The sequence below is a fragment of the Curtobacterium sp. 24E2 genome (genome assembly GCF_016925595.1).
Classification (GTDB): domain Bacteria; phylum Actinomycetota; class Actinomycetes; order Actinomycetales; family Microbacteriaceae; genus Curtobacterium.
Genome location: NZ_CP068987.1, coordinates 2,327,837 through 2,557,749 on the forward strand (window position 1 = coordinate 2,327,837; position 229,913 = coordinate 2,557,749).

The 229,913-nt window shown below is 71.7% G+C and carries 201 protein-coding genes, 5 tRNA genes, 1 other RNA gene and 36 pseudogenes (2 of these 243 running past the window's edge); 155 read left to right on the top strand and 88 right to left on the bottom strand.

All coding sequences use genetic code 11. From position 1 onward, the window contains the following. The 4 genes in view from JN350_RS11500 to JN350_RS19465 are tightly spaced (at most 3 nt apart) and all read right to left on the bottom strand, a layout consistent with a single transcriptional unit that may run on beyond the window. Positions 1–277, bottom strand: partial view of a carbohydrate ABC transporter permease gene (locus tag JN350_RS11500; protein ID WP_123672739.1) — the 5' portion only. It extends 668 nt beyond the left edge of the window; only the first 277 of its 945 coding nucleotides appear in the window; its start codon is at positions 275–277; the stop codon falls past the left edge of the window. Between the two features lie 3 nt (positions 278–280). Beyond that, positions 281–553, bottom strand: a complete 273-nt coding sequence (locus JN350_RS19455; protein WP_240347281.1) for a hypothetical protein — start codon at positions 551–553, stop codon at positions 281–283. Next, positions 550–1,128, bottom strand: coding sequence for a carbohydrate ABC transporter permease (locus tag JN350_RS19460; RefSeq protein WP_240347282.1), 579 nt, complete (start codon positions 1,126–1,128; stop codon positions 550–552). Before JN350_RS19460 ends, JN350_RS19455 begins: the two co-directional genes overlap by 4 nt. Next, positions 1,089–1,277 (bottom strand): hypothetical protein, encoded by a 189-nt coding sequence (locus tag JN350_RS19465; RefSeq protein WP_240347283.1) that lies wholly within the window; start codon positions 1,275–1,277, stop codon positions 1,089–1,091. The genes JN350_RS19460 and JN350_RS19465 overlap by 40 nt, the downstream gene beginning before the upstream one ends. 134 nt (positions 1,278–1,411) lie before the next feature. Between JN350_RS19465 and JN350_RS11510 the strand changes: the two genes are divergently transcribed. Beyond that, a complete protein-coding gene (locus tag JN350_RS11510; RefSeq protein ID WP_205462293.1) occupies positions 1,412–2,692 on the top strand; it encodes an ROK family transcriptional regulator in 1,281 nt (426 codons plus the stop codon). A gap of 93 nt (positions 2,693–2,785) precedes the next feature. Beyond that, a complete protein-coding gene (locus tag JN350_RS11515) occupies positions 2,786–3,706 on the top strand; it encodes a DUF1684 domain-containing protein (RefSeq protein WP_205462294.1) in 921 nt (306 codons plus the stop codon). Positions 3,707–3,841: 135 nt separating this feature from the next. On the opposite strand, the gene JN350_RS11520 is transcribed toward JN350_RS11515, so the two are convergent. Then, positions 3,842–4,402, bottom strand: a complete 561-nt coding sequence (locus JN350_RS11520; protein ID WP_205462295.1) for a histidine phosphatase family protein — start codon at positions 4,400–4,402, stop codon at positions 3,842–3,844. 297 nt (positions 4,403–4,699) lie between these two features. Between JN350_RS11520 and JN350_RS11525 the strand changes: the two genes are divergently transcribed. The 15 genes and pseudogenes from JN350_RS11525 to JN350_RS19475 all read left to right on the top strand — a co-directional run bounded on the left by JN350_RS11525 (position 4,700) and on the right by JN350_RS19475 (position 20,335). After that, positions 4,700–5,935, top strand: a complete 1,236-nt coding sequence (locus tag JN350_RS11525) for a reverse transcriptase family protein (protein WP_205462296.1) — start codon at positions 4,700–4,702, stop codon at positions 5,933–5,935. A 95-nt stretch (positions 5,936–6,030) separates the two neighbouring features. Continuing rightward, a complete protein-coding gene (locus tag JN350_RS11530; protein WP_205462297.1) occupies positions 6,031–7,251 on the top strand; it encodes an acyl-CoA dehydrogenase family protein in 1,221 nt (406 codons plus the stop codon). Between the two features lie 154 nt (positions 7,252–7,405). Continuing rightward, the gene (locus tag JN350_RS11535; RefSeq protein ID WP_205462298.1) at positions 7,406–8,116 is read left to right on the top strand and encodes an LLM class flavin-dependent oxidoreductase; all 711 of its coding nucleotides are present in this window, start codon (positions 7,406–7,408) and stop codon (positions 8,114–8,116) included. Between the two features lie 106 nt (positions 8,117–8,222). After that, positions 8,223–8,705 (top strand): LLM class flavin-dependent oxidoreductase, encoded by a 483-nt coding sequence (locus JN350_RS20905; RefSeq protein ID WP_205462299.1) that lies wholly within the window; start codon positions 8,223–8,225, stop codon positions 8,703–8,705. Further along, on the top strand, positions 8,693–9,499 hold the full coding sequence (locus JN350_RS11545) for an LLM class flavin-dependent oxidoreductase (RefSeq protein ID WP_205462300.1): 807 nt from the start codon (positions 8,693–8,695) through the stop codon (positions 9,497–9,499). Before JN350_RS20905 ends, JN350_RS11545 begins: the two co-directional genes overlap by 13 nt. 288 nt (positions 9,500–9,787) lie before the next feature. After that, complete coding sequence (locus tag JN350_RS11550; protein ID WP_205462301.1) at positions 9,788–10,195, top strand: carboxymuconolactone decarboxylase family protein; 408 nt, start codon at positions 9,788–9,790, stop codon at positions 10,193–10,195. A 10-nt stretch (positions 10,196–10,205) separates the two neighbouring features. Continuing rightward, complete coding sequence (locus tag JN350_RS11555; protein ID WP_205462302.1) at positions 10,206–11,459, top strand: LLM class flavin-dependent oxidoreductase; 1,254 nt, start codon at positions 10,206–10,208, stop codon at positions 11,457–11,459. Further along, positions 11,456–12,709 (top strand): annotated as a pseudogene (locus JN350_RS11560) (NtaA/DmoA family FMN-dependent monooxygenase); the annotation flags it as partial. The gene JN350_RS11555 and the pseudogene JN350_RS11560, both read left to right, overlap by 4 nt. Positions 12,710–12,887: 178 nt before the next feature. Then, positions 12,888–13,952 carry an LLM class flavin-dependent oxidoreductase gene (locus tag JN350_RS11565; protein WP_205462303.1) on the top strand — a complete coding sequence of 355 codons (1,065 nt, stop codon included), beginning with the start codon at positions 12,888–12,890 and terminating at the stop codon, positions 13,950–13,952. After that, a complete protein-coding gene (locus JN350_RS11570; protein WP_461962934.1) occupies positions 13,949–15,274 on the top strand; it encodes an ABC transporter permease in 1,326 nt (441 codons plus the stop codon). The genes JN350_RS11565 and JN350_RS11570 overlap by 4 nt, the downstream gene beginning before the upstream one ends. Beyond that, the gene (locus JN350_RS11575) at positions 15,168–15,905 is read left to right on the top strand and encodes an ABC transporter permease (protein ID WP_461964423.1); all 738 of its coding nucleotides are present in this window, start codon (positions 15,168–15,170) and stop codon (positions 15,903–15,905) included. Before JN350_RS11570 ends, JN350_RS11575 begins: the two co-directional genes overlap by 107 nt. Then, positions 15,902–17,539: a dipeptide ABC transporter ATP-binding protein gene (locus tag JN350_RS11580; RefSeq protein WP_205462305.1), complete on the top strand. Its 1,638-nt coding sequence runs from the start codon at positions 15,902–15,904 to the stop codon at positions 17,537–17,539. The genes JN350_RS11575 and JN350_RS11580 overlap by 4 nt, the downstream gene beginning before the upstream one ends. Then, positions 17,536–19,164 (top strand): ABC transporter substrate-binding protein, encoded by a 1,629-nt coding sequence (locus JN350_RS11585; RefSeq protein WP_240347284.1) that lies wholly within the window; start codon positions 17,536–17,538, stop codon positions 19,162–19,164. Before JN350_RS11580 ends, JN350_RS11585 begins: the two co-directional genes overlap by 4 nt. Before the next feature lie 38 nt (positions 19,165–19,202). After that, a pseudogene (locus JN350_RS19470) lies at positions 19,203–19,454 on the top strand (LLM class flavin-dependent oxidoreductase); the annotation flags it as partial. A 425-nt stretch (positions 19,455–19,879) separates the two neighbouring features. Further along, complete coding sequence (locus JN350_RS19475) at positions 19,880–20,335, top strand: LLM class oxidoreductase (RefSeq protein ID WP_240347759.1); 456 nt, start codon at positions 19,880–19,882, stop codon at positions 20,333–20,335. A gap of 372 nt (positions 20,336–20,707) precedes the next feature. Here the strand turns inward: JN350_RS19475 and JN350_RS11595 are convergent, their stop codons facing one another. The 4 genes and pseudogenes from JN350_RS11595 to JN350_RS11610 form a co-directional block, all read right to left on the bottom strand. After that, positions 20,708–21,727 carry a transporter substrate-binding domain-containing protein gene (locus JN350_RS11595; RefSeq protein WP_205462306.1) on the bottom strand — a complete coding sequence of 340 codons (1,020 nt, stop codon included), beginning with the start codon at positions 21,725–21,727 and terminating at the stop codon, positions 20,708–20,710. A gap of 53 nt (positions 21,728–21,780) precedes the next feature. Continuing rightward, positions 21,781–22,551 (bottom strand): annotated as a pseudogene (locus JN350_RS11600) (amino acid ABC transporter ATP-binding protein). Then, a complete protein-coding gene (locus JN350_RS11605) occupies positions 22,551–22,973 on the bottom strand; it encodes an amino acid ABC transporter (RefSeq protein WP_205462307.1) in 423 nt (140 codons plus the stop codon). Before JN350_RS11605 ends, JN350_RS11600 begins: the two are co-directional and overlap by 1 nt. Then, positions 22,970–23,716, bottom strand: coding sequence for an ABC transporter permease subunit (locus JN350_RS11610; protein WP_205462308.1), 747 nt, complete (start codon positions 23,714–23,716; stop codon positions 22,970–22,972). Before JN350_RS11610 ends, JN350_RS11605 begins: the two co-directional genes overlap by 4 nt. A 131-nt stretch (positions 23,717–23,847) precedes the next feature. Between JN350_RS11610 and JN350_RS11615 the strand changes: the two genes are divergently transcribed. The 4 genes from JN350_RS11615 to JN350_RS11630 all read left to right on the top strand — a co-directional run bounded on the left by JN350_RS11615 (position 23,848) and on the right by JN350_RS11630 (position 28,183). Further along, entirely contained in the window at positions 23,848–24,099 is a 252-nt protein-coding gene (locus JN350_RS11615) for a DUF4287 domain-containing protein (RefSeq protein ID WP_205462309.1), read from the top strand. Between the two features lie 49 nt (positions 24,100–24,148). Beyond that, a complete protein-coding gene (locus tag JN350_RS11620) occupies positions 24,149–25,117 on the top strand; it encodes a hypothetical protein (RefSeq protein ID WP_205462310.1) in 969 nt (322 codons plus the stop codon). A gap of 76 nt (positions 25,118–25,193) precedes the next feature. Continuing rightward, on the top strand, positions 25,194–26,636 hold the full coding sequence (locus JN350_RS11625; RefSeq protein ID WP_205462311.1) for an alpha/beta fold hydrolase: 1,443 nt from the start codon (positions 25,194–25,196) through the stop codon (positions 26,634–26,636). Then, positions 26,633–28,183, top strand: a complete 1,551-nt coding sequence (locus JN350_RS11630; RefSeq protein WP_205462312.1) for a GMC family oxidoreductase — start codon at positions 26,633–26,635, stop codon at positions 28,181–28,183. The genes JN350_RS11625 and JN350_RS11630 overlap by 4 nt, the downstream gene beginning before the upstream one ends. Positions 28,184–28,230: 47 nt before the next feature. On the opposite strand, the gene JN350_RS11635 is transcribed toward JN350_RS11630, so the two are convergent. After that, positions 28,231–28,797: a GIY-YIG nuclease family protein gene (locus JN350_RS11635; protein ID WP_205462313.1), complete on the bottom strand. Its 567-nt coding sequence runs from the start codon at positions 28,795–28,797 to the stop codon at positions 28,231–28,233. A 182-nt stretch (positions 28,798–28,979) separates the two neighbouring features. After that, a pseudogene (locus JN350_RS11640) lies at positions 28,980–29,824 on the bottom strand (siderophore-interacting protein). A gap of 58 nt (positions 29,825–29,882) precedes the next feature. Between JN350_RS11640 and JN350_RS11645 the strand changes: the two are divergent. The 12 genes and pseudogenes from JN350_RS11645 to JN350_RS11695 all read left to right on the top strand — a co-directional run bounded on the left by JN350_RS11645 (position 29,883) and on the right by JN350_RS11695 (position 40,634). Then, positions 29,883–30,566 carry a biliverdin-producing heme oxygenase gene (locus JN350_RS11645; RefSeq protein WP_205462314.1) on the top strand — a complete coding sequence of 228 codons (684 nt, stop codon included), beginning with the start codon at positions 29,883–29,885 and terminating at the stop codon, positions 30,564–30,566. Then, on the top strand, positions 30,563–30,856 hold the full coding sequence (locus JN350_RS11650) for a DUF2470 domain-containing protein (protein WP_240347285.1): 294 nt from the start codon (positions 30,563–30,565) through the stop codon (positions 30,854–30,856). Before JN350_RS11645 ends, JN350_RS11650 begins: the two co-directional genes overlap by 4 nt. 235 nt (positions 30,857–31,091) lie before the next feature. After that, positions 31,092–33,749, top strand: a complete 2,658-nt coding sequence (locus JN350_RS11655; RefSeq protein WP_205462315.1) for a phosphoenolpyruvate carboxylase — start codon at positions 31,092–31,094, stop codon at positions 33,747–33,749. A 430-nt stretch (positions 33,750–34,179) separates the two neighbouring features. After that, a pseudogene (locus tag JN350_RS20910) lies at positions 34,180–34,734 on the top strand (MFS transporter); the annotation flags it as partial. A 79-nt stretch (positions 34,735–34,813) separates the two neighbouring features. Beyond that, positions 34,814–35,293 carry an MFS transporter gene (locus tag JN350_RS19480; RefSeq protein WP_240347286.1) on the top strand — a complete coding sequence of 160 codons (480 nt, stop codon included), beginning with the start codon at positions 34,814–34,816 and terminating at the stop codon, positions 35,291–35,293. A gap of 60 nt (positions 35,294–35,353) precedes the next feature. Beyond that, entirely contained in the window at positions 35,354–35,689 is a 336-nt protein-coding gene (locus JN350_RS11665; protein WP_111085615.1) for an STAS domain-containing protein, read from the top strand. Further along, on the top strand, positions 35,689–36,102 hold the full coding sequence (locus tag JN350_RS11670; protein ID WP_205462317.1) for an ATP-binding protein: 414 nt from the start codon (positions 35,689–35,691) through the stop codon (positions 36,100–36,102). Before JN350_RS11665 ends, JN350_RS11670 begins: the two co-directional genes overlap by 1 nt. A 116-nt stretch (positions 36,103–36,218) precedes the next feature. After that, positions 36,219–37,178: an AraC family transcriptional regulator gene (locus JN350_RS11675; protein ID WP_205462318.1), complete on the top strand. Its 960-nt coding sequence runs from the start codon at positions 36,219–36,221 to the stop codon at positions 37,176–37,178. Positions 37,179–37,207: 29 nt separating this feature from the next. Then, positions 37,208–37,822, top strand: a complete 615-nt coding sequence (locus JN350_RS11680; RefSeq protein WP_205462319.1) for an RBBP9/YdeN family alpha/beta hydrolase — start codon at positions 37,208–37,210, stop codon at positions 37,820–37,822. Positions 37,823–38,038: 216 nt separating this feature from the next. Beyond that, positions 38,039–38,980: a hypothetical protein gene (locus tag JN350_RS11685; protein ID WP_205462320.1), complete on the top strand. Its 942-nt coding sequence runs from the start codon at positions 38,039–38,041 to the stop codon at positions 38,978–38,980. A gap of 71 nt (positions 38,981–39,051) precedes the next feature. After that, positions 39,052–39,897, top strand: coding sequence for a Nif3-like dinuclear metal center hexameric protein (locus tag JN350_RS11690; RefSeq protein WP_205462321.1), 846 nt, complete (start codon positions 39,052–39,054; stop codon positions 39,895–39,897). Positions 39,898–39,899: 2 nt separating this feature from the next. Beyond that, positions 39,900–40,634 (top strand): zinc ribbon domain-containing protein, encoded by a 735-nt coding sequence (locus tag JN350_RS11695; RefSeq protein ID WP_205462322.1) that lies wholly within the window; start codon positions 39,900–39,902, stop codon positions 40,632–40,634. A gap of 213 nt (positions 40,635–40,847) precedes the next feature. Here JN350_RS11695 and rnpB read toward each other — a convergent pair. The 3 genes and pseudogenes from rnpB to map form a co-directional block, all read right to left on the bottom strand. Further along, positions 40,848–41,207: RNase P RNA component class A (rnpB, locus tag JN350_RS11700), an RNA gene on the bottom strand. A gap of 253 nt (positions 41,208–41,460) precedes the next feature. Next, a pseudogene (ppgK, locus tag JN350_RS11705) lies at positions 41,461–42,209 on the bottom strand (polyphosphate--glucose phosphotransferase). A gap of 58 nt (positions 42,210–42,267) precedes the next feature. Continuing rightward, positions 42,268–43,130: pseudogene (gene map / locus JN350_RS11710) on the bottom strand (type I methionyl aminopeptidase). Positions 43,131–43,279: 149 nt separating this feature from the next. On the opposite strand from map, the gene JN350_RS11715 reads away from it, so the two are divergent. From JN350_RS11715 to JN350_RS11740, 6 genes and pseudogenes are all read left to right on the top strand, one after another. Continuing rightward, entirely contained in the window at positions 43,280–43,459 is a 180-nt protein-coding gene (locus JN350_RS11715) for an SPOR domain-containing protein (RefSeq protein WP_205462323.1), read from the top strand. A gap of 120 nt (positions 43,460–43,579) precedes the next feature. After that, on the top strand, positions 43,580–44,917 hold the full coding sequence (gene glnA, locus JN350_RS11720) for a type I glutamate--ammonia ligase (RefSeq protein WP_111087010.1): 1,338 nt from the start codon (positions 43,580–43,582) through the stop codon (positions 44,915–44,917). Positions 44,918–44,930: 13 nt separating this feature from the next. Next, a pseudogene (locus JN350_RS11725) lies at positions 44,931–47,882 on the top strand (bifunctional [glutamine synthetase] adenylyltransferase/[glutamine synthetase]-adenylyl-L-tyrosine phosphorylase). A 502-nt stretch (positions 47,883–48,384) separates the two neighbouring features. Next, the gene (locus tag JN350_RS11730) at positions 48,385–49,986 is read left to right on the top strand and encodes a glycosyltransferase family 2 protein (protein ID WP_205462324.1); all 1,602 of its coding nucleotides are present in this window, start codon (positions 48,385–48,387) and stop codon (positions 49,984–49,986) included. Further along, the gene (locus tag JN350_RS11735) at positions 49,979–51,541 is read left to right on the top strand and encodes a glycoside hydrolase family 26 protein (protein WP_205462325.1); all 1,563 of its coding nucleotides are present in this window, start codon (positions 49,979–49,981) and stop codon (positions 51,539–51,541) included. Before JN350_RS11730 ends, JN350_RS11735 begins: the two co-directional genes overlap by 8 nt. Next, positions 51,538–52,964, top strand: a pseudogene (locus JN350_RS11740) (UDP-glucose dehydrogenase family protein). The gene JN350_RS11735 and the pseudogene JN350_RS11740 overlap by 4 nt, the downstream one beginning before the upstream one ends. Positions 52,965–53,323: 359 nt before the next feature. On the opposite strand, the pseudogene glnA (JN350_RS11745) reads toward JN350_RS11740, so the two are convergent. Then, positions 53,324–54,746: pseudogene (gene glnA, locus JN350_RS11745) on the bottom strand (type I glutamate--ammonia ligase). A 141-nt stretch (positions 54,747–54,887) separates the two neighbouring features. On the opposite strand from glnA (JN350_RS11745), the pseudogene JN350_RS11750 reads away from it, so the two are divergent. Continuing rightward, positions 54,888–55,342 (top strand): annotated as a pseudogene (locus JN350_RS11750) (RDD family protein). Between the two features lie 167 nt (positions 55,343–55,509). Here JN350_RS11750 and JN350_RS11755 read toward each other — a convergent pair. Then, a complete protein-coding gene (locus JN350_RS11755; protein ID WP_205462326.1) occupies positions 55,510–56,223 on the bottom strand; it encodes a DUF4191 domain-containing protein in 714 nt (237 codons plus the stop codon). A 127-nt stretch (positions 56,224–56,350) separates the two neighbouring features. Between JN350_RS11755 and JN350_RS11760 the strand changes: the two genes are divergently transcribed. Beyond that, positions 56,351–57,178 (top strand): hypothetical protein, encoded by an 828-nt coding sequence (locus JN350_RS11760; protein ID WP_205462327.1) that lies wholly within the window; start codon positions 56,351–56,353, stop codon positions 57,176–57,178. 96 nt (positions 57,179–57,274) lie between these two features. Here JN350_RS11760 and sucB read toward each other — a convergent pair. The 4 pseudogenes from sucB to JN350_RS11775 all read right to left on the bottom strand — a co-directional run. Next, a pseudogene (sucB, locus tag JN350_RS11765) lies at positions 57,275–58,339 on the bottom strand (2-oxoglutarate dehydrogenase, E2 component, dihydrolipoamide succinyltransferase); the annotation flags it as partial. A 269-nt stretch (positions 58,340–58,608) separates the two neighbouring features. Then, positions 58,609–58,776, bottom strand: a pseudogene (locus JN350_RS19485) (biotin/lipoyl-containing protein); the annotation flags it as partial. 72 nt (positions 58,777–58,848) lie between these two features. Then, positions 58,849–60,221, bottom strand: a pseudogene (lpdA, locus tag JN350_RS11770) (dihydrolipoyl dehydrogenase). 155 nt (positions 60,222–60,376) lie between these two features. Further along, positions 60,377–61,854 (bottom strand): annotated as a pseudogene (locus JN350_RS11775) (leucyl aminopeptidase). Between the two features lie 75 nt (positions 61,855–61,929). On the opposite strand from JN350_RS11775, the gene JN350_RS11780 reads away from it, so the two are divergent. The 6 genes from JN350_RS11780 to JN350_RS11805 all read left to right on the top strand — a co-directional run bounded on the left by JN350_RS11780 (position 61,930) and on the right by JN350_RS11805 (position 68,398). Beyond that, the gene (locus tag JN350_RS11780; protein ID WP_205462328.1) at positions 61,930–62,859 is read left to right on the top strand and encodes a proteasome assembly chaperone family protein; all 930 of its coding nucleotides are present in this window, start codon (positions 61,930–61,932) and stop codon (positions 62,857–62,859) included. A 156-nt stretch (positions 62,860–63,015) separates the two neighbouring features. Then, positions 63,016–64,335 carry an MFS transporter gene (locus JN350_RS11785; RefSeq protein WP_205462329.1) on the top strand — a complete coding sequence of 440 codons (1,320 nt, stop codon included), beginning with the start codon at positions 63,016–63,018 and terminating at the stop codon, positions 64,333–64,335. A gap of 193 nt (positions 64,336–64,528) precedes the next feature. After that, entirely contained in the window at positions 64,529–65,779 is a 1,251-nt protein-coding gene (locus tag JN350_RS11790; RefSeq protein WP_205462330.1) for an RNA polymerase sigma factor, read from the top strand. A 93-nt stretch (positions 65,780–65,872) separates the two neighbouring features. Next, positions 65,873–67,042: a MurT ligase domain-containing protein gene (locus JN350_RS11795; protein ID WP_205462331.1), complete on the top strand. Its 1,170-nt coding sequence runs from the start codon at positions 65,873–65,875 to the stop codon at positions 67,040–67,042. Beyond that, positions 67,039–67,812 (top strand): hypothetical protein, encoded by a 774-nt coding sequence (locus tag JN350_RS11800; protein ID WP_205462332.1) that lies wholly within the window; start codon positions 67,039–67,041, stop codon positions 67,810–67,812. The genes JN350_RS11795 and JN350_RS11800 overlap by 4 nt, the downstream gene beginning before the upstream one ends. 127 nt (positions 67,813–67,939) lie before the next feature. Next, positions 67,940–68,398, top strand: coding sequence for a hypothetical protein (locus JN350_RS11805; protein ID WP_205462333.1), 459 nt, complete (start codon positions 67,940–67,942; stop codon positions 68,396–68,398). Positions 68,399–68,476: 78 nt separating this feature from the next. On the opposite strand, the gene JN350_RS11810 is transcribed toward JN350_RS11805, so the two are convergent. Next, complete coding sequence (locus JN350_RS11810) at positions 68,477–68,701, bottom strand: DUF7455 domain-containing protein (protein ID WP_071255055.1); 225 nt, start codon at positions 68,699–68,701, stop codon at positions 68,477–68,479. 168 nt (positions 68,702–68,869) lie between these two features. Between JN350_RS11810 and JN350_RS11815 the strand changes: the two genes are divergently transcribed. Next, a complete protein-coding gene (locus JN350_RS11815) occupies positions 68,870–70,996 on the top strand; it encodes a DNA gyrase/topoisomerase IV subunit B (protein ID WP_205462334.1) in 2,127 nt (708 codons plus the stop codon). Between the two features lie 293 nt (positions 70,997–71,289). Here JN350_RS11815 and JN350_RS11820 read toward each other — a convergent pair. Next, positions 71,290–73,773 (bottom strand): annotated as a pseudogene (locus JN350_RS11820) (DNA gyrase/topoisomerase IV subunit A). A gap of 26 nt (positions 73,774–73,799) precedes the next feature. Here JN350_RS11820 and JN350_RS11825 point away from each other — a divergent pair. Then, entirely contained in the window at positions 73,800–74,966 is a 1,167-nt protein-coding gene (locus JN350_RS11825; protein ID WP_205462335.1) for an alkaline phosphatase family protein, read from the top strand. 45 nt (positions 74,967–75,011) lie between these two features. Here JN350_RS11825 and sepH read toward each other — a convergent pair whose 3' ends face one another. Next, a complete protein-coding gene (sepH, locus tag JN350_RS11830) occupies positions 75,012–76,121 on the bottom strand; it encodes a septation protein SepH (RefSeq protein WP_205462336.1) in 1,110 nt (369 codons plus the stop codon). Positions 76,122–76,312: 191 nt separating this feature from the next. Here sepH and JN350_RS11835 point away from each other — a divergent pair. Then, positions 76,313–76,611: pseudogene (locus JN350_RS11835) on the top strand (DUF4193 domain-containing protein). A gap of 127 nt (positions 76,612–76,738) precedes the next feature. Here the strand turns inward: JN350_RS11835 and JN350_RS20915 are convergent. Continuing rightward, a pseudogene (locus tag JN350_RS20915) lies at positions 76,739–77,358 on the bottom strand (DUF3093 domain-containing protein). Here JN350_RS20915 and dut point away from each other — a divergent pair. The 6 genes and pseudogenes from dut (at position 77,239) to JN350_RS11870 (ending at position 85,076) form a co-directional block, all read left to right on the top strand. Continuing rightward, on the top strand, positions 77,239–77,727 hold the full coding sequence (gene dut / locus JN350_RS11845; RefSeq protein ID WP_194647983.1) for a dUTP diphosphatase: 489 nt from the start codon (positions 77,239–77,241) through the stop codon (positions 77,725–77,727). The pseudogene JN350_RS20915 and the gene dut sit on opposite strands and share 120 nt — an antisense overlap. Then, entirely contained in the window at positions 77,724–78,461 is a 738-nt protein-coding gene (locus JN350_RS11850) for a DUF3710 domain-containing protein (RefSeq protein WP_240347288.1), read from the top strand. The genes dut and JN350_RS11850 overlap by 4 nt, the downstream gene beginning before the upstream one ends. Before the next feature lie 25 nt (positions 78,462–78,486). Continuing rightward, positions 78,487–79,278 (top strand): DUF3159 domain-containing protein, encoded by a 792-nt coding sequence (locus JN350_RS11855; protein ID WP_205462337.1) that lies wholly within the window; start codon positions 78,487–78,489, stop codon positions 79,276–79,278. A gap of 133 nt (positions 79,279–79,411) precedes the next feature. Further along, positions 79,412–82,225, top strand: coding sequence for an aconitate hydratase AcnA (gene acnA, locus JN350_RS11860; RefSeq protein WP_205464446.1), 2,814 nt, complete (start codon positions 79,412–79,414; stop codon positions 82,223–82,225). Between the two features lie 109 nt (positions 82,226–82,334). After that, positions 82,335–84,271: pseudogene (dxs, locus tag JN350_RS11865) on the top strand (1-deoxy-D-xylulose-5-phosphate synthase). A gap of 70 nt (positions 84,272–84,341) precedes the next feature. After that, a complete protein-coding gene (locus JN350_RS11870) occupies positions 84,342–85,076 on the top strand; it encodes a hypothetical protein (RefSeq protein ID WP_205462338.1) in 735 nt (244 codons plus the stop codon). A 7-nt stretch (positions 85,077–85,083) separates the two neighbouring features. Here the strand turns inward: JN350_RS11870 and JN350_RS11875 are convergent, their stop codons facing one another. The 5 genes and pseudogenes from JN350_RS11875 to JN350_RS11895 form a co-directional block, all read right to left on the bottom strand. Then, positions 85,084–85,446: a hypothetical protein gene (locus JN350_RS11875; protein WP_205462339.1), complete on the bottom strand. Its 363-nt coding sequence runs from the start codon at positions 85,444–85,446 to the stop codon at positions 85,084–85,086. Between the two features lie 131 nt (positions 85,447–85,577). After that, a pseudogene (locus tag JN350_RS11880) lies at positions 85,578–87,719 on the bottom strand (3-hydroxyacyl-CoA dehydrogenase NAD-binding domain-containing protein). Beyond that, positions 87,716–88,915 carry a thiolase family protein gene (locus JN350_RS11885; RefSeq protein ID WP_461964426.1) on the bottom strand — a complete coding sequence of 400 codons (1,200 nt, stop codon included), beginning with the start codon at positions 88,913–88,915 and terminating at the stop codon, positions 87,716–87,718. Before JN350_RS11885 ends, JN350_RS11880 begins: the two are co-directional and overlap by 4 nt. 148 nt (positions 88,916–89,063) lie before the next feature. Continuing rightward, a pseudogene (locus JN350_RS11890) lies at positions 89,064–90,244 on the bottom strand (HRDC domain-containing protein). Positions 90,245–90,314: 70 nt separating this feature from the next. Next, complete coding sequence (locus JN350_RS11895) at positions 90,315–90,896, bottom strand: DUF3000 domain-containing protein (protein WP_205462340.1); 582 nt, start codon at positions 90,894–90,896, stop codon at positions 90,315–90,317. Between the two features lie 23 nt (positions 90,897–90,919). Here JN350_RS11895 and JN350_RS11900 point away from each other — a divergent pair, with 23 nt between their 5' ends. Then, positions 90,920–92,143: an alpha/beta fold hydrolase gene (locus JN350_RS11900; RefSeq protein WP_205462341.1), complete on the top strand. Its 1,224-nt coding sequence runs from the start codon at positions 90,920–90,922 to the stop codon at positions 92,141–92,143. 73 nt (positions 92,144–92,216) lie between these two features. Here JN350_RS11900 and JN350_RS11905 read toward each other — a convergent pair whose 3' ends face one another. Beyond that, positions 92,217–92,675 carry a SufE family protein gene (locus tag JN350_RS11905; protein WP_205462342.1) on the bottom strand — a complete coding sequence of 153 codons (459 nt, stop codon included), beginning with the start codon at positions 92,673–92,675 and terminating at the stop codon, positions 92,217–92,219. Then, positions 92,672–93,576: pseudogene (locus JN350_RS11910) on the bottom strand (sulfurtransferase). Before JN350_RS11910 ends, JN350_RS11905 begins: the two are co-directional and overlap by 4 nt. Positions 93,577–93,761: 185 nt before the next feature. Here JN350_RS11910 and zapE point away from each other — a divergent pair. The 3 genes from zapE to JN350_RS11925 all read left to right on the top strand — a co-directional run bounded on the left by zapE (position 93,762) and on the right by JN350_RS11925 (position 97,020). After that, on the top strand, positions 93,762–94,718 hold the full coding sequence (gene zapE, locus JN350_RS11915) for a cell division protein ZapE (protein WP_240347729.1): 957 nt from the start codon (positions 93,762–93,764) through the stop codon (positions 94,716–94,718). 204 nt (positions 94,719–94,922) lie between these two features. Then, complete coding sequence (locus tag JN350_RS11920) at positions 94,923–96,197, top strand: ammonium transporter (RefSeq protein WP_111086361.1); 1,275 nt, start codon at positions 94,923–94,925, stop codon at positions 96,195–96,197. 172 nt (positions 96,198–96,369) lie between these two features. Then, complete coding sequence (locus tag JN350_RS11925) at positions 96,370–97,020, top strand: tyrosine-protein phosphatase (RefSeq protein WP_205462344.1); 651 nt, start codon at positions 96,370–96,372, stop codon at positions 97,018–97,020. Between the two features lie 139 nt (positions 97,021–97,159). On the opposite strand, the gene JN350_RS11930 is transcribed toward JN350_RS11925, so the two are convergent. After that, positions 97,160–98,131: an aldo/keto reductase gene (locus JN350_RS11930; protein ID WP_205462345.1), complete on the bottom strand. Its 972-nt coding sequence runs from the start codon at positions 98,129–98,131 to the stop codon at positions 97,160–97,162. A 255-nt stretch (positions 98,132–98,386) separates the two neighbouring features. Beyond that, positions 98,387–98,605, bottom strand: coding sequence for a hypothetical protein (locus JN350_RS20920; protein ID WP_461962951.1), 219 nt, complete (start codon positions 98,603–98,605; stop codon positions 98,387–98,389). Between JN350_RS20920 and JN350_RS20925 the strand changes: the two are divergent. Further along, a pseudogene (locus JN350_RS20925) lies at positions 98,520–98,846 on the top strand (thiolase family protein); the annotation flags it as partial. The gene JN350_RS20920 and the pseudogene JN350_RS20925 overlap by 86 nt on opposite strands. Positions 98,847–98,896: 50 nt before the next feature. Then, positions 98,897–99,310, top strand: coding sequence for a 3-oxoacyl-[acyl-carrier-protein] synthase III C-terminal domain-containing protein (locus tag JN350_RS20930; protein ID WP_461962953.1), 414 nt, complete (start codon positions 98,897–98,899; stop codon positions 99,308–99,310). 38 nt (positions 99,311–99,348) lie between these two features. Here JN350_RS20930 and JN350_RS11940 read toward each other — a convergent pair whose 3' ends face one another. Further along, positions 99,349–100,257, bottom strand: coding sequence for a hypothetical protein (locus JN350_RS11940; protein WP_205462346.1), 909 nt, complete (start codon positions 100,255–100,257; stop codon positions 99,349–99,351). 38 nt (positions 100,258–100,295) lie between these two features. Between JN350_RS11940 and JN350_RS11945 the strand changes: the two genes are divergently transcribed. Next, positions 100,296–100,925 (top strand): hypothetical protein, encoded by a 630-nt coding sequence (locus tag JN350_RS11945; protein WP_205462347.1) that lies wholly within the window; start codon positions 100,296–100,298, stop codon positions 100,923–100,925. A 47-nt stretch (positions 100,926–100,972) separates the two neighbouring features. On the opposite strand, the gene JN350_RS11950 is transcribed toward JN350_RS11945, so the two are convergent. The 5 genes from JN350_RS11950 to JN350_RS11970 all read right to left on the bottom strand — a co-directional run bounded on the left by JN350_RS11950 (position 100,973) and on the right by JN350_RS11970 (position 105,325). Next, a complete protein-coding gene (locus JN350_RS11950; RefSeq protein WP_205462348.1) occupies positions 100,973–101,896 on the bottom strand; it encodes a hypothetical protein in 924 nt (307 codons plus the stop codon). A gap of 259 nt (positions 101,897–102,155) precedes the next feature. Further along, positions 102,156–102,533 carry a flagellar assembly protein FliW gene (gene fliW / locus JN350_RS11955; protein ID WP_205462349.1) on the bottom strand — a complete coding sequence of 126 codons (378 nt, stop codon included), beginning with the start codon at positions 102,531–102,533 and terminating at the stop codon, positions 102,156–102,158. Then, positions 102,530–103,399, bottom strand: a complete 870-nt coding sequence (gene flgL / locus JN350_RS11960) for a flagellar hook-associated protein FlgL (protein WP_205462350.1) — start codon at positions 103,397–103,399, stop codon at positions 102,530–102,532. The genes fliW and flgL overlap by 4 nt, the downstream gene beginning before the upstream one ends. 14 nt (positions 103,400–103,413) lie before the next feature. Continuing rightward, the gene (flgK, locus tag JN350_RS11965; RefSeq protein WP_205462351.1) at positions 103,414–104,835 is read right to left on the bottom strand and encodes a flagellar hook-associated protein FlgK; all 1,422 of its coding nucleotides are present in this window, start codon (positions 104,833–104,835) and stop codon (positions 103,414–103,416) included. Between the two features lie 4 nt (positions 104,836–104,839). Then, positions 104,840–105,325, bottom strand: a complete 486-nt coding sequence (locus JN350_RS11970; protein WP_111086397.1) for a flagellar protein FlgN — start codon at positions 105,323–105,325, stop codon at positions 104,840–104,842. A gap of 644 nt (positions 105,326–105,969) precedes the next feature. On the opposite strand from JN350_RS11970, the pseudogene JN350_RS11975 reads away from it, so the two are divergent. From JN350_RS11975 to JN350_RS12040, 14 genes and pseudogenes are all read left to right on the top strand, one after another. Next, positions 105,970–106,605 (top strand): annotated as a pseudogene (locus JN350_RS11975) (sigma-70 family RNA polymerase sigma factor); the annotation flags it as partial. 117 nt (positions 106,606–106,722) lie between these two features. After that, positions 106,723–107,563, top strand: a pseudogene (locus JN350_RS11980) (flagellin N-terminal helical domain-containing protein). A gap of 92 nt (positions 107,564–107,655) precedes the next feature. Further along, the gene (gene fliD / locus JN350_RS11985) at positions 107,656–109,056 is read left to right on the top strand and encodes a flagellar filament capping protein FliD (protein ID WP_205462352.1); all 1,401 of its coding nucleotides are present in this window, start codon (positions 107,656–107,658) and stop codon (positions 109,054–109,056) included. Positions 109,057–109,066: 10 nt separating this feature from the next. Next, positions 109,067–109,540, top strand: coding sequence for a flagellar export chaperone FliS (locus JN350_RS11990; RefSeq protein ID WP_205462353.1), 474 nt, complete (start codon positions 109,067–109,069; stop codon positions 109,538–109,540). Further along, positions 109,530–109,799, top strand: a complete 270-nt coding sequence (locus JN350_RS11995) for a hypothetical protein (protein ID WP_205462354.1) — start codon at positions 109,530–109,532, stop codon at positions 109,797–109,799. The genes JN350_RS11990 and JN350_RS11995 overlap by 11 nt, the downstream gene beginning before the upstream one ends. A 216-nt stretch (positions 109,800–110,015) precedes the next feature. Then, positions 110,016–110,360 (top strand): flagellar basal body rod protein FlgB, encoded by a 345-nt coding sequence (locus JN350_RS12000; RefSeq protein WP_111086349.1) that lies wholly within the window; start codon positions 110,016–110,018, stop codon positions 110,358–110,360. Next, a complete protein-coding gene (locus JN350_RS12005; protein WP_240347289.1) occupies positions 110,357–110,752 on the top strand; it encodes a flagellar basal body rod protein FlgC in 396 nt (131 codons plus the stop codon). Before JN350_RS12000 ends, JN350_RS12005 begins: the two co-directional genes overlap by 4 nt. Continuing rightward, on the top strand, positions 110,752–111,087 hold the full coding sequence (gene fliE / locus JN350_RS12010) for a flagellar hook-basal body complex protein FliE (RefSeq protein ID WP_205462355.1): 336 nt from the start codon (positions 110,752–110,754) through the stop codon (positions 111,085–111,087). Before JN350_RS12005 ends, fliE begins: the two co-directional genes overlap by 1 nt. Beyond that, positions 111,087–112,760, top strand: a complete 1,674-nt coding sequence (gene fliF / locus JN350_RS12015) for a flagellar basal-body MS-ring/collar protein FliF (RefSeq protein ID WP_205462356.1) — start codon at positions 111,087–111,089, stop codon at positions 112,758–112,760. The genes fliE and fliF overlap by 1 nt, the downstream gene beginning before the upstream one ends. Beyond that, positions 112,757–113,818: a flagellar motor switch protein FliG gene (gene fliG, locus JN350_RS12020; RefSeq protein WP_240347290.1), complete on the top strand. Its 1,062-nt coding sequence runs from the start codon at positions 112,757–112,759 to the stop codon at positions 113,816–113,818. Before fliF ends, fliG begins: the two co-directional genes overlap by 4 nt. Continuing rightward, positions 113,811–114,473, top strand: coding sequence for a FliH/SctL family protein (locus JN350_RS12025; RefSeq protein ID WP_205462357.1), 663 nt, complete (start codon positions 113,811–113,813; stop codon positions 114,471–114,473). Before fliG ends, JN350_RS12025 begins: the two co-directional genes overlap by 8 nt. Then, positions 114,470–115,812, top strand: a pseudogene (locus JN350_RS12030) (FliI/YscN family ATPase). The gene JN350_RS12025 and the pseudogene JN350_RS12030 overlap by 4 nt, the downstream one beginning before the upstream one ends. Beyond that, positions 115,812–116,243 carry a flagellar FliJ family protein gene (locus tag JN350_RS12035; RefSeq protein ID WP_111086344.1) on the top strand — a complete coding sequence of 144 codons (432 nt, stop codon included), beginning with the start codon at positions 115,812–115,814 and terminating at the stop codon, positions 116,241–116,243. The pseudogene JN350_RS12030 and the gene JN350_RS12035 overlap by 1 nt, the downstream one beginning before the upstream one ends. Continuing rightward, entirely contained in the window at positions 116,240–116,965 is a 726-nt protein-coding gene (locus JN350_RS12040) for a C40 family peptidase (protein ID WP_205462358.1), read from the top strand. Before JN350_RS12035 ends, JN350_RS12040 begins: the two co-directional genes overlap by 4 nt. Before the next feature lie 441 nt (positions 116,966–117,406). Here JN350_RS12040 and JN350_RS12045 read toward each other — a convergent pair whose 3' ends face one another. After that, entirely contained in the window at positions 117,407–117,784 is a 378-nt protein-coding gene (locus tag JN350_RS12045; RefSeq protein ID WP_205462359.1) for a hypothetical protein, read from the bottom strand. Between the two features lie 46 nt (positions 117,785–117,830). On the opposite strand from JN350_RS12045, the gene JN350_RS12050 reads away from it, so the two are divergent. From JN350_RS12050 to JN350_RS12060, 3 genes and pseudogenes are all read left to right on the top strand, one after another. Continuing rightward, on the top strand, positions 117,831–118,442 hold the full coding sequence (locus JN350_RS12050; protein WP_205462360.1) for a flagellar hook-length control protein FliK: 612 nt from the start codon (positions 117,831–117,833) through the stop codon (positions 118,440–118,442). 25 nt (positions 118,443–118,467) lie between these two features. Beyond that, positions 118,468–118,911, top strand: coding sequence for a flagellar hook assembly protein FlgD (locus JN350_RS12055; RefSeq protein WP_111084148.1), 444 nt, complete (start codon positions 118,468–118,470; stop codon positions 118,909–118,911). A gap of 56 nt (positions 118,912–118,967) precedes the next feature. Further along, positions 118,968–120,142: pseudogene (locus tag JN350_RS12060) on the top strand (flagellar hook protein FlgE). Here the strand turns inward: JN350_RS12060 and JN350_RS19500 are convergent. After that, complete coding sequence (locus JN350_RS19500; RefSeq protein ID WP_461964428.1) at positions 120,093–120,380, bottom strand: LuxR C-terminal-related transcriptional regulator; 288 nt, start codon at positions 120,378–120,380, stop codon at positions 120,093–120,095. The pseudogene JN350_RS12060 and the gene JN350_RS19500 overlap by 50 nt on opposite strands. Continuing rightward, positions 120,307–120,480 (bottom strand): hypothetical protein, encoded by a 174-nt coding sequence (locus JN350_RS12070; protein WP_205464528.1) that lies wholly within the window; start codon positions 120,478–120,480, stop codon positions 120,307–120,309. The genes JN350_RS19500 and JN350_RS12070 overlap by 74 nt, the downstream gene beginning before the upstream one ends. Here JN350_RS12070 and JN350_RS12075 point away from each other — a divergent pair. From JN350_RS12075 to JN350_RS12095, 5 genes are all read left to right on the top strand, one after another. Further along, positions 120,422–120,646, top strand: coding sequence for a hypothetical protein (locus tag JN350_RS12075; RefSeq protein WP_146249681.1), 225 nt, complete (start codon positions 120,422–120,424; stop codon positions 120,644–120,646). The genes JN350_RS12070 and JN350_RS12075 overlap by 59 nt on opposite strands. Before the next feature lie 48 nt (positions 120,647–120,694). Further along, complete coding sequence (locus tag JN350_RS12080; protein WP_205462361.1) at positions 120,695–121,207, top strand: ASCH domain-containing protein; 513 nt, start codon at positions 120,695–120,697, stop codon at positions 121,205–121,207. A 124-nt stretch (positions 121,208–121,331) separates the two neighbouring features. Further along, positions 121,332–121,676, top strand: coding sequence for a sensor domain-containing protein (locus JN350_RS20220; RefSeq protein ID WP_205462362.1), 345 nt, complete (start codon positions 121,332–121,334; stop codon positions 121,674–121,676). Further along, positions 121,562–122,680, top strand: coding sequence for a sensor histidine kinase (locus JN350_RS20225; RefSeq protein WP_205462363.1), 1,119 nt, complete (start codon positions 121,562–121,564; stop codon positions 122,678–122,680). The genes JN350_RS20220 and JN350_RS20225 overlap by 115 nt, the downstream gene beginning before the upstream one ends. Beyond that, on the top strand, positions 122,677–123,327 hold the full coding sequence (locus tag JN350_RS12095; RefSeq protein WP_111084144.1) for a response regulator transcription factor: 651 nt from the start codon (positions 122,677–122,679) through the stop codon (positions 123,325–123,327). Before JN350_RS20225 ends, JN350_RS12095 begins: the two co-directional genes overlap by 4 nt. A 30-nt stretch (positions 123,328–123,357) precedes the next feature. Here JN350_RS12095 and JN350_RS12100 read toward each other — a convergent pair whose 3' ends face one another. Further along, positions 123,358–123,951, bottom strand: a complete 594-nt coding sequence (locus tag JN350_RS12100) for a CGNR zinc finger domain-containing protein (protein WP_205462364.1) — start codon at positions 123,949–123,951, stop codon at positions 123,358–123,360. 63 nt (positions 123,952–124,014) lie between these two features. On the opposite strand from JN350_RS12100, the gene JN350_RS12105 reads away from it, so the two are divergent. The 3 genes from JN350_RS12105 to JN350_RS12115 all read left to right on the top strand — a co-directional run bounded on the left by JN350_RS12105 (position 124,015) and on the right by JN350_RS12115 (position 126,329). Next, the gene (locus tag JN350_RS12105) at positions 124,015–125,358 is read left to right on the top strand and encodes an MFS transporter (RefSeq protein ID WP_205462365.1); all 1,344 of its coding nucleotides are present in this window, start codon (positions 124,015–124,017) and stop codon (positions 125,356–125,358) included. An 89-nt stretch (positions 125,359–125,447) separates the two neighbouring features. Beyond that, a complete protein-coding gene (locus JN350_RS12110; protein ID WP_205462366.1) occupies positions 125,448–125,696 on the top strand; it encodes a cation transporter dimerization domain-containing protein in 249 nt (82 codons plus the stop codon). Positions 125,697–125,786: 90 nt separating this feature from the next. Beyond that, complete coding sequence (locus tag JN350_RS12115) at positions 125,787–126,329, top strand: DoxX family protein (protein ID WP_205462367.1); 543 nt, start codon at positions 125,787–125,789, stop codon at positions 126,327–126,329. Between the two features lie 21 nt (positions 126,330–126,350). Here JN350_RS12115 and JN350_RS12120 read toward each other — a convergent pair whose 3' ends face one another. Continuing rightward, entirely contained in the window at positions 126,351–127,235 is an 885-nt protein-coding gene (locus tag JN350_RS12120; RefSeq protein WP_205462368.1) for an aldo/keto reductase, read from the bottom strand. A 97-nt stretch (positions 127,236–127,332) separates the two neighbouring features. On the opposite strand from JN350_RS12120, the gene JN350_RS12125 reads away from it, so the two are divergent. Continuing rightward, the gene (locus JN350_RS12125; protein ID WP_240347291.1) at positions 127,333–128,820 is read left to right on the top strand and encodes an MFS transporter; all 1,488 of its coding nucleotides are present in this window, start codon (positions 127,333–127,335) and stop codon (positions 128,818–128,820) included. On the opposite strand, the gene JN350_RS19515 is transcribed toward JN350_RS12125, so the two are convergent. The 4 genes from JN350_RS19515 to JN350_RS12140 all read right to left on the bottom strand — a co-directional run bounded on the left by JN350_RS19515 (position 128,775) and on the right by JN350_RS12140 (position 133,259). After that, the gene (locus JN350_RS19515) at positions 128,775–129,266 is read right to left on the bottom strand and encodes a hypothetical protein (protein WP_240347292.1); all 492 of its coding nucleotides are present in this window, start codon (positions 129,264–129,266) and stop codon (positions 128,775–128,777) included. The genes JN350_RS12125 and JN350_RS19515 overlap by 46 nt on opposite strands. After that, the gene (locus tag JN350_RS12130; RefSeq protein ID WP_240347293.1) at positions 129,215–130,354 is read right to left on the bottom strand and encodes a cation:proton antiporter domain-containing protein; all 1,140 of its coding nucleotides are present in this window, start codon (positions 130,352–130,354) and stop codon (positions 129,215–129,217) included. Before JN350_RS12130 ends, JN350_RS19515 begins: the two co-directional genes overlap by 52 nt. A gap of 68 nt (positions 130,355–130,422) precedes the next feature. Further along, complete coding sequence (locus tag JN350_RS12135) at positions 130,423–131,595, bottom strand: DUF475 domain-containing protein (RefSeq protein ID WP_205462369.1); 1,173 nt, start codon at positions 131,593–131,595, stop codon at positions 130,423–130,425. A gap of 95 nt (positions 131,596–131,690) precedes the next feature. Next, on the bottom strand, positions 131,691–133,259 hold the full coding sequence (locus JN350_RS12140; protein ID WP_205462370.1) for a helix-turn-helix domain-containing protein: 1,569 nt from the start codon (positions 133,257–133,259) through the stop codon (positions 131,691–131,693). Positions 133,260–133,457: 198 nt separating this feature from the next. On the opposite strand from JN350_RS12140, the gene JN350_RS12145 reads away from it, so the two are divergent. The 14 genes and pseudogenes from JN350_RS12145 to csrA all read left to right on the top strand — a co-directional run bounded on the left by JN350_RS12145 (position 133,458) and on the right by csrA (position 144,124). After that, positions 133,458–133,739, top strand: coding sequence for a flagellar FlbD family protein (locus tag JN350_RS12145; protein ID WP_123938088.1), 282 nt, complete (start codon positions 133,458–133,460; stop codon positions 133,737–133,739). Position 133,740: 1 nt separating this feature from the next. Further along, positions 133,741–134,574, top strand: coding sequence for a motility protein A (locus JN350_RS12150; protein WP_205462371.1), 834 nt, complete (start codon positions 133,741–133,743; stop codon positions 134,572–134,574). A gap of 2 nt (positions 134,575–134,576) precedes the next feature. Next, positions 134,577–135,506 (top strand): OmpA/MotB family protein, encoded by a 930-nt coding sequence (locus JN350_RS12155; RefSeq protein ID WP_205462372.1) that lies wholly within the window; start codon positions 134,577–134,579, stop codon positions 135,504–135,506. Between the two features lie 116 nt (positions 135,507–135,622). Then, positions 135,623–136,105: pseudogene (locus tag JN350_RS19520) on the top strand (hypothetical protein); the annotation flags it as partial. Positions 136,106–136,472: 367 nt separating this feature from the next. Next, positions 136,473–137,177, top strand: a complete 705-nt coding sequence (gene fliN / locus JN350_RS12165) for a flagellar motor switch protein FliN (protein ID WP_123292757.1) — start codon at positions 136,473–136,475, stop codon at positions 137,175–137,177. Between the two features lie 8 nt (positions 137,178–137,185). Then, positions 137,186–137,773 carry a FliO/MopB family protein gene (locus JN350_RS12170; protein WP_205462373.1) on the top strand — a complete coding sequence of 196 codons (588 nt, stop codon included), beginning with the start codon at positions 137,186–137,188 and terminating at the stop codon, positions 137,771–137,773. Next, positions 137,770–138,588: a flagellar type III secretion system pore protein FliP gene (fliP, locus tag JN350_RS12175; protein ID WP_205462374.1), complete on the top strand. Its 819-nt coding sequence runs from the start codon at positions 137,770–137,772 to the stop codon at positions 138,586–138,588. The genes JN350_RS12170 and fliP overlap by 4 nt, the downstream gene beginning before the upstream one ends. A gap of 9 nt (positions 138,589–138,597) precedes the next feature. Then, on the top strand, positions 138,598–138,873 hold the full coding sequence (gene fliQ, locus JN350_RS12180; RefSeq protein WP_205462375.1) for a flagellar biosynthesis protein FliQ: 276 nt from the start codon (positions 138,598–138,600) through the stop codon (positions 138,871–138,873). Next, positions 138,873–139,631 (top strand): flagellar biosynthetic protein FliR, encoded by a 759-nt coding sequence (locus JN350_RS12185; protein ID WP_205462376.1) that lies wholly within the window; start codon positions 138,873–138,875, stop codon positions 139,629–139,631. Before fliQ ends, JN350_RS12185 begins: the two co-directional genes overlap by 1 nt. 6 nt (positions 139,632–139,637) lie before the next feature. Continuing rightward, positions 139,638–140,831 (top strand): EscU/YscU/HrcU family type III secretion system export apparatus switch protein, encoded by a 1,194-nt coding sequence (locus JN350_RS12190; protein WP_205462377.1) that lies wholly within the window; start codon positions 139,638–139,640, stop codon positions 140,829–140,831. Next, complete coding sequence (locus JN350_RS12195) at positions 140,828–142,882, top strand: flagellar biosynthesis protein FlhA (protein WP_205462378.1); 2,055 nt, start codon at positions 140,828–140,830, stop codon at positions 142,880–142,882. Before JN350_RS12190 ends, JN350_RS12195 begins: the two co-directional genes overlap by 4 nt. After that, entirely contained in the window at positions 142,872–143,060 is a 189-nt protein-coding gene (locus JN350_RS12200; protein WP_205462379.1) for a hypothetical protein, read from the top strand. Before JN350_RS12195 ends, JN350_RS12200 begins: the two co-directional genes overlap by 11 nt. Then, positions 143,057–143,845, top strand: coding sequence for a hypothetical protein (locus tag JN350_RS12205; RefSeq protein ID WP_205462380.1), 789 nt, complete (start codon positions 143,057–143,059; stop codon positions 143,843–143,845). Before JN350_RS12200 ends, JN350_RS12205 begins: the two co-directional genes overlap by 4 nt. Positions 143,846–143,854: 9 nt before the next feature. After that, a complete protein-coding gene (csrA, locus tag JN350_RS12210) occupies positions 143,855–144,124 on the top strand; it encodes a carbon storage regulator CsrA (RefSeq protein WP_205462381.1) in 270 nt (89 codons plus the stop codon). A gap of 205 nt (positions 144,125–144,329) precedes the next feature. Here the strand turns inward: csrA and JN350_RS12215 are convergent, their stop codons facing one another. After that, positions 144,330–146,471, bottom strand: a complete 2,142-nt coding sequence (locus JN350_RS12215; protein WP_205462382.1) for an acyl-CoA dehydrogenase family protein — start codon at positions 146,469–146,471, stop codon at positions 144,330–144,332. A 216-nt stretch (positions 146,472–146,687) separates the two neighbouring features. Here JN350_RS12215 and JN350_RS12220 point away from each other — a divergent pair, with 216 nt between their 5' ends. Further along, a complete protein-coding gene (locus JN350_RS12220; protein ID WP_205462383.1) occupies positions 146,688–148,151 on the top strand; it encodes a peptide MFS transporter in 1,464 nt (487 codons plus the stop codon). Positions 148,152–148,392: 241 nt separating this feature from the next. On the opposite strand, the gene JN350_RS12225 is transcribed toward JN350_RS12220, so the two are convergent. The 7 genes and pseudogenes from JN350_RS12225 to JN350_RS12255 all read right to left on the bottom strand — a co-directional run bounded on the left by JN350_RS12225 (position 148,393) and on the right by JN350_RS12255 (position 155,224). Beyond that, complete coding sequence (locus tag JN350_RS12225) at positions 148,393–148,692, bottom strand: hypothetical protein (protein WP_205462384.1); 300 nt, start codon at positions 148,690–148,692, stop codon at positions 148,393–148,395. A gap of 685 nt (positions 148,693–149,377) precedes the next feature. Then, the gene (locus tag JN350_RS20935; RefSeq protein WP_461964430.1) at positions 149,378–151,339 is read right to left on the bottom strand and encodes an ATP-binding protein; all 1,962 of its coding nucleotides are present in this window, start codon (positions 151,337–151,339) and stop codon (positions 149,378–149,380) included. Positions 151,340–151,419: 80 nt separating this feature from the next. Next, on the bottom strand, positions 151,420–152,742 hold the full coding sequence (locus JN350_RS19530) for an ATP-binding protein (RefSeq protein WP_240347295.1): 1,323 nt from the start codon (positions 152,740–152,742) through the stop codon (positions 151,420–151,422). Further along, entirely contained in the window at positions 152,739–153,527 is a 789-nt protein-coding gene (locus JN350_RS12235) for a DUF4194 domain-containing protein (protein WP_205462386.1), read from the bottom strand. The genes JN350_RS19530 and JN350_RS12235 overlap by 4 nt, the downstream gene beginning before the upstream one ends. Then, entirely contained in the window at positions 153,524–153,889 is a 366-nt protein-coding gene (locus JN350_RS12240; protein ID WP_461962970.1) for a hypothetical protein, read from the bottom strand. Before JN350_RS12240 ends, JN350_RS12235 begins: the two co-directional genes overlap by 4 nt. Continuing rightward, positions 153,802–155,051: pseudogene (locus JN350_RS12245) on the bottom strand (DUF3375 family protein). The gene JN350_RS12240 and the pseudogene JN350_RS12245 overlap by 88 nt, the downstream one beginning before the upstream one ends. A 100-nt stretch (positions 155,052–155,151) precedes the next feature. Beyond that, positions 155,152–155,224: transfer RNA gene (locus JN350_RS12255), tRNA-Val, on the bottom strand. A 215-nt stretch (positions 155,225–155,439) separates the two neighbouring features. Here JN350_RS12255 and JN350_RS12260 point away from each other — a divergent pair. The 6 genes from JN350_RS12260 to JN350_RS12285 all read left to right on the top strand — a co-directional run bounded on the left by JN350_RS12260 (position 155,440) and on the right by JN350_RS12285 (position 158,710). Next, positions 155,440–155,511: transfer RNA gene (locus JN350_RS12260), tRNA-Gly, on the top strand. A gap of 82 nt (positions 155,512–155,593) precedes the next feature. Then, a tRNA-Cys gene (locus tag JN350_RS12265) sits at positions 155,594–155,667 on the top strand. Between the two features lie 48 nt (positions 155,668–155,715). Further along, a tRNA-Val gene (locus JN350_RS12270) sits at positions 155,716–155,790 on the top strand. A 371-nt stretch (positions 155,791–156,161) separates the two neighbouring features. Continuing rightward, positions 156,162–156,737 (top strand): NADPH-dependent F420 reductase, encoded by a 576-nt coding sequence (locus tag JN350_RS12275; RefSeq protein ID WP_205462390.1) that lies wholly within the window; start codon positions 156,162–156,164, stop codon positions 156,735–156,737. 86 nt (positions 156,738–156,823) lie between these two features. After that, on the top strand, positions 156,824–157,852 hold the full coding sequence (locus JN350_RS12280; RefSeq protein WP_205462391.1) for an LLM class flavin-dependent oxidoreductase: 1,029 nt from the start codon (positions 156,824–156,826) through the stop codon (positions 157,850–157,852). Positions 157,853–158,131: 279 nt separating this feature from the next. After that, positions 158,132–158,710 (top strand): alpha/beta hydrolase, encoded by a 579-nt coding sequence (locus JN350_RS12285; protein WP_205462392.1) that lies wholly within the window; start codon positions 158,132–158,134, stop codon positions 158,708–158,710. A gap of 108 nt (positions 158,711–158,818) precedes the next feature. Here JN350_RS12285 and JN350_RS12290 read toward each other — a convergent pair whose 3' ends face one another. After that, the gene (locus JN350_RS12290; protein ID WP_111084103.1) at positions 158,819–159,094 is read right to left on the bottom strand and encodes a hypothetical protein; all 276 of its coding nucleotides are present in this window, start codon (positions 159,092–159,094) and stop codon (positions 158,819–158,821) included. Positions 159,095–159,399: 305 nt separating this feature from the next. After that, entirely contained in the window at positions 159,400–160,383 is a 984-nt protein-coding gene (locus JN350_RS12295; RefSeq protein WP_205462393.1) for a zinc-binding alcohol dehydrogenase family protein, read from the bottom strand. Positions 160,384–160,468: 85 nt separating this feature from the next. Here JN350_RS12295 and JN350_RS12300 point away from each other — a divergent pair, with 85 nt between their 5' ends. Further along, complete coding sequence (locus tag JN350_RS12300; RefSeq protein WP_205462394.1) at positions 160,469–161,185, top strand: methylenetetrahydrofolate reductase; 717 nt, start codon at positions 160,469–160,471, stop codon at positions 161,183–161,185. Positions 161,186–161,336: 151 nt separating this feature from the next. Here the strand turns inward: JN350_RS12300 and JN350_RS12305 are convergent, their stop codons facing one another. The 3 genes from JN350_RS12305 to JN350_RS12315 form a co-directional block, all read right to left on the bottom strand. Further along, positions 161,337–161,489: a hypothetical protein gene (locus JN350_RS12305; RefSeq protein WP_205462395.1), complete on the bottom strand. Its 153-nt coding sequence runs from the start codon at positions 161,487–161,489 to the stop codon at positions 161,337–161,339. A gap of 422 nt (positions 161,490–161,911) precedes the next feature. After that, positions 161,912–162,499, bottom strand: coding sequence for a cysteine hydrolase family protein (locus JN350_RS12310; RefSeq protein ID WP_205462396.1), 588 nt, complete (start codon positions 162,497–162,499; stop codon positions 161,912–161,914). A 91-nt stretch (positions 162,500–162,590) separates the two neighbouring features. Continuing rightward, positions 162,591–163,037 carry a MarR family winged helix-turn-helix transcriptional regulator gene (locus tag JN350_RS12315; RefSeq protein ID WP_205462397.1) on the bottom strand — a complete coding sequence of 149 codons (447 nt, stop codon included), beginning with the start codon at positions 163,035–163,037 and terminating at the stop codon, positions 162,591–162,593. Positions 163,038–163,195: 158 nt separating this feature from the next. Between JN350_RS12315 and JN350_RS12320 the strand changes: the two genes are divergently transcribed. Further along, a complete protein-coding gene (locus tag JN350_RS12320) occupies positions 163,196–163,957 on the top strand; it encodes an SDR family NAD(P)-dependent oxidoreductase (protein ID WP_205462398.1) in 762 nt (253 codons plus the stop codon). On the opposite strand, the gene JN350_RS19535 is transcribed toward JN350_RS12320, so the two are convergent. Then, positions 163,942–164,145 (bottom strand): hypothetical protein, encoded by a 204-nt coding sequence (locus JN350_RS19535; RefSeq protein WP_240347296.1) that lies wholly within the window; start codon positions 164,143–164,145, stop codon positions 163,942–163,944. The two genes, JN350_RS12320 and JN350_RS19535, sit on opposite strands and share 16 nt — an antisense overlap. 127 nt (positions 164,146–164,272) lie before the next feature. Continuing rightward, positions 164,273–165,466, bottom strand: a pseudogene (locus JN350_RS12325) (MFS transporter); the annotation flags it as partial. 236 nt (positions 165,467–165,702) lie between these two features. On the opposite strand from JN350_RS12325, the gene JN350_RS12330 reads away from it, so the two are divergent. From JN350_RS12330 to JN350_RS12350, 5 genes are all read left to right on the top strand, one after another. Continuing rightward, on the top strand, positions 165,703–166,575 hold the full coding sequence (locus tag JN350_RS12330; protein ID WP_275897981.1) for an oxidoreductase: 873 nt from the start codon (positions 165,703–165,705) through the stop codon (positions 166,573–166,575). Positions 166,576–166,646: 71 nt separating this feature from the next. Next, positions 166,647–167,666, top strand: coding sequence for an NAD(P)-binding protein (locus JN350_RS12335; RefSeq protein WP_205462399.1), 1,020 nt, complete (start codon positions 166,647–166,649; stop codon positions 167,664–167,666). Continuing rightward, the gene (locus tag JN350_RS12340; RefSeq protein ID WP_205462400.1) at positions 167,576–168,718 is read left to right on the top strand and encodes a GMC oxidoreductase; all 1,143 of its coding nucleotides are present in this window, start codon (positions 167,576–167,578) and stop codon (positions 168,716–168,718) included. Before JN350_RS12335 ends, JN350_RS12340 begins: the two co-directional genes overlap by 91 nt. A 36-nt stretch (positions 168,719–168,754) precedes the next feature. Then, positions 168,755–170,401 (top strand): hypothetical protein, encoded by a 1,647-nt coding sequence (locus JN350_RS12345; RefSeq protein ID WP_205462401.1) that lies wholly within the window; start codon positions 168,755–168,757, stop codon positions 170,399–170,401. 119 nt (positions 170,402–170,520) lie between these two features. Next, positions 170,521–170,592 (top strand) — tRNA-Gly (locus JN350_RS12350). 275 nt (positions 170,593–170,867) lie between these two features. On the opposite strand, the gene JN350_RS12355 is transcribed toward JN350_RS12350, so the two are convergent. From JN350_RS12355 to JN350_RS12365, 3 genes are read right to left on the bottom strand one after another with little or no spacing between them, the layout of a single operon-like run. Further along, positions 170,868–171,137: a DUF6510 family protein gene (locus JN350_RS12355; RefSeq protein WP_205462402.1), complete on the bottom strand. Its 270-nt coding sequence runs from the start codon at positions 171,135–171,137 to the stop codon at positions 170,868–170,870. Continuing rightward, complete coding sequence (locus tag JN350_RS12360) at positions 171,137–171,964, bottom strand: ferredoxin reductase (protein WP_240347297.1); 828 nt, start codon at positions 171,962–171,964, stop codon at positions 171,137–171,139. The genes JN350_RS12355 and JN350_RS12360 overlap by 1 nt, the downstream gene beginning before the upstream one ends. Then, positions 171,961–172,554 carry a molybdopterin-dependent oxidoreductase gene (locus JN350_RS12365; RefSeq protein ID WP_205462403.1) on the bottom strand — a complete coding sequence of 198 codons (594 nt, stop codon included), beginning with the start codon at positions 172,552–172,554 and terminating at the stop codon, positions 171,961–171,963. Before JN350_RS12365 ends, JN350_RS12360 begins: the two co-directional genes overlap by 4 nt. A 155-nt stretch (positions 172,555–172,709) precedes the next feature. Here JN350_RS12365 and JN350_RS12370 point away from each other — a divergent pair, with 155 nt between their 5' ends. The 11 genes from JN350_RS12370 (at position 172,710) to phoA (ending at position 183,939) form a co-directional block, all read left to right on the top strand. Then, entirely contained in the window at positions 172,710–174,311 is a 1,602-nt protein-coding gene (locus JN350_RS12370) for an ABC transporter substrate-binding protein (RefSeq protein ID WP_205462404.1), read from the top strand. After that, the gene (locus JN350_RS12375; RefSeq protein ID WP_131880041.1) at positions 174,308–175,336 is read left to right on the top strand and encodes an ABC transporter permease; all 1,029 of its coding nucleotides are present in this window, start codon (positions 174,308–174,310) and stop codon (positions 175,334–175,336) included. Before JN350_RS12370 ends, JN350_RS12375 begins: the two co-directional genes overlap by 4 nt. Beyond that, entirely contained in the window at positions 175,333–176,217 is an 885-nt protein-coding gene (locus JN350_RS12380; RefSeq protein WP_205462405.1) for an ABC transporter permease, read from the top strand. Before JN350_RS12375 ends, JN350_RS12380 begins: the two co-directional genes overlap by 4 nt. Next, positions 176,214–177,200, top strand: a complete 987-nt coding sequence (locus JN350_RS12385; RefSeq protein WP_240347298.1) for an ABC transporter ATP-binding protein — start codon at positions 176,214–176,216, stop codon at positions 177,198–177,200. Before JN350_RS12380 ends, JN350_RS12385 begins: the two co-directional genes overlap by 4 nt. Continuing rightward, positions 177,197–178,054: an ATP-binding cassette domain-containing protein gene (locus tag JN350_RS12390; RefSeq protein WP_240347299.1), complete on the top strand. Its 858-nt coding sequence runs from the start codon at positions 177,197–177,199 to the stop codon at positions 178,052–178,054. Before JN350_RS12385 ends, JN350_RS12390 begins: the two co-directional genes overlap by 4 nt. After that, positions 178,051–179,370 (top strand): CocE/NonD family hydrolase, encoded by a 1,320-nt coding sequence (locus JN350_RS19540; RefSeq protein WP_461962979.1) that lies wholly within the window; start codon positions 178,051–178,053, stop codon positions 179,368–179,370. Before JN350_RS12390 ends, JN350_RS19540 begins: the two co-directional genes overlap by 4 nt. Continuing rightward, a complete protein-coding gene (locus JN350_RS19545; RefSeq protein WP_461964432.1) occupies positions 179,286–180,107 on the top strand; it encodes a CocE/NonD family hydrolase C-terminal non-catalytic domain-containing protein in 822 nt (273 codons plus the stop codon). The genes JN350_RS19540 and JN350_RS19545 overlap by 85 nt, the downstream gene beginning before the upstream one ends. Beyond that, entirely contained in the window at positions 180,104–180,820 is a 717-nt protein-coding gene (locus JN350_RS12400; RefSeq protein ID WP_240347301.1) for a TetR/AcrR family transcriptional regulator, read from the top strand. Before JN350_RS19545 ends, JN350_RS12400 begins: the two co-directional genes overlap by 4 nt. A 29-nt stretch (positions 180,821–180,849) precedes the next feature. Beyond that, positions 180,850–181,263 carry an SIP domain-containing protein gene (locus JN350_RS12405; protein ID WP_205462407.1) on the top strand — a complete coding sequence of 138 codons (414 nt, stop codon included), beginning with the start codon at positions 180,850–180,852 and terminating at the stop codon, positions 181,261–181,263. A gap of 142 nt (positions 181,264–181,405) precedes the next feature. Beyond that, positions 181,406–181,906: a Dps family protein gene (locus JN350_RS12410; RefSeq protein ID WP_111084072.1), complete on the top strand. Its 501-nt coding sequence runs from the start codon at positions 181,406–181,408 to the stop codon at positions 181,904–181,906. Positions 181,907–182,232: 326 nt separating this feature from the next. Then, complete coding sequence (gene phoA / locus JN350_RS12415; RefSeq protein WP_205462408.1) at positions 182,233–183,939, top strand: alkaline phosphatase; 1,707 nt, start codon at positions 182,233–182,235, stop codon at positions 183,937–183,939. 175 nt (positions 183,940–184,114) lie between these two features. Here the strand turns inward: phoA and JN350_RS12420 are convergent, their stop codons facing one another. The 6 genes and pseudogenes from JN350_RS12420 to JN350_RS12440 form a co-directional block, all read right to left on the bottom strand. After that, positions 184,115–184,777: a response regulator gene (locus JN350_RS12420; RefSeq protein ID WP_205462409.1), complete on the bottom strand. Its 663-nt coding sequence runs from the start codon at positions 184,775–184,777 to the stop codon at positions 184,115–184,117. Between the two features lie 37 nt (positions 184,778–184,814). Next, positions 184,815–185,591, bottom strand: a pseudogene (locus tag JN350_RS20940) (sensor histidine kinase); the annotation flags it as partial. After that, positions 185,588–185,989, bottom strand: a complete 402-nt coding sequence (locus JN350_RS19550; RefSeq protein ID WP_240347302.1) for a hypothetical protein — start codon at positions 185,987–185,989, stop codon at positions 185,588–185,590. The gene JN350_RS19550 and the pseudogene JN350_RS20940, both read right to left, overlap by 4 nt. Further along, positions 185,986–186,729, bottom strand: a complete 744-nt coding sequence (locus tag JN350_RS12430; protein ID WP_205462410.1) for a DedA family protein — start codon at positions 186,727–186,729, stop codon at positions 185,986–185,988. The genes JN350_RS19550 and JN350_RS12430 overlap by 4 nt, the downstream gene beginning before the upstream one ends. A gap of 93 nt (positions 186,730–186,822) precedes the next feature. Further along, a complete protein-coding gene (rfaE2, locus tag JN350_RS12435; RefSeq protein WP_205462411.1) occupies positions 186,823–188,358 on the bottom strand; it encodes a D-glycero-beta-D-manno-heptose 1-phosphate adenylyltransferase in 1,536 nt (511 codons plus the stop codon). Next, entirely contained in the window at positions 188,355–189,770 is a 1,416-nt protein-coding gene (locus tag JN350_RS12440; protein ID WP_205462412.1) for an aldehyde dehydrogenase family protein, read from the bottom strand. The genes rfaE2 and JN350_RS12440 overlap by 4 nt, the downstream gene beginning before the upstream one ends. Before the next feature lie 145 nt (positions 189,771–189,915). On the opposite strand from JN350_RS12440, the gene JN350_RS19555 reads away from it, so the two are divergent. Together JN350_RS19555 and JN350_RS19560 are read left to right on the top strand one after the other, a co-directional pair. Continuing rightward, on the top strand, positions 189,916–190,404 hold the full coding sequence (locus JN350_RS19555; protein ID WP_240347303.1) for a glycosyltransferase family protein: 489 nt from the start codon (positions 189,916–189,918) through the stop codon (positions 190,402–190,404). Next, entirely contained in the window at positions 190,364–191,011 is a 648-nt protein-coding gene (locus JN350_RS19560; protein ID WP_240347304.1) for a glycosyltransferase family 9 protein, read from the top strand. Before JN350_RS19555 ends, JN350_RS19560 begins: the two co-directional genes overlap by 41 nt. Before the next feature lie 296 nt (positions 191,012–191,307). Here the strand turns inward: JN350_RS19560 and JN350_RS12450 are convergent, their stop codons facing one another. The 7 genes and pseudogenes from JN350_RS12450 to JN350_RS12480 all read right to left on the bottom strand — a co-directional run bounded on the left by JN350_RS12450 (position 191,308) and on the right by JN350_RS12480 (position 198,302). Then, positions 191,308–192,012 (bottom strand): SDR family oxidoreductase, encoded by a 705-nt coding sequence (locus JN350_RS12450; RefSeq protein WP_205462413.1) that lies wholly within the window; start codon positions 192,010–192,012, stop codon positions 191,308–191,310. Between the two features lie 35 nt (positions 192,013–192,047). Continuing rightward, entirely contained in the window at positions 192,048–193,409 is a 1,362-nt protein-coding gene (locus tag JN350_RS12455) for a PfkB family carbohydrate kinase (protein ID WP_205464452.1), read from the bottom strand. 265 nt (positions 193,410–193,674) lie between these two features. After that, positions 193,675–194,088 (bottom strand): annotated as a pseudogene (locus tag JN350_RS12460) (D-sedoheptulose-7-phosphate isomerase); the annotation flags it as partial. Beyond that, a complete protein-coding gene (locus JN350_RS12465) occupies positions 194,085–195,416 on the bottom strand; it encodes a glycosyltransferase (protein WP_205462414.1) in 1,332 nt (443 codons plus the stop codon). The gene JN350_RS12465 and the pseudogene JN350_RS12460, both read right to left, overlap by 4 nt. Further along, entirely contained in the window at positions 195,413–195,889 is a 477-nt protein-coding gene (locus JN350_RS20945) for a glycosyltransferase (RefSeq protein WP_461962986.1), read from the bottom strand. Before JN350_RS20945 ends, JN350_RS12465 begins: the two co-directional genes overlap by 4 nt. Positions 195,890–196,499: 610 nt before the next feature. Then, positions 196,500–197,574: pseudogene (locus tag JN350_RS12475) on the bottom strand (glycosyltransferase family 9 protein). Beyond that, positions 197,571–198,302 (bottom strand): HAD-IIIA family hydrolase, encoded by a 732-nt coding sequence (locus JN350_RS12480; RefSeq protein WP_461962988.1) that lies wholly within the window; start codon positions 198,300–198,302, stop codon positions 197,571–197,573. Before JN350_RS12480 ends, JN350_RS12475 begins: the two are co-directional and overlap by 4 nt. Here JN350_RS12480 and JN350_RS12485 point away from each other — a divergent pair. The 3 genes from JN350_RS12485 to JN350_RS12495 all read left to right on the top strand — a co-directional run bounded on the left by JN350_RS12485 (position 198,238) and on the right by JN350_RS12495 (position 200,716). Further along, entirely contained in the window at positions 198,238–199,230 is a 993-nt protein-coding gene (locus tag JN350_RS12485; protein ID WP_240347305.1) for a glycosyltransferase family 9 protein, read from the top strand. The genes JN350_RS12480 and JN350_RS12485 overlap by 65 nt on opposite strands. A 50-nt stretch (positions 199,231–199,280) precedes the next feature. Beyond that, positions 199,281–199,637 (top strand): PRC-barrel domain-containing protein, encoded by a 357-nt coding sequence (locus JN350_RS12490; RefSeq protein ID WP_111084060.1) that lies wholly within the window; start codon positions 199,281–199,283, stop codon positions 199,635–199,637. A 152-nt stretch (positions 199,638–199,789) separates the two neighbouring features. Continuing rightward, positions 199,790–200,716 carry an SGNH/GDSL hydrolase family protein gene (locus tag JN350_RS12495; protein WP_205462417.1) on the top strand — a complete coding sequence of 309 codons (927 nt, stop codon included), beginning with the start codon at positions 199,790–199,792 and terminating at the stop codon, positions 200,714–200,716. Here the strand turns inward: JN350_RS12495 and JN350_RS12500 are convergent. Further along, on the bottom strand, positions 200,664–201,560 hold the full coding sequence (locus JN350_RS12500; RefSeq protein ID WP_205462418.1) for a universal stress protein: 897 nt from the start codon (positions 201,558–201,560) through the stop codon (positions 200,664–200,666). The genes JN350_RS12495 and JN350_RS12500 overlap by 53 nt on opposite strands. A gap of 163 nt (positions 201,561–201,723) precedes the next feature. On the opposite strand from JN350_RS12500, the gene JN350_RS12505 reads away from it, so the two are divergent. Both JN350_RS12505 and JN350_RS12510 read left to right on the top strand, forming a co-directional pair. Then, on the top strand, positions 201,724–202,197 hold the full coding sequence (locus tag JN350_RS12505) for an NUDIX domain-containing protein (protein WP_240347306.1): 474 nt from the start codon (positions 201,724–201,726) through the stop codon (positions 202,195–202,197). Positions 202,198–202,674: 477 nt separating this feature from the next. After that, entirely contained in the window at positions 202,675–204,369 is a 1,695-nt protein-coding gene (locus JN350_RS12510; RefSeq protein ID WP_205462419.1) for a carboxypeptidase regulatory-like domain-containing protein, read from the top strand. 126 nt (positions 204,370–204,495) lie between these two features. On the opposite strand, the gene JN350_RS12515 is transcribed toward JN350_RS12510, so the two are convergent. Continuing rightward, positions 204,496–205,788 carry an MFS transporter gene (locus tag JN350_RS12515; protein ID WP_461964435.1) on the bottom strand — a complete coding sequence of 431 codons (1,293 nt, stop codon included), beginning with the start codon at positions 205,786–205,788 and terminating at the stop codon, positions 204,496–204,498. A 9-nt stretch (positions 205,789–205,797) separates the two neighbouring features. Here JN350_RS12515 and JN350_RS20230 point away from each other — a divergent pair, with 9 nt between their 5' ends. Continuing rightward, the gene (locus JN350_RS20230) at positions 205,798–205,920 is read left to right on the top strand and encodes a hypothetical protein (protein ID WP_275897982.1); all 123 of its coding nucleotides are present in this window, start codon (positions 205,798–205,800) and stop codon (positions 205,918–205,920) included. Between the two features lie 164 nt (positions 205,921–206,084). Here JN350_RS20230 and JN350_RS12520 read toward each other — a convergent pair whose 3' ends face one another. Continuing rightward, on the bottom strand, positions 206,085–207,068 hold the full coding sequence (locus JN350_RS12520; RefSeq protein WP_205462421.1) for a hypothetical protein: 984 nt from the start codon (positions 207,066–207,068) through the stop codon (positions 206,085–206,087). Between the two features lie 95 nt (positions 207,069–207,163). On the opposite strand from JN350_RS12520, the gene JN350_RS12525 reads away from it, so the two are divergent. Beyond that, positions 207,164–207,379 carry a hypothetical protein gene (locus tag JN350_RS12525; RefSeq protein WP_111084054.1) on the top strand — a complete coding sequence of 72 codons (216 nt, stop codon included), beginning with the start codon at positions 207,164–207,166 and terminating at the stop codon, positions 207,377–207,379. A gap of 28 nt (positions 207,380–207,407) precedes the next feature. Here JN350_RS12525 and JN350_RS12530 read toward each other — a convergent pair whose 3' ends face one another. Continuing rightward, positions 207,408–208,151 carry a YidC/Oxa1 family membrane protein insertase gene (locus tag JN350_RS12530; protein ID WP_205462422.1) on the bottom strand — a complete coding sequence of 248 codons (744 nt, stop codon included), beginning with the start codon at positions 208,149–208,151 and terminating at the stop codon, positions 207,408–207,410. A gap of 61 nt (positions 208,152–208,212) precedes the next feature. After that, a complete protein-coding gene (locus JN350_RS12535; protein WP_205462423.1) occupies positions 208,213–208,518 on the bottom strand; it encodes a DUF6412 domain-containing protein in 306 nt (101 codons plus the stop codon). A gap of 66 nt (positions 208,519–208,584) precedes the next feature. On the opposite strand from JN350_RS12535, the gene ybaK reads away from it, so the two are divergent. The 17 genes and pseudogenes from ybaK to JN350_RS12620 all read left to right on the top strand — a co-directional run bounded on the left by ybaK (position 208,585) and on the right by JN350_RS12620 (position 227,065). Further along, positions 208,585–209,070, top strand: coding sequence for a Cys-tRNA(Pro) deacylase (gene ybaK, locus JN350_RS12540; RefSeq protein ID WP_205462424.1), 486 nt, complete (start codon positions 208,585–208,587; stop codon positions 209,068–209,070). Between the two features lie 96 nt (positions 209,071–209,166). After that, positions 209,167–211,836 (top strand): ATP-dependent Clp protease ATP-binding subunit, encoded by a 2,670-nt coding sequence (locus JN350_RS12545; RefSeq protein ID WP_205462425.1) that lies wholly within the window; start codon positions 209,167–209,169, stop codon positions 211,834–211,836. A gap of 762 nt (positions 211,837–212,598) precedes the next feature. Further along, positions 212,599–212,832: a hypothetical protein gene (locus JN350_RS12550; RefSeq protein ID WP_205462426.1), complete on the top strand. Its 234-nt coding sequence runs from the start codon at positions 212,599–212,601 to the stop codon at positions 212,830–212,832. Between the two features lie 219 nt (positions 212,833–213,051). Further along, on the top strand, positions 213,052–213,594 hold the full coding sequence (locus JN350_RS12555; protein ID WP_123292807.1) for an adenine phosphoribosyltransferase: 543 nt from the start codon (positions 213,052–213,054) through the stop codon (positions 213,592–213,594). Between the two features lie 103 nt (positions 213,595–213,697). Further along, a complete protein-coding gene (thrS, locus tag JN350_RS12560) occupies positions 213,698–215,686 on the top strand; it encodes a threonine--tRNA ligase (protein WP_205464453.1) in 1,989 nt (662 codons plus the stop codon). Further along, positions 215,686–216,255 carry an HIT family protein gene (locus tag JN350_RS12565; RefSeq protein WP_123292808.1) on the top strand — a complete coding sequence of 190 codons (570 nt, stop codon included), beginning with the start codon at positions 215,686–215,688 and terminating at the stop codon, positions 216,253–216,255. The genes thrS and JN350_RS12565 overlap by 1 nt, the downstream gene beginning before the upstream one ends. A gap of 13 nt (positions 216,256–216,268) precedes the next feature. Continuing rightward, positions 216,269–217,189 (top strand): pyridoxal 5'-phosphate synthase lyase subunit PdxS, encoded by a 921-nt coding sequence (gene pdxS / locus JN350_RS12570; protein WP_111084046.1) that lies wholly within the window; start codon positions 216,269–216,271, stop codon positions 217,187–217,189. After that, a pseudogene (gene pdxT / locus JN350_RS12575) lies at positions 217,179–217,789 on the top strand (pyridoxal 5'-phosphate synthase glutaminase subunit PdxT). The gene pdxS and the pseudogene pdxT overlap by 11 nt, the downstream one beginning before the upstream one ends. 118 nt (positions 217,790–217,907) lie before the next feature. Next, positions 217,908–218,675, top strand: coding sequence for a YebC/PmpR family DNA-binding transcriptional regulator (locus JN350_RS12580; protein WP_111084044.1), 768 nt, complete (start codon positions 217,908–217,910; stop codon positions 218,673–218,675). Between the two features lie 2 nt (positions 218,676–218,677). After that, positions 218,678–219,322, top strand: coding sequence for a crossover junction endodeoxyribonuclease RuvC (ruvC, locus tag JN350_RS12585; RefSeq protein WP_111084043.1), 645 nt, complete (start codon positions 218,678–218,680; stop codon positions 219,320–219,322). Then, positions 219,319–219,939 carry a Holliday junction branch migration protein RuvA gene (gene ruvA, locus JN350_RS12590; protein ID WP_205462427.1) on the top strand — a complete coding sequence of 207 codons (621 nt, stop codon included), beginning with the start codon at positions 219,319–219,321 and terminating at the stop codon, positions 219,937–219,939. The genes ruvC and ruvA overlap by 4 nt, the downstream gene beginning before the upstream one ends. After that, on the top strand, positions 219,936–220,997 hold the full coding sequence (gene ruvB / locus JN350_RS12595; protein ID WP_205462428.1) for a Holliday junction branch migration DNA helicase RuvB: 1,062 nt from the start codon (positions 219,936–219,938) through the stop codon (positions 220,995–220,997). Before ruvA ends, ruvB begins: the two co-directional genes overlap by 4 nt. A 199-nt stretch (positions 220,998–221,196) precedes the next feature. Then, the gene (locus tag JN350_RS12600; RefSeq protein ID WP_461964437.1) at positions 221,197–221,469 is read left to right on the top strand and encodes a hypothetical protein; all 273 of its coding nucleotides are present in this window, start codon (positions 221,197–221,199) and stop codon (positions 221,467–221,469) included. Between the two features lie 92 nt (positions 221,470–221,561). After that, positions 221,562–223,313, top strand: coding sequence for a protein translocase subunit SecD (secD, locus tag JN350_RS12605; protein ID WP_205462429.1), 1,752 nt, complete (start codon positions 221,562–221,564; stop codon positions 223,311–223,313). Continuing rightward, on the top strand, positions 223,313–224,326 hold the full coding sequence (gene secF, locus JN350_RS12610; protein ID WP_205462430.1) for a protein translocase subunit SecF: 1,014 nt from the start codon (positions 223,313–223,315) through the stop codon (positions 224,324–224,326). The genes secD and secF overlap by 1 nt, the downstream gene beginning before the upstream one ends. A 100-nt stretch (positions 224,327–224,426) precedes the next feature. Then, a pseudogene (locus JN350_RS12615) lies at positions 224,427–224,672 on the top strand (rhodanese-like domain-containing protein); the annotation flags it as partial. A gap of 69 nt (positions 224,673–224,741) precedes the next feature. Then, positions 224,742–227,065: pseudogene (locus JN350_RS12620) on the top strand (RelA/SpoT family protein). An 18-nt stretch (positions 227,066–227,083) separates the two neighbouring features. Here JN350_RS12620 and JN350_RS12625 read toward each other — a convergent pair. The 4 genes from JN350_RS12625 to deoC form a co-directional block, all read right to left on the bottom strand. Continuing rightward, positions 227,084–227,542, bottom strand: a complete 459-nt coding sequence (locus tag JN350_RS12625; RefSeq protein ID WP_205462432.1) for a type IV toxin-antitoxin system AbiEi family antitoxin — start codon at positions 227,540–227,542, stop codon at positions 227,084–227,086. 171 nt (positions 227,543–227,713) lie between these two features. Then, positions 227,714–228,334, bottom strand: coding sequence for an ROK family protein (locus tag JN350_RS20235; protein WP_461962997.1), 621 nt, complete (start codon positions 228,332–228,334; stop codon positions 227,714–227,716). Next, complete coding sequence (locus JN350_RS20240; RefSeq protein ID WP_275897983.1) at positions 228,229–228,666, bottom strand: ROK family protein; 438 nt, start codon at positions 228,664–228,666, stop codon at positions 228,229–228,231. The genes JN350_RS20235 and JN350_RS20240 overlap by 106 nt, the downstream gene beginning before the upstream one ends. A 137-nt stretch (positions 228,667–228,803) precedes the next feature. After that, entirely contained in the window at positions 228,804–229,535 is a 732-nt protein-coding gene (deoC, locus tag JN350_RS12635; protein WP_205462433.1) for a deoxyribose-phosphate aldolase, read from the bottom strand. Positions 229,536–229,578: 43 nt separating this feature from the next. Between deoC and JN350_RS12640 the strand changes: the two genes are divergently transcribed. Then, positions 229,579–229,913, top strand: partial view of an SDR family oxidoreductase gene (locus tag JN350_RS12640; protein WP_205462434.1) — the 5' portion only. 1,198 nt of this gene lie beyond the right edge of the window; only the first 335 of its 1,533 coding nucleotides appear in the window; it begins with the start codon at positions 229,579–229,581; its stop codon lies beyond the right edge, outside the window.

Genomic DNA, 229,913 nt, shown 5'->3' on the forward strand with positions numbered 1-229,913 from the left:
ACCAGTCGAGCCACTGCGGGAACCAGGTGGGCGGGAAGGCACCGAGTTCGGAGTTGCCCTTCAGCGCCGAGATGACCATCCAGTAGATCGGGATGAGGAACAGCAGGCTCATCGCGATGAGGAGCACGCGGGCGAGGACGGACGACCACGGCGAGCGGATCGAGCCGTCGGCGTTCCGCGAGCGGTCGTCGGCACCCTTGCGTCCGCGGGGCCGGACGGACTCGATCGACGAGGTGACGGTGTCGCGGTCCGGGTGTCGTTCAGTACGCAGTGTCATCGGTCACTCCCCGGTCACGTCGTAGTTGACGAAGCGCTTGGACAGCCAGTACACGAGCCCGGACAGGATCATGCCGGCCAGGAACAGCAGCACGGCCATGGCGCTGGCGAACCCGAGCTGCGCGTAGCTGAACGCGTTCTTGTAGAGGTAGAGCATGTAGAACAACGTCCCGTTGTCCGGGCTGCCGAGTCCTCCGGTGCCGGACGAGATCACGTACGCCTCGGTGAAGACCTGCAGGCCGTTGCTGATGCCGGTGATCAGGTTGAACAGGATCACGGGGAGAGCAGCGGCAGCGTCAGCGCGAAGAACTGCCGGAGCGGTCCGGCCCCGTCCACGCGAGCGGCTTCGTACAGGGTCTTCGGGATCCCGCGCAGCCCGGCGAGGAAGATCAGCGCCGCGTTGCCGGCACCCATCTGGGCGAGCGCGACGATGACCAGCTTCGCCGTGGTCGGGTCGCCGAGCAGGTTCGTCGCCGGGATCCCGACGAGCTTCATGACCTGGTTGACGAGGCCGGTCTGCGGGTTGACGAGCACCACGAAGATGAACGCCAGCGCGAAGGTCGGGATGAGCGAGGGGATGTAGAGGGCCGTCCGGTACCAGCCGATCTCGCGGACGTCCTGGTTCATCGCGATGGCGATCACGATGGCGATGACGATCCCGACGGGCACCGCGATGACGGCGTAGAACAGGGTGTTGCCGACCGCGGTGTGCACGAGCGGGTCGATGAACGCGGCGACGTAGTTGGCGAACCCGACCCAGGTGATGTCGGCCATGCCCGAGTACCGGGTCAGGCTGATCGCGAACGAGTAGATCAGGGGTAGGCGATGAACACCAGCACGCCGAGGATCCACGGTGAGATGAACGCGATGCCGACGCGCAGTCGGCGCTTCTCGGCCGGGGTCCACGGATGCTTCTCGCGTGGTCGTCGACGGACCGCGGCGTCACCGCCCGTGCGCGTCCGTGGTGGTGCAGTGGTTCCGGATCGTGCGGTCGTCGTCACGAGCGTCCCTTCCGACCCCGTGACACGCCGGTGTGGCACGGGCGAATCCGTCGTCGGACGGGCGAACCGATCGCACCGTCGCGGTTTCAATCCAATTGATTGACAAATTCGTATGACCAGAGATGCTAGGGACCATGTCCGAGCCGCGTCAACCCCTTCCTGACACCGTGGTGCAGGGCAGAACGGGCGGCACGAACCTCGTGCGCGTCGGGGTCCAGAACCGTGCGCTGGTGCTCGATCTCGTCCGTCGCCGGGGACCGTTCGCCCGCGCCGAGCTGATGCGGGCGACCGGGCTCAGCGCCCAGACGGTGTCGAACATCGCAGCGGGGCTCGTGGGAGCGGGACTCGTGCGTGAAGCACCGGGCGGCGGACGACGACTCGAGGTCGTCGCGGGGTCGCGGTCGGCGATCGGGGTCCACCTCGATCCGGCGCACCTCGTCGTCGTGCGCACCGACCTGACCGGAGCCGTGCTGGCCGTCGAGCACGTCGACCTGGACGCGACGGACGACCCAGCGCGGACGCTCGACACGATGGCGGCGGCAGTGCACCGGGTCCGTGGCGCCGGCAGTCGGGCGCGCTCGCGCACCGGTGTGCCCGCCCCCGCCGGCCTCGGCCTCGCCGTCCCCGGCTCGATCGACCGCGACGGCGACCGGATGGGCACCCCCGCGCAGTTGCCCGCCTGGTGGTCGCTGCCCGTCACCGACGAGCTCGCCGCCCGGACGGGTCTGCCCGTGCGCCTCGAGAAGGACGGCGTCGCGAGCGCCCTCGGCGAGGTCTGGTCCGCTGCCGGCGCCGACGACCTGGTCTCCGTGTTCCTCGGCCACGGCATCAGCGCCGCGACGGTCGCCGCGGGCGAGGTGGTCCGCGGCGCGACCGGCAACGCCGGCGAGTTCGGTGGCATGCCGGTCGAGGCGCACGGCCGCTGGACCGAGGTCTGGGAAGCGTGTCAGCCCCTGCAGCAGGTCCGGCGCGCCACCGACGCCGGCCTGCTCCCCACGGGCATCCCGCTCGATCGCGCCAGCGACGTCCGGCACGCGTTCGAGCGGCTCTGCGCGACGCCGTCCGCGGCGCCGCTGGTCGCCGAGGCCGGTGCCGCGCTCGGATCCGCGCTCGCCCACGTCGTCGAGCTGCTCGACGTGCCACGCGTCGTGATCGGTGGCAGCGCGGCCCTCGCCGGCGGCGACGTCTTCATCGCGGCCGTCCGCGAGCGGCTCGCGGTCCGCCTGCCGCACGGGCCGTTCCCGACGGTCGCGGCGACCGCCTTCGGCGAGGCCTCGGTGGCCCGTGGGGCCGCCTGCGCGGTGCTGCAGGCCGACCTCGCCGTGCCTGCCCCCGTCGGCCGCGGTGCCGGCGTCGGTACGGGGCCTCGACCGGGAGGCCCGGTGCACGTCCGCAGCATCGCCCACCCCTGGTGAGCGGGCAGGTCCAGGGCGTCGGGTCGGCCGTGCGCGTGACGTCGCGCGACGGTGACGTCGCGTTCGCGGCCCGGGCGTCGTAGCGTCGGGGGCATGAGCACGACGACGCCGACCGCACCCGACTCCGACACCGAGTGGGCGGCGTGGCACGACGCCCACGAACGAGCCCGGGCGAGCGAGCACGGCTTCCTCGCCATCACGAGCATCCGGTGGCTGACGAGCACGCCCGAGCGGTTCGACGACGCCCCGGGCACGTGGTCGACGGGCGAGGACGGACCCGTCGTCGAGCTCGCCGACGGCGAGGCCATCACGGTCGACGGGCAGTCGGTCACCGGGACCCACCGCTTCGGACCACTGCCCGAGCGCTCGAGCACGAACGTCGTGTGGCAGGACGGCGACGAGACCGTCGTCATCGAGGTCGCCCGTCGTGGCGGCAGCGACGTCATCCGGCCCCGGCACCCGGGCAACCCGACCCGGACCGAGTACCCCGGCACCCCGACGTACGAGCCGTCGGACCGGTTCGTCGTCGACGCGCACTTCGAACCGTTCGACGAACCGCGCGAGGTCACCGTCGGCTCCGTCGTCGACGGGCTGCAGCACGTGTACTCGGCCCCGGGCGTCCTCACCTTCGACCTCGACGGGCCGCGGTCGCTGCTCGCGTTCAACGGGCACGGCGACGGCCTGCACGTCCTGTTCACCGACCGCACCAGCGGCGTGACGACGTACGCCGCGAACCGGAGCCTGGACATCGCCGCCCCGGATGCCGCCGGCGCGACCCGGATCGACTTCAACCGCGCGACGAACCTGCCGTGCGCGTACACCGCGCACGCGACGTGCCCGCTGCCGCCGGCCGAGAACCGGCTCGACGTCGCGGCCGAGGCGGGGAGCGGCTGCCCGCCTGACCGGTGTCGCTGGGGACCGCGCCGCCGCCCGGTCGCCGTGAGCGGTCCGACGCGGTCCGACGTCCTCGGCGTCGTTCGCTGCGCGTGCATCGTCCGACATTCCACGAGGTGATCGACTCGTGGTTGGTCGGAACATGCACGCGCACTCGATGCGTGCGCACGAGACGACGATCCACCCGTTAATCAACGAGTGGAACGTCGGAACATGCACACGCACCGCCCGCGGGCGCGCCGGCCGGCGGGTGCGTCAGCCGGAGGGAACGCGCTGCCAGGTGCTCGTCGCCCGCCACGCCTGCGGGTCGAACGCGAACACGCTGCCCATGCCGGGTTGGTCGAGCGCGCGTGACACCGGCGCTCCGGTCAGGGCGGCGAGGAGCAGCGCCCCGACGGCACCGTGCGACACGATGGTCGCGTCGCCCGCCGCAGTGAGGCGCCGGACCGCTCCGACGATGCGGGCCTGGGCGTCGACGGCCCGCTCCCATCCGCGCACCGATCGGGTCGGTTCTGCGAAGAACCGGTCGACGACACCGTCGAACTCGGCCGGCGGCAGGTAGCCCGTCGCGCTGCGGTCGATCTCGCCGAGCAGGGGATCCTGCGCGGGCACGAGCCCGACCGCGGCCCCGAGCAGCTCGGCGGTCTCGACGGCCTTGCGTTCCGTGCTCGACACGAGTATCCGGACGCCCGGCTCCCAGGCCAGCGGACCCGACCGCGCTGCTCGTGCGCGTCCCGCTGCGGAGAGCCGCCACGACTCGATCGGCTCTGCGGGTTCCACGACGACCTCGGCGTGGCTCAGGAAGTACGAGACCATCCGCCGATCCTGGCACGGCATCCGCAGTGGTCCGCCGTAGGGTGAGCGCGTGGAGTTCCCGGGGAGGCGGCCGGCGCGCGTGACGCGTCGACCTCTCCGGGGTCACCCCGGGGCACGCAGGACCAGCAGGACGACACGCCCCGAGCAGGCGAGCGCGCTCCGCGCGCGCCGCTGCACGGAGGCACCGACAGGTCCTCCGGGAACCCCACGCTCCTCTCCGTCGTCACCGCGGCGCTGGCAGATGCGTTCCTGACGGCCGAGCGGTGGGAGCCGGACGAGCTGGCGGCCGTCGGGTACGTGGTCGTCGGCGTCGAGCGCGCGTACGTCGGGCTCGCCGTCCGTGCTGCGCTCGAGGCGTACCCGCGCCCGCCCGTCGACGCGCCGCGCCGGCTCGCGGCCGTGCTCGCCGCTGCGCCGCGCCTCGTCGCGCTGCACCGGTCGCGCGAGCACCGTCGGCCGGTCCGGGTGCTCGTGCGCCGCGCCGCCGCGGTGCGTGCCCGTCCGGAGACCGCGAGCCCGTTGCTCGTCGACACCCTGCCCGAGCTCGCCCGGGCACTCGACCTCACCGTCGGTCGGCTGCTCTGGCTCGCCGACACCCGCGCGTGGAACCGTCGCTCCGGACCCTCGAGCCCGCTCCACCACTACCGGCACGAGTGGATCACCCGACCCGGTCGAGCACCGCGCCTGCTCGAGAAGCCGATGGACATGCTCCGCCGCACACAACGGACGATCCTCGACGAACTCCTGACGATGCTGCCCGTGCACGACGCCGCGCACGGGTTCGTGGCCGGGCGGAGCGTCGTCACGGGAGCGGCCGTGCACACCGGCCAGCAGGTGGTGGTCACCGCCGACCTCACGTCGTTCTTCGCGAGCGTCAGCGCCCCGACGGTCTACGGCGTCTTCCGGGCCGCTGGGTTCGCTGAACCGCTCGCGCACGTGCTGACCGGGCTCTGCACCCACCGGGTGCCGGTGCACGTGCTCAGCGCGATGCCCGCCGGCGGCTCGCCGGAGGAACGCCACGCGCTGCGCCAGGCGTTGGTGACGGCGCACCTGCCCCAGGGCGCACCGACGTCGCCGGCGCTGGCGAACACCGCGCTGCGGCACCTCGACGCCCGTCTGGCCGGGTGGGCCAGCGCCGTCGACGCGGTGTACACCCGCTACGCCGACGACCTGACGTTCAGCGGGGGCGACCGGCTCGCCGCGCGACCGGACGCGTTCCTGCGGGGCGTCGACCGGATCGTGACCGAGCAGGGGCACCGCCTCAACCCGTCGAAGACCCGGGTGCGGCGCCGCGGGGTCCGGCAGTCGGTCACGGGTGTCGTCGTCAACGACCGCACCTCGCCCGGGCGCCGCGAGGTCGACCGGCTGCATGCCATCCTGCACAACGCCGCCGTGCACGGGCCGGCCTCCCAGAACCGCGCGGGACACCCGGAGTTCCGGGCGCACCTGCTGGGGCGCATCGGGTGGGTCGAGCAGGTCAACCCGGGTCGGGCCCGACGGCTCCGCGAGGAGTTCGCGCGCATCGTGTGGTGATGCCGTCTGCGGACCGTGTGACGTCCGGTTGCGCTCCGTTGCCCCGCGTTGCGGCGCCCTGCCGCGTGCCGCGCGCACCTGGGTAGTGTGCCGCCATGTGTCCGAGTGAGCTCCCGGCCGACGACCGCTACGACGCGCTGGTCGCGCCGCTCCGGCCCGTGATCGAGCGGATCGGTCTCGACGCCCGCCAGCGGGAACGCGAGGAACGTCTCGCCACCGAGCAGCTCGGGTGGCTCGTCGACGCCGGCTTCGCACGGTGGCGGACACCGGTCGCGTGGGGCGGGGTCGGTGCCCGTCTGTCCGACGTGTTCCGCGCGATCGCCGAGATCGCCGAGGTCGACCCGAACCTGGCACACGTGTGGCGGAACCACTTCTCGTTCGTCGAGGACCGCGTGCACGCCGAGGGCAGCGCGTTCGACCGTGCGATCGTCACGCGGCTCGGCGACGGCGAGTTCGTCGGCGGCGGGTGGAGCGAGTCGCCGAACACGACCGGGGTCGACCTCGCCACGCGGATCGTCCGCGACCCGGACGGGTCCTGGCGGCTGACCGGTCGGAAGTTCTACTCGACGGGCAGCGTGTACGCCCGGTGGATCACGGTGCTGGCGGTCGACGACACGGGCGCGAAGTTCGTCGCGCTCGTCGACGCTTCCGACCCCGGTGTGCTGATCGGCGACGACTGGGACGGTTTCGGCCAGCGGATCACCGGCAGCGGGAGTGTGACCTACACCGACGTGCCGGTGCCGGACGAGCGGGTGCTGCCGTACGCGACCCGGTACCCCTACCAGGAGCAGTACTACCAGACGGTGATGCACGCGATCCTGGTCGGCATCGGCCGCGCTGCACTGCGCGAAGGCGTCGAGGCACTGCGGTCCCGGGCGCGCGGACACCACAACGGCACCGCGGCGGACCCGACCCACGATCCGGAGCTGCTGAGCGTGATCGGCACCGTCGACGCCCGGGTGCACGCCGCCGACGCCGCGTTCGCCGCGAGCCTCGGCCCGGTGGACGCGGCCGTCGACCGGCACACCGCCCTGCGTGCGGCCGGTGCGGACCCGTCGACGGACCCGACGCTGCGTGCGGCGCTCGAGCGCAGCTGGGTCGCGGTGGCGCGCGCCCAGACGGTCGTCACCGACGCGGTGCTCGACGCGACGACGCTGGTGTTCGACGCGCTCGGTTCCTCGGGGACGTTCCGCTCGCTCGGCCTCGACCGACACTGGCGGAACGCCCGCACCCTGGCGTCGCACAACCCACGCGTGCACAAGCGCCGCATCGTCGCCGACCTGCTCGTCAACGGGGCGAGTCCACTGGACCGCTGACGGCTCCGCCGTAACGAGCCGTCACGCGGAGCAACCCACCGACACCTGCGGGCACCGGGACGGTCAGGGCACCTACGGTCGGTGCACCGGCTCGCCACGGACGCTGGGGAGGTGACCGTGGCGAGCCGCTCCCACCGGAACGGAAGGCACCGTCGTGACCCCACCCGTCGCACCGCTCATCGTCGCCGTGTCCGACGCGGACCTCGCCGCGGCAGCTGCCACACCCGGCGGCATCGCCCGACTCGCGGTCCGCATCGTCGGTTCCGGAGCCGCCGTCGTGGCGATCGGCACCGATCGCTTCGACCCCCTGACGAGCACCGGCCACCGGCTGGACCCGACGACCGCGGCGCTCACCCTCGGCCGGGCCCTGCCGGAGCACGGGTTCCTCGTCGCCGTGGCACCGACCCGCGAGCACCCGTACAACGTCGCCCGCCGGGTGCTCTCGCTCGACCACGTCCTGGACGGCCGGGTGGGCATCGTCGTCGGCGCTCGGGACCACGGCGCACCGAGCACCGGAGCCCCGAGCACCGGCGCGCCGCACGACCCTGCCGAGTTCGCCCGGGTGCTCCGCGGGCTGTGGCGCACCTGGCCGCTCGACAGCATCGTCGGGGACCGCGCGTCGGGCGTCTTCGCGCACACCGACCGGATCCGACCGCTCGACCACGACGGCGGGCCGGACGGTTACCGCGTCCGCGGACCGCTCACGACGCCGTCGAGCCGTCAGGGCGAACCCGTCCTCGCGGTCTGGCACGACGTCGACGTGCCCGGAGCGGACCTCGTGCTCGGCGGTCTGGCGCACCCGCTCGCACCGCTGCCGGGGAGACGGACGGGGCGGAGCCGCACCGGGCCTCCCGGTCGACCGTGACGCGACCTCCACGACCGACGCGACCGACACGACCGACACGACCGACACGTCCGACGCTCCGCGCCCTGCTCGGGCTCGCCGTGCCGGACGCCGCGGCGGTGACCGCGTGACGGGTGCAGGCGGTGACGCCGGCTTGATCCTCGGCGTGAACCTGCAGGGGTTCGGGCAGCGTCCGGCGGCCTGGCGGACCCAGGACGTCGACGCGACCGACCTGCTCACGGCGGAGTTCTGGGCCGACCTCGGGCGCACCGCCGAACGCGGCCTGCTCGACATGGTCTTCTTCGCCGACCACCCGGCGTTCGGCGATCCGAACGTCCGCGCGTACGGACTGCTCGAGCCGTTCGTGGCGCTCGGGGCGATCGCCGATGCGACGAGCCACCTCGGGCTGGTCGGTACCGCGTCGACGACGTACAACGACCCGTTCGACGTCGCCGAGCGGCTGCTGTCGCTGGACACGGTGTCCGGCGGGCGCGTCGCCTGGAACGCCGTCACCACCTACGACCGCTCGGTCTCCGCGAACTTCGGTGTCGCGACGAACCCCGACCGGCCCGAGCGGTACGCCCGCGCGGGGAGTTCGTGGACCTCGTGACGGCGCTCTGGCGGTCCGCCGCGACGGGGGAGCCGGTCGTGCACCACGGCGAGTTCCTCGACCTCGAGGGCGCGCTCCGGGTCCCTTCGTCGGCGCAGGGCCACCCGGTCGTGTTCCAGGCCGGGGGATCGCCGCACGGGCGCGACCTGGCGGCGCGCGTCGCCGAGGGCGTCTTCGCCGTCGAACTCACCCCGGAACCCGCGCGGGAGCACCGGCGCGCCGTCAAGGCCGCCGCCGAGACGTACGGGCGCAGCGCATCGGACGTCGCGATCGTGCCCGGACTGTCGCTCGTGCTCGGCAGCACCGAGGCCGAGGCGCAGCGGCGGTTCGACGAGCTCGAGGCCCTGGCGCCGGACGGCTACTCGCTCCGGGCGCTCGGGACGCACCTCGACGCCGACCTGTCGGGGCTCGACCAGGACGCGCCGATCCCGTCCGCGATCCTCGACCGCGAGGTCGACCCGGTCACCTACGGGCCCTCGCTCGGCTACCACGAGACCGTCGTGCGGTGGGTGCGCGCCAACAACACCTCGTTGCGGGACGTGCTGCGGGGTTTCGGCGGGTACGGCGCCCGGATCGTCGTCGGGACCCCGGAGCAGGCCGCCGACACCATCGAGGACTGGTACCGGACCGGTGCCGCCGACGGCTTCAACCTGATGATCGACGAGTTCCCGCGGGGCCTCGAGACCGTCGTGGACGAGCTTGTGCCGATCCTGCAGCGACGCGGGGTGTTCCACCGGTCGTACGAGGACGTGACGTTGCGCGGGCGGTTCGCGTCGCGCGCACGCGGTCTCTGATCGCGCACCGTGCGCGGTCGGCGGTGCGGCCGGGCCGCAGCACGGTGCGAGTGCGTTGATCTGGTGCGAGGTTGGTCGCGCCGTGCGGGCTCGCAGCCGCTCACGGAGCGAGCAACCTCGCACCGACCGACGGAGGCCGCACCGTGCGGACCGCGCGGACCGCGCGCCCGCGCCGCGCGTGACGCCGTGTGACGGCCGGCCGGCGGCACCGTGTCACACGGCGACACCGCCGGTCACGGTCCGCAACACCCGTCGCCTCGGGGCCCTGACCGCCCTAGCGTCGCCGACATGACCGACTACCTCGACCGCGAACAGGACAAGACCTTCACGAAGGTCTACAAGCAGCAGACCCCGGACATCCTCAAGGCCTTCGTCCAGTTCGACGAGTCGGTGTTCCAGGCCGAGGGCCGCGCGATCCCGCTCAAGTACCGGGAGCTCATCGCCCTCGCAGTCGGCATCACCACGCAGTGCGTCTACTGCATCGACGGCCACAGCCAGCGCGCGGTGACGGCCGGTGCGACCGAGGCCGAACTCGCCGAGGCCGCCTGGGTCGCCACCGCGATCCGCGCCGGCGGCGGCTTCGCGCACGGCCGGCTCGGCTTCAAGTTCGGCGCTGACGCGACCCCGGCCGACGCGACCCCCGCCGACGCGACCCCGGCGCCCGCCGCCGCCGACCACGCCGCGCACAACCACTAGGAGGACTGCCATGCCCGATCGCATCACCCTCGTCACTGCGCTGCAGGGCGCCGGCTGGCACCCCGCCGCCTGGCGCGTCGCCGGCCCGGCCGCGCAGCGCCTGTCGAGCCTCCGGCACTGGCGGGAGGTCGTCGTCGAGCAGGACCGGCTCGGCATCGACGCCGTCACCATCGAGGACTCGTTCTCCGCCGGCCCGACGGCTGCCGACGACGACCTCGACACCACCACCGTCGTCGGACGCCTCGACGCCCTCCTCGTCGCGAACGCGGTCGCCCCCGCGACCCGCGCCGTCGGTCTGGTGCCGACCGTCTCGGTGACGCACACCGAACCGTTCCACGTCGCCACGGGCCTCCAGACCCTGGACCACGTCTCGCTGGGGCGAGCCGGGTGGCGGATCCAGGTGAGTCCGACAACCCGCGAGGCGGCCCTGTTCGGCCGTCGACCCGGCGGCGACGACGCGGCCACGCTGTTCGACGAGGCCCGCGAGGCGGCGGAGGTCGTCTCCCGCCTCTGGGACAGCTGGGACGACGACGCGATCGTCCGCGACGTCACGACCGGCCGGTTCATCGACCGTGACCGCATCCACAACGCCGAGTACGAAGGCCGCCACCTGTCCGTCCACGGCGCGTCGATCGTGCCGCGGTCGCCGCAGGGCCGTCCACCGGTCTTCTCGCTGGCGCACCGCGCCGACGCTGCGGCGTTCGCCGTGGACGCTGCGGACGTCGTGCTGGTCACGCCCGGCTACGACGGCCTGGGCCCACGCCAGCCGGTACCCGACCGTCGCGAAGCGGCGGGCGGGCCGAGCTGGTGGGGAGAGGCGCGGGACCTGTTGGACGAGGTCCGTCACCTCGAGCAGGTGGCCGGGTCCGACGTCCGTCGTCCGGTCCTCGCCGACCTCGCGGTCCTGATCGGGTCCTCGACCGCTGCCGCGGCCGACGAGCTCGCCGCGCTCGACGCCGCTGCCGGCACCCCGTACGCCGTCGGCTCCGGGTCGGACACGTCCGTGCTCGCGACGACGGTGCCCGAACTCGTGTCGCTGATCGGGGACCTGCGGGGCCTCGGCTACGCCGGCGTCCGGCTCCGCCCCCTGCGCGTCCCGATCGACAGCACCGCGATCGCCCGGCAGCTCGTCCCCGCCCTCGTCACCGCCGGGCTCCGCGCCGACGTGGCGTCCCGTCCCACCGCCGACCTACGCACGCGGCTCGGCATCGCCCCGGCGGTCAGCCGGTACGCCCGTCCGTCCTCTCTGGGGGTCTCAGCATGAGCACCAAGCGTCAGGTCCACCTCGCCGCACACTTCCCCGGCGTCAACAACACCACGATCTGGAGCGACGACCGCGCCGAGAGCCAGATCGCGTTCTCGTCGTTCGAGCACTTCGCCCGCAACGCCGAGCGCGGGTTCTTCGACTTCCTGTTCCTCGCCGAGGGCCTGCGGCTCCGCGAGCAGAAGGGCCGCGTCCACGACCTCGACGTCGTCGGGCGCCCGAACACCCTCGCGGTCCTGGCCGCCCTGGCCGGTGTCACCGACCACATCGGTCTGGTCGGCACCCTGCAGACGACGTTCAACGAGCCAGTGGAGCTCGCGAAGCAGCTCGCCACGCTCGACCACCTGACCGACGGTCGTGCCGGGTGGAACGTCGTGACGAGCTCGGACGCGTTCCACGGCGCGAACTTCCGCCGCGGCGGGTTCCTCGACCACGCCGACCGGTACACGCGGGCTGCCGAGTTCATCGCGCTGTCCCGCGAGCTCTGGGACTCGTGGCAGGCCGACGCCGTCGTCGCCGGCACCGGCGCGGGCGGCGCGCTGGCGGACGGCGTGTTCGCCGACCGGTCCCGCATCCGCGACGTCGACCACCACGGCCCGCAGTTCGACGTCACCGGGACGTTCCCGGTGCCCCGCAGTCCGCAACGGCACCCGGTGATCGTGCAGGCCGGTGACTCCGACGAGGGGCGCGACCTCGCCGCCACGAACGCCGAGGTGATCTTCTCGCTGCACACCGAGTTCGACGACGCGCAGGCGTTCTACCGCGACGTCACCGAGCGGCTCGAACGGGTCGGACGGTCGAAGGACGAGCTGCTGATCCTGCCCGGCGCGACGTTCGTGATCGGCTCGTCGGCGGAGGACGCCGAAGAACGGTCGAACGCCATCCGTCGCGCCCAGGTCAGCCCGGCCACGGCGATCGCGTTCCTCGAGCAGGTCTGGAACCGCGACCTGTCGTCGTACGACGTCGACGGCCCGCTGCCGACGATCGAGCCCGACTACGAGGGCACCGCGATCACCCGCGGGCGCGCACGGCACACCCGCGACGTCCCCGCCCTGGTGCAGTCCTGGCGGGACCTGGCCGAGGCCGAGCACCTGTCGATCCGCGACCTCGTCATCCGCGCCTCGACCCGCGGCGGGTTCGTCGGGACGGCGTCGCACATCGCCGCCGAGATCGACCGGTACGTGCAGGAGCGCGCCACCGACGGGTTCATCGTCGTGCCGCACACCAACCCGTACGGCCTCGACGAGTTCGTCGACACGGTCGTCCCGCTGCTGCAGGAGCGCGGCGTCTACCGGCAGTCCTACGACGAGGGGCGACCCTCCGGCAGACGCTCGACCTGCCCGGCACGATCCGCGACCGTTCGGCCGCCGCACGCACGGCCGCTTCGGCGGGTCCGGCGCGTGCGGCAGCGTCCGCCGGGGTGCTCGCGTGACCATCACCAGCCTCGCGATCCTCGTCCCCGGCAACTTCGAGGACGACGCCCCCGTCGACGGTCTCGAGGCCACCCTCGACCTCTTCGCCACAGCCGAGCGGCTCGGCGTCGACGGCGCCTGGGTCCGGCACCGGCACCTCGAGCACGGCATCGGCTCGGCCGCGGTCTTCCTGGCGGCGGCGTCGCAGCGCACCACCGCCATCGAGCTCGGCGTCGCCGTCGTGCCGATCGGGTGGGAGAGTCCCTTCCGCCTGGCCGAGGACTTCTCGCTCGCCGACGTCCTGTCGCACGGTCGGCTGCAGGTCGGACTGTCCACCGGATCGCCGCACGCCGAGATCCTGGGCGACCTGGTGTTCGACGGCGAATGGCGCACGTTCGACCGCGGGTACGGGCGGGTGTCCCGGTTCGTGGAGAACCTGCGCGGCGCGTTCCTCGGCGCGGACGACACCGTCATCCAGAGCCCCGGGAACGTCCAGCGCCCCCGGCTGCAGCCGTACGCACCGGGTCTGGTCGACCGGGTCTGGTACGGCGGCGGGTCGCTCCGGTCGGCCTCCTTCGCCGGCAGTTCCGGACTCAACCTGCTGCTCGGCAACCTCACCTCGGGCGAGGGCACCGACGACTACGGCACCGCCCAGCGGAACCAGCTCGCGGCGTACCGCGCCGCGCTGCCCACCGGCCGCACGCCCCGCGTCGCCTGGGGCCGGTGCGTCGTGCCGACCGACTCGGCCGACCGGGTCTCGCGCGAGCGGTACCGCGCCTGGTACGAGTCCCGTCTCGCACGGCAGACCGCGCCCCAGGGACCGCGGCGGACCCTGTTCTCCGCCGACCTGGTGGGGCCCGCCGAGCAGATCGTCGAGCAGCTCGTGCACGACGCCACGCTGGCCGAGGTCGACGAGTTCCGGATCGAGCTGCCCTACGAGTTCGCCGGTGACGAGTACGAGCAGATCGTCTCGGACGTCGTGGCGGAGGTCGCACCGGCGCTCGGATGGACGGCGCGGACGGCTCGGTCGGTGCCGACTCCGACCCCGGCGCCGACGCCGCAGGGGGTGGTCGCCGCATGACCCGCTACGTGCTCTCCCGCATCGGCCAGGCCGTGCTCGTGCTCTGGGCGGCGTGGACGATCTCGTTCTTCGTCCTGTACGTGCTGCCGAGCGACCCGGCCCGGATCATGGTCGGTCCGGACGCCACCGACGTGACGGCGGCGCAGCTCGACGCGCTCCGACACCAGTACGGCCTCGACCAGCCGGTACTCGTGCAGTACGTCCAGCACCTGGGCGCCCTGCTCACCGGCGACCTCGGTCGCTCGATCGGGGTCGGTCGACCGGTCGCCGACGTCATCGGTGAAGCGATCGCGCCGACCGCCCAGATCGCGGTCGCCGGCCTCGTGCTCGCGATCGTCTTCGGCGGCGGCGTCGCGGTCCTGGCGACCTGGACCCGGAACCGGGCCCTCGGCCAGTTCCTGCTCCAGCTGCCCCCGGTCGGCGTCGCCGTCCCCGGGTTCTGGTTCGCGCTGCTGCTGGTGCAGTGGTTCTCGTTCGGGCTGCACGTCTTCCCGGCGTTCGGCGGCGAGGGCCCGGCATCGATCGTCCTGCCGGCGATCACCCTGGCGCTGCCGACCGGTGCCACGATCGCCCAGCTGCTGTCGAAGTCCCTCGTCCAGACCCTCCGCGAGCCGTACGTGGACACCGCGTACGCCAAGGGTGCCGGGCGGTGGCGGGTGCAGCTCCGGCACGCGCTCAAGAACGCCGCGCTGCCCGCACTCACCGTGACGGGACTCATCGTCGGGCAGCTGTTCTCCGGCACCGTCGTCACCGAGACGGTGTTCTCCCGTCCGGGCCTCGGTCGGGTCACCGCCACCGCCGTGCAGCAGCAGGACATCCCCGTCGTGCAGGGCATCGTGCTGCTCGCGGCCGCGGTCTTCGTCGTCGTGAACCTGGTCGTCGACCTCGTGTACCCGCTGCTCGACCCGCGCGTCGTGGTCGCCGGCAGCCGTCGGAAGCTCCGCGACCACGACGGCGCGACACCGGGCGCGACACCGGGCGCGACGCCCGGCGCGACCCCGTCCGGCGCGACCCCTCGAGCGCCACCGAACCGAAGGCGGTCCCCGCATGACCGAGACCACGCAGCTCGCCATCGGGCGCCCCGCGTCGCTCGCCACCGGAGGCGTCCCCGACCGCGTCCCCGGCGGCACCACGACAGCGCTCCGTGCACTCGTCGCCCGCCCGACGCTCACCGTCGCCCTCGTCTGGATCGCCCTCGTCGTGCTCGCCGCGCTCCTGCCCGGAGCGCTCACCCACCACGATCCCCTCGCCGCCGATCCGGCCGCGCGGCTCACCGCTCCCGACGCCGCGCACTGGTTCGGCACCGACCAGCTCGGCCGTGACCTGTACGCCCGCGTCGTGCACGGCACCGCGCTCACGCTGCAGGCCGCGGTCCTCGCGATCGTCATCGGCCTGGTCGGCGGCTCGCTCGTCGGGCTCGTCGCCGGTTTCGTCGGCGGGGTCGTCGACGCCGTGCTGATGCGCGTCGCCGACGTCCTGCTCGCGATCCCGAGCCTGCTGCTCTCGCTGACGATCGTCACCGTGCTCGGCTTCGGCACCGTGAACGTCGCGGTGGCGGTCGGCGTCGCGAGCATCGCCACGATCGCCCGCATCATGCGCTCCGAGGTCGTCCGGGTCCGCACCGCGCCGTACGTCGAGGCCGCGAGCGCGAACGGCAACCGCTGGTGGCGCGTGCTGCTCGTGCACGTGCTGCCCAACGCGGCCGGTCCCGTCCTGGTGCTCGCCGCCCTCGAGTTCGGCACCGCGATCCTCGCCGTCTCGAGCCTGAGCTTCCTCGGCTACGGCGCGCAGCCACCGCAGCCCGAGTGGGGCTCGCTCGTCGCCACCGGGCGCGACTTCATCGCGTCCTCGTGGTGGCTCACGACCATCCCCGGGCTCGTGATCGCGGTCACGGTGCTCGCCGGCAACCGCGTCGCGCGCGCACTCGACACCGAACGGAGGGCCGTCCGATGAGCCTGCTCAGCATCCGGGACCTGACCGTCACCTACGGTCGCGGCAGCAGTGCGCGCACCGCGCTCCACGGCGTCTCGCTCGACGTCGGCCGCGGCGAGCGCGTCGCCATCGTCGGCGAGTCCGGTTCGGGCAAGTCGACGACGGCGCACGCGGTCCTCCGGCTCCTGCCCGCAGCGGCGGACCTGACGGGAGGCACGGTGCGGCTCTCCGGGGCGGCCGACGGCTCCGGGGACCTCGACCTGGTCACCGCGACGGACCGCCAGGTACGGTCCGTGCGCGGCGTGCGGATCGGCTTCGTGCCGCAGGACCCGACGGTGTCGCTCAACCCCGTGACGCGGATCGGCACCCAGGTCGCCGAGGTGCTCCGGATCCACGGGCTCGCCACCGGTGCCGAGGCCCGGGAACGCGCCGTCGAGGAGCTCCGCCGTGCCGGCATCGACCGTCCGGAGCTCCGCGCGCGGCAGTACCCGCACGAGCTGTCCGGCGGCATGCGGCAGCGTGTGCTCATCGCGATCGCCCTGATCGGCGACCCGGAGCTGCTCGTCGCGGACGAACCGACGAGCGCACTCGACGTCACGGTCCAGCGGACGATCCTCGACCACCTGGACCGGCTCGTCGCCGAACGGGGCACGAGCGTGCTGTTCATCACGCACGACCTCGGGGTCGCCGCCGACCGGGCCGACCGCATCGTCGTGATGTCCGAGGGACGGATCGTCGAGCAGGGCACCCCGGCCGAGGTGCTCGGCGCACCCCGTGAGGCGTACACGCGCGCACTGATCGCAGCGGCGCCCAGTCTCGACGACGTGAGCGCGTCCGTGGGACGTGCCACGGGCCTCCCGACGGACAGCGGCGACCCACTCGTCGTCGCGACCGGACTGCGGAAGTCCTTCGACCGCGTGACCGCCGTCGACGGGGTGGACGTGACGGTCCCGCGGGGCCGAACCCTGGCGCTGGTGGGGGAGTCCGGGTCGGGCAAGTCGACCACCGCGCGCCTCGTGCTCGGACTCGAACGCCCGGACGCCGGCCGCGTGCGGTTCGACGGTGCCGACGTGGGCGGAGCCCGCGGTGCGGCGCTGCGGGCGTACCGGCGACGGGCGCAGATCGTGCAGCAGAACCCGTACGCGGCGCTGCACCCACGGCTGTCGGTGGGGGCGGTGATCGCGGACCCGCTCGCGGCCTTCGGCATCGGCACCCGGCCGTCCCGTACGGCTCGGGCGGCGGAGCTGCTCGACCTCGTCGCGCTGCCGTCCTCCGTGCTCGGTCGTCGACCGGCGGAGCTCTCCGGCGGTCAGCGGCAGCGGGTGGCGATCGCCCGCGCACTCGCACTCGACCCGTCGTTCGTCGTCCTCGACGAACCCGTCTCCGCCCTCGACGTGTCCGTCCAGGCGCAGATCCTCGACCTGCTCGCGGAGCTGCAGTCGACGCTCGGCGTCTCCTACCTGTTCATCTCGCACGACCTCGCCGTCGTCCGTCGCATCGCGCACGAGGTGTCCGTCCTGCGGGGCGGCCGCGTCGTGGAGCACGGCGACGTGGCGCAGGTGCTGCACGACCCGCAGCACGAGTACACGCGCGCACTGCTCGACGCGATCCCGGGACGATCCCGGCGCGTCCCCACCACCGAAGGAGTCTCATGACCACCCACCGCACCCCGTTCCGTCTGGTGGCCGCGATCGCGGCCGGCACCGCGGCGGCCCTGGTCATGGCGGGCTGCTCGTCGGGCGGTACCGCGTCGACGTCCTCGTCGTCGAAGCCCGTCGACGGCGGCTCGCTCACCTACGCCATCGCGAACGACCCGATCACGCTCAACCCGACGGGCACCGGCGCGGGCAACGACACGCTGGCGATCACCCGGCAGCTCGTCGACTCGCTGCTCTGGCAGGACCCGTCCGACGGCTCGCTCAAGCCGTGGCTCGCGACCAAGTACTCGGTGAACGCCGACGCCACCGCGTTCACGTTCGACCTGCGCTCCGGCGTCACGTTCTCGGACGGCACCGCGTTCGACGCGACGGCCGTCAAGGACACCTTCGACGACATCGCCTCGGCCGGCGCGTCGAGCACGGCCGCCGCGTACTTCTCCGGCTACACGGGGACGAAGGTCGTCGACGACGACACGGTCGAGGTCGACTTCGGGGCGCCGAACGCCGCGTTCCCGAACGCCACGTCGTCGGTCGCCCTCGGCATCGTCGCCCCGAAGACGACCGAGACCCCGTTCGAGGACCGCGCCGACGGGAAAGCCGTGATCGGCACCGGACCGTTCACGCTGCAGTCGTACACGAAGAACACGTCCACGGTCCTGACGAAGCGAAAGGGGTACGACTGGGGCCCCGCAGCCCGAGGCGGGTCGGGGGCGGCGCACCTGTCGAAGGTCACGTTCCAGGTCGTGCCCGAGGCGAGCGTCCGCACCGGCAGCCTGCAGTCCGGGCAGCTCGACGCGATCAGCAGCGTGCAGCCGAGCGACGTCGACACCCTGCAGGCGCAGTACGACCTCGTCACCCGTGCCAACCCGGGCCAGGTGTTCGGGCTGACGTTCAACCAGAAGCGGCCGGTCGTGTCCGACCTGGTCGTCCGGAAGGCGATCGCGCAGGCCGTCGACCCGAAGACCGTGCGGGACACGTCCCTCAACGACCTGTTCAAGGTCGCGGGCTCGGTCCTCGGGTCGACGACGCCCGGGTACGCGGACACGTCGTCCGGTTCGGCCGCGTACGACCCGAAGGCCGCTGCGGCCGCCCTGGACGACGCCGGGTGGGAGGAGGGCTCCGACGGCATCCGCGCGAAGGACGGCCAGAAGCTGCAGCTCAAGCTCATCTGGATCACGAACTTCGGGCCGAACCAGACCTCGCTCGAACTCATCCAGCAGGAGTTGAAGAAGATCGGCGTCGGCCTCACCCTCGAGAGCGGCACCGTGCCGCGGTACCTCGCAAACCTGACGAGCGGCGACTGGGACCTGTCGTGGGACAACAGCTCGCGCGCCGACGGTGACGTCCTGCGGTCGAAGTTCTCCAGCTCGGGTGCCCAGTCGATCGGTGCGTCGGACCCGACGCTCGACGCGCTCTTCACGAAGGAGCTGTCGCAGTCGTCGGCGGCCGACCGCTCGGCGACCTTCGGGGAGATCCAGCGGCGCATCGCGTCCCAGGTCGACTTCGTCCCGGTGCACGAACTCACCAGCATCATCGCGCCGGCGACGGACGTGCACGGCATCGTGTTCGGCGCCGACACCCGGCTCGACCAGCTGACCGGCGCGTGGAAGGACGCCTCGTGAGCGCCGCTCGCTCCGTCCCGCTCTCGGTACTCGACCTGGTGCCGGTCACCGCCGGGTCGTCCGCAGCCACAGCGCTCCACCGCACCGTCGACCTGGCCGTCGCCGCGGAACGTGCCGGGTACGCCCGCTACTGGCTCGCCGAGCACCACCTCAACCCCGGTGTCGCGGGCAGCGCCCCGACCATCGTGATCGGGGCGGTCGCCGCGGCCACGTCGACGATCCGGGTCGGCAGTGCGGCGACGCTCGTCGGCAACGTCCGCGGGCTGCAGATCGCCGAGACCTTCGGCACCCTCGCTGCGCTGTACGGGCCGCGGATCGACCTCGGGCTCGGCCGCTCCGGGGCGCCGGCACCCAGTACCCCGAAGCTGCCGTCGCTCGCACCCCGCTCGGACGAGGTCGTCGACGGACTGCTCGTGCCCGCACCGTTCGACTTCCGGATCGCACCGGGAAGCCGGTTCGCCCTGCAGGGGAGCTGCTCGGACGCGTCCCCGGTGACGTCGACCGGTTCGAGGGCGAGCTGTCGCTCGTCCGGGAGCTCTTCGCCGGCACCTGGTCGCGGGACGGCGCCGTCGTCGAGGCGCCGCCGGCAGGAGGAGCGTCCGTCGAACTGTGGATCCACGGGTCGACCGGCGGCGAGAGCGCCCGGGTCGCCGGAGCACTCGGACTGCCGTACGGCGCGAACTACCACACGTCGCCCGGCACGGTCCTGGCATCGGTGCAGGCCTACCGCGACGCGTTCCGCCCGGGGGTGCTCGACGCACCGCACGTCATCGTGTCGGCGGACGTCGTCGTCGGGCGCACGGAGGCCGAGGCCGCGGAGCTGTCGATCGGGTACGCGGAGTGGGTGTACTCGATCCGCTCCGGCGTCGGGGCGATCGAGTACCCGACCCCGTCCGCGGCACGTGCTGCGCCGCTCGCTGCGGCGGAGGCAGGGTCGGTCGCCGATCGGCTCGCCACCCGGTTCGTCGGCGATGCTGCGGCTGTCGCTGACCGCCTCGAGGTCCTGCAGCGGGCGACGGGCGCGGACGAGCTCCTGGTGACGACGATCACGCACGACCACGACGCCCGGGTGCGCTCGTACGAGCTGCTCGCGGCGGAGTGGGCGGCGCGGGGTGCTGCTGGTGCTGCTGCTGCGCGTGCGGGGGCTGGCGTGGGTGCCGGGGTGCGCTGACCGTACTGGTCCGTGTCGCCCCGGAACGACGAGCTCGATGTCGCACGACATCGGGCTCGTCGTTCGTGCGCGCGTGCAACCGGTGGCGCCTGCACGGAGCGACATCGTGGTCGTCGCACGACGTCGACGATGTCGTTCGGCGTCGGTGCGCCTGCGGCCGGTGCGCGTGCATGTTCCGACGATGCACGCGTTGATCGTCAGGTGGATCGTCGTCCTTTGCACATGCATCGAGTGCGCGTGCATGTTCCGACGATGCACGCGTTGATCACCTCGTGGAATGTCGGACGGTGCACGCGCACAGAACGACTCCCTCGACGTCGTGCGACATCGAGGGAGTCGTTCCGAGCCAAGCCCGCCCCGGACGAGCCCGGCTCAGCTCGCGTCGAGCGGCAGCCCCTCGGGGTTGACCTCGGAGTGCTGCACGGCCTCGTTCGACAGGTTGTAGGCCTTCAGCCACTTCGCGTAGGTGCCGTCGTCGATCAGCTCGTCGATGGCGTCCGCGATGGGTTCAGCGAGCCCGCTGTCCTTCTTCGTCGTCGCCGCGATGAGCCCCTGCAGGTCCCCGCCCGCGCCGGAGAACGTGCCCGCGGTCTTCGTCGGGTTCGCGCCGTCCGCGCTCAACGTGTTCTGGTACGCGACCGTCGGGTTCGGCCCGAAGTAGGCGTCGATCTTGCCGGAGTCGAGCGCCAGCTCCACGGCGTTGCCGTCCGGGTAGTACTTGATCGTGATCGTCTTGCCCTGCTTGGCGAGGTCGGCCTTCCAACCGAGCAGGATGAGCTCCTGGTTGGTACCGGAGCTCACCGCGACGGTCTTGCCGGCGAGCACGGACGGGTCGCCGTCGAACGTCAACGAGGAGTCCTCCGGCACCTGCAGCGCGAGGTTGTCCTGGCGGTACGAGGCGAAGTCGTACTTCTCCTTCCGCTGCTCGGTCACCGTGATGTTCGAGAACCCGGCGTCGTACTTGCCGCCGTCGATCCCGACGAACAGGTTGTCCCACGTGGTGTTCTGCACCTGGGCCTCGAGGCCGAGCTTCGCGGCGACGAGCCTGCCGAGGTCGGGCTCGGAGCCGGTCAGCGTCTTCTGGTCGTCGCCGGTGAACGCGAGCGGCGGGAACCCTGCCGGCAGCGCACCGATGCCGACGACGAGCTTGCCGGACTTCTTGACGGAGGCGGGGAGTTCGTCGTGCAGCTTCTCGTCCGCGTCGACCGTGACCTTCGTCTCGGTGGCGGCACCGTTCGACGCGGCGCCGATCGTGACCGTGCCGTCTGACGCGCCGGAGCCGGAGCCGGCGGACGCCGACGTGGCGCACCCGGCGAGGGCGACGACGACTCCGGTGGCGAGGACGAGGGCGCCGGCGCGGTTCCGCCAGCGTGCGGGGGTGGTGGGGGACATGGTTCTCCTGGGATCGGGTGGAAGGGGAAGAAGGAAGGTCGAAGGGACGGCGTCTAGCGGACGCGGGACAGGAAGTCCCGCGTGCGAGCGTGCTGCGGATCGTCGAGCACCTGGGCGGGGAGCCCTGCTCGACGACGCGGCCGTGGTCGAGGAACACGACGTGGTCGGCGACCTCGCGGGCGAAGGCGATCTCGTGGGTGACGATGACGAGCGTGGTGCCCGTGTCCGCCAACCCCGGATGACGCCGAGCACCTCGCCGACGAGCTCCGGGTCGAGCGCCGAGGTCGGTTCGTCGAGCAGGACGACCGACGGCTCGAGCGCCAGTGCCCGCGCGATGGCCACGCGCTGCTGCTGCCCGCCGGAGAGCTGCCGCGGCCGGGTGTCGGCGCGGTCGCCGAGCCCGACGCGCTCGAGCAGGGCCGCCGCACGGGAATGCGCCGCCGCACGAGGGACCCCGGCGGCGATCGGTCCCTCGGCCACGTTCTCGAGCGCGGTCAGGTGCGGGAACAGGTTGAAGTGCTGGAACACGAAGCCGATCCGCGACCGCTGCCGCAGGATCAGGCGTTCGGGCAGTTCCTTGTAGCGGGGACCCCGTCGCGCCCGGTCCGGAGCCGGACGCCGATCGTCTCGCCACCGACCGTGACCACGCCGCGGTCGAGCGGTTCGAGGTGGTTGATCGCGCGCAGCAGCGTGGACTTGCCGGACCCGGAGGGGCCGAGCACCACGGTGACGCTCCCGGACGGCAACGACAGGTCGACGCCGTCGACGACGACCGTGTCGCCGAACGCCTTGACGGCTCCCTGGATGCTGATCGCTGCGCTCATCAGATGGTCCTGTCGTCGATGGTGGAACCGGGGCCGGATGCGACCCCGCGCGCGGCGGAGGCGGCCTGCCGGGCGTGATCCGGGCCTCCAGGTCGTCCCGACCCACGTCCGGAACCGCGACGCACGGCGGCCCGCACCCGCTGGAACGGCGTGGGCGGCAACGCCCGGACCGAGCCGCGGGCGGTCCACCGCTCGACGTAGTACTGCACGACCGAGACCGCGCTGGTGAGCGCGAGGTACCAGAGCGTGGCGACGACGAGCAGCGGGATGATGTCGGTCGGGTAGGTGCTGGACAGGTTCTGCACCACGCCGAACAGGTCGAGCAGCGACACGTAGAACAGCAGCGACGACGCCTTGAGCAGCCCGACGACCTGGTTCACGAACGCCGGCACGATCGACCGCAGTGCCTGCGGCAGGATCACCCGCACGAACTGGCGACGCCGGGGAGGCCGAGGGCCTGCGCGGCCTCGTGCTGGCCGTGGTCGACGGCGAGCACGCCGGCGCGGACGATCTCGGACGCGTAGGCGATCTCGCTCAGGCTCAGGCCGATCACACCGATGGCCAGGTCGCCGAGGACGTTGGCCGTGGTGACCTCGACCTGCGGCCCGAACGGGATCCCGATGCCGATCGTCGGGTACAGCGACCCGAGGTTGTACAGGAAGACGAGCACGAGGATGAGCGGCACGGAGCGGAACAGCCAGACGTACCCCCACGCCAGCCCGGACAGCACCGGGTTGCGCGAGAGCCGGGCGATCGCGACGACGATGCCGCCGGTGAAGCTGATGACCGCGCTGAGCGCCGTCGCGACGAGTGTGAGCTGCAGGCCGGTCAGGATCGCCGGGCTGAACAGCCACTTCCCGACGGCCGGCCAGCCCCACGACTCGTTCGTGAACAGCGTCTCGACGAAGTTCAGGAGCACCACCAGTACGACGGCCGCGGCGATCCAGCGCAGCGGGTGCCGCAGCGGGAGGACGGGTCGGTCGAGTGCGGCGCGTCCGGCGGCGTCGACGGACGTGTCGGTCGCGTCGGTCGCGACGGTCGGCCGGGAGGCCCGTGGTGCGCCCGGCGTTCCGGCCGCGTGGTCGACGCCGGTCGCGTCGACCCCGTCGGTGCCGGCGACGGCACTGGTCGCGTCGCGGGGCAGTCCCGTTCTGGTGTCGGTCATGTCGCGACCGTAGAAGGGTCGCGGTCCCTGGACAACGCACCGTGCAACACATCGCTACGGGGCGGAACGCGGAGTCACAGTCGCCGCGCGCATGACGTTCCGTGACGCCGGCTGCGCAGTACTGTTCTGCCATGACAGCGCACCGCGTGACCGCTCCGGCGTCCCCGGCGGACGGCAGCAAGCCGAAGGGGCCGGCGTCGTACTTCCCGAGCATCGAGAAGACCTCCGGCCGCCCGGTCCAGGAGTGGCTCGACCTGGTCGCCGAGCGGCTCGACGACCACCCGCACATGCAGGTGGTGGCCTGGTTGAAGACCGAGCACGGGCTCGGCCACGGCCATGCGAACGCGCTCGTCGCCTACGCGAAGCAGGCCCTGGCAGGTTGAGCGCACCCCGGGTTCCCGCAGTGTCGGTGGCGGTGCCTAGCGTGTGGACGTGGCCGAACCCGTCGACGCGTGGTGGCGCCGCCGACAGTGGTCGCGCGGCGAGTCCGTCCCGTACGCCGTCGGACAGTTCCGCGCCGACTGGGCGCCGTACCCGGTGCTCATCCGGCAGTACCACCCGGACTGGAACCACGGCGTCGTCCTGACCCAGGTCCCGCCGGCGGCCGAGGTGCTGCTGACGTGGGAGTGCGACGTCGGCCACGTCTTCGTCGCCACGCCGGCCGAACAGCGCTCCCGGCCGGGTCGTGAACGCCGGCGCTCGGTGTGGTGCCCGGAGTGCGCGGTGCAGGCGCAGCCCCAGCGCTGGCCGGTCCTGCCGTCCGACTGGCCGTCGCAGGTACCGGTCCCGCAGCGGGTCGTCCGGGCCACCGGTCGCCAGACCCTGCCGGCAGCGCCCTCCCGCGGGACCCCGGCGGGTGCCGTCGCCTCGAGCCGCACCCGCGCACGTCGACCGGTGGCGGGGACGCCGCGACGCCCGAGCCAGCCGGTGCCCCGCACGATCTGCCCGAAGACCCCGCGGCTGCCCTCGGGCGAGTCCTTCACGAGCGTCTGCGCCCCGGCGACGGCGTCCGCGGTCGAGGCCGAGCTGCGTGCGGCGCTGTCCGACCGGTTCGCGTTCACCTACGACCACTCCGCGATCCGCCTCGACCGGCCGTTCTTCGACCACGTCGAGGTCTGGCCGGACATCATCCTGCCCGAGCTGCGCGTCGCGATCGAGTACGACTCGACCGGCCGCCACGGCCTCGAGCACGTCGGCCCGCGGCAGGACACCGACCGCAGGAAGGACCGCGCCGTCCGCGCCGTCGGCTGGGAGGTCGTGCGCATCCGCACCGGACGCCTGCCGGCGCTGGGGCCGTACGACCTGCAGGTGTCCGGCATCTCCGGCCGCACGGTCGACCGGCTCGCTGACACCCTGCGGCAGATCCGTGGCGACCTCTTCGTGGACGCGTACGCACGGTGACCGATCGGGGGACAAGATCGACCGACGGGGTACACGCCGCCTGGGTCCGTCGCGGAGCGACCGGTAGGCAAGAGGAGTGACCCCTGCGTTCTGCCTCCACGCGCTGGGGGCGAGCTCCGAGGAGTTCGCCCTGCTCCGCCGCGCCCTGATCCGTGACGACCTCGAACTCATCGGCATCGACCTGCCCGGTTTCGGCCGCAGCCCGGCGTCGTCCGGCACCACCGTCGAGGAGATGGCCGTGCTCGTCGAGCGCGCGATCGGCGCGAGCGGCGCGAGCGAGTGGGTGCTGGTCGGTCACTCCATGGGCGGCAAGGTCGCCACGGTCGTCGCGGACCGCACGATGTCCGGCGCGAACGGCCTGTTCGGGTTGCGTGCCGTGGTACTGCTCGCAGCCTCGCCGCTGGCGCCCGAACCGATGGACGACGACCGCCGCGCCGCGATGCTGTCCTGGGCGGCGGACGGCCCGATCAGCGCGGCCCACGCCGCCGAGTTCGTCGACGCGAACACTGCGTCCACCCTGGCGCCCGAGCGGCACACGACTGCCGTGCAGGACGTCGAGCGCGCCGACCCCGGCGCGTGGACGGCGTGGCTCACGCGCGGCAGCCGCGAGGACTGGTCCGACGCAGCCCCGAACCCCGTGCCGGCGCTCGTGCTCGCCGGTGCCGAGGACGGCGACCTCGACGCCGAGGCGCAGCGTCGCCTGACGCTGCCGCACTGGCCCGACTCGGAGCTCCACGTCGTCGAGGGTGCCGCACACCTGCTGCCGTGGGAGCAGCCCGAGGCGGTGGCGGACCGCATCCGCGACTTCTGGACCCGCCGGTTCACCGGGGCTCCCGTGGTCCCGGTGGAGCTCGCGCGCGTGATCGCCTCGCCGCGGGTCAGCGCCCGCATGCGCTCGCTGTTGGCGGCCCGCTCGCTGCCCGACGACCCGACCGCCGAGCCGCGAGCGCTCACCGCCCGGCAACTGCAGACCCTCCGCGCGGTCGCTCGGATCGTCGTGCCGCAGCCGGGCGACCGTCAGGTCGACCTCGCGCTGCGCGTCGACGACCAGCTCGCCGCGGGGCTCGGTGACGGATGGCGCGTCGACGGCATGCCCACCGACCTCGAGGCGTACCGGGCAGCGCTCGACGTGCTGGCCGGCCCGGCACAGGACGGGGTGCTCGACAGCGCCCTGCAGGACGTGGCTGCCGGACGGTACCGCCCCGACGGTGTGCGGGGTGCCGGACACGACGACGTGATGGACGCCGTGATGGACGCCGAGCAGTTGCGCGCCTGGTACGAGGACGCCAGTGTCGACCTCGTGAAGCACTGGGTCGCGCACCCGGCGACGATGGCGGCGATCGACTTCGACGGCTTCGCGAACGGGGGCGACGGCGTCCGCAAGCAGGGCTTCCAGCTGCTCGCCGCCGACCAGCGCGAGGCCTGGGAACCAGCGGCACCCGACCGCCGCGAGCGCACCCGCGACGACACACACGACGACACCCACCACGGCACCACGACGACGGAAGCAGCACGATGAGACTCGACGGACAGCGCACCCACGGCAACGACGACGTCGTCGACGTGGTGGTCGTCGGCACCGGAGCCGGCGGAGCGCCCCTGCTGGCCTCCCTGGCCCGACGCGGCCTGCGGGTCGTCGCCCTCGAGGCCGGTCGCAACACCGAGCCGGGCGACCACGTGCCCGACGAGGTCGCCGCCCCGGGGGACATCAACTGGATGGACGAGCGGCTGAGCGGCGGCGGTGCCCCGACGGCGTTCGGCCCGAACAACAGCGGCACCGGGGTCGGTGGTTCGACGCTGCACTGGGGTGCGTTCACACCGCGCCCGAGCGAGCACGACCTGCGCCTGCGCTCCGAGAGCGGCCAGGGACAGGACTGGCCGATCAGCCACGCCGACCTCACCGGCTGGATCGAGCAGGTCGAGCACGACGTCGGGGTCGCCGGACCCGAGCACTACCCGTGGGACCCGTCGCGCCGTTACCGGATGCGTCCGCCGGCGCGCAACGCCTCCTCGGACATGATGATGCGCGGGGCCGCGGCCGCCGGCATCACCGCGACCGACGCCCCCGTCGGCCTGACCACCGAGGACCGCCACCAGGAGCACCACGGCCTCCGGCACGCCTGCGTCTCCTGCGGCTCGTGCCACCAGGGCTGCCGCAACGGCGCGAAGGTCTCGATGGACACCACCTACCTGCCTGCGGCGGTGGCGTTCGGCGCCGAGATCCGGCCGGACTCGTTCGTGCACGGCATCGAACTCGACGCCGCTGGCGAGGTCAACGCCGTGCTGTACACCCACGACGGCCGCGAGCACCGGCAGCGCTGCCGTGCCCTCGTGCTCGCCGCCGGCGGCATCGAGACCCCGCGCCTGCTGCTGCACACCGGGCTCGCGAACGGCAACGACCAGGTCGGCCGGAACTTCACCGCGCACGGCGCCACCCAGGTCTGGGCACGGTTCGACGAGTCGATGCGGTCCTACCGCGGCTACCCGTCATCGATCATCACCGAGGACTTCGTCCGCCCCGCCGACGCGGACTTCGCCGGCGGGTACCTGATCCAGAGCCTCGGCGTGCAGCCGCAGACCTTCGCCAACACGCTCGTCCGTGGTGGCGGCCTGCGCGGCGCCGAGCTCGTGCGGGCGCTCCAGGACTACCCGCACTCGGCGGGCGTCGGCATCAACGCCGAGTGCCTGCCCTACGACGACAACCGGCTGGTCCTCGCGGACGAGGTCGACGAGCACGGCGTGCCACGCGCCCGGGTCTCGTTCACCCCGGGCGCGAACGAGGACGCCATCCGCCGCCACGCGGTCCGCACGATGACGACCATCGTCGAGGCCGCCGGGGGCAAGGACATCCGGGTCCTCGAGCGCACCGCGCACACCATCGGCACGGCCCGCATGGGCGCGGACCGCGAGACCTCGGTCGTCGACCCCGACGGCCGCTCGTGGGACGTCCCGAACCTGTGGATCGCCGACAACTCGGTGTTCCCGAGCGCCGTCATCGCGAACCCCGCGCTGACGATCATGGCGCTGTCCCTGCGCACCGCCGACCGGATGCTCCGCGCGGCCTGACCGGCGTGGGCGGGCCGACGGCGCGGAGGCGCTCCGGCCCGCTCCGCTCAGCCGCGCAGGGCGAGCGCCTCGCTCGTCCACCGGGCATGCAGGTCCCACGGGTCGTCCACACCGGCGGCGACGGCATCGACGTGCGCGAGCAGCTCCGGCGTCGCCCGGAACCACTCGGTGCCCGGGTACCGGGTGGCCGCGAACTGCGCGTGCCGCCGACGTTCGAGCGACCGGTCGCCCCGCTCGAACGCCAGGAGGTCCTGGTGCGGGATCGCTGCCAGCCGCTGCCTCGGGTTCATCGTCGTGCCGATCTTCACCCGGTCGCCGAAGTCGTCGCGCATCCGCAGGTAGTACACGACGTCGACCCGCGGGGGAGCGAGGTCACCGTCGGGCACGTCGCCCCACCGCCACTCGCACCGTGCGCAGACGAACGCCGTCGGGAACCGCACCCCGACGCGGGATCCGCACACCGGGCACGGTCCCGACAGGGCGTCCTCGACACCGACGCGCTCAGCCGCGAACTCGGTCACCAGCGTGACGTGCGTCGCACACAGGGGCACGCCCGCGAGTGCGTCCGCAGCGGGGCGAGCGCAACCCGGCACGCAGCACGACGAGGTGACCATGTCCCGAACGCTAGCCGGACCCACCGACGTGCCCCGGGCCTCCCGTCCGCCCTGCGCACCCGCACCGGGCCTGTGCGTACCTGCCGGAAACGGGCGTACCTGGTCGGTTGGAACGACCAGGTACGCCCGTTTCCGCTTCCCATCGCAACCGCTCTGGGAAGAACCGTGCAGGCCGAGACCCGTCAGTCGGTGAAGATCACGCCGACCGGCTCCCGCTTCTCCTCCTGGAACTGGTCCTCACCGCGGCCGAGCGCCCAGTAGGCCGACAGTGACATCTCGCGCTTCTCGAGCCCCCAGTCGTCCTGCAGCAGCCGACGGATCGCCTTCATCGCGGTCCGCTCGCCGTGTGCGAACACCTGGACCGGCCGGGAGGCACGGGGCAGCGCCCGGGCCGCGTCCAGCAGGAGCGTGCCCGGCTGGGCGCCGGTGGCGTCGCGGTGCAGCCACCGCAGGTCGACCCCGCCGGGTGCGCGATCTCCTGCTCGTCGGCCGGCCCGGCGACCTCGACCAGGGCGACGCCCGTGGCGGTGTCGGACATGGACTCCAGCGCGGCACCGATGGCCGGCAGGGCGCTGTCGTCGCCGAGCAGGACGTGCGTGACGTCCGGGTCGTCGGCGGGCGCGTAACCACCGCCGGGACCGGACAGGGCGAGCTTGTCGCCGGGCTGCGCGGCTGCGGCCCAGGGCCCGGCGAGGCCGTCGTCGCCGTGCACGACGAAGTCGACGGCGATCGTCTTCGCGGTGTGGTCGACGGCCCGCACCGTGTACGTGCGGCGGGCCGGCCGGTCCTGCTTCGGCAGCGTCTCGCGCAGTTCCTCGAGGTCGTACGGGGGTTCGAGGCCGAGCGACGGCTTGGCGAGCAGGAGCTTGACGTACTTGTCGGTGGCGGCCAGCTTGTCCGGGTCGGCGGTGCCCACGAAGTCGTCGAAGGCCGGTCCGCCGAGGTGGACGCGCACCATGTGGGGCGACAGTCGCTCGGTGCGGTCGACGACGAAGACGTGCTGGGGGCGTCTGGGCTTGGAGCTCATCGGTACGAGCGTCCTCTCTCCTGCTTGACGTTTGTCGAACTAAGGTTAGCCTTACCTCATGGACACGACCGTCATCCCGTTCTCCGAGCTGCTGCGCAAGCGCACGCGTCGCTCGCACGGTTCCTCGGCCGGGAACGGCTTCATGCACGACCTGCTCGGCGGGAGGTGCGACGTCGCCGACTACGCGGCGTTGCTCGGACAGTACTCGTTCGTCTACGACGCCCTCGAACGTGCGGCCGAACGGATGGCGGACCACCCGGTGGCGGCGCCGTTCGTCACCTCGCAGCTCACCCGGATGCCGGCGATCCGTGCCGACCTCGAGTACCTGATCGGCCCGGACTGGTCCGAGCTGGTCTGCCCGCTCCCCGCCACGACGGCGTACGTGCGACGGCTCAACGAGGTCGCGGCCGAGTGGCCGGGCGGCTTCGTCGCGCACCACTACACGCGCTACCTCGGCGACCTGTCCGGCGGGCAGATGATCGGTCGGATGCTCTCCGACCAGTTCGGCTTCGACACGAACGGCGTCCTGTTCTACATCTTCGACCAGGTCGCGGACCCGAGTGCCTTCAAGGACACCTACCGCGCGCAGCTCGACGCGGCGCCGTGGACGGCCGAGGAGCAGGAGCGGGTCATCGCCGAGGTCGAACTGGCGTACTCGCTCAACAACGGCCTGCTCGAGGGGCTCGATGCCCGGCGTCGTCCGGTCACCGACGGGGTCGGCGACGTGGCGGTGACCGCGTGACCGAGCCGTTCGACGACGAGGCGCGCCGCGCGGTCCTCCGGCACATGAACGCCGACCACACGGCCGACAACCTGACGATCGTCCGCGCGAACGGGGCCGCGACCGCCGTGGCCGCGACGATGACCGAGATCGACGCGATCGCCGGCGTCTGGCTCGCCCGGCTCGACGACGGCGACGAGGAACAGGTCATCGTGCCCTGGACGTCGCCGCTGACCGACCGCCGTTCGGCGCGGGTGCAGATCGTCGAGGTCCACTCCGCCGCGCAGGCCCAGCTCGCCGAACCGAGCTGAACCGAGCTGAACCGAGCCGATCCGCGCCGACCACAGACCCGCCGGGATCGCGGACCGCGTCGCAACTGCAGGGGTGCTCCCGCCACGCGTCGCGATCCCGGCGTCCTCCGTGCGCGCTCGCGCCCCGCGCGCCCTGCCCGCTGATCCGTCCGGACGGTCGACGTCACGGGTGGCCGCGGGCCGATACGCTGCTCGGAGCCGGGACGGTGTTCCCGGACGACCCCGAAAGGACCCCATGACGGCGATCGACGGATCGGCGCGCCATGAGCGCGCTCGGGACGACGTCAGCGGCGCGGTCGACAGTGACCTGCGCGCCGACGTGCGCTACCTCGGCAACCTGCTCGGCCGGGTGCTGCGCGAGAACGGTGGCGACGAGCTGCTGCGTGACGTGGAGTCGCTGCGTGCGGCCGTGATCGACGCCTACGAGGGCGACCACGCCGAGGGTGCTGCCCGCGCGCAGACCCTCGTGTCCGCGATGTCGGCCGAGCGCGCCGAAGCGGTGGCGCAGGCCTTCACGACGTACTTCCACCTCACGAACCTGGCCGAGGAGCACCACCGCGTGCGGGTGCTCCGGCAGCGCGGCGACGACGGCGGCCTGGCCGGCGACTCGTTCCCGGCGACCTACGCAGAACTCGTGGCCGAGGTCGGCGAGGCCGAGGCGGCCGAGCGACTCCGGACGCTGCGGTTCCACCCGGTGCTGACCGCACACCCGACCGAGGCCCGCCGTCGTGCCGTGACCACGGGCGTGCGGCGCATCACGGACCTCATCGACGAGCGCGACCGCTCGAAGAACGCCACGGCGCGTGCCGAGAACGAGCGACGGCTGCTCGAGGAGATCACGACGCTCCTGCGCACCTCGCCGCTCCGCACGACCCGCCCGACCCCGCTCGACGAGGTCCGCACCGCCATGAGCGTCTTCGACCAGACGCTGTTCGAGATCGTCCCGCAGGTCTACCACCTGCTCGACGACCGGCTGCAGGGCGACGACGCCGGACGTGCACCGGTGACGGCGCCCGCGTTCGTGCGGTTCGGCACCTGGATCGGTGGTGACCGCGACGGCAACCCGCACGTGACCGCCGACATCACGCGTCAGGCTGCGGAGATCGCCGCCGAGCACATCCTGATCGGGCTCACCCGTGCCACCACCCGCATCGGCAGCGCCCTGACCCTCGACGCGAGCGACACCCCGGCCGACGCCGGACTCACCGCGCTCGTGGCCGCGCAGGAGTCGCTCGACCCGGGCATCGCCGAGCGCATCGGCGTCCGCGCCCCGAACGAGACCCACCGCCGTGCGCTCCTCTTCACCGCCGCGCGCATCGACGCCACCCGCCAGGGCACGACGCCGCTCGCGTACGACGGCCCGGACGCCCTGCTCGCCGACCTCCGGACGATCCAGGCGTCGCTCGTCGCCGCCGGCGCGATCCGTCCGGCGAACGGCGAGCTGCAGAACCTCATCTGGCAGGTCGAGACCTTCGGGTTCCACCTGGCCGAGCTCGAGGTCCGGCAGCACTCGCAGGTGCACCGCACGGCCCTGGCGGAGATCCGGGCCGGTGGCGCGCTCAGCGAGACCACCGAAGAGGTCCTGGCGGTCTTCCGGACCATCGCCGAACTGCAGGACCGTTACGGGGTCCGTGCCGCCAGCCGGTACATCGTGTCCTTCACGCAGTCGGCGGCGGACCTGGCGAACGTGCACGAGCTCGCCGTCGCAGCACTCGGCTCGCCCGAGGCCGCGCCGGTGCTCGACGTCATCCCGCTGTTCGAGACCTTCGCCGACCTGCACGCCAGCGTCGACATCCTCGACGAGGCCGTCCGCACCGAGACGTTCCAGCGTCGACTGGCCGCGACCGGCCGTCGGCTCGAGGTCATGCTCGGCTACTCGGACTCGTCGAAGGACGTCGGTCCGGTCTCCGCGAACCTGGCGCTCTACGACGCCCAGGCCCGCATCGCCGACTGGGCGCGGGACAACGAGGTCGAGCTCACCCTGTTCCACGGCCGCGGTGGTTCGCTCGGCCGCGGCGGCGGCCCGGCCAACGAGGCCGTCCTCGCGCAGCCGCCGGGATCGATCGACGGTCGCCTGAAGCTCACCGAGCAGGGCGAGGTCATCTTCGCGCAGTACGGCGACCAGGACATCGCGGCCCGTCACCTCGAGCAGATGGCCTCGGCCACCCTGTTCGCGTCGTCGCCGTCGAACGAGGCGCGCACGGCCGCTGCGGCCACCCGGTTCGCCGACCTCGCGCAGCAGCTGGACGACGTCTCGCGCGTCGCGTTCTACGAGCTGGTCAAGGCGGACGGGTTCGCTCCGTGGTTCGCACGGGTCACCCCGATGGAGGAGATCGGGCTGCTCCCGCTCGGCTCCCGCCCGGCCCGCCGCGGGCTGTCGGTCGAGTCGCTCGAGGACCTCCGGGCGATCCCGTGGGTGTTCTCGTGGACCCAGGCGCGGATCAACCTGGCCGGCTGGTACGGGCTCGGCTCCGCCCTCGAGGCCGTCGGTGACGTCGACGTCCTGCGTGCCGCGTTCGCCGAGTGGCCGTTGTTCGGCGCGATGATCAAGAACGTCGAGATGTCGCTCGCGAAGACCGACGAGCACATCGCCCGCCGGTACCTCGAGCTCGCCGACCGCGACGACCTCGCCGCCAAGGTGCTCGACGAGATGACGCGGACCCGTGACTGGGTGCTGCGGATCTCGGGTGGCAGCGACGTGCTCGAGGACCGTCCGGTCCTGGCCCGGGCCGTGCGCCTGCGCAGCCCCTACGTCGACGCCCTGTCGCACCTGCAGCTCCGCGCGCTCCGGTCCATCCGGACGACGGGCAGCACCGACCCGACCGACGCCGACCACCGGCTGCTCCTGCTCACCGTGAACGGGATCGCCGCCGGCCTGCAGAACACCGGCTGACGCTGGCCCCGCCCGGCCCGGCCCGGCCCCGCCCGCCGAGTGGTCACGAACGGTCGGCTCCGTCGTCGTCGCGTGACCGGTCGCGACCACTCGACGGACGTGAGCGGCGTGCCGTGACCGCTCGCCGTGGGGGACGGGAGGCCCGGTGCCAGCTGGCACCGGGCCTCCCGTCCGTCTCCGCGCACGTCCCGAGCCGCGCCCCCGACAGGTCACGAAGTGTCGGCCGCGCGGTCGCCGCGCGACAGTTCCCGACCATCTGGCGGACGTGAGCGGGGTGTGAGGACCGCCTCGGTTCCCCCGTCGAATCGATTCGGGTGCGCGTAGCGTGTCGGTCGTGACGACGGAGCGCACCCGGAAGCCGACCACGACCACCCTGCCGCCGATCGTGCCGCTGGCCCTCATCGTCGGGGTGTCGCCGTTCGCGACGGACATGTACATCCCGGCGCTGCCGCAGATCGCCCACGACCTCGGCACGACCCCCGGTGCCGTGCAGCTGTCGCTCACGGCGTTCCTCGTCGCCTTCGCGGTCGGGCAGTTGCTCGTCGGACCCGTCAGCGACGGGGTCGGTCGGCGACCGATGCTCGTCGTCGGAACCGCGGTCTTCGCGCTCGCCTCGGTCGGGTGCGCCCTCGCGCCGGACGTCGTCACGCTCGTCCTCGCCCGCATCGCCCAGGGACTCGGCGGAGCGGCCGGAGCGGTCGCCGGCCGGGCGATGGTGTCGGACGTGGCGAGCGGGACCCGGATGGCGAAGGTCTTCGGCACGCTCGCCGCGATCAACGCGATCGGCCCCGTCGTGGCACCGCTGGCCGGAGGCGCCGTGCTGGCGTTCGGCACGTGGCGGATCATGTTCGTCGTGCTCGCGGTACTCGGCGCGCTGTTCTTCGCGATGGTGGTGCTGCGGTTCCGCGAGACCCTGCCGCAGGAGCGACGCGGGGGCGTGGGCTTCGCCGCGAACGGTCGACGCATCCGCGAACTGCTGGCGATCCCGCGGTTCCGTGCCTACGTCCTGAGCGGGGTGCTCTCCACCGTCGGGTTCTTCGCGTACATCGCGACGAGGCTCGTTCGTGTTCCAGACCCAGTTCGGCTTCTCCGAGGGCATGTACACACTGGTCTTCGCCACGAACGCCTCGATGATGATCGTCACCACGCTGGTGTTCGGCCGGGTCGTCGGACGGTTCTCCGAGGACTCCCTGCTCACCGTCGGACTGCTCGTCGGCACCGCGGGCGCGGCGGCGGTCCTCGTCTCGGCGCTGCTCGGCCTCGGTCCGGTGCCGGTCTGGTGCGCGCTCGCGGTCGTCACGGGCGCGTGGGGCTTCGTCCTGCCCGCGGCGATGACCCGGACGCAGCACGTCGGGGCGGCGCACCCGGGGACGGCGGCGGCCCTGCAGGGCGGCCTGACGTTCGGCATCGGCGGCCTCGGGACACCGCTCGCCGGCGCGCTCGGCGGGACCGCACTGGCGATGGGCGGGGTCATGGCGGCACTCATGGCTGCAGCCGTCGTGGTGCAGGTCACCGCGACGCGTCGGGACCGCAGCGGGACCTGACGCGGCGGAGCCGGTAGGTTGCTGGTTGCAAGGCGCACCGATCAGAGGAGACCACCCGGCATGGACATCGTCGTACACGAAGCGCAGCCCGACACCGCGGTACTCGAGTGCAGCGGGCGCCTCAACATGGTGTCCGCCCCGGCGTTCCGCGAGGCGGTCGCGCAGGTCGTCGACAACGGACGTGCCCGCGTCGTGGTCGAGCTCTCCGGCGTCGAGTTCATGGACTCGTCCGGGCTCGGCGCGCTGGTCGGCAGCCTGAAGACCGCGCGGCAGGCGGGCGGCGACCTCCGCATCGCAGCGCCGTCCGAGCAGGTGCAGATGGTCCTGCAGCTCTCCAACATCGACAAGATCCTCCGCACGTACCCCGACGGGGACGCTGCGGTCACCGACTGGTGATGACCGCCTCGGCCGCAGAGCACACGCTCGCGCTGTCCTGCCCGCCGGACGACGTGTCCGCCGTGCACGAGTTCCTCGCGGGGGTCTGGCAGCACGAACCCTCGGTCTCCGTCGAGGACCGGATGGCCCTCGAACTCGCGATCGTGGAGCTGACCTCGAACGTGATCGAGCACGGGACACGCCCGGAGGGCGTCTCCTGCCGCCTGCGCCTCGAGATCGGCGCTGACCGGTTCTCCGCGCTGCTCTCCGACGACGGTGTCGCCGCCACCGTGGACACCGAGTCGGCCGAGTTGCCCGATGACCTCGCCGAGAGCGGTCGCGGACTCGCTCTCGTCCGGATGGTCGTGGACGACCTGCGGTACGAGCGGATCGCCGACGAGAACCGGTGGACGGTGCAGCGCACCCGACACTGATCGTCACGGCCTCGCGGACGGTCGGTTCGTCCGTCTCGCGCACTCCGCGGGCCACAAACCGCAAGGTGCCGCTGGGGATTCCCGGGCTTCCTGGCCGCCGTGCGACTATTCGCGCGATGACAGCCGAACCGGATCCCAGGATCAGCTTCGAGACGTCGGGGGCCGATCTCGACGCTGCCGTGCACATGTACGAGGACGCCTACGCCAGTGTGGGCTTCACCGCGACCCGCACGGAGCGACCGTTCGCGTACCGATTCCGCGTCGTCGGTGACGACGTGATGTCGTTCCGGTCGACCCGGTTCGACGCGCGGATGCAGGGTGAGCTGGACGTCCGCGACGAGTACGTCGTCATGTGGACCACGGACGGCGGCGGGCGCGTCGACATCGGACGGCAAGAGGTCGCGTTCTCGCCCGCCGCCCCGATGATGTTCCCGACCGGCCGACCCTTCGCCTTCGACCTGCAGGACGTCCGACAGAGCCTGGTGCAGTTCGACCGGACCGCCCTGGAGCGCGTCGCGGCCGAGGTCCACGGTGCGCAGCCGGGGCCGCTCGTGTTCGACCACACGGCGACGCCACGCACGGCCGAGCTGCGGGGCTGGAACGCGCAGGTCCAGCGTGCCGCGGCGATCGTGCTCGGTCGGGCGTCGGTCAGTTCGCTCGCCCTGGCCGAGGTCGCCCGGGACACCGCCCAGTCCTTGCTCCGCACGTTCCCGCACAAGCTGCTGGCCCCGGACGTCCCCCTGCCGCAGGGCGCCACCGGCCGCGTCCGCGAGGCCGTCGAGTACATGCACGCCTTCGCGCACACGCCGATCTCGACCACCGACGTCGCCGAGCACGTCGGGTTGAGCGTCCGCGGCCTGCAGCAGGCGTTCCAGCGGCAGGTCGGCACCGCCCCGAACGCGATGCTCCGCGGGATCCGTCTCGACCGGGTGCGCGAGGAGCTCCGCCGTGCGTCGGCGGTCGACCTGACCGTGGCGAGCGTGGCGATGCGGTGGGGCTTCGCACACCTCGGCCGCTTCTCGGCGGCGTACGCGGCGCGCTTCTCCGAGTACCCGCGCGACACCCTGCAGCGCTAGGTCCGTCCGGAGTTCGCTACGCTGCCCGGGTGAGCAGACCTCGACCGTGGGTGATCGTGCCCGGGATCTGGAACTCCGACGCGGAGCACTGGCAGTCCGTCTGGCAGCGCGATCGCGGCGATGACGCCGTCCGCATCGCACCGGCGTCCTGGGGCGAGCCGGAACCGGGGGACTGGCGAGACGCCATCTCCCGCGCGGTCGCGTCGTGCGCCGAGCCGCCGGTGCTCGTGGCGCACAGCCTGGGCGTGCTCGCCGTCGCCGATTGGCTCGCCGCAGCCGCAGCCGCAGCCGCAGCCGCAGCCGCTTCCGCCGGAGGCACCGTGGGCGCCCAGAGCCCCATCGTCGCCGGCGCCTTCCTCGTCGCGCCGCCGGACCCCGCGGCACCGGGTTTCCCCGCCGCCGCCTCCGGGTTCGGCGCGCCCCGTACGATCCCGGCCGGCACCGCTGCGGCCCGGGTTCCGACCCGCCTGGTGGTGAGCGACGACGACCCGTACTGCACCGCCGACCGTGCCCTGGCGTTCGCGGAGACGATGGGTGCCGCGGTGCTGCGGGTCGGCCCGCTCGGCCACGTCAACGTCGCCAGCGGCGTCGGTGCATGGCCCGCCGGTCGGGAGCTCCTGGACGCGTTCGAGCAGAGGCTCTGACCCGCGCCCCGGAGCGGCGGGCGACACGCCGTTCACGTTCGGGGCGATATGGCAGGGATTGCTGCGACACACCGCGGATGTCCCGACTTCCGGTGCGCGCGATATTTATCCTTCGGGCATGGAGACCCAGTCCGGTGCACGTACCCCCTCGTCGACCCGTTCGGTCGCGAGGTCGAGGAGTGGCTCCGCGACGCCCCGGCGACGCGCACGCCGTACGTGGCAGACCTCGTGGTCCCGCCCGTCACCGGCCCGGTGCAGCGCCCCGGCGCCGCGATCGACGCCACCGCCGTCCAGAAGCCGGACGTCAGCACCGAGACGCCCGCAGCCAGCGAGACGCCCGCAACCAGCACCGAGACGCCCGCAGCACCCGCGTTCCGCCGCGACCGCGCCCGGCACGCCGCCGTCTGCGCCCCCTCGTTCCCCGAACCGCCGGAGCGCCTCGCCCTGCGCATCGAGGACCTCGCGATCGAGGTCTCGTCGTCCACCGGTCGCAGCACCATCGAGCGGATCGTCCTGCTCGAGGACGAGGTCCGTCGCCGCGACGAGGACCTCGCCCGCCTCGCCGCCTGGGAGGCAACCGTCGACGGCGCGGACGACCCCGAGGTCACCGCGGCCCGCGCCTTCGCCCAGACCGTCTTCGCGGACCTGCTCGAGGACGCCGCCGCCGAGTCCGACCGACGCGACCGCGCAGCCGCCCGCCGTGCCGCGACCGCCCCGGTCGCCGTCGTGACCGGCGTCGCCCCCGCTCCCGCGGTGGCCGTGGTCCGCCCGGCACCGGCGGCAGCCGCCGCACCTGGGGCCGACGTCGTCACGGCGACCCCGGCCGTGGCGCTGGTCGCCCCGGAACGCGACGAGCCCGTGCGACCGGTGCTGGGCCTCCCGGCCGTGTCGCCGGTGTCCGCGAACACGCGACCCACCCCGCTCGTCCAGCCCGCCACCGGGCCGACGGTCATCGACCGTGCCGCGTTCGCGGCCGCCCTCACCGCCCACCAGGGCACGACCGCGAGCACGCCTGTCGTGCTGCCGGACGCGATCGCCGTGCCCGTCGGCGAGACGGCCGCACCGGCGAGCGTCGACACCGACACCGACGAGCCGGCGCGGCCCGGCTGGTGGTCGCGACTCGTCGCCGGCCTGCTCCGTGCGCTCGGTCGCCGCTGACCGGGAGGCCCGGATCACCCCGCGCGGACCGGCTGCCGGTGCCGACGCGGTCGCCTCGGTAGACTGACGGGATGCCGACGCTCCGCGAACTCCAGGCCGTGATCGAAGACCTGTGGCCCGCCGCAGGAGCCGAGTCGTGGGACGCCGTCGGACTGGTCGCCGGGGACCCGGACGCCACCGTCGAGCACGTCCACCTGGCCGTCGACGCCGTCCCCGCGACCGCGCGTGAAGCGGTCGAGCTCGGTGCCGGGCTCCTCCTCACGCACCACCCGCTGTTGCTGCGCGGCGTCACGACGATCGCCGAGTCGACCTACAAGGGCAGCGTCCTCGCGACCCTCGTGCGCGGTGGCAGCGCCCTGATCGCGGCCCACACCAACGCCGACGTCGTCACCACCGGCACCTCGGCCGTGCTCGCCGACCGGATCGGACTGACCGACCAGCGACCGCTCGACGCCGGCACCGACCCCGCGACGGGCATCGGCCGCGTCGGCGTCCTCGCCGAGGGCACGACCCTCGGCGCCCTGGCACGGAAGCTCGTCGACCTGCTGCCGCCCACCGCGACCGGGGTCCGGGTGTCCGGCGACTTCGACCAGCCCGTCCGCACCGTGGCGCTGTGCGCCGGCGCGGGGGACTCCCTGCTCGGCCACCCCGCCGTCGTCGCTGCCGACGTGTACATCACGAGCGACCTCCGCCACCACCCGGCGTCCGAGTTCCGCGAGCAGGCACTGCTCGGCGGCGGTCCCGCCCTCATCGACACCTCACACTGGGCCACCGAGTGGCTCTGGCTCGACGTCGCGGCCGCGCAACTGCGCCAGGCCGCGGGCGTCCAGGTCACTGTGAGCGACCTCCGCACCGACCCGTGGGACTTCGCGGTCCTGCCGGCGGCCGAACCCACCACCCCCACTGAAGGAGTCTGACCATGAAGGCAGCACCCGAGGACCAGGTCATCCTCCTCGACGTCCAACGACTCGACAACGACGTCACCCGCATCGCGCACCGCATCACGTCGCTGCAGAAGGGCGACCAGCTCACCGGACTCGGCACCAAGGCCGCCGGGCTGCGCAGCGAACTCGTCACCGCCACCGGCCTGGTCGAGGACGCCGAACGCGAACTCGCCCGCCTCGAGTCCGACACCGCCACGGCGCAGGCCCGGGTCGAGCGCGACACCACGATGCTGCAGAACGTGTCGAACTCGAAGGACGCGACCGGGCTGCAGAACGAGCTCGAGTCGCTGCAGCGCCGCATCGGTGGCCTCGAGACCGCCGAGCTCGAGGTCATGGAGAACCTCGACGGCCTCCGCGCCCGGGTCGGCGACATCGAGGCCCAGCTCGCCGACGTCGAAGCCGCCCGCTCCAGCCTGGTCGCCGAGCGTGACGCCGAGATCGCGCGGTTGTCGTCCGACCGCTCCTCTGCCGAGCAGGCCCGGGCCGACGTCGCCGCGAAGGTGCCGGCCGAGCTGCTCGCGCTCTACGACCGGCAGCGTGCCCGCTACGGCTTCGGTGCGTCGCTGCTGCAGGGCGGGGTGTCGATGGCGTCGGGCGTGGCGCTGAACAACTCGGACCTGCAGGACATCCGCCGGGCCGCGCCGGACGACGTCGTGCTGTGCCCGGACAGCGACGCGATCCTGGTGCGGACGGCCGAGTCGGGGCTGTAGGCGATCGCACGCTGCCGACGGCAGGCGCGGAGCCAGCTGGCACCGCGCCTCCCGTCTGTGGTGCACGGTGCGGGGGCGCACGGTGCGGGGTCCGTCGCCTGGTGCGAGCTTGCACGCTCGGTGCGGCGTTGTGGCGCTGCACCGAGCGTGCAACCTCGCACGGGATCGCGAGCGCCGCACCGTGCGTCGAGCACGGGTCTCGTGGAAGTGGGGCGAATGGGCCGGCCGTACGCCGGGTTCTGTCCCGCCGCTTGCACGGCGGTGACGGCCATCTCTCTCGGACCGACGTTGCCGTCGGCCTCCAGCGGTCTACCCGAGGACTCGGCGAGCAGCCTCAGCGTCCTCTGTCTGACCTTGCTCCGGGCGAGGTTTACCGAGCGGATCCGGTCACCCGGACCCCTGGTGGTCTCTTACACCACCGTTTCACCCTTACCGACGTTGCCGCCGGCGGTCTGCTTTCTGTGGCACTGTCTCGCGGATTGCTCCGGGTGGGTGTTACCCACCGCCCTGCTCTGTGGAGCCCGGACGTTCCTCGGCACTCCCGGGGAGTGACGCGACCGTCTCACCGACCCATTCGCAGGTCCGAGTCTACCGGCCCCACGCCCGTGCCCGTGCCCGGCCCTCGGCCCTCGGTCCCCGGCCCTCGGTCCCCGGTCCCCGGTCCCGAGGTTCCGGGATCTCGGCATGTCGGCGCGCACGAGGGGTCTCCGTGGAACCTCGGCGCACCGCAGTCGGCGAGTCGTGGAACCTCGGTGCCAGCGGCCGGGCGCGTCGAACCACGCTCACACCGCACGGTGCGGGCCCGACGATCCGACCGGCCGCCCGGTCAGGCGCTGCGGGCAGCCAGGGTCGCGGCGCCGATGATGCCGGCGTTGTTGCGCAGCGTCGCAGGGATGATCTCCGCCTGCAGGTCGAGCAGCGGCAGGAACTCCTCGTACTGCTTCGACACGCCGCCGCCGACGACGAAGAGCTCGGGGGAGAGCAGGGCCTCGAGCGTCGAGTAGTAGGTCTGCAGGCGCTTCGCCCAGTGCTTCCACGACAGGTCGTCGCGCTCCTTGGCCGCGAAGGACGCGCGCGACTCGGCGTCGTGCCCGTCGATCTCCAGGTGCCCGAGCTCCGAGTTCACGATGAGCACACCGTCGTTGATGAGCGCGCTGCCGATCCCGGTGCCGAGCGTCGTGACGATCACCAGGCCGTCCTTGCCTTTCGCGGCGCCGAACTGCTGCTCGGCGAACCCGGCGGCGTCGGCGTCGTTGACGAAGTGGATGGCGCGGCCGAGCTCCTTCTCGAACAGCGCCTCGGCCTCGAAGCCGATCCACTTCTTCGAGACGTTCGCAGCCGACATGGTCTTGCCGTCCCGCACGATCGCGGGGAAGCACACGCCGACGGGGACGTCGGCCGCGGGGCGAGCTCCTCGAGGATCGACGCGACGACGGCGGTGATGTCGTGGGGCTTCCCGCCCTCCGGGGTGGCCTTCTTGATGCGGTCCGTGGTCAGTTCACCGGACGCGACGTCGACGATCGCGCCCTTGATGCCCGTACCACCGATGTCGACGCCGACTGCGAGGGAGGTCATGAGGTTGTCGTGCCTTTCGGTTGCCTGCCGGAGTGCCCGGTCAGGAAGGGGTGTCCGGTCAGGAGACGGTGAGGAGCTCCGCGCCGCGTTCGGTGACGACGAGGGTGTGCTCGAACTGGGCGGTCCACGACTTGTCGCGCGTCGAGACCGTCCAGTCGTCGGACCAGATGTCGGCCTCGATCCCGCCGAGGGTCAGCATGGGCTCGATGGTGAACACCATGCCCTGCTCGATGACGTCGTCGTACTGCGGCGCGTCGTAGTGCGGGATGATCAGGCCGGAGTGGAAGGCACGACCCACGCCGTGGCCGGTGTAGTCGCGGACCACGCCGTAGCCGAAGCGCTTCGCGTACGCCTCGATGGCGCGGCCGATGACGTTCACCTGCCGGCCCGGTGCGACGGCCTTGATGCCGCGCTCGAGGGCGAGTCGCGTGCGGGTCACGAGGTCCTCGACCTCCTGCGACGCCTGCCCGACGATGAAGGTGCGGTTCGTGTCGCCGTGCATCCCGTCCTTGTAGGCGGTGATGTCGATGTTGACGAGGTCGCCCTCCTGCAGGACGGTGTCGTCGGGGATGCCGTGGCAGATGACCTCGTTGAGGCTCGAGCACAGGGACTTCGGGTAGCCGCGGTACCCGAGCGTCGACGGGTAGGCGCCGTGTGCGACGACGAAGTCGTGGCCGATGCGGTCGAGTTCGTCGGTGGTCACGCCGGGACGGATCGCCGCGCCGACGGCGTCGATGGCCTGGGACGCGATGCGGCCGGCGGTGCGGATGCGCTCGACCTCGTCGGGGAGTACGTGTCACCGAGGCCGTGCTCGTGCGGTTCGACCTTGCCGACGTACTCCGGGCGCTCGATGTCCTTCGGGACGGGCCGGAGCGGGGAGATGCGGCCGGCGGTCAGGTGTCCGTGTTCGTCCCGGGGCATGCCGACCACTCTAGCCGCGGCGCGACGCGCCGAGCGCAACCGCCCCACGGTGCGGCCCGACGGGGTGGGCGTGACCGCCTGGAGGCCCGGTGCCGGTCCGGCGGACCGGCACCGGGCCTCCAGGCCGTCACCTGGGTACGGTGGGCGACATGAGCGACGAACGCATCGAGTCCCAGTGGTGGTTCAACGACCAGACCGGCCAGGTCGAGCAGGGACCGCAGTCCCCGCAGCGTGACCGCATCGGCCCGTTCGACACGCGCGAGGAAGCGCAGCACGCGCTCGACCGCATCGCGGCGAACAACGAGAAGTGGGACGCCGACGACCAGTGACGGACCTGCGACGGCACGGTGACGGACCACTGACGCGTCGCACGGCCCCGCGCACGCCGCCGGACCACTAGCCTGGGACGAGGCCCGCCCGCGGCCACCCGATACACGGAAAGGTCGTGCATGGACAAGCAGACGGACTTCGTGCTCCGCACCATCGAGGAGCGCGGCATCAAGTTCATCCGACTCTGGTTCACGGACGTCATCGGGACGCTGAAGTCGGTGGCGATCGCCCCGGCCGAGGTCGAGGGTGCCTTCGCCGAGGGCATCGGGTTCGACGGCTCCGCGATCGAAGGCCTCTCCCGCTCGTACGAGGCCGACGTGCTCGCGCACCCGGACCCCTCGACGTTCCAGATCCTGCCGTGGCGCGGCGAGGTCGACCCGACCGCGCGGATGTTCTGCGACATCACGACGCCGGACGGCCAGCCCGCCGTCGCCGACCCGCGCAACGTGCTGAAGCGCACGCTGGCCCGGGCGAGCGAGCGTGGGTTCACGTTCTACACGCACCCCGAGATCGAGTTCTACCTGCTCAAGAGCCGCGAGTGGAAGGACGGCGGGCCGCAGCCCGTCGACCAGGCCGGCTACTTCGACAACGTCCCCGGCGGCAGCGCGCACGACTTCCGTCGGCGCTCCGTCCGGATGCTCGAGGACCTCGGCATCTCGGTGGAGTTCAGCCACCACGAGGCCGGCCCGGGCCAGAACGAGATCGACCTCCGCTACGCCGACGCACTGACGATGGCGGACAACATCATGACCTTCCGCACGGTCGTGAAGGAGGTCGCGATCGAGCAGGGCGTCTACGCGACCTTCATGCCGAAGCCGATCTCCGGTCAGCCGGGTTCGGGCATGCACACGCACGTCTCGCTCTTCGAGGGCGACCAGAACGCGTTCTACGAGGCGGGCGGCGAGTACCAGCTGTCCCGCACCGCCAAGCACTTCATCGCCGGTGTGCTCAAGCACGCACCCGAGATCACCGCGGTCACGAACCAGTTCGTGAACTCGTACAAGCGCCTCTGGGGTGGCGACGAGGCCCCGTCCTTCGTGACGTGGGGCCACAACAACCGCTCGGCGCTCGTGCGCGTGCCGCTGTACAAGCCCAACAAGGGCCAGTCGTCGCGCATCGAGTACCGCGGCATCGACTCGGCGGCGAACCCGTACCTGGCGTACTCGCTGCTGCTCGCTGCGGGGCTGAAGGGCATCGAGGAAGAGTACGAGCTGCCGGCCGAGGCCGAGCACGACGTCTGGAGTCTGACCGACGCCGAGCGTCGTGCCCTCGGCTACAGCCAGCTGCCGTCGAGCCTCGACCACGCCCTCAGCCTGATGGAGGACTCCGAGCTCGTCGCCGAGACGCTCGGCGAGCACGTGTTCAACTTCGTGCTCCTCAACAAGCGGCAGGAGTGGAAGCGCTACCGCGACCAGGTCACGCCGTTCGAGCTCGACACCAACCTCGGCGCCCTCTGAGCGAGCGCACCAGATGACCGGTCGGACGACGTCGTCGCGTTCCGAGTTGGCCCGCCTGGGCTTCGCCGAGCTGTCGGAGAGCCTGGAGCGGATCGCCGACCTGGAGGCGCGGTTCGGCTCCGTCGTGCCGCTTCCGGTCAGCGGGACCCCGGCGCTCTGGGGCATCACCGCGGATCCCGACGGCGCGCTGCGGCTGCTGGAACGGCTGTTGGACCGTGCTCCGGACGAGCTCCGCCCCGTCCTGGCGGACGAGGCGGCGACGGAGCGGCTGATCCGCCTGCTCGGCGCCTCGGTCGGTCTGGGTGAGTTCCTGCACCGTCGGCCTGCCGAGCTCGCACTGCTGCTCGAGCCCGTCGTCGCGCCGTGGTCGCAGGAGCGGTACACGGCGTCGCTGCTCGAGGCGATCGACGGTGCCACCGGCGAGGACGCACGGATGTGCCTGCGGGTGCGGTACCGCCGGCACCTCGCGCAGATCGCCCTGTACGACGTGCTGCACTCGTCGCCGACCGAGGCGTTCCCGGCCGTCGCTGCGGGACTGGCCGACCTCGCCGGGGCAGCGCTCGACGCCGCGGTCGACGTCGCCCGGCGCGAGGTGCCGTTCCCGGCCGCCGACGTCGCCGCCACCCCGCTCGCGGTGATCGCGATGGGCAAGGCCGGCGCACGCGAGCTCAACTACGTCAGCGACGTCGACGTCATCTTCGTCACCGAGTCCACCGACGACATCGGCACCGACCGTGCCGTCCTCATCTCGACGCGGATCGCGATCGCCGCGACCCACGCGATCACCGACCTGGCTGCCGAACCCGGTCTGTGGGAGGTCGACGCGAACCTGCGACCGGAGGGCAAGGACGGCGCCCTCGTCCGCACGCTCGACTCGCACGTCGCGTACTACGAGCGCTGGGCGAAGTCGTGGGAGTTCCAGGCGCTCCTCAAGGCACGGCCGATCGCCGGTTCGGCCGACCTCGGTGCACGCTACGCCGAGGCCGTCGCGCCGTTCGTGTGGAGCTCGTCGGCGCGCCCCGGGTTCGTCGAGTCGGTGCAGCGGATGCGCGAGCGCGTCACCGACCACATCCCCGACGGCGAGGTCGACCGGCAGCTCAAGCTCGGTCCGGGCGGCCTGCGCGACGTCGAGTTCACGGTGCAGCTCCTGCAGCTCGTGCACGGTCGTGACGACGAGTCCGTGCGCGTCCGCTCCACCCTCGAGGCGATGGACGCCCTGACCGCCGCCGGGTACGTCGGACGCGCCGAGGCCGCCCACTTCGGTCCGGACTACGCGCTGCTCCGAGTCCTCGAGCACCGCATCCAGCTCCGCCGACTGCAGCGGACGCACCTGATGCCGACCGATGAAGACGAGCTCCGCGTCCTCGCCCGGTCGAGCGGTCTGGCCACCTCGGCCGCAGCCCTCGAGACCCGGTGGCGTGCGGTCAAGCTCGAGGTCCGGGGCCTGCACGAGCGGCTGTTCTACCGTCCGCTGCTGTCCGCCGTCGCCACGACCGAGGGCGAGATCGTGCTGACCGACGACCAGGTCGTCGACCGGCTCGCTGGCGTCGGGTTCGTCGACCCGCCCGGTGCGCTGCGGCACATCCGGGCGCTCACTCAGGGCACGAGCCGACGTGCGGCGATCCAGCGGAACCTGCTGCCGGTGCTCCTGCGGTGGATGGCCGAGGGGCCGGCGCCCGACCGGGCCCTGCTGGCGTTCCGACGGCTCAGCGACACCCTGGGGAGTCCAGCTGGTTCCTCCGGATGCTCCGCGACTCGTCCGGGGCTGCGCACTCGCTGACCACCGTGCTGTCGGAGTCGGCGTTCCTGTCCGGTCTGCTCGAGCGGTTCCCCGAGGCCGTCGCCTGGCTCGACGAGCCCGAGTCGCTCCTGCGTGCCCGCCCGATGGACTCGTTGCTCGCCGAGATGACCGCGACCACGGCGCGGCACGGCAACGACGTCGACGGTGCGGCCAGCCTGCTGCGCTCGGCGCGCCGCCGCGAGACCCTCCGTCTCGGCATGGCGGCGGTGCTCGGCCACCTCGACGTGGACGCCCTGGGCGCTGCACTCAGCGACGTGACCGAGGCGACGCTCGCCGGGGCGCTCGCGCTCGCCCGACGCGACGCCCCCGCGGACTTCGAGTTCGGGATCATCGCGATGGGACGCTACGGCGGACGGGAACTCGGCTTCGGTTCCGACGCCGACGTCCTCTACGTGTACCGTGCGCCGGACCTGGCGACCGAGGTGGCCTCCCGCACGGCACAGACCGTCGTGCGCGAGCTGAACCGGCTCACCGAGGACACCGTCCACCCGCTCGACCTCGACATCGACCTGCGCCCCGAGGGCAAGAACGGCCCGGTTGCGCGCACGCTGGAGTCCTACGGCGCCTACTACGCCCGGTGGTCGCTGACGTGGGAGGCGCAGGCGCTGCTCCGTGCCCGTGGCGCCGTCGGCGACGCCCAGCTGCTCCGGGACTTCGAGCACCTGGCCGACCGCACGCGCTACCCGGAGCGCATCGACGAGAACGAGGTGCGCGAGGTCCGACGCATCAAGGCCCGCGTCGAGTCCGAGCGGCTGCCACGCGGGGCCGATCCGGCTCGTCACCTGAAGCTCGGGCGCGGATCGCTCAGCGACGTCGAGTGGTTCGTCCAGCTCCTGCAGCTCCAGCACGCGCTCGAGTTCCCCGCGCTCCGCACGACCTCGACGCTCGAGGCACTCGACGGTGCCGTGGCCGCCGGGTTCGTCAGCGCCGACGACGGCGAGCGGCTCGGCGCGGCCTGGCGCTTCGCCTCGCGGACGCGCAGTGCGCTGGTGCTCTGGTCGGGGAAGACGACCGACGTCCTGCCCGTCGACCGCGTCCAGCTCGAGGGTGTCGCGCGGCTGATGGAGTACCCGCCCGGCTCGGCGAGCGAGGCTCGAAGAGGACTACCTCGGCGTCACCCGACGCGCACGACAGGTCTTCGAGCGCGAGTTCTACGGCGCCTGACCCAGCGGCGACACGCCCGAGGTCGCGCGCACGGCACGGAACCGAGCAGTCGTCGGAGGTTAAATCTCCGTGTCGCGCAGTGTCCCCCGTTGCGACGCCGGCCGTACCCCTGTTCGGACCGCGCCGGTACTGTTACCACGTCGTGACCGAACTCCCACCGGACCTCCAGGCGCTCATTTCCGGTGCCCCCCGACACGCCACGCGACCACCTGCTGACCGGGGGTTTCCGTCCGAGCCGACCCGCGCCTCCCGGCCCCGGTCCACGTGTGTACCGGCGGCCGATGTCGGGCAGGTGGTCCGCAGGAGTGCTGTCAGCACGAGGGGGACCTCCGGTCCCGGTGGAGATGGGGACAAGTGTGTACCCCGTAACGCGCCCGTAACGCCCCCGGACGGGGGTCGCGTTGCGCCGGGGTTCAGGTTTCTGCGTCAATGGGGTCACCCGAACCGACCCTGATTCCCCAACGTCGCGGAATCTCCACCTCGAACGTTGAAGCAGGGATCAGTGTTCACCTTCATTCTGCAGATCAGGCAGATGGTCGAAGGCCACCCCGAGTTCTACCTGTTCGCCGTGTACTCCGCGGTGATCTGGTTGCTCTGGTTGGTCAAGGTCGTCATCTCCGCCCGCTACCGCCCGTTCACCGGCACCTTCGTCGGTACCACCAGCGTCGTCGTCCCCGTCGTGGACGAACCGCTCGACCTGTTCCGCGACGTCATCGGTCGCATGGTCGAGCAGCGACCCGGCGAGATCATCGTCGTCATCAACGGCGCCCGCAACGAGGCGCTCGAAGCCGTCTGCGACGAGTTCGCCCCGCTCGTCCGCTGGACGCACACGCCCATCCCGGGCAAGCGCAACGCCGTCAAGGTGGGCACCGAGATGTCCAACGGTGACATCACGGTGCTCGTCGACTCGGACACCGTCTGGACCCCCGGCGCGCTCGAGGAGCTCCTCAAGCCGTTCGCCGACGAGTCCGTCGGCGGTGTCACGACTCGGCAGCGCATCCTCGAACCCGAGCGCAGCTGGATCACCCGCTGGGCCGACTGGCTCGAGAACTCGCGAGCGCTCTACTCGATGCCCGCGCAGAGCGTCCTCGGGCAGATCGGCTGCCTGCCCGGGCGCACGATCGCCTTCCGGCGGAGCATCCTGATGCGCGTCATGGACAAGTTCATGCACGAGAAGTTCATGGGCGTGTTCCTCGAGGTCTCCGACGACCGCACGCTCACGAACCTCACGCTCAAGGAGGGGTACCGGACCGTCTACCAGTACACCTCGCTGGTCTACACGGACGCCCCGCTGCAGGTGAAGAAGCTGTTCAAGCAGCAGCTCCGCTGGGCCCGCGGTTCGCAGTACAACACGCTGCGCATGCTGCCGTGGATGCTCGGTCACGCCCCGGTGCTCGCGGCGTTCTTCATCACCGACATCATCCTGCCGTTCATGCTCTTCGGCGTGATCGCCGGCTGGATCTACCGGGCCTTCACCGGGCAGGGCGAGAACCTGTACCAGGGCATCCTGTCGCAGTACGGATTCTCGACGGGCTTCGTCTACGTCGCCGCGCTGATGGTCGTCTCGTCGGTGCTCAGCATGGCCATCCGGCAGATGCGCCACCTGGCCGAGAAGCCGAGTGACTTCTTCCGCCTGCCGATGTTCATCATCGTGTCGACGTTCTTCCTCATGCCGATCCGGCTCATCGGCTTCTTCCGCCTGGCGCACGCGTCCGGCTGGGGGACCCGTGCGGGCGCCTACGCCGGCGGTCCGATGCAGGAGGACCCGTCCGACGCGGCGCAGCCGTCGTCCTTCGGCACCCAGACCCCGGTGAGCCCGATCGACGCCGCAGATCGTGCGCGGGCCGTCGACGGCCGCGTGCCCCTCGGGAGCGACCAGGTGGCCGTGGACCGCGCGTTCGACGAGCTCTTCGGGGCCGACGCCACCACCAACTCCACCACGACCGTGCTCGCGACCCGGCGCGAGGCCGCTGCTGCAGCAGCAGCGCAGCCCGCAGCCCCACGGACCGCCCCCGTGAAGGCCCGCCGGTACAACCCGTACGCCGCGATCCCGTACTGCATCGGCATCGCGATCTTCGTCCTGGAGGCCTTCCTCATTGTCTGACATCATCCGCTCCTCCAGTACGTGGTGGGCGCAGTCGAGCAAGCACGCCCGCTGGACGGCCGTCGGCACGACCGCCATCGTCCTCGCCCTCGCCCTCATCACCTGGTCGGTCTGGGTCTCCCCGGCCGGCCCCGTCTCCACCGCCGTCCACCAGGCCCTCGGGGTCACCGCCCCGAAGGCCAAGAAGGTGTCGGCCGCCGAACTGCAGACGCAGCTCGACGCCGCCCAGGACCGCATCTGGGCGCTCGAGGGCAAGCTCGACTCCCGCACGGCCCAGGCCGGGTCGCGTGGCGACCAGATCACGGAGCTCAAGGCGCAGATCGCGTCGCTCCAGTCCCAGCTCGGTGCGGCGAAGAACTCGGGAGGCTCGTCCTCCGTCAGCGCGTCGGGTTCCGGTGCGAACGGGGCCGGCACCTCGGGCTCCGGTTCCGGGTCCGGCTCGGTCGCGTCCGACAACGGGTCGGGCGCCGGGTCGGGCAGCGGCTCGGCCGGTGGTTCGGGTGGCGGCAACGGTGGGGTGACCAACCCCAACCCCGGTCCGTCGACCGACCCGGGCACCACGCCCGTCGCCGTGCCGACCAAGGCCGAGATCCTCGGGCAGCAGTCGCGCTGGTACGGCCTCTACACGGCGCAGTCCCCGTTCAACTGGGCCGAGTACGACGAGGTCTCCCGGCAGGTCGGCACCGCGTCGAACATGACCGGGTTCTTCCAGGGCTTCGACCAGGAGTTCAACGCGAGTGCGATCCAGCGCTCGTGGGCGAACGGCCGCGTGCCGCTCATGACCTGGGAGACCGCGCCCGCGCAGACCGGCAACGACCAGAAGTACGTCGCCGGCTACACGAACCAGGACATCACCGACGGTGACTTCGACGCGTACCTGACGAAGTACGCCAAGGCGCTGAAGGCCAACGGGCAGCCGATGGTCATCCGTCTCGACCACGAGATGAACGGTTCTTGGTACAACTGGTCCGAGGGCGACGCCCAGCAGAACGCGAAGCAGTCGTACGTGAAGATGTGGCAGCACGTGCACGACGTCTTCCAGGCGAACGGCGCGAACGACTACGTCATCTGGAACTGGGCGCCGAGCCGCATCGACAAGCTCGGCAACGCGAAGTACCAGACGCTCGACTACATGCAGAACTACTACCCGGGTGCCGACTACGTCGACTGGGTCGGCATGAGCGGGTACTACCGCACGGCCTCCGAGGACCCGACGTTCGCGAACACCTTCGCCGCCACCGTCCAGCAGCTGCGTCAGGTCGCACCGGGCAAGAAGATCCTGCTCAGTGAGATCGGCGCCACCGAGAGCGGCACCACCGTCTCGGGCGGCCAGAAGTCGAAGTGGATCACCTCGCTCTTCGACGCCCTGGCCGACCCCGCCAACGCCGACATCATCGGGTTCTCGTACTTCAGCGAGACCGCGACCACGGTCGTGGACGGCGTCCGCTCCACCAACGACTGGCGACTCAACTCGCGAGCCGACTCCCTGGCGGCCTTCGCCGAGGGCATCAAGCGCAACGACATCGACTACGACCTGCAGGAGGTCACGCCATGACCGCGTCCAAGAAGTCGCCCGACCAGGCCGACACCCGCCCCGCACCCGTCATCAGCGTCATCGGCACCGGCTACCTCGGTGCCACCCACGCGGCCGCCATGGCCGAGATGGGCTTCGAGACCATCGGCGTGGACGTCGACCCGGCGAAGCTCGCCGCGTTGTCCGCCGGCGAGGTGCCGTTCTTCGAACCCGGCCTGCCGGAGCTCATCACGAAGCACGTCGCGAGCGGCAAGCTCCGGTTCACCGCCGACATCGCCTCGGCCGTCGCCGCAGCCGACGTTCACTTCGTCTGCGTCGGCACCCCGCAGAAGGCCGGCTCGCACGCCGCGAACCTGGCGTACGTCGAGAGCGCCACCCGCGGCGTCGCCGAGAACCTCACCCACCCGGGACTCATCGTCGGCAAATCGACGGTCCCGGTCGGCACCGCTGCACGGCTCCGCGGCATCGTCCGCGAGTTCACGCCCTCGGGGATCGACGCCGAGCTCATCTGGAACCCGGAGTTCCTCCGCGAGGGCAAGGCCGTCGACGACACCCTGCACCCGGACCGCCTGGTCTGGGGCGGCGCGTCCGCGGCTGCCGACGCCGTCATCCGCGAGGTCTACGCCGCACCCATCAGCGAGGGCACCCCGGTCATCACCACCGACCTCGCGACGGCCGAGCTCGTCAAGGTGAGCGCCAACGCGTTCCTCGCCACGAAGATCTCGTTCATCAACGCGATCTCGGAGATGTGCGCGATCACGGGCGCCGACGTGTCGACGCTCGCCGATGCCCTCGGGCACGACGCCCGCATCGGCCGGAAGTTCCTGAACGCCGGCCTCGGGTTCGGCGGCGGGTGCCTGCCGAAGGACATCCGAGCGCTCATGTACCGCGCGAACGAGATCGGGGCGGGCCAGGTCGTCGGCCTCATGCAGCAGGTCGACGAGATCAACATGGGCCAGCGTCAGCGGGTCATCGACATGGCGATCGACTCGGCCGGGGATCGGTACTGAACCGTCGCGTGGCCGTCATCGGCGCTGCGTTCAAGCCCCTGACCGACGACGTGCGGGACTCCCCGGCGCTCAACGTGGCCGCTGCGCTCCACCTGCGCGGCGCACAGGTCACCCTCTGGGACCCTGAGGCGATGGAGCCGGCGAAGCGCTCGTTCCCGACGCTGAGCTACGCCGCGTCGATGACGGACGCGATCGAGGGCGCCGACGTCGTCCTGGTGCTCACCGAGTGGGACGAGATCATCACCGCCGACCCGGTCGCCCTCGGTGACCTCGTCGGTCGCCGCGTCGTGATCGACGCGCGCAACTGCCTCCCGGTCTCCGACTGGGTCAAAGCGGGGTGGACCGTCCGTTCCCTGGGGCGGCCCACGCCGGTCGCGGGTGCACCCGTGAGCGTCGCAGCGGGGACGAACGACTCGTTGGCCACGGCTCGCTAGTCACCGTTCGCGAAGCGGGTCCGTGCCGGGCGGCACGGGCCCCGTTCCCGTGTGCCCGGGTGCCGTGCCGAAACGGGCGTACCAGGCCGAGACGGGCATACCTGGTCGGAACTTTCCACCAGGTACGCCCGATCCGGCTTCTCAGTCCGGGTGCGATGGGAAGGAACGTGCGTCGCGACCAGCCGGGAGGCCCGGTGCCGGCCCGCCGGACCGGCACCGGGCCTCCAGGCGGTCGCCGCAACCGCCCACCCCGCCGAAGCGACACATTCCTGCGGATGGTTCGCGGCGCACTGTCGCTGTCGCGGCACACACGAAGGCCCCGCACCTGACGGTGCGGGGCCTTCGTGTGTCAGCGAAGATCAGACGCCGAAGTAGAGCTCGTACTCGAACGGGTGCGGGCGCTGCGCCAGCGGCAGGATCTCGTTCTCGCGCTTGTAGTCGATCCAGGTCTGGATGAGGTCCTCGGTGAAGACGTTGCCCTTCGTGAGGAACTCGTGGTCCGCCTCGAGGAAGTCGAGCGCCTCGTCGAGGGAGCCGGGGACCTGCGGGATGCCCTTGGCCTCTTCCGGGGAGCTCGTAGAGGTCCTTGTCGACGGGCTCGTGCGGCTCGATGCGGTTCTGGATGCCGTCGAGGCCCGCCATCAGCTGCGCGGCGAAGGCGAGGTACGGGTTGCCCGAGGCGTCCGGCGCGCGGAACTCGATGCGCTTGGCCTTCGGGTTGGTGCCCGTGATCGGGATGCGGATCGCAGCCGAACGGTTGCCGGCCGAGTAGACCAGGTTGACCGGCGCCTCGAAGCCCTTGACCAGGCGGTGGTACGAGTTGATCGACGGGTTGGTGAAGGCGAGCAGCGCCGGAGCGTGCTTCAGCAGACCGCCGATGTACCAACGGGCCAGGTCGGACAGGCCGCCGTAGCCGTTCTCGTCGTAGAAGAGCGGCTTGCCGTCCGACCAGAGCGACTGGTGGGTGTGCATGCCCGAGCCGTTGTCGCCGAAGAGCGGCTTCGGCATGAACGTGGCGACCTTGCCCCACTGGTCGGCCGTGTTCTTGACGATGTACTTGAACTTCAGGATGTCGTCCGCGGCGTGGACCATCGTGTCGAACTTGTAGTTGATCTCCTGCTGGCCGCCGGTGCCCACCTCGTGGTGCGAGCGCTCGAGCTCGAAGCCCGCGTCGATCAGCTTGAGGGTGATGTCGTCGCGCAGGTCGGCGGTCTTGTCGACCGGCGACACGGGGAAGTAGCCACCCTTGTACGGGGTCTTGTTGGCGAGGTTGCCGCCCTCTTCGTCACGACCGGTGTTCCAGGCGCCCTCTTCGGAGTCGACCGCGTAGAACGACTCGTTCTGGGTGACGGAGTAGCGGACGTCGTCGAAGATGTAGAACTCGGCCTCGGGGGCGAAGAACGCGGTGTCTGCGATGCCCGTCGACGCGAGGTACTTCTCGGCCTTCTTCGCCACCTGGCGCGGGTCGCGGCCGTAGATCTCGCCGTTCCGCGGGTTGTAGATGTCGAAGATCATGATGAGCGTGCGCTCGGCGCGGAACTGGTCCACGTAGGCGGTGGTCACATCGGGGATCAGCTGCATGTCGGACTCGTGGATCGACGCGAATCCGCGGATCGAGGAGCCGTCGAAGAGCTGGCCGACCGAGAAGAAGTCCTCGTCGACGGTCGAGGCGGGGATGTTGAAGTGCTGCTGCACACCCGGCAGGTCCGTGAATCGGATGTCGAGGAACTTGACGTCGGTGTCCTTGATGAAGGCCAGGACCTCGGAGGAATCGCTGAACATGGGGGCCGATCTCCAATGGGTTGGGTGATGTCGGAGGTACCGATCAAGGCACCTCCGATGAGGCTATTGACACGGGGTTTCCCGGACGTGACTGAATTGTTTCAGGCGTGTTACGGGCGGCCCGTCGCCTACGCTGGGGGCATGGCCCGCAGCTCCTCCAGTCCGTCCGCGCCCTCCGAGCACCCCGACGGCTGGCCGGGCAAGGACCTCGGTCTGCCGGAGGAAGGACCCCGCAGCGTCGGTCGGATCGGACGCCGGATCGTCGCCCTGCTCATCGACGGAGCCCTCGCTGACCTCATCGCCTACGTGACCGGGGTCTGGTCGCCGGTCAACGGCTCCGGGGACATCGCCCACTCGTGGGTGCAGCTGGCGATCTTCGCCGCGCTCCAGGTGCTGTTCATCTGCCTGCTGTCCGGCTCGTTCGGGCACATCTGCGTCGGGCTGCGCGTCGTGCCGATGCGCGGGGGTACGTGGGGGTGTGGCGCCCGGTCGTCCGGACCGTCCTGCTCTGCCTGGTGGTGCCGGCGCTCATCATCGACCGGGACAGCCGCGGCGCGCACGACCGCATCGCCGGCACGGTGCTCGTCCGCCGCTGACCCGGGGTCCTTTGGCTGGTGCGAGGTTGATCACTCCGTGCGTCATTCCGTCCTCGCACCGAGTGAACAACCTCGCACCACCCGCGGCCACCACCGAACGCAGCGAACGCAGAACGCCCCCGACCAGGCACGGTCGGGGGCGTTCTGCGTGGTGGTCCGAGGACTGGTCAGCGCGGACGTCCGGCTCGGGCACGCATCGGGTCCATGCCCTTCGGGATCGCCGCCGCGGGGCTCTGCGTCAGGGAGTCGAGGCGGTTCGCGACGGCCAGGACCTCGTTGCGGTTCAGCGACTTCTTGTACTTGTTCATCACGCGCGGGAGCTTGTGCAGCGTCACCGCTTCGTCACCGTCGCCGACGTGGACGATGTGCACCGCGACGTTCGGGACGATGCGTTGCACCTTACGGCGCTCTTCCTCGACCTGACGGTTGAGGTTGCCGCGCTGGCCCTCGGTGATGAGGACGACGCCGGGGCGCCCCACCGCGCGGTAGACCGCGGACTGCGAGCGTCCGTGCACGGCGACGGGCATCTCGCTGGAGCGCCACTGTCGGCGCAGTGAGTTGGAGAGCACCGCACCGACGGCGCCGGGCTGGCCCTCGATCTGGGAGTACGCCGCCCGCTCGGCCAACCGGCCGAGGACGATGAGGAAGAGCAGCACGCCCATCAGGACGCCGGCGACGATCCACAGGATCATCGCGAGCCAGTTCTGGCCCGGGAGCACCAGCGCCAACACGATGCCGAGGACGACGGGGCCGACGAATGCGAGGGCGAACCACCAGACGGACGACGGGTCGGCCCGTCGGGTCATCTGGAAGACCTGGAACATCTGCTTGAGACGCCCCGGCTCCTTCGCCTTCGTGTCTGTGGAAGTGCTGCGTGCCATGCTGACAGGATACGGCCTCCGCGGTCCGGGGAGACCGCCGTCGGTCCGGCTGTGCGCGAACACGCGTTGTCCACAGACCGTGCAGGACGGACAGGAGGCCCGACCCGCCTCCGCCACGCTCGTCACCATGGACACGAGCACCGACCAGAGCATCGACGCCGCCCGCAGTGATCGTTGGGTCGTGCCGGCCGACCACGCTGCCGCGGCGTCCTGGATCGCAGACCGGTGCGCCTCCGGACACCGCCACCTGGTCCCCGTCGAGGCGGTTGGCCGGACCGGGGCCGGCGGGCTCGTGACCCTGCTCGACCGCCCACGCGGGACGCCGCTCCCGGTGGCGCTGGACCGCCTCGGCACCCCGACGACCGGGGTCGCCGTGACGCTCTGCGTACCGCTGCTCGAGCTCCTCGCCGCCGCCGTGGACGGCGCGGTGCGCCTCGGCGTCGCCGGGATCGACGACGTCTTGGTGGACGACGCCGGCGCCGTGGTGCTGTGCGACCGCCCGGCTGGAGCCGTCCGCGACGGCACGGAGCTGCCCGGCGACGATGCCGCACGGGTCCTCGTACTCGCCGCCCGGGTCGTCTGGGACCGTGTCGACCCGCGCGATCCGAGTCGCGACGAGGTGGACGCTGCGCTCCTCGCGGCGCTCGACGGCGACCGCAGCACCGTGCGTGCGGCGCTCGACGCGGTCCGGGCTGCGGCGCCTCCGCGGCCGTTCCGGTGGGCCCCACCGCCGGCCGACCTGGTGTTCGTCGAGGCAGACCCGCCGCTCGACACGACGGGCTCAGCGGCTCGACTGCGCGAGGTCGTCGAGCTCGGCATCCCGCTCGGTGCTGGTCGGCGGTTGCCGCTCCGCCGCGCCGTGGTCGGGGTCGTCGTCGCGATCGGCACGGTCGTCGCCGCGGTGTCCGTGCTCGGTGCCGGACCGGGAGCCGGTGCGGCTGGTGGTGGTGGCTGACGCCCCGGGCGCCGACGCGAACCCGAGTCGGAGCGGGAACGGGAACGGCCCCGGCTCCCCACGAGGGGAACCGGGGCCGTCGGCCGTGGCGCTGGGTCAGTACCCGAGGTTGGGGGCGAAGTTGCCCTCTTCCAGGCGGTTCTTGACCGCGACCAGGTAGCGCGAGGCGTCCGCACCGTCGATGATCCGGTGGTCGTACGACAGCGCGAGGTACACGAACGAACGGATCGCGATCGCTTCCTGGCCGTCGACCTTCACGACCGCGGGACGCTTCGTGACGATGCCAGTACCGAGAATAGCGGACTGCGGCAGGAACACCACGGGGGTGTCGAACAGCGCGCCACGCGAACCGGTGTTCGTGAGCGTGAACGTTCCGCCGGCGAGCTCGTCGGGCTTGAGCTGGTTGTTCCGGGTGCGCTCCGCGAGGTCCGCGATGGACTTCGAGAACTGCGCCAGATCGAGCGAGGCTGCGTCCTTGATGACCGGGGTCAGCAGGCCGCGCTCGGTGTCCACCGCGATGGAGACGTTCTCGGACTCCGGGTAGACGATCTCGTCACCCTCGACCGTCGAGTTGATCTTCGGGTGGGCCTTGAGCGCCTCGGACGCCGCCAGGGCGAAGAACGGCATGAAGGAGAGCTTCGAACCGGTCTTCTCGAGGAACTCCGCCTTGTGGGCGTCGCGGAACTGCGCCACCTTCGTGACGTCCACCTCGACGACGCTCGTGAGCTGTGCGGTCGAGGTCATCGACTGCACGGCGCGCTCGGCCACGACCTTGCGCAGGCGGGTCATCTTCTCGCGGGTGCCGCGCAGTGGCGAGACCTCGGCGACGAACGGACCGGACGCGGCAGCGGGTGCAGCTGCACCACCGGCGGCCGGGGCCTTCGCGACGGCCGCGAGCACGTCCTCTTTCCGGATGCGACCGCCGACACCGGAACCGGTGACGGTGGACAGGTCGACACCCTGCTCGTTCGCGAGCTTGCGGACGAGCGGGGTGACGTAGCCGGAGGCCGCGCCGTCCTGCGTCGGGTTCGGCACCGCGGCGGCGGTCGTCGCGCTGGGCGCGGCGGCCGGTGCTGCGGGGGCGGGGACCGCTGCCGGGGAGCCGGCGCGGCGGCGGGCGGCGGAACCGGAGCCGCCTGCGGGACCGGAGCGGCCGCGGGCGGTGCGGACGGCGCCTGCGGGGCTGCGGGCTGCGTCTGTCCGGCGGGGGCCGGCTCGGGCTCGGTGGGCTCCGGGGCGGGGGTCTCGGACTCCTGCTCGGTGCTCGGCTCGGCCTCGGGGGCCTCTGCCTCGGCAGCGGCTTCGTTCGAGGACTCGTCGGACGAACCGGAGTCGGCGTCGGAGGAACCGGAGTCGGACGAGCCGTCGCCGATCTTCACCAGCGCGGTGCCGACCTCCACGGTCTCGTCCTCCTGCACGAGGATCTCCTCGATGACGCCGGCGACGGGCGACGGGATCTCGGTGTCGACCTTGTCGGTCGAGACCTCGAGCAGCGGCTCGTCGACCTCGACCCGGTCACCGACGTTCTTCAGCCATCGGGTCACCGTGCCCTCGGTGACGCTCTCGCCGAGCGCCGGGAGGCTGACGGATTCGCTCATCGGGTGGACTCCTCTTCGCGGGGGTTGCAGTTGTTGTTGATGTCATTGTCACAGGGCGCGGACTCGTGCGGGTCACAGCGCGTGCAGCGGCTTGCCCGCGAGGTGCAGGAACGCCTCGCCCAGGGCCTCGTTCTGCGTCGGGTGCGCGTGCACGAGCGGAGCGATGTCCTCCGGGTACGCCTCCCAGTTCACGGCGAGCTGCGCTTCACCGATGAGCTCACCGACGCGGGCGCCGATCATGCTCACGCCGACCACGGGGCCGTCGACGACGCGGACGACCTTGACCGAACCGGACGTGCCGATGATGTGGCTCTTGCCGTTGCCGGCCAGGTTGTACTCGTACGAGTCCACCTTGTCGGCGCCGTACTCGGCCTCGGCCTTGGCCTGCGACAGGCCGACGGAGGCGACCTCGGGGTCGGAGTACGTGATCTTCGGGATGTTCTTGTCCTCGATGATCACCGGGTTCAGGCCGGCGATCTCCTCGGCGACGAAGATGCCCTGCTGGAAGCCGCGGTGCGCGAGCTGCAGCCCGGGGACGATGTCGCCGACCGCGTAGACGTTCGGCAGGTTGGTGGCGAGGCGCTCGTTCGTGGTGACGAAGCCGCGGTCCATGGCGACGCCGACCTCGTCGAAGCCGACGTTCTGCGTCACCGGGCCACGACCGACGGCGACCAGCAGGACGTCGCCGTCGAAGGTCTTGCCGTCCTCGAGCGTCACGACGACGCCGTTCTCGTGCTGCTCGACGCCCTGGAACCGGACACCGAGCGAGAACTCGATGCCGCGCTTGCGGAAGGCGCGCTCGAGCTGCTTCGACATGGACTCGTCCTCCGCGGGGACGAGGTGGGGAGCGCCTCGACGATCGTGACCTCGGCGCCGAAGGACTTCCAGACGCTGGCGAACTCGACGCCGATGACGCCGCCGCCCAGGATGACGACCTTGTTCGGCACGTAGTCCATGCGCAGTGCGGTCTCGGAGGTGATGACGCGGCCGCCGATCTCGAGCCCGGGGAGGGACTTCGAGTAGGAGCCGGTCGCGAGCACGACGTTCTTGCCGACGATGTTCTGGTCGCCGACCTGCACGGTGTTCTGCGAGGTGAGTCGACCCCAGCCCTCGACGACGGTGATGCCGCGGGCCTTGATGAGGCCCTGCAGGCCCTTGTACTTCGAGGTGATGACGCCCTGCTGGTACTCGATGACCTTCGGGACCTCGACACCGGCGAACTCCGCGATCACGCCGTACTTCTCGGCGTCGCGCGTCGCGTCGGCGACCTCGGCCGCGTGCAGCAGTGCCTTGGTGGGGATGCAGCCACGGTGCAGGCACGTCCCTCCGAGCTTGTCGCCCTCGATGAGCGCGACGCTCATGCCGAGTTCGGCGGCCCGGAGCGCAGCGGCGTAGCCACCGCTCCCGCCACCGAGGACCACGACGTCGTAAGTCTGTTCCGTCACCTGGTGCAACTCCCTCGTGCGTGTCGGGCCGATCGGGCCCTACGTGGACACCGCGGAGGGCGGCGTCCGACGGTCGGACCGCGTGGTTCCGGTCCCGTCCCGTGCAGTACCGGTGGGAGGCGCGTCGATGCCCCGTCCCACCGGTACCAAACCTACTACTCGGACTGGAGGTCTTCTGCGAGCGCGATGAGCGTGCGGACCATCACACCCGTCGCGCCCTTGCCGAGCCACCCGTAGCCGCCGCCCTTGTGCTCGGACGGACCGGCGATGTCGAGGTGCGCCCACGGGATGCCCTCGCCGACGAAGCGCTCCAGGAACTTGCCGGCGAGCAGCATGCCGCCGGCCGGGTTGCCGACCGTGGCGTTGACCATGTCGGCGACGTCGCTGGCGAGCCGGGCGTCGAGTTCCTCGGGCAGGGGCATCGGCCAGATCGGCTCCGACACGCCCTCGGCCACGGCGCGGACCTTCGCGACGAGGTCGTCGCTGCCCATCAGGCCGGTGGTGCGGTCGCCGAGCGCGACGACCTGCGCGCCGGTCAGGGTCGCGACGTCGATGATCGCGTCGGGCTGCTCGAGCGAGGCGGCGGCCATACCGTCGCCGAGCACCAGCCGGCCCTCGGCGTCGGTGTTCGTGACCTCGACGGTCTTGCCGTTCTTGAGGGTGAGGACGTCACCCGGGCGGGTCGCCGTGCCCGACGGCATGTTCTCAGCGAGCGCGAGCCAGGCGGTGACGCGCACGTCGAGGCCCAGGCGTGCGGCGGCGACGGTCGCGGCGAGCACCGTGGCGGCGCCGGTCATGTCGGTCTTCATGCCGAGCATCGACGCCGCCGGCTTGAGCGAGAGCCCGCCCGAGTCGAACGTGATGCCCTTGCCGACGAGGGCGAGGTGCTTCGTGGCGGACTCCGGCGCGTAGCGGACGACGACCAGGCGCGGCGGACGTGCCGAACCACGGCCGACCCCGAGGATGCCGCCGAAGCCCTGCTCCTCGAGCGCCTGCTCGTCGAGGACCTCGACGGTGAGGGCAGGCCCTCTGCCTGCGCGCGGGCGACGTCGGCGACGTCGGCGGGGCCGAGGTCGCCGGCGGCGGTGTTCACGAGGTCGCGGACGAGCGAGGCGGCGTCGGCCACGATCCCAGGCCGGACAGCGGCGTCCGTCGCGGCGGACGGCGCGAGCACCGTCACGCGCTGGTCGCCACGCGTCGGCCCGGTCGTGCCGGCCCCCTTGTGCCGCGTGAAGGCGTAGGCGCCGAGTGCAGCACCTTCGAGTGCGGCCTCGACGAGCACGTCGGTGTCGGTCGGCAGCGCGAGGGCGATCGACGCGGCGTGCGGCAGCTGGCGGACGGCACTGCCGGCAGCCGAGCGGTAGGCGGCGGAGTCGGTCCCTGCGCCGAGCCCGATGAGCGCGATGCTCGCGGCGTCGACGCCGACGCCCGGGATGCGCACGAGCTGGTCCTTGGCGCCCGTCGCGCCGATCGCCGCGAGGTCGAGGTCGTCGAGCGCCGAGAACGGTGTCGTGGCCGGCTGGGCGATCGTCGCGGGGGCACCGTCGGCGCCGGGCCGGACGCCGACCACGAGGACGTCGGCGGAGATCGAGGAGGGGGCGGAGGAGTCGGTGGAGAGCGTCGGTCGGACCATGCTCCAACCCTATCCACGCACTGTTCGCTGTCGGCGTGGCCGTCCCGCGCGGGGGCGTCGGTGGCCCCGCCTAGCATGGGGACGGTGAACCACCCCGAGGAGCTCTACACGTTCGACGAGGCCGCCCCGACCGTCCCGGCCGGGCTGCACCTGGTCGCCGGGCTCACCGGCTTCGCGGACGCCGGTTCGGCCGTTGCCCAGGTCACGACCTCGGTGCTCGACGACCTCGACACCCAGCTCGTCGCCGAGTTCGACCCCGACGTGCTGCTCGACTGGCGTGCTCGCCGGCCCGTCATCACCTTCGAGCACGACCACATCGCCGCCGTCGAGCCGCCCCGGCTGGCGCTGCACCTCGTGCGCGACGAGATCGGCCAGCCGTTCCTGTTCCTGTCCGGGTACGAGCCGGACTTCCAGTGGAACCGGTTCGTGGACGCCGTCACCGGTCTCGCCGCCCGGCTCCAGGTCGCGGACACCACCTGGGTGCAGTCGATCCCGATGCCGGTCCCGCACACCCGCCCGATCAGCCTGACCGTCTCCGGCACCCGCGCCGACCTCGTCGAGCAGATGAGCGTCTGGAAGCCCGAGACCCAGGCGCCGGCGAACGTCCTGCACCTCGTCGAGCACCGGCTCGCATCCACCGGCGCGCAGGTCACCGGGCTCGTCCTGCTCGTCCCGCACTACCTGTCGGACACCGAGTTCCCGGACGCGGCCGTCGCCGCCCTGTCCGGCATCGCTGCGGCCACCGGCCTCATCTTCCCGACGGACGCCCTGCGCGAAGCGGGTCGCGAGTTCCTCACCCGGGTCGAGGAGCAGGTCGCCGGCAACGCCGAGCTGCAGCGACTCGTCGGTGTGCTCGAGGAACGGCACGACACGTACATGGAGGGCAACCCGGTCGCGTCGCCGCTCACGGACGTCGACGGCGAAGTGCCGACCGCGGACGCGATCGCGGCCGAGCTCGAGCGCTTCCTGGCCGACCGCCGCACCCAGGGTGACGGCGGCGAGTAGCCGGGTCGGGCCCTGAACGGTCCGGAACGGCCGACGGGAGGCCCGGTGCGGGCCCGCCCCGCGCCTCCCGTCGGTCGTCCGGTCGCGACCAGGACGTCACCCGGGTCGGCGACACACGTCGCGTATCCGGCTCCGCCGGATCGGTAGCCTGTCCGGGTGAACTCCCGTCGCGCCTACCTGATCTGGGGCATCGCGGTGCTCGCCTACGTCCTCGCGGTCGTGCAGCGGTCCTCGCTGGGAGTGTCCGGGGTGGACGCGCAGGACCGCTTCGCCGTCTCAGCGGCGGTGCTGTCGACACTCGCGGTCGTGCAGATCGCCGTGTACGCCGGACTCCAGATCCCGGTGGGGGTCGCGCTCGACCGGGTGGGGCCGCGCAAGCTCGTCCTGCTCGGCGCCGCGCTGCTCGTGGTCGGGCAGGCCGTGGTGGCCTTCTCGCCGACGATCGGCCCGGCGATCGCGGGTCGCGTGCTCGTGGGTGCCGGCGACGCGATGACCTTCATCTCGGTGATCCGTCTGGTGCCGATGTGGTTCAGCGGCCGGATCCTGCCGCAGATCTCGCAGTGGACGGGCAACCTCGGGCAGATCGGCCAGATCCTGTCGGCGTTCCCGTTCGCGGTGCTCCTGCACGCCGCGGGCTGGACGCCCGCGTTCGGGGTGGCCGCTGCCGCCAGTGCCGTCGGGCTCGTCCTGGCGTTCGTCTTCGTCCGCAACGGCCCCGTGGTCGTGCGGACCGGAACGATCCCGCTGCCGCACTCGTGGGGCGCCGCGTTCCGGACGTTCGGGCACGCGTTGCGTCGACCGGGCACGCAGCTCGGGTTCTGGTCCCACTACGTGACGCAGTCGTCCGGCACGGTGTTCTCGCTGCTGTGGGGCGTCCCCATGCTCCGCGGGCTCGGGTACAGCCCCGCCGAGGCCGCCGGCTTCCTGACGATCATCGTCGCCGTGGGCTTCGTGGCCGGGCCGGTGCTCGGGCTGTTGTGTGCGCGGTTCCCGATGCGCCGCTCGAACCTCGTGCTCGGCGTGGTCGTGCTGCTCGCCGTGGTGTGGACCGCGATCCTGCTCTGGCCCGGCCACCCGCCGACGTGGCTGCTCGTGCTGCTCGTCGTGGCGATGGGCATCGGCGGCCCCGGTTCGCTGATCGGGTTCGACTTCGCCCGGACGTTCAACCCCGTCGGTTCCCTGGGGTCCGCGAACGGCGTCGTCAACGTCGGCGGCTTCCTGGCGGCGTTCGTGATGATGTACCTGATCGGGCTGCTGCTCGACGTGGTGTCCCGCGTCACCGGCGAGACCGTCTTCGCCTGGGACAACTTCCGGGTGGCCCTCACGGTGCAGTACCTGGTGGTCGGGTTCGGCGTCGCGATGCTCCTGCACGCTCGGCGCCGGACTCGGCGGGTGCTCCACGCGGAGGAGGGAATACGCGTCGGACCGCTCTGGGTTGCACTCGTTGCGCGCCTGCGGAAGCGGCACGTGCAATAATGATCACGGACCCACTCAGGACCCCCATCCTGTCGGTGCACTTCGGAGCGCCGATCAGCACGGGGGACTTGACATGGGTCTTAGTGCTGCCCGGAACGGTAGGACTCGACGACGCGGGGGACTGCGGCTCGGGCCCTGGGCGGCGAGGGAGGCCACGACCCCACGAACGTGGCACGACGAGAGAGGTGATCGCATGGCTGCCCGGAGCACGACGATCGATCCCACGAAGGACACTCAGCCCGAGGGTGCTGTGGCAGAGGACGCCACGGACACCGAGGGAACCGATGCGCCGAAGAAGCGCGCCACCAAGGCCCCCGCCAAGAAGGCCCCGGCCAAGAAGGCCGCCCCGAAGGCGAAGAAGGTCGACCCCGTCGACGAGGCGAACGAAGCCACCGACGAGCCGACCGAGGACGTCGAGGACACCGACGACAAGGCGATCAAGCCCGACGCCGCCGCTGCGGTCGCCGCTGGCGCGCTCGTCATCTCGCAGACCGACGACGACGAAGCCCCGGTCTACTCGACGACCATCACGGGTGCGACCGCCGACCCGGTGAAGGACTACCTCAAGCAGATCGGCAAGGTCGCCCTGCTCAACGCCGAGCAGGAGGTCGAGCTCGCGATGCGCATCGAGGCCGGCCTGTTCGCCGAGGACAAGCTGCAGCACTCGACCGGCCTCACCAAGCCGGCCGAGCGCGAGCTGCGCTGGGTCGCCCGCGACGGTCAGCGTGCCAAGTCGCACCTGCTCGGCGCGAACCTCCGCCTCGTGGTGTCGCTCGCCAAGCGCTACACCGGCCGTGGCATGCAGTTCCTGGACCTCATCCAGGAGGGCAACCTGGGCCTCATCCGTGCGGTCGAGAAGTTCGACTACACCAAGGGCTTCAAGTTCTCCACCTACGCGACGTGGTGGATCCGCCAGGCGATCACCCGCGCCATGGCCGACCAGGCCCGGACCATCCGCATCCCGGTGCACATGGTCGAGGTCATCAACAAGCTCGCCCGCGTCCAGCGTCAGATGCTGCAGGACCTCGGTCGCGAACCCACTCCGGAAGAGCTCGCACGCGAGCTCGACATGACCCCGGAGAAGGTCGTCGAGGTGCAGAAGTACGGCCGCGAGCCGATCTCCCTGCACACGCCCCTGGGCGAGGACGGCGACTCCGAGTTCGGCGACCTCATCGAGGACACCGAGGCGGTCGTGCCGGCCGACGCCGTGGGCTTCACGATGCTGCAGAAGCAGCTCGAGAGCCTGCTCGACTCCCTGTCCGAGCGCGAGGCGGGCGTCATCCGCATGCGCTTCGGCCTCGGTGACGGCCAGCCGAAGACCCTCGACCAGATCGGTGACACGTTCGGCGTGACGCGTGAGCGCATCCGTCAGATCGAGTCCAAGACGATGGCGAAGCTCCGCCACCCGTCGCGGTCGCAGTCGCTGCGCGACTACCTCGAGTAGGCCGATGCGGTTCTTCATCCCGATCCTGATCGGGCGGATCCTCCGTGCCCTCGCGCGAGCGCGGGGCGGGGGTCCGCGTACCCCGGCTACATCGTGCTCAAGCTCGTGCCGGACTTCTTGCAGCACGTGACGAAGCAGTTCCCGAACGGCGTCGTCTTCGTGCTCGGGTCGAACGGCAAGTCGACGACGACGCACATGATCTCGGACATCGTCCGGGCGCACGGGCTCCGCGTCTTCACGAACCCCTCGGGCGCCAACCTGCCGCAGGGCATCGCGTCGGCGCTGCTGTCCGAGGTCTCCCTGACCGGTCGCCTGAAGGCGGACATCGGCATCCTCGAGGTCGACGAGGCCTTCGCGGTCGAGCTCGCCGGCATCCTGTCGCCGTCCACGGTGACGATGCTCAACGTGCAGGTCGATCAGCTGTACCGGTTCTTCGAGACCGAGCGCGTCGCCGACATGATGCTCGACACCGCGGCACTGTCCACGGCGAACGTCATCACGAACCGCGACGACCAGTTCCTCGACGCCTACGTGGCGCGGACCGGCCAGCGGGTGTTGCGCTTCGGTGCGAGCGCCGAGGTCGTCGCCGCGGCACCGAACGGCCTGCAGAACGCCGACGACTTCGATCGGCAGGACGCCCAGCCGAACGCGGCTGAATCCGAGGTCGTCGTGAACACCGGTGACGGTGCGACGATCCGCTTCGACGGTGCCGACATCGCGGTGCGCCTGCCCGCACGCGGCCTGCACTACGCGGTCGACGCTGCTGCTGCCACCGCCACGGCGAGCGCGGCCCTCGGCACGCAGTTCCGCGCCGACGCCGTCACGAAGGCCTTCGGCACGATGAAGCCGGCGTACGGCCGCGGCGAGCGACTCCCGATCGCCGGCGAGTCCGCCGAGTTCACGATGTTCAAGAACGCCGCGAGCCTCCAGCTCAACCTCGACGCACTGCCGGACCGCCCCGAGCAGGTCCTCATGGCGATCGACGAGGGCACGCCGGACATCTCGTGGATCTACGACATCGACTTCTCGAAGCTCGACCACGTCGACGTCGTGTCCGGTGACAAGGCATGGCAGATCGCGATCGCCCTCGAGCACGCCGGTGTCCGCATCGGTCGGGTCGAACCCGACGTCGAGGCCGCGATCAAGCACATGGAGCAGCTCGGGTCGACGACCAGCGGCACGAAGAACTTCATCGTCAACTACGAGATCATGATGATCGCCCGCAAGGCCCTTGGCCACCCGGACATGGAGAAGACCGCATGACGGCCGACCGGCTGACCATCCTGCACGTCTACCCCCGGCAGATGGGCGTCTCGGGGGACCGCGGCAACGTCGCTGCCCTCGTCCGCCGTGCCGCCGCAGCCGGCCTCGACACCGAGGTGCTCGAGTACGCGCCCGGCGACGACCTGCCCACCGCGGCTGACGTCGTCGTCATCGGCAACGGACCGCTCAGCGCGATGCGCTCGCTCGGTGCCGACGTCGCCCGCATCGCCGTTCCGCTCCGTTCCTTCGCGAGCGACGGCGTGCCGGTCGTCGCGGTCGGTGGTGGGTTCGACCTGGCGACGAACGAGGTCGTCCCCACCGAGGGTGCTCCGCTCGCCGGGTTCGGCGTGTTCGACGCCCGAGCCGTTCGCGGTGCCGAACGGCGGGTCAACTACTTCGTGCTCGAGACCCGGTACCCGCTGCTCCCCGGGGCACCCAAGCGGCTCGCCGGCTTCGAGGACCACGCCACCACGATCGAGCTCGCGGCCGGGGCCACCCCGTTCGCCGACGTGGTGTCCGGCGGCGGCAACCAGGCTGGAGCCCCGGTCGAGGGTGCGATCGTCGGTACGTCGTTCGGCACGCACACGCAGGGTCCGATCCTGCCGCTCAACCCGCAGCTGACCGACGGTGTGCTCGCCGCAGCAGCCGCTCGGCTGGGCCGTGAGTACGCGCCGGATCCCGAGCGGACAGCGACCATCGACCGCTACGCACGCGAAGCGCGCGCGACGGTCGACCGCTACGTCGACAAGGCGTTCAAGCGCATCGCGTGACGCACGAAGGAGAAGGCCGGGTTCCGATGGGACCCGGCCTTCGTCGTCTCCGATGCGTGGCAACTGTTGCCAGAACAGATCAGTCGTGTGCGGGATGTGAAATGTTGGGAGTCGACAAAGGAGGATCATGCACACCAGCAAATCCGTCCTCGCCCTGGTCGGCGCACTCGTCGTGGCAATCACCACTGCCGGGGCCGTCGTCCAGACAGCTCCTGCTGAGGCCGCGACGCCGCGCATCAGTGCGGCCTGCAGTTCGGTGCCGACGACCACGACCGAGTTCGACGGGGTTCCGGGGACCATCTTCTACAAGCGGCTCCAGTGCCTCGGCAGCATGGCCGGGTACTACGGCTACAAGGGGCCGATTGACGGGATCATGGGTCCGAACTCCTGGACGGGTGTCTCCGAGCAGCTCGCAAAGGGCGGGTACTTTCGTGCAGGCGACCTCCACAACTGGCAGAGCCGCGAGATCATCCGGGCACTGCAGCGATGGGCGGCCGCCCACGGCCGCTACAGCGGCCCCATCGACGGTGTCTGGGGGCCGAACAGCTACCGCGGCGCCGCCTGGGCGCTGAACCGCGCGTTCTGAGACGGGCAACGGACAGACGGGAGGCCCGGTGCCAGCTGGCACCGGGCCCCCGTCTTGCTGTGCTCGCGCCTTCGCGCGCTACTTCGACTCGTAGAGTCGGCTGCTCTCGTCGTGCCACTCGATGGCGGTCGCCGCGAGCTTGTCCTTGAACTCGGCGCCGTGGTGCGCGCAGAAGAAGAGCTCGCCGCTCGACATGGTGGCTCGGATGTAGGCCTGCGCTCCGCAGCTGTCGCAACGGTCGGCGGCGGTCAGCTGGTGGTTGCTGACTTCGTCGATGGAGGGGTCCTGCACGGTCTGGGTCATTGCTGTGCTCCTCACGGATCGCAGGTGGTGCCGGGTGGTTGCACCATTTCAACACGTGATGCCTGAGAACGATGCATTGTGCAGCGCTGTTTCGCTGAGCGCGGATCGGTTGTCCCCAGTGCGAGTGTCCCCGCCGAGGGTGTCGGTGCCGCTCGGTAGCATCGAACGGTGAGCTCCGACTACTCCGCACGCCATCTCTCCGTCCTCGAAGGGCTCGAGGCGGTCCGGAAGCGTCCGGGGATGTACATCGGCTCGACCGATTCCCGTGGGCTCATGCACTGCCTGTGGGAGATCATCGACAACTCCGTCGACGAAGCCCTGGCGGGGCACGGTGACGAGATCGGCGTCGTGCTGCACGCCGACGGGTCGGTGGAGGTCCGCGACACCGCCCGCGGCATCCCGGTGGACGTCGAGCCGAAGACCGGTCTGACCGGGGTCGAGGTCGTGTTCACCAAGCTGCACGCCGGTGGCAAGTTCGGTTCCGGCTCCTACGCGGCCTCCGGTGGTCTGCACGGCGTCGGCGCTTCGGTGGTCAACGCCCTGTCCGAGCGCCTCGACGTCGAGGTCGACCGTGGCGGCAAGACCTACGCCATGTCCTTCCACCGCGGCGAGCCCGGCACGTTCGACGACACGAAGGGTATCGGTCCGGACGCCCCGTTCAGCCCCTTCACCTCGGGCAGTGAGCTGCGGGTCGTCGGCAAGGTGAAGAAGGGCGTCACTGGTTCCCGGATCCGGTACTGGGCAGACCGGCAGATCTTCACCGCCGATGCGCGGTTCAGCACCGACGACCTGGTCACCCGGGCACGGCAGACGGCGTTCCTCGTGCCCGGGCTCGGCATCACGATCACCGACGAGCGCGTGACCTCGATCGAGGCCGCCGTCGCGCGTGCCGAGGCGACGGGGACCGCCGTCGAGGCCGGTCCGGTCGTCGAGCGCTTCCGCTACGAGGGCGGCATCGGCGAGTTCGTCGAGCACCTCGCGGCCGACACCGCCGTCACCGACGTCTGGCGCGTGCAGGGCACCGGGACCTTCACCGAGACCGTCCCGATGCTCGACGACAAGGGCCACATGGTGTCCACCTCGGTCGAGCGCTCCTGCGAGGTGGACCTCGCGCTGCGGTGGGGCGACGGCTACGAGACGGTGTTCCGCAGCTTCGTCAACATCATCGCCACGCCGAAGGGCGGCACGCACCAGGCCGGCTTCGAGTCCGGTCTGGTCAAGGCCGTCCGTGCGCAGGTGGAGGCGAACGCCCGCAAGCTCAAGGTCGGGCAGGACAAGCTCGACAAGGACGACGTGCTCGCCGGCATGACCGCCGTGCTGACCGTGCGACTGCCCGAGCCGCAGTTCGAGGGGCAGACGAAGGAGATCCTCGGCACGCCGGCGGTCCGCAAGATCGTCGACCAGGTCGTGTCGAAGCGCATCACCGAGATCCTGACGTCGACGCAGCGCGCCGAGAAGGCCCAGGCCGCGACGCTGCTCGAGAAGGTCGTCGCGGAGATGAAGACCCGCATCTCGGCCCGCGCCCACAAGGAGACGCAGCGCCGGAAGAACGCGCTCGAGAACTCCTCGTTGCCGACGAAGCTCGCCGACTGCCGGTCGCAGGAGACCGAGGGCACCGAGCTCTTCATCGTCGAGGGGGACTCGGCCCTGGGGACCGCGAAGCTCGCACGCAACAGCGAGTACCAGGCGCTGCTGCCGATCCGCGGCAAGATCCTCAACGTGCAGAAGGCGTCCGTGTCGGACATGCTGTCGAACGTCGAGTGCGCGTCGATCATCCAGGTCATCGGCGCCGGTTCCGGCCGGACGTTCGAGATCGACCAGGCGCGCTACGGCAAGGTCATCATCATGTCGGACGCCGACGTCGACGGTGCCCACATCCGCACGTTGCTGCTCACCCTGTTCTTCCGCTACATGCGACCGATGATCGAGCAGGGCCGGGTGTTCGCCGCCGTGCCGCCGCTGCACCGGGTCGTCGTGGTGAACCGCGGCAAGCCGAACGACACGCTCTACACGTACTCCGAGCAGGAACTGCAGACCGTGCTGAAGAAGCTCGAGAAGACCGGCAAGAAGTACCAGGAGCCGATCCAGCGCTACAAGGGTCTGGGTGAGATGGACGCCGACCAGCTCGCCGAGACCACGATGGACCGCGCGCACCGGACCCTGCGGCGGGTGAACATCACGCACGCCGAGAGCGCGGCGAAGGTGTTCGAACTGCTCATGGGGAACGACGTGGCCCCGCGCAAGGAGTTCATCCTGGCTGGCGAGGGTCTGGACCGCGACCGCATCGACGCGTAGCGCGCCGGTCCCGCCCGGGTCTCGGCGGCGCTGGCCCGAGTCTCGTGGTGAGCGACTCGTCTCGGGCAGCGCGCTCCGAGTTCGGTCGCTCAGGCCGAGTCTCGGTCCCGCGGCGAGCCACCGCGCGCGGCACCGTGCGCCAGCGTGCGCGCTCCGTGGTCCGTGCCGCCAGAGCGACACCGTGCCGCCACCGTGCGCGGTCCGTGCCGCCGACGCGACAGTGTCCCGCGAACTGTTCGCGTGACACTGTCGTTTTCGCGAGAACAGACGCCGGAGCGGAACCTCGCCGCGCGCTACGCGTCGCCAGCGGTGCCGTCGAGCGCCGCGGCACTGCCACCGATCGAGCCGATGACGGCCTCGAGCGGTGCACCGGACCCGTCACGCTTCGACAGCCAGTCGGGCAGGGTGCGCGCGGCGCCGTCCGTGCCGACCGCGTGCGGGGAGCGATGCCCGCCCAGCCCACGGTGAGCCCGTCCTCGCCCTTCAGGAACGCGTGCGCCCGGACACCCTGGGTCGCCCGGCCCTTGGCGGGGAACTCGGACAGCGCGGAGACCTTGGCGCGACCGGAGTCCGTGCCGGGCAGTGCCGTCGAGGTCGTGGACACCGTGGCGACCACGGCGTCGTCGGACCGGGCGACGGACCCGAACCAGATCACCGAGGACCCGGATGCCAGCGCCATGCCCGCGACACCGCCGGCTGGCAACCCCTGGGCACGGACGCCGGACGCGGGGAAGCGCAGGAGCTGGGCGTTCGAGCTGATGAACACCAGGTCGTCGGACTCGGGCGCCTGAGCGGCGCCGACCACCGCGTCGCCGGGCTTCAGGCCGATCGCGATGAACTCGGGCTTGTCCGGCCAGGCTCCGGGCACGACGCGCTTCACGACGCCCTGTGCGGTGCCGATCGCCAGCGAGTCCTCGGAGGCGCCGGACAGGTCGACGAGCGCCACGACGGTCTCACCCTTCGTCAGGGTGAGGAAGTCGGTGACCCGCACGCCGGCGTCGAGCCGGACCGCGGCCGGCGGCACCGCCGGGACGTCGACGGGGAGAGCCGCAGCACCCGCCCGGTCGAGGTCAGCGCGCCGACCTGGCCCCGGACGGTGCTCACCACGGCGGAGCGGACGGCGTCGTGCTTGGAGCGCTTCGGCACGCGGACGATGCTGAGCTCCGACGTCGGGATGTCGACGCGGATGAGCCGTCCGGTGGTCGAGAGCAGCACGCGGCACGGCGAGTCGGCGACCTGGAGCGACTCCGGGTCGACCGCGGCCTTGCGACCGCCCTTGACGGGGGCGTCGGCCTCCGTGAGCAGCGTGCGGCGGGGGTGGCGAACTTGTCGGAGACCTCGGTGAGCTCGAGCGCGACCTGGGCACGGAGCCGTTCGTCGGACGCCAGGAGTTCCTCGAGCGCGGCGATGTCGGCGAGCAACTGGTCGCGCTCGGCCTCGAGCTCCATGCGCGAGAACTTCGTCAGGCGTCGGAGCCGCAGTTCGAGGATGTACTCGGCCTGGACCTCGGACAGGTCGAAGACGTCACGGAGCCGGCTCCGTGCCGCCTCGGAGTCGTCCGAGGTGCGGATGACCTGGATGACCTCGTCGATGTCGAGGATCGCGATGAGCAGTCCCTCGACCAGGTGCAGCCGCTCGCGACGACGCGCGAGCCGGTACTCCGACCGCCGGGTGACGACCGACAGGCGGTGCTGCACGTAGACGTCGAGCAGTTCGCGCAGCCCGAGCGTGCGCGGCGACCCGCCGACGAGCGCGACGTTGTTGATGCCGAAGCCGTCCTCGAGCGGGGTGTGCTTGTACAGCTGCTCGAGCACCGCGGTGGGGTTGAAGCCGCTCTTGATGCCGATCACGAGCCGGAGCCCGTGGTTGCGGTCGGTCAGGTCGTTGACGTCCGAGATGCCGACGAGCTTCTTGGACTGGACGCCGTCCTTGATCTTCTCGATGACGCGCTCGGGGCCGACGAGGTACGGCAGTTCGGTGACGACGAGTCCGACCTTGCGCGGGGTGAGGTTCTCGACGCTCACCTTCGACCGGGTGCGGAACGTGCCGCGGCCGGTGGCGTAGGCGTCGCGGACCCCGGAGAGCCCGACGATGGTGCCACCGGAGGGCAGGTCCGGCCCCGGGACGAACTCCATGAGCTCCTCGAGGGTGGCCTGCGGGTTCATCAGCAGGTGCTTCGCGGCCTCGACCACCTCGCCCAGGTTGTGCGGCGCCATGTTCGTCGCCATGCCGACCGCGATGCCGGACGCGCCGTTGACGAGCAGGTTCGGGAACGCCGCGGGCAGGACGCCGGGCTGCATGATCTGGTTGTCGTAGTTCGGGACGAAGTCCACGACGTCCTCGCCGAGGCCCTCGGTCATCGCCATCGACGGTTCGGCCAGACGGGCTTCGGTGTACCGGGCCGCAGCAGGACCGTCGTCGAGCGACCCGAAGTTGCCGTGGCCGTCGATCAGCGGTACGCGCATCGTGAACGGCTGCGCCATCCGCACCAGGGCGTCGTAGATCGCGCCGTCGCCGTGCGGGTGCAGCTTGCCCATCACCTCGCCGGTGACGCGGGCGCTCTTGACGTGCCCGCGGTCGGGCCGCAGGCCCATCTCGGCCATCTGGTACAGGATGCGCCGCTGGACGGGCTTCAGGCCGTCGCGCGCATCGGGCAGCGCCCGCGAGTAGATGACGGAGTACGCGTACTCGAGGAAGGAGCCCTGCATCTCCTCGGAGACGTCGACGTCCTCGATGCGCTCACCGTCGGGCAGGCCGACTGCGTCCGTGCGTGCCATGGCACCTTTCTGGAAGACTCGTTGGAATGGGAACAAGCGTACCGACGGCCCCCGACGCCGCCGCCAACCTCGCCGACGTCTTCCCGAGTTGCCTCGTGGCCCTCGGGGCTGCGGACGGCGCGTGGTCGCGTGACCACGGCCTGGAGGCCCGGATCGCCCTCCGTCCCGCCCGTTCCGCGATCGTCGTCCTGGTCGACGGCCTCGGGAGCGCCGCGCTGTCGGCTCGCGCCGGGCACGCCCGCTGGCTCACGGCCGCGAAGGGGTCCGGCACCGCGAAGAGGCTGCGCAGCGGGTTCCCGACCACGACGGCCGCGGCACTGAGCACCCTGACCACCGGACGGTCGCCCGGCACGCACGGCGTCGTCGGGTACAGCGGCTGGAACCCGGACACCGCTGCCGTGATGAACCTGCTCGGCGGGTGGGACACCGAGGTGCCCGCGGACTGGTTCCTCACCGAGACGCTCTTCACCCGCGCCGCGGAGCTCGGCGTCGACCCCGTCGTCGTCGGCCCCGACCGGTACCGGGCGTCGGGCATGACCGCGAACGTGCTCGGCGGCGCGCGGTACGTGTCGGCGGACACGATCCCGGAGCGCATCGACGCCGCTCTGGCCGAGACCGCCACCGGTCGGTCGCTCGTGTACCTGTACGTGCCGGAGCTCGACTCGATCGGCCACAAGTCCGGGTGGCAGTCCGACCGGTGGACGGCGACGCTCGAGCTGCTCGACGGCGAGCTCACCCGCCTCGACGCCCGCGGTGCGCCGGACGTGGGCGTCCTCGTCACCGCGGACCACGGTGTGCTCGACGTGCCCGACCACGCGAACATCGCCATCGACCCGCTCCTGCTGACGGACGTCGTCGGGGTGGCCGGCGATCCGCGGTGCCGCCAGTTCACGGTGGCGCCGGGCACCGACGTGCGCGGGCTGGTCGGGGCGTTCCGGGCGCGCTACGGCAAGAAGGCGTACGTCGCCAGCCGCGACGAGGCGATCGCCGCCGGGTGGTTCGGTGCGGTCTCGCCGCAGGTGGTCCCGCGCATCGGCGACGTGATCGTCGTGGCACGCGGGTCGTGGGCGTTCAACGACGACCGCGAGCTGCGTGACGGCGAGGTGCCGAAGCGCATGATCGGTCAGCACGGTGCGATGACCGACGAGGAGACGTTCGTCCCGCTGCGGCTCGCCGGGGCGTTCGCGCAGTAGTCGGCGGCGACCGACCACGCGGTCAGCGCCAGCCGGACGGTCGGCTCAGGCCGGGTCCTCCGGGCGCGTGCCGAAGACGATCTCGTCCCAGCTCGGCATCGACCGGCGGTTGCGCTTCTTGCGCTCCGCACGGCCCTCGGCTTCGGGCGCCGATGCCGGACGGGCGTCGGCGGACGGCGGGACGGTGTCGCCCTCGGACTCGTCCTCGAACCCCTGCAGCGGGATGTCGACGACGCTGATCGAGGTGCCGCGGGCCGGCTCGTCGCGCTGCTCGCCGAACGAGGCGGCCTCGCGCTCCCCACGGCGTCGGCGGAGCGCCTCGAGCAGGTCGGCGGTCTCGTTGCCGGGTGCGCGCTCCTCGACGGCCGCCTGGCCGATGCGGGGCAGCGGTGCACGGAGCGGGGCGCGGTCGGGGACGTCGGGGTTCGTGACGGCCTCGTCCTCTTCCTCGACGCGGAAGGCACCGGAGTCGAAGCGGGTGCCGTCGTCGTCCTGCTGCTCGTACTCCACGGCGCGCAGGCGGGGCGCGATGCCCTCGTCGTCGGTGTGCGAGAGCCGGTGCGCGTCGCCGTTGTCCGGCACGAGCGTCGCGGTCTTCGGGTCGAAGCGCCACTGGGCGTCGTGCTCGACCTCGGCCGCGGTGTAGTGGACCCGGACCTGCCAGCCGCTCTCCGGGTGCTTCCACGAGCCCCAGCTGATCGCGGTGGCCTCGCCGGCCTCGAGCTTCGCGGTGATCGCTGCGCCGAAGGTGTCGGGGGCCTCGTCGTCGACCGGGGTCACCGGGACGCGGTGCGAGGCGTCGAGGACGAACGCACGCTCGGCGAGCACCGGGCCCTCGAAGCGTCGGACGTACTCGACGTCGACGTCGAGCGCGGCCGCGACGTCGGCGGCGTCGGCACCACCACGGATGCGTGCCTGGACGTCCTTGGGGAGACCCGCTTCTGCGGACCGGCGTCGGGGTTGGCCTGCCGGACCTGCCCCGGCAGCGAGGACGTGACGGGCAACCGGAACTCGGTACCGCCGTCGGTCGCCAGGAGTAGTGCGCCTGCCTCGACTCCGATGACTCTCACGTCTTGCATGGTCCAGCCTTCCCAGCGTCGCGTACGGTCGTGCGTCGTACCCCGTGAGTATGCAGTGGTCGCGGACGGTTTCCACGGAGGCGCACGGGCGTGCCGCGGAGTCTGCGCACCAGCGGCGCTGGGTGTCGGGAATGTCCCGATCCGGTCACGGGTTGCAGCGCCGTGACGACCCGCCGCAGATCTCGGTTTGCACTCTGGCGGGACGTAGTGCAAACTGTCGCCGCCGATCACCCGGCGACGACCTCTCGATACGAGAAATGGATGGGCATGGCCACCGATTACGACGCCCCCGGAAGACCGATGACAACTCCGATTCGGAGTCGATCGAGGCCCTCAAGGAGCGCGTTCCCGACAAGATGTCGGGGGTCGTCGACGATGATTCGGACAACCCCGGCAGCTTCGAACTCGCCGGGCAGGACCTGAGCGACGTCGACCTCGACGTCGTGGTGCTGCCCCCGCAGGTCGATGAGTTCACCTGCGTCGAGTGCTTCCTCGTGAAGCACCGCTCCCAGCTCGACCACGAGTCGAAGCTCGGGCCGGTCTGCGCGGAATGCGCAGCGCTGTAGCGAGCACCGTCGCAGCGCTGTAGACGCACCGATCACCGAAGGCCCCGCATCCTCCAGGATGCGGGGCCTTCGTCGTGCGGTGCGGGGCGGACGCGGGCCGGGCCTCCCGGTCGCCCGCCGTGGTCCGTCAGGACCGGAGCGCCTCGACCACCTTGGTGGGCTGCCGGACGCTGACCAGCCAGTAGGGCGTCGGGTCGGCGTCGTCGCGGACCTCGACCTTGACGACCCCGCGCACGTAGCCCCGGAAGAGCGTCCACGCTCGGGCGTCGAGCTTCGGGCCGCGCTGCGTGGTCGCCTCGGCCCCCTCGAACGCCTCGACGCTGCCGACAAGTGCGCGGGGAGGTGCGCCTTGCCGGCGCGGAACTCGCTGTCCGTGACCTCGATGGTGGGTGCGAGAGCCCACAGGAGCACGAGGACGCCGAGCTCCATGCCGATCGCCACGAGCACACCGGCGAGCACGCTGATGGGCAGGAACACGAGCAGGGTGGCGGGGATGACGAGCGCCGTCGCCAGGTACAGGGCGGGCGGGGCCCAGAGTCGTTCGCGGTACAGGGTCACGGGTCCATTCGACCACGACTCGGGGCAGGTCACGGTCGGGTCACGTCTCTGCACTACCCTCGACACGTGATGGAACCAGTCGACGTCCTCTGGACCGGGGAGAACCGCCCCGGACACGCCCACCCCGGTGACGCCGGTGCCGACCTCGTCTCGACCGAGGCCTTCGTGCTGCAGCCGGGCGAGCGCCACCTGGCCGCGACCGGGCTGCGGATCGCGCTCCCCGAGGGGTACGCCGCGTTCGTGGTCCCGCGCAGCGGGCTCGCCGCCAAGCACGGCATCACCATCGTCAACAGCCCGGGCACGGTCGACTCCGGGTACCGCGGCGAGATCAAGGTCTCGCTGCTCAACACCGACCGGTCCGAACCGTACGAGGTGCACGTGGGTGACCGCATCGCACAGCTGATCGTCATGCCCGTGCCGCGGGTGACGTACACGCGTGTCGAGGAACTCCCCGACAGCGTCCGGGGCCAGGGCGGCTTCGGCTCGTCCGGCTACGGTGACCGGAGCGGTGCCGTGACCGGCGCCGCCGATGATGTTCAGGAAGGAACGCGCGCATGAAGTTCGGTCGACGCAAGCGTGACGAGGTCGAGGCCGCCGAGGTCGAGGTGGCCGAGGCCGTCGCCGATGAGGTCGAGATCGCGGACACGACCCCCGAGGTCGACATCGCGACGGACGCCGACGCAGACCTCGACGAGGTCGACGGGGTCGCCCCGACGGACAAGTCCGCACCCGAGGACCGCGCCGAGAACGGCCCGCACGACGAGACCGAGGCGAACCTTGTCCGTCCGTACGTCGACCTGGGCGGCGTGAAGGTCCTGCCGCGCGAGGGCCTGCACCTGCGCCTCGAGGTCGAGGAGGGCTCGCAGCGCGTCGTCGCGGTCGGGCTCGACTACGACGACTCCACGCTGCAGGTCCAGCCGTTCGCCGCACCCCGCTCGACGGGTCTGTGGCACGAGATCCGCGCACAGATCGCCGAGCAGATCGAGCGCCAGGGCGGTGTCGTGACCGAGGTCGACGGCCCGTTCGGCCCCGAGCTCCGCGCGTCCGTGCCGGTCGCGGTCGACGGGGACGGTGGCACCGCCGGCGTCCGTCCGGCCCGCTTCGTCGGCGTCGACGGCCCGCGTTGGTTCCTGCGCGGCGTGATCGCCGGCAAGGCCGCCGAGCAGCCCGACGACGCGAGCGAGATCGAGGAGCTGTTCCGCAGCGTCGTCGTCGTGCGCGGCACGACGCCGATGCCGCCGCGCGACCTCATCCCGCTGCACATGCCGAAGTCGACGCAGACCGCGATCTGACGACCTGACCCGCCCTGGAGGCACGGTGCCGGAACACGACGACACCCACCGACCCGAGACGGCCGGGTCCGAAGCCGTGCCCGCGTCCGCTGGAACACCTGACGCTGCATCGGCTGCGCCGTCGTTCTCCGCACAGTTCCGCGACGCGGTGCAGAACGCGGGCATCGCCCGCGTCGCCCCTGGCGAGGCGCCCTCCGGGCGCGCGCTGCTCGGAGCGGTCGGCGGGATCCGCGGCCTCGCCGAGTCGGTGCTGCCCGGGTTCGCGTTCCTCGTCGTCTACGCGATCACGAAGGAGCTCGTGCCGAGTGTGGTGATCCCGGTCGTCGTCGGCCTGGTGTTCGTCGTACTCCGCCTGGTGCAGCGACAGTCGCTGACGATGTCCTTCGCGGGCATCCTCGGCGTCGCGGTGTCGGCCGGCCTCGCACTCATCACCGGACGCGCCGAGAGCAACTTCATCCCGGGGATCATCATCAACTCGGTGTGGTTGGTCGGGCTCCTGGTCTCCCTCGCCGTCCGCTGGCCGCTCATCGGTCTGGTCGTCGGGTTCCTGCTGCCGGCGAACGAGGACGGCTCGCACGTCGACTGGCGCGCCGACCCGGTCAAGCGCCGCGTGCTGACGGTCGCCACCTGGATCTGGGTCGGGCTCTTCGCGCTCCGCCTGGCCGTCGAGGTGCCGCTGTACCTCACCGCGCAGGTCGAGTTGCTCGCCGGCCTCAAGCTCATCCTCGGCGTCCCGCTCTACGCCGCCGTGCTGTGGGTCACGTGGTTGCTGGTCCGCACCGTGTTCGTGCGGAGGGACGACGCCGCCGCGGTGTAGAGTTGTCTCGACATCAAGAGACTTTCTCGTCCGGCGTTCCGACGTCAGCGGGATTAGGTTTGCCTTGCTGGTGGGACGGACCACGGCCCGCGATGATGAGGGCAAACCGATCAGTAGGGAGGCGGCACGGTGGCTGCAGTCAATAGCTTCTGGCTCGAAGGACACACTGTCGGTTGGGGGTGTCGACTACGCGATCCACCGGATCGACACGGTGCCCGGGCACGAGAAGCTCCCGTACAGCCTGAAGGTGCTGCTCGAGAACCTCCTCCGCACCGAGGACGGCAAGAACGTCACCGAGGCGCAGATCCGCGCGCTCGGCTCCTGGCGACCCGACGCCGACCCGGACACCGAGATCCAGTTCTCGCCGGCGCGCGTCGTCATGCAGGACTTCACGGGTGTGCCGTGCATCGTCGACCTCGCCACCATGCGCGAGGCGATGGCGGACATCGGCGGCGACCCGAACAAGATCAACCCGCTGTCCCCGGCCGAGATGGTCATCGACCACTCGGTCATCGCCGACCTCTTCGGCAGCACGGACGCACTCCAGCGCAACACCGACCTCGAGTACGAGCGGAACGGGGAGCGCTACCAGTTCCTCCGCTGGGGCCAGACCGCGTTCGAGGACTTCAAGGTCGTCCCGCCGGGCACCGGCATCGTGCACCAGGTGAACATCGAGTACCTGGCGAAGGTCACCTACACGCGTGACCTCGACGGCGAGACCTACGCCTACCCCGACACCCTCGTCGGGACCGACTCGCACACCACGATGGTGAACGGGCTCGGCGTCCTCGGCTGGGGCGTCGGCGGCATCGAGGCCGAGGCAGCGATGCTCGGCCAGCCGGTGTCGATGCTCATCCCGAAGGTCGTCGGCTTCAAGCTCTCCGGTGAGATCCCCGCCGGCGTGACCGCGACCGACGTGGTGCTCACCATCACGCAGGAACTCCGCAAGCACGGTGTCGTCGGCAAGTTCGTCGAGTTCTACGGCGAGGGTGTCGGCGCCGTCCCGCTCGCCAACCGCGCCACCATCGGCAACATGTCGCCCGAGTTCGGCTCGACCGCTGCGATCTTCCCGGTCGACGACGTCACGCTCGACTACCTGCGTCTGACCGGTCGCGACGAGGCGCAGATCGCCCTGGTCGAGGCGTACTCCAAGGCCCAGGGCCTGTGGCACGACGCCTCGGTCGAGCCGGCGTACTCCGAGTACATGGAGCTCGACCTCTCCACGGTCGTGCCGTCGATCTCGGGACCGAAGCGTCCGCAGGACCGCATCGAACTGTCCAAGGCGAAGGACCAGTTCGAGGTCGACCTGAACAACTACACGACCCCGAGCGAGCAGACCGACCTCGACGACGCGGTGGAGGAGACCTTCCCGGCCTCCGACCCGATCGCCGCGGGCTCGACCAACGAGGACACCGACCTGCACGAGCACGTCCACGTGTCGAGCGCTCCGTCGACGGCCTCGGCCCCGACGAAGGTCGCGATGGACGGGGCCGACCCGTTCACGATCGACCACGGCGCCGTCGCGATCGCCGCGATCACCTCGTGCACGAACACGTCGAACCCGTCCGTCATGATGGCGGCCGGCATCCTCGCGCGGAACGCCGCCGCCAAGGGCCTGACGTCGAAGCCGTGGGTCAAGACGACGCTCGCCCCCGGGTCCAAGGTCGTCACCGACTACTACGAGAAGGCCGGTCTCACGACCTTCCTCGAGCAGCTCGGCTTCTACACGGTCGGCTACGGCTGCACCACCTGCATCGGCAACTCGGGCCCGCTGCCCGAGGAGATCTCGCAGGCCGTGCAGGACAACGACCTCGCCGTCACCGCGGTGCTCTCGGGCAACCGGAACTTCGAGGGGCGCATCAACCCCGACGTCAAGATGAACTACCTGGCGTCCCCGCCCCTGGTCATCGCGTACGCCCTCGCCGGGTCGATGCACTTCGACTTCGACAAGGACGCCCTCGGCACGGACCAGGACGGCAACGACGTCTACCTGCAGGACATCTGGCCCGACGCGGCCGAGGTGCAGCAGGTCATCGACGAGTCGATCGACACCGAGATGTTCACCCACGAGTACGGCTCCGTGTTCGAGGGCGACGACCGCTGGAAGAACCTGCCGACCCCCACGGGCGACACCTTCGAGTGGGACCAGGAGTCGACCTACGTGCGGAAGCCCCCGTACTTCGAGGGCATGACCATGCAGCCCGACGCGGTGTCGGACATCTCCGGTGCCCGGGTGCTCGCGAAGCTCGGTGACTCGGTCACGACCGACCACATCTCGCCCGCCGGTTCGATCAAGGCGGACAGCCCGGCCGGCAGGTACCTGGCCGAGCACGACGTCGACCGCAAGGACTTCAACTCCTACGGCTCGCGTCGCGGCAACCACGAGGTGATGATCCGCGGCACGTTCGCGAACATCCGCCTGCGCAACCAGCTGCTCGACGGCGTGGAGGGCGGCTACACCCGCGACTTCACGACCGCCGACGGCGAGCAGTCGTTCATCTACGACGCGTCGCAGCACTACCAGGAGCAGGGCATCCCGCTCGTCATCTTCGGTGGCAAGGAGTACGGCTCGGGCTCGTCGCGCGACTGGGCGGCCAAGGGCACGAACCTGCTCGGTGTCCGCGCCGTCATCACCGAGAGCTTCGAGCGGATCCACCGCTCGAACCTCATCGGCATGGGCGTCGTCCCGCTGCAGTTCCCGGCGGGCGAGACGGTCGAGTCCCTCGGGCTCGACGGCACCGAGGTCGTCTCGATCTCGGGCCTGACCGAGCTGAACGAGGGGCGCACCCCGAAGACCGTGCACGTCACCGCGACGCCGAGCGAGCACTCGCCCGCCGGCAAGCAGCCGGTCGAGTTCGACGCGGTCGTCCGCATCGACACCCCGGGCGAGGCCGACTACTACCGCAACGGCGGCATCCTGCAGTACGTGCTCCGGTCGCTCGTCTGACGCGACCCGGATACTGCCTGGAGGCGCGGTGCCAGCTGGCACCGCGCCTCCAGTCCGTTCTGTCCCCACGCGCATAGAGTGGGCCGACAGCCCCACGAAAGGAGCGCCCGTGAGCCTGCTCAGCAGCATCACGTCGCCGCGCGACCTGAAGCGTCTCTCCGACGTGCAGATGACCGAACTCGCCGCCGAGATCCGCCGGTTCCTGGTGGCCGAGGTCGCCAAGACCGGCGGCCACCTCGGGCCCAACCTCGGCGTGGTCGAGCTGACGCTCGCGATGCACCGGGTGTTCGACTCGCCGAACGACCCCTTCGTGTTCGACACCGGGCACCAGTCGTACGTGCACAAGCTCGTCACCGGGCGGCAGGACTTCTCGAAGCTCCGCGAGCGGGGCGGCATCGCCGGCTACCCGCAGCGGAGCGAGTCCGAGCACGACATCGTGGAGTCCTCGCACGCGTCGTCCTCCCTGTCCTGGGCCGACGGGATCTCCCGCGCGTTCGGGCAGACCGGGCAGACCGACCGCACCGTCGTCGCGGTGGTCGGAGACGGCGCCCTCACCGGTGGGATGACGTGGGAGGCGCTCAACAACATCTCGGACGACAACGACCGCCGCCTGGTCATCGTCGTCAACGACAACGGCCGCTCGTACGCCCCGACGATCGGCGGCATGGCGCGGTTCCTCAGCTCCATGCGCACACGGCGTGAGTACCGGGCGCTGTACGAGACCTCCCGGGCCGTGGCCGATCGCTTCGGTGCCCCCGGCCGGGCCGTCTACCGCGGGATGCGCGGCGGCCTGCACGGGTTCCTGTCGCGCTTCACGAACAACGAGGCGCTGTACTCGAACCTCGACATCAAGTACATCGGGCCGGTCAACGGACACGACCAGCGGGCCATGGAGGCGGCGCTCCGTCAGGCGAAGGCCTACGGCGCCCCGACGATCGTGCACGCGATCACCGAGAAGGGCCACGGGTTCGAGCCGGCCCTCCGCGACCAGGCCGACCAGTTCCACGCCGTCGGGCACATCGACCCGGAGACGGGGAGTCGCTCGACGCCGCGTCGGGTCCGTCGTGGACCTCGGTGTTCGCGTCCTCGTTGGCCGACGCCGGCGCCGCGGATCCCCGGATCGTCGCGATCACGGCGGCGATGCTCCGTCCGACCGGACTGCACCTGTTCCAGGAGCAGCACCCCGACCGCGTGTACGACGTCGGCATCGCCGAGCAGCACGCCGTGACGACCGCCGCGGGCCTCGCCTACGGCGGCCTCCACCCCGTGGTGGCGCTGTACGCGACGTTCCTGAACCGGGCGTTCGACCAGGTGCTGATGGACGTCGCCCTGCACAAGGCCGGCGTGACGTTCGTGCTCGACCGTGCCGGGATCACCGGTCCGGACGGACCGTCGCACCACGGCATGTGGGACCTCGCGTTGCTGCAGGTCGTGCCCGGCATCCGGATCGCCGCACCGCGTGACGCAGCGACCCTGCGCGAGGAGTTCCGCGAGGCGATCGCCGTCGACGACGCCCCCACCGTGCTCCGGTGGTCGAAGGGCCAGGTCGGGCCGGACATCCCTGCCGTCCGTCGTCTCCCCGACGGTGTGGACGTGCTGCACGCCGCCGCGGACGGCGTCGAGGACGTGCTCTTCGTGGCCGTCGGCTCGATGGTGCCCACGGCGCTCGAGGCCGCCGCGCTGCTCGAGGCGCAGGGCATCGGCGTCACCGTCGTCGACCCGCGCTGGGTGGTCCCGATCCCGGGCTCGCTCATCGAGCTGTCGCGGACCCACCGCCTGGTCATCACGATCGAGGACGGTGTGCGTGTCGGTGGCGTCGGAACCCGGCTCCGGCAGGACCTGCGGGCCGCCGGGGTCGACACGGGCGTGAACGAGCTGGGACTGCCGGACGAGTTCATCGACCACGCGACCCGGTCGCAGATCCTCGCCGACGTCGGGCTGACCGCGCAGGCGATCGCCCGCGACGTCATCGACCAGGTCGTCGGGACGAAGCTGCCGCAGGCGAAGCCCGCCCGGTCGAGGGAGTCCGCCGGCTCCGACCGCTAGGCGCTGACCGCGCGAGGGCACTCATGCCGCCAGGGGCATGTCCCTCGGGAACGTCTGGCAGGATCGCCGCATGCGACGGGGGCTCAGGACGACGGCGGTGGCGATCGGTCTCGCCGTCGTGGCCGTGACTTCGGGGTGTGCCGCGATGAACGACGGCACGGTCACGCCGGAGCTCGGTGCAGAGGCCCGGGTCGGAGCCAGACAGACGATGCACCGTGTGGTCGACTGGGAGGGCACCGCCGCGGTCCACCGTGTCGATGCCACCTGGACCGACTCGTGCGGCCACGCGAGCAACTCCGGGTTCTTCCAGCCCGCTTCGGGCACGACGTGTCGGATCGACGCCGGAGCGGTGTACACGATCGACGGTGCAACGACACCCGTCGACGCGGTGCGCATCGCCGGACCGGCGCTGCGCACGGGCGGCCTGACCGACGAGGACCTCGTGGCACAGGCGATCCAGCCGGACGGATCGACACCGTACTTGGTCGACATCGGTGGGCGGCAGTCGATCGCACTCGGCAACGACATCGGGCCGGACCGGTTCGCGGTCGTGCGGGTCCGCGGTTGGGACGGGTCACTCGGACTCTGGCAGTCGGAGGGATCGTCCGTCGTGCAGTCCGCACCGGGTGTCGGCGTCGACGGACGCGATGACGCCGTCCGGGCGAGCGGGTCGGACTACGTGCTCGTCGTGACGCACAGCGCCGCGTACTTCACGTCGTACGACAACGAGCCGCCCGCGCCGCCGGCACCCCGGCCGTCGGTCCCGCCGTGCTTCAGCGGCAGCAACGACTGCGTCGGCGGGTGATGACGGCTCACGACGGGGGCGCTGCCGGACCTGGTGCAGCTGCTGACCGCAGCGCAGCGAGGATCGCGCGCGCCATCGGTGTCACCCAGAGGACCTGGCCGGAGTCGAGGCCGTCGCGGCCCTCGCGGAGGATCCGGACGCGGGACGAGGACGGCGACTCGCGCCGGAAGGTCAGGACGATGTTCTCGGCCCGCAGTGCGAACGACGTCCGGCGGGCGATCACCCCGCCGTCGTCTCGGATCTCCATGGCCGCGGCGCCCGGCACGGCGTCGACCGCCCGCCGGACCAGGGCCGGCACAGCGTCGAGCGGGACCGGCAGGACCACGGACGGCCCCGCGGCGGCCTTCGGTGCCCACCACTCCTGCGTCATCCCTGCACCGTACGCGGGGGCGTGCGTTCGTGAGGCCGGCGCTCCGTCCCAACGCACAACCGAAGTCACCCCGAACCACGGCGATCCGCGGTTCGGGGTGACTCCGGTTGTGCGAAGGGGACTCGCGCCGGCTAGCGGGACGCCGGGCCGACGATCAGCGGGTCGTGGAAGCTCCCACCGAAGACGCGCTCGGACGCCCCACTGCGGTCGAGGTACGGGCTGATCCCACCGGCCTGGAACGGGTAGCCCGCACCGAGGATCAGGCCGAGGTCGATCTCCTCGACGTGCTGGACGACCTCGTCCTCGAGCATGCGGTGCAGCTCGTCGGCCAGGGCGTCCTCGAAACGCTGCTGCATCGCGGCGGCGTCGACGGGCTTCGCGTCCTTCTTCGACGGCGCGACGAGCTTGACGGCGGCGGGGTCGTACCCGGTCGCGTTGCCCTTCTTGTCGCGGGTCAGGATCTTCCCGTACTCGGCGATCTTCTTCAGCCCGTCACCTGGGTAGAAGCGCTCCGGCCAGGCGGCGTGGTGCGAGTCGAGCACGTGCGCCCCGACCGGCAGACCGACGAGCTCGAGCAGCTCGAACGGCGACATCGGCAGTCCGAGCGGCGCGGCACCGGCCGCCACGACGTCGAACGAGGTGCCCTGCTCGACGCCGCGCATCGCCTCACCGAGGACCCGTGCGAGCACCCGGTTGACGACGAAGCCCGGCTGGTCGGCAGTGATGATCGCCGTCTTCTTGAGGGTCTTCGCGACGGCGAGTGCCGTGGCGAGCGTCTCGTCGGAGGTGTCGGCGGTGCGGACGACCTCGAGCAACGGCATCACGGCGACCGGGTTGAAGAAGTGGAACCCGACCAGGCGCGACGGGTCGGAGAGCACCGAACCCATCTCGGAGACGGACAACGACGAGGTGTTCGTGGCGAGGATGGCATCCGGCGCGATGACCTGCTCGATCTTCCGGAAGACCTCTTGCTTGACGCTCATCTCCTCGAAGACGGCCTCGATCACCCAGTCGGCGTCGGCGAAGGCGTCGTACGACACCGACCCGCTGACGAGTGCCGTGATGCGGTTGGCGTCGTCGGGGAGATCCGCCCCTTCTCGAGCAGCTTGCCGACCTCACCGCGGATGCGCTCCACGCCGGCGTCGACGCGGGACTGGTCGACGTCGGTGATCACGACGGGGACGCCGAGTCGTCGGGCGAACAGCAGCGCGAACTGCGAGGCCATCAGACCGGCGCCGAGGACGCCGACCTTCGTGATCTTCTTCGGCTCGACGCCTTCCGGTGCACCGACGGGCTTCTTCGCACGCTTCTGCACCAGGTCGAACGCGTACATCGACGCGGCGAACTGGTCACCGGAGAGCAGGTCGGCGAGGGCGTCGTCCTCGTCGGCGAACCGCTCGTCCAGGGAACCGCCGCGAGCGGCGGCCACGAGGTCGAGCGCGCGGAACGGCGACTTCGGCACCGTCCCGATCTTCGACGCGACCTGCCCACGGGCGACCTTGACGACCGTGCCCCAGGCAGCCTTCTCGAGCATGCCGGGTTCGTTTGGCCGCTTGACCGACACACGACCGGCGATGACACCGTCGGCCCAGGCGACGGCTGACGGCAGGAACGTCACCGACGGGATCAGCGCGTCGCCGATGCCGATCTCGACCGCGGCCGCCCCGTCCATCAGGCGGTTGTTCTTGAGGGGTTCTCGACGATGACCCGCAGCGCGCGCTCCGGACCGATCAGGCGGGGAGCAGTGTCGCGCCGCCCCAGCCCGGGATGATGCCGAGGAAGACCTCGGGCAGGCCGATGCCCTGCGCCGCGGACGAGAACACCCGGTAGGTGCAGTGCAGTCCGATCTCGAGCCCGCCGCCGAGGGCGATGCCGTTGATGAACGCGAACGACGGCACACCGAGGTCGGACAGCTTGCGGAGGGTGGCGTGGCCGAGGGCCGCGAGGTCGTGCGCCACCGCACGCGACGGCACGGACGCTGCCTGCGACAGGTCGGCACCGGCGGCGAAGCAGTACTCCTTGCCGGTGATCGCGACGCCCTGGATCGTGCCGGCCGTCGCCTCGGTCTTCAGGGTGTCGAGCACCCCGGAGAGTTCGCGCAGCGTACGCGGCCCGAGGGTGCTCGGACGCTTGTAGTCCTTGCCGTTGTCGAGCGTGATGAGCGCCAGGGTGCCACCGGAGGGCATCGTGACGTGCTTGACGAACGAGTGCGTGACGACCTCGTCCTCGCTGAGTTCGGACAGACGGTCGGTGTCGACGGTGGTCATGCTCATGCCCCCTTCCGAGCCGAACGTGCTGCGGACTTGCTGAAGCCGGGGTTCTCCCAGATGACGGTGCCGCCCTGGCCGAGTCCGATGCACATCGTGGTGATGCCGTACTGGACGTCCGGGCGCTCGGCGAACTGCGCGGCGAGCTGGGTCATCAGGCGGACACCGCTCGATGCCAGCGGGTGGCCGACGGCGATCGCGCCGCCCCACGCGTTGACGTTCGCGGAGTCCTGCGCGATGCCGTAGTTGTCGAGGAACGCGAGCACCTGCACCGCGAACGCCTCGTTGATCTCGAACAGGCCGATGTCGTCGATCGACAGGCCGGCCTTCGACAGCGCCTTGTCGGTCGCGGGGACCGGGCCGACGCCCATGACCTCGGGCTCGACGCCCGCGAAGGCGAACGAGACCATGCGCATCTTCGTGGGCAGGCCGTGCTCCTTGGCGCCCTCGGCCGAGGCGAGCAGGCTCATGGTCGCGCCGTCGTTGAGGCCGGCGGCGTTGCCGGCGGTGACCCGTCCGTGCGGGCGGAAGGGCGTCTTCAGCGCGGCCAGTGCCTCGAGCGTCGTGCCCGGACGCGGCGGCTCGTCGGTGCTGATGACGTCCCACCCGTCGCCCTTGTTCACCTCGACCGGGATCACGTCGGGCTGCAGCTTGCCGGCGGCCCAGGCGGCGGCGTAGCGCTGCTGGGACTGGACGGCGTAGGCGTCCGTACGGTCCTTCGTGATCGCCGGGAAGCGGTCGTGCAGGCGCTCGGCGGTGGACCCCATCACCAGCGCGTCGCTCGACACCATGCGTTCGGCGATGAACCGCGGGTTCGGGTCCGAGTTGAAGCCCATCGGGTGGCGCCCCATGTGCTCGACGCCACCGGCGATCGCGATGTCCGCGGCACCGAAGGCGATGGCACCCGCGAGCGTCGTGACGCTCGTCATGGCCCCGGCGCACATGCGGTCGATCGCGTACCCGGGGACCGACTTCGGCAGGCCGGCCAACATGCCGACGGTGCGGCCCAGGGTCAGCCCCTGGTCACCTTGCTGCGTGGTCGCCGCGACGGCGACGTCGTCCACCGCTGCGGTGTCGAGCGAGGCGTTCCGGTCGAGCAGTCCGCGCATCGCGTGCACCGCGAGGTCGTCGGACCGGGTCTTCCAGAACACCCCCTTCTCGCCGGCTCGTCCGAACGGTGTCCGTACTCCGTCCACGAACACGACGTCTGATGCCTTTGGCAATCCGGGCCTCCCAGATCCTCATCGATCGGGCCGGAACGCTGGTCGCTCCGGCCGGCCGGGCCTCGCCCGGCGACGCTCCCGACGCTATGCCCCCAGGCTGGGCGGCCGCATGCCGGTTGGGCGGTTCCTACGACTCGACGTCATCCGTCGGCGCGGGCTGCTGTGCAGCAGCGACAAAGGCCGACGCGATGATCGAGGCGAGTTCCTCCACCTGCCAGGGGCGGGCCTCGTGTGCGGCGAGGGCGGCCCCGACCAGCTCGGTCGACGGCGGCGACGGCGGTGCCCACGAGACCACACGCAGGGTCTCCGGCGTGAGCAGGTTCTCGAGCGGGATGTCGAGCTCCTCCGACCGCTTCGTCACCGCGGCCCGTGCGGCCTTGTACCGGCGGTCGGCGGCGGGGTTGCGGTCGGCCCAGGCACGGGGCGGCGGGAGCGTCGCTTCACCGGAGCCGCGGAGCTTCGGCAGGTCCTCGGTCGTCAGGCCCTCGTCGACCGCGGCCCACCAGCGGTCGAGCTCGGACCGGCTGGCGCGACCCGTGAACGCCTTCAGAGCGCCGAGTTCGGTGCGCGACGACGGTGCGGCGGCTGCCGCTGCGACGATCGCGGCGTCGGGGATCGTGCGCCCCGGAGCGATGTCGGCCGCGCGGGCGTACTCGTCACGGGCGACCCAGAGCGACCGGGCGATCGCCAGCGCGCGGGCGCCACGGAGCGCGTGCATGCCGGACAGGCGACGCCACGGCTCGGCACGGACGGGCTTCGGGGCGCGGTGCAGCACCGCGTCGAACTCCTCTTCCGCGATGCGGGACTTGCCGGCCTCGTCGAGCTTCGCGGCGAGGGCGTCACGCAGGTCGGGCAGGAGCTCGACGTCGAGCGACGCGTAGACGAGCCACGACTGCGGCAACGGCCGGGTCGACCAGTCCGCTGCCGAGTGCGCCTTGGCGAGCGTGATCCCGAGCAGCTGCTCGACGACGGCGCCGAGACCGACTCGGGGAACCCGGCGATGCGGGCGCCGAGTTCGGTGTCGAAGATGCGGGTCGGGACGAGGCCCACCTCTTGCAAGCAGGGCAGGTCCTGCGAGGCGGCGTGGAACAGCCACTCCTCGTCGACGATGGCCGCCTGCAACTCGGAGAAGTCGCCGATCGGGATCGGGTCGAACAGGAACGCGCCGGCACCGCGGCGGAACACCTGGATCAGGTAGGCGCGCTGCGAGTAGCGGTAGCCGCTGGCGCGTTCGGCGTCGACGGCGACGGGCCCGTGACCGGCGGCGATCGCCGCGACGGCCTCGAGGTAGTCGTCGCGCGACTCGATGACCTTGACGGCCTCGTGCGAGTCCTCGAACGCGGGGTCCGGCGCACCGGGGTCGAGCTGGCGGGGTCGGTCACTTGGCGAGCCTCCTCGGGGCCAGCAGGGTCACACCGTCCGAGGCAGGAGGCAGACCGGCGAGCATGGCGACGATGTCCTGCCATGCCTGGACGTGTGCGGTGAGGTCGTCGCCGCGGGGCGTCCACGACGCGCGGAGTTCCAGCTGGGCGCCGTCGCCCTGTGCGGCGAGGTCGCCGTACCCGCGCGAGATGATCTTGGTGGCCGTACCTGAAGCGTGGTCGTAGTCGGCCCCGTGCGTCGCGAGCGCATCGACGAGCCAGCTCCACGTGACGTCGGCGACGAACTCGTCGACACCGATCTCGGGTTCGAGTGGTGCTTGCGCGAACGAGACCACCCGGAACGCGCCGCCCCAGCCCTCGGGTTCTTCGGGGTCGTACAGGGCGATGAACCGTCCGGTGCCGAGGTCGGACGGGGCGCCGTGCGCGGTGCCGGACACGTCCGCCGCCAGGGCGATCGAGAACGGTGCGATCCGCGTGGGCGAGGGGATCTCGGTGACGGTGGTCTCGGAGCGGCTGCTGCCGGACGACACGAACGCGCGGAGCCGCGCGAAGGCGTCGGGCTCTCGGGTTTCGGACACACATGCAGACTAGGCTCCGGGCCATGTCCCGATCCGCGCGACCCGCCGAGGACGCCGTCCAGGAGACCGCACGATCGGCCGGCTTCATCGCCCTCGGCGCCGGTCTGGCAGCAGCAGCCGTGGGGACGGCCGTCATCGGTGGCTTCGTCGCCGCCGTCGCCCGCGCCGTCGTCACCCCGGACCGCAAGCGCACCGAACGCGTCCCGATCCACGCCGTCGACCCGGTCCGGATGACCGTGACCATCGAGCGGACCGCCGACACCGAGCTGCAGGGCCGCTACTCCCTCTGGTTCGGCGCCGGCACCGGGCACATGCGCGTCGGTGAGGTCCTCGGCACCACCGACACCACGGTCACGCGCCGCATCATCGCGATCGACGCCGGCGACCCGACCGCTGCACGACGCGGTCGCTGGGGCGGCTGGTTCTACCTGACCCCCGGCGAGCTCGACGTGCCCGTCGAGGACATCGACATCCCGACCCCGAACGGGCCCGCACCCGCCTGGGTCGTCCGCGCCGACGACCCGGACGCCCCGTGGGCCGTCCTGGTGCACGGCCGCGGTGTCACCCGTGCCGAGACCATCCGCGCCGTCCCGGTCTTCCGCGCCGCCGGCTACTCGGTCGTGCTCGCGTCGTGGCGGAACGACGGCGTCGCACCGCCGAGCGTCGACGGCCGCTACGGCCTGGGCAGCACCGAGTGGGAGGACATCGACTCCGTCCTCCGCTGGCTCAGCGCCCAGAACGCGCAGAGCGTCGTGCTCATGGGCTGGTCGATGGGCGGCGCCGTCGTGTTGCAGACGCTGCTGCGCTCACGGTTCGCCGAGCTCGTCGACGGTGTGGTGCTCGAGTCGCCCGTGGTCGACTGGCACGCGGTGCTCAAGTCGCAGAGCCAGCTCATGGGGCTGCCGCGGCCGGTCCGCAAGGTCGCCCAGCGTCTGCTCCGCACGCCGGTGCTGCACCGCTTGGCCGGCCTGCAGCAGCCGGTGGACCTGCGGGAGCTCGACATGGTCACCCGGTCCGCCGAGCTGACGGTGCCGATCCTCCTGCTGCACAGCGACGACGACGGGTTCGTGCCGTCCTCGGCCTCGCACGACCTGGCGCGCGCACGGCCCGACCTGGTCCGACTCGAGGTCCAGACCACCGCCCGGCACACCAAGCTCTGGAACCACGACGCCGACTGGTTCGACGCCCGCATCCTCGCGTGGCTCACCGAGGTGGTCCAGCGTCGCGGGGCGGCCAGCGCGCGGTAGACGCGACAGGTGACGGACGGGAGGCGCGGTGCCAGCTGGCACCGCGCCTCCCGTCCGTCACCGCGGTCGCGTCTCACGCCACCGCGGCCTGCACCTGACGCTGCACGCGACCCAGCATGCCCACCATCCCGCGGATCCGCAGCGGGCTGACCGCCTCGGACAGCCCGATCGTCAGCGGGTAGTCCGCCGGCACGGCGAGCACCTGCGCTGCCGTCAGGCCGCTCAGGCCCTGCGCGAGGATCGACGCGAAGCCGCGCGTGGTCGGCGCCTCGCGCGGGGCGGTCGCGTGCATGCGGACGACGTCGGGGGCGTCGCCGGCCTCGCCCACGGTCACCGTGATGAACACGGGGGACTGGCACTCCTCGACCCGTTCGAGTTCGTCCTCGTGCCCCTGCAGCCGTTCGGGCAACGCGGGCAGCTCGTTCGAGAACTCGAGGAGGAGCTGCAGACGGTCCTTCTGGCCCAGGGCGAGGAAGTCGTCGCGGATCTCGGCGAGGGTGGCGGGGAGGGTGGCCTCGGTGCTGTCGTTCATCGGTTCGGAACTGTACCCGGCTCCGCGCCCTGCACGATCGGGACGCGGACGGCGCTGCCCCACTCGGTCCACGAGCCGTCGTAGTTGCGGACGCTGTCGTAGCCGAGCAGGTGCTGCAGGACGAACCAGGTGTGGCTCGACCGCTCGCCGATGCGGCAGTACGCGATGACCTCGTCGGCGTCGCCGATGCCGGCGCCCTCGCGGTAGATGGCGTCGAGTTCCGAGCGCGGCTTGAAGGTGCCGTCCGGTGCGGCGGCGGTCGCCCACGGGATGTTCACCGCGGTGGGGACGTGGCCGCCGCGCAGCGCTCCTTCTTCCGGGTAGTCGGGCGCGGTGGTGCGGGAACCGTCGTACTCGCCCGGGCTGCGCACGTCGATGAGGGGCTTGCCGAGGTGGGCCAGCACGTCGTCCTTGTAGGCACGGATCTCGGTGTCGATCCGGTCCACGACCGGGTACTCGGCCGGCGTGACGACGGTCTCGTCGGTGGTGAGGGCGCGCTCCTCGGCCATCCACTTCGCACGGCCGCCGTCGAGCAGGCGGACGTCCTCGTGGCCGAACAGCGAGAAGACCCAGAGGGCGTACGCGGCCCACCAGTTGTTCTTGTCGCCGTAGAGCACGACGGTGGTCTCGCGGCCGATGCCCTTGCCGCCGAGCAGTTCGGCGAACGCCTCGCCGTCGATGTAGTCGCGCTGCACCGGGTCGTTGAGGTCGGTGTGCCAGTCGATCTTGACCGCGCCGGGGACGTGGCCCGTCTCGTAGAGCAGGACGTCCTCGTCGGACTCGACGACGACCAGGTCGGGGTGTGGGCGTCCAGCTGTTCCTGCAGCCACTCGGTGGAGACGAGACGCTCCGGGTGGGCGTAGGCGGTGAACTTCTCGGACGGGTCGACCGGTGCGGTCATGGTGGGCTACCTCCAGGTGGTCATCCGGCACCGGACTAGGATCGGTCGTCGGTGCCTGTGGGCAACGGTACGCGGACGTACCGTGCCCCAGCCGCAACGTGACACCGCACGACTTGCTTCCCGGAAGGCCCACTCGATTGCCAGCGCACCTCGTCGACCGTGACCCCCAGGTGACCCCGCAGCAGATGGCCGCGGCACTCGTGCCACCGCCCCAGTTCGCGGACGCCTCGTTCGACTCGTACCGCCCAGACCCGGACTACGCCTCGCAGGCCGACGTGCGCGACGCCGTCGCCGCGTTCGTCGCGGCCGGTCCGACCGAGGCGCCACGTCGCGGGCTGTTCGGCCGCCGCAAGCAGTCGGTCGAGCCCGCTGCGAAGTCGGGCGTCTACCTGGACGGCGGGTTCGGTGTCGGCAAGACCCACCTGCTCGCCGCTGCGTACCACGCGGCCTCCGGGCGGAAGACGTTCGGCACGTTCATCGAGTACACGGCCCTGGTCGGTGCGCTCGGGTTCCACGGCACGGTCGACCTGCTGCGCGGGACCGCGCTGGTCTGCATCGACGAGTTCGAGCTCGACGACCCGGGCGACACCATGGTCATGACCCGTCTGCTCAAGGAGCTGACCGAGACCGGCACCCGGTTCGCCGCCACCTCGAACACGCCTCCGGGCGCGCTCGGCGAGGGACGGTTCGCGGCGCAGGACTTCCTGCGCGAGATCCAGGCGATGTCCGACCGGTTCGACACCATGCGGATCGACGGGCTCGACTACCGCCGCCGAGCGGTCGACGAGTCGGCGGGTGTGGTGTCCGACGTGGCCGCGGCGCTGCCGGCCGGCACCGTCACGCTCGACGACTTCTCGGCCGTGGTCGCGCACCTCGGCTCGGTGCACCCGTCGAAGTACGTCGCGCTCGTCGAGGACCTCGACGCCGTGGGGCTCACCGACGTCCGCGCGTTCACGGACCAGACCGACGCGCTGCGGTGGGTGGCGCTGGTCGACCGGCTGTACGACGCCCAGGTCCGGATCGTGGCCTCGGGCACGCCGCTCGACCAGGTGTACCCCGACGCCATGCTCGACGGCGGCTACCGCAAGAAGTACCTGCGCGCAGCGAGCCGTGTCGTGGCACTGAGTCGCGCCCAGGACTGACGCGCGCCGCCCCGGGCATCCGCTGACCGGTCGGTGCACCCCTGTCCAGGGGGCATCGGGCGATGCGAAACACGACGTTTACAAACCGCGCCGTCGCGTTACATCCGCGAAACACATCGTGCCCCCTCGTGAAACGTCACCTCGCCAGACTCTGTGACACCCGAGGCGGTCCAAGAGCCGCTCGTGCAATCGAGAGGTGAACAGATGCTTGATCAGGGCAACACGACGTTCGTGTTGGTCATGGCGGCGCTGGTGTTGTTCATGACACCCGGCCTGGCCTTCTTCTACGGCGGCTTGGTGAAGGCCAAGTCCGTCATCAGCATGATGATGATGTCGTTCGGTGCGATCGCACTCGTGAGCGTCCTGTGGGTGCTCTACGGCTACGCGATCGCCTTCGCCAACCACGGTGACGGCACGGCGGTCTCCGGTGTCGTCGGGTTCTTCAGCATCGACTGGAACCAGATCGGTCTCGGCCAGGCCTTCGAGGAGGCGCAGTCCTCGAACATCCAGGCGGCGTACCCGTCGATGGCGTTCGTCGGCTTCCAGGCCACCTTCGCGATCATCACCGTCGCGCTCATCTCCGGCGCCATCGCCGACCGCGCCAAGTTCGGCGCCTGGATGGTCTTCGCGGGCATCTGGGTCACCGTCGTCTACTTCCCGGTCGCCTCGTGGGTCTTCAACCTGACCTCGGGTTGGGCCGCCACGTGGGGCGTCATCGACTTCGCCGGTGGCACCGCGGTCCACATCAACGCCGGTGCAGCAGGTCTCGCCCTGGCGCTCGTCCTCGGCAAGCGCGTCGGCTTCGCCAAGGGCGCGCACAAGCCGCACAACCCGCCCTTCGTCCTGCTCGGTGCCGCCATCCTGTGGTTCGGATGGTTCGGCTTCAACGCCGGCTCCGAGGGCGCCGCTGACGGCATCGCCGCGATCGCCTGGGTCAACACCCTCGCTGCACCGGCCGCTGCCATCCTCGGCTGGCTGCTCGTCGAGAAGCTCAAGGACGGCAAGGCCACGTCGGTCGGCGCCGCCTCGGGTGCCGTCACCGGTCTCGTCGCGATCACCCCGGCCTGTGCCAACCTGACCCCGGGCTGGGGCATCCTGCTCGGCTTCGTCGCCGGCATCATCTGCTGCTTCGCCATCGACTGGAAGTACCGTCTCGGCTTCGACGACTCGCTCGACGTCGTCGGCGTCCACCTGGTCGGCGGCATCGTCGGCACGCTGTACCTCGGCTTCTTCGCCAACGACACCGGCCTGATCTACTCCGGTTCGTTCGAGCAGCTCGGCAAGCAGGCCACCGCGGCCCTGGCCGTCGGCATCTACTCCTTCGTCCTGGCGTTCGTCATCGGCTTCCTCATCGAGAAGACGATCGGCTTCCGCGTCAAGACCGAGGACGAGGTCGCCGGCATCGACACCGCGGTCCACGGTGAAGAGGGCTACGTCCTCTACGAGCAGACCGACGACTCGCCGGTCTCGGTCCGCTAGCCAGCGGACACCAGCACCGCCAGCACCACCCGCACGACGACGGGCCCCGCGCACACAGCAAGCGCGGGGCCCGTCGTCGTGCGGTCCTGCGTCCGTCGGCTGTCGGCTGTCGGCTGTCGTCTGTCGTTTGGTATCTGGCGTCTGGCGTCCGGCGTCTGGCAGGGTTGCGGGCATGACGACGACGTCCGCACTGACCAACCTGCGCGAGGTCGGGGGACCGGGCCTGCAGGACGCCCGACCCCGCACCGTGTACCGCGCGAACACCGAACGCGTCGGTGCCGACGCCTACCCGCACGGACTCGCGGCCGTGGTCGACCTGCGTCGTGACGACGAGGTCGCCCGCGTCCCGCACCCGCTCGGCACCGCCGACGGCTACCGACTCGTCCCGCTGTTCGACCCGTCGACCGTCGAGTCCGGCGCCCAGGCCGGGCAGCTCGAGGAGCAGTACACCGACTGGCTCGAGCGCCACCGCACCGGGATCGCCGCAGCGTTCCGCGCCATCGCCCGGTCCGACGGTGACGTGCTCGTCTGCTGCTCCGCCGGTAAGGACCGCACCGGCGTCGTCAGCGGACTGCTCGCCCGACTCTGGGGCGCGTCGATCGAGGCCGTCGGCGACGACTACGCCGCCAGCGCTGCCGGGCTGGCGGACCGGTTCGCCGCGGAGCGTGCGGTGAGCACCGACCCCGAGGCCACCGCCGTCGCGCAGCGGTGCGTGCCGGAGACCATGACCACCGTGGTCCGGCACGTCGAGGCGCGCTGGGGCAGCGTCGCCGCGTACCTGCGCTGGGCGGGACTGACGGACGCGGAGATCGCGGCGCTCTGACGGGCGGGCGTCGTCCTGTCGGCTCACCACGTGCGGTGGTCGCAACGGCGGACGGGAGGCACGGTGCGCGTCCGACGCGCACCGTGCCTCCCGTCCGTGGCCCTGATCGCGGGCCGTGGTTCCGGCCCGTTCCGTCAGCTCACCAGGCGTAGTCCTCCGGTGAGGTCTCGTGCCCCGGGAAGATCTCGTCGAGCCGGTCCAGCGCACGCTGGTCGAGGCGGATGTCGACGGCGCGGACCGCGGACTCCCACTGCTCCATCGTGCGGGGGCCGGTGATCGGCGCGGTCACACCGGGCTGGTGGAGGAGCCACGCGAGGGCGAGCTCGCCCGGCGTGTGGCCGAGCTCCTTGGCGAACGACTCGTAGGCCGTGAGCTGGTCACGGTGCCCCTCGACGTACTCGGCGCTCCGACCCGACAAGCGACGGGAGCCGTTCTCGGTCTTCTCGATGACACCACCGAGCAGACCGCCCTGCAGCGGCGACCACGGGATGACACCGAGGCCGTACTCGCGGGCGGCAGGCAGGACCTCGCGCTCGATGTCACGCACCACGAGGTTGTAGATCGACTGCTCGCTCACCAGGCCGAAGGTGTGGCGGCGCTTCGCGGCCTCCTGCGCCTGGGCGATGTGCCAGCCGGCGAAGTTCGACGACCCGACGTACAGGACCTTGCCCTGCTGCACGGCGACGTCGATCGCCTGCCAGATCTCGTCCCACGGGGTCGCACGGTCGACGTGGTGGAACTGGTACAGGTCGATGTGGTCCGTCTGCAGACGCTGCAGGCTGGCGTCGAGCGACTGGCGGATGTTGAACGCGCTGAGCTTGCCGCCGTTCGGCCAGTCGATCATGTCGCCGTAGACCTTGGTCGCCAGGACCGTCTTCTCGCGACGGCCGCCGCCCTTCGCGAACCAGCGGCCGATGATCTCCTCGGTGGCACCCTTGCCCACCGACCCGCCGTAGCCGTTGGCGGTGTCGAAGAAGTTGACGCCGAGCTCGTGGGCCCGGTCCATGATGGCGTGCGAGTCGTCTTCAGTGGTCTCCGGGCCGAAGTTCATCGTGCCGAGCACTGCTCGTGAAACCGACAGCCCTGTCCGTCCGAGGTGTGTGTAGTCCATGGCTCCGGTCTACGCGCTCCGAGGGGCACCCTGCCAGGCCCTGGGAGTACCGGTTCTGCATGCTGGGCTGCATCGGTCTGCTTGCTGGGGTGCATGGTTCTGCGTGTCGGGGTGCATGGTTCTGCGTGTTGGGGTGCATCGTCCTGCATGGTGCGTGGCTGCATGCCGTCCGGGGCATGTCCGCGCTCCGGGGAGGAGTACCGTGACGACGGTGAACACCCCAGCACTCCGTGGCAGCCGGATCCTCGGGTTCGGTCACCACCAGCCCGAACGCATCCTGACCAACGACGAACTCTCGACCATGGTCGATACCAACGACGAGTGGATCCGCACCCGGACCGGGATCCAGACCCGCCACATCGCCGGTCCGGACGACAGCGTCACGTCGATGGCGATCGAAGCGGGCCGCAACGCCCTCGCCGACGCCGGTGTGTCGCCCTCGGCCGTCGGACTCGTCATCGTCGCCTCCACCACGCATCAGGACCGTGCGCCCTACACCGCCGGTCGGGTCGCCGCTGCGCTCGGGATGGCGAACGGCCCAGCGCCCATCGACATCAACACCGCGTGCAGCGGGTTCGAGTACGCACTCGCCCTCGCCGACCAGTCGATCCGCGTCGGGTCAACCGACGTCGCGCTCGTCATCGGGTCCGAGACCCTCTCCGCCATCGCCGACTGGACCGACCGGTCGACGTGCGTGCTCGTCGGCGACGGGGCCGGAGCCGCCGTGCTCGGCGCCGCTGACGTCCCCGAGATCGGGCCCGTTTCGTGGGGCAGCGTGCCGCACCTGCTCGACGCGGTGCGGGTCGAGGGTCTCCCGGCCGGTTCAACCAGGAGGGCCGATCGATCTACCGCTGGGCCATCACCGAGGCCGAGGGGCACGCCCGCAAGGTCGTCGAGGCCGCCGGGCTCACCATGGACGACATCGAGGTGTTCGCGTTCCACCAGGCGAACCTGCGGATCATCGAGCCGCTCGTCACCGCACTCGGCGGGGAGTCGAAGTTCGTCATCCGCGACGTCGTCGAGTCCGGCAACACCTCGGCCGCCAGCGTTCCGCTCGGGTTGTCGAAGGCGTGGGCGCGTGGCGACCTGCCCGAGGGCGTCCCCGCGTTGCTGTTCGGCTTCGGCGGCGGGTTCGCGCACGCCGGGCAGGTCGTCAGGACGCCGGTGCGGTCGTTCTGATCGGGCCTCGGTCGTTCTGATCGGGCCTGCTGCCCGGCTCAGCGCTCGGGCGTCTCCGACCAGAGGTCCTCGTCCTTTGCCGGGCCTCGGCGCCAGCCGAGCTGCTTGGGATGCTTGGGCTCCTTCGGCTGCTTGTCCTTCGGCTGCTTGTCCTTCGGCTGTTTCTCCGGCTTCGCGGGCTTGGGCTCGAGCACGATCGGGAAGTGGGCCGACGGCGGCCCGAACCCGGTCCGCGAGGCCTGGATGACCTTCCGCCCGAGCGCGTGGTTGCCGAGCCCGCCGACGGCGGCGCCGATGCCGAACGGCAGTGCACGGCCGAGCACCGACGTCCCCTGACGCACTGCGAACCGCTTGATGAACTGGTCGCGGACTTGCCCGCCGAGGCCGTTCACGACCTGCTTCGGCAGGGACGAGGTCACCATCTCGCCCCAGAACGCCGTGCGCGCTTGACCGCCGGCGATCTGCCCGCCGAGTTGCTTGATGAGCTGTGTGCCCGGAGCGCCGAGGATCATCGCCATCACCAGGGTCCGTGCCCGTTCGGGGTCGTCCAGGGCGATGCCGTGGACCTCGGTCACCGACTGGGCGAACAGCGCGGTCGTCTCGAGGAAACCGACCGTCTCCGCGCCGCTCAGTCCGAGGGCGGCCACCATCCCGACGCCGGGGATGACCGCACTCGCACCGACCGCTGCGCCACCGGTGGTGACCGCGGCGAGGTACTGCCGCTCGAGGATCTGGATGACCTCGGCGGGGGTGGCATCCGGCTTGCGTCGGCGGATCGCGTTGACGTGCGCCACGACCACCGGGCGCTGGACGCTGATGGCACGGTCGAGCCACTTGACCCACCCGCCGGGTTGTTGCGGCTGCGGGGTTCGGGAGTCGTCGGGCATGGGGGAGACCTGGGCGTTCGGCAGCGGCACGATCGCCTGGTCCTTCGGGGAGCGGGCCATGCGCTCACCGTACGCCGGGCATGTGGGAGGCTCGCTGGATGGACATCGACGGCGCGCCCGGTCCGGCTGACGACGCTCGGCGGGCCTCCGGGTTCCTGACTGTCGCCGAGGTGCTCGACCTGCTGCCCGAGGTCGTGGTGCTCGACCCCCGCTCCGTGCTCGTCGGCGCCGACGTCACCCTTGCAGCCGGGGTGGTCCTCTACCCCGGAGCCGTGCTCGACACGCGTGCCGGGGGTTCGATCACCGTCGCATCCGGCGCGCGGCTCGGTCCGGGCCCGGTCACCGTCGTCGCCACAGCGGCCCGGGTGACCATCGGTTCCGATGCCGAACTCGGCCCGGGGCCCGTCACGATCACGGCGACCGGGGCGGACGTGCTCGTGGGGGACGGCGCTCGGTTGTCGGGCGGCTGCCTCGTCGAGGGCCCCACCGAGCTCGGCGCCGGTGCCCAGGTGCTCGGGACGGTCGCCGTCCGTGACGCCGAACTCGCAGCCGGGGGCGACCACCGCGAGCCCGACCCCGATCGTCGTGCCGGTGTGGTGAACGGTGTCGGGCGGGTCCACGGGGTGCGGGTCGGCACCGGCGAAGTGATCGTCGGCGGTGGCGTGCCGAGTGCGCCGCTCGTCGTCGAACGGCAGCGTGCACACCACCCGGAGGCGCCGAGCCGCTGATCCCGCCGCTGACCGCGCCCGGGCCCCCGGTGCCGCTTGCCTGCGCGTCACCGGCACGGCACACCTGCCCGGCGGAGTGCTGCACGCACGCGGTCGGGCTGCATGAGATCGGCCCACGACAACCGGACGACGAACCGGACCTCGGGGAACGACCGGACGAAGTCCTCGCGACGCTTCTCCTGCCAGTGCGCCTCGGCGGTGCTCCGACCCTCGAGCATCGTCGGGTCCTCGTACTTCGCGCGGCCGTCGACCTCGACCACGACGCCCTGATCCGGGAACCAGAAGTCCACGACGGCCGTCCCACCTCCGGTCCGTCGGAACTCGTACTGCTGCACCGGCTCCGGTGCCCCGACCTGCCGGAAGCGCACCCGGCACACCGACTCCGCCGGCGACCCCGACAGCGCCGACCCCATCCCGATCGCCACCCCTGCCTTCGCCTGCCCCGAGCCCCGCAGTTCGAGATCAGCAGCCAGTGCCTCGGGCGTGGTCCGCCGATCGGCGAGCAACTGGTCCACGACCGGCAGCGACTCGAGCAACGGCCGCGTCGCAGCGACGTCCACCGCGCTCCGCGCCCACCCGGTGGTCCGCAGTCCGCCGGACTCGATGTACGCGGTCGGTGGCCGTGCGGCAGTGCCGTGCCGGACGAACCAGGCGGTCACCCGCGTGTGGGTGGTCGTCGGGTCGGACACGTGGACCTTCATCGGAGCTTCGCCGACGAGCGGCAGCCCGAGCACGGCGCACGCGGACTGGTGCGACACGAGGTCGGTGGCGCGGATGCGATGGAGCGATGCTCGGACGAGGACGTGGTGTCGTTCACCAGGGTGGAGCTGTTCGAGCACCCCGGGCCGGACCAGGACGCCGGGCCGGATCCGTTCGAGGACCCCGCGGTGGACATCACGTTCGAGCGCCCGGCGTTCGGGATCCGGAAGCCCGGTCGTGCGGATGAGTTCGATGTCGTTCGCTCTGCCCATGCCCACAGGCTGGTGGAAGCGAGTCGGAGCGAGAGACCTACTGCGACGATCTGTGGACAGTCGAGCGCAAGCGCCCTGTGTGGAGGAACGAGGGCGCTCCATTCGTGTGCACCTTGCGACGATGCACGTGTTGATCACCTCGTGCTTTGTCGACTCATGCACACGCAACAGTTGCGTGCGCATGTTCCGACGAACCACGCGCCGATCGACTCGTGGATTGTCGCAAAACGGGTGCGGCCGACTGCCCGCCCCGCGGCACCTACGCCCGCGCGAGCTCCGCCCGCAGCGGGAGGTCCTGGTCCTCCAGGATGAGCTGCGCGCCCACGGCGGTCCGGGCGTTCACGACGATCGGCGCGAGCAGGTTGACGGTCGTGGGAGCACCGCCGGACGCGCCGGGGTTCGCCACCACGAGCAGCATCGCGTCGGCGGGGTCGCTCAGCTCGAGCCCAGCGGCCTGCTCGTCGGTGAGCTCCGGCGCGTAGGACGGCAGGTGCACCGCAGCGTCGAGCACGAACAAGCGCGAGGAACCCCCGACGAGGGTGAACAGGCCCTCGGCGCCGTCCACCGGGGTCAGCGTGAAGACCGGTGCGGGGGAGAGCCCGAACGGCGGGACGGCGAAGGTCAGGGAGATGCTCATCGGAGGTAGTCCATCAGGGTCGGCTGCAGGACCTTCGCGGTGACGGCGAGGGCTGCCTGGTAGTTGGTCTGCTGCACCTGCAGGTCGAGGACGGCCTTGGCGAGGTCGACGTCCTCGATGCCGGCGCGGCGGTTCTCGAGCGAGACGGCCGCGGTCTTCAGCGAGTCCTGGGCGGCGAGGGCGGTCGCGTGCCGGACACCGACGTCGGCCTGGGCGCCGCGGACGGCCCCGAGCGCGCCGTCGACGTCGTTGATCCGCGCGTTCACGTTCACCCCGTTCTGCAGGTCGCTGACGATGGAGTCGAGCACGCCGAACACCGACGACGCCCCGGTGCCGAAGACGTCGGCCCCGGCGGTGTCGACGCGCACGGTCGTACCGTCGCCGATCCGGCGGGAGACGTCCGTGCCGGAGGCCGCCCACCCGGTCGTCGGGTCGTACGCGGCGCCGGCGGTCGAGGCGCCGGCGAAGACCGAGCGGGTGCCGTACGTCGTGTTGGCCCGTGCCTCGAGGTCGGACTTGAGCGACTGGAACTGCGTGATGAAGGCGTCACGGTCGGTGTCGCTCATGGTGCCGGAGTTCGCCGCCTGCACGGTCAGGTCCCGCACGCTGTTCAGCACCGAGTAGACGCTCGACAGGGCGCTGTCGGTCGTCGCGAGCCAGGCGACGGCGTCGTTCGCGTTGCGCGTGTACTGCGCGGCGGCGGCCTGCTCCTTGCGCACCTGCATCGACGACGCGGTGCCGACGGGGTCGTCGGACGGCTTCTGGATCGCCTGCAGCGTGGTGGCCTGCTCGGTCAGCTGCGCCACGCGCGCCGCACCGGTCTGCAGGCGGGCCGAGGCCGCGGCCATCGACATCTGGGTGGTCACCCGGGTGATCACGATCAGCCCCTCCCGACGAGTCCTGTGCGGTTGATGATGGTGTCGAGCATCTCGTCGACGGCGGTCAGGACGCGTGCCGCGCCCTGGTACGCGTGCTGGTAGCTCAGCAGGTTCACGTTCTCCTCGTCGAGGTCGACGCCGGCGCTCGACTTCTGCTGGGTGCGCGCGTTGGTCAGGGCGAGTCCGGTGAGCGTCGACTCCGTCGCGGCCGACCGGGAGGCGGTGCCCACCCCCGCAACGAACGTCGCCCAGGTCGTGTCGGCGGCCCCAGGGCCCGTGCCGAGTCGCGAGAGCGCGTCGGCGAACGAGTCGTCGAGCTGCCCCGCCGCGTTCCGCGTCGCCAGGCCGCTGCCGTCCGTCGGGACGACCGACAGGCCCTGCGCGGCGGGGACACCCGCCGCGAGGGCGAAGAACGCGGTGCCGGTGGTGCCGGCCGGGGTCGTGCCGGTGGCATGGACGGCGTTGACGGTCGCTGCGAGCTGGGTCGCGACGGCGTCGTAGGACGCGGCGGCCTGGGCGAGCGCCCCGCCCGTGCCGTTCCCGTCCGCCGGCGCGAGGACGGCGAGGGCGCCACCGATCGACCCACCGCTGAGGGACACCGCGCCGGCGCTGCCGGAGGTCCAGGTCAGGGTGACCGCGGCGCCGTCGGCGAGGCGTTCGCCACCGCCGAGGGCGACGGTGCGGGCGTCGGTGCCCTGCACGAGCGGGTTGCCGCCGAGCAGCACGTCGACCGTGCCGTCCGCGTTGGTGCGGGTCGTCCCGCCGGCGAGCGTCGCGATCTGCTCGGTGAGCTGGTCGCGCTGGTCGAGGAGTTCGTTGGCGTTGCCGCCGGAGGCCAGTGCGGTGCGGATCCGCCCGTTCAGGTCGGCCACCTGCTTCGCTGCGTCGTTCAGCTGGGTGACCTGGCCGGCCGCGGTGCCCCGGACCGAGGACCACTGCGCGTCGACGGCCTTCGACCCGGCAGCCAGGGCCGAGGCGACGGTGCCCGCTGCGCCGAGGACGGCGCTGGCGGCACCCGGGTCGTCGGGGTGACTGGCGAGTTCGCTCCACGACGACCAGAAGGCATCGAGCTTGGCGCTCAGGCCGTCCTTGCCGGGCTCGTGCAGGCCGGTCTCGAGGGCGGACAGTGCCGTCGCACGGGCGTCGGCGTAGGCGGAGGACCCCGCGGCGACCCGGACGCCGACGTCGAGCGTCAGCGATGCCAGGCGGGCGATGCCGTCGACGGAGACGCCCTGACCGGCGAGTGCGTCGGTGCCGCGCATGAAGCCGGTCTGCGCCTGGGGGACGGAGTTCTGCGTGACGCGCTGCCGCGTGTACCCGGCGGTGCCGGCGTTCGCGATGTTCTGGCCGGTGACGTCGATGCCAGCGCGGGCCGCCGCGAGGCCGGAGTACGCGGTGGCGAGGGAGCCGAAGGTGCTGACCACGGGGTTACAGGGTCCCCTCGAACAGCCGGGCGCCGTCGGAGCCGGAACCGGAGGTGCCCGAGGCGTCGTAGGTCGCGGCGGTCGTCACGGTGCCGGCGAGGGTCTCCTCGGTGGCCTGGGCAGCGGTGCGCAGGAAGCGGTCGTTCTCGTCGCGCAGGGCACCGATCTGGGTGGTGAGCTCGACCATCGCGGTCAGGTGCGCGGCGAGGATCTCGCCCCACGGGCCGTTCGGCGCGGCGGCGACGACGTCACGCAGGGGAGCATCGGCGGGGACGCCCCACTCCTCGGCGACCTCGGCACTCGACGCAGCGCGCTCGAGTCCGGTGCTGCGGAGTCGTTCGAGGACCTGCTCGACCTCGCGGCTGGCGTGCGACACCCAGCGGGAACGGCCCGCGGTGAGCAGGAGCTGCTCCTCCTCGAGCTTGAAGGTGAGCAGCTCGAGCAGTTCGCGTTCGCGCCAGAGCACGGCGGACAGGTCGTTCACGCTCATCAGCTCCTCCCGTTTGGGTCGTCGTCGGGTGTTCGGGTCTTCGTGTCCACCATCCGGCGGACACCGAGACCTATCGACCCGACGGCGGTGGTCGTAAGCGGCCGGGGACGTGACAAACGAGGCGGACGTCACCCGGGCCTCCCGGAACGAACGAAACGCACCCCGTCCGGGGGACGGGAACGGGCGTTCTACCGGTCGGGTCCCCCCAAAGGTGGACCACGAAACACCGGAAATGCCCCCGCACTGGGGACGGATGAACCCCTGTTCAGGACTTTGCCAGCCGATACATTCAGAACGCACCACGAGGGCGACCTCGAACCGCGCGAACGAGGCGCGGGGTGCGCCGCTCGGAGGGAACCGGGCGGGTCTTCGGCGTACGCACCGGCCATCCGAGGCCGGCGTTCGCCGTGCCCACGGACGGGTGAGTCAGGACGTTCACCTCAGGTCGATCAAGGGATCAGCATGGACCGCACCGCACGCAACGCGATGATCGTGGAGCACCTCCCGCTCGTCGGCTACATCGTCGCCGACGTCCGCTCCCGCGCCACGCACCTCGACCGCGACGACCTCGCAGCCGTCGGGTCCTCGCCCTCGTCGCCGCTGCCGACGCGTTCGACCCGACCCTCGGCGTCCCCTTCGGGGCCTACGCCCGGACCCGGATCGCCGGAGCCCTCGCCGACGACATGCGCTCGGCCGACTGGGCGTCGCGCGGCACCCGGAAGCGGATCCGCGAGACCCTCGCCACGCAGGAGGCCCTGTCCGCCCGACTCGGCCGGAGCGTCGGTATGCAGGAGATCGCGGACGCGATGGGCGTCGACCGGCAGACCGCCTCGGACGCCATGAGCGACGCGGCCCGCATCGTCGCGCCCCTCGACGAGACCGTGCACGACCTCGTCGCCGCCGACCTGCCGTTGCCCGGTGACGACCTGCTCGAGACCGAGAAGCGCCGCTACCTGCGTGCGGCCGTCGAGGCGCTGCCCGAGCGGATGCGCTTCGTCGTCGAGGCCGTCTACTTCGGGGACCGCTCGGTGACCGAGGTCGCCGCGGAACTCGGCATCACGCACTCCGCCGTCTCGCAGCAGCGATCCGAGGCGATGCGCCTGCTCCGCGACGGCTTGTCCGCCCACTACGGGGACGGCAGTGCCGCCGCCGAACCCGCCTCGCGCACCACCGCGGCCCGCCGGAGCGCCTACCTCGCACGCGTCGCGTCGAACGCCGCCGCCGGCGTCGCACGTGCCGTCCACGACGCGACCGCGCCGGTCGCCGTGGCGGCGAGCTGAACCGTCGACGGGTATTTCCGTCGATTCCCTAACGGCTCCCGGCACCCGGTCGAGAGTCATCCACGTCAGCCCACGGACGGGCTGTAGTACGACCCAGCATTCACGGAGGAAACCACCATGGGTATGTCCATCAACACCAACCTCTCGGCACTCAACACGTACCGGAACCTCAACTCGACGCAGAACGACCTGTCGAAGTCCCTCGAGAAGCTCTCGTCGGGTCTCCGCATCAACCGTGCTGCCGACGACGCGGCCGGTCTGTCGATCTCCGAGGGGCTGAAGTCCCAGGTCGGTGGCCTCACGGTCGCCGCCCGCAACGCGCAGGACGGCATCTCCGTCGTGCAGACCGCTGAAGGTGGCCTCACCGAGACCCACTCGATCCTCCAGCGCATGCGCGACCTGGCCGTCCAGGCCGGTAACGACTCGAACAACGAGGACTCGCGCAAGGCGATCACCACCGAGGTCGGCGAGGCTCACCAAGGAGCTCACCCGCATCTCGCAGTCGACCAACTTCAACGGCATCAACCTGCTCGACGGCTCCGCCGGCACCGCAGGAGTCCTGAAGTTCCAGGTCGGCGCCAACGGCGACGCGGCGAGCCAGATCGACGTCGACCTGTCGAAGTCCAACGTGGAGTCCGTGTCGACCGCTGTCGGCGCCCTCACCTTCGACAGCGCGACGAACGCTCAGGCCGCCATCACCGCGATCGACGAGCAGATCAAGTACGTGTCCTCGGCACGTTCGAGCATCGGTGCTGTCCAGAACCGCTTCGACCACGCCATCAACGTGACGAACGTGGCCAAGGAGAACCTCACCGCTGCCGGTTCGCGCATCACCGACGTCGACATGGCGGAGGAGATGGTCAAGTACACGCGCGACAACATCCTCAGCCAGGCCGGTACGTCGATGCTCGCGCAGGCGAACCAGAGCACGCAGGGCGTGCTCTCGCTCCTGCGCTAGCACCCACGACGCCGCCTTCCGGGATCGTTCAGGCTTCCCGGGAGGCGGCGTCGCCCTCCTGACCATCCCCACGACGCCAGGGAGTGTCGACGATGTCATCGTCCGTGTCCTCGAGCACCAGCCTCGCGATCGACGGGCTCGTCAGCGGGCTCAAGACGACCGACCTCATCAACTCGTTGATGAGCGTCGAGGGCGTGCCGCAGACCCTGCTCAAGAACAAGCTCACGAGCACCAACTCGTTCATCTCGTCACTGCAGACGATCAACGGCTTGGTGCAGGCCCTCGCGACGAAGGCGAAGGACGCCGCGAAGGCGACCTCGCTCGACCTGTTCACGGCCACGAGCTCGTCGTCGGGCGTCACCGCCGTCACCGGCACGAACGCGAGCGCCGGGTCGCTGACGTTCAGCGTCGGCTCGACCGCGTCCGCCCAGGTCGGGGTCACCGCCGCGATGTCCACGTGGTCGGCCGCTGCCGAACCGATCACCCTGGTGGGTGCCGACGGCACGAAGACCACCGTCACGCCCTCGTCCGGCTCCCTCGACGACACGGTCTCGGCGATCAACAAGTCCGGGGCCGGCGTCACCGCCACGAAGGTCGCCGCGGGTGCGGCCGCCGACGGCACCAAGCTCTACCGGTTGCAGCTGACGTCCGCCAAGACCGGGGCCACGGGTGGTTTCGAGGTCCACCGGGGCACCGCCGACCAGGTGACGGCTGGCACCGCGACGAACGTGCTGACCGAGGTCGGCGCCGCGGTCGTCGCCCAGGCGAAGGACGCCAGCGTCACGCTGTGGGCCGGCACCGCCGCCGAGCAGACGATCACGAGCGCGACGAACACGTTCACCGACCTGGTGCCGGGACTGTCGGTCACGGTGTCGAAGGCCTCGACCGAGCCGGTCACGGTCGGCGTCGCACAGGACACCACGAAGGCCCAGTCCGTGGCGTCCGGACTCGTCGACGCGATGAACGCGGTCTCGGCCTACTACAAGACGAACACCGCGGTGACGAGCGCCACGAGTGCCACCAGCGGATCGACGACCACGACCGCCGGGGTCCTGATGGGCGACGGCACCACGCGCGACGCCGTACAGCGCCTGGGCAGCACCATGTCGGCGCCCGTCGGCGGGAAGTCCCCGTCGTCGATCGGCATCACGATCACCAAGGACGGCAGCTTCACCTTCGACGCCGACGTCTTCCAGAAGGCCCTCGCCACCGACCCCGAGGGAACGCAGGCGATGCTGTCCGGCGTCGCCGCGAACGTCGGTGCCGCCGCCACCGCGGCGTCCGACAAGTACGACGGGTCCATCACCACGGCGATCACCGGCCAGCAGGCGGTCGCCAAGGACCTCAACACCCAGATCGACAGCTGGACCGACCGACTCACGATGCGCCGCGCATCGCTCCAGACGCTGTACTCGTCGCTCGAGACCAGCCTCAGCAAGCTCCAGTCCCAGTCGAGCTGGCTCGCCAGCCAGCTCGCGGCGACCACGAGCTGACGGGATCACCATGACCTTCGACCTCCAGGCCGCCGCCTTCCGCCAGGCCGCGCAGCCCCGCACCGTGACCGACCAGCGTCGCGCCCAGTACACGAACGAGGCCGTCCTGTCGGCCACCCCGGCGCAGCTCGTCACGATGCTCTACGACCGTCTGCTGCTCGACCTGCACCGCGCCGAGGCCGCACAGACCAGCGCCGACTGGGACGCCGCCCGCGAACAGCTGCTGCACGCGCAGGCCATCGTCGGCGAGCTGTCGTCCACGCTGCGGATCGACGTCTGGGACGGTGGTGAGGGCCTGCTCGCCGTCTACAACTACGCGTCGACGTCCCTCATCACCGCGAACGTGCACCGTGACGTGCAGGCCACGCGCGACTGCATCCGGATCCTCGAACCCCTGCGGCAGTCGTGGCACGACGCCGCCGCGTCGCTGCCGGCGACGCCGGCCCGCCAGCAGGCGACGGGCGGAGCCCTCGGTGTCGCCTGACACCTGGGAGGCGGCACTCGCTTCCCTGGAACAGGATGTGGCCCTCGACGACGGCACCGGGTGGTCGGAGCCGGCCGGGCTGGGTCCGGTGCCGCGCGCGTTGGTGGGGCGTGCCTCCCGGCTGCTCGCTGCGCAGCGCGACCGCATCGCGGAACTGGAGACGGACCGACGCGCGACGCTCGAGCACCTCGGTGCGCTGCGCGCCGTCGACGCGACGCGCGAGCCCCGTGGCGCGGTCTACCTCGACGCGTCCGCCTGACCCGCGGTCCCGCCACCTGTTCCGCGACGAAGCACGCGTCGTTCGACGAGTGGTCTGTCGCAGAAGTGGTGCTACCCCGTTCGGGGCGAGGGCTAACGCAGCCTGGGACGGGCACCGATAGCGCCACACGAGCACGGATCGCTCACCAGTTCGGCCACGGATCGGCCACCACCGCACGGCGACGTCGCATCGACGACGCCTGACGAGGGGACCACCGTGTTCGATTCCGTGACGAGCGTCGCGCTGCAGAGCGCTCTCGACGGCCTGTCGATGCGCCAGAAGGTGATCGCGAACAACATCGCGAACATCAACACGCCGGGCTACCACGCCGAGAAGGTCCAGTTCGAGGACGCCCTGGCGAAGTCGATCACCGACGGCAGCGGGAACACCGCACCGACGGTCGCCCGCAGCCTCGAGCCGACGAACACGAACGGCAACAACGTCAACCTCGACGAGGAGACGCTCTCCAACGTCGACACCGTGCTCCGGTACCAGTTCGCCACGCAGGCGATGAACTCCGAGCTCACCAGCGTCCGTGCGGCGATGCGGACGAACTCGTGACGACCTTCGACGCGATCGGCATCGCGAGCACCGGCATGACCGTGCACCGGAAGTGGCTCGACGCCGTCGCCGACAACATGGCGAACGCGAACACCGTGAAGTCGATGGACGACACCGCGTTCCAGGCGCGCTACGTCGAGGTGCAGGAGGGCAACGGCGTGTCCGGTGCCTACGTCAAGGGTGCCGCGTTCGGCAGCGCCGCCGGCCGCGTGACGTACGACCCGGACAACCCGCTCGCGAACGACGAGGGGTACGTCCGGATGCCGGACATCGACCTCGGCACGCAGATGGCGGACCTCATCATGGCCCAGCGGGGCTACCAGGCGAACGCCTCCGTCGTCGACCGCGCCAAGACCGCCTACGAGGCGGCACTGCAGATCGGGAAGAACTGATGCCCATCGACGCCGTCAACGGTGTGACCACCAACGCGATGACGAACGCACTGACCAGTGTGTCCGGTACGTCCAGCGACGTCACCGGCACCGCTGGGACGACCAGCACCGACGGCAGCGGATTCGCCGCCAGCCTCGGGAACGCCGTCGACGGGCTGCAGGCGCTGCAGAGCGACTCGAAGACCCTCGCGCTCAAGGCCGTCACCGGCAACCTCGACGACATCCACGACGCGACCATCGCCGCCACCCGCGCGCAGGTCACGCTCGAGCTCGTCTCCGCCGTCCGCAACAAGGGCGTCGACGCCTTCAACGAGATCATGAGGATGCAGGCCTGATGCCCGTCGCCGTCAAGAACGTCTTCGCGCGCCTGTCCGCGTACGTCAAGGGCTTCTCCGCCGCCCAGCGCACCATCGCGATCCTGGTGATCGCCGTGCTCGTGCTCGGTGGGATCGCCCTGGCGTCGTGGCTCGGCAAGGCGTCCTACGCGCCGCTCTTCACCGGGCTGGCCGCCGCCGACGCGAGTTCCATCACCGACCAGCTGCAGACCGACGGCGTGCCGTACCAGCTCACCGACGGCGGCGCGACGATCCTGGTGCCGCAGGCGCAGGTGTACTCGGAGCGCCTCAAGGCCGCGTCGAACGGGCTGCCGTCGTCGAACGAGGGCGGCTACTCGCTGCTCGACAAGATGGGTGTGACGAGCTCGGAGTTCCAGCAGGACGTCACCTACAAGCGGGCGATGGAGGGCGAGCTCGCCAAGACCATCGGCGCGATGGACGGCGTGCAGACCGCGACCGTGCAGCTCGCGATCCCGGAGAAGTCCGTGTTCGTCTCCGAGGAGAAGGACCCGACGGCGTCGGTGTTCATCGCCACCGACAACGGCACGCAGCTGAGCACCGACCAGGTGCAGGCGATCGTGCACCTGACCAGCGCCGCGGTCGAGGGCATGCAGACCACCGACGTCTCGGTCGTCGACGCCAAGGGGCAGACGCTGTCCGCCGTCGGGACCGGGGCGACCGGCAGCGGTGCCGACCAGGCCGCCGACTACGACGCCGCGACGAGCAAGAAGATCCAGGACCTGCTCGACACCACCCTCGGCGCCGGCAACGCGACCGTCGTGGTCTCCGGCACGATGAACCAGGAGTCCGGCACCCGCACGTCGGAGAGCTACACGTCACCGACCTCCGGTCCGGTCGCGCTCAACGAGTCGAGCACCACCGAGCAGTACGGCTCGGGTGCCGCGGGCGCGTCGAGCGGCGCGACCGGGGTCCTCGGCCCGGACAACATCGCCGTACCGAACGGCACCGCCACGAGCGGGACCGGCGACGACGGCTACAAGAACGAGTCGGCGACGAAGAACAACGCCGTCGACCACACCACCGAGACCACGCAGATCCCGTCGGGGTCCCTCGACCGGCAGACCATCTCGGTCGCGCTGAACTCGAAGGCCGACGCCGTGCAGAACGCGAACCTGCAGAGCATCAACGACCTGGTGTCGGCCGCCGCCGGTGTCGACCAGGCCCGCGGCGACCAGGTCAAGGTCGCGATGATGGACTTCGACACCAGTGGTGCCGACCAGGCCGCGAAGGCCCTCGAGGCGCAGCAGAAGGCCGACCAGCAGGAGGCCCTGTGGTCGTCGATCCGCACCGCCGGCATCGTCATCGGCATCCTGCTCGCGCTCATCGCCGTCATGTTCGTCATCGCCCGTCGCAGCCGGAAGCAGGAGCGCGAGGCCGTCGACCTCGGCGAACTCGACGCCTTCGCCGGCGAGACGTTCCAGCTGCCCCTCGCGATGGACGGCACCGCCGACCGCGCGACCCTCGGTGCCGGCGACGCCCCCACCGCCGTGCTGTCGACGATGCCCGCCGGCGACCCGCCGACCGAGGTGCTGACGACCGACGAGATCACGGCCGAGCGCCGCCGTCAGGACATCTCCGCACTGGCCGAACGCGACCCGAAGCGCACGGCCGAGCTCCTGCGCGGGCTCCTCGACGACCGGGCACCGGTGTGAGCGCCCTGATGCCGAGCGCCGGCGGCCCGGGTACCGGCAAGGGGTCGAACGACCGTGCGTTGACCGGTGCCCAGAAGGTCGCGCTCATCCTCATGCAGATGGACACCGACCGCGCTGCCGAGGTGATGAAGCAGTTCACCGAGATGGAGGCCGAGGAGATCTCGGCCGAGATCGTCCGGATGCGCCGCGTCGAGGACACCGTCGTCGACCAGACCATGTCGGAGTTCCACCGGATCACGATGAGCGGCCGGCTGCAGAAGCGCGGCGGCAAGGAGACCGCCCTCGGGCTGCTCGAGGCGTCCTTCGGCGCCGAGCGCGCCGCCGGCGTGATGGATCGGCTCGCCTCGAACCTGGCCGGCCAGTCCTTCGACTTCCTCGACGACGCCGAGCCCGGGCAGGTCATCACCCTGCTCGAGGGCGAGTTGCCGCAGACCATCGCCCTCGTCCTGGCACACCTGAAGCCCGGCCAGGCGAGCGCCGTCCTCGCGGGTGTCGACGAGCGCGTCCGCACCGACGTCGCGCAGGCGTTCGCCACGATGGGCAGCGCGACCCCGGAGGCCGTCGGGATCGTCGCCGGTGTCCTGCGGCAGCGCGCCGGCGCCGTTGTGTCGCCGCGCGAGAGCGTCGAGGTCGTCGGCGGCATCGCGCCCCTGGTCGACATCATCAACCGCTCCGACGTCGCCACCGAGAAGGCCGTGCTCGACGGGCTCGAGGCCCGCGACCCGGAGCTCGCCGAGGACATCCGCTCGCGCATGCTCACCTTCGAGGACATCGTCAAGCTCGAGTCCCGCGACATCCAGCAGGTGCTGCGCGGCATCGACTCGAAGCTCCTCGCGACCGCCATGAAGGGTGCGGCCGGACCCGTCGTCGAGACGATCCGCGCGAACGTGTCCGAGCGCAACCGCTCGCTGCTCGACGACGAACTGCAGGCCATGGGCCCGGTCCGCGTCTCGCAGGTCGAGGAGGCGCGCGCCGAGGTCGTCCGTTCCGTGCGCGAGCTCGAGGCACAGGGCGTCATCACCGTGCACCGTGCCGAGGAGGACGAGCTCGTTGACTGACACCACGACCGCCGGCACCGTGCAGCGCATCGCGTTCCCCGCGATCGGCACCGCCGCCGCGACCGACCGCGCGTCCGGCGCGGACGTCCGCGGCCACGCCGCCGGCTACACCGCGGGTCTCCGCGCCGCGCAGGCCGAGACGGACGCCCTGCGCGCCCGCCTGCAGGCCGAGCACGCCGCGCTGACCGCGTCGCTGCGCGCGGACACCGTCCGCCGCATCGCCGTCCTCGACGCCGCGACGAACGCGATGCTGTCCACGGTCGCGCCCGTCCTCAGCGACGCCGAGGCCTCCGTCGCCAGCGCGGCCACGGACCTGGCCGAGGCGATCGTCGGGTACGAGATCCGTGCCTCCCGTCCGGCGGTCGGGACCGATGACGGAGGGGAGGCCCGGATCACGTCCGGCGCCGAGACCACCGTCCGGCGGGCGCTCGCGTCCATCGACCGCAGCGTGCCGGTGGCCGTCCGCCTCAGCCCGGCGGACGCCGCCCGCGTCGCCGACGTGGACCTGCCGGTGCCCGTGGTCGCGGATCCCGCGCTGCGGGACGGCGACGCCGTCGTCGACCTGCCGGACGGCATCCTCGACGCCCGGATCGCCACCGCACTCGACCGCGCCCGCACTGCACTCGGTGTCGACATGCAGGGGGCGTCCGAATGAGCGCCACGCTGCTCCGGCCCCGCGGGCTCGACGACGCCCTGCGGCAGGCCGCACCCCAGCGGGTCGGCGTCGTCACGAGCGCCGTCGGCCTCGGGCTGACGATCGCCGGGCTCGACGCCCACGTCGGCGAGGTCGTCACGGTCGGACCGGAGGACGGCGTGCAGACCGCCGTCGAGGTCGTCGCCACCGACGCCACCGGCGTGCGCTGCATGCCCCTCGGCCGCCTCACCGGTGTCACCGCCGGCACCCCCGCACGCTCGACCGGTCGCCCGGTGCTCGTGCCGACGGGTGCCGGGCTGTTCGGCCGGGTGCTCGACGGGCTCGGCCGGCCGATCGACGACCGCGGCCCGCTCGTCGGTGCCGGTGGTGAGCCCGTCGACCGGGTGCCGCTCGACCACGCGACCCCGAACGCGATGGCACGCACCCGCATCGACACCCCGATGCAGCTCGGCGTGCGGGTGCTCGACACCCTCACCACCGTCGGCCGCGGCCAGCGCATGGGGCTCTTCGCGGGCTCCGGTGTCGGCAAGTCCTCGCTGCTGTCGATGATCGCTCGGGGAGCGACGCCGCCGTCAACGTGATCGCGCTGGTCGGGGAGCGTGGCCGCGAGGTCCGCGAGTTCCTCGAGGACGACCTGGGCGCCGAGGGGCTCGCGCGTTCGATCGTCGTCGTGTCGACCTCGGACGAGCCCGCCCTCATGCGTCTGCGTGCCGCCTTCGTGGCCACCCGCATCGCCGAGTCGTTCCGCGACGCCGGCCAGGACGTCGTGCTCATGATGGACTCGCTCACCCGCGTGGCGATGGCGCAGCGCGAGATCGGGCTCTCCGTGGGGGAGCCGCCGGCCACCCGGGGCTACCCGCCGTCGACGTTCTCGGTGCTCGCCGGGCTGCTCGAGCGTGCCGGGACGGACCGCGTCGGCAGCATCACCGGCATGTACACCGTGCTGGTCGACGGCGATGACCACAACGAGCCGATCGCCGACGCCGCCCGCAGCATCCTGGACGGTCACGTCGTGCTCGACCGGAAGCTCGCGATCACCGGGCACTTCCCGTCGGTGGACGCCCTCGGCTCGGTGTCCCGAGTGGCCTCGAAGGTGACGGACCCGGCGCAGCGCGGTGCCGCGACGACCCTGCGCAAGGTGATGGCAGCGCGTGCCGCCGCCCAGGACCTGCTCGACGTCGGCGCGTACCAGCGCGGCTCGAACCCGCTCGTCGACGCCGCCGTCGACCACCAGGGCGCGATCGACGCGTTCCTGCGCCAGGGGATGGACGAGCGGGCGACCGCCGACGCGTCCTGGCAGCGACTCGGTGGTCTCGTCCAGCAGCTGGGGGTGTCGTGATGGCCCGTCGGTTCCCGCTCGCGGGGCTCCTGCGCCTGCGGCACACCGAACAGGACCGCGCCGCAGCGTCGCTCGCCACCGCGAACGAGCGGGTGCGCGACGCCGCCGACGCCCGGATCGCCGCGCGCCGCAGCCTCGCCGACGCCGAGGGCGCGCAGCCGATCGAGGACGCCGCGACCCTGAGCGCCGTCGCCGCTGCGCGTGCTGCGACCCGCGGGATGCTCGAGGAGCTCGACGCCGTGGTCCGGACCCGCCGCGCGGATGCCGACCGTGCGCAAGACGAGTACACCGCCGCACGGCGTGCCGCGGTCGGCCTGGAGAAGCTCGAGGGCAAGCACGCCGCCGAGCAGGCCGCCGAGGAACTCCGCACCGAACAGAACGCCCTCGACGAGATCGCGGCACGACGCCGCACGGAAGGTGGTGCCCGATGAGCGTCGAAGCGGTGCTCTCCCGGATCTCCGAGATCCGGTCCCAGATCGACACCCTGCGTGGTGGCTCCGCGGCCGCGACGGCTGCGTCGTCGTCCACCGCGTCGTCGGCAGTGTCGTCGAGCGCCTTCGCCGACGCCCTGGCCACGGCGACCGGGACCACCGGCACCGGGACCGCGACCGCCGCTGCCGTCGCGACCGGCACTGCGCCGGCCACGTCGGTGGACGCCGGTGCGGGCACGCTCGCCACGGGCAGCGGCGCCACCGGGTCCGACGTCGTCGCGGACGCGAAGAAGTACCTCGGCGTGCCCTACGTGTTCGGCGGCACGACGACCGCCGGCATGGACTGCTCCGGCCTGGTGCAGACGGTGTTCAAGGACCTCGGCGTGACCATGCCGCGGGTCGTGCCGGACCAGGCGAAGATGGGCGTCGAGGTCGGCTCCCTGAAGGACGCACAGCCCGGCGACCTCATCATCCCGAAGGGCGAGGGCCACGTCGTCATCTACGTCGGCGACGGCAAGGTGCTGCACGCGCCGCGCCCCGGCAAGGACGTCCGCATCGTCGACAACTGGTACTCGGACGCCGACATCGCCACCATCCGCCGCATCGTGCCCGCGCAGGCGTCCGCCGCGACGGCGACGACCGCGACGACGGCCGCGAGCAGTGCCACCGACCTGCAGACCGCTGCGCTGCTGTCCATGATGCAGTCCGGGAGCGCCGCATGAGCCTGACCATCGCCACCCAGCCTGCGCCGACTCCGACGGCCGCCGCTGCCCCGACCCGTCCGGCCTGCGACCCTGCCGGGCCCGGGTCGTTCGACGCCGCTCTGTCCGCGGCCGCCGCGACCGATCGCCGCGCGGGCGAGCGCGCACCGGGGCGCCGGGACGACTCCCGCGCAGCTGACGACACCAGCTCGACCACGCGGCCGAACCCTGCCACGACCACCACGGGGACGGACGTGGCGGCTGCCACTGACGGCGCGACCGCTGCCGCCGCGGAGGCCCAGGCGTCCACGCTCCCGCTGACGCTCGCCGGGACGGCGCCCACCCCGGTCCCTCCGGTCGCGTCGACGATCCCGGTCGAGACGGTCACGCCGACGACGTCGACCGCGCCCGAGCCGACGGCGCAGGACCGCACCGCGACCACGGCGATGACGCCGGAGACGATCACGCCGACGACGATCGCGCCGACGACGCCTGCTGCCGACCCCGCCGACACCCCCGGAGCTGCCGCTGCGACGGGGCCGCGCTCCCGCTGCCGGCCACCACGGTGCCGTCCGCCAGCACGACGGTGTCCGCCGCATCCGCCGCCGCACCGGCACCGGGGACGACCGCCGCAGTCCCCGCCGACGCGCCCGCACCGTCACCGGCGTCGGACGTCCCGAGGCCGGGCACTCCGTCCGGCGCGGACACCGTCCGAAGCACGAGCACGAGCACGAGCACGAACACGAACACCACCCCTGCGCCTGCTGCGCCCGCTGGGGCGCCGTCCGCGGCCGCAGCTGCAGCGACGCTCCAGCCGACCGGCCCCGCAACCCAGACCACCCAGCCCACCGACGGCTCCGCGACCGCGACCCCGAGCGTCGTGACGGTGGCAGCGGCGACCGCCGCACGGGGTGGGCAGACCGGCCACGGGACGGACCAGCAGGGCTCGACGGCGGGTGATCCGGGCCTCCCGGCAGTCACCACCACGCGCGGCGGTGAGACGCTCTTCGTCCTGCCCAACACGCCGACCGCCGCGCCCGCCCCGGCCCAGGCCGCCGCGGCACCGACGGCCACGCCCGCACCCCTCGGGCAGCAGCTCGCGCGACCGGTGTTCTCGCTCGCGCAGGCCGGACCCGGGGAACACGTCGTCACGGTGCAGGTCGTGCCGGACAGCCTCGGACCGGTCACGGTCCGCGCGCACGTGACGGCACACGGCATGCACGTCGAGCTGTTCGCGGCGTCCGAAGCGGGCCGCGACGCGGTCCGCCAGGTGCTGCCGGACCTGCGGCGCGACGCCGCCGGCAGCGGGCTGAGCACCACGCTCGACCTGTCCTCGCAGAACCACCCGGGTGCGTCGGCGGGTCGCGACCAGCGACCGGCCGACGGCCGTCTGCGTGCCGACACCGGCCTGGAGGCGCGGCGCACCTCCGCCGCGCAGCCAGCCTCCGCAGCCACCACCTCCACCATCCGCACCGCGGGACTCGACGTCCTCGCCTGACCGGCTCACGAACAGGAACCAGACCATGCCCATCGACGGCATCACCGGCAGCGTGGACCAGGCTGCCCAGGCCGCGGCCCTCGCCGCGAGCTCGACCGCGAAGAAGTCCCAGACGATGGACTCCGAGGTGTTCATGAAGCTGCTCGTCACGCAGCTGCAGAATCAGGACCCGTCGTCGCCGATGGACACCAACCAGATGATCAGCCAGCAGACGCAGCTCGCGATGATGGAGCAGATCACCAACCAGACCACGACGGGGAACGAGAACTTCTCGCTCCAGATGCGCATCGCCGCCGCGAACCTCGTCGGCAAGCAGGTCAGCTACACCGACGCCGCGACCGGCACCGCCGTCACCGGGACCGCCTCGGCCGTGTCCTACGCAAACAGCGTGCCCACGGTCACCGTGAACGGGAAGGAGGTCGCTCTCGACGTGATCTCCGGCATCACCACCACCGCTCCGGCTTCCTGACCGTTCTTCTTCCGCTTCTTCTTCCTGCTCTTCCTGCCTCTCCGAAAGGACGCACCATGCTCCGCTCGCTCTACTCCGGGATCTCCGGCCTCCGCTCGCACCAGCAGATGCTCGACGTCACCGGCAACAACATCGCCAACGTCAACACCGTCGGCTTCAAGTCGTCGACCACCGTCTTCCAGGACACCCTGTCGCAGATGACCCAGGGTGCCGGCGGACCGCAGTCCGGCATCGGTGGGACGAACCCCGCGCAGATCGGCCTCGGCGTCCAGGTCGCCGGTGTGTCGACGAACTTCGCGCAGGGCTCGGCCCAGGCCACCGGCAAGGCCACCGACCTGATGATCTCGGGCGACGGGTTCTTCGTCACGCGCCTCGGCAACGACACCGTGTACAGCCGTGCGGGGGCCTTCGACTTCGACGCGAACGGCCGTCTGGTCACCGCCGACGGCAAGATCGTGCAGGGGTACTCGGCGACGAACGGCGTCGTCAACGACGGCGGCCAGCTGACCGACATCCGTCTGCCCCTCGACGCCGCGGCACCGGCCACGTCGACCACCTCGGCCACCGTCAGCGGCAACCTGCCGTCGGACACCGCCGTGGGCGAGACGCTCAACCGCGACGCCACCGTGTACGACCAGTACGGTACCAAGCACACCATGTCGCTCGCCTACACGCGCACGACCACCGGCTGGAACGTCTCGGCGTCCAACGGCCAGGGGACCTCCGCCACCGGCGCGATCACCTTCAAGGCCGACGGCTCGATCGCGTCCGGCGCCACCCTGGCGGTCGGTGGGATCACCGTCGACATGACCCAGTTGTCCGGGTTCGCGTCGCTCAACACCGCGTCGATCTCGTCGCAGAACGGCCACGAGGCCGGCTCCCTGCAGGGCTACTCGATCTCGAAGGACGGCACCGTCACCGGGTCGTTCTCGAACGGCGCCTCGCTGGCCCTCGGACGGATCGCTCTGGCGACCTTCGCGAACCCCGCCGGCCTCGAGAAGACCGGTGCCTCGGGCTACCGGGCGACCGCGAACTCGGGCCAGGCCTCGGTGGGCACCCCGGATCGGCGGGCGTCGGCTCGCTCGCCTCCGGAACGCTCGAGATGTCGAACGTCGACCTGTCGCAGGAGTTCACGAACCTGATCGTGGCGCAGCGCGGTTTCCAGGCGAACGCGCGCATCATCACGACCTCGGACGAGGTGTTGCAGGAGCTGACGAACCTGAAGCGGTAGGCGCGCTTCCCTCGGCCACCGACCGCCCCGGACCCGTCGGGCGGTCGGTGGATCCGGAGACCGCGGCCTGGGTCCGTCCTTCCATCCCGAACATCGCGAGCAAGCCGGAGACGTGGTTCTTCACGGTCTTCTCGGCGAGGTCGAGCTGTTCGGCGAAGCGAACGTCATCGCGAGTCGAGCACCACGGCGTCCGGGTCCTCGCGCACCACCGCGGCCAACCGTGCCCGGCCGCCCTCAGCCGTGACCGTCCGGTGCTCGTCGGTCTCGAGCGCGACACGGATGCCGAGCAGCACGTTCACGTCGTCGTCCACCCCGAGCACCGGCGTCCTGTCCGCCATGCGCAGAACGCACCTCGACCACGGCGCGCACTTCACCGCCTGGCAGGTCCCGGGCACGATCGCCGACGAGATCGCGGCGTTCGCTGCCGATCTCCTGGCGAACAGCGCGAGGCCGCGGGTGGGACCCACCGGCGACGAGGCCACGAGCATGCTCGACGGAGACTGACCGGCCGCGGGGCTCGTTCCCGGCGCCGCGTCTGCCACGATGATGCTCATGAGTGACCTTCACGACGTGGTCCCGGTCGCACCGCCGGACCTCGACGCCGCGACCACGATGTGGGCGGAGTACACGGCGACCCGTCCGCAGGCTGCCGAGGACCGCGACCACACGGTGGAGCACTTCGGTGACACTGCCCGGCTCGCTGACGAGCTGCTGCAGATCGTCCTGTCCGGTGGGAAGCGCGCAACCGCCGAGCTCGTCTCCGAGTTCGCGCACCGAGGCGACCCGTTGCCCCGGATCGGGTCGCACTGGATCGCGTGCGACAGCTCGGGCGCACCTCGGATCATCATCCGGAGCACCGCGTTGCGGGTCGGTCCGTTCGACAGTGCCGATGCGGCCTTCGCCGTCGCGGAGGGCGAAGACGATCGTTCCCTGGAGAGCTGGCGACGCGAGCACCAGCGGTACTGGGAGCGCACCTGCTCTGCTCGGGGTGCGGTCTGGTCGGAGCTCGACGAGATCGTGTTCGAGTACTTCTCCGTGGTCTGGCCACCCGAACACGCCGACTGAGTACGGCGGCGCCCACTGTTCGGGTTTCCCCAGCAGTCGGAGGGCTTGCCCGGTCCCGCGAACGCCTGCGTCCCCCGAGGCTGGGACCAGCGCACCACACTCCCGGTCCACACGAAGAGGTCTCATGTCCCGCACCACCGCCCTGATCCCGCAACTCACCGCCGTTCCCCGGTTCCGGTTCGTCTCCGGACTGTTCGCCGTAGCGACCTGGCGGCAGTTCGCGTTCCATGCCGCGCACCTGCCGATCGCGATCGGGGCGGTGACGTGGTTCGCCCTGGCGATCTCTGTCGGGGTCCCGTCCGCGGTCACGTGGTTCGGCCTGGTCGTCACGGCGTTCCTCGTCGGCGGTTCCGCGTGGTTTGCGGCGGTCACCCGGCGGATGTCCGCTGCGCTGCTGGGACAGGAGGTCGTCGCGCCGACGATCCGTCCGCGTCGAGGCGGCCCCTGGCATGGGCGACCACCCGGCTGACGGACGGCTCGACGTGGCGGGCGTTCGCGTACCTGCTGGTCGGCTTCGTCGTCACGACGGCATCCTTCGCTGTCTCGGTCGCGGTGCTCGTGTCGGCGCTCGGCGCACTGTCCCACAGCATCTGGGGCCGCTTCTTGCCGGAGCAGACCGGTTCGGACGGGCTGCGGCACCGTGGTGCGCAGTTCCTCGGGGTGTTCGTCGACACCGTCCCGCTCCAGATCGCGTTCGCCGCGGTCGGCCTGGTCGTGCTCGTCGCGGTCTGGCCGGCCGTCAACCACGGCCTCGGGTCCCTGCAGCGCGCGGTCATCCGTTCGATGCTCGGCGCCGACCTCCGGCAGCGGCGCCTCGCCGAGGTCACCGCGTCCCGGGACGCCGCCGTGGTGGATGCGGACAGCACGCTGCGCCGCATCGAGCGAGAGCTGCACGACGGCACGCAGGCGCGTCTGGTCGGCCTGGCGATGACCCTCGGCGACGCCCGTGACCGACTCCAGAGCAATCAGGACGCCGACGGGTCTGGAGTTGAGGCGCTCGTCGCCCAGGCACATGCCTCAACGAAGGAAGCACTCGTCGAGTTGCGTGCGCTGGCTCGGGGGATCCACCCGCCCGTTCTCGACGAGGGGCTCGAAGCCGGACTCGCGTCGGCGTGCTCCCGCGCCCCGTTCCCCGTGACGCTGCACGTGGACCTGCCCGTCCGCCCGTCGCCGGTCATCGAGGGCATCGCCTACTTCGGGGTCCTCGAGCTGCTCACGAACGTGTCGAAGCACGCGGGAGCCACCGCGGCCACGGTCGACGTGGCGTCGGCGGGGTCCGAACTCGTCGTCACGGTGGCCGACGACGGCGCGGGCGGCGCCCACGTCTCGTTGCCGCTTCCGGACGGGCATGGAACCGGTCTCGCCGGACTGCTCGAACGCCTCCGAGCGGTCGACGGCACGCTCGCGGTCCAGAGCCCGACCGGCGGACCCACCACGATCCGGATGGCGATGCCCTCCGGGACGACCACGTGAGGATCGTCATCGCCGACGACAACACGATCGTCCGCGAGGGACTGGCGTCGTTGTTGCAGGGGCGCGGTCACGAGATCGTCGCTGCCGTCGGTGACGGCGCGGCCGTCCTCCCCGCGCTCGCGTCCGAGCACGTCGACGTCGTCGTGATGGACATCCGGATGCCGCCGACCCACACCGACGAGGGCGTCCGGGCCGCCGTGGCCCTCAAGACAGCGCGGCCCGAGGTCGGCGTGTTGTTGTTCTCGCAGTACGCCGAGGTGCGGTGGGCGCGGACCCTGCTCGACGTCGCGACCGTCGGTGTCGGCTACCTGCTGAAGGACCGGGTCGCCGAGGTCGCCACCTTCATCGAGTCGTTGCAGCAGGTCGCGGCCGGCAACGTCGTGCTCGACCCCGAGGTCGCTGCCGCGTTGGTGCAGGCTCCGCGGCCGCTCCGGGACCGGCTCGACCGGCTCACCGCGCGCGAGACCGACGTCCTGCGGCTCATGGCCGAGGGACGGTCGAACGCGGCGATCGCCGAGACGCTGTTCCTGTCAGGCGGGACCGTCGAGAAGCACGTCACGGCCGTCTTCGCGAAGCTCGGGCTCGAAGCGACCACGGCGGACCACCGACGCGTGCTCGCCGTCCTGCGGTTCCTCTCCGTCGAGTGACCCGTGTGGCCGCCGTCGGCGACGGCCACCTCACGGGTGCTTCCTGGCCTGGTGCCGTGCGACCCGGTTCCGGTTCCCGCAGCCCGCGGCGGTGCACCAGATCCGGTTGTGGCGAGGCGACGTGTCGAGGTAGACCCACCCGCAGGCGTCGTCCCCGCACTGCCGAGCGGCACCGAGGTCCGAGGTGATCAGTTCGTGTGCGAGCACGGCGATCGCAGCGCGCGGTCCGGTCAGGTCACTCGGGACCCGCCACGACCATGAGGGCCCGGCGGGGTCATGATCGAGCACGGACCTCGTGAGTGCGTCGACGTACTCCCGAGCGATCAGCTCGACGGCCGATTCGGACGACTCGAACACAGCCTCGTAGATGGCCTCGCGCAACGCGATGACGGCCGTGTGTTCGCGTGCTGCCGTCTGCGGCGCTCCCGACACCATGTCCAGGAGTTCGCGGGTGCCCTCCGGCACGACGCCCGTCTGGCTGCACCACCGCACGACGTCGTCGTACGACGCGAGCGTGTCGATCGCGCGGCGGTCGTCGAGACGCCAGTGGACCGTGTCGACGAGGTCGAAGCCCGCGTGACCGCCCACCTCGGGGAACGTCGTCGTCGTGCCTGCCGCAACCATGAGTCCAGGCTAATGCCTGATTTCAGGTTGCGCCATTAGATCGAGCCTGTCACTGTCTAATGCGTGAAGGACTCTGAAGCCATTAGCACCAGGCGGTACCGGGCTCCGCGCCTCGGAGCGGACTTCGCCCGGTTCTGGACCGCACAGGGCGCATCGGCGGTGGGCGGCCAGATCAGCGAACTCGCGGTGCCGCTGCTGGCCGTGCTCGTACTGCATGCTTCCGCGAGCGACGTCGGACTGCTTGGTGCGGCCCGATGGGTACCGTTCCTGGTCCTCGCGCTTCCGCTCGGTGTGCTGGTCGATCGCTGCCGACGACGGCCGATCCTGATCGCGTCGGACTTCGCCCGCGCCGTCCTCACCGTCGGAGTCGTCGTCCTCGCGTTCTCCTGCTCACTCACGCTGCCGGTCCTCGTGCTCCTGGTCTGCCTGCTCGGTGCGTTCACCGTGGCGTTCGAGGTGGGGTACCAGTCCTTCCTCCCGACGGTGGTCGGCCGGGAGCACCTCGAGCGCGCGAACGGGCGGCTGCAGGCGACGGCGTCGGCGGCCGAGGTCGGCGGCCCCGGTCTGGGTGGATTCCTCATCCAGGCGTTGTCCGCCCCGTGGGCGCTCCTCGCCCATGCCGTGACCTACCTGGTCTCAGCGTTCTCCTTGCTCGGCATCGCCGCCACCGAGCGTCTGCCCGAGCGGTCCGGACGGAGCGCCCTCCGGGACCTCGGTGACGGTCTCCGGTTCGTCGGACGCGACCGGTACCTCGTCTCCTTGGTGGGGTTCGCGGGCATCTACAACCTCTTCGCTCAGTGGGTGATGGTCCTGTTCACCGTCCACGCCGTCCGGGAACTCAACCTGACCGCCGGCCAGCTCGGTCTGGTGTTCAGCCTCGGAGCGATCGGGGCCGTCCTGGGGGCAGCAGCCGCCCCGTCGAGTGTTCGCCGGTTCGGTGGTGGCCCCGTGATGGTCGCCTGCGCTGCGGTCGAGTGCGTCGCCCTCGCCGCCCTGCCGGTGGCCGATGCGTCCTGGCCGGTCCCGGTCCTCATCGCGGTCCTCGTCACGGTGTTCGCGGTCAACGGCGCGGGCACCTCGCTGTCGAGCGTCGTCGCGCTCACCCTCCGACAGCTGCGCACGCCGGATCACCTGCTCGGCCGCGTGAACGCGACCATGCGGTGGCTCTCCTACGGCGTCATCGCGATCGGCGCCGCAGTCGGCGGCATCGTCGGCGAGTCGGTCGGCACCCGTGCCGGCATCGCGCTCGGCTGCGCAGGCACCCTGCTCACCGTCGTCTGGGTGGTCGCGTCACCGCTTCGACGCGTCGGCGACCCCCGCCTCCTCGCGACCCACGACGCAGCGCCGACCGTGCTCCGCCCGCCGTCGGCGGCGGCTTCCGCCGTCGACGAGGAGACCTCGTCGTGAGGTGATCGGCCTCCTGCTGACGGTGGTGCAGTGTTGCGTGATCGGAGCGTGAACAGCCGCAGCGCCTGCAGTCGATCGGCGCGCGGCTGATGGACGCCGTCGACCCGGCGCTCGTCGAACGTGCCGAGCACGCCCTCGAGCACACCGACGGCGTGCACGGGGTCCACGACCTCCGTCTCCGGTGGATCGGGCACCGGCTGACCGGATCGGCCACGGTCGAGATGATGACGACGGATCTGCAGGACGCCACGCACGTCGCCGACCACGCCGCGGAGCGCGTCCGGCAGACGGTCGGGAACCTCGACACGTTCAGCGTGACCCCGAACCGTCAGACGTGATGCTGCGCGATCGATGACCAGCCCGAGGACACCGCAGCCGTGCCGGCGTACCGTCGCCCGGACCACCACCACGGACGATCGGGAGAACGCATGAGCTCGCACACCACCAGCACCGCATCGGTCACCGCCAAGACCCTGCTCCGCATCGCACTCGGCGCCGTCCTCGTCTCGCACGGGTCCCAGAAGCTCTTCGGCGCCTTCGGCGGCGGGGGCATCGAGGGCACGGCGCAGGGCATGCACGCCATGGGGTTCCGCCCCGCCAAACGGAACGCCGTGCTGGCCGGCATCGGCGAGGCCGGTTCGGGCGCCGCCCTGGCACTCGGGCTCGCCACCCCGATCGCCGGCGCAGGCGCCGCGACGACGATGGGTGTCGCGTCGAGCGTGCACACCCCGAACGGCTTCTTCAACGCGGACGGCGGCTTCGAGTTCCCGGCGTTCCTCGGCTTCTCGGCGGCGATGTTCGCGCTCGGTGGCCCCGGTCCGGTGTCGCTCGACCACGCCACCCGGCATGTGTTCGACCGCCCGTGGCTGCGGGCGGTCGCCCTCGCCGCGGTCCCCGTCGCGATCGCGGTCCAGGTCGCGCAGCGTCGGAAGGCGCTCGCGTCCGACGCTGCGGCGTCCGACGACGCGTAGACCATCGCACGCCACGCCCGGTCAGACCTCAGGGATCACCCGCTCGAACCGGCTCGTGTCCGCGCCGTCGGGGTCCGGCCCGTTGCGGCGCCCGGTGTCGAGGGCATCGAGCCGCGCGAGCTCGTCGTCGGTGAGTGCGAAGTCGAACACGTCGAAGTTCTCGGCGATGCGCCCGGGGTTCGTGGACTTCGGAATGGCGTTCCGGCCCTGCTGCACGTGCCAGCGGAGCATGACCTGCGCTGGTGTCCTGCCGTGCGCTTCGGCGATCGAGGTGATCGTGGGGTCGTCCATCACGCTCACACGTTCGTCACCCCACCCCGGGTAGAACGTGATCCCGCCGATGGGCGACCACGCCTGGTCGAGGACGCCGTGTTCCGCGTCGGCGCGCTGCACGTCGGGCTGCGTGAAGTACGGGTGCAGCTCGATCTGGTTGAGCGCTGGGATCACGTCCGCCTGTTCGAGCAGCGAGCGCAGGTGGTGCGGCATGAAGTTGCTCACGCCGATCGCCCGGACCCTGCCGTCGGCGTACAAGTTCTCGAGCGCCTTGTACGCCTGCACCGTCCGGTCGAAGCGGTCGGGAGCGGGCTGGTGCAGGATCAGCACGTCGACGGTGTCGAAGCCGAGCTTGCCGGTGGCCTTCTCGAACGCGTGCAGGGCCTCGTCGTACCCGTAGTCGGAGACCCAGATCTTCGTCTCGACCACGATCTCGTCGCGGTCCACCCCGGACGCGCGGATGCCCTCGCCGACCTCGCGCTCGTTGCCGTACGCGGCGGCGGTGTCGATGTGGCGGTACCCGGTCTCCAGTGCCGTGCGGACCGCGTCCACCGTCTCGTCGGGTGCGCTCTGGAACACGCCGAGACCGATGGCCGGCAACGCGAGTCCGTTGTTCAGGGTGATCGTCTCCATGCCCACGACGGTATGCCCGTCCGGCACCGGGCGGTACGGGTGAACCAGGGGTTGACAGCCCCTGTCAGCGCGGTCGGATCGGCGATTGCATCGTCCGGTGACCACCGACACCCTGCAGCCCGCGACCGGCACGAACCGGACCGTCGTCCACACGACCGCGATCCTCGTGATCATCCTGATCAGCTATTTCATGCTGATCCTCGACAACTCGATCGTCTTCACCGGGCTGCCGACCATCCAGCGCGAGATGCACTTCACCCAGACCCAGCTCACCTGGGTCCAGGACGCGTACACGCTCACCTTCGGCGGCGCCTTGCTGCTCGGGGCGCGCGCCGGGGACATCGTCGGCCGGCGCCGCATGTTCATCATCGGGCTGGTCGTCTTCACGGTCGCCTCCGGCCTCGTCGGGGCGTCGCCCACCGGCTGGTGGATGATCGCCGCACGCGCTGCGCAGGGCATCGGATCCGCGATCCTCGCTCCGACGTCGTTGTCGCTGATCACGAGCACGTTCACGGACCGTGACGAGCGTTCGCGAGCAGTCGCGCTGTACTCGGCGGTCGCGGGGATCGGCGCGAGCCTCGGCATGGTCGTCGGCGGGGTGACCGTCGACCTCGTCTCCTGGCGCGCCGGCTTCTTCCTGAACCTGCCCATCGGTGCCGTGATGATCGTGCTCGGGGTGCGGTACCTGGTCGAGACCCGTCGCGCTCCCGGCCGGTTCGACGTCGTCGGCGCCCTCACCGCGACCATCGGCGTGGGCGCGCTGATCTTCGGGGTCATCGAGTCCTCGACACGGGGGTGGGCGTCGCCGGTCACCCTGACGGCGGTCGTCGTCGGGCTGGTGCTGCTCGCGCTCCTCGTGGTGAACGAGTGGCGTGCGGAGCAGCCGATCATGCCGCTGCGGCTCTTCCGCAGCCCGATCCGGTCGAGCGCCTACGCGATCCGCTTCCTGTACCTCGGCGCGATGATGGGCTTCTTCTTCTTCACGACGCAGTTCCTGCAGGAGGTGTTCGGGTGGACGCCACTGCAGGCCGGGTTCGGCTTCCTGCCGATGAGCGTCGTGAACTTCGCGGTCGCCGTCTCGGTGCCCCGGTTGCTCCGTCGCGTCCCGGCGGCCTGGGTGCTCGTGGCGGGTGCGGTCCTCACCGCGATCGGGATGTGGTGGCTCGCCCAGGTGCACGTCGACTCCTCGTTCACCACCGGTGTCGCGCTGCCGATGATCCTGATCGGTGGCGGGCAAGGTCTGGTGTTCGCACCGCTGACGAGCTTCGGCATCCACGGCGCCACGGCGTCGGATGCGGGCGCCGCCTCCGGCTTGGTCAACACCGCGCACCAACTCGGCAGCTCGCTCGGGCTGGCCGTCCTCGTCGCCGTCGCCACGACCGCCGCCGGGTCGGACGCGGCGGCGGTTGTCGCCCGCACGGACACGGCGCTCACGATCGCGACCGTTTTCCTCGTGGCCAGCGCCGTCATCGCGGTCGTCGTGCTCCCGCGGGCCGACGTGCGCGAGCGCAGATCGAGTGCGCCGTCGGGCGGCGGAGGTCAGGCGGGGCTGATGCCGTCGAGTCGCGCCTCTTCCGCGTCGTAGCCCGCTCGGACCTGGCGCAGCACGAGGTCGTCGATCTCGTCCGAGTCACGGAGCCGCAGCAGCGTCGCGGCCTTGTGCTGCACCAGCGCGAGCTCGAGTGCGACGGCGGTGTCGTGCCGCTGCACCGCCGGGTGGTCGTCGTCGTCCTCCTCGCGTGCTTGGATGACGTCGAGGTGCGCCTCGTAGTCCTTGCGCACCCGGTCCACGGTGGCCTGGTCGGCGCCGGTCGACCGCGCCAACCGTGGCAGGGCGTCGAGCGCCTCCTCGATGGCGGTCCGCTCGGCGTAGCGACGTTCCTCACCGACCGACTCGTCCTCGGGCAGCGCGGCCCGCCGCAGGACCGCCGGCAGCACGAGGGCTTGCCCGACGATGGTGACGACGACCACGCCGGCCGTCACGAAGACGATGAGGTCGCGGTCCGGGAAGTCCGCTCCGGACTCGAGCACGCGGGGACGGCGACGGCCATCGCCAGCGAGACCGCGCCGCGGAACCCGGCGAAACCGCTCACGAGCCGGTCGCGGTGGCCCTCGCGGGGTGCACCGCCGGTCCGACGGGTGACGAGCCAGACGGTGCCGCCCGCGGCGTTGAGGAACGCGAACCGGACGACGACGAGCACGACCGCCACCGCCAGGACGACGCCGACGGCGCGGAGCAGCTCCGAGGGCGTCAGCGCCCGGGCTGCGACCATCGCCTCGATGCCGACCAGGACGAACAGCGCGCTGTTGAGCAGGAACGTCAGGAACGACCAGAAGGCGCGGACCTGCTGCCGGGTCTCGGCGCGGTCGAGCTTCGGGCCGACCTGGCTGACGACGATGCCGGCCGCCACCACCGCGAGGACGCCGGAGGCGCCGATCGCCTCGGCCGCCAGGAACGCCCCGAACGGCACGAGGAGCGTGACGAGGTTCTCGAGCACCACGGTGTCGACCCGGCGCAGCACGAGCGTGCCGACCCACGCCGCGGCGAGCCCCGCGGCGACCCCGCCCACGTAGGACAGCACGAGCATCCCCGACACGCCCCAGAACGTGAGTTCCTGCGTGCCGACCGTGACGGCGACCGCGATGCCGTAGATGACGAGGGTCGTACCGTCGTTCACCAGGCTCTCGGCGCGGAGGACCGTGACGTTCCGGCGGGGCAGCATCTTCGTGAGCACGCCGACCGCGGTGGCGTCGGTCGGGGCCACGGCGGCGCCGAGCACCCACGCCGGACCCCAGGGCAGGCCGAGCAGGTGGAGCAGCACGGCGACGGCGCCGGCCGTGACCACCACGAGCAGGGTGCCCATCAGGACGATCCCGCGCAGGTTCTTCCGGATCTCGCGGAGCGACGTCGTCAGGCTCTCCCAGTACAGGAGCGCCGGCAGGAACAGCAGCAGGACCGCGTCGGCCGGCAGTTCGACGTCCGCGAACTGCGGCACGAACGCCAGGGCTGCCCCGAAGACGAGCAGCAGCACCGGAGGGGCAACCCGGATCCGGTCCGCGATCCCCGCCGTCAGTGCGATGGCGAGGCCGAGGACGACCACCAGTTCAGGACCCAGCACGTGCACTCCGATCGTCGTCCGACCCGCAAGTCAACGCCGATCTCCGGTGGATCCTTCCAGGCGCGTGATCAGACGGGGTGTGGGCGCCGGGACAGCCGACGCCACCACGCCCGCCACGGCAGCGAGCTCGCGAGCGCCGAACCGATCACCACGCTGCCGAACCAGGCGACGACGACCCCGGGGATCGGCACGAGCAGGCTCGCCCACAGCAGCACCGCGAGCACCCCGAGCACGTACGCCGCCCCGGCCTTCAGGTACCGCAGCCGCTTCAGTCCCGCGGCCTCGTCCAAGCGCGAGGTCAACCGCGCCAGGAACACGGCGCCGACGCCGATCGCCGCCACCGCGACCGCCGCCTGTTCGAGCGCTCCGAGGCCGTCGGCGCCGAGGATCCCGGACCCCGACAGGCTGTACACGCCGTCCAGGATCTCGAACAGCATGAACACCACGAGCCCCCGCTCGAACACGACGGTGGAGGCGTAGGCGTGGATCCGCCAGGCGCCCCGGCCGACCCCGATCGACGCGGTGTCCGAGCCGACCCCGTCGAGCGCCCACGCGGCGACGCGCTTCGACCCGAGGTACGCGGCGATGCCCGCCGCACCGCCGAGCACGACCGGCAGCAGGGCACCCGGCGACCACGCACGGTCGACGCCGACGAGGACGGCCGTGACGGCGACCCCCGTCGCAGCGGTGACCAGCGACCAGACGCGAGGACGCGCGACGGCGGCGAGCCGGGCCTCCAGGCGGCCCAGCCAGGACCTGCGTGACGCACGGTCGGTGTTGAACAGGTACTCGGCGAACACGAGCCAGATGAAGGCGGCGCCGAAGGCGGCGAGGGCGGGGCGCACCTCGGCGAGGTGCGCCGAGAACGAGCCGGGGGCGAAGACGGCCTCCTGCACGGAGCTCGCGGGGTCGGTCGCGTCGCCGACCGCGACCGCAGCCGGCGGCAGGAGCAGCCGCATCGCGAGGACGCCCGCGACGATCCCGAGCGACAGGAACAGCCGTCGGGCGGGGAGTGCAGCCGTCCGGCGATGCCGGCCATCGGCACCGACGAGTCGGCGGCCATCGCGATCTCGAGGAGCGCGAGCGCGACGAAGGCCAGGGCGGCGGCGGGGCCGAGGACGAACCAGGCGGCCGCGGCGGCCGCGACCGTGACGAACAGGGGGACGGTCAAGAGCGATCTCGTGGCCATCACCCCATCCAGCACCGGTCGCCTGGGTGGGCGGTGGAGCGCTCCTGCGCATCAGCCTGGAGGCCCGGGTCGATCCGCGCAGAACGGGTGACGGCCCGTCCCCACTTGCGGGGACGGGCCGTCGGGTCACGCGGGCAGGCGGTCGCCTCAGTCGTGGAACGTCTCGATCGACGCGCCGAGCGAGTTCAGGCGCTCCTGGAGCTGCTCGTAGCCGCGGGCGATGATGCCCACGTTGCGCAGGACGCTCTCGCCCTTCGCCGCGAGCATGGCCAGCAGGATGACCACCGCGGGGCGGAGGGCCGGCGGGCAGCTGATCTCGGCACCCGAGAAGTGCGTCGGACCCGTGACGTCCAGGCGGTGCGGGTCGCGCAGGGTGACGCTCGCGCCGAGGCGGGTCAGGTCGAGCAGGTGGATCGCCCGGCCCTCGTACACCCAGTCGTGCACGAGCGTGGTTCCCTCGGCCATCGCGGCGATGACCACGAAGAACGGCAGGTTGTCGATGTTCAGCCCGGGGAACGGCATCGCGTGGATCTTGTCGATCGGGGCGTGCAGCTCGGACGGGTGCACGGTGATGTCGACCAGGCGGGTGCGGCCGTTCGCGGCGGGGTACTCGTCGGTGACGTCGAACCGCAGGCCCATCTCGGCCAGGGTCGCGAGCTCGATCTCGAGGAACTCGATCGGCGCCCGGGTGACGGTGAGCGTGGAGTCGGTGACGATGCCGGCGGTCAGCAGACTCATCGCCTCGACCGGGTCCTCGCTCGGCCAGTAGTCCACGACCTCGTCGATGCGGCTCTTGCCGGTGATGCGGAGCGTGGTGGTGCCGATGCCCTCGATCTGCACCCCGAGCAGCTCGAGGAAGAAGCAGAGGTCCTGCACCATGTAGTTGGGGCTGGCGTTGCGGATCACGGTCTCGCCGTCGCGGGCGGCCGCGGCGAGGATCGCGTTCTCGGTCACCGTGTCGCCGCGCTCGGTGAGGACGACGGACTTCGTGGGGACGTCCTGGTTCGCGACGCCGACCTCGTACCAGCCGGAGGTCGCCTCGACGTCGACGCCGAAGGGACGCAGCGCGATGAGGTGCGGCTCGACCGTGCGGGTGCCGAGGTCGCAGCCGCCGGCGTAGGGGAGTCGGAAGGACTCGTACCGGCCGCTGAGCGGACCGAGGAACATCAGGACGCTGCGGGTGCGGCGGGCGGCGTCGGCGTCGATCGCGTCGAGGTGCAGGTCGGACGGGGCGACGATCTCGAGGGTCTCGCCGTCCTCGGACCACGTGACGCTCGCGCCGAGGCTGCGGAGCACGTCGATGATCCGGTCGACCTCGACGATCCGGGCGACCTTGTGCAGGCGGGTGACGCCGCGGTTGAGCAGCGAGGCGCAGAGCAGCGCGACGGCGGCGTTCTTGCTCGAGTTGACGGCGATGGACCCGCTGAGCTTCCGGCCGCCCTGCACGCGCAGGTGCGCACGCTGCGGGGCGCCGCCGATCGACACGATCTGCTGGTCGAGAGCGTCGCTGATGCGGGTGAGTATCTCGAGGGACAGGTTCTGCCCACCCTGTTCGATGCGGTTGATCGCGCTCTGGCTGGTGCCGACGCGTTCGGCGAGCTGCGCCTGGGTCATGCTGCGGCCCTTGCGTGCGCCCCGGATGAGGGCACCGACCTCGCGGAGCGGGGCGGCGGATGCCGGGGTGGCCGGCGAGACGACGGTGGTGGTGTCGGACATGCCGTCAACGTAACACGCTCATGAGATAAAAACGGGGTGGCGGTGCATCGAATTCCCAGCGATCGGGGCACAACAACTCGTATCTGAGATGAACTAACGAACAGGTGTGGTCCGCCGATAGACCTCCGTGCAGGCCCACGGACGGGCAGCATCCCGCCCCACGGACGGCGGCGGGACGATCGAGAACCAGGACGGGCCATGATCGTCGTCACACGACTCAACGGCAGCGCATTCGCTGTCAACCCCGACCTCGTGGAGCGCATCCACGAGACGCCGGACACGACGCTCATCATGGTCGACGGGGCGAAGTACATCGTCCGCGAGTCCATGGCCGACGTCATCGACCTGATCGCCGCGTACCGTGCCCGCATCGTCGGCATGGCCTACGGCACCGACCTGCCGAACACGCGGAACGCCACCGGCCCCCAGCCGACGCTGGCCGCGGTCGCGCCCCTCCGCACGCAGGACGGGGGTCGCTGACGTGGACATCGCGACGATCATCGGGATCCTGCTCGCCTTCGGCGCCCTGTTCGGCATGGTCGAGATGGAGCACGTCGAGCTCGCCGGGCTGTTCCTGCCCGCGCCGATGCTGCTCGTGTTCGGTGCCACCATCGGCTGCGGCATCGCGAGCACCACGCTGAAGGACGCCATCGCGAGCTTCAAGGCCGTGCCGAAGGCGTTCACCGGCAAGGTCACACCGCCGCAGTCGGTCATCGACGACGTCGTGGGCCTGGCGGAGACGGCTCGGTCGAACGGTCTGCTCGCCCTCGAGCAGGAGGCCGACAAGCACGACGACCCGTTCATGAAGAAGGCGCTGCAGAACATCGCGGACGGCACCGACGGCGACGAGCTGCGGATCCTGCTCGAGGACGAGATCGAGTCGAACGCGGCTCCGACGCGCAGCGCGAGTGCGTTCTTCATGGGCCTCGGCGGCTTCGCCCCGACCGTCGGCATCATCGGCACCGTGGTGTCCCTGACCCACGTGCTCGCGAACCTCGGCAAACCCGACGAGCTCGGCCCCCTCATCGCGAGCGCGTTCGTCGCGACCCTGTGGGGCCTGCTCACCGCGAACTTCATGTGGCTGCCGATCGGCGGCAAGCTCCGGAAGCTCGCGCAGCTCGAATCGGACCGGCAGACGCTCCTGATGGAGGGGCTGCTCGCGGTCCAGGCCGGCAGCCAGCCCCGCCTGCTCGGTGAACGCCTGAAGGCGATGGTGCCGCCGGCGGCCCGGGCCGACGGCGCCGCGAAGGCGAAGGGCAAGAACGGCAAGGGCGCCGCCACCGACGACGCCGACGACCAGCAGCTGGCGGCCTGACGATGAGCGCCAACCCTCGAGGGCGCGGCCGTGGTCGTGCGAAGAAGGGCCACGACGAGGCCGAGCACCCCGACGAGCGCTGGATGGCGTCCTACATGGACATGATCACGGTGCTGATGTGCATGTTCCTGGTGCTGTTCGCCATGTCGACGGTCGACCAGGAGAAGTACATCGCGCTGAAGAACTCCCTGGCGACGGGCTTCGGCGAGGTGAAGTCGCAGAAGGTCGACACCGCCAGCGGCACGGTCGTCACGAAGGACCAGGTCGAGGACGGCTCCGGGTACTCGACCGACAAGTCACAGGCCGACCACTCGACGGCGTCGTCCGGCACGAAGGACACCAACGTCGACCCCGCGTCGACCGTCGTGCCGGTGACCGCGACGAAGCAGGACCTGGCCGACGCGAAGAAGGAACTCGACGACCTCACCGCGATCGAGAGCGCGATCGAGAAGAACCTGGCGAAGGCCGGCCAGACCGCGAACGTGCAGTTCACCGTCGACGCCCGTGGGCTGATCGTCCGGCTCGTCGGCAGCGAGACGTACTTCGGCACGAACAGCGCGGACCTGTCCGACCAGGCGAAGTCGATCATGGACGCGATCGCCCCGGTCCTGAAGACGAGCCACCACGACGTCAGCGTCGAGGGGCACGCCGACCAGCGGAACTCGACGGCGCCGTACGCCACCAACTGGGAGCTCAGCGCGGCCCGGGCGACGGGGGTGCTGCGCGACCTGGTCGAGCGTGGCGGCATGCCGGGCGACCACGTGCAGAGCGTCGGCTTCGGGTCGAGCCGGCCGCTCGCGAAGGGCGGGACGGACCAGGACCTCGCCTTGAACCGACGGGTCGACATCGTGGTGCTGTCGAACGCCGACCAGGACGTCAGCGCGCTGATGCCGGCACTGGCGAAGGCGCAGGACGGGGCACGCCAGGGCTGACGGACGACCGACGGGGCCACACACCCCTGCATCCCCAGTACGGGGTACAGCACTGACGGGTGCCGCACAGGCGACCGATAGACGCACCCGTGACCGAGACCCTGCCAGCGCCCGAGGTGTACGACTTCGCGCGCCCGTCGACGCTCGCCCGCGAGCACGCCCGGGTCCTCGAGCTCGCGTTCGAGACCTTCGCGCGGCAGTGGGGCACGCAGCTCACCGCGAAGGTGCGTGCCGTCAGCCAGGTCACCTGCGAGCAGGTGCAGATGGTGACGTACGACGAGTACGCCGCCTCGCTGCCCGCGCTCACCGGCATGGTGCTGCTGCCGATCGCGGACGTCGTCCCGAAGGGCGTCCTGCAGGTCCCGCTCGACGCCGCGCTGACCTGGGTCTCGCACGCCCTCGGCGCCTCGAAGCCGCTGCCGACCCCGGAGCGCACCTTCACGCCCATCGAGCAGGCCCTCGTGCGCAAGATCGTCGAAGACGCCCTCGACGACCTCCGCTACTCGTTCGGCGGGTTGCTCGCGCACGACGTCACGGCGGGTGGCTTCCAGTTCAACTCGCAGTTCGCCCAGGCCGCCCAGAAGGGCGACCTGATGATCGTCGCGGCGTTCTCGATCCGCGTCGGCGACCGCGTCGCCCCCGGCACGCTCGCGCTGCCGGCCGAGGCGGTCCTGCCGCAGCTCGGCGAAGCCGCCGCCCACGTGTCGCCCGCCGACGCCCAGGCCCTGCTCGACGCGCAACTCGCGGGCGTCCCCGTCGGCGTCAGCCTGCGCTTCGCACCGGCGACGGTCCTGCCCACGCAGGTGCTCCGGCTCGCCGTCGGCGACGTCCTGCCGCTGCCGCACCCGCAGCACCGCCCCTCACCATCGCGGTCGACGGTGAACCCGTCGGCACCGCCGCGGTCGGCGCGAACGGCTCGCGCCTCGCCGGCATCGTCGTCACCACCACGAGCACGGAGCAGCACTGATGACCGAAACGACCACCCTCCAGACCACCGCGGCCGAGTCGCTCGCGGCGCAGCTCCCGACGGCCGTCCCGCTGGGCGCGCTGCTGCTGCCGGGAGGCGCGACCCCGGTCGTGCTCGAAGCGGCGACCGACGCCGTGGTCGCGTCGTTCGTCGGCGGCCTGTCGGCCGACCTGGCCCTCGTGCTCACCGACCTCGAGGCCGTCATCGCTGCCGGCGGTACCGACCACGGGATCGTCGCGGTCACCGACGTGCTGCGTCCGTCGCTCGAGGCTGCTGCGTCGGTGCTCGGCGTCGGGGTCCTCGGCGAGGCGAGCCGCGAGTCGGCAGCCGCGCTGCTGGCCGACCCCGACACGGTGGTGTTCGAGCTGACCGCCGGTGGTGTCCCGAGCGGCTGGTTCGGGATCCGGGTGCGCGAGCACGGCACGGTCTCGGCCGCCGCGCCCGTCGGGGTGCCCGCCGGCAACCTCGGCCGCATCAACAACGTCGAGATGACCCTGACCGTCGAGATCGGCCGCACCCGCATGTCGGTCCGCGACGTGCTCGGCATGGAGCCCGGCGCGGTCGTCGAACTCGACCGCAGTGCCGGTGCTCCCGCCGACGTCCTGCTGAACGGCCGCCTGATCGCGCACGGCGAGGTCGTCGTCGTCGACCAGGACTACGCCGTCCGGATCACCCGCATCCTCGACGTCGCCGAATCCCTCTGAGCCTGCGCGTGGACACCCTCCTCGTCACCCTCCGCGTCGCGCTGTCGCTCGGCGTCGTGCTCGTCCTCATGTGGGTGTTGCACCGTGCCAGCAAGAAGCGCTTCGCGGGCAAGACCTCCGGGCGCCGTGCGGCGACCGTCGAGGTCGTCGGTCGCCAGGGCCTCGGTGGCAAGGCGAGCGTCGTGGTGGTCGACGTCGAGGGTGAGCGCCTGGTGCTCGGGGTCTCCGAGCAGGGCGTCAGCCTGCTCACCAGCGGGCAGGCGCCCGCTCCGGAGCTCACCATCGTGACCGGACCCGTGCAGCTGCCCGTGCGTCCCGCCCCGTCGGCCGACGTGTTCGGTCAGGAACTCGCGCTGCAGGCGGACGCCCCCACGTCCCTCCAGGCACGGCCGGAGCGCCGCGGGCGCGTCGATCCGGAACCGGCTGGTGGGGCCCACCTCCCGGCCGACGCGGCGACGCCGCTGCCGATGCGCCCGCGCAACCGCCGTCCGCAGCGCACCCCGCTGCCGACCGCGCAGCAGCTGCAGGGCTCGATCCTGTCGGTCGACACCTGGCGGCAGGCGGCCGCCGCACTGCGGAACCGGCGGGTCGGGTGACCGCCGTCCGCTCGGCACGTGTCCTGGCCCTCGTCCTGCTCGGGCTGGCGGTCGTCGCCGGCTTCCTCATGCTCACCGCGACCGGTGCCCACGCCGCCGGCGTCGTCGAACCGACCGCCCCCGCCACGCCGACCGCTCCCGCAACCGGCGACTTCAGCGTCAGCGTGAACGGCCCGGACGGCACCCCGTCGTCGGCCGTCGTGACGCTCATCGGCATCACGCTGCTCAGCGTCGCCCCGGCGCTCATGCTCATGATGACGTCGTTCACGAAGATCTTCGTCGTCCTGGCGATGACCCGGAACGCCCTGGGCCTGCAGTCGATCCCGCCGAACCAGGTGATCGCGGGCCTGGCACTGTTCCTGTCGCTGTTCGTGATGGCGCCGGTGCTCGGGCACATCAACGACGACGCCCTGCAGCCCTACCTGGCCGGGCACCTCGACTTCAACCAGGCCGTCGAGATCGGCACGAAGCCCTTGCGGACCTTCATGCTCCACCAGACCCGCGACGAGGACGTCGCCCTGATCACCCGCGCCGCCGGGCTCGACAACCCGAAGTCGATGGCCGACGTGCCGATGACGACGGTGATCCCGGCGTTCATCATCTCGGAGCTCCGCAGTGCGTTCATCATCGGGTTCGTCATCTTCATCCCGTTCCTGGTGATCGACCTCGTCGTCTCGGCGGCGCTCATGTCGATGGGCATGATGATGCTCCCGCCGGTCATGATCTCGCTGCCGTTCAAGATCCTGCTCTTCGTGCTGGTCGACGGCTGGGGCCTCATCATCACGTCGCTCATCGAGAGCTACCACGTTGTCTAGGGGGCACGCATGAACCAGCAGGCCGTCATCGACCTGGTCCTCCAGGCGCTCCTGGTCGCAGGCAAGCTCGCCGCTCCGGTGCTCGTGACGTCGCTCGTCGTCGGGTTCGCGATCTCGCTGTTCCAGTCCGTGACCCAGATCCAGGAGGTCACGCTCTCGTTCGTGCCGAAGGCCGTCGCCGTCGCCATCGCCCTGGTGATCTGCGGCAACTGGATGATCTCGGAGATGGTGGCGTTCACGCACGTCGCCTTCGACATGATCCCGAAGATGCTCGGCAGCGGCTGATGGAGCTCAGCATCGACGCCGACCGTCTGGAGGCGACCATGCTCGCCGGCGTCCGGCTCGTCGCGTTCTTCGTCATCGCGCCGCCGTTCTCGTACCGCGCGTTCCCCGGTACCGTGAAGGTGATCCTCGGGCTCGGCCTGGCGATCGGTGTCGCCCCGCGCGTCGCCGTCGGCTACGAGTCGCTCGACACCGGGCCGTTCCTGCTCGCCCTGCTCACCCAGCTCGTCGTCGGGCTGTCGCTCGGCTTCCTGGTGTTCCTGGTGTTCGCCGCGGTGCAGTCGGCCGGCGCGCTCATCGACCTGTTCGGCGGGTTCACGCTCGCGCAGGCGTTCGACCCGCAGTCGCAGGTCAACGGCGCCCAGTTCACCCGGCTGTTCCAGATGGCGGCGCTCGCGCTCCTGTTCACCTCGGGCGGGTACCAGCTCATCGTCGGTGGGCTCGTGCGGTCCTTCGACGCCGTGCCCCTGACCGGCACGTTCGCGGTCGACGGACTGGCCCACCTGCTCGTGGCGGCGATGTCGCAGATGTTCCTGGCGACGCTGCAGATCGCCGGACCGCTGGTGGTCGTGCTGTTCCTGGCGGACGTCGGCCTCGGCCTGCTCACCCGCGTCGCACCGGCACTCAACGCGTTCCAGATGGGGTTCCCGATCAAGATCGGGCTGACCGTCCTGTTCGCCGGAGCGCTCTTCATGGCCCTGCCCTCGGTGGTGTCGTCGCTGACCGGCGACGCCGTCCAGGCGATCACGGGACGGGGGTGAGGCGCCGTGTCCGACAGTGGTGAGAAGTCCGAGAAGGCCACCCAGAAGCGCATGCAGGAGGTCCACCGGAAGGGCCAGCTCGGCCGGTCCCAGGACCTCGGTGCGTGGATCGGCATCGCCGTCGTCGCACTCATGGTGCCGTCGATGATCGGCAACGCGGCAGCCGCCGGCACGGCACAGCTCGTCGCCGTGCAGTCCGTCATCGCGAACCCGACGATCGGCACCATGAACCACGTCTTCGGCGACGCGATGGCCAGTGTCGGCGCGACCCTCGGCCCGATGCTCGCGGTGGTGCTCGTCGCCGTCACCGCGGCCGCCGTCGCGCAGGGCGGGGTGCACGTCCGGAAGCTCGCGCCCGAGGCGTCGCACTTCGACCCCATCGCGGGCCTGAAGCGCGTGTTCGGCGTCCAGGCGCTGTGGAACGGGGCGAAGGCCCTGCTGAAGACCACGGTCGTCGGGCTCGTGCTCTGGTTCGCCGTGCAGGGCCTGATGCCCGTGCTCATGACGAGCGGCTCGCTGCCCTTGTCCGCCGTGCTCGAGGCAGCAGCCGACGGCGCGGGCACCCTGCTCCGCGCCGCGATCGCCGCCGGACTCGTCCTCGCCGCGATCGACGTGCTCGTGGTCATCCGCCGCAACCGCAAGCGCACCATGATGACCAAGCGCGAGGTCAAGGACGAGCAGAAGAAGAGCGACGGCGACCCGCTCGTCAAGGGCCAGCGCCGCTCCCGCCAGCTCGCGATGAGCCGCAACCGGATGATCCAGGCGGTCGGCACCGCGGACGTCGTCATGACGAACCCGACCCACTACGCCGTCGCGCTCAAGTACGAGCCGGGCAAGGCCGCACCGCGGGTGGTCGCGAAGGGCGCCGGGCCCGTCGCCGACGTCATCCGTGCGCGTGCGGAGGAGGACCGTGTGCCGATCGTGCGCGACGTGCCGCTGACCCGCGCGCTGCACGCCGCGTGCGAGCTCGGGCACGAGATCCCCGTCGACCTGTACACGCCGGTCGCCCGGGTGCTGTCGTTCGTGATGGCCCTGAAGGCCCGCGGCACCGCGGCCGGCACCCACGCACCACCGCGGCCGACCACGCCCGACGAGGTCGCGAGCGTCATCGACCCGGCCACGCTGACCGGTGACCTCCGACCCCGCAAGCTCCGCGCACCGCGCACCGCCGAGACCCCGACCGAAGGACTCCCCGCATGAACCGCAAGGACCTGCCGAAGCTCGTCGTCCCGGTGTTCATCGTCGGCATCATCCTGCTGCTGATCCTGCCGGTGCCGTCGTTCCTGCTCGACTTCCTGATCATCTGCAACATCCTGCTGGCGCTGGTGATCCTGCTCACGACGCTGTTCGTGAAGAAGCCGCTCGACTTCTCGGTGTTCCCGTCGCTGCTGCTCGTCGCGACGCTGTTCCGCCTCGGCCTGAACGTGGCGTCGACCCGGCTCGTGCTCGGCGAGGGCTTCGCCGGCGACGTCATCCAGGCGTTCGGCCACGTCGCCGTGTCCGGGTCGATCATCATCGGCGCGGTGATCTTCCTGATCCTCATCGTCATCCAGTTCGTCGTCGTGACGAAGGGTGCCGAGCGCGTCGCCGAGGTCGGGGCACGGTTCACCCTCGACGCCATGCCCGGCAAGCAGATGGCGATCGACGCCGACCTGAACGCGGGGCTCATCACCGACCAGCAGGCGAAGGACCGCCGCGCCGCGGTCTCCGCCGAGGCCGACTTCTACGGCGCGATGGACGGCGCCTCGAAGTTCGTCAAGGGCGACGCGATCGCCGGCATCCTCATCATCATCATCAACCTGGTCGGTGGCATCGCGATCGGCATGCTGCAGAACGGGCTCTCCGCCACCGACGCCCTGTCGAAGTACGGCATCCTGACGATCGGCGACGGCCTCGTCACGCAGATCCCGGCCCTGCTCATGGCGGTCTCCACCGGCATGATCGTCACGCGCTCCGGTGCGGAGTCCGAGATGGGTGCCTCGGCCGCCACCCAGCTGTCGCAGTCGCGCAACGCCCTGATGATCGCCGGCGTCGCCGCCATCGCGATGGGGTTCATCCCCGGCATGCCGATCCTGCCCTTCCTGCTCGTCGGTGCGACCCTGCTGTTCACCGCGTGGCGCATCGGCCGGAACGCCGCGAACGCCGAGTCGGCCGCCGCCGAGCAGCAGGCCCTCGAGGCCGCCGCTCCCTCCGGCGACACCCCCGAGGACCTCATCGAGCAGATGCGCGTGCACGCCCTCGAGATCCTGCTGGCGCCCGACCTGGTCGACATGGTGTCCGGCGCCTCCGACGACCTCCTCGGCCGCGTCCGCGCCCTGCGGCGGAAGATCGCCGTCGACATGGGCATCGTCGTGCCGCCGGTCCGCACCCGCGACAGCATCGACCTGCCGCCCTCGACCTACGCCATCCGGATCGCCGGCGTCGAGGCCGGCCGCGGCACCGCCCCGGCCCGCAGCGTCCTGGCCCTCGGCGACCACCTGGACGGGCTGCCGGGAACCTCGACGGTCGAGCCCGTGTTCGGCCTGACCGGCAAGTGGGTGCCCGCCGAACTCCGGCACGCCGCCGAGATGACCGGCGCCACCGTGATCGACCGGGTGTCCGTGCTCGTCACGCACCTGCAGGCCGTCATCGGCGACAACGCCGCCCGCCTGCTCACCCGCGAGGACGTCAAGGTCCTGACCGAGGGCGTCAAGCAGGTGAACCCCGCCGCGGTCGAGGAACTCGTGCCGGGCATGCTCTCGATGGCCGAACTCCAGCGCGTGCTGCAGGGCCTGCTCGCCGAACGCGTGCCGATCAACGACCTCGGCCGGATCTGCGAGGCGCTGACCCTGCGCGCCAAGGCCTCGACCGACCCCGAGGGCCTGGTCGAGGCTGCCCGCGCCGCACTCGGACCCGCCCTTGCCGCCCGCTACACCGACCAGGGCACCCTGCGCGTCATCATGATCGACCCGCTGCTCGAGCAGTCGATGCTCGAGGGGCTGCGACCCTCGGAGCAGGGCAGCCAGATCGTCCTCGACGCGCACCGCATCGAGCAGGTCCTGGGCTCCGTCCGCGACGCCGTGCGCAGCGTGGAGGACCAGGGCCTGTCCGCCGTCCTCGTCTGCGCTCCGCAGCTCCGTCCGGCCGTGCACCGCATGGTCGCCGCCCAGTCGAACGGGCTCCCGGTGCTGTCGTACCAGGAAGCCACCGCCGCGGGCTCCACCATCGAGACCGTGGGAGTGGTCCGTGCCGCCGACCCGATTGCAGCGTAACGGCGCAACGCTCGACGAGGTCCGCGACGCCGTCCGGACCGAGTTCGGCGCGGGTGCACGGATCGTCGCCGCCGAGCGGGTCACCACGCCGGGCATCGGCGGGCTGTTCCGCAAGGCCCACGTCGAGGCGACCGTCGAGGTGCCGGAACCGGGGAGACCCCGACCGCGCGCGTCGTGATCGCCGACTCACCCGTCCAGCGGATCGGCATCGCGGCGCTGCTCGCCGACGCCGAGGCTGCCGAGGCCCGCATCGCGGGCGGTGACGGCACCCGGGCCACGCGTGCCGACGCGTTCGCGTCGGTGCTCGACGGCTTCGTGGCGGACGGGATCACGGGGAGCGCCCCGCGCCCGACGCGCGCCCTGCCGGAAGCGGACGGGCCAGCGGACGTCGACCCGCGCCTCCAGGCCGTCACCGACACCCTGCCAGGAGGCCCGGCCACCGTCCCCGACGTCGTGCCCGGCCGGCGGGCGGCCCGGCCCACGGCCCCTGCCGCGCGGCCCACGGCCCCTGCCGCGCTGTCTGCTGTCCCGGCAGTGCGGTCTGCTGTTCCGGCAGTGCGGTCGGCTGTTCCGGCAGTGCGGTCGGCCGACGGTGACCTGGTCCTGCTGGTCGGCCGGGCGAACGACGTCGACGCCGCGGCCGGGCTGTTCGCCGTCCGGCACGCGCTGCGGCCGACCGATGCCGCCGACCGGCGGTCCGCCATCCTCGCCCGCGCCGACGGCGTGCGTGACGGCCACGCGGTGCTCGCCGTCGCCGCGTGGGACGACCGGGCGACCGGCGAACGGGTCGAGGCCGACCAGGTCTGGGTCGTCGTCGACGTCGGACGGAAGCCCGAGGACTCCGCCGCCATGGTGTCCGCGGTCGTCGCGCGGCTGCCGGTGGCCGGGGTCGTCGCGATCGGCGCGGGGAGACCGCCACGCCGGAGTCCGTCCACCTGCTGGGGGTCCCCGTCCTGTCGCTAGGCTGAGCGGGTGCTGGTACTCACGCGGAAGGTCGGCGAGCGGATCCTCGTCGGTGACGACATCGTCATCACGGTCCTCGACGCCCGGGGCGACGGCGTCCGGATCGGCATCGACGCACCACGCGGGGTGAAGATCCAGCGTGAAGAGGTCGTGCGGGCGGTCGCCGAGGCGAACGCCGAGGCCGCAGCGGCTGCCGGTGCGTCCGGTGCTCCCGGCGACGACGCCGAGGCACGGCTGCGTGCCGCACTCGGCGACCGAGGCGGGGCCGACCGGGCGTAGTCCGGGCCCTCGCACGGTCGTTGTCGAGCGCGCCCCGCGGTGGGCATCGCGCCCGGACTCTTCGGGGCGCGACGACGCTGGCGGGGCGCGGACGGGACGGAGCGACGTTCTTCGTGCGTGGCGCCGTGGACGCGGGCTCGGCGGGGCGCGGCCAGCGGGGACGACCCGACCCGTGCCTCCAGGCCGGACCGTCCGCACCGGGCAGCTACGCGCGGGGCTTCTTCTCCTGTTCGGGGAGTCGTCCGGCTGCCGCTTCGGCGGCGAACCACGCACGCGCCTCGTCCTGGCGCGCCCGCTCCTCGCCGAGCGCGATCGGCGCCCGCACGTGGCCGGGCTCGTAGCCGAAGGTCTCGATGAGCTGCGGGACCACCGGACGGAGCCGCGCCACGAGCCGGTCGATCGACGCCGACACCGCACGGGCACGCTGCGCGCTCAGGCGGCCGTGCACCAGGTACCAGTCGAGGTGCTGCTCGAGCAGTCCGAGCGCGAACAGGTCGCGCAGCCACACGAGCACCCGGCGGGTGTCGCCCTCGGGAACCGCGTCGAGCCCCTCGGTGAAGGCGTCCCACTGCATGAGCTCCGCGTGGGCGCGCGCGGACTCGATCAGCTCGTGCTGCGACCGGTTCAGGAGCACGGCCTGGCGGGCGCGGTCCTTGCCGGCGGTGTTCAGACGGAGTCCGATCTCGGTGACCATGGTGTCCACGCGGCCGGCGAGCAGCGCGCGCTGCGTGGCGGGGTCGTGCAGGTCCGTGACGCTCGCGGCGAGCGAGCCGCGGTCGGCGACGGTCTGGCCCAGGCGGCGGATGCCCCAGGCGTCCGCGAGCTTCGCGCCCACCTGCGAGGCGACGAACTTCGCGGTCGATGCGGCGTCGCGCGGCGCCCGCTTCCGGAAGTCCGTGAGCAGCCGCTTGCCGACGAGCTGCAGCAGGACGGTGTTGTCGCCCTCGAACGTGACGTAGACGTCGAGGTCGGCGCGCAGGCTCGTCAGGCGGTTCTCGGCGAGGAAGCCCGCGCCGCCGCAGGCCTCGCGGCACTCCTGCAGGGTGTCGAGCGCGGACCACGTCGACAGTGACTTGAACGCGGCGGCCTGGGTCTCCAGGTCCTCGCGGCGCTCCGGGGTGTCGGCTCGCCCGCTGAACACGTCGTCGAAGGTGCGGAGCAGCTGCTCGTGCGCGAACGACTGCGCGAACACCGTCGCCAGACGGGGGATGAGTCGGCGCTGGTGCCGGCCGTAGTCGAGCAGGACGCCCTCGACACCGCCCGCCGTCGGGAACTGCCGGCGCTGCATCGCGTACGTCAGCGCGATCTGCAGCCCGATCTTCTGGGCGACGACCGCGGCGCCGTCGAGCGACACGCGGCCCTGCACCAGGGTGCCGAGCATCGTGAAGAAGCGGCGTCCGGGCGAGTCGATCGGCGAGCTGTAGGTGCCGTCCTCGGCGACGTCGCCGTAGCGGTTCAGCAGGTTCGTGCGGGGGACGCGGACGTGGTCGAAGTGCAGTCGGCCGTTGTCGATGCCGTTCAGGCCGCCCTTGACGCCGTCGTCCTCGCCGCCGACGCCCGGCAGGAACGCGCCGTCGTCGTCACGGAGCGGCACGTAGAACGCGTGCACGCCGTGGTCGACGCCCTGGGTGACGAGCTTGGCGAAGACGACGGCCGCCTTGCCGTGCAGGGCAGCGTTGCCGATGTAGTCCTTCCACGCCCCGCGGAACGGCGTGTGCACGACGAACTCCTGCGTGCCGGGGTCGTAGGTGGCCGACGTGGCGATGTTCTGCACGTCCGAACCGTGGCCGGTCTCGGTCATGGCGAAGCAGCCGGGCACGTCGAACCCGATGATGCCGGGCAGGAACTCCTCGTGGTTCCGCGCGGTACCGAGGTGGTGCACCGCGGAGCCGAACAGGCCCCACTGCACGCCGGCCTTGATCTGCAGCGACGGGTCCGCGGTGGTGATCTCCTCGAACGCCGCCAGGTTGCCGCCGTGGTTGTCCTGGCCGCCGAGCTCCGGCGGGTACGGGCGCTGGATGGCACCGGCGTCGACCAGGATCTGCAGCTGCTCGAACGCCCGAGCGCGATGCTCGATGGTGCCGAGGCCCTCGGTCTTGTGCAGTGCGGGGTCGAGCACGAGTCGGCGGGAGATCCGGCGGTCTTCGGCCCAGCGGCCGAGCAGGAGGGTCTCGACCATGTCGACGTCGATGCTGAGGTCGGTTGGCTTGCTCGCGTTCGCGTTCGCGCTCGTGTGCCTGCTCGCGTTCTTGCCCGGGTTCTCGCTGGCGATCTTGCTCGCCTTCTCGCCGGCGTCGTGCTTCGCCGTGGGCGTGCCGGTGTGCTGCGCGGATGCGGTGTCGACCATGGTCGGAGTCCTCCTGAACTACGGTGTCCGGTGTTGCGCTCCCCACGCTAGACACCGCCGCCGGGAGCCGGGCGAACGCGGTGTGGCTCGGACAACCGGCGATCGGTGCGTGGGGGTCGCGGCCGTGGGAACCCTCCAAGTGCAGGTGCCGACGTACTTGTTGAGCACCCGTCGACGATTGGGCGTGCCACCGGCCCGCGGGGCAGACTGGCCGACATGTCAGGCTCCACCACGGGACACGATCCCAAGCCCAAACGCACCTTCTTCGGACAGCCGTTCGAGCTGTCGACGCCCTTCGCGGTGGAGCTCTGGGAGCGGTTCTCGTTCTACGGCATGCAGGGCATCGTCCTGATCTACATGTACTACACGGTCACGCAGGGCGGCCTGGGGATCGACAAGGGCATCGCGAGCGGGATCATGGGCGCGTACGGCGGCGCCGTGTACCTGTTCACGATCATCGGCGCGTGGATCGCTGACCGGCTGCTCGGTGCCGACCGCACACTGTTCGGCAGCGCGATCGTCGTCATGCTCGGCCACGTCGCCCTGGCGCTCATCCCCGGGGTGGCCGGCGTGGGCGTCGGGCTCGTGCTCATCGCGCTGGGGTCCGGCGGACTCAAGGCGACCGCCACGACGATCGTCGGTGGGCTCTACAGCCGCGACGACCCCCGCCGTGACGCCGGTTTCTCGCTGTACTACCTCGGCGTCAACCTCGGTGCGTTCTTCGGGCCGCTCCTGACCGGCCTGCTGCAGAGCTCGCTCGGCTTCCACTACGGCTTCGGGCTCGCCGCCGTCGGCATGGCAGCCGGCCTGGTGCAGTACGCGATCCGTCGGAAGAACCTGCCCGACACGGTCCGCCACGTCACGAACCCCGTCGACCGCCGGCGCCTGCCGCTGATCGGGGTCGGGGTCGTCGTCGCCCTGGTCGTCATCGCGGTCGCCGTGCTGACCGGGCTGCTGAACGTCGGCAACCTGCCCACCGTGGTCGTCGCGATCGTGGTCCTCGCCACGACCGGGTACTTCGTCGTCATCCTGACCAGCGGCATCACGGCGCAGGAGCGGTCGCGGGTGTTCGCGTTCATCCCGCTCTTCATCGGCAGCGCCGTGTTCTGGTCGCTCTACCAGCAGCAGTTCACCGTCGTCACGGTCTACTCCGACGAGCGACTGAACCGCTCGCTGTTCGGGTGGGAGATGCCGGTCTCGTGGGTGCAGTCGATCAACCCGGTCTTCATCATCGTGCTGTCCGGGGTCTTCGCGGCGCTCTGGACCAAGCTCGGCGACCGACAGCCGTCCACCCCGACGAAGTTCGGCCTCGGCACCGGCATCATGGGCGTCGCGTTCCTGCTGTTCCTGCCGTTCGTCGGCTCGGGCCAGAACGGCACGCCGCTGCTCGCCCTGGTCGGCATCCTGCTCGTCTTCACGCTGGCCGAGCTGCTGCTGTCACCCGTCGGGCAGTCCGTCGCCACGAAGCTCGCGCCGCCGAAGTTCCAGACGCAGATGGTCGCGCTGTTCTTCCTGTCGGTGTCGCTCGGCACCGCCGTCACCGGGGTGCTGTCGCAGTACTACGACCCGGCGAACGAGGCACCCTACTTCGCCGTGCTCGGCCTCGTCGCCGTCGCGGTCGGCGTGGTCCTGCTCGTCCTGGCCAAGCCGGTCCTGAAGCTCATGCGCGGTATCCGCTGATCCACCGCGGCATCCGCTGATCCGTCGCGGCATCCGCTGATCAGCCGCGGCATCCGCTGATCCGTCGCGGCATCCGCTAACCTGAGGGAAGCCACACGGCCGAAGCAACCAAGGAGTCACCCCATGCTCGAACTCATCGCCGGCATCATCATCGGCATCGGCGTCCTCGGCGGTGTGGGCTGCTGCATGGCGGTCGCCGCCATGATGAAGAGCGGCTCCGAAGAGTACTGAGCCCGCTGGGCTACTCGCCGCCGCCGGTCGTGATCGGCACCAACTGACGACTCAGGACGGTCGCGCGCTCGAAGGGGCCGCGGCCGTCCTTCGTGTACACGGGCTCCTCGAACGCGACGGTCCACGACAGCGGCTCGCCGACACCGGGGTAGCCGACGATCTGGTTGCCGCCAGGAGCCACGATCACGCCGATCGGTTCGTCGGCCCATCGCTCGCCGCCCTCCGCGGAGTCGATGACCTGCACGAGCGCGCCGATGCCGAGGCCGGGGGCATCGTCAGGGCGGGGCTTGGGGGAGCGTCGTCCGAACACGGGATCACCGTAGCGGCGACAGGTCATGGAGCGGCTGTGCGGCGTCTGTCCGCACGCTGATGACCCGCCGCCCGGGTGCGCGCGCCGGGTGGTCAGGACACCCCGCCGGTAGCGCGTTGAGTGGTCACCAACTGTCGGCTGCGGTGCCGCCATCCGACAGTTCGTGACCGCTCGGCGAAGGTGAGCGGGGTGTTGCGACCGGCGGGGAGACGGCCGGGAGGCCCGTGGCGGGCCCGCACCGCGCCTCCAGGCCGTCGCCGGGCGCCCCCACAGCGTGTGCCGGATGGTCAGGACACCCCGCCGGTAGCGCGTTGAGTGGTCACCAACTGTCGGCTGCGGTGCCGCCAGGCGACGCATCTTGACCAGTGCGCGAAGGTGAGCGGGGTGTTGCAACCGGCGGGGAGACGGCCGGGAGGCCCGTGGCGGGCCCGCACCGCGCCTCCAGGCCGTCGCCGGGCGCGTCCACAGCGTGTGCCGGGTGGTCAGGACACCCCGCCGGTAGCGCGTTGAGTGGTCACCAACTGTCGGCTGCGGTGCCGCCATCCGACAGTTCGTGACCGCTCGGCGAACCTGAGCGGGGTGTTGCGACCGCCGGGGAGACGCCCGAAACGCCCGAAACGCCCGAGACGCCCGAGACGCCCGAGACGCCCGAGGCAGCGGGGTGCGCGTGGCCCCGGCCCCCGCGTCAGGCGTCGGCGGGGACCCGGGCGATCTCGGTGATGGACGAGTGGCCGGTCTCGGGGTGCTTGCGCATCGAGAGCAGCCGTTCCATCGAGGGCTCGAGCGCCGTGACCTTGTCGAGCGGTGCGCTCACGACCAGCTGGAACCCGAGCCGGAGCCACGCGGTGACCGCACGACCGGCGAACTCGGAGTCCGCCTTGATGAACGCCTCGTCGAGGAACACCGGCGCGAACCGGGGCCGGGGACGCGTCTCGTCTCCGAGCTGGTAGCGGAGCGCCGCACCGACGATGAACGCCACGAGCTCCTGCGTCTCACCACCGGACTTGTCACCGAGCGACGAGTACACACCGAGGTCGTCGCCCGACGTGTCGTAGCGGACCGCGGTGATCTCCATGTGCCGCCGGACGTCGAGGACGGCGTCGCGCTGCGTTGTGCGGCCACGGGCCGCGTCGGGGTCGGGGCGGATGACGGCCATGAAGCGCCGGAGCCGGCGGAACCGGGTCTCGAGCACGTCGTCGGTCAGCTCGGAGTCGACCGAGGCGGACAGGGCGCGGAGCTCCCGGCGGAACGCGGTGACGTCCTCGCGGGTGACCCGCCGGATCTGGATCTTCAGGCGGTCGCGGTTCGCGCCGAACGGCAGGTCGCGCAGGATCTCGTTGACCGGTTCGAGGCGCTCCTCGATCTCGACGACGGCACGGTCGAAGGCCCCGGCGAGCGGCACGAGGTCCTCACCGCTCCACTGCGACAGCCGGCGACGCCACTCGGTGCGGCGGGCGTGCAGGCCGGTCGCGACGATCTGGTCGAGGATGGCGTGGTAGTCCGGGTACGACGCGACGCCGGTGCCGAGGTTCGGGTCGGGCCAGGCGTCCTGGTACCGCTGGAACGTGAGCGTCAACGACGTCGAGGCCGCTGCGGCACCGTCGAGAGCCTGCGACAGCCGTTCCTCCAGCCGGCGTCGGAGCCGTCGGGTGGCGTCGTCGAAACCGTCCACACCATCCGGTGCACCGACCTCGGCGAACGTCTCGGCGAGCAGCCGCGACTGCTCGTCGTCGGGCAACGACTCGGGGGTGTCGTCGAAACGGGACAGGATCTCGGCGGCGGCGTCCTGGCCGTCGACGAGCACGGCGTGCCGCTCCTCGAGGCGCTGCACGGAGAGCCGTGCGGCGGAGCGGCGGTCAGCGGCCTCGTCGAGCGACTTCCGCAGGCGGGCGACCGAGGCGCGCAGGGTCCGGAGGTCGTCGTCGGCGGCGAGGAGCGCCTGGCGTTCCTCGTCGAGGCGGGCGAGCGACGTCTCGACGCCCTCGACGTCGACGGCGTCCCACGTCACGTCGACGACGTGCTGGTGCGCGGCGCGGAGGACGTCGAGCGCGGTGAGGTCCTGCGCGACGTCGGTGCGACGGGCCTCGAGCGTGGCGAGGTCCTGCGCGATCGACGCGAGTTCCTGCTCGACGGCGGCCACGCGGGCCTCGTTGGTGAAGCCGATGACGTTCGCCTGGCGGCGGTCACCGTGCGCACCACGCCGGCCGTCGCGGAGCTGGCCGGACTCGGTCACGCGCCGGCCACCACCACCGAGCTCCGAGGCGTCGGTGACGCAGCGCGCGTCGGTGCGGTCCGACTCGATCCGCTCCCGCACCCAGGTGCTGAACGGCGAGTGCTTGATGGCGAGCTTGCCGGAGACCATCGCGGGGTCGCCGTCGAGGTCCAGGTGCGGTCCGGTCGGCACACCCTCGAACTGCACGCGGACGGGCAGGCGGAGGGCGTCGATCGCCTCGCTGAACGCGCCGAGGCGGTCCTGGTCGACCAGCAGGGTGCGGGCGACGGGGGCCAGCACGGACTCGATGGCCGTGCGCCAGCGCTCCTCGCCGGGCCGCACGTCGAGCAGTTCGGCGACGAACGGCAGGTCGGCGGGGTCGATGCCGGCGGCGCGGGCCATCGCGAGCCGGGCTTCGTGCATCGGCAGGGGCATCGCGCCCTGCCGGTGCTCGAGCGACTGCCGCTCCTGGCGCAGGGACCGCTCACGGTCGAGCAGCGGGTACTCCTCGCGCGTCAGAGCGTCGCGGCGGTCGTCCAACGACGAGCGCGAAGAAGCGTACGTCCCGAGGAACTCGTGCGAGCTGCGCTGCGCGGCAGTGAAGTCGGCCTCGGTCGCGACGGACGTGCCGAGCACCGCAGTGCGCTCGTCGAACGTCGCCCGGGTGCGGACGACGGCGTCGCGTTCGCGCGTGCGGCGGTCGATGCGGTCCTCGAGCTGGGCGAGCGCGTTGCCGCCCTGGTCGCGCAGCCGTGCCTCGGCGTCGCGCAGCTCGATCTCCACGGCGGCGTGCCGGGCCTCGGCAGCGGCGACCTCGGCGCGGGACGCCGTGCGCTCCCGGCCGTTGCGGTCCACCTCGGCGTCGAGCAGGTCCCGCTTCCGCGAGGCCGTCCAGTGCGCGAACGGGGAGACCTCGGCGCCGGTGGCGATGCCGTCGAGCGCAGCCGCCGCGGCAGAGGCCCGTTCGATCTCGTCGTGCAGCTCGGTGATGGGGAGAGGATGCGGACCTTGCGCTCCTCGGTGTCCATCGCCTCGTACGCCTCGTCGAGTGCGGAGAAGTGCGCGAGGGCGCGGTCGGCAGCCTCGTAGGTGCCCGGGGTCTCGAGGACGAGCGACTTGTACAGCGCGTCGACCGTCGGCAGGTGCTGCCCGGCCTGGATGCGCGCGAGCAGGCGCATCGCCCGGTTGCCGCCACCGGAGTCGCCGATGCCGAGACGGGTCTGCAGCGTGTAGGCGAGTTCCTGGTAGGTGTCGCGGATCACGAGCCCCGGCACGCGGCCGGTCAGCTCGAGGTGGTGGAAGCGCGTCGGCACGAACTCCTCGAGCCGGCGCAGGTCGAAGGTGTCGTCGACCGTCGCCATGGTCATCTGGATGTCGCCGACGCCCCGCGCGCGCTTCGGCACGATGTACGCCCGCAGCACCGTGAAGCGCCGCTCGTCGTCGTTCCGGAACGTGACCGCGGCCGCGCCCCAGGTGGTCTGGTCGTCGCCGCGCAGGTTCACGTCGCGCAGGGCGCCGGACTCCGGGTCACGGCGGGTGTCGACCTTGCCGCGCAGGTACGTGAGCAGGTTCCGCTGGTCGGCGCTCCGCGCGCGCCCGGTGGTGGCATCGTTCGAGGCGCCGTTGAACGGCACGTCGGACGGCATCATCACGGCCAGGTACGCGTCCATCAACGTGGACTTGCCGGTGCCGGACGCGCCGGAGATGAGCGTCGCGGTGCCGGACAGCTCGACCTGGCGGTGGCCGTGGAAGCCGCCCCAGTTCACGACCTGCATCGACTCGGCACGCCACTGCGCGACCGTGTCGAAGAGCGCGGGGATCTGGAAGGTGTCGGTCATGCTTCCGTCTCGCCGTCGTCGTCGGTGTCGGTCTCGGCTTCGCCGTCTGCCGGGAGGCCCGGGTCGGCTCCGTCGGTCGGCTCGCCGCCCGGGTCGGTCGCGTCTTCGTGCGCGGTGGTGGTCCGCAACCAGGTGTCCAGCTCCAGCAGGCGCTCCAGGGGGAGCAGCACCTCGACGACGCTCGCCACCCGGAAGCGGTCCGGATCCGAGGTCCGGATCAGGATGCGCGCCGTGACGAGGCGCTCGACGGCCTTCGCCACCCGGCCCTCGTCGCGCGTGCGGTCGGTCGCGGTCGCCGGTCGGAACCCGGCGACGTGCCCGAGGATCTCCGAGCGGTCGACGACCACCTGGTCCGGACCCGGTCGGGCATCGGCGCGCAGACGCATCCGCAGGTAGACGAGGACGATCGTCTCCTCGCGGGTGTACGGCAGGTCGCGCAGCAGTGTGGGGAACGTGCGGCGCTGGCTCTCCGAACGGGCCTGGCGCTTCCAGGCGACCTCGCGGTCCCGGTCGACGTGCAGCTCGAGGAACAGGTCGTTGAGACGCGACCGCAGCTGGTACTCGGCGTCGAGGACGGCACGCCACTCGTCGGGGTGGGTGCGGGAGCTGACGTACGAGTGCCGGAGCAGCGCCACCAGCGCGCGTCGCTGGTGCTCGTCGAGCCGGCCCTCGTCGCCCTCGAAGAGGGCGAAGCTGGACTCGTCGCGGTCGTCGTCCTGCACGACCGTTGCGGGGTCGTCGTAGGGGACCGTCTCGTCGACCGGTGCCGGCGTCGTGTCGCTCACCGTGCCTCCTGTGCGTTGTCGTCGTGGGGGTCGCCGACCGGCGCGTACTCGGCAGCGAGCGCAGCGGTGGGCATGTGGAAGGTGACCGGGCTGCCGTCCGGGCGCACCGTGCGGTGTTCGGCGACGTGCGCGGCGGACTCGAAGTCGTCGCGCCCCGTCAGCAGGTGGGCGAGGCCGAACAGCTCGACCGGTCGACGCTGTTCGGGCGGCAGCCCGTGGAAGGCGTCGACGCTCGAGTCGGCCTCGGCGAACCGGAGCGCGGCGCGCAGTTCGGTCAGGAGCGGGCCGCCGTGCTTGCGGAGCATCTCGACGTCGAGGTCCTCGAAGACGTCGTCGTCGGGTTCCTCGATGGGCGGCGGCACCGACTCGGCGTCCGGGTCGTAGAAGCGCTCGCGCAGGGTACCGACCTCGGCCGACGCCGGCAGCAGGGGAGCGGGATGCGGTCGCGCGCACCGCCCTGGTCCATGAGCGTGGCCAGTCCGCGGTTGATCGAGCGGATCACGGCGTCGAGCTCGCGGTCGCGGACCACGTCGTGGGCGACGATCTGGTCGCGGAGCGTGGCGGTGAGCTGGCGGCGCTGGGCGAGGACGTCCTCGATGCCCTGGCGGAGGATCGTCACGGTGTTGCGGAACGCGCGACGCTCACCGGCTCCGAGGCCGTCGGCGAAGGAGTGGGACAGGATCGTCGCGATGTCGTCGCGCAGGCGGAGCAGCAGGGCGTCGTCGCGCAGGAGCTCGAAGGCACCCTCGAACGCGCGGCCCTCGGGCGTCGCCTGCATCAGGTTGTCGGTGCGCGCGAGGTAGTCGTCGAGGATCTCGCCGATCGGGCGGACCTCTTGCCGGAAGTCCTCGACGATCGAGCGGTGCATCGTCGCGACGGCCTCTTCGACACGCTTGAAGTCGCTCGGGAGCTGCCGGATCAGGTCGGAGATGTTCGTGTACCCGTCGCGCATCCGGTCGTCCTCGACCGTGACGACGTCGTCGCCGTGCTCGAGGCGTTCACGCTCGGCCTGCAGTTCGGCGATCTGGGCGTCGATGCGGCGGATCTGCACGTCGGGGTCCGGCTCGGCGCGGGCGGCCCAGCGGTGCACGGCGTCGACGATCATCGCCAGCCGGCTCTCGCTGATCAGGGCGCGGTCGGCCGACAGGGCGTCGACGAGGCTCAGGGCCTCGAGCGCGTGACTGGTCAGCGAGTACTGCTCGTCGCCGTCGGGGAGTTGGAGCGGACCAGCCACTGGGCCGCCACCCACTCACGGCAGAGGGCACGGCCGTTCGGTCGGGGGTCCTGCTCGCTCTGCTCGTGCTGTTCGCTCGCGGGCACGCGTGCACCCGACGCCTGCAGGCGCGCGACGTGCTCCTCGACCTGCAGGTGCATGCGGTCGGCGGGGACGTACTGGACGTCGCGGTCGAACACCGTGCGGAACACGGCGAGGACCGTCGCGCTCGTCGGTCGGGACATGAGGCGCAGGGTCGGACGGTCGAGGACCGCTCGGACCCGGGCGAACTCGAGGTCGACGTCGGTCATGCGCCCCTTCGTCCGATCGTGCTGGTGGTGTGGCCCGCGTGCTGCGGCCCGGTGAGATGACAAGAGCCCGACGCTGCTGCGTCGGGCTCTGTCTCAAGGGTGGGCGATACCAGACTCGAACTGATGACCTCTTCGGTGTGAACGAAGCGCGCTACCAACTGCGCCAATCGCCCCCTGCACTGTTCGTGCGAGTCGATAGTAGCGGAAGTCCGGCGGTGCACCGAACACAGTGCGCTGCCCGGGTGTGGCGCGCTGCTGACGAGGGTGCCCGAACCGGCCGGATCCGCATGAACTCGGGGGACACGCCCGGTGAACGGGAAGGATTTTGGCGGATGCCCCTGGGTTCGTATAGAGTTTACGTCGTCGCCGCGACAGCGGAAAGACAAGTGCGGATGTGGCGCAGTGGTAGCGCATCACCTTGCCAAGGTGAGGGTCGCGAGTTCGAATCTCGTCATCCGCTCGAGTGTGGGGCTTCTCGAAGCCCTGCGACTCACCAGAGGGTATCCCACCGTTCGGGTACTCACGGAGACGTGAACCTCGATGGTGGGGTGGCCGAGAGGCTAGGCAGCGGCCTGCAAAGCCGTCCACGCGGGTTCGAATCCCGTCCCCACCTCCAGCAACACCCTCCAGATCCTGTGCGAACTCCGGTTCAGACAGGGAATCTGGGCGATTGGCGCAGCGGTAGCGCGCTTCCCTGACACGGAAGAGGTCACTGGTTCGATCCCAGTATCGCCCACCACGAACAAGCCCCCGGCAGGACCACCAGGTCCGGCCGGGGGCTTTCCTCGTTCCGGACCGACTGGCTGGCCGCCCGCACTGCTCGGGCGAGTGGTGCTCGACCACACCGCGCGTCGCCTCCGATCTCACACCGGATGTTCCTTCCAGGAGTCGATCGCGTCGTCGGCAGCGAAGAACTGCGGACGCTGCTGTTGGATCGTCCCGTTCGTGCCCGGGCTGTCCGACCGATGAGGCGTCCGCCACCAGGTCGCGCTCGGTGCGCGCGAGGTCTCCGGGCCGACCGTCGTGGACGGGGCGCGAGGATTGTTGACGTGTCAACAAAACGGGCGTACGGTGATTGCTTGTAGGAACAACCAACTGGAAGCAGGAATCATGAGCACCGTCAGCATCGTCGGCACCGGCAACATGGGCTCCGCACTCGCCGCACTCTTCGAGCGCAGCGGTGCCACCGTGCAGACCATCGCCCACAGCGACTTCGGCACCGCCACCATCGAGGGCGACGTCGTCGTGCTCGCCGTGCCGTACCCGGCTCTGGCCGAGATCGCCGCGTCGGGCCGTGAGCGCCTCGCCGGCAAAATCGTCGTCGACATCACCAACCCGGTCGACTTCAGCGACTTCACGCCCGTCGAGATCGAGGCCGGCAACGCCGCGACCGAGCTCGCAGCCCTGCTGCAGGAGTCGCACGTCCTCAAGGCCTTCAACACCAACTTCGCCGCCACCCTCTCCGCGGGTGCCGTCGGGGACGCCCCGCTCACGGTGCTGGTCGCCGGTGACGCGGCCGAGGCGAAGCAGGCCTTCGTCGAGCTCGTCGCCGCCAGCGGCGCCCAGGTGCTGGACGCAGGCGCCCTGAGCCGCGCCACGCAGCTCGAGTCCGTCGGCTACCTGCAGATGGCCCTCGCGATCGGCGAGCAGATCGCGTGGACCGGCGGCTTCACCGCGGTCCGCTGACGCGACCCCTTCCGGACGGGAGGCACGGTGCACGCCCGCACCGCGCCTCCCGTCCGCAGTTCCCGCACCATCCAGGAGAGGCGACCATGTCCGGAGAACGGTTCGAGTTCGGGATCTTCACGTTCGGCGAGCGGACGCGCCGCGCCGACGGCTCCGCCGTCGCGCCGCGCGAGCGGCTCGAGGAGGTGTTGCGGTGGGCGCGGACGGCCGACCAGGCCGGCCTCGACGTCGTGGGCGTCGGGGAGCACCACCGCTCCGACTTCGCGATCTCGTCACCGCCGGTGGTCCTCGCCGCGATCGCCCGCGAGACCGCCCGCGTGCAGCTGACGAGCACGGTCACCGTGCTGTCGAGCGCCGACCCGGTCCGGGTGTTCGAGGACTTCGCCACCGTCGACCTGCTGTCCGACGGCCGTGCCGAGATCACCGCCGGCCGCGGGGCCTACCTGGAGTCCTTCCCGCTCTTCGGACTCGACCTCGAGCGGTACGACGAGTACTTCGAGGACCGACTCGACCTGTTGTTGGCGCTTCGGCGGGACGAGGACGTCACCTGGTCCGGGACCACGCGGGCGCCGCTCGACAGTGCACCGGTGCACCCTCGACCCGTCGGCGACCTGCCGGTCTGGGTGGCGGTGGGCGGGACGTCGCAGTCCGTGGTCCGCTCCGGTCGCCTCGGGCTGCCCACCTACCTCGCCGTTCTCGGAGCACCCGATCGGTTCGCGCCGCTCGCCGAGCTGTACCGACGATCCGCAGCGGGGCGGCGTCGGCGCGCCTGGGCGTCACGAGCCACTTCCACGCAGCCCCGACCTCACAGGGCGCGCGCGACGAGTTCCACGAGCCGTACGCCGGGTACATCGGGCAGAACATGCCGAGGGTCGGTCGCCTCGACCGACCGGCGTTCGGGGCGTGGGCCGGGCCGCGCGGCGCGCTCGTGGTCGGGAGCCCCGCGGAGATCGTCGACAAGATCCTGTGGGAGCACGAGGTCCTCGGGCACGACCGCTTCCTCGCGCAGGTGGGTCTCGGCTCGGTCGCGCAGGACGCCACGCTCCGGTCGATCGAGTTGCTCGCGACCGAGGTCGCTCCGGCGGTCCGCGCAGCACTCCGGCACGACGGAGTGACCTCCGCCGTGCGTGCGTGAGCGACTGAGCGGCACGTGGGGATCGCCCCCGACGGTCGCCCCGGACGGGCGACGTCTTCACACGCTGGCAGCGGGTCACGTGGCGGGCTGAGCGGACCGCACTGATCCGTCGTGTGCGACCGACGGGAGGCGCTGTACCGGGCCGGTGCAGTGCCTCCCGGAAGACCGTGGTCGCGGAGCGACCGGCTAGAATGGTGACGTGTCATCAAACGGAACGCTCAAAGCGGTCACCACAGGTGCGTCAGTCTCGGGATCGGACGTGGTCGTCCTGGCGCTCCACGGCTACGGGTCGAACGAACGCGACCTGGTCGGTCTGCTCGACGTCCTCGCCTTGGACCTGCCGTGGGCCTCACTCCGTGCACCCGTCGACACGCCGAACGGGGGTGCGGCGTGGTTCCCGATCTCGACCCCCGGCAACCCCGAGGCCGCTCCTGTCCTGCGGGCGACGGAGATGATCTGGGCGTGGGTCGACGAGCACCTCGCTGAGGGCACCCGTGTGCTGCCGATCGGGTTCTCGCAGGGTGGCCTGATGGCGACGCAGCTGCTCCGCACGCGGCCCGAGCGCGTGGTCGCGCCAGTCGTGCTCGGCGGGTTCGTGCTCGGTGCCGTACAGGCGGGGGACGACGAGCTCGTGGCGGGCCGACCCCCGCTGTTCTGGGGACGCGGCGCGGACGATGCGGTCATCACCGCCGACGCGGTCGCCCGCACGAGCGACTGGGTCGAGCGGCACGTCTCGGCCGCGACGCACGTCTACCCGGGCCTCGCGCACGGCATCAGCGCGCAGGAGGTCGCCGACGTGCGGACCTTCGTGCACACTGTCGTCGCATCCGTGGGCTGAACCGACACCCTGCGCCGCTCGGTGGTCCGCAGGGCGCATCGCCGTGGGAACCGGACGCACCTCGGTGGACGCGAGGGTGGCTGGGCGTGCGTCGTGGGGATGGATCCGTCAGCGCCGCGCGAAGAGGCGACGGGTGAGCACGAGCAGCCGGGGGACCAGCACGTAGACCGCGAGCGGGACGACCACCGCGGTCAGGACAAGCGCTCGCGCCGGGATGGGCCACGAGGGGATCACCAACGACTCGACGAACATGCCGAGCATCGCCATCGGGAAGATGGAGATCCAGGTGACGAGCGCCCGGACGTGCACCGAGGCGAGCCCGGGCGCTGCCGGCTGGTGGTGGTTCGTTTCGTCTGCGGCGAGTGCCAGTCCGTCGTGCTCCATCCCGTGATTCTTCCATGGAATGGTTCTCGGTGCTGCCGTGGCGAGGCGCCCCGCACAGGTCGGACGGGGCGCCTCGCGGTGAGCGATCAGTGGAAGACGATGACCGGCTTGATGACGCTGCCGTTGCGGGAGTCCTCGAACCCGTCGTTGGGCCCGCATCGTGCGGTGGACCGTGCGGAGCAGCGTCGTCCTGCCGGAACTCGACGACCCGACGAGTGCGGTCGTCGAGCTCGCCGCGTGCATCAGGTCGATCGGTTCCGGAGCGACGATGCCGTCCCGGCAGGTACTCGTCCCACGGAACTCGATCAGCGGGTCAGGACGACGAGCTTGCCGTGCGCCGCGCCGGAGTCCATGTCGCGGTGCGCGGTGACGATCTCGTCGAAGGCGTAGACGCGTCCGATCGGGACCCGCAGCGAGCCGGACTCGATCGCGTCGACGACGTCCTGCAACACGGCTGCGGGGAGATCGCTCGCCTCACCCGAGTACGCCGTCAGGCGGACCCCGTTCGGCAGGAAGTCGATCGGGTAGAACTCGGGCACCGTCCACTGGTTGGACAGCATCCCGGTGAAGCACACGGTCCCGTGCGTGCGCACCGCGCGGAGCGTGTCACGGAGCGTGCCGGTGCCCACGAGCTCGATCGCACCGTCGACGCCGTCCGGTGCGATGACCCGGACCGCGTCGGCGATCGTGCCGTCGTCGACGACGACGTGGTCGACGCCCGCGTCGCGCAGGACGTCGGCCCGGTCGGCGGAACGGGTGGTCGAGACCACGGTCGCGCCCCGTCGCTTCGCGAGCACGGCGGCTGCGAGCCCGACCGACGACGTGCCACCGCGGATCAGGACGGTGTCGCCCGGGTGGACGTCGATGCCCGTCGTGAGTGAGCCGTGCGCAGTCTGGATCATCTCGGGGAGCGCTCCGACCGTCGCCCAGTCGAGGGTGCTCGTGAACGGGACGACGATCGATGCCGGGACGGTGACGTACTCGGCGTACCCGCCGTCGATCGTCCGGCCCATCCCACCCATCAGCGCGGCGACCGTGGTGCCGGGCGCGAACTCCCCGCCGGGCGCCGCCGCCACCGTGCCGGTCGCCTCGATGCCCGGGATGCGCGGGAAGGAACCGAACGAACCGAGGCCCTCGCGGAAGTGCTGTTCGGAGCGGTTGAGTCCGAACGCCTCGACGCGGATCAGGACGTGGCCGTGTCGCGGTTCGGGTCGTGGGACGTCCCGGATGCTGAGTGCCTCGGGGGTGCCCGGTCCGTCCAGTACCACTGCACGCATCGTCGCCGTCATGGATCCTCCTGGTCGTGCCAACGCGGTTGCCCAATAGTATGTCACGGAAGATTCTTCCCGCGAACCCAAATGCGACGGAGAGACCATGACCCGGCCGACGATCACCAGTGTCCCCGACATCTCGATCGGAGTGGCGCACGTTGCCGCTCGGCGGCTCGGTTCCTCGGGAGCGCTCGACACCTACCTCGAGGCACTCCGTGCCGTCGGGGCACTCACGCGGCTCTTCGTCGTCGGCGGGGACCCCCGGGCGCCGCGCGGACCGTTCGCGGAGGCGATCGACGTCCTCCGCTCGGACGGCCTCGCCCGGTTCCGACCCGCCGCGATCGGGATCGGCGGGTACCCGGACGGGCACCCCGAGATCCCGACCGCGGCGCTCGACACCGCCCTGGAGCGCAAAGCCGTGACCCTCGCGGAACTACGGGTGGACGCCGAGGTCATCACCCAGGTCGCGCTCGACGCCGTCCGGGTCCTCGACTGGATCGAGCGACTCCGCGGGCGCGGGATCGCGCTCCCGGTACGGGTCGGGGTGCCGGGGCCGGCCCGCGCGAGCGCGCTGCTGGGGTTCGCGGCGCAGTTCGGGGCCGCGGACGGACCGACGGCGATCGAGCGGTACGCCGGGCGGCGCGTCACGACGGACGAGGTCGTCTCGGCGGACGTATTCCTCGACACGGTCCTGGCTCGGCTCGATCCGCGACGGCACGGTGCGGTGGCGGTGCACGTCTTCGCGCTCGGCGACGCGGGCGTGACCGCGCGATGGGTGGCGGAGCGGCGGGCGACGGACCGCGGGGCGGCTGGCCGATGAAGGCCGCAGACTGGGCCTCGCGGCTCGACGAGGTGCCTGATGGTGCGGTGGCGCGCTCGGTGACCGCCGTCGCGGACCGGCACGACGGCGTCGACGCGCTCCGGCTGCGTCTCACGGAGGCGATCGAGCAGAACGGCGTCGCGGGCGTGGACTACGTCGACCAGCCGACCTTCTTGGTCCTGCCGGTGCACTTCGCCACGGGGCGGATCGAGGTGTCCGTCGCCGCCGAGACCCACGAGCACGCACCCGAGTACGCCCGTGGGTTCGCCGGGGTCGCCTTCGGGATCGACGACGACGCGGGCACCTTCGAGTGCGCCTACGTCCGCCCGCTCAACGGAGTCGCCCTCGCGCCGCCTGCGCCGCGGAGCCGTCGTGCGGTGCAGTACTTCGCATACCCGGACTGGCCGTTCGACGTCCTCCGGGAGCGCTGGCCGGACGGACCGCACGAGTCGCGGCGGACGTCCGACCGGGGGTGTGGCACCGACTCGCCCTCTCGGTGGCGCGGGACCGCGTGGTCGTCGAGGTGGACGGGGTCACCACGGTCGACACGACGCGGCTGCACGGGCCGTCCGCGGCAGGGGCGATCGCACTCTGGGTCGACATCGGCACGCGCGCGTGGTTCGCCGATCTGCGCGTCGCAGCGACGCAGACCCCTGAGGTCGCCGGGGTGTCGAACGGACGACGAACGGCCGACGTGCTCGACGACGAGCGTCCCTGGCCCGGGGGTCAGACCGCGAGGTCCGCGACGACCTCGTCGGTGGTCGTGACCGTCGCGATGTTCTGCAGCGCGAAGTCCAGCGCGGCGTGCTGCCACTCCGCGCTGAGGCTCGAGGTCGCGTCGGAGACGATCGTCACGGCGTACCCGTGGTCCGCCGCGTCGCGCACGGTGTGCTCGACGGCCATGTTCGTCCAGGCTCCGACGACGACGACGTGGTCGACGCCGAGGTTGCGGAGCATGGGGTCGATCCCGGTGCCGTTGAAGACGCTCATCCGGTTGCGGTCGAGGACGATGTCGCCGTCGACCGGGGTGAGCTCGTCGACGATCTGCGCGCCCCAGCTGCCGAGCGCGAACGACTCCGGCCCGAGCATGCGGAAGATCGGTGCGTTCGTGCCGCCGACCTCGCCGGGGTAGACGACGATCCGGTTGTGGAAGACGGTCGCGCCGGCGGTGCGAGCCGCGTCGAGCACCCGGCCGACGTTCTCGACCACGTTCTGCGACGCGGCGTGCTCGGCCGCGCCGGTCTCGGCGAAGGCCCCTTCCGCGTGGACGGTGTCGTTCTGCATGTCGACGACGAGGACTGCTGTGGTGGTCACGGTGCTCCGATCGGTTCGAGTTCCGGGCAAGTGTATTCCATGTAATGGAACGTGCCTGGCGATCGCAGTCGGAGACGATGCCCTGTCCGCCTCAGTCGTCGACCGAGAAGGCGTCCGCGAGGGCAGCGAGGGCTGTGGTCGTCGCGTCGAGTTGCGCCTGCGTGATCGTGTCCGTGCGGCGACCGAGCTCCTGTCGCGCTGCGCGGAGCCCGTCAGCGAGCGTCTTCCGCCCGGGCTCCGTCATCCGGAGCAGGGAAGACCGGCGGTCGGTGGGGTTCGGGACGCGCTCGGCCAGACCGGCGCGCTCGAGCCGGTCGACGATCTTGCTCGCGGCCCCGACCGTGATCCCGATCTCGTCGGCGACCTCCTGGACCCGAGCGGACCCGTCGAGTTCGTCGATCGTGCGCAGCGCGGTGATCAGTCCGAGGTTCGTCCCCGTGGCTTCGGAGACCGCCCCGTCGACCGCGCCCCACAACCGGATCTCGGCCCGCACCAGGGTGTCGAAGAACCGGAAGCGATCGTCAGGACTCGTCGGCACGCGATCATCTTAGGGCGGCCACCACCGTGCACGTGTCGGCCCGATGGGCGACGGGCGCCACCGCCGGGTCGGGAGGCGGAGCGCTCGAGGGTGTACGCAGGACAGTACCGCGTCGACGCGGTGTACGGCGTCGACCACCTCAGGAAGGCGCCCACCAGATGACTTCTCCGTTCGACCTCACCGGCAGGACCGCCCTCGTCACCGGCGGCAACCAGGGACTCGGCCGGGCGTTCGCGTTCGGCCTCGCCGAGGCCGGCGCCCGCGTGGCGATCGTCGGGCGGTCGGCGGACCGGAACGCTCGGGTCGCCGCCGAGGCTGCCGACGCCGGCCACGACTTCGTCACCATCACGGCGGACATCACCGACGGCGAGCAGGTGACACGCATGACCGAGGAGGCGATGGCCGCCCTCGGCCGCCTCGACGTGCTCGTCAACAACGCCGGCACGTGCCACCACCGGGACGCGTTCGACGTCCCCGACAGCGAGTGGGACGACGTGTTCGACCTCAACGTCCGCGCACTGTGGAAGACGTCGACGGCGGTCGGCGCGCACATGCGCGATGCCGGCTCGGGCTCGATCGTGAACATCGGCAGCATGTCGGGCCTCATCGTGAACCGGCCGCAGTGGCAGCCGGCGTACAACGCGTCGAAGGCCGCCGTGCACCACCTGACCAAGTCGCTCGCGGTCGAGTGGGCGGAGTACGGCATCCGCGTGAACGCCGTCGCCCCTGGGTACGTGAAGACCGAGATGGCTCCGGTGGACTCCCCGGAGTTCCGGCGGTACTGGATCGAGGACGCACCGCAGCAGCGGTTCGCCCTGCCCGAGGAGATCGCCCCGAGCGTCGTGTTCCTGGCGAGCGACGCGGCGTCGTTCATCACCGGATCCGTGCTGGTGGCGGACGGCGGCTACAGCGCCGTCTGAGCCGGTTCGGCCGCCGTCTGAGCCGGTTCGGCCGCCGGCGTGCCCGCGCGGGTCTTCGCGCGGGCCATGCCGACGGCGACGAGCAAGGCGGCCACTGTCGTCAGGACGACGCCCGCGACGGTGATCCCGCCCTCGAACGCCGCCAGCCGGTCCGCCGTCCACGACATCGTCGCGATGCTGCCCGGCACGAGCAGCGCCAGGACCGTCCCGGTCGCCGCGATGCCGACCGCGGTCGCGAGCCTCGCTCGAGGTGTCGACGAGCGCCGCCCCGACCGACGTCCGGTTCGACGGCAGGCCCCGGAGCACGTTGTTGCCCGCGACGACCCCGACGACCCGCATCCCTGCGGCGACGAGGACGAGTGCCGCGGCGACCCAGCCGTACCCGGCACGGCCGCCGACCGCGAAGAGCGCGAGTCCTGCCACGACGGCGCCGGCGCTCAGCCAGGCCGCGCGGCCGAGGCCCACCCGCTGCACGAACGGGCCGACGAAGCGTCCGGACGCCAGGAGCACCACCACCTGCGGCAGCGTCCCGATCGCTGCCAGCGCCGGCGACCAGCCCCAGGCGAACTGCAGCTGCAGCGTCACCAGGTACGACAGGCCGGAGACGGCCAGTCCGGCGGCCGCCTTGTACGCCAGGCCGCTCGCGACGAGCGGACGGGCGAGCAGGCGCAGGTCGAGCAGCGGCTGTGCCGCGGTGCGCTCCCGCTGCACGAAGGCCGCCACCGCCGCGACCGTCACGACGACCCCGGTCCACCCCGGCCAGGAGGCGCTGCCCGCCTCGGCGAAGAGGGTGGGCGTCCCGAGTGCACTGACCAGAGCTGTGGTGCCGAACAGCGCGCCGGTCACGTCGATCCGGTCGGGGTGCAGGTCCTCCGGTCGGTCAGCGGGCACGCCGACACGGATGCCGACGAACGCGAGCGCCGCGATCGGGACGTTGACCAGGAGCAGTGTCTGCCACGGCGCCACCGCGAGGGCGAAGCCGCCCGCCGTCGGACCGACCGCGAGCCCGACCAGGCCCGCGGTGGAGATGACCGTGAGTGCCCGGACCCGCAGCGCGTCGGTGTCGAAGAGCCGGAAGGCCAGGGCCATCGACCCTGGGGTCGTCATGGCCGCCGCGAGCCCCATGAGCGCGCGGACCGCGATGAGTTCGCCGGTCGTGGTGACGAGCGTGGTCGCCAGCGCGGAGAGCGCGAGCAGCACCAGGCCGACGAGCATCACCCGGCGTCGGCCGAACCGGTCGGCGACCGCGCCGAACAGGAGCATGAGGGCGCCGAAGACGACCGAGTAGGCGCCGGTGACCCACTGGAGTCCGGTCGTCGACGCGTGGAGGTCACGGCCGATGGTCGGCAGCGCGACGTTCAGCACCGAGTTGTCGAGCATCTCGAACAGGAAGACGGCGGACAGGCCGGCGAGGGCGATCCCGGCGTCGCGGAGCCGGGCGGGGGAACGGGTGGACACGTGCACTCCTTCGATGAAGAAGTGGCGACTCGTCCGAGACCGCGTGTGCATGCCGTGCTGCCGGAGCAGCGAGGCGTTTTGCCCTCTGCCAGGAGCGTACGTCCAGTGGGGCGTCCGCTGCAAGTGAACCGTCCGCTGCAAGTGAACCGTCCGCTGCAAGTGAACCGTCCGCTGCAAGTGGGCCGGAACGCGCGTCGGTGTCGTGCGAGCCGCTGCCCACGCGAGCAGGCTGTCAGGAGTGCGCTGCGCTGCGTCCTCGGCGTGGGCACGTCCCCGAAGGAGATCCGATGAGCACCACCACCCCTCGCCTGCCCGGCGGCACCTGGACCCTCGGCGACGTGCCGGTCGCACGCTTCGGCTACGGCACGATGCAGCTCACCGGCCCCCGGGTCGTCGGGCCGCCGAAGGACCACGACGAGGCCGTCGCCGTGCTCCGGGACGCCGTCGCGGGCGGCATCACGCACATCGACACCGCCGAGACGTACGGCCCCCGCGTCGTCAACGAGCTGCTGCACGAGGCGTTGCACCCGAACGCCGACGACCTCGTCATCGCGACGAAGGTCGGCGCGCGACGCGATGCCCGAGGCGGGTGGCCGACCGCTCGGGAACCCGACGAACTGCGCGCACAGGTCGACGACAACCTCGAGACGCTCGGCGTCGACGTGCTGGACCTGGTCAACCTGCGGCTCGGCGATGCGAACGGTCCGGTCGCGGGGCCGATCGCCCCGGCGTTCGAGACGCTGGTCGGTTTGCAGCGACAGGGGGTCATCCGGCACCTCGGCGTGAGCAACGCCACGCCGGACCAGGTGGACGAAGCGCAGGGGATCGCTCCGATCGTGTCCGTGCAGAACAAGTACAACCTCGCCAACCGGCAGGACGATCCGCTCATCGACCGACTCGCGGAGGAGGGGGTCGCCTACGTGCCGTTCTTCCCGCTCGGTGGCTTCTCTCCGCTGCAGTCCGAGGTGCTCTCGACCGTGGCGACACGTCTGGGGTCTACGCCGATGTCCGTCGCCCTGGCCTGGTTGCTCCGCCGGTCCCCGAACATCCTGCTCATCCCGGGTACGTCGTCGCGGGCGCACCTGCGGGAGAACATCGAGGGCGCCTCCGTCGTGCTGAGCGACGACGACCTGCTCGACCTGGAGGGCATCGACGGCTGAACACCCGGAGCCGGGCGCGTCCGTTACGGTGCTCGTGGGGCGGCACCGGCGCTGCTCGAGAGGCAGGACCGATGACGGACCACGCGGCCACCGCAGCGCAGGAGTTCCTCCGCGCGCACCACGAACGGCTCCGTTCCCTGGTCGACCGGGTGGTGCCGGCGGACGAGTACCCGTCGGCGTCCGAGGCCGGCGCGCTCGACTTCCTGGCCGGTGTGCTGGTCGACCGGCCCGACTGGCTCGACCGTCTCCGTACCGTCGTCGAGCACGCGGACGACCACGATGGCGTCGACGAGCCCTGGGACGGGGACGATCCGGACTGGACCTGGTTCGCCGAGCTCGTGGCCGCGGGGTACTACGCCGACGCGGGGAACGGCGGGAACAAGGGGGAGCGGTCCTGGGACATGGTTGGGTGGCAGCCCGGTCCGCCGGACGGCTGGAGCGTGCCGGTACCCGTGCCGACCGCAGCACCTGCGGTCGTGCACCCGTCGCAGCTGGCCGACCGGTACGACGCGGTCGTCGTCGGCTCGGGCGCCGGTGGGGGCGTCGCGGCGTGCGGGCTGGCCGAGTCCGGTCGGCGCGTGCTCGTGGTCGAGGCCGGTGGGTGGCCCGGCACCGCGGAACTCAGCCGTGACCACATCCGGAACCCGCGGTCGAGCTGGGGTGTCGCGCCGCGGTCGGGGCCGTCCGACGTCGGCAACCCGCGGACGGTGGCGGACGGTCGGGAGCTGCTGGTGCTCCGGCCGTCGTCGCTGGGGTGGCACAACAACGCGGTCACGGCCGGGGGCGGCACGCGCGTCTACGGCGCACAGGCCTGGCGGTACGGGCCGCGGGACTTCGCGATGGCGTCGACGTACGGCGTGCCGGACGGCAGCGCCCTGGCCGACTGGCCGTTCGGGTACGACGAGCTCGAGCCCTGGTACGAGCGCGCCGAGTGGGAGGTCGGAGTCAGTGGGAGCGACGTCGACGGACCGTGGTCCGGGAGCGCTCGCGCGCGCGACCGATGCCACCGCTGCCGTCGGGGGCGGCGCGCGACCGGCTCGCCGGCGCTGCGGACGCCCTGGGCATCTCGACGGTCCACGTCCCGCTCCTGATCAACTCGACGCCGTACCTGGGTCGCCGCGCGTGCGAACAGTGCGGCATGTGCGTCGGCTTCGCGTGCCCGGTCGACGCCAAGAACGGCAGCCAGAACACCATGCTGACCCGCGCGTTCGCCACCGGGAACGCGTCGATCGTGCTCGGGTCACGGGTCGCCCGGCTGCGCACGGACGGTGCCGGCCGCGTGGTCGGCGTCACGATCGTCGGCACCGCGGACGGCCACGACTGGCGGGTCGAGGTCGACGCCGTCGAGGTCGTCGTCGCGGCCGGGGCGGTGGAGTCGGCACGGCTCCTGCTGAACAGCCGGAGCGACCAGGAGCCCGACGGCATCGGCAACCGTGCGGACCAGGTCGGCCGGCACCTGCAGGGCCACGTCTACGGCGGTGCGATGGGGGTCTTCGACGACGTGGTGGACGACGGTCTCGGACCGGGGCCGTCGATCGCCACCACCGACTTCCGGCACGGCGTGCCCGGGCAGATCGGTGGCGGGATCCTGGCGAACGAGTTCATCGCGACGCCGTCGAACACGTACCAGTACCTCGTCGGCACGGGACTCGCGCCGCGCTCCGGGCTCGACGGCAAGCACGCGATGCGGGACCTGGCGCGGCGCAGCATGCGGATCATGGGGCCGATCCAGGAGGTCACCTCGGCCGACGCGCGCGTCCGGGTCGATCCGGCGGTGACGGACCGGCACGGCATCCCGGTGGCGTCGTTCAGCGGTGGGGTGCACCCCGAGGACGTCCGTGCTCGCGACCACACCAGTGCCCGGAGCGGCGACTGGTTGCGCGCGGCCGGGGCCACGCGCGTTGCGGAGCTGCACGGCCCGGTCCGGGGCACGAGCGGTGGTCAGCACCAGGCCGGCACGCTCCGGATGGGGACGGACCCGGCGACGTCGGTCGTCGACCCGTTCGGCCGGGTGTGGGGACACGACAACCTGCTCGTGACCGACGGCTCGGTGCACGTCACGAACGGCGGGGTCAACCCGGTGCTCACCATCCTGGCGACCGCGATGCGGAGCGTCGACGCAGTGGTCGCGCAGCACGGTTGACCACGTCACCGGTCCGCCACCGATACGGTGGCGTCCGTGACCGACGACCCTGAAGCCGCCATCGCCCAGCACGTCCACGACGCGTGGGACGGTTCCCTGCGGCTCGTGCACATCACGATCTCGGACGAGGACGGCGACGCCTACCCCGGCCAGGACGTCGACCGGTGGGTGATCGACGTCCGGGTGCCCATCACCGACGACGAGGCCGAAGCGGTGTCGGTCGCCGAGGTCGCCGCGTACACGAGCCGGTCACCGGAGTCGGTCGAGGCACTGGTGCTCGGCTACCAGGTGTCCGACGTCGGCGGGGACTTCGCCGCGGCGATCGTGGTGCCGGACGCCACCGGCGAGACCTTCCTGTCGCTGCAGACGCACGCCGCCGAGATGCTCGGCAAGCCGGACCTGCTCGCGCTGGACCGCCTGACCGTGCGCCCGGCGTACCGCGGGCTGCCCGGGCTCGTCCCCGCGGTGCTCGACGCCGTGCGCCGTGGCCCCGCCGGTCGTTCGGCGTCGTGGGTGCTCGCGGACCCCTCGGTGTGGAACGTGCCGTTCGAGGACCAGGACCGTGCCGCCGGCGAGTTCGTCCAGTGGGCGGACACCCCCGTGCTCGCGTCGATGAACGCGGATCACGAGGACCTCGAACGGTTGGCCGCCGTGCCCCCGACCGGCGGCATCGTCATGGGGTCCCGCTCGGACGAGGTGCACCTCGGCGACGCGCTCGACGAGGCGTTGGCGCGTCCGGCGATCGCGGTGGCGTTCGCCCTGCCGCCGAAGCTCCCGGCGAGCATCTGGGCCGCGGCCCCCGAGGACGTCCACGGCGTGCACCCCGACGAGGCCACCGGGTCCATCACCGTCGAGACGCACGACGAGCAGCTCGAGGTCGTCGGTTCGCCGGGCACGGCGCCGCAGCTGGTCGGGACCTCGGCCTCGGCCGACGCCGCGACGCAGGACTGGCTCCGGGCGGTGCACCAGCGCTGGTGGCAGTACGAGCCCGGACTGCACGACCGGATCCACGAGGTCGTCGACGAGTACCTGACTTCGGGGAGATCGAGTCCGTCACCGACGAGCGCGCCCCGCACCTGCACGCACCGGACCTGCCCGTGTTCCGCACCGAGTGGCCCGGGATCGGCGAGGTGCACCTGGAACCCCTCGGCGAGGACACCGAACCCGTCGTGTACGACGCCGTGCTCGAGGTCGGCGATGCCCACGACCACATCGGGGTCGTCGTCGTGCACGAGTCCGGGCACGTCCGGGCGTCCCTCCACGACGGGTGGAACCCCGCCCTGGCGGACGTCACCGGTGCGCTCACCCACCTGGTCAGCCTCGGTGCGGGGAGTTCTTCGCGGACGCGTTGCACGACGAACTGTCGGCCGGCGCCGAGCACGCGATCCTGACGGGCGACGTCCGCGGGCACTGACCGCAGTCGAGCGCCCGGCCCGTCGCCGAGCGCGGCTCAGACCGGGCGGTAGATCGCGATCGGGGGCGCCTGGTCGTCCCCGTCGTCGTGCGCGCCCCGGTGGCGAGCCAGGTCCGCCCCTCGTGCTCGATCGTGGTCGGCAGGTCGCCGTGCACCAGGATGCGGATGGCGGGGGTGTCACCGTCGATCAGGTCGACGCCGTGGGCCTCGGTCCCGCCCGGGTTGTCGTGCACGTAGCTCATGCTCCGATCGAACTCCTCCGCGCCTGATGACCGCGCCTGACGACCGCGCCTCGCGACACCGGACACGCCCGGATCTTCCGCAGAACACGTCGGTGGGCCCGGGATCGGGTACAGTCGGATCCGCACGGCCCACACGGCGTGCGAATGCGGATGTGGCGCAGTGGTAGCGCATCACCTTGCCAAGGTGAGGGTCGCGAGTTCGAATCTCGTCATCCGCTCGGACGGAACAGGACCCCCGGGGTTGCTCGACAGAGCAGCACCGGGGGTTCTGTCGTTCCCGGGCGCCGTGAGCGGGCGCATCCGGGGGCGCAGGCTTCGGGTACCCGCGCCCACCGGACGCAGAGGCCGCACTGCCCCGAGTGGAGACGCCGGGTGGGTGGCCCAGCGATGTCCCGAAGAGTCATCCGGAGCATCGTCGCGGTCGGATTGGACCCCAGTTCGGGGCATGCGGAAAACCGCAAGAACTCCGCAGGAGATGCAGTCAGTGATTGCGCTAGCCGCGATCCTCGGGTAGTGGAATCAGCGCGGCACGGGTACCGAGGAGGCCGATCCAGCGCGCGGAGCCGGCCTCGACCACCGTGACGAGCACGGTGTCGCACGTCCGGCACCGGGCGACGGAGCCCATCGCCGAGCAGTACACGGCGGTGCGTGCGACCGATCCGCGGCCCCCGCACCCTGCGCAGCAGAGGACCGCCACGGTCGGCTCCGGGCCGAGCACCTCGGACAGGACCCCCGCGAGCGCGTTGCCGTCGACGACCGTCATCAGCTGCCCCCGAACCGTTCGGCACGGACGTCGGTGGTGTCGTGCCCGAGGTCGGCGAGCCAGCGGAGCACCTGCTCGACGAAGGGCGTCGAGCCGCACACGTACACGACCGCCCCGGCGTCGGGTGGGAAGACCGCGGCGGCGAGTGCATCGCGGGTCAGCCGTCCCGCGGGCACGGCGGACCCGGGTGGAGCGATCCGGCTGTACACGGTGGTCACGTCGAGCGGCGCGTCGGAAGCGACGGCACGGTCGAGTTCGGCTCGGAAGAAGACGTCGTCCGGCGTCCGGACGGCGACGAGCAACCGGAACGGTGCGGGGTCTCCGGCATCGGCGTGCGCGGTGACCATGGCGACGAGTGGCACGATCCCCGAGCCGCCGGCGATCAGCTGCACCGGACGCGTGGACGCGCTGGGGTGCCACACGAACCAGCCGCCGAGCGGCCCGTGCACCTCGAGCGCGTCGCCGACCTCGACCGCGTCGACCAGGAACGGGGACACCTCGCCACCCTCGACGCGGTCGACGGCGAGCACGACGTCGGTCCGCTCACCCGACGAGGCGATCGAGTACGAGCGGGACGCCTGGTAGCCGTCCTCGGCCGTGAGCCGCAGGTCCAGGTGCTGGCCCGGGTCGTTCCCCGGCCAGGTCGGGACGTCGAGGACGACCCGGCGGGCGTTCGGGGTCTCGCGCTGGACCGAGGCGACCGTCGCAGGGTGCCAGGCCGGCCGTCTGCGGGGCGTGGGCCGACCGGCGGGCTCGATCCGGGCCTCCAGGTCGGTGGACGGATCCGTGGACACGTCGGCGGACACGTCGGTGTCGGGAACCGTCACCAGTACCGCTCTTCCTTCCACGGGTCGCCGTGCAGGTTGTAGCCCGCGTTCTCCCAGAAGCCCGGCTCGTCGTCCGCCTGCATGACGATCCCGCTCACCCACTTCGCGCTCTTCCAGAAGTAGAGGTGCGGCACCAGCAGGCGCGCCGGACCGCCGTGTTCGGGCTCGAGCGGTTCACCGTCGGCCTCGAACGCGATCCACGCCTTGCCGTCCAGCAGCTCGTCGAGCGGCACGTTCGTCGTGTAGCCGCCGGTGCTGTGCACCATGCAGTAGTCGAGCGACGTGTCGACGTCCTCGAAGAGGCGGTCGAGGGGGACGCCGCGCCAGGGCATGTCGAGCTTGGTCCAGTGGGTGACGCAGTGGATGTCGACGGTGACGTCCTCGACGCCGAGCGCGTGCACCTCGTCCCAGGTCCAGGTGTGCACACCGTTCTCGGTGCGGATCGAGAAGCTCCACGACGCCGGATCGACGTCGGGCGTGGCACCGGCTGACAGCACCGGCCAGTCGCGCACGAGGGTCTGGCCGGGCGGGATGCGGGTGTCGTCGCGGTCGGCCCGACGGCCACCGAACCCCCTGGTGAACGTCGCCATGATCCTCCTCGGACGGGATGGTCCGATCATGCTCCGTGCCTGCGGCGCCCGTGTAACGAGTTCGTAAACACTCGGACGGACGAGGAGCAGGAGTTGGGGGATCGCCGGTCTCCCTCTATCGTTCACCGGAACGATTACAGGAGGGGCCACCCCGAATGCAGCCCATCGTCCCCGAACACCGGAACGCCCGCGGCCCGAGCCGCCGAGCGCTCCTCACCGGCGCCGCCGGTCTCGCCGGCCTCGGCCTGCTCACCCTCACGGGGTGCAGCTCCGGCGCGAACGCCGGCACCCCCACGATCCCCGAGGCGGCAGCCACCGGCCTCGCCCGACGCGGCGGTCGCCTGCGCATCGCGCGCCCGGCCGCCTCGGCCGCCGAGACCCTCGACTCCGCCAGCTCGCTGTCGGCGTACGAGTACCTCGGCGCGCTCTACAACCGGCTCGTCAAGCTCGACGAACAGGGCACCACCGTGCCCGACCTCGCCGAGGAGTGGTCCGCGAACGCCGACGGCACCGAGTGGACGTTCTCGCTCCGCCGTGGCGTCACCTTCCACGACGGCAGCCGCTTCACCGCGGACGACGCCATCGCGAGCATCCGGCACATCCTCGACGAGAAGACCGGCAGCCCGCAGGCCGGGGTCCTCGGCGAGGTGATGGACGCCGACTCGATGCGTGCGACCGACCCGTACACGCTGCGCTTCTCGCTGACCAAGCCGAACGCCGAGTTCCCGTCGCTGCTCACCGCGTACCAGTGCTACATCGTGCCGGCGGCCGCGATCGCCGACATCGGCCGCACCGGGATCGGGACGGGGCCGTTCCGGCTCTCCGCGTTCACCCCCGCCGGCGCCGGCAGCGTCGAGGCGTTCGAGGACCACTTCGCCGGGCGTCCCGCGCTGGACGGCATCGACTTCTACTCGATCCAGGACACCACCGCCCGGGTGAACGCGCTCCTCGCCGGCCAGATCGACCTGATCTCGCAGACGAACCTGGACTTCGCGACCGCTCGGGTGGTGTCGGCCTCCGACCGCGCCACCGTCGCCCGGTCGAAGAACGCCCAGTGGTACACGATCCCGATGCTCGCCACGAGCGACGAGTTCCGCGACCCGCGGGTCCGCCAGGCGATGAAGCTCGCCTACGACCCGCAGCAGATCGTCGACACCGCCCTGCAGGGCACCGGCTCGCCCGGGTGGGACAACCCCGTCCCGCCGCAGCTCGCCGCGTTCGTCGACGACCACCGCGAGTACGACCCGGACAAGGCGAAGGCACTGCTCAAGCAGGCCGGTCACGAGGGGTTCCGGACCTCGATCTACACGTCGAGTTACGAGTCGGTGTTCACGCCGATGGCGGTCGCCTACCGTGACGCCGTCGCCGACGCGGGCATCCGCCTGACCGTCCGCAACGCGAGCTCGGACTCGTACTACACGCAGATCTGGATGCAGAAGCCGCTCATGGTGAGCTACTGGTTCACCGGCCGGCCGATCGACCAGCTCCTCAACCAGATCTTCCGCACGGGCTCGTCCTACAACGAGAGCGCGTGGTCGAACGAGACCTTCGACGGGTTGCTCGACGACGCCCGCGCCGAGATGGACGACGCCAAGCGGCTGACGCTCTACCAGGACGCCCAGCGGCTCGTGGTCGAGGACGGGGCCGACATGACCCCGATGTTCGGCGACCGGCTCGTGGGGCTGTCCCGCGACGTCGTGAACTACTCGGAGTACGGCTTCGAGTTCGACTACCTCCGGATCGGACTGCGCCGATGACGACCAAGAACACCCCGTCGGACGTCCTCGTCCCCGTCCTCCGCCGGGTCGGCATCGCCGTGCTCACGGTCGTGCTCGCCTCGCTCTTCGTGTTCCTGGCCGTGCAGGCACTGCCCGGCGACGTCGCGCAGCAGCTCCTCGGCCAGAACGCCACCCCGGACGCGGTGAAGCAGCTGCGCGAGACCCTCGGCCTCGACCAGAACGTGTGGCTCCGCTACCTGCAGTGGCTCGGTGGCGCGGTGCACGGCGACTTCGGCACCTCGCTCGTCAGCGGCGAGGCCGTCGCGCCGACGCTGTTCACCGCCTTCCGCAACAGCATGCTCATCGCCGTGCCCGCCATGCTCGTCGGCGTCACGGTGTCCCTGACGCTCGGCGTCCTCGCCGGGGTCCGTCGGGGTCGCCCGTCCGACAAGGTGATCTCGATCGTCAGTCTCGTCGTGATGAGCGTGCCCGAGTTCATGGTCGCGACCGTGCTCGTGCTGCTCTTCGCGATCGGCCTGCCGGTCTTCCCCGCCGTCGTGCTGCGGGGCAGCGACGCCACGGTCGGCGAACTCCTGCCGACGATCTGGCTGCCGATCATCGTGCTCACCCTGGCGATGGCCGCCTACATCGTGCGCACCGCCCGCTCCTCGACCATCGACGTGATGGCGTCCGAGTTCGTCACCACGGCGGAGCTCAAGGGCCTGACGATGCGTCGCGTGGTCTGGAAGCACGCGGTTCCGAGCGCGCTGCTGCCGACGCTGAACGTCGTCGCGCTCAACGTCGCCTGGCTGCTCGGCGGTGTCGTCGTCGTCGAGAACGTCTTCAACTACCCGGGCATGGGCAAGCTCATGCTCGAGTCGGTCTTCAACCGCGACCTGCCGACGATCGAGGCGATCGCGCTCCTGAGCGCCGTCATCTACGTCGTCTGCAACCTCGCCGCCGACCTCGTGGCACTCGCCCTCGACCCGAAGCTGCGGACCCGCCAGCGGCGACCGCGCACGCGCACCCGCACCACGCGCAGCACCAGGAAGGCCGCCGCATGACCGCCACCGCCACTCGCCGCCCCGGACGCGTCGTCCTCGCCGGTGCCCTCGCGCCCCTGCGCGGCTCGACGGCGCTGAGCATCGGCCTCGGCCTCATCGCCCTGCACGTCGTGCTCGCCCTGCTGGCACCGGTCATCGCCGGCCACGACCCGGTGTCCACCAACGCCGGTGACGTCCTCGCCGGCCCGACCTGGACGCACTGGCTCGGCACCGACCAGTACGGCCGTGACGTGCTGTCGCGGACGCTGAACGGCGGCCGGTACGCCCTGCTCGTGACGTTCCTCGCCACGACGATCGCGGTCGCGGTCGGCACGGTGCTCGGCTGCATCACGGCGTACGCGGACAACTGGTTCGACGAGGCCGTCATGCGCGTCGTCGACGCCCTGCTCAGCGTGCCGTCGATCCTCGCCCTGCTCGTCGTCGTCACCGTCTTCGACGCCGGGCTCTGGGTCATCGTCCTCGCCGTCACCGTCGTCTACGCGCCCGCCGTGACCCGCGTCGTCCGCGGTGCCGCCCGCACCGTCATCACGCAGGACTACGTGACGGCCGCCCGGGCCCGGGGTGAACGCGCGCTGTCGATCGTGTTCCGCGAGATCCTGCCGAACGTCCTCGACGTGGTGCTCGTCGAGTACGCCATGCGGGCCTCGTGGATCGTGCTGCTCGTCGCGTCGCTGTCCTTCCTCGGCTTCGGCGCCAACCCACCGACGCCGGATTGGGGGCTGATGGTGCAGGAGAACCGAACGGCGCTGACCGTGGTGCCGCTCGGCACGCTCGCACCGATCGTCGCCCTGGCGACCCTGGTGATCGGGCTCAACCTCGCCGCCGACGGTCTGAGCAAGTCGCTCGGCGTCGACCGCGCCACGAAGGGAGTGAGCGCATGACGCACACCGACACCGCACCGGCCGCACCGGCGACCGCGACGGACCCCATCGTCCGTGTCGACGACCTCGCGATCTCCTACGCAGCCGGCAAACGCCTGGTGCCCGTGGTGCGCGGCGTCTCCTTCGCGATCGCCGCGGGCCGCACCCTCGGCCTCGTCGGCGAGTCCGGCAGCGGCAAATCCACCGTCGCCCGGACCCTGCTCGCGCACCTCCGGGCGGGCTCGACGATCGTCGGCGGCTCGGTCCGCGTCGGCGGCGACGACGTGTTCGCGCTCTCGACGTCCGGCCGCCGCGAGCTCCGCGGCGGCGTCGCCTCCGTCGTCGCGCAGAACGCCGGCCAGGCGCTCACCCCGTCGATGCGCGTCGGCGAGCAGATCCGCGAGGCCCTGCGCGCCCACCGCGAACCCGACGGCCCCGAGCGCGTCGCCGAGCTGGTCCGGTTGGTCCGGCTGCCAGACCCCGATGCGATCGTCCGCCGGTACCCGCACCAGCTCTCCGGCGGGCAGCAGCAGCGCATCGCCATCGCGATGGCCGTCGCCGCCCGCCCGCGGGTGCTCGTGCTCGACGAGCCCACGACGGCGCTCGACGTCGTCACCCAGGCCGCCGTCCTCGACCTGATCGCGGACCTCGGCCGGCAGCTCGGCATGGCCGTCCTGCTCGTCAGCCACGACCTCGGAGTCGTGTCCGCGATGGCGGACGAGATCGCCGTCATGCGCGACGGCGAGATCGTCGAGCACGCCGCCACGGCGGCGCTCTTCGCCGCCCCGCAGCACGAGTACACGCGTGCCCTGCTGGCCGCGGTGCCGGACGGGCGACGGCCTGGGCCCACGTCGCCGGTTCCGGATCGACGCGCCAGCGGCGAGACGGCCGTGCCGATGGGGGAGGATCGGGGCGCGTGCCCGAGAGGGCGACCGTCTCGTCGACGGTCGCCTCCACGGCCGGCCGAACCGTTCCTCCCGAACCGCTCGTCCGTCCCGTGGTGACCGCCGAGGACCTGGTGATCCGCTACGGACGCGGCCTGCCGGCCGCCGTCGACGGCGTGTCCTTCACGATCGCGCCGCGTGAGACGCTCGCGGTCGTGGGGGAGTCCGGAAGCGGCAAGTCGACGCTCGCGACGGCCCTCGCCGGCCTGGTGCCGGCCGAGTCGGGCACGTTCGCGTTCGACGACGGGACCGTGAGCGGCGACCTGCGCGAGCCGATCGCCGGACGGTCCCCGGAGCTTCGTCGTGCGGTGCAGCTCGTGTTCCAGAACGCCGACACGTCGCTCAACCCGCGGCGCACCGTGGGCGCGGCGATCGGGCGACCGCTCAAGCTGTTCACGGGCACGTCCTCGCGGCAGCGTGTCGGCGAGCTGCTCACCCGGGTCGGCCTCGGCCCGGAGTTCGCCGACCGGCTGCCGGCGCAGCTTTCCGGTGGGCAGCGACAGCGCGTCGGCATCGCCCGGGCCCTCGCCGCCGAGCCGCGCCTCGTGATCGCCGACGAGATCACCACCGCGCTCGACGTGCAGGTGCAGGCCGGGATCCTCGCGCTCCTCGCCGACCTGCAGCGTTCGCGCGGGCTCAGTTGCCTGTTCATCAGCCACGACCTGGCCGTCGTCCGGGGTGTGGCCGACCGGGTCGCCGTGATGACCGGCGGCCGGATCGTCGAGATCGGACCGACCGAGCGGGTCTTCACCGGCCCGAACCACCCGTACACGTCGACCTTGCTGGCCGCGACCCTCGAACCGGGCAGCACCGAGCTGCCCGACGTCGGCGACGGTGTGCCGCGCTGGCGGCACAGCGAGGGATGGGACGACCACGGCGACGGACACCGCACCCGCAACTGGGAGGACGCATGAGCGACCGGACCACTGCCGCCACCTTCACCGCCATCGGCGCGACGGACTCGCTGCCGGACGGCGTGACCGTCCGCGACGAGTGGATCCCGATGCCCGACGGCGTCCGGCTGCACACCCGGATCTGGTCGCCGGCGTCGCCCGACGGTCCGGTGCCGGTGCTGCTCGAGTACCTGCCGTACCGGCTCGACGACTGGACCGCGCCGCGCGACTCCGAGCGGCACCCCTGGTACGCCCAGCACGGGTACGCGTCGGTGCGGGTCGACATCCGGGGCAGCGGCTCGTCGGACGGCTTCTTCGACGACGAGTACAGCGAGCAGGAGCTCCGCGACGGTGAGGCCGTGATCGCCTGGCTCGCCGAGCAGGAGTGGTCGACCGGCGCCGTCGGCATGTTCGGCATCTCGTGGGGCGGGTTCAACGCCCTGCAGCTGGCAGCGCGCGCCCCCGCGGCGCTCAAGGCCATCGTCACGGTGTGCTCGACGGACGACCGGTACGACAACGACGTGCACTACGTCGGCGGAGCGGTGCTCGGCATCGACATGGCGGCGTGGGGCGCGACGATGTTCGCGTTCAACTCGCGGCCGCCGCGGCCCGAGGTCGTCGGCACGGACTGGGTCGACCGGTGGCGCGAGCGGCTGGAGTCGAACCGCCCGATGACGCCGGTGTGGCTCGCGCACCAGGAGCGCGATGACTACTGGCGGCACGGCAGCGCCGCCGAGGACTACGGCACCATCGGCGCAGCGGTCCTCGCCGTCGGCGGCTGGGCGGACCCGTACCGCGACGCCGTGCTCCGACTGGTGTCGAACGTGCAGTCCCCGGTGAAGGGCATCGTCGGGCCGTGGTCGCACCAGTACCCGGACCGCGGACTCGCACCCGGACCGTCGATCGGGTTCCTGCAGGAGACGCTGCGCTGGTGGGACCGGTGGCTCCGCGGGATCGACACCGGCGTGGAAGCGGACCCCGCGCTCCGCGCCTGGATCAACGAGGGCGAAGCCCCGGCGACGTACTACCCGTCGCGACGGGGCCGGTGGGTGGGCGCCGAGGCGTGGCCCTCGGCGGCGACGCACCGGCGCGCGCTGCCCTCGCGACGCTGCGCGGCGGCGAGGACGGTCCGGTCGTCGTCCGGTCGCCGCAGCACACCGGCGCCGACGCCGGACGCTTCTTCCCGTTCGGCAACGCGACCGACCTGCCACCCGACCAGCGTGCCGAGGACGGCCGCTCCGTCTGCTTCGACCTGCCCGTCGGCAAGGCGTTCGACCTGCTCGGCAACGCGCTCGTCACCCTGTCGGTCACGAGCGACCAGCCCCGCGCCACCCTGACGGTGCGGTTGTGCGACGTCGCGCCGGACGGCTCGTCGACCCTCGTCACGCGCGGGGTGCTGAACGCGGCGAAGCGGGACGGCATGGACCGGGGCGACCCGCTGGTCCCCGGCGAACCGGCGTCCCTGCCGGTGCAGCTCGTCGCGACCGGTCACCGGTTCGCCGCCGGGCACCGCCTGCGGATCGCGGTGTCGTCGTCGTACTGGCCCTGGGTCTGGCCGCACGGCACCGAGGCCACCGTCACGATCGACCCGACGGCGTCCGAGGTGTGCCTGCCGGTCTGGACGCGCGACACCGACGACGACGTGCGCTTCGACGAGCCCGAGCGGTCGACGCCGCTCGCGATCGAGCGCGTGGCACCGACCGAGCAGCTGCCCCAGCGCACCGTCACGCACGACGTCGAGACGGGCGAGTGGACCCTCGACGTCGACCCCGGGTACGGCGGCGGACGGGTCTACCCCGACGGGCTCGTCTTCAGCGAGGACGCCCGCGAGACGTACCGCATCCGGTCGGACGACCCGAACTCGGCCGTGGCATCGTCGCGCTGGGCGATCGGCCTGGAAAAGCCGGAGTGGTCGGCACGGCTCGAGACGTCCTCGGAGGTCACCGCGGACGCCGAGGCCTTCCACGTCGTGAACACCGTGCGGGCCTGGGCCCGCGACGGCGGCCCGGACGTCCCGGAGGTGCTGGTCACCGAGCAGACCTTCACCGACGACGTCCCGAGGACCTCGGCGTGACCGGCGCGGCGGGGGCTGCGCCGGGCGCGACCGCGGGCGCCGCAGCGGGCCCGGCGGCGGGCTCGTCGCCGCGCATCCGGCAGCGTCCCGCGGTCCGGCGCGCGATGATCGTCGCGGCCGCCCGTGCCGTGATCGTCCGGAACGGCGTCGGCGCGACGGGCCTGCGGGACATCGCCGCCGAGGCCGGGGTGTCCGTCGGCACCGTGACGTACCACTTCGGCAGCGTGGCGGAGATCCTCAACGAGGTCGTCGTGCTCGAGACGGAGCGCTTCTACGGGGCGATCGTCATCGCCGTCGACGCCGAGTCCGACCCCGTCGAGGCGCTGCGGATGCTCGTCGCGCCGTTGTTCGACGACACCGAACAGGTCCGGCAGCACTGGCGGATCTGGTCCGACTACTGGACCGCGGTCGCCCGCCGGCCCGAGGTGGCCGCCGAGTACGCCGAACGGATCCGCGTCTGGGAGGCCTGTCTGGTCCGCGTGATCCGCCGCGGTGCCGACGCCGGCACGTTCCCGGGCGGCGCCGGACCGATCGAACCGGACACCGTGGCCCTGAAGCTCGCGGCCTACAGCGACGGTGTCGCGACGCAGATCGCCCAGGGCGTCCCCGGGCTCACACACACCGTCGCGCTGTCGTGGATGTGGACGTTCCTGGCGCACGAACTCGGAGTGCCGGCTGTGGAGATCGCCGGAACCGGCCAGCAGCCCTTGTGATGAGGTAAGGCTTGCCTTACCGTTGCAGCATGGCACGGACCCGGCGACAGCCCAGCGAACGCATCCTCATCGCCGGCGGCGTCGAGGACCTGCCGGAGATCCGCCGTCAGCTCGAAGACCTGCCGGAGAACGCGTACGGACAGGTCTTCGTCGAGGTCGCCCTCGACGAGCAGATCCGCATCCTGCCCGCACCGCCCCGGGTGACGGTGACGTGGCTGGTCCGCAGTGCCCGCGCCTCGGCGGTGTCGCCACTCGTCTTCGCCGACCACGGCGAGGCCCTCGCACACGCCCTGACCGGCTGGGCGGCCGAGTGGTGCGTCGCCGAGTGCGAGCCGCGCACGAGCGTCTGGATCGGGTGCACCGACAGCCCCTGGGTCGAGCGTGCGCGCTCCGCCGTCCAGATCGAGCTGAGCGACGCCGGCTTCGACACGCTCGTCGGCTGACCGCTGCTGGCTGCCGGTAAGGGCAGCCTCCGCTTCCTTGCGGCATACAAGAGAAGCGGGCATGGTTGTGTCCATCGGCAGCACCGAACTGGTCAGGACAGGCCCAGCGATCCGGTGTGACCACGACGCAGGAGGTTCAGACATGACCACGACCACCACCAGCACCACGACCACCACGTCCCCGTTCTCGACGACGCCGGAGCTCGCCGCCGGAGTGGCACAGTTCCTCGCCCCCGTCGTGATCGACCTCGAGGCACTCGTCGTCAACGGCAAGCAGGCGCACTGGCACGTCCGCGGCCGCAACTTCGTCGGTGTGCACGAGCTCCTCGACGACATCGTTGAGCACGCCCAGGCCTACGCCGACACCGCCGCGGAGCGCATCGTCGCCCTCGGCCTGCCGGTCGACTCGCGCATCGCGACCGTCGCCGCCAACACGACGCTGCCGCCGCTGTCGCAGGGCTTCCAGAACTCCGACGTCACCATCACCGAGGTCATCGCCCAGATCGACGCGGCCCTGCTGCAGGTCCGTCGCGCCGTCGAGGGTCTCGACGAGGTCGACCTCAACAGCCAGGACGTCGTCATCGAGATCGAGCGCGGTCTGACGAAGGACCGTTGGTTCCTGCAGGCGCACCTCGCCGCCTGAGTCGCGACCACCCCTGACGGGAGGCCCGGTGCCAGCTGGCACCGGGCCTCCCGTCCGTCTGTCGTCGCGTCTGCCCACCGCGACCCGCGTCGACCCCGTGCGCGACTGGGCGCGGCTGGGCGACACGCCGCCGGCGCGACGCCGAGGTTCCACGAACCGACGTTCCGGCGCGCGAGATGTGCAGATCTCGGAACCTCAGGGGAGGTGAGCGGCGCGGCGGGGGCACCACGTTCACCTGGCCGATGCCGCCGGTTCACCCGCCTGTACCTCCGCACAGGCCATCCTCGGATGGCACCCGTTCGGGGCACACGACGAGGGGAACCGACATGGAACACCACACTCCGAGACGCCGCGGCCGCGCGGCGTTGACACTCGGCGCCGTCCTGATCGCCGGCGCGATCGCACTGCCCGGCACCGCCGAGGCCGTCGGGCAGCTCGCGCTCGATCAGCACGGCGGCGCACAGCGCGCAGCCGGCGACCAGACCCGGTCGGTCCAGCAGGCCATCGTGCGAGCCGGCGCGAAGAACGTCATCCTGCTCATCGGCGACGGGATGGGCGACTCCGAGATCACCATCGCGCGCAACTACCAGTACGGGGCCGCGGGCCGGCTGCCGGGCCTCGACGCGCTTCCGCTGACGGGCTCGTACACGACCTACTCGCTCACCAAGGACGGTGCGGACAAGGGCAAGCCGGACTACGTCACCGACTCCGCGGCCTCGGGCAGCGCCTGGGCGACCGGCACCAAGACCTACGACGGCGCCATCTCCGTCGACCAGGACGGCGCGCCGCAGCAGACGCTCCTGGAACTCGCGAAGGCGAACGGCCTCCGGACCGGCAACGTCTCGACCGCCGAGATCCAGGACGCCACCCCGGCCGTCCAGGTCGCGCACGTCGGCGCTCGCTCCTGCTACGGACCGGACACCGCCTCGTGCGGCACCGACGCGCTGCAGAACGGTGGCCTCGGCTCGATCAGCGAGCAGCTGCTCGGCGCACGCCCAGACGTCACCCTCGGCGGCGGCTCGGCGAGCTTCTCGCAGACCGCCAAGGCCGGTCAGTGGCAGGGTGAGACGCTGTTCGACCAGGCAGCCGACCGTGGGTACCAGGTCGTCTCCGACGCAGCCGGTCTCACCGGGGTGCGCCGAGCGGACCAGGCGAAGCCGCTGCTCGGGCTGTTCACGCCCGGCAACTTCCCGACCCGGTACGCGCCCACGACGGCCACCGTCGGCGGGGCCGACCAGGCACCGGTGACCTGCCAGGCGAACCCGGCGCGGTTGTCGACCGACCTGTCGCTGCAGTCGCTGACGGACAAGTCGATCGCCCTGCTGGACCGCGACCGCGACCGCGACCGCGGCAAGCACAGCAAGGGCTTCTTCCTGCAGGTCGAGGGCGCGAGCATCGACAAGCAGGACCACGCGGCCGACGCCTGCGGCCAGATCGGTGAGACGATCGACTTCGACGAAGCCGTGCAGTCCGCGCTCGCGTTCGCGAAGCGGGACGGCAACACCCTCGTCATCGCGACGGCGGACCACGCCCACTCGAGCCAGATCGTCGACGGCACGCCGCCGACCTCGCTGTCCACCGCCCTGCGCACCGCGGACGGTGCCACGATGAAGGTCTCCTACGGCACGGCAGGTGCCGGCTCCTCCCAGCAGCACACCGGAACGCAGGTCCGGATCGCGGCCTACGGTCCCGGGGCGGCGAACGTGGTCGGCCTGACCGACCAGACCGACACGTTCTCCACCGTCTCGGAGGGGCTGCGGTTGAACGACGACCTCGCCGCGCTGAGCCGTGGTGCCCGGGTCGACCTGTCCGATCGTTCGCCGCACCGCGGTGAGCGGGTCACCCTGACGGGCAGCCGGTTCGCCGGAGACCGCCAGGTCCGGGTGCGCGTCGGAGGTGCTGACCTCGGCACGGTGGACGTCGTGGACGGCACGGCTGCCACCCGGTGGAGAGCCGAACGGGGTACAACGACGGTGACGTTCACCGGCGTGCAGTCCGGCACCGAGGCGACGGTGCGGGTGCGCCTGCGCTGATCGGAGCGTGCTGCGCGGCACGAGGTCGGGCGGCGCGAGGTCGCCCGACACGCCGCCAGGTCGACGCCGAGGTTCCGCGGATGCGCATCTGGGCACGCCGGGTGCGCAGATCTCGGAACCTCGGCGGACGTGAGCGGCGCGGCGCGCGAGCGGGGCCGGTGAGCGGCGGGCCGCGTCAGGCGGACGGGCGGACCAGGCCGGCCTCGTACGCCAGCACCACGGCGTGCACCCGGTCGCGCAACTGCAACTTCGCCAGCACCCGCCCCACGTGGGTCTTGACGGTCTGCTCCGCGATGAACAGGTCGCCCGCGATCTCGCCGTTCGACCGCCCGCGCGCCATGAGCAGGAACACGTCGCGCTCCCGGTCGGTCAGGACGTCGAGCACCTCGGGGCGCCCAGCGGCGGTGACCGGTCCGGCGACGAACGCCTCGACCAGGTGCCGGGTCACGCGCGGCGCGAGCAGTGCCTCGCCCGCGGCCACCGTGCGCACCGCGGCGACGAGCTCGTCGGCACTCGCGTCCTTGAGCAGGAAACCGCTCGCCCCGGCCCGCAGGGCGTCGAACACGTAGTCGTCGATGTCGAACGTCGTCAGCATGACCACGCGGACGGGTCGGTCCGTCGGCGCCGCCGTGATCCGTCGGGTCGCCTCGATCCCGTCGAGTTCCGGCATCCGGACGTCCATCAGGATCACGTCCGGCTGCAGCCGGATCGCCGCGACCACCGCCTCGGCACCGTTCGCAGCCTCGCCGACGACCTCGACGTCGTCCTGTGCCTGGAGGATCGCCCGCAGTCCCATGCGGAACATCTGCTGGTCGTCCACCACCATCACCCGCGTCATCGGCTTCCCCGTCGGCTGCCGGCACGCGGACGGGCAGGGTCACCACGACCGCGAAGCCCCCGTCCGCCACGGGGCCGTGGTCGATCGTGCCGTCGAGCGCCGTCACCCGCTCGCGCATCCCGGCCAGGCCGAAGCCACCGTCGTCGGGTGGAGCGGCCGGCACGGTGCCAGCGGGTGGAGCGGTGTTGGCGACCTCGACCCGGAGACGCGTGTCGAGCCTCCTGACCGTCACGACGGTGGACGCGCCGGGCGCGTGCCGGGCGACGTTGCCGAGCGCCTCCTGCACGACCCGGTAGACGGTGAGCTGTGCGAGCCGGTCGACGTCGTCGGCGACGTCGACGTCGAGCTCCACGGGGATGCCGGCGGCGCGCGTGGCCTGCGCGAGCGTGGGCAGGTCGGCGAGGTCCGGCTGCGGCGCGCGTTCGGCGGCGGTGTCCCCGCGCAGGGTGCCGAGCAGCTGACGCATCTCGCGCAGCGCGGTGCGCGAGGTCTCGGCGATCGCGGCGAACTCGGCGCGGGCCTCCTGCGGCAGGTCGGCCACCCGGTACGGAGCCGACTCCGCCTGCATGTGCACGACGGACATGCTGTGCGCGACGACGTCGTGCAGCTCGCGGGCGATCCGGGAGCGCTCCTCGACGGTGCGGCGCCGGGCCTGCTCGAGCTCGGCGTCGCGGCGGGCGGCGACGAGCTCCTGGCGGATGCTGCGGCGCTGTCCGACGACGACGGCGGCGGCGGCGACCAGGAGCGTGTCGCCGGCGGACACGACGAAGCTCGTCGCCCAGACGGCGGGCTGGTCCCAGCGGCCCGGCGTCACGGCGACCAGCAGCAGGGGAGGACGGCTGCGACGGCCCAGACGACCGCGGTCAGCCGCCAGGTCGAGCGGACCCCGAGCACGACGAGCAGGACGCTCAGGCCGATGATGCCGGTGACCGGGATCGGCCAGGGGCTCGTCTCGACCGGGGCGGTGAGCAGGCCGAGCGCGACGAGTCCGACCAGGTGGGCGGCGGCGGCGGTGCGGGGGACGAACGGGGCGATGCCGATGCTGACCGCGAGCACCGCCGACACGAGCAGGGAGAGCGGGACCGCGACGGCGTAGTACACCGAGGTCACCGGGGCGGCGACGCTGAACAGGGACACCACCGCGACCACGAGTGCGATCCGGGTCGCCAGCGGCAGCCAGGTCGGTCGCGGGCGGAGCAGGGCGGTGGTCACGGTCGGACGATCTCTCCGGTGGGGACGATGCGGGGTGTGGCGGACGGGGCGTGTGCGACGGGTGCGGTGCCCGGGGTGGGCACGTCGGTCGCGGGCACGCCGGTCGTGGGTGCGATCGCGGCGGCCGCTCGTGCGGTACGGGCCTCGCGCCTGCGGCTGATGGTACCGATGACCCGGTCGACCGCGATGCCGAGGCCGCCCGCGACCACCATCGACACCAGGGCGGCGACGAGCGGCTCGTGCAGCACCTGCGACGCGGCCAGGGCGATCCCGACCGACGTCGCGGACCACGCCGTCCCGGCGATCGCACTGATGGCGAGGAAGCGACGGTAGGGCAGCCGTGTCGCGCCGGCGGTCGTGTTCACCGCGACCCGGCCGACGGGGATGTAGCGGCCGACCAGGATCAGGCTGGCGGACCGGCGCTGCATCTGACGTTCGGCGAACGCGAACGCCGCCGCGATCCGCGGTCGCCGGGACTGCGCCAGGCGCGCGAGTCCGATCCGGCGGCCGATCCAGTACGCCACCGAGTCACCCGCGATCGCCCCCACCGCGGCGGCCGCCAGCACCCCGGCCAGGACGGGCTGGCCGGACGTCGCGGCGATGGCGGCGACGGCGACGAGGGCCGACTCACTCGGGACCGGCGGGAAGAAGCCGTCGACGAAGCACAGGGCGACGAGCAGGACGTAGACGAGCGGACTCGCAGCCAACTCGACGACGAACGGGGTGATCTGGTCGAACACGGCGACGCTCCCTCCGCCGACGGACCTCGTCGACGGGTTCGACGCTACGGAGCGCCCGGGGCGCTGCCATCCCGCCGGGGTCTCGACGACCCCCTACTGCGGTATGACCTTTCCGTCCGTGGTCCCCTCGGGGTCGGGCCCGGCTGCGGTCGCTGCCGACGCGGCCGCGGCGTCGCGGATGCGTCGGACCACGGCCGTCGTGGAGTGCTCGGGGACGTAGTCGACCATCACCACCTCGCCGCCGTACCCGCGCACGACCGCCGTCTCGCGGAGCATCTCGGGCGAGTAGTCGCCGCCCTTGACGTAGACCTCGGGGCGCAGCCGTTCGATGAGCGGGATCGGGGTGTCGGTCGCGAACACCGTCACCAGGTCGACGCAGGCCAGGGCGGCAATCACCCCGGCGCGGTCCTCGGCCGGGTTGATCGGACGTTCCGGGCCTTTCAGCCGCCGCACCGAGTCGTCGTCGTTCAACGCGACGACGAGCAGGTCGCCGAGGTCTCGGGCCTGGCGCAGGTACGTCGTGTGCCCACGGTGCACGACGTCGAAGCAGCCGTTCGTGAACACCACGCGCCGACCGACCTGACGGGCCCGTTCCACTGCGGCCGCGAGTTCCTCGTGGTCGACGACGGTGGCTGCCGGTGCCGTCACCGAGTCGAGCAGGGCGGCGGCGCTGCAGACCGACGTCCCGGCCTCGCGGACGACGACGTCCGCGGCGGCCTGGGCAACGGAGACGGCGTCGCGGACGGACGCGTCTACCGCGAGTGCCACCGTCGCTGCGGCGCAGAACGTGTCCCCGGCGCCGGACGCCTGCTGCTCGGAGGCCGGCACCGCTCGGGTGCGGAAGCCCTCGTCCGTGTCGGGCTCGAGCAGCACGGTGCCGTCCCGGTCGAGCGTGACGACGGCGGCGCGGGCACCGGTCCGTGCGAGGACGTCGGCTCGTGCGCCCAGGACGGCGGCCACCCGGTCGGCGCCGGTCCCGAGGTCGCGTCCGAGCAGTGCTGCGGTCTCGCCGGCGTTCGGCGTGACGAGGTCGGGTCGCAACGACGCCCAGCGGGGCAGGTCGTGTGCGTCGACGACGATCGACCCGGGGCGGTCGCGGTCGAGCACCGGGACGACGTCCTCGGCACGGACGCCGAGTCCGTAGTCGCAGACGACCGCGGCGTCGGCGCATCGAACGGCTCGGGCGACGGCACGTGCCAACCGCTCGTTGTGGTCGGCGGTCGGGGTGCCGGCCAGGTCGTCGACCCGGACCACGACCCGGTCGCCGCCCACCACGCGGGACTTCGTGGTGGTGCGCGCCCCGGTGATCTCGACCAGGAACGTGGTGTCGACGCCCGCGGCCTCGAGCCGTTCGCGCAGGACGTCGCCGGCGTCGTCGTCGCCGATGAGTCCGACGATCCGGACACGGGCACCGAGCGCGCGGGCGTTCACCGCGGTGTTCGCCGCGCCGCCGGGCACCGCGACGGTCTCGGTGACCCGGACGACGGGTGCAGGGGCCTCGCGCGAGACCCGCTCGGCCTCGCCCACGGTCCACCGGTCGAGGATGCAGTCGCCGATCACGACGACGAGTGGTTCGCGGTCGTCGATCGTGGCGACCACGTCGCGGACGAGCCGGACGTCGACGCTCATCGCGTGCCGCCGGCCGTGCGTGCGGGGGCGGGTTCGAGGTGCACGACCGTGGTGGTGGTCATCTCGTCGAGCAGGTGCGGGCCGTACCCGAAGCCCGCTCCGGAGGCACGGCGCGGCTGGGCGCTGCCGCCCGGTGCCCCGCCGAACACCGCGTTGACCTTGACGGTGCCGACCGGCAGTTCCGCGGCGGCGCGCAGGGCGTGACCGGTGTCGTTCGTCAGGACGGTGGCGGCCAGACCGTACCGGTCGGCGGCGGCGAGCCGGAGCCCCTCGTCGAAGTCGTCGACGACGCGGACCGGCGCGATCGGACCGAAGGTCTCCTCGGTCATCACGAGCATGTCGTCGGTGCAGTCGGTGAGCACGGTCGCCGGGTAGAACGACCCGGCACCGTCCGGGGTGACCCCACCGGTCCGTGCCGCAGCACCGCGCTGCAGGGCGTCGTCGACGTGGGACTGCACCGTGCTGCGCAGCCGGTCGTCGACCAGCGGACCGTAGGTCGTCGCGGGCGCGGCGGTGCGGCGCTCCGCCTCGGCCACGAGGGCGGCGACGAAGGGCTCGGCGACGGCGCGGTGCACGTAGACGCGCTCGACGCTGGTGCAGATCTGCCCGGTGTTCGCGAACGCGCCGAGCGCCACCTGGGCGGCGGCCCACTGCGGGTCGACGTCGGCGTCGACGACGACCGCGTCGTTCCCGCCGTTCTCACGGACCACGTGGGCACGGGTCGCGACGGCGATCTCGGACAGCCGGTCACCGGTCGCGGTGGACCCGACGTGCGCGTACACGTCGATGCCGTCCTGGGCGAGCAACAGTTCGCCGGTGGCCCCGTCCCCGTCCACGCCGACGAGCACGCCGTCGGGCAGGACGTCGGCGAGCAGGGCGTTCAGGCGCGCGATGGTGGCGGGGGACCGCTCGCTGCCCTTGTGCACCACGGTGTTGCCCGTCACGATCGCGGCACCGAGGATGCCGCAGGCCACGGCGACCGGGTCGTTCCACGGCGTCAGGGCGAGCACGACCCCGCGGGGGTGCGGGACGGCCCAGTCGGCCGCCCCGAACTGCCCGCGCAGGGCCTCGCCGCGGTGCACCGGTCCGAGCTCGGCGTACTGCACGAGCGTCCCGACCCCGGCCTCGACCCCACCGAGTGCGTCACCCGGCACCTTGCCGGTCTCGCGGGTGTTCAGGTCGGCGAGCTCCTGCGCGTGCGCGCGGACGTGCTCGGCAGCCGCGTGCAGCAGCGCCCCGCGCTCGGCCGGGGCGGTGCGGGCCCAGGAGCCGGCAGCTGCCCGGGCGCGAGCGACCGCATCGCGGACGTCGGCTTCGGAGGCCCGGGGCACGGTCGACGCGACCGTGCCGTCGACGGGGTCGGTCACCACCAGGTCCGTGGCGGCGTCGGCAGCAGCGGGTGCGATCGTCATGGTGTCCTTCCGGAGGGCGTACGGGGGTCAGACGGTGCTCGGACACCGCTGTGTGCCGACTCGATTCCGCGCTTCGTGTCCATCGGTGGCCGTCAGCCGCCCGGTGCTGGACGTCCCACCGGCATCCGACCGGTAGACGAGAGGCGTGCAGCAGATCGGTGTGGGTGGAGAGCGGTTCGACGGCGTGACCGAGATCGCGGTGCTCCGCGGTGGAGGCCTCGGCGACCTGATGTTCGCCGTGCCAGCCCTCGAAGCCCTCGCCGCGGCCTACCCGGACGCGCGTGTCACGCTCCTCGGCACGCCCGCCGCGGCAGCGGTCCTGCGCGGCCGGACGGACGCCGTGCACGCCTTCGAGGAACTCCCGGTCGCACCGGGTGTCCGCGACTCCGGCGACGACGCTCCCGATGCCGAGGACTTCTTCGGTCGGCTGTGGGGCCGGTTCGACCTCGCGGTGCAGTTGCACGGTGGTGGCCGCAACTCGAACCCGTTCCTGCTCCGGCTCGGCGCCCGGCACACCGTCGGCACCGCAACCGAGGACGCCGAGGTCCTCGAGCGCTGGGTGCGCTACGTCTACTACCAGCACGAGGTCCTGCGTGCCCTCGAGGTCGTGTCGCTCGCGGGGGCCGCCCCGTGACGCTCGACCCGCGGGTGCGCGTGTCCGACGACGAGCGATCGGCGGTCCGCGAGCGGCTGGGCGTCGCGGGGACGGCATCCGGCTCCTGGCGATCCACCCCGGCGCGACGGATCCGCGCCGCCGATGGAGCCCCTCGCGCTTCGCCGAGGTCGCCCGTGTCCGGCTCGCCGCCGGGGACGACGTGGTGCTCGTCGGCGACGCATCCGACGTACCGGCGTCGACCGCCATCGTCGACGCGCTGCCCGCCGACCTCGCCGGACGCGTGCACGACCTGACCGGCGCCGTGCCGCTCCGCGAGCTCCCCGCCGTGCTCGCCGCCGCCGACGTCATGGTCGGCGACGACTCCGGCCCGCGGCACCTGGCGGTCGCCGTCGGGACCCCCACGGTCGGCGTGTTCTGGTTCGGCAACGTCGTCAACGCCGGGCCGTTCGACCGCGGGCGTCACCGCGTGCACCTGTCCTACGTGACGCGCTGCCCGGTCTGCGGGATCGACGTCACGCAGGTGGGGTGGACGGCCGAGCGCTGCGCGCACGACCCGTCCTACGTCGACGAGGTCGACCCGCAGCGGGTTCTCGACGACGTCGCCGACCTGCTCCGCACCGTCTGACCGCGGCGCGCTGGTCCCGCCCGGATCCGGAAAGCGACAGTCTGCCGCGAACGTTCCGCGCGGAACCGTCGCGTTCGCGGCAGGGACGGACCGGCGCCGCGGAGATCTGTCGCTTCGGCGGGGTGGTCCGGTCCACCGCCGGACGGGAGGCACGGTGCCAATCCGGCATGCGCCTCCCGTCCGCCCCGTGGCGACGACCAACGCGCGGTGCGAGGTTGACCACTCCGTGCAGGTCTCCGTCCCCGCACCGAGTGATCAACCTCGCACCAGGCGGAGGCGCGGCGCGCAGCGAGCGCCTACGGCCAGCTCGGCTCCGTCGCGGGCATGATCGACAGCTCCCGGATCTCGCAGCCGGCCGGCTGCGACAGCGCGAAGAGGATCGCGTTCGCGACGTACTCCGGCTCGATGAGCTGCGCGTCCGGACCCGGCTTGTACTGCTCGGTGCGGTCGGCGAAGAAATTCGTGCGCATGCCGGCCGGGATCACGTTGGTGACACCGATGCGGCCGGCGGTCTCGGCGGCCAGGGCCTGCGAGAAGCCGCGGACACCGAACTTCGACGCCGAGTAGGCGGTGCCGTCGCCGACGCCGCGCAGGGCGAGCGAGGACGAGATCGTCACGACGCGGCCGTGCGCCGCCTCGAGGGCGGGCAGAGCGGCGCGGACGACCGAGGCGGTGCCGATCAAGTTGACCGCGACGATCTTCTCCCAGTTGCCGGAGGAGATCGCGTCGATCGGTGCCGGGGTGTCGATCCCCGCGGCGGTCACGACCGCGTCGAGTCCGTCGTGACGCTCGGCCGCCTGGCGGACCGCCTGCTCGACCGCGTCCGTGTCGGACACGTCGACGGCCACGGCGTCGATGCCCTCGGACACCGCGTCGACGCGCAGGTCGAGGACGATCGGGGTGCCGCCGGCATCGACGACCGCGGCGACGACCGCTGCGCCGAGTCCGGAGGCGCCGCCGGTGACGAGCACGCGGCCGATGGGGGTGGTGGGGACGGGCATGGACTTCCTTCCGTAGGGGCGTGGATCCGTCGGACTCAGCCGACGTGTTCGAGCGCTGCGGCGAGCCGGGTCGTCGAGCGGCCGGGGTGGAACGGGACGGTGACGACGCGTCCGCCCCACTCGGCGAGGGTCGCGGCCTCGGGCAGCTCGCTCGCGGTGTAGTCGCCGCCCTTCGCCCAGACGTCCGGGCGGAAGCGGCGGAGCGCCTCGTCGGGGGTGTGCTCGTCGAACACCACGACGGCGTCGACGCAGTCCAGGGCGAGCAGCAGTTCGACGCGGTCGTCCTGGGTCATGATCGGCCGGTCCGGACCCTTGAGCGCTCGCACCGAGCTGTCGGAGTTGAGGCACACGACCAGGCAGTCGCCGAGTGCCCGCGCCGCGGACAGGGTGCGGGCGTGCCCGGCGTGCAGCAGGTCGAAGCAGCCGCCGGTCGCGACGACGGTACCGCCGGCGCCCCGGACGTCGTGGACGGTGCGCAGGGCGTCGCGGTCGGCGCCGGGGAGCGGCGCGGGGACGTCGGCGGCGAAGAGCGCGGTGACCCCGCCCGCGGCGAGGTACTCGGACGCCGCGAGGACACCGGCGGCGAGCGCCTCGGCCACGTCGGCGCCGGAGGCCAGCGCGACGGCGACACCGGCCGCCAACCGGTCGCCGGCGCCGCACGGGTCGCCGGCGGTGACGGAGGGCGCCGGCACGAAGCGGCTGTCCGAACGGTCGTCGGCGAGGAGTGCTCCGCGGTCACCGAGCGTCACCGCGACGGCGCCGACGCCCCACTGCTCGACGAGGGCCGCCGCGGCCACGGTCGCGAAGGGCACGCCGTGGCCCTCGACGTCGGTGAACCGGCGGGCTTCGGCGGCGTTCGGGGTGGCCACGGTGATCCCGGGCACGGGTGCGGCGCCCTTCGGGTGCGGGTCCCAGACCACGGGGGTGTGCTCGGCGACGCGCGCGAGGGCCTCCCGCAGCGCCGGAGCGGCGGCGACCCCGCGGCCGTAGTCGGCGACGACGATCGCGTCGACGTCGTCGAGGGCGGCCGTCATGGCGTCGGTGGTCTCGGGCACGGGCGGAGTGGCACAGCCCTCGTCGATCCGGACCAGCGCGTGGTCGACGACGCGCACGCGGGTCTTCACCGGCGTCGGGGCACCGGAGGGCCCGGCCACCACGGTGACGTCGGGGAGCAGGTCGCGGAGCTCCTGCGCGCGGGTGTCGTCGCCCAGGACGGTGACCAGGGTGACGTCGTGTCCGTCGCGCACCAGCATCGTGGCGACGAGTCCGGCACCCCCGGCGCGGCGGTCGTCGGTCGTGACGTCGACCACGGGCACGGGCGCGTCCGGGCTGAGCCGATCGCTGGTGCCGGCCACGTCGACGTCGAGCAGGGTGTCGCCGACGACGACGATGCGCAGGCGTCGACCCGCAGCGCGGTCCGGCGCGGCCGGTCGCTGCGCTGCCGGCTGCTGCGGCGTCATCGTCGGACCCCGCGGCGCAGTGCGGGCTCCATCGCCCGGCACAGGGCGTGCACGAGCACCAGCTGCGCCTCCTGCACGTTGGCGGACGGCCCCGCGATGCAGACCGCGTCGTCCACCGCCTCGGCGAGGGGTTCGGCCGCGGACCGGTCATCGCGATCGTCCGGGCGCCGACGGCACGGGCGGCCTCGGCGGCGCGGAGCAGGTTCGGGCTCTTGCCGCTCGTCGACAGCAGGACGACGACGTCACCCGCCCGGGCGTGCGCCGACACCTGCCGGGCAAAGACCTGGTCGAAGCCGTAGTCGTTGCCGATCGCCGTGACGGCCGAGGTCTCCGCGTGCAGCGAGATCGCGGAGTAGGCGGGGCGGTCGCCGTCGAACCGTCCGGTGAGCTCCGAGGTCAGGTGCTGCGCCTCGGCGGCCGACCCGCCGTTGCCCGCCGCGAGCAGGCGGCGCCCGGCGACGAGCCGGGCCGCGATGTCGTCGGCCCAGGCGGCGATGTGGTCTCGGTGGTCGACGAGGGAGGCGATCACGGGGACCGCGGCGGCGACGTGGTCGAGCACGATGCGTGCACTCGCGGTCGTGTGCTCGTCGATGCCGGGCTGCTGGTCGATGGTCATCGGGCGGTCCTCTCGGTCGGCTGTGCGGCACGCGGGACCCGTCCGGCGTGGGTGGCGGGGCGCTGCGGCGCACCCGCCGTGGTGGTCGGTGCGGCCACGGCGATCGCACCGGCGAGGAGCCGCTCGTAGACGCGCTCGCTGTCCGCGGCGACCTTCTGCCACGTGTACCGCGATTCCGCACGTGCACGGCCGGCGCGTCCGAGGGCCTCGCGGCGGTCCGGGTCGTCGAGCAGGGCGCCGACGGCAGCGGCGACCTCGGCCTCGTCGCGCGGCGGGACGTGCAGGCCCGTGCCGTCCTCGACGACGGTGTCGATGAGCCCACCGACGCTCGACGCGACGACGGGTCGACCGCAGGCCATCGCCTCGAGCGGGACGATGCCGAACGGCTCGTACCAGGGTGCGCAGACCACGACGTCGGCGCTCCGGTACACGGCGGGCATCTCGTGCTGCCCCAGCTGTCCGCGGAAGGTCACGTGGTCACGGACCCCGAGCGACCGCGCGAGCGCGTCGAGCCGCTGGTACTCGGGGTCGTCCACCAGGTCGGCCCCGGCGACGCCGGCACCGCCGACGACCACGAGTTCGACGTCGCGCCCCTCGGCGACCAGTGCGGCGAGCGCGGCGATGGTCGTACCGACGCCCTTGCGACGGACCAGCCGCGACACGGTGAGCACCCGCTGCCGACGGCCGCGCTCCTCGACGGGTCCGTCGGGCCGGAACAGCGCGACGTCGACGCCGCACGGGACGACGGAGATGCGCTGCAGGGGGACGCCGAGGGCCTTGAGTTCGAAGGCTTCGTCGGAGCACGTCGCGACGACCTGGTCGGCGCTCCGTCCGACGGCCGGTTCGAGCCACTCGCGCTCGGCGGGACTCGTGTCCGCGGAGCCCTGGTGTCGACGCTTGACGACGCCGAGCGCGTGGAAGGTCTGCGCGACGGCGATGCGGGTGCCGCCGGTCCGGGCCTGCACCTGGGCGACGGCGTCGAGTGCCGCGTGCCCGGACATCCAGAAGTGGGCGTGCACGACGTCGGGTCGATCCACGAACCACTCCGCGGCGAGCACCGACGCGAACGTCCCCATGAAGGGGAACAGCTCGTCCTTCGGCACGTGCCGCGCCGGACCGGCGTCGACGTGCACGACGTCGACGCCCGGACGCAGCGGCACCCGGACCGGCGCGGACGCGTCGTCGCGCCGCGTGTAGACGGTCACCTGGTGCCCGCGGTCCGCGAGCGCCCCGGACAGTTCGGCCACGTGGACGTTCTGTCCGCCGGCGTCGACACCGCCCAGCACGGCGAGCGGGCTCGCGTGCTCCGACACCATCGCGATCTTCATCGGAGGCTCCCCTCGAACGTGGCGGCAGCCGCACGGTCGCGTCCGGCACCGCGGGTCACGGTGTCGTCGAGCAGGTCGTCCCAGTCGGCGGTGAAACGGCCGAGCGCGTGCCGTGCGAGCACGGCCTCCCGTGCCACGGCGCCCCGTCGGCGCGCTTCGTCGGGGTCCTCGATGAGGATCCGGGAGGCCCGCACCAGCTCCTCGACGTCGGTCGCGATCGCGCCGGCCTCGCCCGGCACCGTGCGGGCCGCGTCCGTCGTCGCGAGCACCAGGACCGGCATCGCCAGGTGCATCGCCTCGAGGAGTGACAGGCCGAGCGAGGTCCACCGGTTCGGGTGGACGTACGCGCGGCGTTCGGCGAGTGCCGTGTGCATCGGGTCCGAGGGCACGTCACCGCGGGCGACCACGGCGTCGCCGAAGCCGAGCTCCGGCAGCCGTTCGGTGCCCATGCCCCAGACGTCGACGGGGGCCACGGTCGCGAAGCGGGGAGCAGGTCGGTGCCGACGACGCGGTCCCGACGGACGGGTTCGTTGATGACGACGCCGAGGCGGTCGAGCGAGCCGGTGTAGCGCGGGCCGGGGTCGACGACGCCGTGTTCGACGACCGTGGTGCGCGTGGTGCCGCAGTCCCACATGAGCGCGTTCCAGTGCGTGACGTGCGCGATGGTCAGGTCGTCGCGGTCGCGGAACGGGTGGAGGCTGTTCGGCACGCCGGCGCGGGGCGCGTTGTGCTCGACGAAGACGATCGGCACGTCGCGGCCGGCGAGCAGGCGCTTCGCCGCGTCGAGCTCCTCGGTGCGTTGCAGGACGACCACGTCGACCTCGGCGTCGGCGACGTCGGCGGGGTCGATCTCGATCGCGGACGCCGGCCAGGCGCGCCCGCCACGTCCCAGGCCCCAGGCATCGCGCGCCGGCGTGGTCGGGATCAGGTAGTCGTGCGGGCCGCGGACGAAGGCGTCCATCCAGCCGCCGTGGACGTGCCAGACGAGGATGCGCATGGAGGGCCTTCCGTTCGGGTCGGGGCAGCGGGAGGGTGTCGCGGTACGGGCGGGTCGGAGTCGAGAAGCCCGAGCAGTGGAGGACGCTACGCAGCACCTTCTGGCGCGCTCCGCAGACTTCTCGGTTCCATCCGCGAAGCGCGGACGAGCAGTCGTTCGTGGGCTGCGAGCACGTCCTCGATGCGCACCGTGGACAGGCACGGGTGCCCGGCGACGGGGCACTCCCGCGCCCGGCTGAGCCGGCACGGCGCGGACTGGTCCCCGAGCAGTTCGACCAGCGGTGCGTACGGCGCCCACTTGACGGCGGGGACGACCGGCGAGAAGAGGCTGACGATCGGTACACCGACCGCCGCGGCGAGGTGCGCCGGCCCGGTGTTGCCGACGACGACGACCTCGGCTCCGGCCAGGACCGCGGCGAGTTCGGCGGGCGTGGTCCGTCCGCCGAGGTCGATGCCGGTGGCGCCGGCGACGGCGGCCGTGAGGTCGCGTTCACCGGGGAGCCGGTGACGACGACGGCCACGCCGCGCTCGGCGTAGGCGGCGACGAGCTCGCGGTGGTGCGATGCCGGCCACGACCGGGCCGGCACGCTCGCGCCGGGGTGCACGACCACGTACCGTCCCAGCCCGGCCACGGACCGGGGTGCGACGGCGTCGTGACGCACCGCGAGCCTCCCGTCGTCCTCCGGCGGCAGCCGGAACCCGGCCGCCTCGGCGATCCGCAGCGCGCGCTCGGGCTCGGGGACGTCCTCGGGCAGGTCCTCGCCGGGTCGCAGGCGGACGTCGAGGAGCGCCCCGGGTGGTCGACCGAGGCCCCGGAGACGCGGGGGACACCGGCGAGGCGGAGGAGCAGCGCCAGGGGCAGCGGCGACTGGTGGAACGAGGTGAGGACGACCGCTTCATCGGGACGCTCCTCGGCGACGAGCGCGCGGAACTCGGCGAGCACGGCGTCGTCGATCGGCCGCGTGGTCTCGGTGACCCAGGGCGCTGCCCACACCCGGACGCGGTCCACGCCGGGCAGCAGGTCGGCGGCCGGAGCGCCCTGCGGTCCGCACAGCATCGTGACGTGCGAGGCCCCGGCGGCGACGGCGCGGACGGCAGGGCCGGCGACCAGGACGTCACCGAACGAGTCGAGGCGCGCCACGAGGACGCGGGGACGGCTCACGTGCGGTCCGTCTCGACGGTCGACGGTCCGGCCGAGGCGATCACCAGGTCGACGGCCTCGGCGAGGGTCGCCGCGACGGTCTCGGCGGCGGCGACCTCCTCGGGCCGCGTGCGCGGGGTCGGCACGAGCACGCCCTGCGCCCCTGCGGCCCGCGCCGCCTGCACGTCGGCGCCGATGTCGCCGACCACCACGAGCGCCTCCGGCGGGACCCCGAGTCGCTCGGCGGCATCGAGGACCATGCCCGGCCGCGGCTTCCGGCAGGCGCAGTCGTCGCCGGCGTCGTGCGGGCAGACGCACCAGACGTCGAACGGTCCGACGAGTGCGTCCACGCGGGCGTTCGTCGCGTCGACCTGCTCGCGCGTCGCGAGGCCCTTCGCGACCACGGACTGGTTCGTGACCACGCCGAGCAGCAGCCCGGCTGCACGAGCCCGCTCCACGGCGCGACGGGCACCGGGGACGGGCACCACCAGGCGCGGGTCGGCGTTGTACGGGACGTCCACGACGAGGGTGTCGTCGCGGTCGAAGAGCAGGCCGCGGATCGCGCGGTCCGGTGCGAGGGGCATGGCACCGGAGTACCGGTCGGCGGCCGCGTGCCGGCTCAGGACAGCCGGGGAACGCGCCCGCTGCCGACGCCACCAGCGGGCACCGCCTACCGTCGCGCCCGTGACCGCACTCGAGACCCTGCCCGCCGCCGACGGACGCCCGGAACTCGTCGTCCTCCGCGCCATCAAGCTCGGCGACCTCCTGGTCGCCGTCCCTGCGCTCCGTGCCCTGCGACGGGCGTTCCCCGACCACCGCATCACCCTCGCGACGACCGCGTGGCTGGCGCCCGTCGTCGAGCTCGTCCCCGCCGTGGACGTCCACCTGGCCCAGCACGGCCTCGACCACCCGATCAACGTCCCCGCCGGCACGGTCGACGTCGCGGTGAACCTGCACGGCGCGGGCCCCGAGTCGTCCGACCTGATCGCCGCCCTGCAGCCCCGTCGGGTCATCGGGCACGCCGACCCGACCCACGGCTACGACGGTCCGGAGTGGCCGTCCGACGTGCACGAGCGCGACCGCTGGGCGGACCTGCTCACCTGGCACGGCGTGCCCGCCGACGCCGACGACGTGGCCGTCGACCGCCCGGCGGCACCGCCCGTGGTCGCCGACGCCGCGGTCGTCCACGTGGGTGCGTTCCACGGGGCGCGGCACTGGCCCACGGACCGCTTCGCCGACGTGGTGCGCGGACTGCGGGAGCGCGGTGCCGACGTGGTCCTGACGGGAGGCGCGGACGACGTCGTCCGCGCCCGTGCCGTCGCCGACGCGGCCGGCCTGGCGCCGGGGGCGGTCCTGGCCGGCTCCCTGGGGCTGCAGGAGTTCGCCGGCGTCATCGCCGCGGCGCGGCTCGTGGTCACCGTCGACACCGGTGCCGCGCACCTCGCGACCGCCTACGGCGTGCCGTCGGTGGTGCTCTTCGGGCCGGCGCCGCCGGAGGCCTGGGGACCGCCCGCATCGGGTCCGCACATCGTGCTCACCGATGCCTCGGTCCGGCGTGGCGACGTCTTCGCCGAGGACCCCGACCCGGCGATCCTGGCGGTCGGCGCGGCCGACGTGCTCGCCGCGGTGGACCGGCTCGACGTGCTCGGGGTGACCGCACAGGCGACCGACCGGTAGCGTCGACCGAGAGCCACCCGGACACACCGGGCACTCGGAAGGAGTCCTTCGTGTTCGAAGCCGCCAACATCCGTGACTGGATCGGCCTGCCCGTCGTCGACGAGGCCGAGGACAAGGTCGGGACGCTCGAGAGCATCTACTACGACACGGCCACGTCCGAGCCGGCGTTCGGTGCGCTCACGACCGGGATGGTCGGCTTCCAGAAGCTCGTGTTCGTCCCCCTCGTCGGGGCGACCGTCGCACCGAAGCACCTGCGCGTGACCTTCCCGAAGAAGCTCGTGAAGGACGCACCCTCCATCGCGACCGACGGTGAACTCGACGCCGCGACCGAGCCCGAACTGTTCCAGCACTACGGCCTCGAGTACCGCACGGGCAGCGGCGGCGAGCGCCGCCTCGGACGCCGCTGAGGCCGGAACTGCTCCGCATCACCCGCCGACCACTGCGCGCCGCCCTGGCGGTGGTCGGCGCCGTCTGTCTCGTGGCGGCGGGCCTCGGCGGGTCCGTCGGCGCGCCGACGGCCTCCGCGGCGCCGATGTGGCCGGTGCCGGAGCCGTACCCCGTGACCACCGACCCCGCCGAGTCGCTCGACGCGATCCCGCCGGGCAGTGAGTACGTGGCGCTCGGCGACTCCTACTCGGCCGGGTACGGCCTGGGGGACCACACCGGGCTGCCCACGAACGCGTGCGTGCAGTCGGCGCGCGACTACCCGCACCGGCTCGCTGCGCAGTTCGGGCTCGCCCTGACCGACGTCACCTGCGCCGGCGCCACGAGCGACGACGTCACCACGGGCCACCAGTTCAAGGGGGTCCCACCCCAGATCGAGTCGTTGTCCGACCGCACCCGACTGGTGACCCTGACGATCGGCGGCAACGACGCGGACCTGTTCGGCACGGCAGCCTCGTGCCTGGCGGTCTCCGCGAACGGCCCGGTGTTCTCGGGTCGCGACGCCCCGTCGTGCGAGAGCACCCTGGTGCAGGACGGCGTCGACCAGCTCGCCGTGAAGATCCAGTCACGAGTGGCCCTCGGCATCGCCGACACCCTCGGCGCGGTGCAGCGGGCCGCCCCGAACGCCGTCGTCGTGTTCCTCGGGTACCCGGCGATCTTCCCGGACGCCGAGGACACCCCCGCGAAGGGCTGCTTCCGGTCCGCACTCGACCTCGGCACCCTGGCGGGCTCGTTCCCGTCGGACACCTACCCCTTCACGGACACCGACGTCGAGTACCTGCACGGGGTCCAGGACGAACTCAACGAGGTCTCCCGGTCCGCTGCCGCCGCCGCCGGGGTGCGGTTCGTCGACGTCTTCGCGAGCACGCAGGACCACTCGCCGTGCGCCGCGTCGAAGCGCTACGTGGCCGGGGTGACGCTCACCGGTTCCGGTGACCTGCGGAAGATCGACCTGGAGGCGGGCGCCCTGCACCCGAACGAGCGCGGCGTCACGTACCTGACCGCGCGGATGGCCGCCGCGATCCGCGCCCTCGCCGGCTGATCCCACCGGTGGTCTCGATCGCCGTGGCCGCTCGGCTGTCCGGGTGCGCCGCCGGCGGGACCACGCAGACCGGGGCAGCGGTCTCGCGCACGACGTCGTGGAGCAACGAGCCCGAGAGCGCGCGCACGTGCCCGCGACCGAGCACCACCAGCGACGCACGGCGGGTGTGCGAGGCGATCGCGTGACCCGGGTGGCCCTCGACCAGCAGCGGACGGAGGCGCAGCGAGGGGTACCGCGCCGTCAGCACGGACGTCACCCGTTGCAGCAGCTCGGCGTTGCTGGTGCGCCACCGGAGCGGGTCCTCGGCGAAGTCGGTCAGTCCCGTCCGGGTGAGCACGGGCATCTCCCACGCGCGCAGGAGCGTCAGCCGTCGGTTCCGCCGGACGGCCTCGTCGACGGCGATGGACACCGCACGTTCGTCGATCGGGTCCTCCACCGCGAGCACCACGTCGCCGTCGATCGGGTGCGGACCCTCCGGCACGACCACGGTCGGGACGGCAGCGCGCTCGGCGACCCGCGCCGGGTCGCCGCCGGCCGTCGATCCGCGCCGGTGGCGGAAGCTCCCGATCACGAGCAGGTCACCGCCGTCCGACTCCTCGACCAGGGCTGCGGCGAACGGACCCGCGTGCCGGAGCACCTCGACCGCCACACCGGGCAGGGCGGTCCGCGCGGCCTCGGCGAGCTGGTCGGCGACCGGCGTCCGGCCCTCCAACGCGTGGTCGGCGCCGATGATCCGCAGCCGCTCGACACCGGCACCGGCGCGGGCCACGATCCACCGCAGGGCCTCGTCGTGGGGCATCGCCGCGTCGGCGGCCAACGTCACCGTCGTCCATCGCTCGTCCATCCCGATCGGCCTCCTCCGTCGCAGGCTTCGGGGGCGTCACCTGGCGCTCCGTGCGCCACACGGTACTCCGGTCGGGGGCCGTGGAACCGGCCGTGCGCGGTGGTGACCGCGGGCGGCGGACCTGGACCGGGCCTCCTGGCCGACGCCGCGTAGTCTCACAGGCGTGGTGGTGAGCTCCGGACTGTTGCTGCACCGGACCGGTCCGGCCGGGCCGGAGGTCTTCGTCGCGCACATGGGCGGGCCGTTCTGGCGGAACCGCCCACGTGCCTGGTCGATCCCGAAGGGACTCGTCGAACCCGGCGAGGACCCGCTCGAGACTGCCATGCGCGAGTTCGGTGAGGAGATCGGGGTCCCCGCACCCGTGGCCGTCGACGACGTCACGGACCTGGGCGAGTTCCGGCAGGCCTCGGGCAAGCGCGTCCGGGTGTTCGCCGCCCCGGCCCCGGGGTTCGAGGTCGCCGTCGTGCGGAGCAACACCGTCCGGCTGGAACTGCCACGTGGCTCGGGTCGGTTCGTCGACGTGCCGGAGGTCGACGACGCCCGGTGGGTGCCGGTCGCCGAGGCGCGGGAGCTGCTCGTCGCAGGCCAGGTCGCCGCGGTGGACGCGCTGCTCGTGCTGCTCGACCGACCCGCCTGAATCACGATGTGGTGTCGGTGTGGACCGGGTCCGCGCCGTCTGGATAGCCTGCACGGACGTCGGGTCACGCCGACGTCATCACCAGGGAGTACACATGCGGCGCTGGCGCGCGGTCACGGCGGGGCTCACCGCCCTCGCACTCGGAGCAGGACTCGCGATCGGCGGCGCGACGAGCGCCTCGGCCGAACCCGCGGGCAACTGGGGCACGTTCACCCTCAGCGGGGCCTCGAAGGCGTACACGGGCACGATGACGTTGGCCGGGTTCCCCGCGACGACGTTCACCTCGAACTCGCGGCAGTCGACCGTGATCAGCGGGGCGTCGACGTGGCAGTCGGCGGGGACACCGGTCGGTGCGGTCTACGGCACGAGTCGTGGGCAGACGTACATGAACCAGCGTCCTCAGGCTGACCGTCCCAACGGCGACTCGGCGTCGACCACCACCTACACGTTCGACGGCGCGACGCCCGGCGCCGAGAGTTGGTCGTTCGTCCTCGGCGACATCGACGCCGACCAGGCGACGATCGAGGCGACGGTCGCCGGTGGCGGCGCGGCGACGGGGAGCAGCTTGGTTACGAGAGCTCCTACAACTCCTGCTCGGCTGCTCCGGCGGCCGGCGGCTGGTCGTGCACCCCCGACCCCGACGGCACCACCGGCAAGGACCAGCCGACCTGGGACGCCGCCACCCGCACCCTGACCGGCAACGCCGCCGCGTCGGACACCGCGGGCGCCTCGGCCTGGTTCACCCCGACCGTGTCGCTCACCAGCCTGACCATCACGTACCAGCAGCGCAGCGGGTTCCCCGTCTACCAGACCTGGTTCGCCAACCGCACCGCGGCCATCAGCGGTACCGCGACCCTCGACGGCACGCCGATCCCCGGTGCGACCGTCACCGTGACCGCGCCCCGGGGCACGAAGTACACGACGACCACCGACGCCGACGGCAACTACGTGTTCCCGCAGTTGCCGGTGATCGCGAACTACCGCGTCGAGATCACCGCGCCGGCGGGTGCTGACGGCCCGGAGCAGCCGCAGCGTGTGTCGCTCGCTGTCGAGGGCACCCCGGGCGGCGTCGACGGGGTCGTCGACTTCGCGTTCGACTCGCCGCCGGCCACCGCAGCGGTGATCGGCACGGTGACCGACGAGGACGGCAACCCCGTGTCGAACATCCCGGTCGTCATCACCGACCCCGACACCGGCGACACGCTGGTCGACACCACGACGAACAGCGACGGTGTGTACACCGGCTCCGACCTCCCGCAGGACACGGCCCTGGACGTCTCCGTCGCCGACGAGCCGCCGGTGTCGATCACCACCGGTGACGCCGGTGCAGCACCGGTCGAGCCCGAGCCGATCGTCGCCCCGCCCGCCGTCATCGCCACTGTGACCGGTGTCGTGTCCCTCGACGGGACGCCCGTGCCGGCCGGCGTGGTCGTCGAGCTCCTCGACGAGTCCGGCGCCGTGGTCGGCTCGGACACCACCGACGCCGACGGCCGCTACACCTTCGCCACGGTTGCGGGCACCTACACGGTCCGCACGGTGGTCCCCGCCGCGGGAGCGACCGGTGACACCGCGAACACCGGCATCGCCGCGGTCGCCGGCACCAGCGTGACGTCGAACCTGCCGTTCGATACCCCCGCCGCGCCCGAGGTCGTCACGACCGACCAGCCCGGCACCGTCGTGGACACGAACGGTGACCCGGTCGCCGGCGTGGACGTCGTCGCGACGCCGACCGACCCGGAGGCCGGCCCGCCGGTGACCGTGGCGACCGACGACGACGGCGCCTTCGACCTCGTCGACCTGCAGCCGACGACCGAGTACACGGTCACGGTCGACGTCGACGGGGCCACTCCGGTGACCGTGGTCACGCCCGAGGAAGGTGCTGCGACGCCGCTCGCCTTCGTGGTCGAGGCCTCCGTGACCCCGGCTCCGTCGCCGTCGCCCAGTGCGCCGACCACCTCGCCCACGGCGGTCCCGACCGTGCCGGCCGCCGGGGGATCGGGCAACGCGCCGGCGTCCGGTTCGGGTGACGTCGGCGACGGCGGGCCGCTGGCCTACACCGGTGCGGACCTGAAGCCCGGGCTGATCGCGGCCGGGGTGCTCGTGCTGCTCGGTGCGGCGCTGCTGACCTACCGCGCGGTGCGCAACCGTCGCCGGAGCCACCTGCAGGACTGATCGGTCACGACGAGGGGCGGGCCCGGCGCGATGCCGGCCCGCCCTTCGTCGTTGGTCTGCGCCGCCGTCCGCGACACGCAGCCGCCCCCGACACGCCGCCGCCCCGACGCCCCGCCCCCGACCGCGCTACTGCGTGCGGTGCGTGCGGTGCGAGCCCGTGACCGTCGCGACCGACCCCGTCAGGGTCTGGATCGCCCGACCGACGACGGGCACCGACGTGGTGACCACCGCGAGCGAGGACGTGATCGCCTCGATCGACGACGTCGACAGGTGCCCCTGCCCGACCGTGTGCACCGGGAATCCCCGGCGCGCCAGCACGACGACCCCGAGCGACCCGAGCAGCACGGCACCACCGGCGAACGGCAGGTACTGCAACCCGACGATCCCGAGGGCCTGGCCGCCGATGGCTGCGCCGCCGGCGATGCCGATGTTCGACGCACCGTTGATGAGCGCGCCGGCGATGTCGGGGGAGACGCCTCCGGAGCGGATCGCGGCAGCCATGAAGAGCGTGCCCGTCGTGCCGTTCGCGGCCATCCACACGCCGGCGACGACCATCGTGCCGACCAGGGAGCCGTGCACGAACGGCATCACGGCGAACGCGACGGCCATCACGGCGACGGCGGCGATGAGGGTCTGGCGGGGTGCCCGGTCGACGAACATGCCCGCGAGCCAGAGGCCGATCACCCCGGTGCCGCCCAGGACGAGCAGCGCACCGCTCACCATCGAGGCGTCGAGTCCGGCGTCGATCGCGTACGGCCCGACGTAGGTGTAGACGACGTAGTGCCCGGCGAACAGGAGCAGGTCGGCGATCACGACGGACAGCAGCCCGGTGCGCGCCCAGGCCTTCGGGGACCCGATGTGCGGCGACGAGGCACCGCTGACGGCGGGCAGGAACAGCAGCGCCACGGCGGCGAGCACGGCGGCGGCGACACCGATCGAGAACACGGCGGGGCGCCAGCCGATGTGCTGTGCGACCCAGGTGGCGACGGGCACGCCGAGCACGAACCCGAGCGAGCTGCCCGAGTACACGAACGCGATGGCGCGACCGGCCAGGCGCGGTGGCACGATCCGGGTGGCGTACGCCGAGGCGACCGAGAAGAACAGCGCGTGCGCGACGCCGCCGACGACCCGGCCGGCGCAGACGACCGCGAACGACGGCGCGAACGCGATCATGAGGTTCGACACCGTGTAGCCGACGAGCGTCGACACGAGCACGGCCTTGCGGGGGAGCTTCGCGGTGAAGGCGGTGAGCGGGAGCGCCAGGAGTGCCACGGCTCCCGCGTACACGGTGACGACGATGCCCATGGTGGCCTCGGAAACGCCGAGGTCGGCGCTCATCGTGCCGAGCAGCCCGACGGGCATGAGCTCGGTGGTGATGGCGAAGAACGTCGCCAGCCCGAGGACGGCGATGCCGACGATGGACTGGGGGTGACGGTGATCGGCCGCGTGTTCGTCGACACGGCCGAGGTGGTGGTGTTGGTGGACACGCTGCTGACCTCCTCCGGGGCACGGGCGAGCGCGCGACGGTGCCGTTCGGGGGAACGACGATGACCGGGAGGTCTGCGGGGCGCGCTCGCTGTGGATGTGGGTGATGTGGGTACGACTCCACGGCGAGTGCGCTCATCCAGTGTTGCACGATGGACCGCAGCCCGCGAGGGGGTCAGAGGAGATTCTCGGAGCGCTCCAACAAACAGCGCGTCCAACAGCCCGCGCGCTCAGTTCTCGTTCGTCACCCGCCCCTGCACGCCGCCACCCCGCAGCGCGATCGTCAACGTCCCGCTCATCGACTGCGCCGACATCGACACCGAGCCGTGCAGCGCCGCCTCGCGCGGGAAGCACGCCGTCGACGACTCGATCCGGTTCGCCGTCGCCACCAGGCAGATCGTCGACCGGTCCGTGCCCACCCCGGCCCACACGGCCCACGGCGTGTCGAACGACCCGCCGTCCAGCGCCCGGTTCGTGAACACGAGCCGCGTGGAGTGCAGGCTCACGGGGGCCTCCACCGGCCCCGGCAGCTGGTCGGCGTAGGTCTGCGGCACGTCGAGCAGCTGCTCGAGCGTGACCGTCCCCGCCGTCGGTGTGACGCTCGGTGCCGCCGCGACGTCGCCGCGGACGGGCCCGACGACGGTGCCGGCCGCGAACGCCACGCCGACCGCCGCTGCCGCGCCGAGCGCGATCCAGATCCGTGGCCGCTCCGTCCAGAGCAGTGTGCGCCACCGGGACCGTCGCGTCGGTCCGACCGGGAGGCCCGGCTCACCCCCGTCGTCGTCACCCGCGTCGTCGGGGCGGTCGGGTCCTCGGGCCTCGGTCGCCGCCCACGGTCCGGCCGACGTTCGCAGGGAGGGATCCGGTTGCAGTGACGGCTGCGGTTCGGCGGCAGCCGCCGCATGCTGCGGCACCGACCGCTCCGGTGAGGGCACGGACAGTGGAGCCGTCAGTTCCGGCGACGGGTGGGGCGGTGGAGCCGACCGCTCGGGGGACGCGACCTGCCCGCTGGCCGGGGCCGTGCCTCCCGGCCGCCCGTCGGGCCCCGTGTCGGAGGCGACTCCCGCGACCGCTCGCCGAGCACCCGACCGCCGCCCGCTCGCCAGGTCCTGCAGCGCGATCCGGGCGCGCGCCGCGTCGGCGGGGCTCGATGCCGCTCCCCAGGCGACGGCCTCGAGCCGTGCCCGTTCCGCTGCCACGTCGTCGTGGGCCATGCGCACTCCCGATCTGCCGGTCGCGTGGACTCCCTTCATCGTGGCACTGACGGGGCGGCGGCGTGCTCCCAGAACGAGGGGAGTAGGCGTGACGCATGAGCACCGAACCCGAACCGCGGCACGACGCCGACCCGGAGACCCTCGAGCCGCTGAGCCACGACACCCAGTCCGGCGAGGCCGACTACGTGGCGACGAGCCCCGGCGGGACCGGCACGGAACGCCACGTGCCGACCGCCGACGAGGAACAGGGTCGCGGCACCGAGTACGACCCGGTCGACCAGGGGCCGCAGCAGGAGGGCCAGGGCGGCTGACGCCGGGCCTGCCCCCACGTGCACGTCGCTACCGGATCACCCGGCGCAGCACGGCACGCTCGCCGGCCGTCCACGCGGCGCTGGTCACGACGTACAGCGCGGCGGCGAGTGGTGCGATCGCGGCGAACACGACGGTGATGAACGGTGCGAACCGTCCGATCGCGGCGGTCGCTGCCGCACCGGGCACCTGTGCGCCCGGCTCCGGCGTCGGCATCGGGTTCCAGCGCAGGTTGGCGCGACGGCTGAGCTCCACGATGACGGCGAGCACGGCCAGCAGCAGGACGACGACCCAGGCGTGCACCCAGAGCGGGGACGTCAGCGTGACGACGAGCGAGTACCCGAGCGGGACGCCGACCAGGGTGGCTTCGAGCAGGGCGTTGACCGTGCCGCCGATCGATGCGTGCGTGAACAGGGCGTAGACGAGGGACAGCACCGGTGCCTGCGCGAGGACGGGTAGACAGCCGGCCAGGGGTGAGACCTTCTCGTTCGTGTAGAGCTGCTGGACGGCGCGCTGCAGCTGCTCGGCGTTCTTCCCGTGGCGCTTCCGCAGGGCGGCGAGCTGCGGCGCGAGCCGGCGTCGGTCGCGCTCCGCTCGCACCTGCAGGACGGACAGCGGCACGAGCACGGCCCGGACGGCCAGGGTGAGCAGCACGACGGCGATCGCCGCGGCGAACGAGCCCGTGGTGGGGGAGAGCGCCGCGGTCAGGGCGACGACGAGGTCCGCGCCGCCGTGCAGCAGCGGGCCGACGAGGGGCAGGGTGGACAGGTCCATGACGGTTCCGATCGGTGGTGGTTCGCAGGAGGGTCGCGAGGGCCCGGCCACCGGTCGGTGGTCAGGCCGGGGCGACGACTCCCGGAGCACGCGATCGGACGTGCCCGTCGGCATCGGGGTGGCTCCACGCGATGCGGGTGACCAGGTCCGGTACCGCCGCGTGTTCGACACCCGTCGACCGCAGCCCGAGGACCGCTGCCAGCACCGTGGCGATGACCTGCGCGACGACGACCGCCAGGGCGACGGCCGTCAGACCGAGCGCGGCCACTGCCAGCAGCGGCAGGACGCCGGCCGCGGGGTCGCCCGCGGTGGGCGCGCCGAGCACGAGCGCAGCGGCGGCACGGAGGATGAGCAGGGCGACGGTCATGGTCGGTTCAGCGTAACGCCCGCGTGCCGCCACGGACAGGACGGCAGCGCGGGAGAGGATCGCCGCATGACCGCAGGTTCGCCGAGCACCCCAGCGACCGTCGCGCTCGACCGAGCCGGGGTGTCGTACACGCCGCACGTGTACGACCACCACGAGAGCGCCACGAACTTCGGCGAAGAGGCCGCCGCCGCCCTGGGGCTCCGCGAGGAGCAGGTCTTCAAGACCCTGGTCGTCTCGGTCGACGGCGCACTGGCGGTGGCGATCGTGCCGGTGGCGAACCGGCTCGACCTCAAGGCCATCGCGGCGGCGGTCGGCGGCAAGAAGGCGACGCTGGCCGATCCGGCGCTCGCCGAGAAGCGCACCGGGTACGTCGTCGGTGGCATCAGCCCGGTCGGCCAGAAGTCCCGGATCCAGACCGTGCTCGACGAGTCGGCCCTCGGGTACGACAGCATCTTCGTGTCCGGCGGGCGCCGCGGCTTCGACATCGAGGTGGCTCCGGCCGACCTCGCCCGGGTCACCGACGCCATCTCGGCAGCGATCGCGCGGACCTGAGTCGAGTCGCCGCAAGTTTCTCCCACCACCGGGAATGACCCCGGCACTCCTGCGTTGCATTGAGTCGAAGGCACTCAAGTTCCCCAGGAGGTCCCTTTGCCAGAGACGTTCGGCCCGACCGGCGGCAGTGACTCGTTCGACGAGTTCCTCGCCCGCCTCCTCGCGGCGCAGAACACCGGTGACCCGCAGCGCCCCCGCGCGTTCGGCCGACCGGTGGACATCACGCGGCTCCTCAGCCGCCGTACCCACGAGCTGCTCCAGCACACCGCCGAGTACGCGGTGTCGCAGGGGCAGCACGAGCTCGACGCGCTGCACCTGCTGCACGTGCTCGTCCGCACCGAGCCGTTCGACGCCGTCGTCCGTTCCGCCGGGGTCGACCCCGAGCGCCTCGCCGCCGAGATCGAACAGCGCCTGCCGATGGCCCGCGAGCCGCAGCCCGAGCAGACCGGCCGCCCGGCCCTGACCGGCACGGCGCAGCGCATCCTCGTCGAGGCCACCCAGGCCGCGCGGGGCTTCGGCAGCACCTACACCGACCCCGAGCACGTCTTCTTCGCGCTCGTGACCGACCAGGAGACCGTCACCGGGCAGCTGCTCGCCAGCGCCGGTGTCACCCTGCAGGCCATGCAGGACTACGCCCAGCAAGCCGCGGCAGCAGCACGAGAGGGGCGCCCCATGCCAGGAACCGGTGCAACGACCGGAACGGACGAGTCCGGTGCCGTCAGCGACACCCCGACCCTCGACCAGTTCGGCACCGACCTCACCGCGCGTGCCCGTGACGGCCGCATCGACCCCGTCATCGGGCGTGCCGACGAGATCGAGCAGGCCGTCGAGATCCTGCTCCGCCGCACCAAGAACAACCCCGTCCTGATCGGCGAGCCCGGCGTCGGCAAGACCGCCATCGTCGAGGGACTCGCCCAGCGCATCGTCGACGGCGACGTCCCGTCCCTGCTGCAGGGCAAGCGCGTCGTCGCACTCGACCTGCCCGGCATGCTCGCCGGCACCCGGTACCGCGGCGACTTCGAGGAGCGCCTGACGAAGGCCATGGACGAGATCGCGGCGCACGCCGACGAGCTCATCGTCTTCGTCGACGAGCTCCACACCGTCGTCGGCGCCGGTGGTGGCGGTGAGGGCGGCTCGATGGACGCCGGCAACATCCTCAAGCCCCGGCTCGCCCGCGGCGACCTGCACCTGGTCGGTGCGACCACCCTGAACGAGTACCGCCGGATCGAGAAGGACGCAGCGCTCGAGCGTCGGTTCCAGCCGGTCACGGTCGGGGAGCCGAGCGTCGAGGACGCCGTCGCGATCCTGACCGGCCTCGCACCCCGGTACGAGGAGCACCACGGCGTCGTCTACACGCCGGAGTCGCTCCGCGCCGCCGTCGAGCTCTCGCACCGGTACGTCACCGACCGGCACCTGCCGGACAAGGCCATCGACCTCATCGACCAGGCCGGCGCGCGCCGCCGGCTCGCCCGCTCGGGTGCCGTCGACGTCGAGGCCCTGCGCGACCAGGTCGCCGAGCTGCTGGCCGAGAAGGACCGCGCGGTCGCCGAGGAGCTGTACGAAGAGGCGTCGCGCCTGCGCGACGAGACGGTCGGACTGGAGGCCCGGATCGCCGCCGCCACGTCGGCGGACGCTCCCCGCGCTCCCCACCGGCACGGCCGCGACGCCGCTGACGCGTCGCCGCGGGACCGGCGGCGTGGGCCCACCCGTCCGGAATCCGTGGGCACCTCGATCACGGAACGCGACATCGCGGGTGTGGTGTCGCGTGCCACCGGCATCCCGGCGACGCGCCTGACCCAGGGCGACCGCTCGCGGCTCGCCGTGCTCGAGCAGGAACTGCACGAGCGTGTCGTCGGACAGGACGACGCCGTCGCGGCGATCGCGAAGGCCGTCCGCCGCAGCCGGACCGGCATGGGCGACCAGCGTCGTCCGGTCGGCAGCTTCCTGTTCCTCGGCCCGACCGGCGTCGGCAAGACCGAACTGGCGAAGGCCCTGTCGTCGTCGCTGTTCGGTGACGAGTCCGCCATGCTCCGCTTCGACATGAGCGAGTTCGGCGAGCGGCACACCGTCTCGCGGCTGGTCGGTGCTCCTCCCGGGTACGTCGGCTACGACGAGGCCGGGCAGCTCACCGAACGCGTGCGCCGGAACCCGTACTCGGTGATCCTGCTCGACGAGGTCGAGAAGGCCCACCCCGACGTGTTCAACCTGCTGCTCCAGGTGCTGGACGACGGGCGGCTGACCGACGGCCAGGGGCGCACGGTGGACTTCCGGAACACCGTCGTGATCATGACGTCGAACATCGGCTCGGAGTTCCTGGCCTCGCGGTCCGGCGCCCTCGGCTTCGCACCCGTGGGTTCCACTGACGGGTACGGCGAGGACGACCTGCGGGCCCGCGTGATGGGCAAGCTGCGCGAGGCCATGCGGCCGGAGTTCATCAACCGCATCGACGAGATCGTGCTCTTCCGCAAGCTCGACCGGTCGCAGATCACGTCGATCGTGTCGTTGCTGCTGCAGGACACGGCGCTCCGGCTCGTCGCGCAGGACATGGTGCTCTCCGTGTCCGACGCCGCGGTCGACTGGCTCGCCGAGCACGGGTACGAGCCCGAGTACGGTGCCCGTCCGCTCCGCCGGCTCATCCAGCGCGAGGTCGACGACCGCATCGCGACGCTCGTGGTCGACGGTGGCGTGACCGCCGGGGACACCGTGCGGATCGACGTCGTGGACGACGTGCTGACGGCAGCGGTGGCGGAACCCGCGACGCTGTAGCAGCCGTTCGACCACGAGGGCCCGGTACCGATTCGGTACCGGGCCTTCGTCGCGCCCGGGTACGGTGCGGGTGGCACTGTGGATGCTGCCGCGCACCGCGCACGGTGCGTGCTCCGTCACTCGGTGCGAGGTTGCCCGCCCCGTGCGCGCCTGCAACCCCGCACCGTGCGCGCAGGCTGCCACCAGTCCGCCAACGTCGCACCGTGCTCACCCTGTTCGGGAATGCAATTCCGGAGAAATCGAAGAAAGGGGTTGCGCTGTGAATTGCGGTGCCGATAGTGTTCACTCGTCGCGAACCGCTGGACTCCAGCCGGGGGCGACTCCGACAGCACGAGACCGAAAGGGGGCCGACCATGATGATCACCGCAACCACTCCGTTCCGTGGAATCCGTGGACGCGTCGGCACCCCGTTCCGCGTCCGCTGACCCGGAGCGTTCCGCCTTCTGCCGACATCTGTGTCTTCCGATCCTCGTCTCGTGACGAGTCCGTCGCCTGACACCTCGCGCTGAGCCGTTCTGGCTCGCGTCGAACCGGCTCCGTCGATCGCCGATCGGTCCCGACCCGTGTGCTCCGCGCACGCGATCGGACTGCGTCGATCGTCGCCGGAGAATGTCGGGGGTCGGTGCAACGCTCTCGGTACCGGAAGTCATTCAGTACCGCGTCGTCGGACATTCCTCCGGTGACCGCGGAATGCATTCTCACGCATTCATTTTGTCCTGCCCGTGTGCCGGGCAACTCCGTCATGCCCTGAAAGGGATCACCGTGTCATCGAAGACCGCCACCCGTCCTCCCGATACCCGCGCGGCGCGCCACCGGGTCTCCCTCACCGACCGCGTCGCGCTGCGCATCGGCATGTCGCTCATCATCTGGAGCCGGCGGACCCGCCGGGTCCACCCGGTGATCGACCACGGAACACGCCTGCAGCTCGACCGCGAGCGGCAGCAGCGCGAGAACGACCTGCTCCTGCAGGCCGCACTCATGCGCGCCTGGCGCTGAGCCGGATCGGACACCCGACCGCCGCACCGTGCGACCGTCGCCGTCCCGTGCCCGCTTGGTGGCTCGGTGCGGGGGACAGCCCCGCACCGAGCCACCGTCGGCGCACCGGCCGACGCAACCCGCACCGTGCGCCGTACCGACGACCCAGCACGGCGCGACCGACCCCGCACCGTGCGCCGACGTGTCGGACGCACCCCGGGCCTCCCGTACCGTTGGCGGGTGACCGAAACCGCAGCTGCACTCGTCGAACGCCTGACCGCCGTCGTCCCGGACTTCCCGAAGCCGGGGGTGCTGTTCCGTGACGTGACGCCGGTGTTCTCGGACGCCGTGGCGTTCGGCCGCGTGTGCGAGGCACTCGCCGCGCCCTTCGCGGTCGGTGCCGGGTTCGACGCCGTCGCCGGCATCGAGGCACGGGGCTTCGCCCTCGCCGGCGGGATCGCCGCGCAGCACCAGGTGGGCGTGCTCACGGTGCGCAAGGCCGGCAAGCTGCCGGGCGAGGTCCTCAGCGAGCAGTACGCACTCGAGTACGGCGAGGCCGAGCTCGAGCTCCGTCCGGGCCAGCTCCCCGCGGGCACCCGGGTCCTCGTCGTCGACGACGTCCTCGCCACCGGTGGGACCGGCGCCGCCACCATCACGCTGCTCGAACGCGCGGGCTACCAGGCGGTCGGGTTCGCCGCGCTGCTCGAGCTCGACGGGCTGAACGGACGCGAGCGTCTCGAGCCGCGCCTGCCCGTCACCACGCTCGGCGCCGTGCCCGCCTGAACCCCACGCGCGCACTAGTCTTGACGCACCATTTCGATCGAGGAGTCCCATCATCGTGACCGAGTCAGTCGCCGCAGCGCCGGAGAGCGCCGAGCCCGCAGCCGTGCCCCAGGCACCCGAGCCCCGCACCGCGACGACGACCACGACGGGCACCGAGCTCTTCGACGGTGAGCGCGGCGTCGTCGCGATCCGTGTCGACGGTGTCCTCAAGGACCTCGCTGCCGACGTCGCCGCCGGCGAGACCGCCGAGGCCGTCACCCTGCAGGAGCAGGACGGGCTCGACATCCTCCGCCACTCGGCCGCGCACGTGCTCGCGCAGGCCGTGCAGCAGATCAACCCCGAGGCCAAGCTCGGCATCGGGCCGCCCGTCACCGACGGCTTCTACTACGACTTCGACGTCGCCGAGCCCTTCACCCCCGAGGACCTCAAGGCGATCGAGAAGGGCATGGACCGCATCGTCAAGCAGGCCCAGCGCTTCCGCCGCGTGGTCGTCTCGGACGAGCAGGCGCGCGAGCTGATGGCGGGGGAGCCGTACAAGCAGGAGCTCATCGGGCTCAAGGGTGCTGCGACCGACGGTGACTCCGGCGAGAGCGTCGAGGTCGGCGCCGGCGAGCTCACCGTGTACGAGAACGTCGACCCGAAGTCGGGCGAGGTGCTCTGGCAGGACCTCTGCCGGGGCCCGCACGTGCCGCACACCCGCTGGATCGGCAACGCCGCGAAGCTCATGCGCGTCGCCGCCGCCTACTGGCGCGGCTCCGAGAAGAACCCGCAGCTGCAGCGCATCTACGGCACCGCCTGGCCCGACAAGGACCAGCTCAAGGCGTACCTGGTGCGCCTCGAAGAGGCCGCCAAGCGCGACCACCGCAAGCTCGGTGCCGAACTCGACCTGTTCTCGTTCCCCGACGAGATCGGGTCCGGTCTGGCGATCTTCCACCCGAAGGGCGGCATCATCCGCCGCGAGATGGAGGACTACTCGCGCCGTCGGCACGAGGAGAACGGCTACTCGTTCGTCTACACGCCGCACATCACCAAGGGCGACCTGTTCGAGACCTCCGGGCACCTCGGCTGGTACAAGGACGGCATGTTCCCGGCCATGCACATGGACGAGGCGAAGGACGAGGACGGCAACGTCACGCGTCAGGGAGCCGACTACTACCTCAAGCCGATGAACTGCCCGATGCACATCCTGGCGTACCGGTCGCAGCCGCGTTCGTACCGCGATCTGCCGCTCCGGATGTTCGAGTTCGGCACGGTCTACCGCAACGAGAAGTCCGGCGTCATCCACGGCCTCACCCGGGTCCGTGGCATGACCCAGGACGACGCGCACATCTTCACCACGCAGGAGAAGATGAAGGAGGAGCTGACCACGACGCTCGAGTTCGTGCTCTCGCTGCTGCGCGACTACGGCCTCGACGACTTCTACCTCGAGCTCTCGACGAAGGACCCGGAGAAGTACGTCGGCGACGACGAGGTCTGGGACGTCGCGACGAACACCCTGCGCGAGGTCGCCGAGGAGTCCGGCCTCGAGCTCGTGCCCGACCCCGCCGGAGCCGCCTTCTACGGCCCGAAGATCTCGGTGCAGGCCCGCGACGCCATCGGCCGCACGTGGCAGATGTCGACCGTGCAGCTCGACTTCAACCTGCCCGAGCGCTTCGGCATCGACTACACCGCGGCCGACGGCTCCCGCCAGCGCCCGGTGATGATCCACCGCGCGCTGTTCGGCTCGATCGAGCGGTTCTTCGGCGTGCTGACCGAGCACTACGCCGGAGCGTTCCCGGCCTGGCTGTCCCCGGTGCAGGTCGTCGGCATCCCCGTCGCGGCCGAGTACGGCGACTACCTCGACGAGGTCATCGCGAAGCTCCGGTCGCACGGCGTCCGCGCAGAGGTCGACCACTCGGACGACCGCATGCAGAAGAAGATCCGCACGCACACCAAGGCGAAGGTGCCGTTCCAGCTCATCGCGGGCGGCGACGACCGCGACGCCGGTGCGGTGTCGTTCCGCTTCCGTGACGGGCGCCAGGACAACGCCGTGCCCGTGGACGAAGCGGTCGACCGCATCCTGACGGCGATCCGCGAGCGCGCGCAGGTCTGATGACGGACGAGCAGGACCCGCTGGTCATCCGGGACGCCGCCACCGGTGCGGCCGTCCCGGATGCCTTCCAGCGCCTGTGGAACCCGCACCGGATGGCGTACATCGACGCCGGACGCGAGGGCACGGGCCGCGGGCACGCAGACGACTGCCCGTTCTGCGAGGCACCGCGGAAGTCCGACGAGGACGCACTCATCGTCGCCCGGGGTGAGCACGCCTACGTGCTGCTCAACCTGTTCCCGTACAACAACGGACACCTGCTGGTCTGTCCGTACCGCCACGTGCCGCTGTACGACGAGGCCACGCCGGACGAGCTCCGCGAGATGGGCGAGCTGACCCAGACCGCGATGCGGGTCCTGCGCACCGTGTCGCACTGCGACGGCTTCAACATCGGTATGAACCAGGGCGAGGTCGCAGGGGCCGGCATCGCCGCGCACCTGCACCAGCACATCGTGCCGCGGTGGCAGTCCGACGCGAACTTCTTCCCGATCATCGCGCGGACGAAGTCGATGTCCCAGATGCTCGGGGACACCCGCCGACTGGTCGCCGAGGGCTGGCCCGCAGCGGACTAGACTGATCGGCATCATGAGCGACAGCACCAGCACCTCCGGCACCCCTGGCACCTCGATCACCGGCTCCGACCGCGTCAAGCGCGGCCTCGCCGAGATGCTCAAGGGCGGCGTCATCATGGACGTCGTCGACGCCGAGCAGGCCCGCATCGCGGAAGAAGCCGGCGCGACCGCGGTCATGGCCCTCGAGCGCGTCCCCGCCGACATCCGCGCACAGGGCGGCGTCGCCCGCATGTCCGACCCGTCGATGATCGAGGAGATCATCGCCGCCGTGTCGATCCCGGTCATGGCGAAGGCCCGCATCGGCCACTTCGTCGAGGCGCAGGTGCTGCAGGAGCTCGGCGTCGACTACATCGACGAGTCCGAGGTGCTCTCGCCCGCCGACTACGTCAACCACATCGACAAGTGGAACTTCACCACGCCGTTCGTCTGCGGTGCCACCGAGCTGGGCGAGGCGCTCCGTCGCATCACCGAGGGCGCTGCGATGATCCGTTCCAAGGGCGAGGCCGGCACGGGTGACGTGTCCGAGGCCACGAAGCACATCCGCACGATCAACAAGGAGATCGCGGCGCTGCGCCACCTCAAGGAAGACGAGCTCTACGTCGCCGCCAAGGAACTGCAGGCGCCGTTCGAGATCGTGCGCGAGGTCGCCCGCACCGGCAAGCTCCCCGTCGTGCTCTTCACCGCCGGTGGCGTCGCCACCCCGGCCGACGCCGCGATGATGATGCAGCTCGGCGCGGACGGCGTGTTCGTCGGCTCCGGCATCTTCAAGTCCGGCGACCCGGCGAAGCGTGCCGCGGCGATCGTCAAGGCCGTCACGTTCCACGACGACCCCAAGGTCATCGCCGAGGTCTCGCGTGGTCTGGGCGAGGCGATGGTCGGCATCAACGTCGCCGACGTGCCCGCACCGCACCGCCTCGCCGAGCGTGGCTGGTAGCACGACGAGCAGCGCTCGGCCCCGCATCGGGGTCCTGGCGTTGCAGGGTGACTTCCGCGAGCACATCGCCTCGTTGACGGAGCTCGGCGCCGACGTGGTGCCGCTCCGTCGCCCCGAGGAGATCGTTGCGCTCGACGGCGTCGTGATCCCCGGCGGGGAGTCGAGCGTGATGGACAAGCTGTCCCGGGCGTTCGGCGTCGCCGAGCCCTCGCCGCTGCCATCCACGGCGGCCTGCCGACGTACGGCACGTGCGCCGGCATGATCATGCTGTCGTCGCGGATCACCGACGGCATCAGCGGCCAGCAGACCCTCGACGTGCTCGACACCACGGTGCGACGGAACGCGTTCGGCAGCCAGAACGACTCGTTCGAGGTCGACGTCCCGATGCCCGAGCTCGGTGACGACCCGGTGCACGCGGTCTTCATCCGCGCCCCGGTGGTCGAGCAACACGGCCCCGGCGTCCAGGTCCTCGGCGCGCTGGCGGACGGGCAGGTCGTCGCGGTGCAGCAGGACAACGTGCTCGCGAGTGCGTTCCACCCCGAGGTCGCCGGCGAGGACCGCTTCCACCGCCGCTTCCTCGCCATGGTGCGCAGCGCCTGACGCGTGCCGCGGGCCCTGGGCCCGGCCGTCTGCGCGCCGGTACCGGCGGGGCGGGGCGGCGCCGGGCCTCCCGGCTGGGTAAACTGACCCCGACTTTCCGCAAGACGCAAGGAGAACCGTGTCCGGGCATTCCAAGTGGGCGACGACCAAGCACAAGAAGGCCGTCATCGACGGCCGCCGTGCCAAGTCCTTCGCCAAGCTCATCAAGAACATCGAGGTCGCCGCGAAGATGGGCGGTGCCGACCTGTCGGGCAACCCGACACTCGTCGACGCGATCCAGAAGGCCAAGAAGACCTCGGTCCCGAACGACAACATCGACCGCGCCGTCAAGCGCGGTGCCGGCCTGACCGGTGAGTCGATCGAGTACACGACGATCATGTACGAGGGCTACGCCCCGAACGGCGTCGCGATGCTGATCGAGTGCCTCACCGACAACAAGAACCGCGCAGCGGCCGAGGTCCGGACGGCGATGTCCCGCAACGGTGGCACCATGGCCGACCCGGGCAGCGTCGCCTACAACTTCTCGCGCAAGGGCGTCATCTCGGTCACGAAGACCGACGGCCTCGACGAGGACACCGTCATGACCGCCGTGCTCGACGCCGGTGTCGAGGACGTCATCGACCAGGGCGGCGGCTTCGAGATCATCACCGAGGCGAGCGACCTCGTCGCGGCCCGCACCGCGCTGCAGGACGCCGGCATCGACTACGACTCGGCCGACGCCGAGTTCGTCCCCGGCCTCAAGGTGCCGGTGGACGCCGAGACCGCCCGCAAGGTCTTCCGCCTGATCGACGCGCTCGAGGACAGCGACGACGTGCAGAACGTCTACGCCAACTTCGACGTGCCGGCGGACGTCCAGGCCGAGCTCGACGAGGACGAGGGCGAGTAGCCGTGCTCCGTGTGCTCGGGGTGGACCCCGGGCTCACCCGGTGCGGCGTCGGCGTCGTCGAGGTCGCACCGAACCGGCGCGCACGGCTCGTCCACGTGACGGTCGTGCGCACCCCGGCGGACATGCCGCTCGAACAGCGGCTGCTCCGCATCGCCGACGGCATCGCCGCCGAGATCGACGAGCACCACCCGGACGCGGTCGCCGTCGAGCGTGTGTTCGCCCAGGCGAACGTCCGCACCGTGATGGGCACCGCCCAGGCGGCCGGGCTCGCGCTGCACGCCGCGGCGGCCCGCGGGCTGCCCGTCGGCCTGCACACGCCGTCCGAGGTCAAGGCGGCCGTCACCGGCTACGGCAACGCCGACAAGCGCCAGGTCCAGACGATGATCGCGCGTGTGCTCGGTCTCGCCGAGGCCCCGAAGCCGGCCGACGCCGCCGATGCGCTCGCGCTGGCCGTGTGCCACGCCTGGAGGCTCGGATCACCTGACGTCGCCGGCGAACGTGCCACGAACCTCACCCCGGCACAACGCGCGTGGCGCGACGCACAGGGCGGCACCGTCGACTCCCCGCTCGCCCGGGCGGCCGCTGCCGCAGCCCGACCGCGTGGCTCGTCGGCCGCGTCGGTGGGCGGCCGTAGGCTCGGGGCATGATCGCGAGTCTCCGGGGTACCTGCATCGACATCGCCGGTTCCGGCGTGGTGATCGAGGCCGGGGGAATCGGGTACGCCGTCACCGTGACCCCGGCCCACGCACTGACGATGCGCCACGGGTCCGAGGTGTTCGTCCGCACCGCGATGATCGTGCGCGAAGACGAGCACCTGCTCTTCGGCTTCGAGTCGACCGACGCCCTCCAGGTGTTCGACCTGCTGCGCAGCGTCACGGGTGTCGGGCCCAAGTCCGCGATGGGCGTCCTGGCCCACATGGACCCGTCGCAGGTCGCGAACGCCGTCGCGAAGGACGACGACGGCGCCTTCCGCAAGGTCTCCGGCATCGGCCCGAAGACCGCGAAGCTCATCATCCTCGCGCTCACCGGCAAGCTCGCGGCGTTCGAGCAGGCCGCCGTCGTCACCGCTGGTCGTGGCACTGCTGCCCACCCGGCTGCGACCGACGTCGTCTCCGCACTGATCGGCCTCGGCTGGCGCGAGGACGCAGCACAGACCGCCGTCGACGAGACCGTCGCGAACGAGCCAGGGGCCGCAGCCATGGGCACGCAGGCGCTGCTCCGCGCCGCGCTCGGTGCGCTCCGGCCCGCCGGTGCCGGTCGATGAGCGGCATCACGTCAGCCGGAGCCGAGTCGCAGGAAGAACTCGCGTTCGAAGGTGCACTCCGGCCGCGGTCGCTCGACGAGTTCGTCGGCCAGCGCAAGGTGCGCGGGCAGCTCGACCTGCTGCTCAAGGCGGCGGGCATGCAGGACCGCACCCCGGACCACATCCTGATGGCCGGTCCTCCCGGCCTCGGCAAGACCACGCTCGCGATGATCGTCGCGCACGAGACCGGGCGTCCGTTGCGGATGTCGAGCGGTCCGGCGATCCAGCACGCGGGCGACCTGGCTGCCGTCCTGTCCTCGCTCGTGCCGGGCGAGGTCCTGTTCATCGACGAGATCCACCGGATGGCGCGCTCGGCAGAGGAGATGCTCTACCTGGCGATGGAGGACTTCCGGATCGACGTCATGGTCGGCAAGGGCGCCGGCGCGACGAGCATCCCGCTCGACCTCGCACCGTTCACCCTGGTCGGTGCCACCACCCGCGCCGGCCTGCTGCCGAACCCGCTCCGTGACCGCTTCGGCTTCACCGCGCACCTCGAGTTCTACGAGAAGGACGAGCTCGAACAGGTCCTGATCCGCGCCGCGCACCTGCTCGAGCTCGACATCGACCGATCGGCCCTGCGCGAGATCGCCGGGCGTTCCCGGGGCACCCCGCGCATCGCGAACCGGCTGCTCCGCCGGGTCCGCGACTACGCCCTCGTGCACCGCACCACCGACGGCATGGCGGCCGTCCAGGGTGCGCTCGACCTGTACGACGTGGACGAACTCGGCCTCGACCGCCTCGACCGCGCCGTGGTCGAGATCATGCTGACCCGCTTCGACGGCGGACCGGTGGGGCTGAACACCCTCGCGGTCTCGGTCGGAGAAGAGTCCGAGACCATCGAGTCGGTCGTCGAACCGTTTCTCGTCCGGGTCGGTCTGGTCACGCGCACCCCGCGCGGCCGCATCGCGACCCCGGTCGCGTGGCGGCACCTCGGCCTCACCCCGGGCAGGGCGTCGGGCCGCTCCCGGGTCTGTTCGACGACACCGACACCACCGACTAGCGGCCGATCGGTCGGGTGACATGCCACGCACAGTGGCGTGCCCTAGACTGCTACGGCCCGAAACCGAGCAACCAGAGAAGGCAACTGCATCATGGGTCAAGAAGTCATCCTCATCGTCATCGTCGTGGCGTTCGCGGCCTTCATGTTCTACAACAGCCGCAAGCGCAAGAAGCAGCAGGGCGAGCCTCGCCACCAAGATGGTGCCGGGTGCTCGCGTGATGCTGTCCTTCGGCCTGTACGGCACGCTCCTCTCCGTCGACGACGAGAAGGTCACCGCCGACGTCGAGATCGCACCGGGCACCGTCGTCACGGTGCACCGCCAGACCCTGTCGCGCGTCGTCGACGACAGCGCGTCGGACATCGAGACCACCGCGACGCCGGAGGACGAGGCCAAGCCCGTCGCCGAACTCAACGGGGAGCCGGTCTACGGCGAGCGGGTCGACAACGACCGCCTCGACGAGACCGACTCGAAGCGCAAGTCCGACGACTGACGCCCTCGGCCGCCGGGTCGTCTGACCCGGCGGCTTCCCGCTGCCGTCGTGCCTGAACGCCGACGGTCCTGAACAGAAAGACGAGACGACCGGTGGCACGATCGACACCCGTCAAGAAGGCGCTGCGCTCGCTCACCTGGTTGGTGATCCTGATGGCGATCCTCGCCGGCCTGAACACCGCCGCGTCGATCCTCGCCGGCAGCTCGAAGGACGACACGGACAAGTGGTACCAGGGCGCGAGCTGGGTCCCCGAGCTCGCACTGGACCTGCAGGGTGGCACGCAGCTGACCCTGGCGGCGCAGAACACCGAGGGCGGGTCGGTGACCAAGCAGCAACTCGACCAGGCGGTGGAGATCATCCGCCAGCGCATCAACGCCACCGGCGTCTCCGAGACCGAGATCAACACGCAGGGTGCGAACAACATCGTCGTGTCGATCCCCGGTCGGCCCGACAAGGCCACGATCGACCGCATCGAGGCAGCCGCCAAGCTGACCTTCCGCCCGGTGCTCTTCACCGAGGCCGCGACGAACTCCGCCGTCGGTGACGACGGCAAGTCCACCGCCTCGCCGACGCCCTACTCGCCGCCGGCCTCGCTCGCGGCGACGCCCAGCGCGAAGCCGACGAACGCCAGCGACGTCAACTGGATCACCCCGGCGCTGCAGGACCTGTACACCAACTACAACTGCGCGGCTCCGGACGACGTGACCACGGCGCCGGACGACGAGCCCCTCGTCACGTGTGACGCCGACGGTGCGTCGAAGTACATCCTCGGCCCGGTCGAGGTCTCCGGTGCGAACATCAGCAACGCCACCTCGGGTCTCGCCACCGACTCGCAGGGCACGTCGACGGGCCAGTGGGCCGTCAACCTGACCTTCGACGGCCAGGGCACGAAGGACTTCCGCACCGTCACGAACCGCCTCGTCTCGCTGCAGGCGCCGCAGAACCAGTTCGCGATCGTGCTGGACGGCTCGGTCATCACGGCCCCGTCCACGAACTCCGCCATCACCAACGGCAAGGCGCAGATCACCGGCTCGTTCACGGCCGAGTCGTCGAAGACGCTCGCCGACCAGCTCAAGTACGGTGCGCTGCCGATCAACTTCCAGGTGCAGTCGAACGAGAACATCTCGGCGACGCTCGGCACCGCGCAGCTCATCGGTGGTCTCGTCGCGGGTCTGATCGGCCTCGGCCTGGTGATCATCTACTCCGTCATCCAGTACCGGGCGCTCGCGTTCGTGACGGTGCTCTCACTCGGGGTCGCAGCGGTCCTGACCTACCTGGTCATCGCGATCATGTCGTGGCGGGTCGACTACCGCCTGTCGTTGGCGGGTGTGGCGGGCCTGATCGTCGCGATCGGCATCACAGCGGACTCGTTCATCGTCTACTTCGAACGCATCCGTGACGAACTCCGCGACGGTCGTGCCCTCGAGAGTGCGGTCGAGTCCGGCTGGAAGCGCGCACTCCGCACGATCCTGGCGTCCGACGCGGTGAACTTCCTCGCCGCCGTCACCCTGTACGTGCTCGCGGTCGCCGACGTGAAGGGCTTCGCGTTCACGCTGCTCCTCACGACGTTGATCGACATCGTGGTGGTCGCGCTGTTCACGCACCCGATGATGCAGCTCATCTCCCGCAGCCGGTTCTTCGGCGACGGGCACAGGTTCAGCGGGCTCGACCCGGCGGCGCTCGGTGCGGTCTACAAGGGGCGTGCACAGTTCCGCGCCCCCGTGGTGGACGGCAAGCGCCAGCGCAGTGCCGGTGAGGCGCAGCGCCGACAGACGATCGCGGAGCGGAAGGCCCAGCAGGCCTCCGGCGACAACGGCTCGACGCCGGACGGGAAGGACGACTGATGGCCAGCTTCAGCCAGTTCGGCAGCGACCTCTACACGGGGAAGCGGTCGTACGACATCATCGGACGACGCAAGACCTGGTACCTCATCGCGCTCGTCATGATCGTGATCTCGCTCGCCACCCCGTGGCTGCGCGGCGGGTACCAGCTCGGCATCGAGTTCACCGGTGGTTCCGAGTTCACCCTGTCGGACGTCGAGAACACCGATCAGAGCATCGCGACGGACACCGTCGAGCGGGTCGTCTCGGACGAGATCCCGCGTGTCTCCCAGCTCGGTACGCACGGCATCCGGGTGCAGACCGGCCAGCTCACCGACCGGCAGACGACCGAGGTGCAGGACGCCTTGGCGAAGGCGTACGACGTGCCGGAGAGCCAGGTCGCTGCGACGTTCATCGGCGCCACGTGGGGTGCCGACGTGCTCGCCCAGGCGATCCGCGGTCTGGTGATCTTCCTCGCCCTGGCCGCCGTGTTCATGACGCTGTACTTCCGGACCTGGAAGATGTCGCTCTCCGCGATGGCCGCGCTGCTGCACGACCTGTTGATCACGGCCGGTGTCTACGGCATCGTCGGGCTCGAGGTCACGCCCGCGGCGGTGATCGGCTTCCTGACGATCCTCGGGTACTCGCTCTACGACACCGTGGTGGTGTTCGACAAGGTGCGTGAGAACACCGCGCAGGAGTCGATCCGCACGTTCAAGCAGTCGGTGAACCTCGCGGTGAACCAGACGCTCGTCCGGTCGATCAACACCTCGGTCGTGGCGCTGCTGCCGGTCGCGGCGATCCTGTTCATCGGGTCGTACGTGCTCGGTGCGGGCACGCTCCGTGACATCTCGCTCGCACTGTTCATCGGCATCATCGTCGGCACCTACTCGACGATCTTCATCGCCTCGCCGATGTACGCGCACCTGCGCGAGAACGAGCCGAAGATCAAGCAGGCCGACGCCAAGAAGACCCAGGCGGCCGAGAAGCGCCAGCGCGAGGTCGACGCCGACGCCGACGCGAAGGCGACCGCCTGATGCCGATCGAGATCACCGAGGTCGACGTCGCCGAGGCGCGTCGTCGGCTGGAGTCGGGGTCGCGGCTGTTCGACGTCCGTGAGCAGGGGAGTGGGACGAGGTCCACGCTCCCGAGGCCACGCTCGTGCCGATGTCCGAGCTGGTGAACCGCTGGCAGGAGATCGACGGCGGCGACGAGCCGGCGATCATCGTGTGCCACTCGGGTGCCCGTTCGGCCCGGGTGGTCGCGGCCCTCGAACAGTCCGGTGTCTCCGCGGTCAACCTGACCGGCGGCATGGTCGCCTGGGAGCAGTCCGGCGCCCCGGTGGTCCGCGACGCCCAGGGCGAACCGGGTCACGAGCACTGACCGGACGCGCGTAGTGTTGGCGGATCGAGCTCGGATCGAGCTCTCGGACCGAGTCCTGGGAGGCGCATCATGACGGACACCCGCGAAGAGCCGTCTGCGCCGAGCCGCCCCGGCTCCGCCCAGCGGCCGACCAGCCCCCTCGGGCCGAACACGACGGGCAACCTCGGGTCCCTCCGCTCGCTGCTGCCGCGCCTGTTCTCCCGCGCCCAGCCGGCCGGTGCCGTGGACACCCTGATCCGCACGGTGCGCTCGCACCACCCCAAGGCCGACGTCACGCTCATCGAGCGCGCGTACTCCGTCGCCGAGCGCGCGCACGACGGCCAGAAGCGCAAGTCCGGCGAGCCGTACATCACGCACCCCGTCGCGGTCGCACAGATCCTGGCCGACCTCGGCATCGGGCCGATCACCATCGCCGCCGCGCTGCTCCACGACACGGTCGAGGACACCGACTACCAGCTCGACCAGCTGCAGGTCGACTTCGGCGACGAGATCGCCATGCTCGTCGACGGCGTCACGAAGCTCGACAAGGTCAAGTACGGCGACAGCGCCCAGGCCGAGACCGTCCGCAAGATGGTCATCGCGATGTCGAAGGACATCCGGGTGCTGGTCATCAAGCTCGCCGACCGGCTGCACAACGCCCGCACCTGGGGCTTCGTCGAGTCCACCTCCGCCACCCGCAAGGCGAAGGAGACGCTCGAGATCTACGCGCCCCTCGCGCACCGGCTCGGCATCCAGATGATCAAGCTCGAGCTCGAGGACCTGTCGTTCGCGGTCCTGCACCCGAAGCTCTACGTCGAGATCGACAGCCTGGTCAAGGAACGTCAGCCGAAGCGCGAGCAGTTCGTCCAGAACGTCATCGGCACGCTCAAGAAGGACCTGAAGGCCGCGAAGGTCCGCGGTGAGGTCATGGGGCGGCCGAAGCAGTACTACTCGATCTACCAGAAGATGATCGTGCGGGGTCGCGAGTTCGACGAGATCTACGACCTCGTCGGCATCCGGGTGCTCGTGCCCACGGTGCGCGACTGCTACGCCATGCTCGGTTCGGTGCACGCGCGGTGGACGCCGTTGCCCGGCCGGTTCAAGGACTACATCGCGACGCCGAAGTTCAACCTGTACCAGTCGCTGCACACCAGCGTGCTCGGGCCGCAGGGGCGCCCCGTCGAGATCCAGATCCGCACGCACGAGATGCACCAGCGCGCCGAGTTCGGTGTCGCGGCGCACTGGAAGTACAAGCAGCGTGCCGCCGGCCGCGACGTCGGGACCTCGTCGACCACCGACGACCAGGACATGGCATGGCTCGCCCACATCACCGACTGGCAGGCCGAGACGAGCGACCCGGGGAGTTCCTCGACTCGCTCCGCTACGAGATCGGCGCGAAGGAGACCTACGTCTTCACGCCGCAGGGCAAGGTCATCGGCCTGCCCGCCGGCGCCACCCCCGTGGACTTCGCGTACGCCGTGCACACCGAGGTCGGGCACCGCACCATGGGTGCCAAGGTCAACGGTCGCCTCGTCCCGCTCGAGAGCTCGCTGTCGAGCGGTGACGTCGTCGAGATCTTCACGTCGAAGAACCCCGACTCCGGTCCCTCGCAGGACTGGCTGAAGTTCGTCAAGAGCCCGCGTGCGCGCAACAAGATCAAGCAGTGGTTCACCAAGGAGCGTCGCGAAGAGGCGATCGAGCAGGGCCGCGACGCGATCGCCCGTGCCGTGCGCAAGCAGAACCTGCCGCTCCAGCGGATCATGAGCCAGGACACCATCGCCGAGGTCGCCTCGTCGATGCGGTACGACGACGTCTCGGCACTGTACGCCGCGGTCGGCGAAGGACACGTCTCGACGCAGTCCGTCATCGAGAAGGTCCTCGGCAGCGTCCAGAGCGACACGGAGACCGACGAGCCAGAGCTCACGTTCCCGCGCCAGGTCACGAGCCGCCAGCTGCGCACGAGCGACAGCGGCGTGCTGGTGCGCGGTGCGCCGGACATCCTGGTGAAGCTCGCGAAGTGCTGCACGCCGGTGCCGGGCGACCAGATCGTCGGGTTCATCACCCGCGGGCAGGGTGTCTCGGTGCACCAGTCGTCGTGCACGAACGTCAAGTCCCTGATGAACGAGCCCGACCGCATGATCGAGGTCGAGTGGGCCCCGTCGTCGAAGTCGGTGTTCCTCGTCCAGATCCAGATCGAGGCGCTCGATCGGTCGGGGCTGCTCAGCGACGTCACCCGGGTGCTCACCGACCACCACGTCAACATCCTGTCGGCGACGGTGTCGACCTCGTCCGACCGGCTGGCGCTCAGTCGGTTCGTGTTCGAGATGGGTGACACCATCCACCTCGACCGGGTGCTGAACGCGGTCCGACGCATCGACGCCGTCTACGACGTCTACCGCGTCAGCGCGGGCTGAGCACGACCCGAGCACGCGTCAGCGTGCGCTGAGCAGCCCGCGCAGCCGTCGTTCTGCCTGCCGCGCCATCGGGATGGTCCCGAGGTCGCTCAGGCGCGCGCGCAGCTCGTCGACGGACACCGCTCCGATCGTCAGCAGCCCGTCGACGGCCGCTGCCCACTCCGGGTCCCAGTCACCCGGTGTGCGGAGCAGGTCGACGGCGGTGCGCGCCGGCGTCGTCACGACGGTCTGCGCCGACCCCAACCGGACCACGTCGACGGGCAGGAGCGCGACCTCGCGCAGGTGCAGGCCCGGCCCGACCGCGATGCGCAGCTGCGGCGGGACGCTCGCCTCGATCGGGTCCGGTGGCCGCGACGCCGCGCCCCAGATCCACGCAGCGGTCCGGCCGGAGGCGACGAGCCGCGCGTCGCCGAAGACCCACGATGCGGCGGTCGCGCGCAGCGCCGGGTCCTGCGGCGTCGCGGGGAGGCCCAGCACGGCCCGACGGGCACCAGCTCGCCAGCGAGTACCGCTGCGCGCAGTTCCGCTTCGGGCCAGTCGTCCGTGGTCAGGAGACGGGAACCGGGCACTCCGTCATCCTGCCGGACACCGACACCCACCCGACACCCCCTGTGGAGAGGCCGGGCACATCGGCGACGACAGCGCCGCTCAGCGCAGGACGTCGGCGCGGTGCACGAGTGCAGCGGCGCCGATGAGCGGGCCGTCCTGCGACAACGCCGTCGGCACGATGCGCACCTTCGTCACGAACCCGAACTCGACGCGCTCCGCCACTGCTTCGCGTGCGTACTCGAACAGGTCCGGCGTGACGTGGGAGAACCCGCCGCCGATCGCCACGACCTCGAGGTCGACGAGGCTCGTCGCCGCTGCGATCGCCTGCCCGAGCGCCCGGCCGCTGCGCTTGACCGCGGCGACCGCGATCTCGTCGCCGGCCGCGTACGCCGCCGACAGTTCTTCGCCGGTGGCTCCGTCGAAGCCCTGGCGCTGCGCCCAGGCGACGGTCTTCGGGCCGCTGGCGATCGCCTCGAGGCAGCCGGTGCCGCCGCAGGCGCACGGGTCGTCGTAGCCGCCGCACTCCACGTGCCCGATGTGCCCGGCGTTGCCCGTCGGGCCGCTGACGGTGCGGCCGTGCAGGATGAGACCTCCGCCGACGCCCGTCGACACGATCATGCCCATGACGTGGTCGTACCCCTGCGCCGCGCCGACCCAGTGCTCGGCCAGCGTGATCGCCAGGCCGTCCATGCGCAGCGTGACCGGCACGCCTTCGGGCACGAGCGCGGCGATGCGGTCGCGCAGCGGTGGCCGCGCCACACCGGCATGTTGAGCGGGGAGACGAGGCCGTGCTCCTCGTCGACGGGGCCGGCCGAGCCGACCCCGACGCCGACCAGGGTCGCGTCGGTCGGGACCGTGCCGAGCGCGCTCGTCACGACCTCGTCGACAGCCGCCTGCAGCTCGTCGGAGGTGCGCTGCGGCCCGGTGGGGCTCCGGAAGCGCGTGCCCGGCAGGACGACGCCCTGGTCGGTGACGAGGGCGGCCTCGACCTTGGTGCCGCCGAGGTCGACGGCGAGTGCGAGTGCGGGGGACTGGGGTGCGGTGCTGGACATGCGCGCTCCGATGCGGCGGTCTGGAGGCCCGGGGCGGCTGCCGGACGCGGCGTCGCGTCCGGTGGGCCCCGGCCTGGCAGGTGGTGGGTCGGTCGGGTCAGGTCGTCGTGCGGTGGATCAGGTCGTGTCGCGGTGGGTCAGTAGGAGCTGGTGTCGTCGCCCTGCGACGACGCGGCGCCGGTCTCGATGCGGTGCGCGACCTCGTCGAGGATGCGCGCGGAGGCGCTCGTGCCGATCCGGTTCGCCCCGGCGCCGACCATCTCGAGCAGGGTGTCGAGCCCACGGACACCGCCCGAGGCCTTCACCCCGGTGTCGGCACCGACGGTGCGGCGCATCAGCGCGATGTGCTCGGTCGTCGCCCCGCCGCCGGCGAACCCGGTGGAGGTCTTCACGAACGCGGCACCGGCGGACTGCGCGGCACGCGAGGCTGCGACGATCTCGTCGTCGGTCAGGAACGCGGTCTCGAGGATCACCTTGACGACGGTGGACCCGGCGGCGTCGACGACGGCGCGGACGTCCTGCTCGACCCGCTCCCAGTCGCCGGACTTCGCGGCGCCGATGTTCTGCACCATGTCGAGCTCGAAGGCACCGTCGGCGAGGGCCTGCAGTGACTCGGCGACCTTGGCCGCGGTGGACGTGGTGCCGTGCGGGAAGCCGATGACCGTCCCGACGCCGACGCCGGTGCCCTGGAGACGCCGGACGGCGTACGCCACGTCACTGGGCCGGACGCACACGCTGAACACCCGGTACGCAGCGGCTTCGTCGAGCTGGGCGTCGACGTCCGAGCGGGTGAGCTCGGGCTTCAGGATCGCGTGGTCGATGAGGCCGCGGACGGCATCGGCGGTGACGGGGAAGGCTGCGTTGTCCACCCGACAAGCCTACCCGTCAGGCGCGCCGCGTAGCGTTCCGGGCATGCAGGTCCTCGTCACCGGCGCCACCGGGTACATCGGCGGTCGTCTCGTCCCCCGTCTCCTCGAAGCCGGACACTCCGTGCGCGTGTTCGTGCGCAACCCCCGGAAGCTCCAGGACGTCCCGTGGAGCAGCGACGTCGACGTCGCCGAAGGAGACCTGCAGGACGCCGACGCGGTCCGCGCCGCGGTCGACGGCGTCGAGGCCGTGTACTACCTCGCCCACGCGATGGGTGCCGACGGCGACTTCGAGTCCGCGGAACGGCAGGCGGCGGAGACGATGGCGCACGAGGCGAAGCGCGCCGGTGTCAGCCGGTTCGTCTACCTGGGCGGTCTGCA

Excerpts from the sequence above, each read along its gene's own strand:
- JN350_RS11510 (WP_205462293.1), top strand. The coding sequence starts at position 1,412 with ATGTCCGAGCCGCGTCAACCCCTTCCTGACACCGTGGTGCAGGGCAGA.
- JN350_RS11515 (WP_205462294.1), top strand. The coding sequence starts at position 2,786 with ATGAGCACGACGACGCCGACCGCACCCGACTCCGACACCGAGTGGGCG.
- JN350_RS11520 (WP_205462295.1), bottom strand. The coding sequence starts at position 4,402 with ATGGTCTCGTACTTCCTGAGCCACGCCGAGGTCGTCGTGGAACCCGCA.
- JN350_RS11530 (WP_205462297.1), top strand. The coding sequence starts at position 6,031 with ATGTGTCCGAGTGAGCTCCCGGCCGACGACCGCTACGACGCGCTGGTC.
- JN350_RS11550 (WP_205462301.1), top strand. The coding sequence starts at position 9,788 with ATGACCGACTACCTCGACCGCGAACAGGACAAGACCTTCACGAAGGTC.
- JN350_RS11555 (WP_205462302.1), top strand. The coding sequence starts at position 10,206 with ATGCCCGATCGCATCACCCTCGTCACTGCGCTGCAGGGCGCCGGCTGG.
- JN350_RS11570 (WP_461962934.1), top strand. The coding sequence starts at position 13,949 with ATGACCCGCTACGTGCTCTCCCGCATCGGCCAGGCCGTGCTCGTGCTC.
- JN350_RS11580 (WP_205462305.1), top strand. The coding sequence starts at position 15,902 with ATGAGCCTGCTCAGCATCCGGGACCTGACCGTCACCTACGGTCGCGGC.
- JN350_RS11585 (WP_240347284.1), top strand. The coding sequence starts at position 17,536 with ATGACCACCCACCGCACCCCGTTCCGTCTGGTGGCCGCGATCGCGGCC.
- JN350_RS11595 (WP_205462306.1), bottom strand. The coding sequence starts at position 21,727 with ATGTCCCCCACCACCCCCGCACGCTGGCGGAACCGCGCCGGCGCCCTC.
- JN350_RS11610 (WP_205462308.1), bottom strand. The coding sequence starts at position 23,716 with ATGACCGACACCAGAACGGGACTGCCCCGCGACGCGACCAGTGCCGTC.
- JN350_RS11615 (WP_205462309.1), top strand. The coding sequence starts at position 23,848 with ATGACAGCGCACCGCGTGACCGCTCCGGCGTCCCCGGCGGACGGCAGC.
- JN350_RS11630 (WP_205462312.1), top strand. The coding sequence starts at position 26,633 with ATGAGACTCGACGGACAGCGCACCCACGGCAACGACGACGTCGTCGAC.
- JN350_RS11635 (WP_205462313.1), bottom strand. The coding sequence starts at position 28,797 with ATGGTCACCTCGTCGTGCTGCGTGCCGGGTTGCGCTCGCCCCGCTGCG.
- JN350_RS11645 (WP_205462314.1), top strand. The coding sequence starts at position 29,883 with ATGGACACGACCGTCATCCCGTTCTCCGAGCTGCTGCGCAAGCGCACG.
- JN350_RS11655 (WP_205462315.1), top strand. The coding sequence starts at position 31,092 with ATGACGGCGATCGACGGATCGGCGCGCCATGAGCGCGCTCGGGACGAC.
- JN350_RS11665 (WP_111085615.1), top strand. The coding sequence starts at position 35,354 with ATGGACATCGTCGTACACGAAGCGCAGCCCGACACCGCGGTACTCGAG.
- JN350_RS11670 (WP_205462317.1), top strand. The coding sequence starts at position 35,689 with ATGACCGCCTCGGCCGCAGAGCACACGCTCGCGCTGTCCTGCCCGCCG.
- JN350_RS11675 (WP_205462318.1), top strand. The coding sequence starts at position 36,219 with ATGACAGCCGAACCGGATCCCAGGATCAGCTTCGAGACGTCGGGGGCC.
- JN350_RS11690 (WP_205462321.1), top strand. The coding sequence starts at position 39,052 with ATGCCGACGCTCCGCGAACTCCAGGCCGTGATCGAAGACCTGTGGCCC.
- JN350_RS11695 (WP_205462322.1), top strand. The coding sequence starts at position 39,900 with ATGAAGGCAGCACCCGAGGACCAGGTCATCCTCCTCGACGTCCAACGA.
- JN350_RS11715 (WP_205462323.1), top strand. The coding sequence starts at position 43,280 with ATGAGCGACGAACGCATCGAGTCCCAGTGGTGGTTCAACGACCAGACC.
- glnA (WP_111087010.1), top strand. The coding sequence starts at position 43,580 with ATGGACAAGCAGACGGACTTCGTGCTCCGCACCATCGAGGAGCGCGGC.
- JN350_RS11755 (WP_205462326.1), bottom strand. The coding sequence starts at position 56,223 with ATGGCACGCAGCACTTCCACAGACACGAAGGCGAAGGAGCCGGGGCGT.
- JN350_RS11760 (WP_205462327.1), top strand. The coding sequence starts at position 56,351 with ATGGACACGAGCACCGACCAGAGCATCGACGCCGCCCGCAGTGATCGT.
- JN350_RS11780 (WP_205462328.1), top strand. The coding sequence starts at position 61,930 with ATGGGGACGGTGAACCACCCCGAGGAGCTCTACACGTTCGACGAGGCC.
- JN350_RS11790 (WP_205462330.1), top strand. The coding sequence starts at position 64,529 with ATGGCTGCCCGGAGCACGACGATCGATCCCACGAAGGACACTCAGCCC.
- JN350_RS11800 (WP_205462332.1), top strand. The coding sequence starts at position 67,039 with ATGACGGCCGACCGGCTGACCATCCTGCACGTCTACCCCCGGCAGATG.
- JN350_RS11805 (WP_205462333.1), top strand. The coding sequence starts at position 67,940 with ATGCACACCAGCAAATCCGTCCTCGCCCTGGTCGGCGCACTCGTCGTG.
- JN350_RS11810 (WP_071255055.1), bottom strand. The coding sequence starts at position 68,701 with ATGACCCAGACCGTGCAGGACCCCTCCATCGACGAAGTCAGCAACCAC.
- JN350_RS11825 (WP_205462335.1), top strand. The coding sequence starts at position 73,800 with ATGGGAACAAGCGTACCGACGGCCCCCGACGCCGCCGCCAACCTCGCC.
- dut (WP_194647983.1), top strand. The coding sequence starts at position 77,239 with ATGGAACCAGTCGACGTCCTCTGGACCGGGGAGAACCGCCCCGGACAC.
- JN350_RS11850 (WP_240347288.1), top strand. The coding sequence starts at position 77,724 with ATGAAGTTCGGTCGACGCAAGCGTGACGAGGTCGAGGCCGCCGAGGTC.
- JN350_RS11870 (WP_205462338.1), top strand. The coding sequence starts at position 84,342 with ATGCGACGGGGGCTCAGGACGACGGCGGTGGCGATCGGTCTCGCCGTC.
- JN350_RS11875 (WP_205462339.1), bottom strand. The coding sequence starts at position 85,446 with ATGACGCAGGAGTGGTGGGCACCGAAGGCCGCCGCGGGGCCGTCCGTG.
- JN350_RS11900 (WP_205462341.1), top strand. The coding sequence starts at position 90,920 with ATGTCCCGATCCGCGCGACCCGCCGAGGACGCCGTCCAGGAGACCGCA.
- JN350_RS11905 (WP_205462342.1), bottom strand. The coding sequence starts at position 92,675 with ATGAACGACAGCACCGAGGCCACCCTCCCCGCCACCCTCGCCGAGATC.
- zapE (WP_240347729.1), top strand. The coding sequence starts at position 93,762 with ATGGCCGCGGCACTCGTGCCACCGCCCCAGTTCGCGGACGCCTCGTTC.
- JN350_RS11920 (WP_111086361.1), top strand. The coding sequence starts at position 94,923 with ATGCTTGATCAGGGCAACACGACGTTCGTGTTGGTCATGGCGGCGCTG.
- JN350_RS11925 (WP_205462344.1), top strand. The coding sequence starts at position 96,370 with ATGACGACGACGTCCGCACTGACCAACCTGCGCGAGGTCGGGGGACCG.
- JN350_RS11930 (WP_205462345.1), bottom strand. The coding sequence starts at position 98,131 with ATGGACTACACACACCTCGGACGGACAGGGCTGTCGGTTTCACGAGCA.
- JN350_RS11940 (WP_205462346.1), bottom strand. The coding sequence starts at position 100,257 with ATGGCCCGCTCCCCGAAGGACCAGGCGATCGTGCCGCTGCCGAACGCC.
- JN350_RS11945 (WP_205462347.1), top strand. The coding sequence starts at position 100,296 with ATGGACATCGACGGCGCGCCCGGTCCGGCTGACGACGCTCGGCGGGCC.
- JN350_RS11950 (WP_205462348.1), bottom strand. The coding sequence starts at position 101,896 with ATGGGCAGAGCGAACGACATCGAACTCATCCGCACGACCGGGCTTCCG.
- fliW (WP_205462349.1), bottom strand. The coding sequence starts at position 102,533 with ATGAGCATCTCCCTGACCTTCGCCGTCCCGCCGTTCGGGCTCTCCCCC.
- JN350_RS11970 (WP_111086397.1), bottom strand. The coding sequence starts at position 105,325 with ATGAGCGTGAACGACCTGTCCGCCGTGCTCTGGCGCGAACGCGAACTG.
- fliD (WP_205462352.1), top strand. The coding sequence starts at position 107,656 with ATGTCATCGTCCGTGTCCTCGAGCACCAGCCTCGCGATCGACGGGCTC.
- JN350_RS11990 (WP_205462353.1), top strand. The coding sequence starts at position 109,067 with ATGACCTTCGACCTCCAGGCCGCCGCCTTCCGCCAGGCCGCGCAGCCC.
- fliE (WP_205462355.1), top strand. The coding sequence starts at position 110,752 with ATGCCCATCGACGCCGTCAACGGTGTGACCACCAACGCGATGACGAAC.
- fliF (WP_205462356.1), top strand. The coding sequence starts at position 111,087 with ATGCCCGTCGCCGTCAAGAACGTCTTCGCGCGCCTGTCCGCGTACGTC.
- JN350_RS12035 (WP_111086344.1), top strand. The coding sequence starts at position 115,812 with ATGGCCCGTCGGTTCCCGCTCGCGGGGCTCCTGCGCCTGCGGCACACC.
- JN350_RS12040 (WP_205462358.1), top strand. The coding sequence starts at position 116,240 with ATGAGCGTCGAAGCGGTGCTCTCCCGGATCTCCGAGATCCGGTCCCAG.
- JN350_RS12055 (WP_111084148.1), top strand. The coding sequence starts at position 118,468 with ATGCCCATCGACGGCATCACCGGCAGCGTGGACCAGGCTGCCCAGGCC.
- JN350_RS12075 (WP_146249681.1), top strand. The coding sequence starts at position 120,422 with ATGCCGAGCAGCACGTTCACGTCGTCGTCCACCCCGAGCACCGGCGTC.
- JN350_RS12070 (WP_205464528.1), bottom strand. The coding sequence starts at position 120,480 with ATGGCGGACAGGACGCCGGTGCTCGGGGTGGACGACGACGTGAACGTG.
- JN350_RS12080 (WP_205462361.1), top strand. The coding sequence starts at position 120,695 with ATGAGTGACCTTCACGACGTGGTCCCGGTCGCACCGCCGGACCTCGAC.
- JN350_RS20220 (WP_205462362.1), top strand. The coding sequence starts at position 121,332 with ATGTCCCGCACCACCGCCCTGATCCCGCAACTCACCGCCGTTCCCCGG.
- JN350_RS12100 (WP_205462364.1), bottom strand. The coding sequence starts at position 123,951 with ATGGTTGCGGCAGGCACGACGACGACGTTCCCCGAGGTGGGCGGTCAC.
- JN350_RS12110 (WP_205462366.1), top strand. The coding sequence starts at position 125,448 with ATGGACGCCGTCGACCCGGCGCTCGTCGAACGTGCCGAGCACGCCCTC.
- JN350_RS12115 (WP_205462367.1), top strand. The coding sequence starts at position 125,787 with ATGAGCTCGCACACCACCAGCACCGCATCGGTCACCGCCAAGACCCTG.
- JN350_RS12120 (WP_205462368.1), bottom strand. The coding sequence starts at position 127,235 with ATGGAGACGATCACCCTGAACAACGGACTCGCGTTGCCGGCCATCGGT.
- JN350_RS12135 (WP_205462369.1), bottom strand. The coding sequence starts at position 131,595 with ATGCGCAGGAGCGCTCCACCGCCCACCCAGGCGACCGGTGCTGGATGG.
- JN350_RS12140 (WP_205462370.1), bottom strand. The coding sequence starts at position 133,259 with ATGTCCGACACCACCACCGTCGTCTCGCCGGCCACCCCGGCATCCGCC.
- JN350_RS12145 (WP_123938088.1), top strand. The coding sequence starts at position 133,458 with ATGATCGTCGTCACACGACTCAACGGCAGCGCATTCGCTGTCAACCCC.
- JN350_RS12155 (WP_205462372.1), top strand. The coding sequence starts at position 134,577 with ATGAGCGCCAACCCTCGAGGGCGCGGCCGTGGTCGTGCGAAGAAGGGC.
- fliN (WP_123292757.1), top strand. The coding sequence starts at position 136,473 with ATGACCGAAACGACCACCCTCCAGACCACCGCGGCCGAGTCGCTCGCG.
- fliQ (WP_205462375.1), top strand. The coding sequence starts at position 138,598 with ATGAACCAGCAGGCCGTCATCGACCTGGTCCTCCAGGCGCTCCTGGTC.
- JN350_RS12185 (WP_205462376.1), top strand. The coding sequence starts at position 138,873 with ATGGAGCTCAGCATCGACGCCGACCGTCTGGAGGCGACCATGCTCGCC.
- JN350_RS12195 (WP_205462378.1), top strand. The coding sequence starts at position 140,828 with ATGAACCGCAAGGACCTGCCGAAGCTCGTCGTCCCGGTGTTCATCGTC.
- JN350_RS12215 (WP_205462382.1), bottom strand. The coding sequence starts at position 146,471 with ATGGTCGACACCGCATCCGCGCAGCACACCGGCACGCCCACGGCGAAG.
- JN350_RS12220 (WP_205462383.1), top strand. The coding sequence starts at position 146,688 with ATGTCAGGCTCCACCACGGGACACGATCCCAAGCCCAAACGCACCTTC.
- JN350_RS20935 (WP_461964430.1), bottom strand. The coding sequence starts at position 151,339 with ATGCCCCTGCCGATGCACGAAGCCCGGCTCGCGATGGCCCGCGCCGCC.
- JN350_RS19530 (WP_240347295.1), bottom strand. The coding sequence starts at position 152,742 with ATGACCGACACCTTCCAGATCCCCGCGCTCTTCGACACGGTCGCGCAG.
- JN350_RS12275 (WP_205462390.1), top strand. The coding sequence starts at position 156,162 with ATGAGCACCGTCAGCATCGTCGGCACCGGCAACATGGGCTCCGCACTC.
- JN350_RS12280 (WP_205462391.1), top strand. The coding sequence starts at position 156,824 with ATGTCCGGAGAACGGTTCGAGTTCGGGATCTTCACGTTCGGCGAGCGG.
- JN350_RS12290 (WP_111084103.1), bottom strand. The coding sequence starts at position 159,094 with ATGGAGCACGACGGACTGGCACTCGCCGCAGACGAAACGAACCACCAC.
- JN350_RS12295 (WP_205462393.1), bottom strand. The coding sequence starts at position 160,383 with ATGACGGCGACGATGCGTGCAGTGGTACTGGACGGACCGGGCACCCCC.
- JN350_RS12300 (WP_205462394.1), top strand. The coding sequence starts at position 160,469 with ATGACCCGGCCGACGATCACCAGTGTCCCCGACATCTCGATCGGAGTG.
- JN350_RS12320 (WP_205462398.1), top strand. The coding sequence starts at position 163,196 with ATGACTTCTCCGTTCGACCTCACCGGCAGGACCGCCCTCGTCACCGGC.
- JN350_RS12330 (WP_275897981.1), top strand. The coding sequence starts at position 165,703 with ATGAGCACCACCACCCCTCGCCTGCCCGGCGGCACCTGGACCCTCGGC.
- JN350_RS12335 (WP_205462399.1), top strand. The coding sequence starts at position 166,647 with ATGACGGACCACGCGGCCACCGCAGCGCAGGAGTTCCTCCGCGCGCAC.
- JN350_RS12340 (WP_205462400.1), top strand. The coding sequence starts at position 167,576 with ATGCCACCGCTGCCGTCGGGGGCGGCGCGCGACCGGCTCGCCGGCGCT.
- JN350_RS12355 (WP_205462402.1), bottom strand. The coding sequence starts at position 171,137 with ATGACGGTCGTCGACGGCAACGCGCTCGCGGGGGTCCTGTCCGAGGTG.
- JN350_RS12365 (WP_205462403.1), bottom strand. The coding sequence starts at position 172,554 with ATGGCGACGTTCACCAGGGGGTTCGGTGGCCGTCGGGCCGACCGCGAC.
- JN350_RS12370 (WP_205462404.1), top strand. The coding sequence starts at position 172,710 with ATGCAGCCCATCGTCCCCGAACACCGGAACGCCCGCGGCCCGAGCCGC.
- JN350_RS12375 (WP_131880041.1), top strand. The coding sequence starts at position 174,308 with ATGACGACCAAGAACACCCCGTCGGACGTCCTCGTCCCCGTCCTCCGC.
- JN350_RS12380 (WP_205462405.1), top strand. The coding sequence starts at position 175,333 with ATGACCGCCACCGCCACTCGCCGCCCCGGACGCGTCGTCCTCGCCGGT.
- JN350_RS12385 (WP_240347298.1), top strand. The coding sequence starts at position 176,214 with ATGACGCACACCGACACCGCACCGGCCGCACCGGCGACCGCGACGGAC.
- JN350_RS19540 (WP_461962979.1), top strand. The coding sequence starts at position 178,051 with ATGAGCGACCGGACCACTGCCGCCACCTTCACCGCCATCGGCGCGACG.
- JN350_RS12405 (WP_205462407.1), top strand. The coding sequence starts at position 180,850 with ATGGCACGGACCCGGCGACAGCCCAGCGAACGCATCCTCATCGCCGGC.
- JN350_RS12410 (WP_111084072.1), top strand. The coding sequence starts at position 181,406 with ATGACCACGACCACCACCAGCACCACGACCACCACGTCCCCGTTCTCG.
- phoA (WP_205462408.1), top strand. The coding sequence starts at position 182,233 with ATGGAACACCACACTCCGAGACGCCGCGGCCGCGCGGCGTTGACACTC.
- JN350_RS12420 (WP_205462409.1), bottom strand. The coding sequence starts at position 184,777 with ATGACGCGGGTGATGGTGGTGGACGACCAGCAGATGTTCCGCATGGGA.
- rfaE2 (WP_205462411.1), bottom strand. The coding sequence starts at position 188,358 with ATGAGCGTCGACGTCCGGCTCGTCCGCGACGTGGTCGCCACGATCGAC.
- JN350_RS12440 (WP_205462412.1), bottom strand. The coding sequence starts at position 189,770 with ATGACGATCGCACCCGCTGCTGCCGACGCCGCCACGGACCTGGTGGTG.
- JN350_RS12450 (WP_205462413.1), bottom strand. The coding sequence starts at position 192,012 with ATGCCCGTCCCCACCACCCCCATCGGCCGCGTGCTCGTCACCGGCGGC.
- JN350_RS12465 (WP_205462414.1), bottom strand. The coding sequence starts at position 195,416 with ATGAAGATCGCGATGGTGTCGGAGCACGCGAGCCCGCTCGCCGTGCTG.
- JN350_RS12480 (WP_461962988.1), bottom strand. The coding sequence starts at position 198,302 with ATGGCGCGGAGGACGACGAGTTCCGGGCGTCCGTCGGCGGCGGGCAGG.
- JN350_RS12500 (WP_205462418.1), bottom strand. The coding sequence starts at position 201,560 with ATGGACGAGCGATGGACGACGGTGACGTTGGCCGCCGACGCGGCGATG.
- JN350_RS12520 (WP_205462421.1), bottom strand. The coding sequence starts at position 207,068 with ATGGCCCACGACGACGTGGCAGCGGAACGGGCACGGCTCGAGGCCGTC.
- JN350_RS12525 (WP_111084054.1), top strand. The coding sequence starts at position 207,164 with ATGAGCACCGAACCCGAACCGCGGCACGACGCCGACCCGGAGACCCTC.
- JN350_RS12530 (WP_205462422.1), bottom strand. The coding sequence starts at position 208,151 with ATGGACCTGTCCACCCTGCCCCTCGTCGGCCCGCTGCTGCACGGCGGC.
- JN350_RS12535 (WP_205462423.1), bottom strand. The coding sequence starts at position 208,518 with ATGACCGTCGCCCTGCTCATCCTCCGTGCCGCCGCTGCGCTCGTGCTC.
- ybaK (WP_205462424.1), top strand. The coding sequence starts at position 208,585 with ATGACCGCAGGTTCGCCGAGCACCCCAGCGACCGTCGCGCTCGACCGA.
- JN350_RS12565 (WP_123292808.1), top strand. The coding sequence starts at position 215,686 with ATGACGGACGAGCAGGACCCGCTGGTCATCCGGGACGCCGCCACCGGT.
- pdxS (WP_111084046.1), top strand. The coding sequence starts at position 216,269 with ATGAGCGACAGCACCAGCACCTCCGGCACCCCTGGCACCTCGATCACC.
- ruvA (WP_205462427.1), top strand. The coding sequence starts at position 219,319 with ATGATCGCGAGTCTCCGGGGTACCTGCATCGACATCGCCGGTTCCGGC.
- ruvB (WP_205462428.1), top strand. The coding sequence starts at position 219,936 with ATGAGCGGCATCACGTCAGCCGGAGCCGAGTCGCAGGAAGAACTCGCG.
- JN350_RS12600 (WP_461964437.1), top strand. The coding sequence starts at position 221,197 with ATGCTGTCCTTCGGCCTGTACGGCACGCTCCTCTCCGTCGACGACGAG.
- secF (WP_205462430.1), top strand. The coding sequence starts at position 223,313 with ATGGCCAGCTTCAGCCAGTTCGGCAGCGACCTCTACACGGGGAAGCGG.
- JN350_RS20240 (WP_275897983.1), bottom strand. The coding sequence starts at position 228,666 with ATGTCCAGCACCGCACCCCAGTCCCCCGCACTCGCACTCGCCGTCGAC.